General features: G+C 49.0%; 184 protein-coding genes, 11 tRNA genes and 3 riboswitches (1 of these 198 running past the window's edge). Of the genes, 31 read left to right on the top strand and 164 right to left on the bottom strand.

Annotation, left to right across the window (positions count from 1 at the left end; genetic code table 11):
- Nucleotides 1-514 precede the first annotated feature (514 nt).
- The 12 genes from rpsI to DXD92_RS07035 all read right to left on the bottom strand — a co-directional run bounded on the left by rpsI (nt 515) and on the right by DXD92_RS07035 (nt 11,846).
- Nucleotides 515-907, bottom strand: coding sequence for a 30S ribosomal protein S9 (rpsI, locus tag DXD92_RS07090; RefSeq protein WP_117509622.1), 393 nt, complete (start codon nt 905-907; stop codon nt 515-517).
- Nucleotides 908-924: 17 nt separating this feature from the next.
- Nucleotides 925-1,353: a 50S ribosomal protein L13 gene (rplM, locus tag DXD92_RS07085; RefSeq protein ID WP_055219851.1), complete on the bottom strand. Its 429-nt coding sequence runs from the start codon at nt 1,351-1,353 to the stop codon at nt 925-927.
- Nucleotides 1,354-1,567: 214 nt separating this feature from the next.
- Entirely contained in the window at nt 1,568-2,320 is a 753-nt protein-coding gene (gene truA / locus DXD92_RS07080) for a tRNA pseudouridine(38-40) synthase TruA (protein ID WP_055265739.1), read from the bottom strand.
- A 24-nt stretch (nt 2,321-2,344) separates the two neighbouring features.
- Entirely contained in the window at nt 2,345-3,145 is an 801-nt protein-coding gene (locus DXD92_RS07075; RefSeq protein WP_055265741.1) for an energy-coupling factor transporter transmembrane component T family protein, read from the bottom strand.
- Complete coding sequence (locus DXD92_RS07070; protein WP_055226923.1) at nt 3,139-4,023, bottom strand: energy-coupling factor transporter ATPase; 885 nt, start codon at nt 4,021-4,023, stop codon at nt 3,139-3,141. The genes DXD92_RS07075 and DXD92_RS07070 overlap by 7 nt, the downstream gene beginning before the upstream one ends.
- Nucleotides 4,014-4,859 carry an energy-coupling factor transporter ATPase gene (locus tag DXD92_RS07065; protein WP_055219895.1) on the bottom strand — a complete coding sequence of 282 codons (846 nt, stop codon included), beginning with the start codon at nt 4,857-4,859 and terminating at the stop codon, nt 4,014-4,016. The genes DXD92_RS07070 and DXD92_RS07065 overlap by 10 nt, the downstream gene beginning before the upstream one ends.
- 4 nt (nt 4,860-4,863) lie before the next feature.
- Complete coding sequence (gene yihA, locus DXD92_RS07060; protein ID WP_118640319.1) at nt 4,864-5,469, bottom strand: ribosome biogenesis GTP-binding protein YihA/YsxC; 606 nt, start codon at nt 5,467-5,469, stop codon at nt 4,864-4,866.
- 35 nt (nt 5,470-5,504) lie between these two features.
- Entirely contained in the window at nt 5,505-7,832 is a 2,328-nt protein-coding gene (gene lon / locus DXD92_RS07055) for an endopeptidase La (protein ID WP_118640318.1), read from the bottom strand.
- A gap of 21 nt (nt 7,833-7,853) precedes the next feature.
- Complete coding sequence (clpX, locus tag DXD92_RS07050; protein WP_118640317.1) at nt 7,854-9,149, bottom strand: ATP-dependent Clp protease ATP-binding subunit ClpX; 1,296 nt, start codon at nt 9,147-9,149, stop codon at nt 7,854-7,856.
- Nucleotides 9,150-9,257: 108 nt separating this feature from the next.
- Nucleotides 9,258-9,839, bottom strand: a complete 582-nt coding sequence (clpP, locus tag DXD92_RS07045) for an ATP-dependent Clp endopeptidase proteolytic subunit ClpP (protein ID WP_022461349.1) — start codon at nt 9,837-9,839, stop codon at nt 9,258-9,260.
- A gap of 24 nt (nt 9,840-9,863) precedes the next feature.
- Nucleotides 9,864-11,150, bottom strand: coding sequence for a trigger factor (tig, locus tag DXD92_RS07040; protein WP_022461348.1), 1,287 nt, complete (start codon nt 11,148-11,150; stop codon nt 9,864-9,866).
- Nucleotides 11,151-11,294: 144 nt separating this feature from the next.
- A complete protein-coding gene (locus tag DXD92_RS07035; RefSeq protein ID WP_055219893.1) occupies nt 11,295-11,846 on the bottom strand; it encodes a DJ-1 family glyoxalase III in 552 nt (183 codons plus the stop codon).
- A 235-nt stretch (nt 11,847-12,081) separates the two neighbouring features.
- Between DXD92_RS07035 and DXD92_RS07030 the strand changes: the two genes are divergently transcribed.
- Nucleotides 12,082-12,537: a CYTH domain-containing protein gene (locus tag DXD92_RS07030; protein WP_022461346.1), complete on the top strand. Its 456-nt coding sequence runs from the start codon at nt 12,082-12,084 to the stop codon at nt 12,535-12,537.
- Between the two features lie 180 nt (nt 12,538-12,717).
- On the opposite strand, the gene proC is transcribed toward DXD92_RS07030, so the two are convergent.
- The 3 genes from proC to DXD92_RS07015 all read right to left on the bottom strand — a co-directional run bounded on the left by proC (nt 12,718) and on the right by DXD92_RS07015 (nt 15,042).
- Nucleotides 12,718-13,515: a pyrroline-5-carboxylate reductase gene (gene proC, locus DXD92_RS07025; protein ID WP_117760472.1), complete on the bottom strand. Its 798-nt coding sequence runs from the start codon at nt 13,513-13,515 to the stop codon at nt 12,718-12,720.
- A gap of 211 nt (nt 13,516-13,726) precedes the next feature.
- Entirely contained in the window at nt 13,727-14,734 is a 1,008-nt protein-coding gene (locus tag DXD92_RS07020) for an ABC transporter substrate-binding protein (RefSeq protein ID WP_118640316.1), read from the bottom strand.
- 176 nt (nt 14,735-14,910) lie between these two features.
- Nucleotides 14,911-15,042: a diguanylate cyclase domain-containing protein gene (locus DXD92_RS07015; RefSeq protein ID WP_117801967.1), complete on the bottom strand. Its 132-nt coding sequence runs from the start codon at nt 15,040-15,042 to the stop codon at nt 14,911-14,913.
- Nucleotides 15,043-15,189: 147 nt separating this feature from the next.
- Here DXD92_RS07015 and DXD92_RS07010 point away from each other — a divergent pair, with 147 nt between their 5' ends.
- On the top strand, nt 15,190-16,146 hold the full coding sequence (locus DXD92_RS07010; protein WP_118640315.1) for a ketopantoate reductase family protein: 957 nt from the start codon (nt 15,190-15,192) through the stop codon (nt 16,144-16,146).
- 21 nt (nt 16,147-16,167) lie between these two features.
- Nucleotides 16,168-17,145 (top strand): Gfo/Idh/MocA family protein, encoded by a 978-nt coding sequence (locus tag DXD92_RS07005; protein WP_055219831.1) that lies wholly within the window; start codon nt 16,168-16,170, stop codon nt 17,143-17,145.
- A gap of 61 nt (nt 17,146-17,206) precedes the next feature.
- On the opposite strand, the gene DXD92_RS07000 is transcribed toward DXD92_RS07005, so the two are convergent.
- A complete protein-coding gene (locus tag DXD92_RS07000) occupies nt 17,207-17,380 on the bottom strand; it encodes a response regulator (RefSeq protein ID WP_117760475.1) in 174 nt (57 codons plus the stop codon).
- Nucleotides 17,381-17,536: 156 nt separating this feature from the next.
- A riboswitch (TPP riboswitch) is annotated at nt 17,537-17,648 on the top strand.
- A 126-nt stretch (nt 17,649-17,774) separates the two neighbouring features.
- Here DXD92_RS07000 and thiM point away from each other — a divergent pair.
- The 4 genes from thiM (at nt 17,775) to thiC (ending at nt 21,455) form a co-directional block, all read left to right on the top strand.
- Nucleotides 17,775-18,596 (top strand): hydroxyethylthiazole kinase, encoded by an 822-nt coding sequence (gene thiM, locus DXD92_RS06995; protein ID WP_022461341.1) that lies wholly within the window; start codon nt 17,775-17,777, stop codon nt 18,594-18,596.
- Nucleotides 18,583-19,227: a thiamine phosphate synthase gene (gene thiE, locus DXD92_RS06990; protein WP_118640314.1), complete on the top strand. Its 645-nt coding sequence runs from the start codon at nt 18,583-18,585 to the stop codon at nt 19,225-19,227. The genes thiM and thiE overlap by 14 nt, the downstream gene beginning before the upstream one ends.
- A 115-nt stretch (nt 19,228-19,342) precedes the next feature.
- Nucleotides 19,343-20,122 carry a bifunctional hydroxymethylpyrimidine kinase/phosphomethylpyrimidine kinase gene (gene thiD / locus DXD92_RS06985; protein WP_055219891.1) on the top strand — a complete coding sequence of 260 codons (780 nt, stop codon included), beginning with the start codon at nt 19,343-19,345 and terminating at the stop codon, nt 20,120-20,122.
- Between the two features lie 25 nt (nt 20,123-20,147).
- Nucleotides 20,148-21,455, top strand: coding sequence for a phosphomethylpyrimidine synthase ThiC (gene thiC / locus DXD92_RS06980; RefSeq protein WP_022461338.1), 1,308 nt, complete (start codon nt 20,148-20,150; stop codon nt 21,453-21,455).
- An 86-nt stretch (nt 21,456-21,541) separates the two neighbouring features.
- Here thiC and glpK read toward each other — a convergent pair whose 3' ends face one another.
- The 4 genes from glpK to DXD92_RS06960 form a co-directional block, all read right to left on the bottom strand.
- Entirely contained in the window at nt 21,542-23,032 is a 1,491-nt protein-coding gene (gene glpK, locus DXD92_RS06975) for a glycerol kinase GlpK (RefSeq protein WP_055219824.1), read from the bottom strand.
- 137 nt (nt 23,033-23,169) lie between these two features.
- Nucleotides 23,170-25,557 (bottom strand): glycoside hydrolase family 31 protein, encoded by a 2,388-nt coding sequence (locus DXD92_RS06970; protein ID WP_118640313.1) that lies wholly within the window; start codon nt 25,555-25,557, stop codon nt 23,170-23,172.
- 100 nt (nt 25,558-25,657) lie between these two features.
- Nucleotides 25,658-27,328, bottom strand: a complete 1,671-nt coding sequence (locus tag DXD92_RS06965; RefSeq protein ID WP_118640312.1) for a glycoside hydrolase family 13 protein — start codon at nt 27,326-27,328, stop codon at nt 25,658-25,660.
- A gap of 154 nt (nt 27,329-27,482) precedes the next feature.
- Nucleotides 27,483-28,499, bottom strand: coding sequence for a LacI family DNA-binding transcriptional regulator (locus DXD92_RS06960; protein WP_118640311.1), 1,017 nt, complete (start codon nt 28,497-28,499; stop codon nt 27,483-27,485).
- Nucleotides 28,500-28,740: 241 nt separating this feature from the next.
- Here DXD92_RS06960 and DXD92_RS06955 point away from each other — a divergent pair, with 241 nt between their 5' ends.
- On the top strand, nt 28,741-30,381 hold the full coding sequence (locus DXD92_RS06955) for an InlB B-repeat-containing protein (protein WP_118640310.1): 1,641 nt from the start codon (nt 28,741-28,743) through the stop codon (nt 30,379-30,381).
- Nucleotides 30,382-30,504: 123 nt separating this feature from the next.
- Here the strand turns inward: DXD92_RS06955 and DXD92_RS06950 are convergent, their stop codons facing one another.
- Together DXD92_RS06950 and DXD92_RS06945 are read right to left on the bottom strand one after the other, a co-directional pair.
- Nucleotides 30,505-30,807, bottom strand: coding sequence for a Dabb family protein (locus DXD92_RS06950; RefSeq protein ID WP_022462610.1), 303 nt, complete (start codon nt 30,805-30,807; stop codon nt 30,505-30,507).
- A gap of 69 nt (nt 30,808-30,876) precedes the next feature.
- Nucleotides 30,877-31,623 (bottom strand): RNA polymerase sigma factor region1.1 domain-containing protein, encoded by a 747-nt coding sequence (locus tag DXD92_RS06945; RefSeq protein WP_147326102.1) that lies wholly within the window; start codon nt 31,621-31,623, stop codon nt 30,877-30,879.
- A gap of 140 nt (nt 31,624-31,763) precedes the next feature.
- Here DXD92_RS06945 and DXD92_RS06940 point away from each other — a divergent pair, with 140 nt between their 5' ends.
- Complete coding sequence (locus tag DXD92_RS06940) at nt 31,764-32,393, top strand: HdeD family acid-resistance protein (protein ID WP_118640309.1); 630 nt, start codon at nt 31,764-31,766, stop codon at nt 32,391-32,393.
- A gap of 110 nt (nt 32,394-32,503) precedes the next feature.
- Here the strand turns inward: DXD92_RS06940 and DXD92_RS06935 are convergent, their stop codons facing one another.
- From DXD92_RS06935 to DXD92_RS06925, 3 genes are all read right to left on the bottom strand, one after another.
- Complete coding sequence (locus tag DXD92_RS06935; protein ID WP_117804196.1) at nt 32,504-35,305, bottom strand: glycoside hydrolase family 3 protein; 2,802 nt, start codon at nt 35,303-35,305, stop codon at nt 32,504-32,506.
- Nucleotides 35,306-35,480: 175 nt separating this feature from the next.
- Nucleotides 35,481-36,839: a sodium-dependent transporter gene (locus DXD92_RS06930; RefSeq protein WP_055226948.1), complete on the bottom strand. Its 1,359-nt coding sequence runs from the start codon at nt 36,837-36,839 to the stop codon at nt 35,481-35,483.
- Nucleotides 36,840-36,916: 77 nt separating this feature from the next.
- Nucleotides 36,917-37,774: an AraC family transcriptional regulator gene (locus tag DXD92_RS06925; protein ID WP_117509636.1), complete on the bottom strand. Its 858-nt coding sequence runs from the start codon at nt 37,772-37,774 to the stop codon at nt 36,917-36,919.
- A 111-nt stretch (nt 37,775-37,885) separates the two neighbouring features.
- Between DXD92_RS06925 and DXD92_RS06920 the strand changes: the two genes are divergently transcribed.
- Nucleotides 37,886-39,190: a glycoside hydrolase family 27 protein gene (locus DXD92_RS06920; RefSeq protein ID WP_117801959.1), complete on the top strand. Its 1,305-nt coding sequence runs from the start codon at nt 37,886-37,888 to the stop codon at nt 39,188-39,190.
- A gap of 88 nt (nt 39,191-39,278) precedes the next feature.
- Here the strand turns inward: DXD92_RS06920 and sigE are convergent, their stop codons facing one another.
- The 27 genes from sigE to DXD92_RS06785 all read right to left on the bottom strand — a co-directional run bounded on the left by sigE (nt 39,279) and on the right by DXD92_RS06785 (nt 70,678).
- The gene (sigE, locus tag DXD92_RS06915) at nt 39,279-39,977 is read right to left on the bottom strand and encodes an RNA polymerase sporulation sigma factor SigE (RefSeq protein ID WP_330377007.1); all 699 of its coding nucleotides are present in this window, start codon (nt 39,975-39,977) and stop codon (nt 39,279-39,281) included.
- Between the two features lie 42 nt (nt 39,978-40,019).
- Nucleotides 40,020-40,883 carry a sigma-E processing peptidase SpoIIGA gene (locus tag DXD92_RS06910; protein ID WP_158554986.1) on the bottom strand — a complete coding sequence of 288 codons (864 nt, stop codon included), beginning with the start codon at nt 40,881-40,883 and terminating at the stop codon, nt 40,020-40,022.
- Between the two features lie 189 nt (nt 40,884-41,072).
- Nucleotides 41,073-42,254, bottom strand: a complete 1,182-nt coding sequence (gene ftsZ, locus DXD92_RS06905; RefSeq protein WP_055219889.1) for a cell division protein FtsZ — start codon at nt 42,252-42,254, stop codon at nt 41,073-41,075.
- A 185-nt stretch (nt 42,255-42,439) separates the two neighbouring features.
- Entirely contained in the window at nt 42,440-43,357 is a 918-nt protein-coding gene (locus DXD92_RS06900) for a cell division protein FtsQ/DivIB (RefSeq protein WP_117509639.1), read from the bottom strand.
- A complete protein-coding gene (murA, locus tag DXD92_RS06895; protein ID WP_118640308.1) occupies nt 43,354-44,619 on the bottom strand; it encodes a UDP-N-acetylglucosamine 1-carboxyvinyltransferase in 1,266 nt (421 codons plus the stop codon). Before murA ends, DXD92_RS06900 begins: the two co-directional genes overlap by 4 nt.
- Before the next feature lie 84 nt (nt 44,620-44,703).
- Complete coding sequence (locus tag DXD92_RS06890; RefSeq protein WP_117509641.1) at nt 44,704-45,786, bottom strand: FtsW/RodA/SpoVE family cell cycle protein; 1,083 nt, start codon at nt 45,784-45,786, stop codon at nt 44,704-44,706.
- Nucleotides 45,787-45,850: 64 nt separating this feature from the next.
- Nucleotides 45,851-47,218 carry a UDP-N-acetylmuramoyl-L-alanine--D-glutamate ligase gene (gene murD, locus DXD92_RS06885; protein WP_117509642.1) on the bottom strand — a complete coding sequence of 456 codons (1,368 nt, stop codon included), beginning with the start codon at nt 47,216-47,218 and terminating at the stop codon, nt 45,851-45,853.
- 19 nt (nt 47,219-47,237) lie between these two features.
- Nucleotides 47,238-48,194 (bottom strand): phospho-N-acetylmuramoyl-pentapeptide-transferase, encoded by a 957-nt coding sequence (mraY, locus tag DXD92_RS06880; protein WP_055226954.1) that lies wholly within the window; start codon nt 48,192-48,194, stop codon nt 47,238-47,240.
- A 240-nt stretch (nt 48,195-48,434) separates the two neighbouring features.
- On the bottom strand, nt 48,435-50,168 hold the full coding sequence (locus DXD92_RS06875; RefSeq protein WP_118640307.1) for a peptidoglycan D,D-transpeptidase FtsI family protein: 1,734 nt from the start codon (nt 50,166-50,168) through the stop codon (nt 48,435-48,437).
- Between the two features lie 82 nt (nt 50,169-50,250).
- Nucleotides 50,251-52,305 carry a peptidoglycan D,D-transpeptidase FtsI family protein gene (locus tag DXD92_RS06870; protein WP_118640306.1) on the bottom strand — a complete coding sequence of 685 codons (2,055 nt, stop codon included), beginning with the start codon at nt 52,303-52,305 and terminating at the stop codon, nt 50,251-50,253.
- A 74-nt stretch (nt 52,306-52,379) separates the two neighbouring features.
- A complete protein-coding gene (locus DXD92_RS06865) occupies nt 52,380-52,889 on the bottom strand; it encodes a hypothetical protein (protein WP_022461068.1) in 510 nt (169 codons plus the stop codon).
- A gap of 29 nt (nt 52,890-52,918) precedes the next feature.
- Entirely contained in the window at nt 52,919-53,857 is a 939-nt protein-coding gene (rsmH, locus tag DXD92_RS06860; RefSeq protein WP_022461069.1) for a 16S rRNA (cytosine(1402)-N(4))-methyltransferase RsmH, read from the bottom strand.
- A 29-nt stretch (nt 53,858-53,886) separates the two neighbouring features.
- Complete coding sequence (gene mraZ, locus DXD92_RS06855; protein WP_022461070.1) at nt 53,887-54,318, bottom strand: division/cell wall cluster transcriptional repressor MraZ; 432 nt, start codon at nt 54,316-54,318, stop codon at nt 53,887-53,889.
- 323 nt (nt 54,319-54,641) lie between these two features.
- Nucleotides 54,642-55,517 (bottom strand): prolipoprotein diacylglyceryl transferase, encoded by an 876-nt coding sequence (lgt, locus tag DXD92_RS06850; RefSeq protein WP_022461071.1) that lies wholly within the window; start codon nt 55,515-55,517, stop codon nt 54,642-54,644.
- 206 nt (nt 55,518-55,723) lie between these two features.
- A complete protein-coding gene (gene ychF / locus DXD92_RS06845) occupies nt 55,724-56,821 on the bottom strand; it encodes a redox-regulated ATPase YchF (RefSeq protein ID WP_022461456.1) in 1,098 nt (365 codons plus the stop codon).
- 124 nt (nt 56,822-56,945) lie between these two features.
- A complete protein-coding gene (locus DXD92_RS06840; RefSeq protein WP_147399292.1) occupies nt 56,946-57,599 on the bottom strand; it encodes a thiamine diphosphokinase in 654 nt (217 codons plus the stop codon).
- Nucleotides 57,600-57,633: 34 nt separating this feature from the next.
- The gene (gene rpe, locus DXD92_RS06835; protein ID WP_022463156.1) at nt 57,634-58,317 is read right to left on the bottom strand and encodes a ribulose-phosphate 3-epimerase; all 684 of its coding nucleotides are present in this window, start codon (nt 58,315-58,317) and stop codon (nt 57,634-57,636) included.
- Nucleotide 58,318: 1 nt separating this feature from the next.
- Nucleotides 58,319-59,203 (bottom strand): ribosome small subunit-dependent GTPase A, encoded by an 885-nt coding sequence (gene rsgA, locus DXD92_RS06830; protein ID WP_055219788.1) that lies wholly within the window; start codon nt 59,201-59,203, stop codon nt 58,319-58,321.
- Between the two features lie 2 nt (nt 59,204-59,205).
- The gene (pknB, locus tag DXD92_RS06825) at nt 59,206-61,473 is read right to left on the bottom strand and encodes a Stk1 family PASTA domain-containing Ser/Thr kinase (RefSeq protein ID WP_118640304.1); all 2,268 of its coding nucleotides are present in this window, start codon (nt 61,471-61,473) and stop codon (nt 59,206-59,208) included.
- Nucleotides 61,467-62,210: a Stp1/IreP family PP2C-type Ser/Thr phosphatase gene (locus tag DXD92_RS06820; RefSeq protein ID WP_022463152.1), complete on the bottom strand. Its 744-nt coding sequence runs from the start codon at nt 62,208-62,210 to the stop codon at nt 61,467-61,469. The genes pknB and DXD92_RS06820 overlap by 7 nt, the downstream gene beginning before the upstream one ends.
- A gap of 30 nt (nt 62,211-62,240) precedes the next feature.
- The gene (rlmN, locus tag DXD92_RS06815) at nt 62,241-63,281 is read right to left on the bottom strand and encodes a 23S rRNA (adenine(2503)-C(2))-methyltransferase RlmN (RefSeq protein WP_055226967.1); all 1,041 of its coding nucleotides are present in this window, start codon (nt 63,279-63,281) and stop codon (nt 62,241-62,243) included.
- Nucleotides 63,282-63,284: 3 nt separating this feature from the next.
- The gene (gene rsmB / locus DXD92_RS06810; RefSeq protein ID WP_330427575.1) at nt 63,285-64,652 is read right to left on the bottom strand and encodes a 16S rRNA (cytosine(967)-C(5))-methyltransferase RsmB; all 1,368 of its coding nucleotides are present in this window, start codon (nt 64,650-64,652) and stop codon (nt 63,285-63,287) included.
- Nucleotides 64,642-65,337 carry a zinc metallopeptidase gene (locus DXD92_RS06805; RefSeq protein ID WP_022463149.1) on the bottom strand — a complete coding sequence of 232 codons (696 nt, stop codon included), beginning with the start codon at nt 65,335-65,337 and terminating at the stop codon, nt 64,642-64,644. The genes rsmB and DXD92_RS06805 overlap by 11 nt, the downstream gene beginning before the upstream one ends.
- An 86-nt stretch (nt 65,338-65,423) precedes the next feature.
- Entirely contained in the window at nt 65,424-66,395 is a 972-nt protein-coding gene (gene fmt, locus DXD92_RS06800; RefSeq protein WP_055219781.1) for a methionyl-tRNA formyltransferase, read from the bottom strand.
- 27 nt (nt 66,396-66,422) lie between these two features.
- On the bottom strand, nt 66,423-66,914 hold the full coding sequence (def, locus tag DXD92_RS06795; protein WP_055219778.1) for a peptide deformylase: 492 nt from the start codon (nt 66,912-66,914) through the stop codon (nt 66,423-66,425).
- A gap of 63 nt (nt 66,915-66,977) precedes the next feature.
- Nucleotides 66,978-69,206 (bottom strand): replication restart helicase PriA, encoded by a 2,229-nt coding sequence (gene priA, locus DXD92_RS06790; protein WP_118640302.1) that lies wholly within the window; start codon nt 69,204-69,206, stop codon nt 66,978-66,980.
- Nucleotides 69,203-70,678, bottom strand: a complete 1,476-nt coding sequence (locus tag DXD92_RS06785) for a UDP-N-acetylmuramoyl-L-alanyl-D-glutamate--2,6-diaminopimelate ligase (RefSeq protein ID WP_117814313.1) — start codon at nt 70,676-70,678, stop codon at nt 69,203-69,205. The genes priA and DXD92_RS06785 overlap by 4 nt, the downstream gene beginning before the upstream one ends.
- 197 nt (nt 70,679-70,875) lie before the next feature.
- Here DXD92_RS06785 and arcC point away from each other — a divergent pair, with 197 nt between their 5' ends.
- The gene (gene arcC / locus DXD92_RS06780; RefSeq protein ID WP_022463144.1) at nt 70,876-71,805 is read left to right on the top strand and encodes a carbamate kinase; all 930 of its coding nucleotides are present in this window, start codon (nt 70,876-70,878) and stop codon (nt 71,803-71,805) included.
- Nucleotides 71,806-71,881: 76 nt separating this feature from the next.
- Here the strand turns inward: arcC and DXD92_RS06775 are convergent, their stop codons facing one another.
- The 10 genes from DXD92_RS06775 to DXD92_RS06730 form a co-directional block, all read right to left on the bottom strand.
- Nucleotides 71,882-73,279 carry a glycine--tRNA ligase gene (locus DXD92_RS06775; protein ID WP_118594611.1) on the bottom strand — a complete coding sequence of 466 codons (1,398 nt, stop codon included), beginning with the start codon at nt 73,277-73,279 and terminating at the stop codon, nt 71,882-71,884.
- Between the two features lie 27 nt (nt 73,280-73,306).
- Nucleotides 73,307-73,999 (bottom strand): hypothetical protein, encoded by a 693-nt coding sequence (locus DXD92_RS06770; protein WP_022463142.1) that lies wholly within the window; start codon nt 73,997-73,999, stop codon nt 73,307-73,309.
- A 25-nt stretch (nt 74,000-74,024) separates the two neighbouring features.
- A complete protein-coding gene (locus DXD92_RS06765; protein WP_022463141.1) occupies nt 74,025-75,305 on the bottom strand; it encodes an adenylosuccinate synthase in 1,281 nt (426 codons plus the stop codon).
- A 141-nt stretch (nt 75,306-75,446) separates the two neighbouring features.
- Nucleotides 75,447-76,883, bottom strand: coding sequence for an adenylosuccinate lyase (gene purB, locus DXD92_RS06760; protein WP_022463140.1), 1,437 nt, complete (start codon nt 76,881-76,883; stop codon nt 75,447-75,449).
- A gap of 167 nt (nt 76,884-77,050) precedes the next feature.
- A complete protein-coding gene (locus DXD92_RS06755) occupies nt 77,051-77,809 on the bottom strand; it encodes an amino acid ABC transporter ATP-binding protein (RefSeq protein ID WP_118640301.1) in 759 nt (252 codons plus the stop codon).
- A gap of 24 nt (nt 77,810-77,833) precedes the next feature.
- Complete coding sequence (locus DXD92_RS06750) at nt 77,834-78,481, bottom strand: amino acid ABC transporter permease (RefSeq protein WP_055226988.1); 648 nt, start codon at nt 78,479-78,481, stop codon at nt 77,834-77,836.
- A gap of 6 nt (nt 78,482-78,487) precedes the next feature.
- Entirely contained in the window at nt 78,488-79,342 is an 855-nt protein-coding gene (locus DXD92_RS06745) for an amino acid ABC transporter substrate-binding protein (protein ID WP_118594609.1), read from the bottom strand.
- Nucleotides 79,343-79,548: 206 nt separating this feature from the next.
- Nucleotides 79,549-80,673 carry an alanine racemase gene (gene alr, locus DXD92_RS06740; RefSeq protein WP_055226992.1) on the bottom strand — a complete coding sequence of 375 codons (1,125 nt, stop codon included), beginning with the start codon at nt 80,671-80,673 and terminating at the stop codon, nt 79,549-79,551.
- A gap of 111 nt (nt 80,674-80,784) precedes the next feature.
- Nucleotides 80,785-81,240 carry an Lrp/AsnC family transcriptional regulator gene (locus DXD92_RS06735; RefSeq protein ID WP_022463135.1) on the bottom strand — a complete coding sequence of 152 codons (456 nt, stop codon included), beginning with the start codon at nt 81,238-81,240 and terminating at the stop codon, nt 80,785-80,787.
- A gap of 174 nt (nt 81,241-81,414) precedes the next feature.
- Entirely contained in the window at nt 81,415-81,681 is a 267-nt protein-coding gene (locus DXD92_RS06730; RefSeq protein WP_158554987.1) for a 4Fe-4S dicluster domain-containing protein, read from the bottom strand.
- Between the two features lie 251 nt (nt 81,682-81,932).
- Between DXD92_RS06730 and DXD92_RS06725 the strand changes: the two genes are divergently transcribed.
- From DXD92_RS06725 to DXD92_RS06705, 5 genes are all read left to right on the top strand, one after another.
- Nucleotides 81,933-82,003 (top strand) — tRNA-Gly (locus tag DXD92_RS06725).
- Nucleotides 82,004-82,023: 20 nt separating this feature from the next.
- Nucleotides 82,024-82,095, top strand: a tRNA-Gly gene (locus DXD92_RS06720).
- Nucleotides 82,096-82,176: 81 nt separating this feature from the next.
- Nucleotides 82,177-83,025, top strand: coding sequence for an NAD(+) diphosphatase (nudC, locus tag DXD92_RS06715; protein WP_055226996.1), 849 nt, complete (start codon nt 82,177-82,179; stop codon nt 83,023-83,025).
- A 108-nt stretch (nt 83,026-83,133) separates the two neighbouring features.
- On the top strand, nt 83,134-83,451 hold the full coding sequence (gene trxA, locus DXD92_RS06710; protein WP_117509658.1) for a thioredoxin: 318 nt from the start codon (nt 83,134-83,136) through the stop codon (nt 83,449-83,451).
- Between the two features lie 153 nt (nt 83,452-83,604).
- Entirely contained in the window at nt 83,605-84,288 is a 684-nt protein-coding gene (locus tag DXD92_RS06705) for a Crp/Fnr family transcriptional regulator (protein ID WP_118640300.1), read from the top strand.
- Between the two features lie 72 nt (nt 84,289-84,360).
- Here DXD92_RS06705 and DXD92_RS06700 read toward each other — a convergent pair whose 3' ends face one another.
- Together DXD92_RS06700 and DXD92_RS06695 are read right to left on the bottom strand one after the other, a co-directional pair.
- A complete protein-coding gene (locus DXD92_RS06700) occupies nt 84,361-85,389 on the bottom strand; it encodes a S66 family peptidase (protein ID WP_117509660.1) in 1,029 nt (342 codons plus the stop codon).
- A 13-nt stretch (nt 85,390-85,402) separates the two neighbouring features.
- A complete protein-coding gene (locus DXD92_RS06695) occupies nt 85,403-86,098 on the bottom strand; it encodes a YigZ family protein (protein ID WP_022463129.1) in 696 nt (231 codons plus the stop codon).
- Between the two features lie 205 nt (nt 86,099-86,303).
- Here DXD92_RS06695 and DXD92_RS06690 point away from each other — a divergent pair, with 205 nt between their 5' ends.
- A complete protein-coding gene (locus DXD92_RS06690; RefSeq protein WP_117509662.1) occupies nt 86,304-88,901 on the top strand; it encodes a transglycosylase domain-containing protein in 2,598 nt (865 codons plus the stop codon).
- A gap of 91 nt (nt 88,902-88,992) precedes the next feature.
- Here DXD92_RS06690 and DXD92_RS06685 read toward each other — a convergent pair whose 3' ends face one another.
- The 7 genes from DXD92_RS06685 to DXD92_RS06655 form a co-directional block, all read right to left on the bottom strand.
- Nucleotides 88,993-89,937: an ROK family glucokinase gene (locus DXD92_RS06685; RefSeq protein ID WP_117760497.1), complete on the bottom strand. Its 945-nt coding sequence runs from the start codon at nt 89,935-89,937 to the stop codon at nt 88,993-88,995.
- Between the two features lie 4 nt (nt 89,938-89,941).
- Entirely contained in the window at nt 89,942-90,877 is a 936-nt protein-coding gene (gene hprK / locus DXD92_RS06680; protein ID WP_022463126.1) for an HPr(Ser) kinase/phosphatase, read from the bottom strand.
- 94 nt (nt 90,878-90,971) lie between these two features.
- Complete coding sequence (uvrC, locus tag DXD92_RS06675; protein ID WP_117509664.1) at nt 90,972-92,831, bottom strand: excinuclease ABC subunit UvrC; 1,860 nt, start codon at nt 92,829-92,831, stop codon at nt 90,972-90,974.
- Nucleotides 92,832-92,923: 92 nt separating this feature from the next.
- Entirely contained in the window at nt 92,924-94,825 is a 1,902-nt protein-coding gene (gene ftsH / locus DXD92_RS06670) for an ATP-dependent zinc metalloprotease FtsH (RefSeq protein ID WP_117804206.1), read from the bottom strand.
- A gap of 187 nt (nt 94,826-95,012) precedes the next feature.
- Entirely contained in the window at nt 95,013-96,029 is a 1,017-nt protein-coding gene (gene galE, locus DXD92_RS06665) for a UDP-glucose 4-epimerase GalE (protein ID WP_022463123.1), read from the bottom strand.
- Between the two features lie 72 nt (nt 96,030-96,101).
- Entirely contained in the window at nt 96,102-97,595 is a 1,494-nt protein-coding gene (gene galT / locus DXD92_RS06660) for a UDP-glucose--hexose-1-phosphate uridylyltransferase (RefSeq protein WP_118640299.1), read from the bottom strand.
- 40 nt (nt 97,596-97,635) lie between these two features.
- Complete coding sequence (locus DXD92_RS06655; RefSeq protein WP_022463121.1) at nt 97,636-98,805, bottom strand: galactokinase; 1,170 nt, start codon at nt 98,803-98,805, stop codon at nt 97,636-97,638.
- 272 nt (nt 98,806-99,077) lie between these two features.
- Here DXD92_RS06655 and DXD92_RS06650 point away from each other — a divergent pair, with 272 nt between their 5' ends.
- Nucleotides 99,078-99,971: an AraC family transcriptional regulator gene (locus tag DXD92_RS06650; protein ID WP_055219743.1), complete on the top strand. Its 894-nt coding sequence runs from the start codon at nt 99,078-99,080 to the stop codon at nt 99,969-99,971.
- Here DXD92_RS06650 and DXD92_RS06645 read toward each other — a convergent pair.
- The 39 genes from DXD92_RS06645 to DXD92_RS06450 form a co-directional block, all read right to left on the bottom strand.
- Nucleotides 99,962-102,454: an ATP-dependent DNA helicase gene (locus tag DXD92_RS06645; RefSeq protein WP_118640298.1), complete on the bottom strand. Its 2,493-nt coding sequence runs from the start codon at nt 102,452-102,454 to the stop codon at nt 99,962-99,964. The two genes, DXD92_RS06650 and DXD92_RS06645, sit on opposite strands and share 10 nt — an antisense overlap.
- 328 nt (nt 102,455-102,782) lie before the next feature.
- Entirely contained in the window at nt 102,783-103,010 is a 228-nt protein-coding gene (locus DXD92_RS06640) for an HPr family phosphocarrier protein (protein ID WP_022463118.1), read from the bottom strand.
- A gap of 335 nt (nt 103,011-103,345) precedes the next feature.
- On the bottom strand, nt 103,346-104,170 hold the full coding sequence (locus tag DXD92_RS06635; RefSeq protein ID WP_055219741.1) for an Mrp/NBP35 family ATP-binding protein: 825 nt from the start codon (nt 104,168-104,170) through the stop codon (nt 103,346-103,348).
- A 30-nt stretch (nt 104,171-104,200) separates the two neighbouring features.
- Nucleotides 104,201-104,545, bottom strand: coding sequence for a metal-sensing transcriptional repressor (locus DXD92_RS06630; protein WP_055219739.1), 345 nt, complete (start codon nt 104,543-104,545; stop codon nt 104,201-104,203).
- A 38-nt stretch (nt 104,546-104,583) separates the two neighbouring features.
- On the bottom strand, nt 104,584-104,814 hold the full coding sequence (locus DXD92_RS06625) for a hypothetical protein (RefSeq protein WP_022463115.1): 231 nt from the start codon (nt 104,812-104,814) through the stop codon (nt 104,584-104,586).
- Between the two features lie 4 nt (nt 104,815-104,818).
- Nucleotides 104,819-105,346: a DNA-deoxyinosine glycosylase gene (locus DXD92_RS06620; RefSeq protein ID WP_022463114.1), complete on the bottom strand. Its 528-nt coding sequence runs from the start codon at nt 105,344-105,346 to the stop codon at nt 104,819-104,821.
- Nucleotides 105,333-105,575 (bottom strand): hypothetical protein, encoded by a 243-nt coding sequence (locus DXD92_RS06615; protein WP_022463113.1) that lies wholly within the window; start codon nt 105,573-105,575, stop codon nt 105,333-105,335. The genes DXD92_RS06620 and DXD92_RS06615 overlap by 14 nt, the downstream gene beginning before the upstream one ends.
- A gap of 243 nt (nt 105,576-105,818) precedes the next feature.
- The gene (locus DXD92_RS06610; RefSeq protein ID WP_117760499.1) at nt 105,819-106,997 is read right to left on the bottom strand and encodes a phosphoribosylaminoimidazolecarboxamide formyltransferase; all 1,179 of its coding nucleotides are present in this window, start codon (nt 106,995-106,997) and stop codon (nt 105,819-105,821) included.
- Nucleotides 106,998-107,028: 31 nt separating this feature from the next.
- Entirely contained in the window at nt 107,029-107,742 is a 714-nt protein-coding gene (locus tag DXD92_RS06605) for an IMP cyclohydrolase (RefSeq protein WP_022463110.1), read from the bottom strand.
- A gap of 78 nt (nt 107,743-107,820) precedes the next feature.
- Nucleotides 107,821-107,901, bottom strand: a riboswitch (ZMP/ZTP riboswitch).
- A 133-nt stretch (nt 107,902-108,034) separates the two neighbouring features.
- On the bottom strand, nt 108,035-108,517 hold the full coding sequence (locus DXD92_RS06600) for an acyl-CoA thioesterase (protein ID WP_117509668.1): 483 nt from the start codon (nt 108,515-108,517) through the stop codon (nt 108,035-108,037).
- A gap of 41 nt (nt 108,518-108,558) precedes the next feature.
- The gene (locus tag DXD92_RS06595; RefSeq protein ID WP_022463108.1) at nt 108,559-109,836 is read right to left on the bottom strand and encodes an O-acetylhomoserine aminocarboxypropyltransferase/cysteine synthase family protein; all 1,278 of its coding nucleotides are present in this window, start codon (nt 109,834-109,836) and stop codon (nt 108,559-108,561) included.
- Nucleotides 109,837-109,994: 158 nt separating this feature from the next.
- Nucleotides 109,995-112,406, bottom strand: coding sequence for a ribonucleoside triphosphate reductase (locus tag DXD92_RS06590; RefSeq protein ID WP_118640297.1), 2,412 nt, complete (start codon nt 112,404-112,406; stop codon nt 109,995-109,997).
- 247 nt (nt 112,407-112,653) lie between these two features.
- Nucleotides 112,654-113,889 (bottom strand): GTPase HflX, encoded by a 1,236-nt coding sequence (gene hflX / locus DXD92_RS06585; RefSeq protein WP_055227015.1) that lies wholly within the window; start codon nt 113,887-113,889, stop codon nt 112,654-112,656.
- An 18-nt stretch (nt 113,890-113,907) separates the two neighbouring features.
- The gene (locus DXD92_RS06580) at nt 113,908-114,942 is read right to left on the bottom strand and encodes a tetratricopeptide repeat protein (protein WP_118640296.1); all 1,035 of its coding nucleotides are present in this window, start codon (nt 114,940-114,942) and stop codon (nt 113,908-113,910) included.
- A complete protein-coding gene (glmM, locus tag DXD92_RS06575; RefSeq protein WP_118640295.1) occupies nt 114,939-116,285 on the bottom strand; it encodes a phosphoglucosamine mutase in 1,347 nt (448 codons plus the stop codon). Before glmM ends, DXD92_RS06580 begins: the two co-directional genes overlap by 4 nt.
- A 104-nt stretch (nt 116,286-116,389) precedes the next feature.
- Nucleotides 116,390-117,310, bottom strand: a complete 921-nt coding sequence (locus tag DXD92_RS06570) for a nucleotidyltransferase family protein (RefSeq protein WP_055219722.1) — start codon at nt 117,308-117,310, stop codon at nt 116,390-116,392.
- A 92-nt stretch (nt 117,311-117,402) separates the two neighbouring features.
- Complete coding sequence (prfA, locus tag DXD92_RS06565; RefSeq protein ID WP_022462136.1) at nt 117,403-118,479, bottom strand: peptide chain release factor 1; 1,077 nt, start codon at nt 118,477-118,479, stop codon at nt 117,403-117,405.
- Nucleotides 118,480-118,554: 75 nt separating this feature from the next.
- A complete protein-coding gene (gene prmC / locus DXD92_RS06560) occupies nt 118,555-119,412 on the bottom strand; it encodes a peptide chain release factor N(5)-glutamine methyltransferase (protein WP_118640294.1) in 858 nt (285 codons plus the stop codon).
- Nucleotides 119,413-119,415: 3 nt separating this feature from the next.
- Entirely contained in the window at nt 119,416-120,399 is a 984-nt protein-coding gene (locus tag DXD92_RS06555; protein WP_118640293.1) for a DUF1385 domain-containing protein, read from the bottom strand.
- Between the two features lie 104 nt (nt 120,400-120,503).
- Nucleotides 120,504-120,704 (bottom strand): 50S ribosomal protein L31, encoded by a 201-nt coding sequence (gene rpmE, locus DXD92_RS06550; RefSeq protein WP_022462139.1) that lies wholly within the window; start codon nt 120,702-120,704, stop codon nt 120,504-120,506.
- A gap of 131 nt (nt 120,705-120,835) precedes the next feature.
- Entirely contained in the window at nt 120,836-122,500 is a 1,665-nt protein-coding gene (gene rho, locus DXD92_RS06545) for a transcription termination factor Rho (RefSeq protein ID WP_118640292.1), read from the bottom strand.
- A 133-nt stretch (nt 122,501-122,633) separates the two neighbouring features.
- Nucleotides 122,634-122,715, bottom strand: a tRNA-Leu gene (locus tag DXD92_RS06540).
- A gap of 68 nt (nt 122,716-122,783) precedes the next feature.
- Nucleotides 122,784-122,856, bottom strand: a tRNA-Lys gene (locus DXD92_RS06535).
- An 18-nt stretch (nt 122,857-122,874) separates the two neighbouring features.
- A tRNA-Gln gene (locus DXD92_RS06530) sits at nt 122,875-122,946 on the bottom strand.
- 20 nt (nt 122,947-122,966) lie between these two features.
- Nucleotides 122,967-123,040 (bottom strand) — tRNA-His (locus DXD92_RS06525).
- 46 nt (nt 123,041-123,086) lie between these two features.
- Nucleotides 123,087-123,160 (bottom strand) — tRNA-Arg (locus DXD92_RS06520).
- A gap of 26 nt (nt 123,161-123,186) precedes the next feature.
- A tRNA-Gly gene (locus DXD92_RS06515) sits at nt 123,187-123,257 on the bottom strand.
- 6 nt (nt 123,258-123,263) lie between these two features.
- Nucleotides 123,264-123,338: transfer RNA gene (locus DXD92_RS06510), tRNA-Pro, on the bottom strand.
- Nucleotides 123,339-123,658: 320 nt separating this feature from the next.
- A complete protein-coding gene (locus tag DXD92_RS06505; protein ID WP_022462627.1) occupies nt 123,659-124,144 on the bottom strand; it encodes a metallophosphoesterase family protein in 486 nt (161 codons plus the stop codon).
- A gap of 14 nt (nt 124,145-124,158) precedes the next feature.
- A complete protein-coding gene (locus DXD92_RS06500; protein WP_022462628.1) occupies nt 124,159-124,761 on the bottom strand; it encodes an XTP/dITP diphosphatase in 603 nt (200 codons plus the stop codon).
- A gap of 128 nt (nt 124,762-124,889) precedes the next feature.
- Complete coding sequence (locus DXD92_RS06495) at nt 124,890-126,620, bottom strand: carbon starvation CstA family protein (RefSeq protein WP_118640291.1); 1,731 nt, start codon at nt 126,618-126,620, stop codon at nt 124,890-124,892.
- A 44-nt stretch (nt 126,621-126,664) separates the two neighbouring features.
- The gene (locus DXD92_RS06490) at nt 126,665-127,189 is read right to left on the bottom strand and encodes a hypothetical protein (protein ID WP_055219714.1); all 525 of its coding nucleotides are present in this window, start codon (nt 127,187-127,189) and stop codon (nt 126,665-126,667) included.
- Nucleotides 127,190-127,350: 161 nt separating this feature from the next.
- The gene (locus DXD92_RS06485) at nt 127,351-128,508 is read right to left on the bottom strand and encodes a THUMP domain-containing class I SAM-dependent RNA methyltransferase (protein ID WP_118594601.1); all 1,158 of its coding nucleotides are present in this window, start codon (nt 128,506-128,508) and stop codon (nt 127,351-127,353) included.
- Nucleotides 128,509-128,524: 16 nt separating this feature from the next.
- Nucleotides 128,525-129,067 (bottom strand): phosphodiesterase, encoded by a 543-nt coding sequence (gene yfcE / locus DXD92_RS06480; RefSeq protein ID WP_022462632.1) that lies wholly within the window; start codon nt 129,065-129,067, stop codon nt 128,525-128,527.
- A 106-nt stretch (nt 129,068-129,173) separates the two neighbouring features.
- Complete coding sequence (locus DXD92_RS06475) at nt 129,174-129,491, bottom strand: rhodanese-like domain-containing protein (protein WP_243001874.1); 318 nt, start codon at nt 129,489-129,491, stop codon at nt 129,174-129,176.
- A gap of 119 nt (nt 129,492-129,610) precedes the next feature.
- Nucleotides 129,611-129,811: a hypothetical protein gene (locus DXD92_RS06470; protein WP_118594600.1), complete on the bottom strand. Its 201-nt coding sequence runs from the start codon at nt 129,809-129,811 to the stop codon at nt 129,611-129,613.
- Nucleotides 129,812-130,364: 553 nt separating this feature from the next.
- The gene (locus DXD92_RS06460; protein WP_022462635.1) at nt 130,365-131,729 is read right to left on the bottom strand and encodes an alanine/glycine:cation symporter family protein; all 1,365 of its coding nucleotides are present in this window, start codon (nt 131,727-131,729) and stop codon (nt 130,365-130,367) included.
- 209 nt (nt 131,730-131,938) lie between these two features.
- A riboswitch (glycine riboswitch) is annotated at nt 131,939-132,029 on the bottom strand.
- A gap of 311 nt (nt 132,030-132,340) precedes the next feature.
- The gene (locus tag DXD92_RS06455; protein WP_118594701.1) at nt 132,341-134,050 is read right to left on the bottom strand and encodes an ABC transporter ATP-binding protein; all 1,710 of its coding nucleotides are present in this window, start codon (nt 134,048-134,050) and stop codon (nt 132,341-132,343) included.
- A 41-nt stretch (nt 134,051-134,091) separates the two neighbouring features.
- Nucleotides 134,092-135,852 carry an ABC transporter ATP-binding protein gene (locus DXD92_RS06450; RefSeq protein ID WP_055219704.1) on the bottom strand — a complete coding sequence of 587 codons (1,761 nt, stop codon included), beginning with the start codon at nt 135,850-135,852 and terminating at the stop codon, nt 134,092-134,094.
- Nucleotides 135,853-135,989: 137 nt separating this feature from the next.
- Here DXD92_RS06450 and DXD92_RS06445 point away from each other — a divergent pair, with 137 nt between their 5' ends.
- Nucleotides 135,990-136,847: a LysR family transcriptional regulator gene (locus tag DXD92_RS06445; protein WP_118594599.1), complete on the top strand. Its 858-nt coding sequence runs from the start codon at nt 135,990-135,992 to the stop codon at nt 136,845-136,847.
- A gap of 76 nt (nt 136,848-136,923) precedes the next feature.
- On the opposite strand, the gene DXD92_RS06440 is transcribed toward DXD92_RS06445, so the two are convergent.
- Nucleotides 136,924-138,165 (bottom strand): Nramp family divalent metal transporter, encoded by a 1,242-nt coding sequence (locus DXD92_RS06440; RefSeq protein ID WP_118594598.1) that lies wholly within the window; start codon nt 138,163-138,165, stop codon nt 136,924-136,926.
- Between the two features lie 216 nt (nt 138,166-138,381).
- Here DXD92_RS06440 and DXD92_RS06435 point away from each other — a divergent pair, with 216 nt between their 5' ends.
- The gene (locus DXD92_RS06435) at nt 138,382-138,864 is read left to right on the top strand and encodes a hypothetical protein (RefSeq protein WP_022462640.1); all 483 of its coding nucleotides are present in this window, start codon (nt 138,382-138,384) and stop codon (nt 138,862-138,864) included.
- A gap of 282 nt (nt 138,865-139,146) precedes the next feature.
- Here DXD92_RS06435 and DXD92_RS06430 read toward each other — a convergent pair whose 3' ends face one another.
- The 8 genes from DXD92_RS06430 to DXD92_RS06400 form a co-directional block, all read right to left on the bottom strand.
- Nucleotides 139,147-140,529, bottom strand: a complete 1,383-nt coding sequence (locus DXD92_RS06430) for a uracil-xanthine permease family protein (protein ID WP_117804221.1) — start codon at nt 140,527-140,529, stop codon at nt 139,147-139,149.
- 80 nt (nt 140,530-140,609) lie between these two features.
- Nucleotides 140,610-141,269, bottom strand: coding sequence for a TatD family nuclease-associated radical SAM protein (locus DXD92_RS06425; RefSeq protein WP_022462642.1), 660 nt, complete (start codon nt 141,267-141,269; stop codon nt 140,610-140,612).
- Nucleotides 141,269-142,105: a pyridoxamine kinase gene (locus DXD92_RS06420; protein ID WP_118594597.1), complete on the bottom strand. Its 837-nt coding sequence runs from the start codon at nt 142,103-142,105 to the stop codon at nt 141,269-141,271. The genes DXD92_RS06425 and DXD92_RS06420 overlap by 1 nt, the downstream gene beginning before the upstream one ends.
- A 187-nt stretch (nt 142,106-142,292) precedes the next feature.
- Nucleotides 142,293-142,502 carry a hypothetical protein gene (locus DXD92_RS06415; protein WP_118594596.1) on the bottom strand — a complete coding sequence of 70 codons (210 nt, stop codon included), beginning with the start codon at nt 142,500-142,502 and terminating at the stop codon, nt 142,293-142,295.
- Nucleotides 142,451-142,663, bottom strand: a complete 213-nt coding sequence (locus tag DXD92_RS19650; RefSeq protein ID WP_416388408.1) for a beta-galactosidase trimerization domain-containing protein — start codon at nt 142,661-142,663, stop codon at nt 142,451-142,453. Before DXD92_RS19650 ends, DXD92_RS06415 begins: the two co-directional genes overlap by 52 nt.
- 25 nt (nt 142,664-142,688) lie before the next feature.
- Nucleotides 142,689-142,820, bottom strand: a complete 132-nt coding sequence (locus tag DXD92_RS19185; RefSeq protein WP_256372457.1) for a hypothetical protein — start codon at nt 142,818-142,820, stop codon at nt 142,689-142,691.
- Between the two features lie 186 nt (nt 142,821-143,006).
- Nucleotides 143,007-143,930: a SufB/SufD family protein gene (locus DXD92_RS06405; protein ID WP_055219683.1), complete on the bottom strand. Its 924-nt coding sequence runs from the start codon at nt 143,928-143,930 to the stop codon at nt 143,007-143,009.
- On the bottom strand, nt 143,930-144,661 hold the full coding sequence (locus DXD92_RS06400) for an ABC transporter ATP-binding protein (protein WP_055227049.1): 732 nt from the start codon (nt 144,659-144,661) through the stop codon (nt 143,930-143,932). Before DXD92_RS06400 ends, DXD92_RS06405 begins: the two co-directional genes overlap by 1 nt.
- 230 nt (nt 144,662-144,891) lie before the next feature.
- Here DXD92_RS06400 and DXD92_RS06395 point away from each other — a divergent pair, with 230 nt between their 5' ends.
- Nucleotides 144,892-145,548: an SDR family NAD(P)-dependent oxidoreductase gene (locus tag DXD92_RS06395; RefSeq protein ID WP_118594594.1), complete on the top strand. Its 657-nt coding sequence runs from the start codon at nt 144,892-144,894 to the stop codon at nt 145,546-145,548.
- Nucleotides 145,549-145,666: 118 nt separating this feature from the next.
- Here the strand turns inward: DXD92_RS06395 and DXD92_RS06390 are convergent, their stop codons facing one another.
- Together DXD92_RS06390 and DXD92_RS06385 are read right to left on the bottom strand one after the other, a co-directional pair.
- Nucleotides 145,667-146,473, bottom strand: a complete 807-nt coding sequence (locus DXD92_RS06390) for a class I SAM-dependent methyltransferase (RefSeq protein WP_055227053.1) — start codon at nt 146,471-146,473, stop codon at nt 145,667-145,669.
- Nucleotides 146,474-146,541: 68 nt separating this feature from the next.
- Nucleotides 146,542-147,186, bottom strand: coding sequence for an L-2-amino-thiazoline-4-carboxylic acid hydrolase (locus DXD92_RS06385; RefSeq protein ID WP_118594593.1), 645 nt, complete (start codon nt 147,184-147,186; stop codon nt 146,542-146,544).
- A gap of 586 nt (nt 147,187-147,772) precedes the next feature.
- Between DXD92_RS06385 and DXD92_RS06380 the strand changes: the two genes are divergently transcribed.
- A complete protein-coding gene (locus tag DXD92_RS06380; protein ID WP_118594592.1) occupies nt 147,773-148,705 on the top strand; it encodes an AEC family transporter in 933 nt (310 codons plus the stop codon).
- 64 nt (nt 148,706-148,769) lie between these two features.
- Here the strand turns inward: DXD92_RS06380 and DXD92_RS06375 are convergent, their stop codons facing one another.
- From DXD92_RS06375 to DXD92_RS06355, 5 genes are all read right to left on the bottom strand, one after another.
- Nucleotides 148,770-150,452 (bottom strand): AAA family ATPase, encoded by a 1,683-nt coding sequence (locus tag DXD92_RS06375; RefSeq protein ID WP_118594591.1) that lies wholly within the window; start codon nt 150,450-150,452, stop codon nt 148,770-148,772.
- 210 nt (nt 150,453-150,662) lie between these two features.
- Nucleotides 150,663-151,484: a rhamnulose-1-phosphate aldolase gene (gene rhaD, locus DXD92_RS06370; RefSeq protein WP_055265851.1), complete on the bottom strand. Its 822-nt coding sequence runs from the start codon at nt 151,482-151,484 to the stop codon at nt 150,663-150,665.
- A gap of 45 nt (nt 151,485-151,529) precedes the next feature.
- Nucleotides 151,530-152,951 carry an arabinose isomerase gene (locus tag DXD92_RS06365; RefSeq protein WP_118594590.1) on the bottom strand — a complete coding sequence of 474 codons (1,422 nt, stop codon included), beginning with the start codon at nt 152,949-152,951 and terminating at the stop codon, nt 151,530-151,532.
- A 34-nt stretch (nt 152,952-152,985) separates the two neighbouring features.
- Nucleotides 152,986-154,386, bottom strand: a complete 1,401-nt coding sequence (gene rhaB / locus DXD92_RS06360) for a rhamnulokinase (RefSeq protein ID WP_117804236.1) — start codon at nt 154,384-154,386, stop codon at nt 152,986-152,988.
- Nucleotides 154,387-154,642: 256 nt separating this feature from the next.
- Nucleotides 154,643-155,497: a YitT family protein gene (locus DXD92_RS06355; RefSeq protein ID WP_022461234.1), complete on the bottom strand. Its 855-nt coding sequence runs from the start codon at nt 155,495-155,497 to the stop codon at nt 154,643-154,645.
- 223 nt (nt 155,498-155,720) lie between these two features.
- On the opposite strand from DXD92_RS06355, the gene DXD92_RS06350 reads away from it, so the two are divergent.
- Complete coding sequence (locus DXD92_RS06350; protein WP_243037930.1) at nt 155,721-156,026, top strand: helix-turn-helix domain-containing protein; 306 nt, start codon at nt 155,721-155,723, stop codon at nt 156,024-156,026.
- 32 nt (nt 156,027-156,058) lie between these two features.
- Here DXD92_RS06350 and DXD92_RS06345 read toward each other — a convergent pair whose 3' ends face one another.
- The 16 genes from DXD92_RS06345 to DXD92_RS06265 form a co-directional block, all read right to left on the bottom strand.
- Nucleotides 156,059-157,423, bottom strand: coding sequence for an MFS transporter (locus DXD92_RS06345; RefSeq protein ID WP_118594589.1), 1,365 nt, complete (start codon nt 157,421-157,423; stop codon nt 156,059-156,061).
- Between the two features lie 18 nt (nt 157,424-157,441).
- Nucleotides 157,442-157,834, bottom strand: coding sequence for a VOC family protein (locus DXD92_RS06340; protein WP_117760520.1), 393 nt, complete (start codon nt 157,832-157,834; stop codon nt 157,442-157,444).
- A gap of 9 nt (nt 157,835-157,843) precedes the next feature.
- Nucleotides 157,844-158,872, bottom strand: coding sequence for a zinc-dependent alcohol dehydrogenase (locus DXD92_RS06335; protein WP_055268459.1), 1,029 nt, complete (start codon nt 158,870-158,872; stop codon nt 157,844-157,846).
- A gap of 398 nt (nt 158,873-159,270) precedes the next feature.
- Entirely contained in the window at nt 159,271-160,392 is a 1,122-nt protein-coding gene (locus DXD92_RS06330) for an ROK family transcriptional regulator (protein ID WP_330416909.1), read from the bottom strand.
- A 129-nt stretch (nt 160,393-160,521) separates the two neighbouring features.
- A complete protein-coding gene (locus DXD92_RS19310) occupies nt 160,522-160,593 on the bottom strand; it encodes a TnpV protein (RefSeq protein ID WP_243037951.1) in 72 nt (23 codons plus the stop codon).
- Nucleotides 160,594-160,769: 176 nt separating this feature from the next.
- Entirely contained in the window at nt 160,770-161,807 is a 1,038-nt protein-coding gene (locus DXD92_RS06320; protein WP_117801920.1) for a helix-turn-helix domain-containing protein, read from the bottom strand.
- A 408-nt stretch (nt 161,808-162,215) separates the two neighbouring features.
- On the bottom strand, nt 162,216-164,660 hold the full coding sequence (locus tag DXD92_RS06315) for an ABC transporter permease (RefSeq protein ID WP_118640290.1): 2,445 nt from the start codon (nt 164,658-164,660) through the stop codon (nt 162,216-162,218).
- Nucleotides 164,657-165,331: an ABC transporter ATP-binding protein gene (locus DXD92_RS06310; RefSeq protein ID WP_117509716.1), complete on the bottom strand. Its 675-nt coding sequence runs from the start codon at nt 165,329-165,331 to the stop codon at nt 164,657-164,659. Before DXD92_RS06310 ends, DXD92_RS06315 begins: the two co-directional genes overlap by 4 nt.
- A gap of 177 nt (nt 165,332-165,508) precedes the next feature.
- A complete protein-coding gene (locus DXD92_RS06305; RefSeq protein WP_118640289.1) occupies nt 165,509-166,774 on the bottom strand; it encodes a sensor histidine kinase in 1,266 nt (421 codons plus the stop codon).
- The gene (locus DXD92_RS06300; protein WP_055181289.1) at nt 166,750-167,439 is read right to left on the bottom strand and encodes a response regulator transcription factor; all 690 of its coding nucleotides are present in this window, start codon (nt 167,437-167,439) and stop codon (nt 166,750-166,752) included. Before DXD92_RS06300 ends, DXD92_RS06305 begins: the two co-directional genes overlap by 25 nt.
- A 235-nt stretch (nt 167,440-167,674) precedes the next feature.
- Complete coding sequence (locus DXD92_RS06290) at nt 167,675-169,372, bottom strand: recombinase family protein (RefSeq protein ID WP_279220646.1); 1,698 nt, start codon at nt 169,370-169,372, stop codon at nt 167,675-167,677.
- Nucleotides 169,353-169,583 carry a helix-turn-helix domain-containing protein gene (locus DXD92_RS06285; RefSeq protein ID WP_117554478.1) on the bottom strand — a complete coding sequence of 77 codons (231 nt, stop codon included), beginning with the start codon at nt 169,581-169,583 and terminating at the stop codon, nt 169,353-169,355. Before DXD92_RS06285 ends, DXD92_RS06290 begins: the two co-directional genes overlap by 20 nt.
- Nucleotides 169,584-169,672: 89 nt before the next feature.
- On the bottom strand, nt 169,673-169,858 hold the full coding sequence (locus DXD92_RS06280; RefSeq protein WP_117526568.1) for a hypothetical protein: 186 nt from the start codon (nt 169,856-169,858) through the stop codon (nt 169,673-169,675).
- Nucleotides 169,859-169,873: 15 nt separating this feature from the next.
- Nucleotides 169,874-171,163 carry a plasmid recombination protein gene (locus DXD92_RS06275; RefSeq protein ID WP_118640287.1) on the bottom strand — a complete coding sequence of 430 codons (1,290 nt, stop codon included), beginning with the start codon at nt 171,161-171,163 and terminating at the stop codon, nt 169,874-169,876.
- Between the two features lie 372 nt (nt 171,164-171,535).
- Nucleotides 171,536-172,927, bottom strand: a complete 1,392-nt coding sequence (locus DXD92_RS06270) for a DNA primase family protein (RefSeq protein ID WP_117598360.1) — start codon at nt 172,925-172,927, stop codon at nt 171,536-171,538.
- Nucleotides 172,902-173,522: a CHC2 zinc finger domain-containing protein gene (locus tag DXD92_RS06265; RefSeq protein WP_039996408.1), complete on the bottom strand. Its 621-nt coding sequence runs from the start codon at nt 173,520-173,522 to the stop codon at nt 172,902-172,904. Before DXD92_RS06265 ends, DXD92_RS06270 begins: the two co-directional genes overlap by 26 nt.
- A 222-nt stretch (nt 173,523-173,744) precedes the next feature.
- Between DXD92_RS06265 and DXD92_RS06260 the strand changes: the two genes are divergently transcribed.
- The 8 genes from DXD92_RS06260 to DXD92_RS06225 all read left to right on the top strand — a co-directional run bounded on the left by DXD92_RS06260 (nt 173,745) and on the right by DXD92_RS06225 (nt 180,474).
- Nucleotides 173,745-174,848, top strand: coding sequence for a DUF6076 domain-containing protein (locus DXD92_RS06260; RefSeq protein WP_118640286.1), 1,104 nt, complete (start codon nt 173,745-173,747; stop codon nt 174,846-174,848).
- A 12-nt stretch (nt 174,849-174,860) separates the two neighbouring features.
- Nucleotides 174,861-175,487, top strand: a complete 627-nt coding sequence (locus tag DXD92_RS06255) for an alpha/beta fold hydrolase (RefSeq protein WP_118640285.1) — start codon at nt 174,861-174,863, stop codon at nt 175,485-175,487.
- A gap of 34 nt (nt 175,488-175,521) precedes the next feature.
- Nucleotides 175,522-176,697, top strand: a complete 1,176-nt coding sequence (locus DXD92_RS06250) for a hypothetical protein (protein ID WP_118640284.1) — start codon at nt 175,522-175,524, stop codon at nt 176,695-176,697.
- A 23-nt stretch (nt 176,698-176,720) separates the two neighbouring features.
- The gene (locus tag DXD92_RS06245) at nt 176,721-177,404 is read left to right on the top strand and encodes a response regulator transcription factor (RefSeq protein ID WP_055303618.1); all 684 of its coding nucleotides are present in this window, start codon (nt 176,721-176,723) and stop codon (nt 177,402-177,404) included.
- Between the two features lie 67 nt (nt 177,405-177,471).
- Nucleotides 177,472-178,386, top strand: coding sequence for an ABC transporter ATP-binding protein (locus tag DXD92_RS06240; protein ID WP_055303617.1), 915 nt, complete (start codon nt 177,472-177,474; stop codon nt 178,384-178,386).
- Complete coding sequence (locus DXD92_RS06235; RefSeq protein ID WP_158581770.1) at nt 178,379-179,215, top strand: ABC transporter permease subunit; 837 nt, start codon at nt 178,379-178,381, stop codon at nt 179,213-179,215. Before DXD92_RS06240 ends, DXD92_RS06235 begins: the two co-directional genes overlap by 8 nt.
- Nucleotides 179,216-179,227: 12 nt before the next feature.
- The gene (locus DXD92_RS06230; RefSeq protein ID WP_055303615.1) at nt 179,228-180,109 is read left to right on the top strand and encodes a sensor histidine kinase; all 882 of its coding nucleotides are present in this window, start codon (nt 179,228-179,230) and stop codon (nt 180,107-180,109) included.
- A gap of 38 nt (nt 180,110-180,147) precedes the next feature.
- Complete coding sequence (locus tag DXD92_RS06225; protein ID WP_055303614.1) at nt 180,148-180,474, top strand: hypothetical protein; 327 nt, start codon at nt 180,148-180,150, stop codon at nt 180,472-180,474.
- A 157-nt stretch (nt 180,475-180,631) separates the two neighbouring features.
- On the opposite strand, the gene DXD92_RS06220 is transcribed toward DXD92_RS06225, so the two are convergent.
- From DXD92_RS06220 to DXD92_RS06120, 22 genes are all read right to left on the bottom strand, one after another.
- A complete protein-coding gene (locus tag DXD92_RS06220; protein ID WP_055303613.1) occupies nt 180,632-180,865 on the bottom strand; it encodes a DUF6061 family protein in 234 nt (77 codons plus the stop codon).
- A 24-nt stretch (nt 180,866-180,889) separates the two neighbouring features.
- Nucleotides 180,890-182,560, bottom strand: coding sequence for a 23S rRNA (uracil(1939)-C(5))-methyltransferase RlmD (gene rlmD / locus DXD92_RS06215; RefSeq protein ID WP_118640282.1), 1,671 nt, complete (start codon nt 182,558-182,560; stop codon nt 180,890-180,892).
- Nucleotides 182,561-182,644: 84 nt separating this feature from the next.
- Nucleotides 182,645-182,875 carry a hypothetical protein gene (locus DXD92_RS06210; RefSeq protein ID WP_055227097.1) on the bottom strand — a complete coding sequence of 77 codons (231 nt, stop codon included), beginning with the start codon at nt 182,873-182,875 and terminating at the stop codon, nt 182,645-182,647.
- A gap of 280 nt (nt 182,876-183,155) precedes the next feature.
- A complete protein-coding gene (locus DXD92_RS06205; RefSeq protein WP_117509724.1) occupies nt 183,156-183,764 on the bottom strand; it encodes a YdcF family protein in 609 nt (202 codons plus the stop codon).
- Between the two features lie 6 nt (nt 183,765-183,770).
- The gene (gene rffA, locus DXD92_RS06200) at nt 183,771-184,904 is read right to left on the bottom strand and encodes a dTDP-4-amino-4,6-dideoxygalactose transaminase (RefSeq protein WP_117509725.1); all 1,134 of its coding nucleotides are present in this window, start codon (nt 184,902-184,904) and stop codon (nt 183,771-183,773) included.
- A gap of 189 nt (nt 184,905-185,093) precedes the next feature.
- Nucleotides 185,094-185,167, bottom strand: a tRNA-Met gene (locus DXD92_RS06195).
- Between the two features lie 33 nt (nt 185,168-185,200).
- A tRNA-Val gene (locus DXD92_RS06190) sits at nt 185,201-185,273 on the bottom strand.
- Between the two features lie 84 nt (nt 185,274-185,357).
- Nucleotides 185,358-185,525, bottom strand: a complete 168-nt coding sequence (locus DXD92_RS18510) for a hypothetical protein (protein ID WP_158554991.1) — start codon at nt 185,523-185,525, stop codon at nt 185,358-185,360.
- 179 nt (nt 185,526-185,704) lie between these two features.
- Complete coding sequence (gene purD / locus DXD92_RS06180; protein WP_117509727.1) at nt 185,705-186,976, bottom strand: phosphoribosylamine--glycine ligase; 1,272 nt, start codon at nt 186,974-186,976, stop codon at nt 185,705-185,707.
- Between the two features lie 5 nt (nt 186,977-186,981).
- Complete coding sequence (gene purN, locus DXD92_RS06175) at nt 186,982-187,608, bottom strand: phosphoribosylglycinamide formyltransferase (protein WP_022462015.1); 627 nt, start codon at nt 187,606-187,608, stop codon at nt 186,982-186,984.
- Nucleotides 187,602-188,627: a phosphoribosylformylglycinamidine cyclo-ligase gene (purM, locus tag DXD92_RS06170; protein WP_118640281.1), complete on the bottom strand. Its 1,026-nt coding sequence runs from the start codon at nt 188,625-188,627 to the stop codon at nt 187,602-187,604. Before purM ends, purN begins: the two co-directional genes overlap by 7 nt.
- Before the next feature lie 25 nt (nt 188,628-188,652).
- Complete coding sequence (gene purE, locus DXD92_RS06165; protein WP_022462013.1) at nt 188,653-189,159, bottom strand: 5-(carboxyamino)imidazole ribonucleotide mutase; 507 nt, start codon at nt 189,157-189,159, stop codon at nt 188,653-188,655.
- A 122-nt stretch (nt 189,160-189,281) separates the two neighbouring features.
- Complete coding sequence (locus DXD92_RS06160; RefSeq protein WP_118640280.1) at nt 189,282-191,303, bottom strand: aminopeptidase; 2,022 nt, start codon at nt 191,301-191,303, stop codon at nt 189,282-189,284.
- A gap of 66 nt (nt 191,304-191,369) precedes the next feature.
- Nucleotides 191,370-191,981: an HD domain-containing protein gene (locus DXD92_RS06155; protein ID WP_117760545.1), complete on the bottom strand. Its 612-nt coding sequence runs from the start codon at nt 191,979-191,981 to the stop codon at nt 191,370-191,372.
- A 66-nt stretch (nt 191,982-192,047) separates the two neighbouring features.
- Nucleotides 192,048-192,365: a hypothetical protein gene (locus tag DXD92_RS06150; protein ID WP_022462010.1), complete on the bottom strand. Its 318-nt coding sequence runs from the start codon at nt 192,363-192,365 to the stop codon at nt 192,048-192,050.
- Complete coding sequence (locus DXD92_RS06145) at nt 192,346-192,822, bottom strand: VanZ family protein (protein ID WP_055221318.1); 477 nt, start codon at nt 192,820-192,822, stop codon at nt 192,346-192,348. Before DXD92_RS06145 ends, DXD92_RS06150 begins: the two co-directional genes overlap by 20 nt.
- 84 nt (nt 192,823-192,906) lie before the next feature.
- Entirely contained in the window at nt 192,907-193,059 is a 153-nt protein-coding gene (locus DXD92_RS18700) for a hypothetical protein (RefSeq protein WP_055221261.1), read from the bottom strand.
- 34 nt (nt 193,060-193,093) lie between these two features.
- Nucleotides 193,094-193,771, bottom strand: coding sequence for an orotate phosphoribosyltransferase (pyrE, locus tag DXD92_RS06140; protein ID WP_022462007.1), 678 nt, complete (start codon nt 193,769-193,771; stop codon nt 193,094-193,096).
- A 217-nt stretch (nt 193,772-193,988) separates the two neighbouring features.
- The gene (locus DXD92_RS06135) at nt 193,989-195,206 is read right to left on the bottom strand and encodes an iron-containing alcohol dehydrogenase (RefSeq protein ID WP_055227104.1); all 1,218 of its coding nucleotides are present in this window, start codon (nt 195,204-195,206) and stop codon (nt 193,989-193,991) included.
- A gap of 228 nt (nt 195,207-195,434) precedes the next feature.
- Entirely contained in the window at nt 195,435-196,376 is a 942-nt protein-coding gene (locus DXD92_RS06130; protein ID WP_118640279.1) for a C40 family peptidase, read from the bottom strand.
- A gap of 295 nt (nt 196,377-196,671) precedes the next feature.
- On the bottom strand, nt 196,672-197,574 hold the full coding sequence (locus tag DXD92_RS06125; protein ID WP_117804316.1) for a dihydroorotate dehydrogenase: 903 nt from the start codon (nt 197,572-197,574) through the stop codon (nt 196,672-196,674).
- A 24-nt stretch (nt 197,575-197,598) separates the two neighbouring features.
- Nucleotides 197,599-197,929, bottom strand: partial view of a dihydroorotate dehydrogenase electron transfer subunit gene (locus DXD92_RS06120; RefSeq protein WP_022461999.1) — the 3' end only. Its footprint extends 440 nt past the window's final position; the window shows 331 of its 771 coding nt (coding positions 441-771); the start codon falls outside the window, past its right edge; the stop codon is at nt 197,599-197,601.

The following is a 197,929-nucleotide window of genomic DNA, read 5'->3' as shown; positions in this document are numbered from 1 at the left end:
TTCAAAAAAATTTCAAAATTCTCTTGACTGTTTATAGTTTGTCACCTCATTTCTAATTGTTTCTGTTGCTTCTGGAAATAGAAAAAGCCGCCACTCCAAAATAAAAAGTGAAGTGACGGCTCTTTCTATCGCCGGAATACGAGTTCCTGAAATGAAAAAAGCACCCAGTCATTTTATACTGAGTGCTGTATCAAATTCATATTCAATTATTCAAATTAGGTCAAACTATGTCAAACTGCCACAGACCAAAACGAGGGAACAAAGGGCTGAAAAGCGACCCCAAAACACCCCCAAAAATCGGCTCTCGGTTAACCACTTTGGGCACCACTTGACCCTCTTTTTGCCCTCTTTTTGGCCGGTTAACCACTTGCGGACCACTAAAAATTGGGTGAAAACGGTTCTCGTTTTTCCAAATTTGGTCAAACTATATCAGCCCGTTTAGATATAGTAAAACCCCGGAAAACCTTGATTTTCCGGGGTTTTTGAACCATTTTGATACGGTCTGAACAGCAGATTATCTCTTGCTGAACTGAGGTGCACGACGAGCTGCTTTGAGACCGTATTTCTTACGCTCTTTCATTCTAGGATCACGAGTCAGGAATCCTGCTTTTTTCAGAACTGGTCTGTAGTCGTTGTCTACAGTCAGAAGGGCACGTGCAACACCATGACGGATTGCTCCTGCCTGTCCTGTGTATCCGCCGCCGTGAACGTTTACGATCACGTCGAATTTATCGGATGTCTCTGTAGCTGCCAGAGGCTGACGAACGATAACTTTCAGGGTCTCCAGACCAAAATACTCATCGATGTCTCTTTTATTGATGGTAACTTTACCAGTTCCCGGTACAAGATATACTCTTGCGATAGATTTTTTTCTTCTTCCGGTTCCGTAATATTTTGCGCTAGCCAATGTTCTTTACCTCCCTATTAAAATGTTAATACTTCTGGTTTCTGAGCTGCATGAGCGTGCTCTGCACCAGCGTATACGTGAAGTTTTGTGAACATCTGTCTTCCAAGAGGTCCTTTTGGAAGCATGCCTTTCACTGCAAGTTCAACAACCTTCTCCGGTTTCTTAGCCATCATCTCACGAAGAGTAGCTTCTTTCATTCCGCCTACATAATCGGAGTGGCTGTAATAGATCTTCTGATCCAGTTTTTTACCGGTTACTGCTACTTTATCAGCGTTGATTACGATTACGTAATCACCAGTATCTACGTGCGGAGTGTACTCCGGTTTGTTTTTTCCACGTAATACTTTTGCTACTTCAGATGCCAGACGTCCTAATGTACATCCTTCTGCATCAACAACATACCATTTTCTTTCAATCTTATCTGGATTTGCCATAAAGGTGTTCATGGATATAACCTCCTGTGAAAAATTCAATTTACTGTTTCATGTATATAGGAAACCGCCTTACCGGGGCTTATGGCATCGGCGTTTTCAAACTACGTCACACATTTAGTAATTATATTATACGGATTTTGGAATGTCAACTATTTTTTACCCATATTTTGCATTTTTTTGCAAACTGCGAGTCCCGTTTTGCGGGAAATACAGACCACTTATGTCTTTACTCGAAATCCCATTCGGGATACCGGATCTGCACCAGGGTCAGCCCCTCCGGCCTGGCCGTTGCTCCCGCCATTTTTCGATCCTTCGCCGCAAGGATTTCTTTTACTTTCTCCGGCGGATAATCACCCTTTCCAACCTCAAGCAGTGTTCCGGTGATAATCCGCACCATATTGTAGAGAAAACCGTTTCCGGTGATCCGGAAGCGGATCAGATCGTCTTCTTTTTCCAAACTCGTTTCATAGATCGTACGGACCGTGTCGGTCACCTCCGGTTTTGCTGTTGCAAAGCTTTTAAAATCATGCATGCCAACCAGATACGATGCTGCCTGCCGCATCGCATCCACATCCAGCGGGCCGTACCAGAAATAGGAATTCAGTCTCCGCGTCGGATCTGCAAAGGTGCGGTTCAAAATCCTGTATTCATATGTTTTGACTGTTGCGGTAAAACGCGGGTGAAAGTCTGGCGGCACTTCGGATGATCCCTGAATACGGATATCTGCCGGAAGCCGTGTGTTGAGTGCAAATGCGATACGGTCCGCCGGCATTCTCGCATCCGTATCAAATACCGCAACATTGCCGAGAGCATGTACCCCGGCGTCGGTCCGGCTTGCGCCGATGCAGGCCGTTTTCTTCGCAAAAAGATCGGAAAGAGCCTGATTTAATACTTCCTGTACTGTAATGCCGTTTGGCTGCACCTGCCATCCACAATAATTTGTGCCGTCATACGCTACAATCAGCTTAATTCTGCGCATTCTTCTCCTCCGTTTTCGTCAAAGTCAGAGTCCGCACACGCGAAGGCCGATACTGCACACAAGGTATGCCATAAGAACGCCATACGCTGCATAATCGCGCGTCTGATACCGAAGCGGTTTCATCTGTGTTCTTCCCTCTCCTCCATGGTAGCAGCGTGCTTCCATCGCCAGCGCCAGATCATTTGCACGGCGGAATGCTGAAATAAACAGCGGCACCAGAAGCGGCACCATGTTCTTTACTCTCTGGATAATATTTCCGCTCTCAAAATCCGCGCCGCGCGCCATCTGCGCTTTCATAATCTTGTCTGTCTCTTCCAGGAGAATCGGGATAAAACGGAGTGCGATTGACATCATCATGGAAATCTCATGCACCGGCACATGGATTTTTTTCAATGGTCCGAGCAGGCTTTCGAGTGCATCCGTCAGCTGGTTCGGTGTTGTCGTCAGCGTCATCAGCGAAGAGCCGATCATCAGGAAAATCAGACGCACCGACATACGGCATGCCATAGCCACACCCTCACGGGTGATCGTAATTTTCCAGATACGGACGAGCACCTCACCCGGCGTAAATAAGATGTTAAACACCATCGTAATCGCAAGCAGCACAAAAATTGATTTCAGACCCTTCGTGATAAATTTGAACGGTACCTTCGACAGTTTAATCATCACCGCAAGGAATACGGTTCCAAGCAGATAGCCCCAATTGTGGAACAAAAAGAGGGAAACGACATAAACGATCGTTCCTACAAATTTCACACGCGGGTCAAGCCGGTGCAGAATGGAATCTGCCGGGTAATACTGTCCCAGAGTAATATCTCTTAACATACTTCTGCTCCTTTTTTCCCGTTTTTCTTCTGACTTCCAAGCGCCGCAAGAATCGTATCGCGCGCCTCTTCAACCGTTGTCGCCGTTACGTCCACGTCCATGCCGTGTTCCTTTAGCGCATGCATAATATACGTCATCTGCGGCGCCGCAAGACCGATTTTCTCGAGCTCTTTATAGTGAGCGAAGACTTTCTTCGGTGTATCGTCAAACGCCACATGACCGTGGTTCATGACAATAATCCGCTCTACATATTTTGCAATATCCTCCATGCTGTGCGATACGAGCACGACCGAAATGCCGCGCGTCTTATGCAGCAATGCAAGCTGATCGAGGATTTCATCGCGTCCCTTCGGATCAAGGCCTGCAGTCGGCTCGTCAAGCACCAGAAAATCCGGGTTCATGGCAAGCACACCGGCAATCGCAACACGACGTTTCTGACCTCCGGAGAGTTCAAACGGCGATTTTTCATACATTTCCTTTGGAAATCCGACATGATCCAGCGCCTCTTCCGCCCGTTTTCTGCATTCCTCCGGTGAAAGTCCCTGATTTTTCGGTCCGAAGCAGACATCTGTGATCACATCCGTCTCAAAAAGCTGATGCTCCGGGTACTGAAAAACCAGTCCCACATGGCTTCGAAGCTCTCTTAGCGGATATCCTTCTTTCCAGATATCCTCTCCGTTATACAGCACCCGTCCCAATGTCGGGCGGATCAGACCGTTCAAATGCTGCACAAGCGTCGATTTTCCGCTTCCCGTATGGCCGATAATCCCAACAAACTGGCCATTCGGAATTTCAAGATTGATATGCTCCAGGGCGTGCATTTCATATGCCGTTCCCGGGCTGTATGTGTACGTTACATCTTCAAGTTTCAATGACATAATGCATTCACCAGTTCTTCAATGGTCAAAATTCCCTCCGGGAGATCTACACCATTTTTTCTCAATTCATAAGCCAACAGTGTCACTTGGGGTACATCAAGACGGAGTTCTTTTAATTTCTCCACTTCGGAAAAAATCTCCCTTGGCGTCCCCTGCATTACCAGCTTACCGTTGTCCATAACGAACACACGGTCCGCAAAAACAACCTCTTCCATGTAATGCGTAATCAGAATAACCGTAACGCCCTTTTCTTCATTCAGCTTACGCACAGCGCGAAGAACCTCTTTTCGTCCGTTCGGATCCAGCATCGCGGTTGGTTCATCAAGAACAATACATTCCGGCTGCATAGCCATCACTCCTGCAATTGCAACCCTCTGTTTCTGACCTCCCGAGAGCTTATTCGGAGAGTGGGCCCGGTAGGAAATCATCCCGGTCGCCGTAAGGCTCTCCTCCACCCGTTTCCAGATTTCATCGGTCGGGACACCCAGATTTTCCGGTCCAAAGCCGACATCCTCTTCCACCACATTTCCGATGATCTGGTTATCCGGGTTCTGGAATACCATACCGGCTTTCTGGCGGATCTTCCAGACATCCTCCTCATCTGTCGTCTTCATATCGTCCACCCACATGGTGCCTTCTGTAGGCACCAGCAGAGCGTTGATATGTTTCGCAAGCGTTGATTTTCCGCTTCCGTTATGCCCGAGCACCGCAATAAACTGTCCCTTCTGGATTTCCAGACTGACATCCTCGATCGCTTTTGTTACTTCCGGCTCCTGTCCTTCCTCCTCGTAACGGAGGTATTCATACCCAAGGCCTGCAGCACGTATCATACCCATGACATTATTCCCCGCTTTCTTCTGCATCCGAGCGGATTTCATCAATCAGATTCCAGATCTCCTCGCGTCCCTGTTTTGTCTCTGCAGAAAACGGAATCACAATCGTATCTTTCTCAACCTCCAGCGTCTCGCGGATCAGCTTGATCTGTTTTTGAAGCTGGCTGCGCTTGATCTTGTCCAGCTTCGTCGCAATGATGATCGGCTGATAGCCGTTTCGAAGAATCCAGTCGTACATGATGCGGTCGTTGTTGGACGGTGCATGACGGATATCAATCAGAAGAAATACTGCGTGCAGCATTTTTGACTGATGCAGATAATCCTCGATCAGCTTGCCCCATTTTACTTTAACCTCCTCGGAGGCTCTCGCAAAACCGTATCCCGGCAGATCCACCAGATACATTTCCTCATTGATGTGGTAGTAGTTGATCGTCTGTGTTTTTCCCGGCTGCGCACTGGTACGCGCCAGTGATTTCCGATTCATCAGGGCATTGATGAGAGAAGATTTTCCAACATTGGATTTTCCCGCAAATGCCACTTCCACCTGACCGGTATCCGGCAGTTTACTGGTGATTCCGCAGACGTGCTGCAGCTCTACCTGTTTAATTACCATACTTTTCTTCTCCTGTTTTTTTGCATCTTCTGGCCTTACTCCTTTTCCACAAGTGCCAGTTTTAATACCTGTTCCATGCTGCCGACAAATTCGATCTGCAGTCCGTCTGTGATCTCCGCATCCAGTTCTCTTACATCCGGCTCATTTTTCTCTGGAACGAGAACCATATGGATACCGGCTTTCTTTGCCGCCAGCAGCTTCTCTTTTAAGCCGCCGATCGGAAGCACACGGCCGCGGAGCGTAATCTCTCCGGTCATCGCAACGTCTGCTTTTACCGGAACCTTTGTGATCGCGGAAACCATCGCCGTCGCCATCGTAATACCGGCAGACGGGCCATCTTTTGGAACGGCTCCCTCCGGAATGTGAATGTGGATGTCGTGTTTCTCGAAAAATTCTTTCGGAATCTCATACTGCTCTGCCACGGAACGAATAAAGCTGATGCCCGTCTGCGCAGACTCCTTCATCACATCGCCGAGCTGGCCGGTCAGCAGAAACTCTCCTTTTCCCGGCATCACATTGACCTCGATCTGCAGCGTATCGCCGCCGACTGCCGTCCAGGCAAGACCGCGCACAATACCAATCTCCGGTTTTTCGTTGGCCGGCTGGAACTCATACCTCTCTTTTCCGAGGAACTCTTCCAGGTTTTTTTTCGTCACAACAACCTCTTTTACCTGTTCCTCGAGAATCTTTCTCGCGCTCTTTCTGCAGATTCTGCCGATCTGGCGCTCCAGGGAGCGGACACCGGCCTCTCTGGTGTAGCCGCTGATCACTTCCATCAGCGCCTCATCCTCGATCACAAGCTGTGCTTCTTTCAGACCGTTCGCCTTCTTCTGCTTCGGAACGAGATGTTCTTTTGCGATATGGAACTTCTCGTTTTCCGTATAGCTTGAAATTTCAATCACTTCCATACGGTCCAGCAGCGGACGCGGAATGTTCTGAATATCATTTGCGGTTGCAATAAAGAGCACCTCCGAAAGGTCGATCGGAAGCTCTACGTAATGATCGGCAAATTTATTATTCTGCTCGGAATCGAGGACCTCAAGAAGTGCGGAAGAGGTATCTCCCTTGTAATCTGCACTTACTTTGTCGATCTCGTCGAGCAGCATCAGCGGATTTTTCACCTTCGCCTGATGGAGCCCCGCCGCAATGCGTCCCGGCATCGCGCCGATGTAGGTTCTTCTGTGGCCGCGGATCTCCGCCTCATCCCGCACACCGCCGAGACAGATGCGGACGTATTTTTTATTCAGGGCTCTCGCCACGCTTCTCGCAATCGAGGTCTTACCGGTTCCCGGAGGGCCTGCCAGGCAGAGAATCGGGCTCTCGCCTTTCTTCGTCAGGGTGCGTACAGCCAGGAATTCGAGGATTCTCTCTTTTACTTTCGAAAGACCGTAGTGATCTTCCTCCAGAATCTCGCGTGCTCTTGCCAGATCTTGATTGTCACGGGATGCCTTATCCCACGGAAGCCCCAGCAGTGTCTCGATATAGCCGCGGATCACGCCTGCCTCGGACGGATTGTTGGCCGAATTTTCCAGACGGTGAATCTCCTCGGAAATCCGCTCTTTTACCTCTTTGGAGGCTTTGAGCTTCTCAAGCTGCTTCTTATAATTTTCAATCTCGGTCCGGGAATTGTCCTCGCCGAGTTCCTCGCGGATGACTTTAAGCTGCTCGCGCAGAATATAATCACGCTGGTTCTTATCGATCCGCTCTTTGATTTTTCCCTGAATCTCCGAACGGATCTCCTGAATCTGAATCTCGTTGGCGATCATGACGCAGAGCGTATCATACCGCTCGGAAAGCTCCACAGCCTCCAGCAGTTTCTGGCGGTTTACGTAGTCGAGGGGCAGATTCATGCAGATCTGGTCCACCAGCTTTCCAACTTCTTCGGTTCCGAGGATCTGGCCTGCCAGTTCCTTGCTGACTTTCTGCGTCTGCTCGCAGTAGACGGCAAACAGCTCTTTTAAGTTGCGCAGCATTGCCTCCTGCTCGATATCGGAAAACTGCATTTCGTCCGAGCCGGTAAACAGCGCCACCTCGGCGCGGAGATACTCGCTCTCCTCTTCCTCGAAGTTCAGCAGTTCTGCGCGTCTTTCTGCTTCTACGAGAATCCGAAGAACATCCTTTGGCATTCTCACAACCTGTTTGATGACCGCAATTGTTCCAATTTTATACACATCAAGCAGACCCGGTACTTCCGTATCCGGGTCTTTCTGTGTAATCAGGAAAATTTTCTGGTCTCCCAGCATCGCCTCCTCGACCGCACGAACCGATTTAGGTCTGCTGATATCAAAATGTACAATCATATCCGGCAGAATCGTCGTTCCACGCAGCGCAATCGCCGGTAATACTTTTGTCACTTCTTCCATTTAAGTTTCCTCCTGCGTTTTTCAGGCGGTTTCCGGTCTTCCGGATCTTCTTCCCATATTCCGCCGTGGAACAGGGACCGGTTCGCCGTGAATAATCTCCGGCTCCGCCTTCTTTTCTACAGCGTCCTTGGTGATGACGCATTCTTTTGTCGTATTGTCCGACGGGATCTCATACATCAGATCCATCATCGTATCTTCCATGATTGCGCGGAGACCTCTGGCGCCTGTTTTCCGCTCCAGGGATTTCTTTGCAATCGCTTCGAGTGCATCTTCTTTGAAATCAAGCTGTACGCCGTCCAGCTCAAACAGCTTCTTGTACTGTTTGACCAGAGAATTCTTCGGCTCAACCAGAATCTTCATCAGGGCCGTCTCATCCAGAGAATTTAACGTAACGACAATCGGCACACGTCCGACAAACTCCGGAATCAGGCCGAACTTGGTCAGATCCTGCGGCATGACCTGACGGAGCAGATCTCCGACATTCTCATCTTTTGCATGGCCGATCGGATTGTTGAATCCGATGGATTTCGTATCCTGTCTCGTCTCGATGATCTTCTCGAGTCCTTCGAATGCACCGCCGCAGATAAAGAGGATATTCGTCGTATCAATCTGAATAAACTCCTGATGCGGATGCTTTCTTCCGCCCTGCGGCGGAACGGAAGCTACAGTTCCCTCCAGGATTTTCAGCAGTGCCTGCTGTACACCCTCGCCGGAAACATCTCGTGTGATCGAAGCGTTTTCGGATTTTCTTGTGATTTTATCGATCTCATCGATGTAGATGATGCCGTGCTCAGCGCGCTCGATATCATAGTCTGCTGCCTGAATGAGGCGGAGCAGAATGTTTTCTACGTCCTCGCCGACATAACCTGCCTCGGTGAGCGCCGTTGCGTCTGCAATTGCAAACGGAACGTTGATCAGTTTGGCCAGTGTCTGTGCCAGATACGTTTTTCCGGAACCGGTCGGTCCGAGCATCAGAATGTTGCTCTTCTGCAGTTCGATGTCGGAGGATGCACCGGAAAGCACTCGTTTGTAATGGTTGTAAACAGCAACGGAGAGCACTTTTTTCGCCTCATCCTGTCCGATTACGTAGTCATCCAGAAATGCTTTGATTTCCTTTGGTTTGATCAGGTTGATCTCGTCGGTATCCTGCTCGCCGTACAGATCCTCAAATTCTTCCTGAATGATCTCCGAGCAGATTGCCACGCAGTCATCACAGATGTATGCCCCGTCCGGGCCTGCGATCAGCTTGCGTACCTGGTCTTCTGTCTTTCCGCAGAAAGAGCAGCGGATCTTGGTATCATTCCCTTTTATAGCCATCGTTTTCTTCCTTTCAACATATTACAACTAAACCTTATCGCCGGATAAGGCAAAAGGTGCCACAAAAGCCTCATTGCCGGAACTACGCTTTTGGACACCTTTCCTCTCTTATCGGTTCGTAATTACATTATCAATCAGACCGTATGCTTTTGCTTCCTCTGCGGACATGTAGTTGTCACGCTCGGTATCGATCTCAATCTGTTCCAGCGGTTTTCCTGTATTTGCCGCCAGAATTTCATTTAATTTCCGTTTGGTTTTCAGAATCTGTTCTGCAACGATTTTGATCTCGGTTGCCTGACCCTGTGCACCGCCGGATGGCTGATGAATCATGATTTCAGAGTTTGGCAGAGCCATTCTCTTTCCTTTGGTACCGCCGGCAAGAAGGAATGCTCCCATGCTGGCAGCCATACCGATACAGATCGTGGATACATCACATTTGATGTACTGCATCGTATCATAGATAGCAAGTCCTGCGCTTACAGAACCTCCCGGGCTGTTGATATACATGTGGATATCTTTTCCCGGATCTTCAGACTCCAGGAACAGAAGCTGTGCAACGATCAGGTTTGCCGATACGTCAGTGACTTCCTCTCCCAGAAAAATAATACGGTCGTTCAGCAGTCTTGAATAAATATCGTAACTTCTCTCTCCCCTGCTTGTCTGCTCGATGACATAAGGTACAAAACTCATTCAATTGCCTCTCTTTCCGAGGTCTTACGCCTCTTTTGCGCTGTCGGCCATGAGAGTTACTGCTTCCTGAACAGCGAGATCTTTCTTCATCTGCTCTTTCTCATATTCGCCAACGAGCTCTTTGAATTTATCCAGCTCCATTTTGTACATTTCAGCCATTTTAGCCAGCTCTTCGTCCAGCTTCTCATCGCTGATCTGGATGTTTTCTGCTTCTGCAACTTTCTCAAGTACCAGTCTGCTCTCGATTCTCTTAACAGCCTGCGGTTTCATCTGCTCTTTTAAGGAATCAACGGTAGCGCCTGTAAACTGCATGTACTGCTCCATGGACAGACCCTGGGACTGGATTCTTCTTGCGAAATCGTCAACCATGTTCTCTACCTGCGTATCGATCATAGCTTCCGGAATCTCCATTGTTGCGTTCTCTACTGCTTTATCTACGACAGCGTTCTCTTTTTCTGTCTTAGCCTGCTCTTCTTTTTTCTTGGTCAGGTTGTCTTTGATTTCTTTTTTGTACTCATCCAGAGTATCGAACTCGGAAACGTCTTTTGCGAAGTCGTCATCAAGTGCCGGAAGCTCTTTTGCTTCGATTTTGTGGATGGTGCATTTGAATACTGCTGCTTTTCCAGCAAGCTCTTCTGCCTGATAATCCTCTGGGAAAGTAACGTTTACTTCCTTCTCCTCTTCCAGAGCTGCGCCAACGAGCTGCTCTTCGAATCCCGGAATGAAGGAATGGGAGCCAAGGGTCAGCGGATAATCTTTTCCAGCGCCGCCGTCGAACGGAACGCCGTCTACAGAACCTTCGAAGTCAAGTGTAACGGTATCTCCGTCTGCTGCCGGACGATCCTCTACATTGATGGTTCTTGCATTTTTCTCCTGCTCTTTTTTCAGCTCAGCTTCTACTTCTTCATCTGTAACGGTTGTGTCAGCTTTTGCTACTTCCAGACCTTTGTACTCGCCAAGGGTAACTTCCGGTTTTACTGCTACAGTTGCGGTAAAGATGAAAGCTTTGCCTTTTTCGATCTGCTCTACGTTGATCTCCGGACGGGATACGATGTCCAGTTTGCTCTCTTCTGCTGCTTTGGAATACTCTTCCGGAACAAGGCTGTTTACAGCATCCTCATAGAATACTGCCGGGCCATACATTTTTTCTACCATAGCTCTCGGAACTTTTCCTTTACGGAAGCCCGGAACGCTGATGTTCTTTTTCTGTTTCTGGTAAGCTTTCTCCAGTGCTTTCTCTAATTCTTCAGCCGGAACCTCAATGGTAAGTTTGGCCATATTCTTTTCTAAATTTTCGACCTGTACACTCATTTTATCAATTTCCTCCTTGATTTATCTGAAAAGCGGCAGAAAACCTGCACACCTCTCCATTCTACAGTCATTTATCGAGTATAGCATACTCTTTTCAAAAACGCCAGTGATTTTTTTATATTTCTGTGGTTTTTAGGCTTTTTTTTAGCAATGAAATACGATTTTTTCCGCCATTTCTTTTGCTTTGTCCTCTCCCTGCAGAACACGGATCAGCTCCAGTGCGAAGTCAGTGGCTGCTCCCATGCCGCGGCCGGTGGTCACATTTTTGTCGGTGACTGCCGGTACATCGAGTACGTTTGCGCCTGCCAGCTTTTCTTCAAATCCCGGGAAGCAGACAGCGTTTTTATCTTTTAAGATGCCCATCACACCAAGGATGCTCGGCGCTGCGCAGATGGCTGCCAGTTTCTTTCCCTGATCGTCATAGGAACGGATCAGCGCTGCGAGCGTCTCGTTTCCGGCCAGATTTAATGTACCCGGCATTCCGCCCGGAAGTACCAGCATGTCTCCGTCATCAAACTCTCCCTCTTCGATGGTTTCATCTGCAAGAATGGTGATTTTGTGGGATCCTGTTACTTCTTTTCTTCCCATAATAGAAACGGTGCATACGTCTTCTCCGGCTCTGCGCAGCAGATCCACCGGGGTCAGTGCCTCAATCTCTTCACATCCGTCTGCCAGAAATACATAAATCTTTGCCATGGTTTTGTCCTCCTGTGTTGTATGATCAGTCTCGTGTGTTTTGTCACGTGATATTCTCTGCTTTTCTTTGTAACAAACCGCCGCTATTATACCACATTTTTCCGCAGAATGCTTGCATTTCATAAAAATTTCAGGACTTTTTTCGCAAAAAGCCGGATTTCGCTTAACATCACGGGAAAAGCATGGTAAACTCTTGAAAAAAGCAGTGATGCAATCACGAGAAGGAGTCTCTTTTATGGAAATCGAACGCAAATACCTTCTGGATCAGCTTCCGGAAAATCTTACAAGCTATCCATGTAAAAAAATCGAGCAGGGCTATCTTTCCACCGAACCGGTTGTCCGCATCCGCCGCTCTGACGACGAATATTATCTGACCTACAAGTCAAAAGGGCTGATGGTGCGTGAAGAGTATAATCTTCCGCTCACAAAGGAATCCTACCTGCATCTGCGGGAAAAGGCAGACGGCGTTCTCATCTCAAAAACACGCTATCTGCTGCCGCTTACCGGAACGGATCTGACGATCGAGCTCGATGTCTTTGATGCGCCGTATGAAGGCCTTTACCTCGCAGAGGTGGAGTTTCCGGACGAAGCATCCGCAAACGCCTTTGTTCCTCCGGTATGGTTTGGAAAGGATGTAACCTATTCTTCCGATTATCACAACAGTACGCTCAGTAAAGGAAAAAAACTATAAATTACCAGAAAAAATCCCGGTGCCTTTTCCACGGCTGCCGGGATTTTTCCGCTCGTTTGTTTTTTTACTCTTTTTTGTGCTTGCTTTTTGCTTGTTTTGGTTTGTTTTTTTGTGCATACATTCTTTATTTTGCTGCTTTCACATTAGCGTCATTCTGTCAAAGCGGCGGTGCTGCTCCTTCTAATCCACTCCCTTTGATTTCCGGATGCAGGCTCGTGTTGCATCAATAACAGCACTTCTCAGTTTCTCCCGCTCCAGTACGGCAACCGCTTCGATGGTGGTTCCGCCTGGCGAGCAGACCATGTCTTTTAATTCTCCCGGGTGCATTCCTGTCTCGAGAAGCATTTTGGCGCTTCCAAGGACAGACTGTGCAGCAAATTCATATGCCTGTTTTCTCGGCATTCCTTCGGCTACGGCCGCATCTGCAAGAGCCTCCAGGAAAAGAAATACGTACGCCGGCGAGCTTCCGCTGACACCTGTGACGGTATCCATCAGATACTCCGGAACAACTTCTGCGCGGCCAAAGCTTTTCAGGAGGGTTAAAACGAGCTGCAGCTCTTCCTCCGTCACGAGATCATTGGCACAGACGCCGGTCATTCCTTCTCCGACGAGTGCTGGTGTGTTTGGCATGGTGCGAATTAACTTTGTTGGTTTTCCGATTTCTGTACCCAGCCATTGTAAAGACTTACCGGGAAGAATCGATACGATAATCTTCTCGGGTGAGATGAAGTTTTTGACGAGGTTTATTATATTTTTTATTTGGTTTGGCTTTACTGCCAGGAATACAAGATCGGATCCGGCTACGACCGCTTCGTTCTCCGTAGTCGCCTGGACTCCAAACTGGTTGGTCAAGCGTTCCACACTTTTCTCCGTGCGGACCGATACCAGAATGTCATCTGCAGATACAACTCCTTTTTGAATCATTCCGCCAATCATGGCACTCGCCATGTTGCCGCCGCCGATAAAACCTACTTTCATGTCTGTTCGCCTCCGTATGCCTGTGTTGTAAAAAATATATGCGACATCCATAGTATGCAATAAAATTTACTTTTTTGCAATACTTTTTCTCTATTTTTCTTCTTTTCTTTTGCAATTTTCTTTATTTTTTTCGAATGAAATGTCGCTGTTTGTCGACGAATGTCGAAAAGTGTCTTTTTCTGTCTTTTTTCGCTTTTCTATTCCGCCGGAATCAGCCTTTGGCGGCGGCCTCTTCGGCGTATTTTGTTGTCACGAGTGTCTTGTACGGTGCCTTTTTCTCCAGCTCTCCCGCCTGCTCCAGAATCTCCTGCAGAAGATCAAAACTTTCTTCCTCAAAGATCAGATTTTCTTTCCACGTATCCTGCTCATAGTAGCGGCGCACGATCGCGGTGATGGTTTCCAGCTCGGTTTCTGCAAACTGCGGCGCAATCACTTCTGCAATCTCCTCCGGTGTGTGCGTCTGCACGAAGTCCATTCCCTTCTGCAGTGCCTTCGTGAATTTTTCTACGGTTGCGCCGTGCGTTTTCAGATAACTCTGTTTGACGCTGTACGACGTATACGGCACATACCCGGATTCCGTTCCGACCGATGCCACGACATAGCCGTCGCCCTTCTGCTCGAGCAGTGTCGCGGACGGTTCAAATTCAATCGTATAATCCCCCTGCCCGCCGGAGAACGCGGCAGCTGTGGAACCAAAATCGATGCTCTGGTTAATGTTTACGTCTTTTTTATCAATCCCTTTCTGCGCCAGAACATACTCAAAGACCATTTCCGGCATACCGCCTTTTCTTCCCCCTAATACCTCTTTGTTTTTCAATTTCTCCCAGGTAAACGAATTGTCTTTCTCTCTTCCCACAACAAAGTTTCCCGCCCGCTGCGTCAGCTGCGCGAAGTTCACAACCGGGTCTGCGGTTCCCTCGAGGTACGCGTAGACGGTTGCCTCCGCCCCCATAAACCCGATATCCGCCTCGCCGGAAATCATCGCCGTCAGCACTTTATCTGCACCAAATCCTGTCATCAGCGTCAGATCAATGCCCTCGTCCGCGAAATACCCCTCCTCAATTGCCACGTACTGCGGGGCGTAAAAAATGGAGTGGGCAACCTCATTTAATGTCACCTGCTCCACTTTTTCTTTTGTCTCATCTTTTGCCCCGCATCCCGCCAGCGTCACTGCCGCCATTGCCAGTACAAGCGCACCTGTCAGCCATTTTCCTTTCATCAACAGATTCTCCTGTTTTTTCATTCTAACCTTAGAATATGATTTCCCGGTAAAAATGCGCGCAAAAAACAAAGGAGAAATGTTCGAATTTCGTTTCTCCTTCGTTTCTTATTTCTTCTCTTGTTTTTCTTTTGCCTTCTGTTCTTCTTTCGTCCGGATTTTGTCTTCGTACATTTTCAGATCTGCCTCGTGCAGCAGGTCGGAGGCGGAACGACCTTCCGCAGGAGCTTTGCAAAGTTCAGGATCATGATGTCGCCCATCTCGTGGCCCAGCGTATCGTTGACCTTTTTCAGATCGTCTGTCACCATCCAGTTATTCTGCTCCGCGGTCCAATAGCTTCCGTCAACACATTTAGGCTTCCTTTTCCGAAATTTTCTATTTTGAAAAACAAATTGAGGATCTCCGCAAAATTTGTTATAGTAAGGGTAATTCAAATAGTTACAAAGGAGGCTATTATGATAATAAAATCAGTTGCTGTTCTGGGCGCCGGAGCGGTTGGGTCTTATGTAATCTGGGGGCTTTCGGAGAAAAAGGACATCCGGCTTGGCGTTATCGCGTCCGGGGAACGGGCGAAGCGTCTGAAAAACAAAGGATGCAAAATTAACGATACGGTTTATCACCCGGAGGTATGGACACCGGAAGAGGCACACGGCGTGGATTTTCTGATCGTCTCGCTCAAATACGGCGCACTGCCGGGGGCTCTTGACAATATTACTGCCGTTACCGGCGAGAATACTGTGATCATGAGTCTGATGAACGGCGTGGACAGTGAGGAGATCATCGCGGAAAAAGTCGGTGCGGAGCATCTGCTTCATGCTGTTATCAAAGTAGCTTCTCATAAAGAGAATGACGGCTACGTTTTCAACCCTGAGGCGACGCTCGGCATCATTTTCGGCGAAGTTTCGGCGCCGTACGACAGTGAGCGTGTGCAGGCTGTTCTGGATCTGTTCTCCGGCACAGGGCTGCATTACCGGGCAACCGATTGTATTTTAGAGGAAATATGGAGCAAATTCCGGCTGAATGTCTGCAATAACCTGCCGCAGGCTATTCTCGGTGCCGGGGTCGGCTGCTACCGCGACAGTGTACATATGAAGGCGATCAGCGACGGACTCCGCGCAGAACTGATGGCGATTGCGGAGGCAAAGGGAATTGATATCAGCAAGGCGGATGTCTCCTCGGGACGCGGAAGTGCGGTTCCGCCGACGGCGCGCTACTCGACGCTCCAGGATCTCGATGCGGGACGCCATACGGAAATTGATATGTTCTCGGGTGCGCTGATCCGCATGGGAAAAGAGCTTGGAATTCCAACGCCTTACAATGAATTTACGTACCATATGATCAAAGCACTGGAAGAGAAAAACGACGGACGGTTTGACTACAGCGGAAGCGAAGAACCGCTCTGGGCGAAATAGATACGATAGGAGAATCTCACGATGAAAGAAATCAAATGGGCTGTACTCGGATGCGGTGTGATTGCAAATGAAATGGCGGTCGCACTGCAGAAAAACGGAAAGAATATTTACGCAGTCGGCAACCGGACCCATGAGAAGGCGGCTGCTTTTGCGGAGAAATATGGAATTGGAAAAGTTTACGATGATTTCCATGAGATGTTTACCGATCCGGAGGTCGATGTCATTTATATCACGACGCCGCACAACACGCATCTTGGCTTTATGAAAGAGGCGATTGCCAATGGAAAACACATTCTCGTTGAGAAATCGATTACGCTGAACAGCGACGAGCTCGACGAGGCCATAGCGCTTGCAAAAGAAAAAGGTGTCATCATCGGAGAGGCAATGACGATTTACCATATGCCGATCTACAAAGAGCTGAAAAAAATTCTCGACTCCGGCCGTCTCGGCAGAGTCAATCTGATCACGATGAACTTCGGCAGTTTCAAAGAGTACAACATGAAGAACCGCTTCTTCAACCGGAATCTCGCAGGCGGCGCGATGCTTGATATCGGCGTATACGCACTCTCCTTCCTCCGCTGGTTCTTCGACTCCAAGCCGGATCAGCTCCTTTCCCAGGTAAAGCCCGCTCCGACCGGTGTGGACGAGCAGGCCGGCCTCCTTCTCACCAATCAGGAAGGACAGATGGCAAGTGTGATGCTCTCTCTCCACTCCAAACAGCCGAAACGCGGCATGGTTTCCTGTGAGAACGGATTTATCGAGATCATGGAGTACCCGCGTGCCTGGGAAGCAAAAATCACAGACGCTTCCACCGGCGAATCCGAAATCATCAAAGCCGGTGACAACGCCGATGCACTCGCCTATGAGCTCGCCGACATGGAACGCGCCATCAATGGAGATGCATCTGCCATGCACCTCGACTACACGAAGGACGTCATGGATCTGATGACCTCCTTCCGCAGAACCTGGGGCTATACGTACCCGGAGGAAGAAAAATAAGATTCGCACATCAAAAGCCCCTGCCCGGCACACATCAGATGCCGGGCAGGGGCACTTCTTTTCACCTGCAATACTCTGCAATTTTCTTTTTCAGTAATTCCGCATCAATCGGCTTTGCGATATGCACGTCCATGCCGGCCTCTTTTGCGGCCTGCCGGTCTTCAACAAAGGCGTTGGCGCTCATGGCGAAAATCGGAATGGAGGCGGCATCATCACGTCCATGACTTCCACGCATATTTTATACTTCATTTTACGCTGATATTATTTTCTCTGTCAACCCAAATAACATTACATTTCCAATATTTTGCATGTCTTTTTTATTTTTCTGAATTTTTTTAAAATCTTCCGTTTTTCTCTTGCACAATTGTTTTTATGCGTATATAATTGTCTGCAGAAAGCAAAGGGGAGCTCGCGTGCGAAGCGGGCTGAGAGTAGGATGCATCTCCTAGACCCTGAACCTGATTTGGGTAATGCCAACGTAGGGAGATACGATATGCACATTTTCTGCAGATATACCTCCACGTATATCTGCTTTTTTAATCTCTATGAACACATCATCAACAGGTTCTTCCAGTACCACAAGGGAATTTGCTTCTGCAAAAATACTCACACAGGAGGAACAAAAAATTATGTTAGGCACTTGTCTTGACAATGTCAGAAAAACAACCCCTCTCGTACACAACATCACAAATTACGTTACAGTAAACGATGTCGCCAATATTCTGCTGGCATGCGGCGCAAGCCCGATCATGTCCGATGAACCGGAGGATGTCGAGGATATCACCTCCATCTGCGGCGGTCTGAACATCAACATCGGAACGCTGCACAGAACGAGCATCGACGGCATGTACCGTGCCGGTGCAAAAGCAGCTTCGCTCGGCCACAAAATCCTGCTCGATCCAGTCGGCGCAGGCGCAAGCCACTTACGTACTTCGACCGCAGTCGGACTGATGGAAAAAATCCCGTTCACCGTCATCCGCGGAAATATTTCCGAAATCAAAACACTGGCACTCGGAAGCGGAACGACAAAGGGTGTTGACGCAGACGTTGCCGATAAAGTAACAGACGAAAACCTCGACAGCGCCGTTGCTTTTGCAAAAAACTTTGCGAAAGACCACAACTGTGTTGTCGCCATCACAGGAGCGATCGACCTCGTTGCCGATGCTGACACCTGCTACGTGATCCGCAACGGACGCGCCGAGATGGGAAGCATCACCGGAACAGGCTGCCAGCTCTCCGGCATGATGACCGCTTACCTCGTTGCCAACCCGGACGAGCCGTTAAAAGCCGCTGCTGCCGCTGTCTGCGCGATGGGACTTGCCGGCGAGATCGGCTGGAGCCATATGAAACCGGAAGACGGCAACTCCACCTACCGGAACCGCATCATCGACGCCATCTACCACATGGACGGCGAGACGCTGGAGAAAGGTGCAAAGTATGAAGTGCGATAAAAAAGGCCTGCTTTTATATGCTGTGACAGACCGCAGCTGGCTGAACGGCAAGACACTGTACAGCCAGGTGGAAAAGGCTCTGCAGGGCGGCGCAACGTTTATCCAGCTCCGCGAAAAAAATCTTGACCAGGATCACTTTATGGAAGAGGCACTGGAACTGAAAAAACTCTGTGCCGCATACCATGTTCCTTTCGTCATCAACGATAACGTGGAAATCGCAGCTAAGATGGATGCGGACGGCGTTCATGTCGGCCAGAGCGATATGGAGGCCGGCGATGTCCGTGCAAAGCTTGGCCCGGACAAGATCATCGGCGTTTCGGCACAGACCGTGGAACAGGCCATTCTCGCCGAGCAGCGCGGGGCAGATTACCTCGGCGTCGGCGCAGTCTTCCACACCGGTTCCAAGGCGGATGCGGAGGATGTCAGCCACGAAACGCTGACTGCTATCTGCAATGCCGTTAAAATCCCTGTCATCGCCATCGGCGGCATCACACGCGATAACGTGACGGAGCTTTCCGGCAGCGGCATCTGCGGCATCGCCGTCATCAGTGCCATTTTTGCACAGAAAGACATTGTTTCCGCAACGAAGGATCTGAAAGAACAGACTCTGCGCATGCTGGAAAACAAATAATTTTACGTAACCATTCATCCTCACACCAGGCGGCAGACTGGGGGCACCACTTTCTTTGTCGCCTGTCCAAAAAGAAAAGTAATGCAAAGGAGTAATTCTCATGGACGCGAAAAACATGAAAACAGCATTAACAATCGCGGGAAGTGATTCCAGCGGAGGCGCCGGCATTCAGGCAGACATCAAAACCATGATCACAAACGGAGTTTACGCCATGTCGGCAATTACCGCACTCACCGCCCAGAACACCACCGGAGTTTCCGGTATTTTCGATGTAACACCGGAGTTTCTGGCCGCACAGCTTGACGCCGTCTTTACGGACATCTTCCCGGACGCCGTCAAAATCGGTATGGTATCCTCCCCGGCACTGATCGAAGTCATCTCCGAACGGCTTCGCTTCTACCAGGCCAAACACATCGTTGTGGACCCGGTCCTCGTCGCTACAAGCGGTTCCGCGCTCGCTTCGGGCGGCGTGCCTGACCTGATGAAAAAACTGCTCTTTCCTCTGGCCGAAGTCATCACACCGAATATCCCAGAGGGAGAAGTTCTCTCCGGCATCAAAATCCAGTCGGAAAGCGATATGGAACGCGCCGCAAAAGAGATCGGGGATTCCTGCGGCTGTGCCGTTCTATTAAAGGGCGGCCACAGTATCAATGATGCCAACGATCTTTTATATCACAACGGCACATTTACCTGGTTCACCGGAAAACGCATCGACAATCCGAACACACACGGCACCGGCTGTACACTCTCCAGCGCCATCGCATCGGGGCTCGCAAAGGGGCTTTCCCTTCCGGATGCCATTTCCGCCGCAAAAGAGTATATTTCGGGCGCACTCGCGAGCATGATGGATCTCGGCCACGGCTCGGGACCGCTGAACCACGCTTACCGGATCTGATTTTGAAAATAAAGGAGAACAACAGATGGAACGCAATTACGCAACACAGATGGACGCCGCACGCCGCGGCATTGTAACACCGGAGCTGAAAAAAGTCGCAGAAAAAGAGTATATGGCCGTGGAAGACCTGATGCCGCTCGTTGCCAGCGGAAAGGTTGCCATTCCGGCCAATAAACTGCACACCTGCATCGATCCGGAGGGCATCGGCTCGATGCTGCGCACGAAAATCAATGTAAATCTCGGTGTTTCGAAAGACTGTAAAGATTACGATGTGGAGATGCAGAAGGTACTCTCCGCGGTCAATATGGGCGCAGAAGCCATCATGGACCTGTCGAGCCACGGCAATACGCAGCCGTTCCGGCGGAAACTGACCTCCGAATGTCCGGCCATGATCGGCACCGTGCCGGTATATGACAGTGTGATCCATTACCAGAGAGACCTGGATACGCTGACCGCCAAAGATTTTATTGACGTCATCCGCCTCCATGCCGAGGACGGTGTCGATTTCGTCACCCTGCACTGCGGCATCACCAGAAAAACCATCGATCAGATCCGCAAACACAAACGGAAAATGAATATCGTTTCCCGCGGCGGCTCCCTCGTGTTCGCCTGGATGTGCATGACCGGCGAGGAGAATCCGTTCTACGAGTATTACGATGAGATTCTCGATATCTGCCGTGAATACGATGTGACCATTTCTCTCGGCGACGCCTGCCGTCCTGGCTGCCTTGCCGACGCAACGGATGTCTGCCAGATTGAGGAGCTGGTGCGCCTCGGCGAACTCACCAAACGTGCCTGGGAAAAAGACGTTCAGGTTATGGTTGAGGGACCGGGCCACGTTCCGATGGATCAGATTGCGGCCAACATGAAAGTACAGCAGACCATCTGCATGGGCGCTCCGTTCTATGTCCTCGGACCTCTTGTGACCGATATTGCACCGGGCTATGACCACATCACCGCTGCCATCGGAGGCGCAATTGCCGCTATGAACGGCGCTGCTTTCCTGTGCTACGTAACGCCGGCAGAGCATCTGGCTCTTCCGAACCTGGATGACGTAAAGCAGGGCATCATCGCAAGCAAAATCGCCGCACACGCTGCCGACATTGCCAAAGGCGTGCCGCATGCGCGTGATATTGACGACAAGATGGGAGACGCCCGCCGCGTGCTCGACTGGGAAGCACAGTGGGACTGTGCACTGGACCCGGAGACCGCAAAAGCCATCCGCGCCGACCGCTCGCCGGAACAGGAAGATACCTGCTCGATGTGCGGTAAATTCTGTGCCGTGCGAAGCATGAACAAAGCTTTAAACGGCGAACATATCGACATTCTTTAACGTCAGTAGACAAGAAGTCACAGTACGCGAAAAGGAACGGTTTTCATTACGAAGCCGTTCCTTTTCTGCATTTCCAAAATCTTTTTCTATTTCGCCCATCCTTCGGCGTAACGGACTGCTTTGTGCCATCCGTTCATCTTCTCATCGCGCTCCTCTTTCGAGAGCTCCGGCTCAAACGTACGGTCAATGGCTCCGTTCTGTTTTACTGTCTCCTGATCCGGCCAGTAGCCGACGGCGAGTCCCGCAAGATAAGCTGCTCCCATCGCGGTCGTCTCGATGCAGCATGGCCGCTCCACCGGCGCCTGGCTGATGTCCGCCTGGCACTGCATCAGGAAATTGTTGGCGCTTGCTCCGCCGTCCACACGCAGTGCAGAGAGCTTCATGCCGGAATCTGCCTCCATCGCTTTTAAGACATCATCCACCTGATACGTGATCGACTCCAGTGTTGCGCGGATCACATGGTATTTGTTGACGCCGCGGGTCAGGCCGAGAATGGTTCCTCTCGCATACTGATCCCAGTACGGTGCGCCAAGGCCGGTAAACGCCGGCACGACGTAGCAGCCGTTCGTGTCGTTCACCTTCTGCGCCATGTACTCGGAATCCGCCGAGGACTCGATCAGCTTCATCTCATCGCGCAGCCACTGGATTGCGGCTCCGCCGACGAAAATGGATCCCTCGAGCGCATACGTAATCTTGTCCCCGATGCCCCATGCAATCGTGGTAACAAGACCGTGTGTCGAAGAAACCGGCTTTTCTCCCGTGTTCATCAGCAGGAAGCAGCCTGTTCCGTATGTATTTTTCGCTTCGCCCGGCGCATAGCAGGTCTGGCCGAACAGCGCCGCCTGCTGGTCTCCCGCTGCTCCCGCAATCGGAATCGGGCCGCCGAAATATGTGGATGCCGTCTCCCCGTAGACACAGCTCGACGGGCGGACTTCCGGCAGCATACAGAGCGGAATGTTCAGCTCTTTTAAGATATCCTCATCCCATTTCAGGGTATGGATATTGAACAGCATTGTACGGGACGCGTTGGTGTAATCGGTGACATGTACCTTTCCCTTTGTCATCTTCCAGATCAGCCACGTCTCCACCGTTCCGAAATAGAGATCGCCTCGCTCCGCCCGCTCGCGCACGCCCGGAACTTCATCTAGAATCCATTTCAGCTTCGTGGCTGAAAAATACGCATCGATCACAAGACCTGTTTTCTCCCGGAAACGGTCAACCAGTCCGCGCTCCATCAGGGAATCGCAGTATTCCGATGTTCTGCGGCACTGCCATACAATTGCATTGTAGACCGGCTCTCCCGTCTTTTTGTCCCAGACGATCGTCGTCTCTCTCTGGTTTGTGATGCCGATTGCCGCGATATCCTCGTAGGACGCACCCGCTTTCTGCATTGCCTCCACGGCTACACCGAGCATCGTGGACCAGATTTCATTGGCATCGTGCTCCACCCAGCCCGGTTTCGGGAAACGCTGGGTAAACTCCTTCTGCGCAAGGCTTACGATCTGTCCTTTCTGATCAAACAGAATACAGCGGTTGCTCGTTGTGCCGGCATCAAGTGCCATGATGTATTTTCCCACGTTTAAAAATCCTCCTGTCTCACATTTCAAGAAGAGAGCCTGACAGAATCCACTGCCACGCTCTCTTCCTTTTCTTTGTATGTATCGTATCACAGAATTCTTTTTCTGTAAATCAAATCGTGTTTTTCTGCAGCAATTTATGCCGTAATGATCTCCAGCAGCGCACCGCGCAGATCATTTGAAAGTTCCATGCTCTGCAGCTCTGCAGCCAGAATTGCTACCTTTCCGTCTGCTTTGTGAAGAAGATTTGCGATCTGCTCTTTGGTGATGTAGCTGATTTCGGCGTGCAGCAGCAGATCCATCGCACGTGTCATGACATCGTTCTTTGCAATCTCCGTATCTTCCGGCAGACAGATTGTCACGGTATCCTGCGGTTTTACATCTGTTACCGCGATCGTAAGAAGTCCGTCTTTCTCTTTGACTTCTGCATCCGCTTCCACGCCGTTTACAAAGGCCTTCGCTTCTTTTGCCGTACTTCCGCCGAATTCTACGCAGTACATTCTGCTTTCCGGAACGAGGCTCTGATTGCCTTCAACCGGTGCAATCGTAAATTTCCGCGCACCCCAGTCGAGCGTCATCGATGTTTTTGCACAGTCATCCTTCTCATATGCCATGGTAGTATTGTCATCCTCGTACAGGGCAAATGTATTGTCCGCGCCCGCGTAAACGCGTACCGTCAGCTCATCCGGGTTGGATTCTACATCCAGCGCACTGATCTTCTCTGTCATCGGGATAATCGCACCTGCTTTAGCAAGAACCGGGATCTCCTCGAGCGTACGGTACAGATCCATACTTCTGCCGCCCTCGTAAATCATTCCGTTGAAGAAATCAAACCACGTACCTTCCGGCAGCCACACCTTTGTTTTTGCACGCTTCAGCTCCGGAATGCATTTCGTTGTCACCGGTGTTACCATCAGCTCGCTTCCGAAGAAGTACTGATTCGGTGCCTGATTTTTGCCCCAGAAAACCGTCTCCGGGTAATCATAATACATCGGAACAACGATCGGTGTGTCTTCTTTCCATGCACGGTAGTTCATCGTGTACAGATACGGTACGAGTTTATGACGCAGACGAAGGAAATCATCCATTGTGCTGCGCACTTCCATACTGAAGTTCCAAGGCTCTTTTCCACTGAAGGCACTGTTAGAACTGTGCAGACGGTTGATCGGAGAAAAGACTCCGTACTGATACCATCTTGCTTCAAGCTCATCGTCACGGTAGCCGAGCATATGGCCGCCGATATCATGACTCCACCATCCGTAGCCGATGTTGGAGGCTGTGCTGGTAAAGTATGGCTGGAAATCCAGGGATTCCCAGGTGATATGGGTGTCTCCGGAAAATCCGACCGGATAGCGGTGGGAGCCCGGTCCTGCATAGCGGGAGAAGGTCATCGGACGTTTTCCGTCTCTTCCACTGTCAAGAAAATGATAGTGATTCAGCATCCACAGCGGATCAAGACCCTCGATCTTGGTACTTTGTCCCTGCTGCCAGTCAATCCACCAGAAATCGACGCCCTCTTTTTCCATCGGATGATGAACTTTGTCGAAATATACATCAACAAATTTCGGATCCGCAATGTCAAAATTGACCGGCTCTTCTTTTTTTGCATCCACTCCCATAGCCTCTGCTACTTCCGGATAGCAGTCCTCATACGCACGAATTCCGTCTGCCGGATGGACGTTCAGTGTTGTCTTCATGCCGCGTGCATGGAGTTTTCCAAGAAAACGCTCCGGATCCGGGAAGAGTTTTTTATTCCAGCTATAGCCGGTCCAGCCGCTGCCGTATTTTGGATCCACATCGTCTACACGGTGCCAGTCCATATCGATAACAGCAACCGAGAATGGAACGTTCTCTTTGTCGAAGTCTTCCATCAGTTTCATATAAGATGCTTCACTGTAACGCCAGTAACGGCTCCACCAGTTTCCAAGTGCAAATCTCGGAAGCATCGGAGTTTTGCCGCAAAGGTGGTAGAAATCCTTTAATGCCAGGCGGAAATTCCAGCCATAGCCGAAGAAGTACAGATCCTGCACTCCTTTCTTTCTCGGGGTCACCCAACCGTCCTCTGTCATCAGAAGCGACTTCGAATCATCCAGAACAGCGGAACCAAACCAGGACATGATACCAGGTTCCAGTTCGCATGCTCCGTTGACCTGATCAAGCGTACGGGCCGTTCCTCCAAGATCCTGTGTCGGATCTCCGTAATGCCATGCCGGTACAGAACTGATGCCAACTGCCGTTGTTTTGCAGGAAAGTCCGTTTGCAGAGAATGCCTTTTTGTTGTAATTCAGCTGCAGATACTTTGTGCGCAGCTCCAGCTCATCGCCTGTGTCTTTGACGGAAAATTCCACTGCTGGAAAATCACGGTTTACGACCGTCTGGGATGCTGCATCGATAAATTCACCGTCCTCACTGTATTCCAGCCGAAGAAGATGCTCCGTCAGCACCGTGATACGATATTTATCGCCCTTTACTACATTCTTCGGATCTGCAAGCGGATGTGTCTCCATTTTCAGATATGATTTCATGTTTTGTTTTCCCCTTTCTTACTCTTACCGGTTTTTGCCGTATTTTGAGAACGGGAACCTGTGGCAAAAATCCGTTCTGCCACAGGTTCCTCTGCATTTTTTATTTGGTTTCCAGAACAACTGCCTCATACGCACGCAGTTTTCGTGTCCCTGCTGCCGCGCCGTCCTGCGGATAGTTGCTGATCAGTACCTCTGCTCCTGCAAAGGTTTCCGGAACCGTGTACTCCTGCTCCTCTTTTGTAAAATTGCACATCACGAGGAGTTTCTGATCGCCTAAGGTTCTGGTATATACATACAGTGCCTCGTCCTCCGGATCGAGCAGCTCGTACGTTCCGTAAACCATGATATCCTTCTCTTTCCGGAGATGAATCAGTTTCTTGTAATAATTGTATACAGAATCCGGATCCGCCATCTCATTTTTTGCATTGACGGTCTCGTAATCCGGTCCGACTTTGATCCACGGGGTTCCTGTGGTAAATCCTGCCGAAGCGGTATCATCCCACTGCATCGGAGTTCTTGCATTGTCTCTTCCGCGCAGGTTCAGGTAGCGCATCATATCGTCCGGCGCTACTTTTCCGGCTCCGGTCAGCTCGTGAAACGCGTTGATGCTCTCAATATCGCGGAATTCGGACAGATCGTGGAACGGAACGTTCTTCATGCCGAGCTCATCGCCCTGGTATACGTACGGGGTACCCTGCATCATATGAAGGCAGGTTGCAAGCATTTTGGCACTGACTACGCGATATTCCGGTGAATCATCGCCGAAACGGGACAGGCAGCGCGGCTGGTCGTGGTTTCCAAGGAAGAGGCTGTTCCATGCCTTGCCCTCAAGCTCCGTCTGCCATGCTGTCATGACGCGTTTGAAATCTTTGAGCGGTACGCGTTTGTCCGTCCATTTGCCGTATTTTCCGCTTGCCAGCTCAACCAGCTCGAACTGGAATACCATGCTGAGCTCTTTGCCGTCTGCGGATGCATATTTTTCTGCCTCCTCGATCGTGACACCGGCACACTCACCGACCGTCATCAGATCATATTTGGAAAGGACTTCCTTGTTCATCTCCTGCAGATACTCATGAACATGCGGTCCGTTTACGCAGCCGGAGTCACCGTAGAGTCCGCCTTCCGGAATCTTTCCATCCGGCAGTCCTTCCGGTTTGGAGATCATGCTGATGACATCCATACGGAAGCCGTCGATGCCTTTCTCGCACCACCAGTTCATCATATCGAAAACTTCTTTTCTTACGGTCGGGTTTTCCCAGTTCAGGTCAGGCTGCTTCGTGGAAAACAGATGCAGGTAATACATCTCGGTCTGCGGATCGTATTTCCATGCGGAGCCGGAGAAGCAGCTTCCCCAATTGTTTGGCTCTTTTCCCTCTTTTGCATCACGCCAGATGTAATAGTCGCGGTACGGGTTTTCTTTCGATTTGCGGCTCTCCACGAACCATTTGTGTTCGTCTGAGGTATGATTGACAACAAGGTCCATGACCAGCTTGATGCCTCTTTTATGCATCTCTGAAAGCATGCGGTCAAAATCCTCCATTGTTCCGAATTCCTGCATGATTGCCTGGTAATCGCTGATATCATATCCATTGTCATCGTTTGGTGACTGGTACACCGGAGACAGCCAGATAACATCCACGCCAAGATCCTTCAGATAATCCAGACGGGATGTGATACCATTTAAATCGCCGACACCATCTCCGTTGCTGTCCATAAAGCTGCGCGGATAAATCTGATACACTACGGCTTCTTTCCACCATTTTTTGTCCATTTTTTTACCTCCTTTATTTCATCCCCAGAACGTGTCTGGTTCTTTGATTCTGTCGTTTTCAAACACAGTTTACCATACCTCACGGTGATTTTTCAATAGTTTTGCGCAAAACCAGCAGTTTTTACAAGAGTTTTTCTGCAAATTTGGTAACTATTTACTTCATCAGATCTCTTACCGACTCCCGTTCCACCAGTGTTGTCGGCAATGGCGGAATATCTTTTTGTACCGGCTCATCCTGGATCAGGTGCATCAGGACTTCTACGGCACGGCGTGCTTTTCCATCCACCATCTGATGTACGGTAGTCAGCTTCGGACGCGCAAGTGTCGCATAGGTAACATCATCAAAGCCCGCAATTGAAATTTCCTCCGGAACCTTTATTCCCCTGTTCTGCAGAAAGTTGGATGCTTCAAGTGCATAGTAATCCGATGAAAAAAAGAGCGCTGTCTGTTTTTTGAAGAGCGGAAGCATCTCCTCATATGCCTTCTCCCTCTGCTCCGGATCCCATGGTATCACAATATGGCGACTCTCGAAGTCCTCAATTCCCGCCTCCTCCATCGCCTGACGCACACCGAGCCACCGATAGTGGTCAACACCGAGATCGCAGTCAGATAGAAAGAGAAATTTTTTATGCCCCTTTCCAATCAGGTACTGGCTCATCTGGTACGCACCGCCGCGGTCATCCATCGTAATGGAGCGGACGCCAAGTTCCGGCGGGAGATACTGATCAATGGTTACCAGTGGTTTCCCGAGACGTTCCGAAAGCTCTGCTATCTCCTTTTCACTCAGGGCCATCGCAATCATGCCGTCAAAATTCCAGCCGAGCGCCTGCTGCATAATATCGTCCTTCTCATGGCGCGCAACCAGCATCATATAGTAGCCGTGTTCCCGGATCTGATACTCCAGGTTTCCAAGCATTGCCGACACAAAGGGATCCTCAAAGGAAGAAGCATTTCCTTTCTTCATGAAACCAAGCGCCACACCAATGAGACCGGAGCTGTTGTTCGCCAGTATACGCGCGCTGATACTCGGCACGTACTCCATCTCCTTTAAAATCCGGTTGATTTTCTCGACCGTTGCCTTCGAGACGCGCCCTGTCTTTCCGTGTATTACATTCGAAACCGTCGTCGGGCTGACCCCTGCGCGGTCTGCTATATCTTTGATTCTAATCATCGGTTCTCTGCCTTTCCTTTTTCTTCACAATTTTCTGAATTCTGTTATGTTTATTTTACCAAGACGGTAAAATGTTTACAACTACTTTGCATCGGCAAACACTACAAAATTATTACATTTTCTTAAACGATATGTAAGAAAATCTCCATCCCTCCTTCATTTACTTTCCGCCGGTTCCGTGGTAAGATAGGATGACAGAAAAAGTTCACCTTTTTTCTGTAAGAAAGGACCTACACATCATATGCGGCTTGCATTTACAAATTTTTCGATAAAATCTCCCACTGGCAAGAAATCCGGCCGTTTTTTTCTTGCCCTTTTTCTGGGTATTTTTCTCTTCCTCGCTCATCCCATACTCTGTCAGGCTGGTTTTGCCTCCAGTACGCCGTTTACCGGTGCCTCCTGGGAACTGGTCGGGGAATATCCGATTCTCGGCAGCAACGGCGCGGTGCAGTCCGTCTGTGCGACGGAAGATTATATCATCTGCATCGAAAATTTTAATGATCTGACGACAGAGCCGGACGTAGTCTCTGCCTACTATAAAAATGATACAGACGCAGACGGAAATCCCGTTACGCAGTATTCCCTCGCGCATCAGGTAAGGGACGCAGACTTTGCTCACGCAAACGGTATGGCATACAATCCCGTCACACATGAAATCCTCGTGAGCGGCTACAGCAGCCCGGATGCTTCCAATTACGGATGTATCTTCCGCCTCGACCCGGATACTCTCGAGCAGAAAGAGCGGATCCAGCTCTCGACAAGCTACAATATTCTCGGTATTGATTATCTTCCCTCCACCGGCGGCTATCTGATCCAGACCGATGCGGACGGCGGCTACGGCTTTAAACTCCTCGATGCCTCACTTCAGGTGATGGATGACTGGGGCACGTATCCCTTCGATTTTTACATGGAAAACTTTCAGGATCTCTGTGTTTCCGGCGATCTCTTTTTTCTTTTTCCGCTGACGATGCATCTCGGAATCGGAAACTTTATCCAGACATACTCGCTCTCGCAGAAAACACTGCTTGCGGACGACACGGTTGATTTTGGCTTTTCCGACGATATCACCATCAATGAACCAGAGGGCCTCTGTGAGACAAATCCTGGGGAATTTATTGCGATTGTAAACGTAACAAAGGCAGATGGTGGACGGTACGTGCAGTTCTACCGCACCCGGGTGCCGTATCTGTTCACGGTTTCCACTTCCGCGGCGGAGCATGGCTCGGTGTCCGAGGGCGGGGAAGTTTCCCGCGGAGAGGAAAAAACCGTTTCCTACACGGCAGACGAAGGCTTCCGGCTCGCGAAGCTCTCGGTGGACGGCTTGTATCTGCCGGTGACGGAATATCCGGACAGCTACACATTTTCCGATATCCAGAAGGATCATACCCTTGCCGTAACGTTTGAACCGGTTCCGACGGCGACACCGACGCCGACTGCCACTGCGACGCCGACCGAAACACCGGCCATAACCCAGACACCGGAACCGGCCGTTTCCAAAGCACCGGCATCATCCACGGTTTCCTTCTCATCTGTGGCTTCCCATTTCGCAGCGTTCTGGAAAGGCACTGTGCATGCCGCTTCCTGGTTCCGCCATCTTGCCTCGGCCGGTGCATCCCTTTTTGCCCGTATCCGGAAGGCAGATCCTGTTTTTCTGGCGATGCCGTTTGTCCTTCTCGTTCTGATTCTGCTCTTTGTCCTCCGCCTGCGGTATGTCCGCCGCATCCGGCGGGAGCGGTCGCGGAAAGCGCTGGAACACAGAAGAAGAACGTACGAAGAACTGGTCAGAGAATTTACGGAAAATCCGAAGGACGAAAAGGTTTCCATCGATGAGCTGCTGCTTACAATTGACGAACTGCAGAAGGAAGAACAGAAAAACACTTAAATGAAACGTATTCACCAGATCAGGAATTGATCTTCTCGGCACAAAAAAAGTATCCCGTTCCTTTTGGGGAAGCGGGATACTTTTTTATTTAAACGGGCAACGAGCTAAAGTCCGTGCTTGTTTTTACTCTTCGTAATCGAGTGCTGCACGCTCCGTTGTGTACGGACGTACATAGGTGTCTGCTACTTTTACGTGCTCCGGATGTTTTGCATATACAGCTACATCCTCTGCTTTTTCCAGTGTTGTGACAAGTGCCATATCATGGGTGGAAGATGCAAGCGGTGCTTCTACAAAGTCAACCGTCAACAGTCCCGGCACTTTGCCGACCAGGCTTTTCAGGTTCTCTGCCATCGCTTTTTTCAGCTCCGGTTTCTTTGCATCCTCTACTTCCGGTTTGAATTTCCACATAACAATATGATGTACCATTGTATTTTTCTCCTTTGCTTTTGTTTTATTGCCAATTCACACAGTTTCTGTGCAAATACCAGCCTTTTGTTACGGCTCTTCGCCTGCAATCCGCAGAATATCCTCAATCTCTTCCACGGACATGTCAAGATACGCGGAAAGCTCTGCCACACTGAAATCCATGTCATCGCCGTCGGAGAGTTCCTCGATGGCGTCTTTTAAGCGGTTTACTTTATTGACTACAGTATTGTCCTTATGTTTCTGAACTCTGTGTTCTTCCATGAAATCGCTGATCGTCTCACGCACAGCCGCATCAATCGCCTGCTCCGCCGTCTCAGCTTTTACAACGGACTCCAGCGCTACTAAAAGTCCGACATTTCCCTCCTGCACCAGATCCATCAGGAAGAAATCGCGGGTGTGCATTTCTTTTGCGGTCTCAATAACTTTCGGAAGCCAGAGCTGCACGAGCATGCTCTTTGCAAGGGAATCGCCCTCTGCCGCTTTCCGGTAAAGCTCTGCCGTTTCTTCCTCCGACGGTGTTCCTGTCTCCGGCAGTTCGTCAAGATACTGCTGTAAGGCACGCAGCTCCTCCTCGGAAAACTCCGGTTTTTTCTTTTCTTTTTCGGTCTCCTCCGGCACGACGCCCGGCTCATAATCTGCCACATCGACCTGCTCCATCGTCAGATATTCGCAGACAAAGGTGACTTTCTGCTCATCCAGTGCAAAGTCTTCAAAAAAGTCTCTGACTTCTTTCATCGTTACTTTATTTTCATGGTCTCTGGCGTAGGACAGCAATTCGGAGAGCTTCTCCTGGAACTTTTTCTGTTCGTCCTGCATCTTTTTTACCCTCTCTTTCTTCCGTTTCACGATTCCATTTCTTCGTACATTTTTTTCAATTTGTCCATTGCTTTTTCTGCTTTGAAAAGCTACTATAAAAGCAAACGAAAAACCACATTCAAGTGGAAAGGAGAATCCTTATGAAACAATTTTTTCAGGATGTGAAAAACAGTTTCCTGCTTTCAGCCGCTGTCTCTATTATACTAGGTATCGTGCTGATCGTCTACCCCGTAAAAACGAGTTTGCTGATCTGTTATATCGCCGGAACGTTGCTCCTGTTCGGCGGCGTTGTTGCGCTGATCCGCTACATTGCAAGCCGCGGCGAACCGTTTTTCTTCCGCTACGATCTGTTCGTTGCCCTGGTGCTGATTCTGTTCGGCTGCTTTGTTATCTTTGAGAGTGACCTTGTGATCGCATTCATTCCGGTTGTCATCGGTATCATCCTTCTGGCAAACGGACTGCTCAGCATTCAGAAGGCGTTCAACCTCAAAAAAACAGGGCTGGAAAAATGGTGGCTTGAGTTCCTGCTGGCTCTTTTAACCAGCGTTCTCGGCATCATCATCTGTACCAATCCGTTTGATGCCGTTGCAACCACAAACATTTTCATCGGTATCTGCCTTGTCTACAGCGGCATTTCCGATCTTGTCACCACCTACTACATGGGCCGCGCAAAACGCCGGATCAAAAACGTCATCCAGACCGAGATCAACCAGCAGAAAATCCTGCACGATGACAATGTGATTGATGTGGATGAGGACGAGCTTCACTAAAAAACAGCTTCTTCCATAAAAATCTTCTTTCATACGAAAAACCGGAACCCGGCACCGCTTTCAAACAGCGGCTCCCGGGTTCCGGTTTTTCTCTGTATTTCTTTTTTTATTTATTCCTCGTGTTTGCTCAGTACTTCCATGCCTTCTCTTAACTTCAGGCGGATCTTTCCAAGCTCCAGACCATTTGCGCCGAAGTACAGCTTCAGGTAGTGGTTCGGGCCGAAGAAGAAGCCAAGGTCTCTCGTCTCTTTGATCCACTCACCTTTTGTTCCGCGGATGCTGATCATAGTTTTTACGATATTGTCGATGTACACGGTTACCGGCAGCTGTGCGAGGTCTTCCAGATCGGATTTCATCTCGATTTCGATATCGTACGTTCCCATCTTGTCAGCCAGAATCGTAACACCGCATACTTCACTGTTTCCTTTTTTCGTGTTCCATGCGGATGCGTCAATCACAACATCTCCCGTTGCCGGATCTGCCTCGTATGTTACAAGATCTGCTGCAACGAAATCGTTGTCGCCCATCTGCTCCTGTGCTTCTTTCTCTTCCTCGCTGATGCGGTCCAGGAACCGTAAGATGCTTGGAGTTCCAAGGATGAAATGCAGGACATTCATCGCATTTCTCTGCAGGTCGCCTCTTGTGATCTCGCCGTTTTCCAGTGCCTCTTTCACATCGTCCTGTCCCATATCGGAGCAGTCGGTGCATACCATGAAGACATCGTTTCCGGCAGATACCATCGGTGCATGGGTTGTTTTGGTTGCTTCATATCCCTCACGGTTTGACATTGCCCACCAGTCAGTCATAACGAAGCCGTCGTAGTTCCACTCGCCGCGCAGAATCGTGGTCAGAAGATCGTAATTTCCTGCAGTCCAGATGCCGTTGACCGGTCCGTAAGTGCTCATGATGGATCTTGCGCCGCCTTCTTTGACTGCGATTTCATATCCCTTCAGATAGATTTCACGCAGGGCACGCTCGGAAACAACGGCGTCCACATGATGTCGGTTGGACTCCTGGTTATTTGCACAGAAATGTTTGATGGTTCCGGTTACATCGGATTTTTCCATACCAAGAATCTGTACGGCACTGATCCATCCGGTCAGGTACGGATCCTCGGAGATATACTCAAAGTTACGGCCGTTCAGCGGGTTTCTGTGAATATTCATACCAGGTCCGAGCAAGGCATCGACACGGTTCTGTCTCATCTCGCGTCCTGCCATCTCGTACAGATCTTCTACCAGCGGAAGGTCAAACGTACAGCCAAGCAGGGTTCCGTTCGGCATGGAGAAGGCTCTCGTTCCGCAGTCAAAGCGGAGTCCGGACGGGCCGTCGGTACAGCAGGCTGCCGGAATACCGAATTCCTGCAGTTCCGGTGTCAGGCCGCCGAATGCTGCTGCGGTTCCCGGAGTAACCTTCGGGCTGCACATGCCCTCGCCGCGGAAGATGCAGATCAGATCTTCATCGGAAAGCTGTGCCACGAACTCTTCCATCGTTACTTTCTTATCCAGGACATCACCGAGCTTGTAGCCTTTGTCACCGGTATAGGTGATCGGCTCCATGCGGTTTTCTTTCATGCGCTCGATCGGATCTACGGTGCGCAGAGGAGCTGCCTCATATCCCGGTTTTAACGTTCCGTCTTCGCCCGGAACAGCTTTCATGCGCTCAAATGCTTCTACCGGAGCCATAGCCTCGGTCAGGATCTCAACCACTTTGAACGGCTGCTCGTATGCACCGGCAAATGCTGCGCTTCTGACATCGCTTCCGACGTAGAACTCATAACTGCCCTCTTCGAGTACGTAGCAGGATTTGTGGCCGGTTGCACCGCTGTCATCGTAGGATGCAAAGCTCTCTTTGGTCACATCGATCGTCAGCGTCTCTTTTGCGCCTGGTGCAAGAACACCGGTCTTTGCAAAACCGACGAGTGCGCGGGATGGTTTTCCAAGAACACCCTGCGGAGCTTTTACATAAACCTGAACAACCTCTTTACCATCCGTTTTGCCGGTATTTTCAACGGTTGCCGTCACGGTTACATTGTCAACATCTTTCTCTTCTGCCTCTGCGGTCACGGCAAATGTCGTATAGGAAAGACCAAAACCGAACGGATACAATACTTTCTCTTTTGCAAAGGTCTCAAAGTAGCGGTATCCGACGTAGATATCCTCTTTGTACTCATTGCGGGTCAGATCGCCGAAGCAGCTTTGGGACGGATAGTCCTCGATATTCTCTGCAATCGTGTCGGTCAGCTTACCGCACGGATTGACTCTTCCCATCAGTACATCGGCAACACCGTTTCCGCCTTCCTGACCACCCTGCCATACATAGAGAACAGCTGCCGGATTGCACTCTTTCACCCATTTCATGTCGATAATATTTCCGACGTTCAGCACAACGATTGTTCTTGCAAATGCTTTGCTGACTTTTTCTACCATCTCTTTTTCAGTATCGGTTAAGAGATAGCTGCCTGCCTCATTTTTGTTGTCCTGATCCTCACCTGCGGTACGGCCTACAACAACGATGGCTGCATCGGCGCCTTTTGCACTCTCCACGATCTCGTCGGTCAGCTCCATCTCTTTTTGGGACCACGGCACCTTGCCCCAGCCCTGTCCTTCGTCGTACGGATTTTTCTCGATCCATTTTTCGTATGTTCCAAGAAGATTCTCGTCGAGTGTAATGTCTTTTTCTTCTTTTAAGGCATCCAGAATACCGACAACGTATTTCGTATTGACAAGACCGCCGGAGCCAAGTCCGCTCTTATAATAGTGGAATGCAATTCTTCCGAAAACAGCCACTTTGTCTCCTTTTCGAAGCGGGAGTGCCTCATTTTCGTTTTTCAGAAGTACACAGCCTTCTGCCGCTGCCTGACGGGCCAGTGCTGCATATTTGTTGAAATCCAGTGGTGTAAATTTTCCCATTTTGTTCCCCTTTCTCCTGTATCCTTTCTGATCCGACAAGTGCCGGGACACCTGATACTTCCGGGTCCCGGCACCTGTTCTGGTCTCTTGTCTTTTATTATCTCGTATTCCTGGCTTTTTTTCCAGTTCTTTTCTTATCTTTTTTTCGTCTGATATTGACCTTTTTGTTCCTGTCTTATCCGATCAGTCCCTGGACAATTAATACCAGAAGCAGCAACGGCAGAATATAAGAAAGATAAACCCGTACCCAGTCCGGCACTTTCAGGCCCCCGCCCTTATTTGCCTCTGCCTGGTAGTTTTTGAAGCCCCAGCCCCATTTTGAAGTACAGAACAGAAGGTAAATCAGAGAGCCGACCGGCAGCAGAAGGTTGCTGACGATAAAGTCCTCAAGATCAAGAACGGTGCTTCCTGCGCCGAGCGGCTGGAATCCGGACCACACATTGTAGCCGAGTGCACACGGCAGGGATCCTAAGATCACCAGAATGCAGTTGATGATGGCTGACTGTTTTCTGGAAACGCCGAAAATCTCAGAAAAACAGCACATGATATTCTCAAATACAGCGATGATGGTAGACAGCGCCGCAAAGAACAGGAACAGGAAGAAGAAGCTTCCGAAAATCCGTCCGCCCTTCATCGAGGTGAAAATGTGCGGCAGCGTCATAAAGATCAGCTTCGGGCCGCTGTCCGGCTGTACGTTGTAGGAGAAGCACGCCGGGAAAATGATGAGGCCTGCGGTAATCGCTACAAACGTATCGAGCGCTGCAATGCTGACTGCCTCGCCGAGCAGGGATTTTCCGCCGTTTAAGTAGCTGCCGAAAATCAGCATCGCGCCGATACCAAGGCTCAGCGTAAAAAATGCCTGGCTCATCGCGTTTGTGATAATGTGGAACAGTCCCACCTGTTCGATCTGCTGCATATCCGGCACCAGATAGAATTTCAGTCCCTCTTTGGCACCCGGCATCGTAAAGCTGTAAACCGCAAGGAAAATCATGATGACCATCAACACGATCATCATCACCTTTGTAACACGCTCCACGCCGTTCTGCAGACCCACCGAACAGATCAGAAAGCCTGCAATTGTAATAATCAGCATGGTAATGACAAGAATCGACGGAGATGAAAGCATCTCGTTGAATTTTCCGGTTACGGCGTCGCCTGTCAGGCCGCTGAATTTTCCGATTAAAAAGCTGTAGAAATAGTACAGCATCCAGCCTGCAACGACGGTGTAGAACATCATCAGCAGATAGTTTCCGATGAGGGCAACGTATCCGTGGATATGCCACTTCTGCCCTTTCTTTTCCAGTTCCCCATACGCGCGCACGGTACTCTTTTTGCTTCCTCTTCCGATGGCAAGCTCCATCGACAGAATCGGAACTCCCATGATGGCAAGGAACAGCAGGTAAAACAGCACGAAAATGCCGCCTCCGTTGTTTCCTACCATATACGGAAATTTCCATACATTTCCGATGCCGATGGCACATCCTGCCGAAAGCAGAAGAAAGCCAAGGCGCGATTGGAATGTTTCTCGTTCCATTTCTTTTTGTTCCTCCCTTTTTTCTTCCATACTCCCGGAATTTCTCCGCAAGTACATCTTCGTACAAAACCAAAACTTCAGACAGCACCGTTCTGCCGTTCTTTCCGGTATGCCGACGGCGAGATTCCCATATGGTGACGGAATACTTTTCCAAAATAGTTTCCACTGGAAAATCCGGTTTCTGCTGCAATCTCTTCCACACTCTTTCCGGTATTCAAGAGCAGCGTCATCGCTTTGCGAATTCTCGCTTCCTGAAGATACTGCATGGGAGAAACGCCTGTTTCCTCCCGGAAGCATCTCGTAAAATGGGCAAAGGAAACCCGGCTCTGTTCTGCCAGCTGTTCAATCCCCTGCACAGATGCGCAGTCGGTATCCATCTGCCGTATCGCTTCCCGAACAAAAAAATGTGTCTGCTTCCGCTCCGGACGCTGTACCTCCCGCAGAAGAGAACAAAAAAACTGATACAAAAACACACCGCATTCATACGGTTCCGACCGGTAACCGTTTTTCAGTTTTCGATGCATCTGCAGTGCAGTCCGAATTGGCTCGCTATCTGCATCCGCATAAAAAACATCTCCTGTTTTTTCAAACAGTCGTTCTGCCGCATAGGACACTGCACTTCCACGAAAATGAAAATACAGAAAAATCCATGGTTCTTCGGATTCCGGATGCAGATAATATCTGCTATTCTCCGGAATCTGACACAAAAATCCTCTCCCGGGACGCATTTCATACGTTTTTCCGTTTTTTTCAAACCATCCTGTTCCCGAAAGCGTATACTGCATCAGCCATCCGGAATATGTTCCGCGGTCTGTATTATGAAATGCATACGGTTCCTTCCATCTCTTTTCCACCCCGCCGTCCAGCAGCAAAAACGGAGCGTTCGGCCAGTGATCCAGATCCAGGATTCCATATACTCCGATCAGATCTTCCATCAAAAAATTACCTCTTTTATCCGGTTTGTCTTCTTGTTTTGCACTATGTCCTTTATTATACTTTTCTTATCAGAAAAAAACAAGCATTGCTTTAGAAAGGAGTTTTTTCTTATGCATCTGACAAACAAAAATACATGTGCACCAACCCCACCGATGGGCTGGAACAGCTACGATTACTATGATACAACCGTGGACGAGGCTGCGGTAAAGGCAAATGCCGACTATATGGCAAAGCACTTAAAAGCATATGGCTGGGAGTATATTGTAGTGGATATCCAGTGGTATGCAAAAAAGGCCGGTTCCATGCGCGACCGGTATCAGTATATTCCATTCTCTGAACTGGAAATGGACGAATACTCCCGTCTGCTGCCGGATCCCGAACGTTTTCCATCTTCTGCAGACGGTTCCGGCTTTAAACCACTTGCCGACTATGTACACAGTCTGGGGCTGAAATTCGGAATTCACATCATGCGCGGTATTCCGCGAATCGCTGCACATCATCACGGAAAGATCAAGAACAGTTCTCTTGGTGCTGAACACGTTGCCGATCCTACGGTCATCTGCGGCTGGAATCCGGATATGTACGGTGTACGCGATCTTCCGGAAGGACAGCTTTACTATGATTCCCTGCTGGAGCTCTACGCTTCCTGGGGTGTTGATTACATTAAATGCGATGATATCTGTAATACCAACATGCACAAAAATCCGTTTGCAGCTGCGCATGAGATCGAGATGCTCTCGAATGCCATCCAAAAATGCGGACGGCCGATCGTCCTCTCTCTGTCTCCGGGACCTGCGCTCATAGAGAAAGCATGGTTCTATGAAAAGCACGCGAATCTCTGGCGCATCACCGATGATTTCTGGGACAACTGGGCACAGTTAAAGGATATGTTCCAGCGTTGCGAGCTCTGGCAGAGCCACGTCTCTGCCGGCTGTTATCCGGACTGTGATATGCTGCCGCTTGGCGAACTCGGAAAAGGTTTTGCTACAGAACATCATACGTATTTTACCCCGGATGAGCAGAAAACGATGATGACACTCTGGTGTCTCTTCGGCTCTCCACTGATGCTCGGTGCCGAAATGACGCTTCTCGATGACGATACACTGGCACTTCTTACGAACACGGATATTCTCGCGATGCTGCCTCCGTCCGTTCGTCCGCATCAGATCACGCGTACAGACAATGAAGCTGTGTGGTATGCAAAGGATGACACAACCGGAACAACCTACGTTGCACTTTTTAATCTTTCGGATGCACCGCAGACGGTTTCTTCCACACTTGCCGATGCAGACTGCCCACTGGAGTCTGTTGCGGCGAAAGAACTCTGGAGCGGTAAAGCACTTTCTTTAAACGGCGGTTTTTCTGCTTCTCTTGCTCCGCACGCCTGCAGCGTATGCCGTTTTGAAACACGATAAAACGATCATTTCTTAAAACAAGCAGCAAATCATGTCCTGCCCGGGACCAAAACAATGGTTTTTCCTCCGGGCAGGGCATTTTTATGCTCTATTCATACCGCGCAATCTCTTTCCGCAGCCGCTTCATAATCCGTTTTTCCAGCCGCGAGATATACGACTGGGAAATCCCGAGAAGATCCGCGACTTCTTTCTGCGTTTTCTCCCGCCCCTCTGGCATATTGATGCCAAACCGGAGTTTCACGATCACCTGCTCCCGCTCAGAGAGCTTGCTGATTGCGCTTCCCAGCACGCGATGTTCCGCCTCCTGCTCGAGCCCCTGATAGATCACATCCTCCTCCGTTCCGAGGATATCCGACAAAAGAAGCTCATTTCCATCCCAGTCTACATTGAGCGGCTCATCGATCGAGACCTCCATCCGTGTCTTGTTATTTCTCCGCAGATACATCAGAATCTCGTTCTCAATGCACCGGGACGCGTACGTGGCAAGCTTGATCTTTTTTTCCGGATTGAACGTGTTAATTGCCTTGATGAGGCCGATGGTTCCAATCGAAATCAGATCCTCCACACCAACTCCTGTATTATCAAATTTCTGTGCAATGTAGACGACGAGACGCAGGTTGTGTTCGATCAGCTCGCTCCTTGCCGTCTCGTTTTCCGGATCGGAAAGCCCCGCAATCGCATCGGCCTCCTCCTGTCCTTCCAAAGGCGCCGGGAGAACATCTGTGCCCCCGATATAAAAAATTTCCCCTGTCTGACGAAATACAGCCGGCACGGACCGCGGCAGCATACGAAGCCGGAATCCGTTTGGCAGTGCAGCCTGCAGCATACTTCATTCCTCCTGTCCTTCCATGAGATCTGGATGCAAAATTATTTCATAGCCCCTGGGAGATGAACTATTTTCTCCGCCAAGCGCAATCAGCGGTCCGCTTATGTGCCTGGCTGTATGTTCTGTCACAAGAATCATTTCCGAGATCCGGATCACCGGCAGAAAGCCCCGGCCTTCCAGTCCGCGAAACGGTATGTAACGGGGCTGCAGCGCAAGAAGCCGTTCCGGCTCCGGCACCGTCTCGTGCCTTGCAAGCGCCGCAATCCCTGTCCGCATTTCGTCCGGGAACAATTCGAGTATCACAGTGTACGGTACGACCGAGACCGGCTTTTTGGTTGTGGCATCCCGCAAAGTATTGCCCGTGTCGTACAGTCCTTTTACTTTTTTCCATTTCCCATTCTGCACAAGCTGTACCGTAACCTGCCTGGCGTGTTCCAGGAGCATCTCCTTTCGGATCTTCAGCAGGAGGAGTGTTCCCGCATATGCGGCACTCCCGGAAAGAAGAAAAAGAAAAATTCCCCTTCCCGGCATCAGCTCCCGGAACAGGCGGTATGCACTGCCGATCAGAAAACCGGACAGTATATAGCCTGCCATTCCCACCACAAGATCCCGTACTGTCGTGATTCTGCAGCCAGATTTCACCATCCCTGTTGTAATTCCGATTCCGACCAGGGCGAGCAGCGCACCCGGCAGATACCGTGCAAACACGGCATACAGCACCGCATAACCGGCGCCGAGCGCGGCTGCCGCAAAACTCCTTCTTCGCGTGGCAGATCGTTTCAGAAGAAAGGAGGAAAGGCGCAGAATAGTATAATTCAGCAGAAGATTCTCTGCAAAGAGAAGATCCAGAAAGATCTCATAGTGCAAAAAAACACCCCCTGCGCCTTTTGCATGGTCTGAATTTCTAACAGACCCTATTATAGACGGAAGGGGGTGAATTTTTTGTCGTTTTCGGAAGAATGACCTTCTTTTTTGATCAACAAACTTCGACACGCCGCAACATTTTCGGTCTGCGGCGTGTCGAGGTAAATTCGTTATTTGCTTATTATTCTTTGCTTATCTGCGGTTTCTTAAGAAATCCGGGATCTGGATGTCCTTTTTCGGAACATTGCTTGTCATGGTCTGCTGAGCCTGTACCTGCGGCTGCACCTGAACCTGTGGCTGCGGCTGTACCGGAGCGGAAGCTTTCGGAGCAGTGTGTACCGGAGCGGCTGCCTGTGCAGAGAAGCTGCTGCTGGAAAATGCGCTCTTTCTTGCATCTGCCGGCTCTTTGCGGGATACGCTTGCCTGTTTCGCCGTTGCATCGTTGAGACCTGTTGCGATAACGGTGATCTTCGCTGTATCGGTAACAGAATCATCATACATAGCACCGAAGATGATGTTTGCATCCTCTCCAGCCAGATTCTGTACGTAACTTGCAGCATCGTTTGCATCCATAAGGGAGATATCTCCGGAAATGTTGATGATAACGTGGCTTGCACCCTCGATGGTGGTCTCAAGCAGCGGACTGGAAACAGCCTGCTGTACAGCCTCGAGCGCTTTGTCGTCGCCCTTTGCCTCGCCGATACCGATGTGAGCGATACCCTTGTCGGTCATAACGGTCTGAACATCTGCGAAGTCGAGGTTGATGAGTGCCGGCAGGTTGATCAGGTCTGTGATGCCCTGTACGGCCTGCTGCAGAACCTCGTCTGCTTTCTTTAATGCCTCCGGCATGGTTGTCCGGCGGTCTACGATTTCAAGAAGTTTGTCGTTCGGGATCACGATCAGGGTATCTACGTTTTCCTCGAGTTTTTCGATTCCCATCAGCGCATTGCTCATACGGGTTCTTGCCTCGAATTTGAACGGTTTTGTTACAACGCCGACAGTCAGAATGCCCATTTCTTTTGCAACGCCTGCTACAACCGGTGCTGCACCTGTTCCGGTTCCGCCGCCCATACCGCAGGTGACGAATACCATATCAGCGCCTTCCATGATCTGTTTGAGCTCTTCGATGCTCTCCTCGGCTGCTTTCTCTCCAACCTCAGGTTTTGCTCCTGCGCCCAGTCCCTTGGTCAGCTTCTCGCCGATCTGGAGAATGGTAGGTGCCTTACAGAGGGTCAGCGCCTGTTTATCGGTGTTGATTCCAACGAATTCAACGCCGCCGATGGATTCCTCCACCATTCTATTTACAGCATTATTTCCTGCACCACCTACACCGATTACGATAATCTTTGCAGATGATTCTGCCTCATTTGTCATGATCTCTAACAATTTCAACTTCCTCCTTTTGATTATGAACTGCTGTCTATCTCAAAATAGTCTGATATTCTGATGGTCATACATAAAGATATAATATAATTTCTTCGGAAAATAATCAACTGTTTTTTTCGTATTTCATAAAAAATTCAGGATTATTGCGTTTTTTTGACGGCTTTCCTTTCCTCTTATACATCTTTCGAGAAGACAAAGCTGCTGTCGCCGTCCTTGTAATCCTCCATATGGAGTTCTCCGGAAAGACCGGAAAGGCTCGGCAGGATTGCTGCTACGCGCGTCATCTTTTCTTCTAACGCCGTATCGGTTCCAAGCAGAATCCGCACGGTATCATAGTAATGCAGAATAATTTCGCTGTTCTCATTAAATTCCACACTGTCCGGCGTGATATTGTATTTCTCCGTCATTCTCGTAAGTGCGAGCATGGTGCGGAAAACTGCCGGTTTTTCAACCGGGAGCTGCTCGTTCACGGTCACATAGTCAAACGTAAGTCCTGTTACAAGCGGAACATCGGAAAGGGTAGGCTGAAAGTCTGTCGTTGTCACACGTGCACTTTTAATCGTATCCGCCGAGAGCGCACCGTCGGACGTACTGCTTTCGGATGCAAGCGGCTCACTCGTAAGGGATCCATCCGCACTCGTTCCATCGGAGGCGGTTCCGTCGGAAGACTCACCCTCCGCAGGTGTTTCCTGCTCCTCGTCCACGCACTCCAGCACGATGCCGTTCTTGTCAAAATAGACCTTCTGGCCTTCGTACTCGACATAACCGACCACTTTTTTCTCATTTACCTGGATGCAGATGGTGTCATAGCTTACAAACGTAAACTCCACGGAGTTCATAAAAGGAATATCGCTCATATCAACCTTCGAATGAAACGTCGTAAGAAGCACCGTGTTTTTCATCCACTTGTCGCCCGCGACCATCTCTTTGATTTCATCTTTTGTATACCGGGTGTTCCCCGCCACCTGGATATTGCGGATTTTGAACACATTAAAAAACAAGGCACCTGCAAGGCCGACGCCAAGCACCACCCCGGTCAGAATCCGTATTTTTCTGTTTTTCTTCTTTTTTCTGTTTTTTTTCTGTCTCATATTTCTTTTTCTACGATAATCTTGGCTCCGAGTTCCCGGAGCGTTTCTGGAAACCGTTCATACCCCCGCTCAATCAGTTCTGTCTGCCGGATTGTGGAAAATCCTTCTGCGGCAAGCGCCGCCGATACGAGTGCCGCGCCGCCCCGAAGATCCTGGGAAACAACTTCTGCACCGTGCAGACGGCTTTTTTCGGCCGTCAGCCATTTTCCGCAGATCTGCAGCGTACCGCCCATTTTCTGCAGCTCCTCTGCCGTCCGGAGGCGGTCCTCAAATACATTTTCACAGATACAGCTCTTTCCTTCCAGCGTCATCGCTGCCGCCAGATACAGCGACTGCAGATCCGTCGGAAAACCGGGATATTCCTCTGTCTCCACGTACTGAACAGCATGCTGCACGTTTTTGCTGTCTGCTACCAGTGTACCACTCTTCCTTGTATATTGTCCACCTATTTTCTGATAGAGGGACAGAACCGCCCCCATTTCGTCCAGCGGCGCGCCGGAAAGCGTCAGGTGCCCCCGCGTCGCCGCGCCCATCAGAAGATACGTCCCTGCCGCGATCCGGTCACCCGGAACACGATACCGGCAGCCGGACAGCAGTCTCTTTCCCCGCCTTCCGTAAACGGTAATCTGCTCCGTCCCCTCGCCGGTAATCTCCGCTCCCATGGCCTTAAGAAACCGGCAGAGATGAACCACTTCCGGCTCCCGCGCACAGTGCTCCAGCCTTGTTGCACCTTCCGCTCCGACAGCAAAAAGAACCGCATTTTCCGTCGCCCCGACGCTCTTTTTCGGAAAGCAGAGCACGGCTCCTTTCGGATGATCTGCCTTTGCCCGAATGGTGCCGTCCTCCTCGAAGACCTCGGCTCCCAGAAGCTCCATTGCCCTCTGATGCAGGTCCGTCGGCCGCTTTCCGATCCGGCAGCCGCCGGCCCCTGCAAGGTATGCCTCCCCTGTCCTTGCAAGAAGACTTCCCAGAAACAAAAGAGAGGCGCGCAGTCTCTTCGAAAGCGCTCCCTCCACACGGCTTTTTTCGATCTTTTCACAGTTCAGGTGGAGCGCATTCCTCTCCCACCAGACTGTTCCGCCAAGGCTTCTTACAATCTCCGCCATATCCTCCACATCGGAAATCTTCGGGCAGCCTTCCAGCACGACCTCCTCTTTTGTCAGAACCGCCGCCGCGATCATGGGAAGAACGGCATTTTTGGAACCCTGGACTGTTACCGTTCCGCAAAGCCGCCTTCCGCCGAGAATCTGATATACTCCCACCTGTTCTCTCCCATCCGGCCTCTCTTTTTACGGTATGCATTACACTCCCGTTTTGTTCCCGTTCTGCAGCGCTTTTCCGCCTTTTTAATCGGTGTCCCTCGAGACCGACAGGGCAAGCCCCATCTCGCCGAGCAGAAACAGCACGGAGGTGCCGCCGTAACTGATAAAAGGCAGCGTAATGCCGGTATTCGGAATCGTATTTGTCACAACCGCGATGTTCAGGATCACCTGAAGCGCAATATGCCCCATAATTCCGCCCGCAATCAGTGCTCCGCCAAGATCCCGCGCATGGATCGAAATGACCATCAAGCGCCAGATCAGCACCGCAAACACGGCGATCACCAGGCAGGCGCCGAACAGTCCGCCCTCCTCACAGATAATCGAAAAGATCATATCATTCTGCGCTTCCGGCACAAAGCCAAGCTTCTGCAGGCCTTTTCCAAGCCCGCAGCCAAAGATTCTCCCGCTGCCGATCGCATAGAGTCCCTGAATGGTCTGGAACCCCTTCTCGTACGCCTCCGGGTTGCGCCAGATGGCAAGGCGTTCAAGGCGGTAGCTCTCCATCATTAGAAAAACGGCAATAAACCCGATGCCGGCGCCTCCGATTCCGAGAAACGGCAGGTAGCCCGGATGTGAAATAAAGATCAGAAACGCACAGATTCCGAGCAAAATAATCGCCGTACTTAAGTTATTGCTTCCGACAAGCGCTGCAATCGGCAGAGTGCACAGCACCGCCTTTGTCATAAACCAGAGACTGTCGGACCGGCCTTTCGTGTGCTCCATCACCCAGGGCAGGAAGAGAATCACCGCCATCTTGGCAAATTCCGAGGGCTGGAACGATAAGGGGCCAAGCTTTAACCACCGCTTCGAGCCATTGTACTCACTTCCGAAAAAGAGCACCGCCGTCGAGAGCGCAAGGGAAGCCGCATAAAACCACGGTGCCAGTGCAAACAGCCGCCGGTAATCTATTTTTGCAACCGCATACATACCGATCACACCGAGCGCACTTGCAAAGAGCTGCTTCTTGAAATAATAAGCCGGGTCATGGAATCTGACCCGGCCGTTATACGCGCTGGCGCTGTACAGAATCACAAGGCCAAGGCCAAGCAGAATCCATACCGTCACTAGCAGCGTCCCATCTATTTTTTTCTCTTTTTCCTTCCGCATCCGCGCCACACCCGCCGTTCGCTCTTTTTCAGCTTATGCGGGATAGTTTCCTGATATGACGTTTTTACAGTGCTCTTACGTACTCCTTAAACAGCTCACCGCGCTGCTCATAGCTCTTAAACTGATCCCAGCTTGCGCAGGCCGGGGAAAGAAGAACCGCATCCCCTGCATTTGCCTTGTCGTGACAGATCTGTACGGCTTCTTTTAAGTTGTCTGCCATGATAATGTCGTTGAATCCGACGCTTCTTGCCGCTTTTGCGATCTTCTCTTTCGTATCTCCGATCAAAACCAGGAAACGTACCTTTCCATCGAATGCCTGAATCCACTCTTCGTAGGTGGACTGCTTGTCGTAGCCGCCGCCGATCAGCAGAGTCGGGCGGTTCATCGCCTGGATGCCTTTGATGGCCGCATCCGGATTCGTTCCCTTGGAATCGTTGTAATATGCCACGCCGTCCTTCTCGCAGACATACTCGATGCGGTGCTCTACCCCTGCAAACTCCTGAATGACTTTGCGGACAGTTTCCATCGGCACGCCTGCATGAAGTGCCATTGCAGAAGCAACCATGACGTTTTCAAAATTATGTAAGCCAAGCAGTTTTAAGTCGTCGGTTCTGGTCAGAAGCTCCGTCTCGCCGTTCTTTGCAATGCGGATTTCGCCGTCCTGATAATAGATGCCGTCCTTTAACGCACGCAGACTCGAGAAGTACATCACCTGTACTTTCTTCTCTGCCATCAGTTTTTCGCCGAACGGGCGCAGGATTTCGTCCTCATAATTCAGCACACAGAGATCATCCATCGTCTGATTTTCGGTGATACACTCTTTCACGCGGATATACTCTTCCATCGTGTGATGGCGGTTCAGATGATCCTCGGTAATGTTTGTGATCGCACTTGCCGCCGGATGGAACTCTTTGATGGTTTCCAGCTGGAAGCTGCTGATCTCGGCAACCGTTACGGTATCATCTGTCGTGTCGAGTGCCGCGGATGTGTACGGGGTTCCGATGTTTCCGACCACTTTTACTTCCGGCTGATATGCTTTCATGATCTCGCCGAGCAGCGATGTTGTGGTGGTCTTTCCGTTAGTACCGGTAATCGCAAGCACTTTTCCGCGGCTTACCTGATACGCCAGCTCCACTTCACCGATGACCGGGATCTCTTTTTCTTTCATTTTAAGGACAACCGGCAGATCCGTCGGAACGCCCGGGCTTAAAACGACAAGATCAAGGCTGTCGAGCATCTCCTCCGGGAGCTCGCCTAAGACAACTTCCACGCTGTCACGGCTCTCTAATTTTTTTAAGATTTCTTCTTTTTCGAGTTTGTCATTTCCATCGTAAAGAACGACAGAAGCACCTTTCTTGTGCAGCAGCTCCTCCGCTGCAATTCCACTCTTTCCGGTTCCGAAAACCAGTACTTTTTTTCCTGCGAAAATCATGTTTGATTACCTCCATATTTTAAAGCCCCATCAATGCGATCAGGCATAGTATCGCTGTGATTGTAGCAAACACCGTCACAATCTGTGTCTCCGACCAGCCCATCAGCTCGAAATGGTGATGGATCGGCGTCATCTTGAAGATCCGTTTTCCCTTCGTCAGTTTGAAGAATGACACCTGCAGGATCACAGAGAGAATCTCCATCATATAAATGAATCCCACAAGCGGCAGAAATAAGGGGAGACGTAAGAAACACGCCATTCCCGAGACGAAACCGCCGAGTGCCAGACTTCCGGTATCGCCCATAAAGACGCGGGCAGGAAATACATTGAATACCAGAAACCCCAGCAGACTCCCGATAACCGCAAGCGGGGACGGGGAAACACCGTTTCCGAGGCCGATCGATGCCACGGAAAAGAAAACAGCATTTAAAATCGTCACACTCGCCGCCAGTCCGTCAAGGCCGTCGGTAAAGTTGACACCGTTGACCGTTCCAAGAATCACAAAGGCGAGAAACGGAATCGTAAAAATCCCTGCGTCCAGCTCTTTGCCTGGAAGGAACGGAATGCGCATCCGGAGGGAAATTCCGGAAAAACGCGCCAAATACCACAGAAAGACTGCTGTAATCACTGCCTGCAGTGCCATTTTCTGCTTCGGGTACAGCCCGTCGCTGCGGTGCAGCACGACTTTCAGATAGTCATCGAGAAAGCCGATCAGGCCAAAACCAAGCGTCAGAAACAGCACCGGAACCACTTCCGCTCCCTCTTTCCGGAAAAGGAGGGAAACTGCGGTAAACGCCGCCAGAAACATCACGCCGCCCATCGTCGGGGTTCCCGCTTTTTTCTGGTGGCTCGGCACACCCTCTTCCCGCTCCTTCTGCCCCGCTTTGACTTTTCGCAGAAACGGGATCAGAACCGGCCCCAGCGCCAGGCTGATGCCAAAGGAAAGAAGAACCGGCAGGATCATTTCTCTTTTCATAGACGCACCTCTTCCTTTTTGTACGGATTGTGTACGGAACAGGCATGTCAAAATATTTTCTCCAGCCTATTCAGTATATAGCTTTTTGTTCTGTTTCGCAACCTTCTTTTATAATCCAAGTTACGGTTCGCTCAGCAGTGAAACACTTGCTGTTTCGCTGCGTAAGAAAGTGATTCAGGTGTGAGCAGCCCTCCTTTTGCGAAGCAAAACTTTAAATGAGGGCTGCGAAGGACACAATTCTCAGGTTTCCTGAGAATTGTGTCCAATACCGAGATACGGAAGTACATTGGAAAAGATATCGCGGATCACCGGCGCGCAGATCGTTCCGCCGTAGTAGACGCCCTGCGGATTGCGGATAATGCAAAGCCCCAGCACCGTCGGATGCTCCGCCGGGGTGAAGCCGAGGAATGAGGAAATATAGCGGTTGGCGCTCCGCGGAAGTGTCTGCGAGGTTGCCGTCTTTCCGCCGATGGAATATCCCTCGAGGTACGCATTCTTTCCAGACCCTTCTGAAACGACGCTTTCCAGAATTTCGCGCACCGTCCTGGAAGTTTCTTCCGAAAGAACCCCTTCTTTTTCCGGAAAATTCAGATGCTTTACAACATTTCCTTCTTCATCGAGCACATCCGTTGCGACATGCGGCGTCACCATTTTTCCGCCGTTGACGAGCGCAGAGACCGTCGCCGCCAGGCGGATCGGCGTGATCTGGAAGGACTGGCCGAATGCCATCGTCGCAAGCTCAACCTCTCCGATGTTTTCCTCCTTGTGCATAATCGTCGATGCCTCGCCCGGCAGATCGATCCCCGTCTTTTCCATCAGACCGAAATTCCGGAAGTAATCACAGAACTTTTCCACACCGAGCCGCAGCCCCACTTCAATGAACACCGGGTTGCACGAGTTCTGCGCGCCCTGCACGAAGTTTTCGGCTCCGTGTCCCGTCCGCTTGTGGCAGTGGATCCGGCGGTCCTCCACGATTTTGTAGCCGGGACAGAAAAACGAATCGTTCGGCGACACAACGCCCTCCGAAAGTCCCGCCGACATCGTGATGATCTTAAAGGTAGATCCCGGCTCGTACGTATCGTTGATGCAGGCATTCCGCCACATCTGGTTCAGCAGATCCTGAATTTCTTTTTCCGAAAGTCCCGTTGTATCCTGCTGCAGCGTGAACGGATCGTTGAGGTCGAACTCCGGCACATTGACACAGGCATAGATTTCTCCGTTCTGCGGATTCATAAGAAGAATCGAGACGCTGTCCGCCTGTTTTTCTGCCATCGCCTTTTCCGCTGCCTGCTGGCAGTACGCCTGGATATTGACATCCAGGCTGACCTTTAAGTCCCTTCCCGCCACCGGCTCCTGGCGGCTCTCCCCGATGCCGTTCTGCTCAATCCCGCGCGCATCCGTTGTCGTCAGGATTTTTCCGTTGATTCCTTTTAAAATTTCCTCATATTCCACCTCCAGTCCGATGATGCCCTGATTATCGCCTCCGGTGAAGCCGATAACGCGCGACGCCAGCTTCCCTTTGGGGTAATACCGCTTGAAATCCTCATCCACTTTTACCCCCGCGTATCCGTACGACCGGATGGTATCACCCGTCTCCTTGTCCACATTCGTCTTGACACGCTCGATTGAAGACCGCTTCTCCACGCGTTTCCGCGCCGTCTCCTCCGAAATTCCAAGCTCTTTTACCAGCATCGCAATCACCGCCTCCGGCTCCTCAATCTGGCTGTGGATCACGGAAATCGTACAGACCGTGCGGTTTGCCGCGAGAACTTCCCCGTTTGCATCAAGAATCCGGCCGCGCGCCGCCTTGATCCCGCGCTCCCGCTCGTGCAGATCATCCGCCTTCTCGGAATAATAGACGGACCGGAACACACACAGATACACCAGCCGCCCGGCAAGTCCGACCATCATTCCCATGCAGAGTACCCACAGAAGAACCGTCTTTTTCCGGTGATACGTTTTGTTTTTACGCATAGAATACCCCATAGCCGAATCCATTATGATAACACTATATGGAAACTGCTATGGGGTTATGTCTTTTGTTTTTTATGTTTTTTTACTCTTCATTGATGAGATCCAGCTCGGCGTTTGTCAGACCGCCGTTCTCGATATTGCTGTTTTCAGCACTGTTTTCCGTATCGTCTTCCTGTACCGGTGCCGCTACGTTTGGATCATCCGTTCCGGTCTCGGAGCCTTCGCCCGTCACACCGTCCGTATCATCCGGGAATACGTTCAAATACGGCAGCAGTTCTGTGTAGATCTCTTTTACGATCTCCTGTGCCAGCACACTGTTCGCCTGATTTTCTACATCCGGCTCGTCCACAATCGCGTAAACAACAGCTTTCGGGTTTTCTACCGGTGCAAATCCGATAAAGGAAACGAGATATTTTCCATTGCCTCGCGGATACTTCTGTGCAGTACCTGTTTTTCCTCCCATCGTGTAACCGGCAACCTTTGCACTCTGGCCGCTTCCATCGGTCACGACTCCCTGGAGGAAACTTCTCATTTTATCGCTGATTTCCGCGGAAACCGTCTGACGCACCAGATTCGGCTCATTGCTCTCAACAACGGCTCCTGTGCTGTCCGTGATCGTCTTCATCACATGCGGCTGGTAATAATTGCCTCCGTTGATCAGAGAGGAAAACGCAGCTGCCTGCTGTACCATCGTCACGGTATAGCCCTGTCCGAATGTACTCGTTGCAAGCTCGGTCGGTCCCATGGTATCCTCCGTGTGAACCAGGCCGTACGCCTCACCCGGCAGGTCAATTCCTGTCAGACTGCCGAAACCGAAAATATCCTGATAGCGGAGAAATTCCGCTGCTCCCATCTTCTGTCCGATCTGCATCATACCAGCGTTGCAGGAGTTTTTCAGTACATCGGCCGGTGTCTGTACGCCATGTGTTCCCGGATAAGCTCCGCAGCGGATCATCTGCCCTGCAATCGTCTCAAACCCCTCACAGTCAAACAGGGTATCATCATCGATTACATCGAGGGAATATGCCGCCGCCACGTTCATCGGTTTTGCCGTGGAACCTGGCTCATATGCATCGGAAATACAGTAGTTTTTCCAGATGGCACTCAAAGCCTCCATTGTCTCGTTATCGTTCATCGCATCAATTTCTTCCTGCGAATAGAACGGTGTCAGATCTCTTGGATTGTTCAGGTCATACCAGTCGGAAGAATCCATACCAAGAATCTCTCCATTGTTCGGATCCATCACGACAACGCCGATATTCTTTGCCGCTTTTGTCTGACGGTTCGTCTCAGTGTCCGATTCGTCCGCGCCGTTCTGGACATGAATCCGCTCATTGTAATTCTTGATCGCCGTGCGGATGATCTTCTGAATATTTACATCAATCGTCGTAACCACGTTTTTGCCCGGCTGCGCCTCGATGATCGTCTGTTCCATATCCGCATCTTCGTTGTAATAGCCGAACTGGCGACCATTCACGCCATTTAAGATACTGGAATAATACCCTTCGATTCCCCAGTCTGCCGTGTCTCCTGAATACGTAAAGCCGATCAGATCGCAGGCAAGTGAATTTAACGGATACGTTCTGTGGTAGGATTCCTCGAACCAGACGCCGCGGATGTTGGCACGGTATGCTTTTTCCGCCTGCTCGTTCTCATCGAGCTCCTTGTTCTTTTTGTCCGCGTACTCGTCCACATAGGCCTCAAACGCTTTTTTCGCGTCCATCGAGACCTCTCTGGCGAGAACCTGGTACTGGCTTTCTTTTGTCGTTTCGCCGGTCAGACGATCCCGGATATCCGTCTCGTCGAGTCCGAAGTATTCAACCAGTGCTGCTACGGTCGGATCGACGTACGGATGGGTATCGTTCTTTTCTTCATCTTTTACCGTCGTATTGGCAAGTTTACAGTCGAGAATAACGTTGTAAACCTTCTCACTCGTTGCCAGAATCGTTCCGTTCCGGTCGGTGATACTTCCCCGCTGGAATGGAATTGTCCTGCTGTCGTAGGACTGCTGCGTCTGGCTTAAAACCTGTCTTTCGTATTTTTCTCCCTTTGTGGCATTCACATACGTAATGTCAATCGCTAAAGCAACAAAAACCAGCATCACTCCCAAAAAGAGTGCTACCAGTTTTCTGCTCATACGCCCACTTGTCTTCCGTCTCCGGAATGCCCCGCTTCGTTTTTTATTTTTTTTCTGTTTACTCACGTTTTCACCTATTTCGCATCCGGAACATCCTGATACTGTCTCACATAGCTGTTTTCTGAATCATCGAAATAAATTACCTGGGACTCATCTGCATATTTCATGCCGAGCCGGTTCTGTGCTGCTTCTTTGACTGCCTCAAGATCTTCGGAGGCAACCGTTGTATTGTAATAGGCGTCATTGTCCGCCTTCAGATCGCTCAATTCTTTTTCTTTGCTGGTAATGTCTTCCGCCTGCGTGGTAACCACGGTCTGCAACTTGACATACGCAACACACGCCGCGATACACAGTGTGCAGACAATGGCAAGAAAAACAGCGTAGCCCGCGCTGATCTGTGTCGCCCGTGCCCGGTTTCTTCTTGTCTGGCTGCTCACACCCGATTTCAGAGGCCGTGCTTCTTTTGGTGCTTCCTGCGGCTGTGCTGCAAGACGCCGTACCGCACTTCCGTCCTCAAACGTATCTGGCGTATAACGTTTCGTTCTATCTGTCGAATTTACCCTTCCATCTGCCCGTCTGGCCATAACTTCTCTGTCTCCTTCGTGCCGAGCCGTCACACTTTTCGTTCAAAGACGCGCAGTTTTGCGCTCTTGGAACGGGGATTTGTTTCCATTTCCTCTTCTCCCGGCAAGATCGGTTTCCGAGTTACTACGGTTCCCTTGGACTTCTTTCCGCATACACAGACCGGAAATTCCGGCGGACACGTACATGGATGCTCGTTTTTTCTGAAAATGTTTTTTACGATACGGTCTTCCAGAGAATGAAAGGTGATGACACAAAGTCTTCCACCGTCATTTAAGAGATCAATCATGCCGTCCAGTGACTCCGACAGAACGGTAAGTTCCTGGTTCACTTCGATACGGATTGCCTGAAAGGTTCTCTTGGCCGGATGGCCGCCCGTCGCCCTTATTTTTGCCGGAATCGAGCGCTTGATGATTTCGATTAACTCCCCAGTTGTTCGAATCGGCGCCTGCTGCCGGCTTACGCATATATTGTGTGCAATTTTTCTTGCAAAACGCTCTTCTCCATATTCATGGAGAATACGCGAAAGATTCTCTTCACTGTAATCGTTCACGACTTCGTACGCGGAAAGAGCATTTCTCTGATCCATCCGCATATCCAGCGGAACATCCTCACGGTATGTGAATCCACGCTCTGCATTATCCAGCTGATAGGATGAAACTCCAAGATCCAGCAGGATTCCGTCTACCCCGGTGACTCCGATTTCGGCAAGACGCGGAACCATATCGCAATAATTGCTGCGGATAATCGTGACCTGGTTCTGAAATGGTTCCAGGCGTTTACCCGCAGCAGCTATCGCAGCTTCGTCCTGATCTATGCCTATTAATCTCCCCGTGGCAGATAAGCGCTCACATATATGACTGGAATGTCCAGCGCCTCCCAACGTCCCGTCCACGTAGATTCCGTCCGGTTTTATCTTAAGGTTTTCAATGGTTTCATTCAGTAATACTGATGTATGCGAAAATTCCATGGTCATCTCCTGTATCCCAACGAAACAGATCAGATCACAATGCCCATCTCTTCCATTGATTCGGCGATGGCATCCATATCATCATAATTGCTGTTTTCGTTCCATTTTTCCTTGCTCCAGATTTCAATCCGGTTGATATTTCCGGTAAGGACTACATCTTTTTCCAGACCAGCAAATTCCCGCAGCGTTGCCGGTACGAGAATCCTCCCCTGCTTGTCCAGTTCACATGACGTAGCACCTGCTACAAAGAAACGGGAAAAAGTTCTGGCGTTTTTGTTTGTAAGTGGTAAGGCTCTCAGCTTCTCTTCAAAGGCAGCCCATTCGTCGTTTGGGTAAATGGAAAGGCATCCGTCCAATCCCTTCGTCAGTACAAACTCTTCTCCCAGCTGTTCTCTGAACTTGGACGGTATGATCAATCTTCCCTTCGCGTCAATCGTATGACTGTACTCTCCCATGAACATAATGAAAACCCTCTTATCACCTGAAATGGCGGTCTCCCCACGCACCACTTCATGTATCGCGCCGCAGCCAGACTGCCACATCCGCTCCACAACGCACCACTTTTCACCACTTTCTACCACTTATATTTTTATTCTATATCAACTCAGGGAAAATAGCAAGGTCTTTTTTCTATTTCATTTTTAAGATTTTCCCCAAAATGCAACATTTTTATGCGCATTTTCCGCCTTTTTTATACCAATTTTGTATCAAAAAAGAGAAAACCTTTTTTGCCGGTTTTCCCCTTTTCTGTATTTTTATTCTGTTTTTTTCACTGGTTTTATCCTTAAGAATGGGCTGTCTCCCCACCGGATGATAATTTTTTTCGTTTCCATACCACCAGGATGGTACATCCCACCACAAGGCACCCCGAAAGGAGCTGGGAAACCGGAAGTCCCACCACCGGAAGCAGAAGCTGGTCGGTGCGGAGTCCCTCGATCCAGATTCTTCCAAGGCCGTATCCTATCAGATACATCAGGAACACTTCGCCGTTAAATTTTTTTCTTTTCCGAAACCAGAAAAGAAAAAGCAAGACACCCACATTCCATAAACTTTCATATAAAAAGGTGGGATGCACCTGAATATACTCGACGCCGTTTACCGTCACCACATGATCCCACATTTTCTGTGTGATTTCATTGGCACGGACCGCGGAAACCGGAAGCTGCATTGCAAACAGGTTGTTAGTGTAGTCACCGAATGCCTCACGGTTAAAGAAGTTTCCCCACCGTCCCATAATCTGACCGAACACGATGCTCATGCTCGCGGTATCCATCAGAAGGCTGAAGTTCTGTTTCTTCTTTCTGCTGTAAATCACCACCGCAATGCAGGCACCGATGATGCCGCCGTAGATGGCAAGTCCGCCTTGGCGGATGTTGAAAATACTCAAAAGATCATCCTTATAATAGTCCCAGGCAAATATAACGTAGTAAATCCGTGCCCCGAGAATACCGGCTGCGATGCCGATCATCGCAAGATCGAGGTACTGCTCCGGGTTCTGCCCCGTTCGCTTTGCCTCTCTTTGGGCAATCCAGATCGCAATCATCATACCGGTTACGATCACGATGCCGTAATAGGCAATGGAAAATCCGAAAATACTGATGTTTTTTCCCACATGGTCGAGATAAATCCCGAGATTGGGGAAATTAATTTCCATATCCATAGATTTTATTCTCTCTGATTTTCAGTTCATTGTTTCAACTCACAGTCGGTATTTTCACGGAGTCTGACATGTCGAAAATAGTTCGACTGTGACCTGCCTCATGTCAGTGGAGGATACCGATTTCTCTCCGCCCGCCACTGCCGTTATGTTTCTTTTAACAATTCATCCCACCGCTTTAGAAGCGGGGGACTTCTTGTCTACTGGTGTTAAACGTTAAAACGGAACAGGATGACATCGCCGTCGCGGACAATGTAATCTTTTCCTTCCATACGCACAAGGCCTTTCTCTCTTGCTCCTGCGTAGGAACCGCAGTCGAGCAGATCCTGATAATTGACAACCTCGGCTTTGATGAATCCGCGCTCGAAATCGGTGTGGATTTTTCCGGCTGCCTGCGGTGCTTTTGTTCCGACTTTGATGGTCCATGCACGGGTCTCATCCTCTCCTGCTGTAAGGAAGCTCATGAGGCCGAGCAGACGGTAGCTTGCTGCGATCAGTTTTTCCAGGCCGGACTCGGTAAGACCAAGATCCTCGAGGAACATTTTTTTCTCATCCTCTTCGAGTTCGGAGATTTCTGCCTCGATCTCGGCGCAGATGACGAATACTTCGCTGTTGTGCTCTTTTGCATATTCGCGGACGGACTGTACATAGGAGTTGTTTGCACCGTCGTCAGCGAGATCATCCTCTGCTACGTTTGCTGCGTAGATGACCGGTTTACTGGTCAGCAGGTTGTACTCTGCGATCCATTTCTCCTCGTCCTCGTTCTGCAGCTCCATCAGGATGGCATCTTTTCCGTCCTCGAGCAGTTTTTTCAGACGCTCCTGGAATTCGAGCTCTTTTGCTGCCTCTTTGTCCATTCTTGCAGATTTTGCAGTTTTGGAAATACGGCGCTCGAGTACCTCAAGGTCGGCGAAGATCAGCTCAAGGTCGATGGTCTCGATATCACGGAGCGGATCAATGCTGCCGTCTACGTGGATAACGTTCGGATCCTCGAAGCATCTGACAACATGAACGATAGCGTCTACCTCACGGATATTGGCAAGGAACTGGTTTCCAAGTCCCTCTCCTTTGGATGCACCTTTTACAAGACCTGCGATGTCAACGAACTCGATGACAGCCGGTGTTACTTTCTTGGACTGATAGAAATCTCCGAGCTGCTGCAGACGCTTGTCCGGAACCGGCACGATGCCGACATTCGGGTCAATGGTACAGAACGGATAGTTTGCGCTCTCTGCTCCTGCTTTGGTCAGGGAATTGAAAAGTGTACTTTTTCCGACGTTCGGAAGGCCCACGATACCTAATTTCATAGTAATCTATATCTCCTTTGTTTTTATTTTTCGCTTCTTTTTCTGTTCGGGTTCTTTTTATGCACAAAAAGAGCCCAATGCAACTATAAATTATAGCACACGGGCTCTTTGATTTCAATGGATTTTAATCTCTTGACTGTACCATCAGAAGAATGCCGCCCTCGTACGATACATGCGCGGTCTCCTCGACGATCTCATTGCTCACGCACAGACCACCCGAAGTATTCGGCAGACAGTGATGGTCGAGCGGGTAGGCGAAGCCCTCCAGGGTGATGGATGTGACTTCCTTTTCCAGCGGGAAGAACGAAACGTACTTTCCGAACTGCTCTTCTTTCCGGATTTCAAACGAAGTTTCCACCGGAATCGTAATCAGATTGCGGCTGTCCACGATGTAAGCCGGAATTTTCTTCTCCCATGCCGTTTTCAGGTTCTGCACAATACTTAAGAAATGGTCGAGTCTTCCTCCTGTTGCTCCGAGAATCGTGATTTCACTGCTTCCCAGAACAATCGCCTGCTGAAATGCGATGTCCGTGTCCGTATTGTCCTTCATGGGATTAAATTCCCGGATCGGTGCGACATGGTTCTCCTTGTAATAATTTAAAATCTCCGGAGATAAACTGTCAAAATCTCCCAGAATATACGTCGGCATAATCTGGTAATGGTAGCAGAACTCCAGTCCCCGGTCTGCTGCCAGGATAATATCAAACTGCTGTTTCTGAAGATATGGGAAGGCAAAATCCGGTTCGATCATCCCTCCCGAAATAATACATGTTCTCACGTTTCCCTGCCTCTTTTTTCTGTCTTTTTGTATCTTATTCTGCCTTTTTGCTGTATGAAGAAATTTTTTCCTGCAGCTCGCGCACGTTCTGCTCGATGTTGCTGCCAAATACAGCAGAGCCTGCCACGATGATGTTGGCACCTGCCGCAAGGACTTCATCGATGGTCGCGCGGTTGATGCCGCCATCGACCTGAATGTGCACATGCTCCAGTCCCTTTTCATCCAGCATTCTGCGGAGCGTACGGATCCTCTCCGTCGACTCCGGGATATACTTCTGGCCGCCGAAACCAGGATAAACGCTCATAATCAGAATCATTTCTACCTGATCCATCACGTCCGTAACCGCAGAAAGCGGCGTATCCGGATTTACGGCAACTCCGGCATCTGCGCCTGTTTCATGAATCTTTTTCACGGTTTCTGCCAGATCGCGGCATGCCTCCGCGTGAACCGTGATCATATCCGCCCCGCAGCTTTGAAATTCTTCTACGTACCGCTCCGGGTCCTTTACCATCATATGAACATCAAAATACAGACTGCTTTCTTTTCGGATCGACTTTACCACCGGCATTCCAAACGAAATGGATGGTACAAACATTCCATCCATAATATCGATATGAAGCCACCGGCACTCTGCTTTCTCTACCCTTTGGATCTGTTCTCCGAGACGGTTGAAGTCTGCGGATAAAATAGAAGGTGCCAACTGATATACTCGGCTCATGCTAGTATCTCCTCTTTTCCTGTTCTTTCAGTTCTTCATAGAACATGGTATAGTTTTCAAATCTTTCTTTGCTGATATTTCCCTGTTCCAGTGCCTCTTTGACGGCACAGCCCGGCTCTTTTCCGTGGATGCAGCCGAGGAAACGGCATTTTCCTTCGTACGGATGAAATTCCGGGAAAAAGTTTTTCAGCTCCTCTTTTTCCATATCGGTTGTATAAAGCGAGCTGAACCCCGGCGTATCGCACAGATACGTCTCATGGTCGATCGGGATCATTTGGGAATGGCGCGTCGTGTGTTTTCCTTTTTTCAGCTTTTTGCTGATCTCTCCGGTCTCCATCTGGATTTCTTTCTGCATCCGGTTTGTGATCGAAGATTTTCCGACGCCGGACGGACCGGCTACCACCGTTGTTTTCCCTTTCAGGTATGCTTCCACTTCCTGCATGCCCTGCTCTTTCGCTGCACTCACCGTAAAGACACGGTAACCGCAGTTCTCATAGACGCTTCGCAGATGGTCTGTGTAATCTTCCCCCGCAAGATCTCTTTTATTGAAACAGATTGCCGTCGGAACGTTCTGCTGTTCCATCATCACAAGAAAACGGTCCAGAAGCGTCAGGTTCGGGGTCGGATTTTCCAGCGCAAAAATCACAAGCGCCTGATCGATATTGGCCACTGCCGGACGGATCAGTTCATTTTTTCGCGGCAGAATCCGGGTCATATTTCCTGTTTTTTCCGCTTCATCCAGAATCTCGATTTCCACAAGATCTCCGACGAGCGGTTTCTGGCCTTCCTTTCGGAAAATTCCTTTTGCTTTGCACTCATAAATGCCGGATTCTTCTACGTCTACGTAGTAGAATCCGGCAATTCCTTTCATAATCTTTCCTGTCATACTCACCCTTCACTCAACGGAACCGATGGGTACTGTGCAATTGCCTGATAACTTCCGCTCGAATCCATCTCATAGAAGACGATTCTTCCGGTAGAAGAAGCAGACGATGAAGCACTCCAGTTGGTGTTGACAGAATACGGCCAGCTCGTAATGGCCTGTCCATCCATGATGGTGATGGAGGTCTCGTTTCCGTTTCCATCATCCTGGATCAGCTCAATTTTTGCAATACCACCCTGATACTGATCCGGCGCACTTAAGGTCTGGCTGCAGGACCAGGTAACATCCGTAGCGGTATTTGCGCCCGGCTCGGCCGGTGTCGGGGTCGGTGTATTCTCATCCGGCGTCGTTGGCTGTGCACTCGGGCTATTGACATAAATCGTAACGTCAGAACCTTTCTTTACTTTGGTTCCGATTGCCGGGTCAACCTCCATGACTTCGCCCTCGGCCACCTTGCTGCTGGTTCCTGTTTTCACAATAATATTGAAATCGCTCAGGATTGATTTTGCTGTCTCCTCATCCAGGCCGATTACATCACGGATTGCAATTTCTTCCGCGTCCTTGGATCCCTTGCTGATCACCAGCGTAACGGTAGATTCCGGCGCAACCTGACTTCCCTCTGACGGGTCAACGGAAATAACCAAGCCTTCTGCAACGGTATCGCTGAAATCCTCTGTTGTGGAAACCTGCAGTCCCAGCTGAGTCAGTGCAGCACTTGCAGCGTCTTTCTGTGTTCCAACAATGCCGGTCGGAATGGTTACGGTTTCTTTTCCGGAGCTTACATAATACGTAATCGTTGCATTTTTATCGACTTTCGTTCCCGGTTTCAGATCCTGGCGGCAGATCTTTCCTGCCTCAATGACATCCGATGCCTCGGTTCCGCCGTTGACTACACCAAGGTTCAGGCTGTTTGCCAGATCGACGGCATCTGCCTCGGTTTTGTTGGTCAGATCCGGAACGGTTACTTTTTCCTCTTCTTTGCTGCTGGAAGAAACAACTTCCGTGCTGCTCGAAGATGATGCGGAACTGGAAGAAGCTGCGGTCGGTCCTTTTCCGCCGACAATGCCGGCTGCCTGTGCAATAAAGTAGATCAGCATGCAGATGATGATGGCTGCAATCGCAAAACCGCCGATTGTGATGATCTTTTCGAGTTTGTTTCCGGCTTTGTCATCGTCGTCGTCATCGTCGTAGTAGGAATCGTCGTCATCCTCATCGTAGGAATCGCGGTCATCCTCTTCTTCGTCCTCATCCTCGTCTTCTTCGTCCTCGTAGCTGTAATCTTCGTCCTCTTCCTCATCCTCGATCTTGCTGTAGCGCTTGCGGGCCGGCTCCTCTGCCGTCTGCGCATTTGCCTTTGCTGCTGCGCCGGAACGGATCTGGCTTAACTCCTCTGCGGATACCATAACAGTCTCGGCGTGAGAACTTAACGGAGTTACTTTTACGAAATTGCCCTGCGGCTCCATCAGCGAATGCTTCAAGTCGTCGATCAGCTCCGCCATGTTATTGTAACGGCGGTCCGGGCTCTTCTGGGTACATTTTAAGATGATCTGCTCCAGTGCGAACGGAAGGTTCGGGGTATATTTGGATGGAGATTCAATCTCCTCCTGCAGATGCTTGATTGCGATGGCAACGGTGGTATCGCCGTCAAACGGCACTCTTCCGGTTACCATCTCGTACATGGTGATGCCAAGGGAATAGATATCACTCTTATAGTCCGAATATCCGCCGCGCACCTGCTCCGGAGAGCTGTAATGTACGCTTCCCATAACGTTCGAACTGATCGTATTGGAAGAAGTTGCCTTTGCAATACCAAAGTCGGAAAGTTTTACTTTTCCGTCTGTGGAAATGATGATGTTCTGCGGTTTGACATCGCGGTGTACAATATTGCGGTTGTGTGCTGCTTCAAGACCAAGGGAAACCTGAATGGCGATGCTGGTCGCCTCTTTTACGCTCAGTTTTCCTTTACGGTCAATATAATCTTTGAGGGTAATTCCCTCAACAAGCTCCATAACAATATAGTAAACACCACGGTCCTCCCCGACATCGTACACGTTTACAATATTCGGATGGGACAGTCCTGCTGCGGCCTGTGCCTCCGTGCGGAACTTGCGGATAAAGGTTTTATCCTCCCGGAATTCCGGTTTTAAAACCTTGACGGCCACCATGCGGTTCAGCTTGTGGTCTTTTGCTTTGTAGACATCAGCCATACCGCCGGAACCGATCCGGCTTATGATCTCATATCGTTCTCCTAAAATAACGCCCTCTTTTAACATTCTTTCACCTCGTTTGTAAATGGTTCAACGACAATGACTGCGATATTGTCTCTGCCGCCATTTGCATTTGCTTTATCAATTAAACGTTTCGCCTTGTCCTCACCGTCTTCTCGGCAGATGAGTTCGAAAATCTCCTCATCCGTTACCATGTTGGAAAGGCCGTCCGAGCACATCACCAATTGATTGCCCTCTTCAAGCTGAATGTCAAAGAAATCAATCTTTACGGTATCCTGTGTGCCTACTGCTCTGGTAATAATGTTTTTGTCCGGGTGATTCCGCGCCTGCTCGGGAGTGAGTTCTCCAAGGCGCACCATCTCTGCAATCAGGGAATGGTCCTGCGTCACCTGGTCAAACGTGCCATCTGCTGCCAGATACAGCCTGCTGTCTCCTACGTTTGCAACGTAGGCATAGTTGCCGACAACCGTAGCTACTACCATCGTCGTACCCATGCCTTCCATGGATATATCTCGTTTTGCCTGCTCAAAAATCTGGCTGTTTGCTGCTTCAATTCCATGCCGAATAATCCGCACCGGGTTGAAATTCGTATCCCTTTTTACAGATTCCACCAGTACAGAAACACCGTAACGCGAAGCAAAATCGCCCGCGTTATGGCCTCCCATGCCGTCTGCAACGACAAAGAGGTTCGGAAGGTTTCCGACCGGAGAGGCGGAGGCAAACACAAAATCCTGGTTCATCGTCCGTTTCTGTCCGATATCGGTTGCAGAAAATACCTTCATGCTTTTTTCTCCTGTATTGACAGCCGCTTTTTACGGCTGTTCGTTTGATTTATCGATAAAACTTTTTCTTAACTGTCCACAGGCTCCGTCAATATCGGCGCCCATTTCCCTTCTAATAGTAACATTAATTCCGTATTTTTCAAGTTTATTTTTGAAATTCTCTACGACTTTTTTCGTTGATTTCACGTAATCGCGCTCTTTGATCGGGTTGACCGGGATCAGATTTACATGACAGTTGATATCCGAAATCCGCGCGGAAAGCTCTTTTGCATCGGCTTCGCTGTCATTTTTCCCGCCAACGAGAGAGTACTCAAATGTAATCCGACGGCCTGTTTTTGCAAAGTAATTGCGGCATGCATCGAGAATTTCATCAATAGAATATTTATTGGCAATCGGCATCAGCTCGCGGCGCTTTTCATCGTTCGGCGCATGAAGGGAAAGTGCCAGGGTGATCTGGAGTCCCTCATCTGCCAATTTGTACATATTCGGCACGATTCCGCAGGTGGAAACGGTGATGTTTCTCTGGCTGATGTTGAGTCCTTCCTGGCTCGAAAGCAGCCGCACGAAGCGCACCAGATTGTCGTAGTTGTCCATCGGCTCACCCGTTCCCATGACAACCAGATTGGAAACCCGCTCCCCGGTGTCCTCCCAAATCCGGTAAATCTGGTCGAGCATCTCCGACGGAGTCAGGCACCGCACGAGTCCGCCGATCGTCGATGCACAAAACCGGCAGCCCATCCGGCAGCCGACCTGGGATGAGATGCAGACGGAATTTCCGTGGTGGTACTTCATCCAGACGCTCTCGATCACGTTGCCGTCGCTAAGGCGGAACAGGTATTTTCTCGTTCCGTCGATTTTAGACTCCTGCACCTGCACTTTTTCGAGACAGGTAAGCGGATACTGTTCCTTTAATTTTTCCCGGAAGGCAAGCGAGAGATTCGTCATCTCATCGTAGCTGCCCGCCAGACGATGATGCATCCAGTCGTATAACTGTTTGGCACGGAACGGCTTTTCTCCCATCTGCTGGCAGGCGTCCTTTAATTCGTCTAAGGTCATTGATTTAATATCCATCTGTTACGCCCGTCCTTCCTCTGTTTTCCGGAATTTTGCAAGGAAAAATCCGTCTGTCTTGTGTACCCCCGGGATCAGCTGCAGCTGTCCTTTGGCCGTTTCTCCGCTTTTCAGCTCATCCGGCAGCAGTTCATCCAGACTGACTGCTTCAAACGGGAACTGTTCCAGAAACCATGCGGCATTCTCGCTGTTTTCTTTTCTGTTGACGGTACATGTGCTGTACAGCAGTGTGCCGCCCGGCTTTACGTACGATGCGGCATTTGCAAGGATTGCCCGCTGAATCCGTACCAGCTCCTCTTCTTTTTCTTTTGAAGCGTAATATTTGATATCCGGCTTTCTGCCGATGACGCCGTATCCGGTGCACGGCAGGTCCGCAATCACAACGTCCGCTTTTCCGATCCATTCCGCATCGAGCTGTTCCGCATCTTTTACCTTCGGCACGACGCAGGAAACACCTGCTCTCTGCACATTTTCCCGGATCAGATCGACCTTGTATTCGGTGAGATCACGCGCTTCCACGCATCCCTGATTTCTCATTTTATCTGCTGCATGGAGGCTCTTTCCGCCCGGTGCCGCGCAGAGATCCAGCACCTGGTCACCCGGCTTTGGATCCGCCAGATGCGCCGCCATCATGGAGCTCACATCCTGAATCTGGAACCGGCCTTCCTGGAAGGCATTCAGTGATGCGATCGTCTCAAAGTTTTTCAGATAGAACGCCTCGCCAAGATACGGCGCTTTTTCCAGCTCTGCCCCCTGGCTTTCCAGGCTTTTCTTCGTCTCCTCGATTGTATTGTTCCAGCGGTTGATACGGATCGTCACCTGTTTTTCTTTCAGGAAATCCGCCATCATCGTTTCTGCCGTTTCTTTTCCGTACTGGGATACGAACTCCTCAACCAGAAATTCCGGCATGGAGTATTTCACGGAAAGATACTGCGTAGTATTGTTCTCCTTCGGCATCGGCAGATGATCTTTCTCCCGCCCGATCGTGCGCAGAACGCCGTTGACAAAGCCCTTTAAGTTGTAAAAATGCTTCTTTTCCGCCAGTTTCACCGCCTCATTGACGACTGCCGAATCCGGTACTGCGTCAAGAAAACGGATCTGGTACACCGACATCCGTAAGATTGCACGAATCACCGGCTTGCATTTGTTGATCTTGATTTTGGAATACTGATTGATGATGTAGTCATTCTGGATGCCGTATTCCACGGTTCCCTCGCAGACCCGCTTGATAAACGCACGGTCCTGCCGCGGCAGGAACTGGTATTTATCGAGGGCGTCCCTTACAGCAAGATGGCAGGGCGTTTTCTCCCTGTCCATCTCAAGCAGAATGTTCATAATCAGCTCTCTTGTATTGATTGTATCAGTCATCATTTCTCCTAAATGCTCCGGATAAAATCAGCAGCCGGAGCAACTGCAGCAGAGAACCGATCACCGCTGCCACGTATGTCATGGCTGCAGCCCAGAGTACTTTCTTGACTCCGTCGTGTTCCGTCTCTGTCACCATACCGCCCTCACTGAGCATTTTTAATGCTCTTCTCGACGCATCGAACTCGACCGGAAGTGTTACCACCTGGAATGCCAATGCCAGCACAAACAGCCAGATACCGGCTTTCACCAGCATCGGAAGGCTGAAAATCAGTCCGATCAGGAACAGCGGCCAGAAAAGCTGGGATCCAAGGTTCGCTGCCGGAACAATGGCGCTTCTTACTTTCAGCGGCACGTAATCCGTATTGTGCTGTACGGCATGGCCGCACTCATGCGCTGCGACGCCGATCGCTGCGACCGAGGTTGAATCGTAAACCGCATCCGATAAATTCACGGTTTTTGTCCGCGGATCATAGTGGTCGGTCAGTTTACCGGATACGTGGCGGACGGTCACATCGTAGATGCCGGCCTGATGCAGAATGCGCATCGCCGCCTCGCGTCCCGTCATGCCGCTGTACGAGCGGACGGTCTGATATTTGCTGAAAATCGTGTTCATGCGGGCGGATACCGCCATGGAAATCAGTGCGGCAAGAATCACCAGCAGATACGTACTGTCATAAAAAAGTCCCATATCGTTTTTCTCCTTTTTTCTCAGGCACAGCAGCCATCACACCGCTGTGCCGTTCCCCGCCTTAACTTCAGGTTGCTTTTTCTCTTTTACTCGCCAAGTCTGGTACCCGGCTCGATCGCATAGCCGCGCAGGAAATCGGCGGTTTTCATCCGTTTCTTTCCTTCGAGCTGCAGCTCCTCGATCACCAGAATGCCGTCTCCCGTCTTTACATGGAGACCTGTCTCATCTGCCACCCAGACTTTTCCGGCACTCTTCGTCGGATTCTGTCCCGGAATTTTCGAAAACAGATCGCCGCCGAACATGGCAATGACTTTGGCATCCCAGATTTTCAGGTTCTTTCCGTTTACTTTTGTAAAAGCACTCGGCCACGGGCTCATCGCACGGATCTGACGTTCGATCTCAACGGCACTCTTCGTCCAGTCGATCTTTCCGTCTTCTTTTTTGATCATCCGCGCATACTCTGTAGTGCTTATCTCCGGCTGTTTTTCCGGTGTCACTTCGCCTTTTTCAAGTTTTGGAAGTGTCTCCACCAGAAGTTTTGCTCCGGCTGCGGCGAGCTTGTCAAAGAGACTGCCGCCGGTCTCATCTGCTGCAAGCGGAACTTCCACTTTCGTCAGCATATCGCCTGTGTCGAGGCCTTCATCCATCTTCATAATGGTTACGCCGCTCACTTCATCGCCGTTCATGACAGCCCACTGGATCGGCGCTGCTCCGCGGTAAGCCGGAAGCAGGGAGGCATGAACGTTGATGCATCCGTATTTCGGCATGTCCAAAATCTCTTTTGGAATAATCTGGCCGAATGCAACGACAACGATCACATCCGGCTCCATTTTCCGGATCTCCTCGATCGCCTCTGCATCCCGCACGCGGCGCGGCTGATAGACCGGAAGGCCGTGTTTTTCGGCTGCCTCTTTCACCGGTGTCGGCATCATCTGTTTTCCGCGGCCCTTCGGTTTGTCCGGCTGGGTCACAACGCCTGTGATCTCATAACCGGCCTCCACGAGTGCCTCAAGTGTTCCCACGGAGAAATCCGGGGTTCCCATAAATACCACTTTCATCTGAAGTCATCTCCTTTATTTTAAGACTTACTCTTCGTCCTCGTACTCCTCATACTCATCGTACGTGTTGTCCCAGAGTTCGCCTTCTACTTTTTCTGTATACATATGTCCATCGAGGTGATCGCACTCGTGGCAGATGCAGCGGGCAAGAAGTTCGGTTCCCTCCAGTTCAAACGGCTGCATGTCGCGGTCCAGCGCTCTTACCTTTACGTAATTCGGACGGGTTACTGTACCGGATTTTCCCGGAAGGCTTAAGCATCCTTCTGCTCCTGTCTGGCTTCCGGAAGTCTCCAGGATTTCCGGATTGATCAGAAGATGTGGGGTTCCATCCACATCCATGACTACGATTCTCTTTAAGATGCCGACCTGCGGTGCGGCAAGGCCGACACCGTTTGCCTCATACATGGTGTCAAACATGTCGTCGATCAGCTCGCTGATTCTTGGTGTCATCTTCTCCACCGGTCTGCATTTTTTTGTTAATACGCGGTCGCCTACGACTCTGATTTCTCTGATTGCCATAATTCTTTTCCTTTCTTTTGCTCTTCTATTATAAATAATCTATGTGTAAATAGTATGAAAAAACTAATACTTTCTGCTGAAGTCAAACTGTAAATAAACGGTACGGAAGCCTTTGTTAATCTCGATATACCGCTCCAGTTTTTCCCGCAGCTCTGCCAGCACCTCTTCCTGCGGCGCGCGTACATACACGGCCATGCGGTACAGGTCATTGATTTTCGACACTGCCTCACTTGCCGGGCCGATGATCTGGACTTCGCGGTTTCCCCGGATGCGGATGAGATATCTGCGAATGTATTCCATCGCCTGCGTCAGATGCGCTTCATCCTCCCCGGCTCCGTGGATCGCCAGAAGCTCCGCCGCCGGTGGATATCCCATCAGACGGCGGTAGTCCATTTCTTTCTCGTAAAATGTCCCGTAATCCTGCTCTGCCGCCGTCTGAATGCTGTAATGTTCGGGATGGTACGTCTGAATGACTGCCATTCCCGGCTTTTCGCCTCTTCCGGCGCGGCCGACTGCCTGCGTCAGCAGCTGGAACGTACGCTCCCCGGCACGGTAATCGACTGCATTCAGGGAGAGATCCGCCGCCAGCGCTCCCACCAGCGTGACATTCGGGAAATCGTGGCCTTTTACGATCATCTGGGTTCCAATCAGGATATCGGCCTCCCCCGCCGCAAATGAGGACAGGATTTCTTCATAACTGTTTTTCGTTTTTGTCGTGTCGCCGTCCATCCTAAGAACGCGTGCCTTTGGAAACAGCTTTTTCACGTTCTGCTCGATCTGCTGTGTGCCGGCACGGAAGCCGCCGATGTACGGGGAACCGCACGACGGGCACGCATGTACCTGCGGTGTTTCATAACCGCAGTAATGGCAGACGAGCTTTCCGTTATTGTGTGCTGTCAGTGATACATCGCAGTGCGGGCATTTCATCACATGGCCGCATGCACGGCATGAGACGAAGCCCGCATAGCCTCTGCGGTTCAGAAACAGTACAACCTGTTCCTTTTTTTCAAGCCGTTTTTCGATCTCTTCCCGCAGTTTTCCGGACAGAATCGAACGGTTTCCCATCTGTAATTCTTCCCGCATATCCGCGATCCATACGGACGGAAGTGCTGCATTTCCGTACCGCGCATCCATCCGGAACAGCGCGTACGCTCCCGTCTCGCAGGCGTAAGAAGCATCCACCGACGGCGTTGCCGAACCCATCACCACATGGGCATGCTCCAGCCCGGCACGGCGCACAGCGGTCTCCCTTGCATGGTAGCGCGGCGTCACTTCACTTTTATAGGAGGTTTCATGCTCCTCATCGATTACGATCAGCCCCAGATCCGGAAACGGTGCAAAGAGTGCGGAACGCGGACCGATCATAATACTGACCTCCCCGCGCCGCGCGCGCTCCATCTGGTCGGCGCGCTCGGACGGTGTCATCCGCGAGTTGACCACCGTGACCCTTGTTCCAAACCGTGCGCAGAACCGCTCCACGTTCTGATACGTCAGCGCAATCTCCGGGATCAGCACGATCACCTGTTTTCCTTCCTTCAGCACTCGCTCCATCAGCTCCATATAGACGAGCGTTTTGCCGCTTCCCGTCACACCGCGGATCAGGCAGGGGCGGTTCTGCCCTTCCCATTCCTTTCGAATGCCGTCCACCACGGCCTGCTGCTGTTCGTTTGGTTTTCCCGCAGTTGTTCTTCCTGCCGCATCAGATACCGGATTTCTCCAGGTGCTCGTACGGCGGATTTCCAACACGCCCTGCTCTTCCATCACGTGCAGCGTATCTGCCGTGATTTTCAGTTTCTTGCTCACAACCGGCCCTGGAAGAACCGGCTGGGCCAGCAGCGCGTTTAAGAGACGGATTCTCGCTTTATAATTTTTCTTTCTGTAGTTTTCCAGCAGCTCCTCACATCTCGCAGGATCTGCAAGAAGCGCAATTTCGCGGGTTTCTTTCCCGCGCGCCTTTACTTTGACCGGAAGCACCGTCTTTAACGCCTGGATCATCGTCGATCCGTACGTATGACGCATCCACGCGGCGAGCGCGATGAGCTTCGTCTCTACAGTCGCCGCATCCTTTTGTACCGCGAGGATGGCCTTCATCCGGTCCTGCGGATATTTCGGCTCGTTTCCGACGGAAAGCACATAGCCGGTGATCGTGCGGTTTCCGTTTCCAAACGGAATCTGTACCGCCGTTCCCGGACCGATCTCCCCTGTCAGTTCCGGCGGAACCTTGTACTGAAAGGTCCGGTCCAGTTTTTCATTTGTGATGTCTACGATTACATCAGCGTAAACGCTGCTCATACATTCCCCTTACTTTCTTCCAGTATTTCCCGGATCAGCACGCGCTCATCCATCTCGTACCGTTTCCCCTTCCGGATCTGATACGTTTCGTGGCCTTTTCCCGCGAGCACCACGAGATCGCCCGGCTGCCGGTTTTCGATCACATACCGGATCGCCTCCTTACGGTCTGCAATCTCAACGAAAGCGCCTTCTGTTTTCCCGATTCCCGTCCGGATATCGTCCAGAATCGCCTGTGGTTCCTCATCCCGCGGATTGTCCGAGGTGATAACGGTCAGATCCGCCAGACGCCCCGACACCTCTCCCATCTGGAATCTCCGGTCCCGCGCGCGGTTTCCGCCGCAGCCGAAGAGACAGATCAGGCGCTTCGGATGGTATTTCCGCAGTGTCTTTAACAGGCTTTCGAGGCTCATCGCATTGTGTGCGTAGTCAATGAGAAGCGTCATTTCCGGATACACCGGAACTGCCTCACACCGCCCACGGACGCGGACTGTGGAAAGTGCCTCCTGCATCGCCTTTTCCGGGATTCCCATCTGCGCGCAGACCGCAATGGCGGCAAGCGAGTTGGAAACGGAAAACAGACCCGGCAGATCTACCCGTACCGGAAAATCCGCTGCGCCCTGCACCCGGTATGAGACACCGAGCACGCCGGGCGCCTGATCGAGTGCTGCATCTGCTGCCATAAAATCAGCTTTTTCCCTGCATCCGAATGTCACCAGACGACAGGTGCTCTGCCTTATGATCTCCGGAAACCTTTTGTCATCCCGGTTTACAATTCCGGTTCTGCAGGTGCGAAGCAGCTTCTTTTTGCAGGACAGATATTCTGCAAACGATGCATGCTCCCCGGCGCCGATGTGGTCGTTTCCAATGTTGGTGAACACACCGTAATCAAACGTAATTCCATCACACCGGTGCTGTTTTTCCGCCTGCGAGGAAACCTCCATCACAACATGGGTGCAGCCCTCCCGCATCATTTCAGAAAACAGCTTCTGCAGCACAACAGGCTCCGGCGTTGTATTTTCTGACGGAATGCTTTTTTCCCCGATCCTCGTCTCGATCGTTCCGATGAGTCCTGCGCGTATCCCTGCTTTTCGCAGGATTTCGTAAATCATATATGCAGTCGTCGTCTTTCCCTTCGTGCCGGTCACTCCGATTGTCACAAGGTGCTGCGCCGGATCATCCTCCCAGGCACAGGAAAGCTGTGCGAGTGCTTCTCTGCTGTCCTTTACTACGAGTACGGTTACCTTTTCCGGAATCCCTTCCAGTTCCCGCTCCGCAACCAGGACAGCAGCGCCCCTCTCGACTGCTTCTTCTGCATATACGTGCCCGTCCATCCTGTTTCCGCGGATGCAGACAAACACGTTCTGCGGCTGTACTTTTCTGCTGTCGCATGTGATTCCTGTAACTTCCGCATCCAGACTGCCCTGCTGGAGCTGATATGCGATCCGTTTTTGTAACGTGCGCATGTTTTTCATGCCGGGACCTCCCTTTCACGTTTCAAATCCCTACGACTCAGATACTTTTATAGAATACCATAGTCCGAAAAACATTTCAATGTGCGCAATGTCGGTTTCTTCTTGATTTTTGCCTCCATAAACTTTATAATAGTTCTATATTGATGCCTGGTTTTTTCGTATCAAAATCTATGAACTGCAAAGAGAGGTATCTTCCAATGAAAAGAAAAAAAATAGTTGTTGCACTGGGACACAAAGCTCTTGGAACGACGCTGCCGGAACAGAAAGCAGCCGTAAAACGTTCCGCAAAAGTAATCGCAGATCTCGTTGCTGCCGGTGCTGATGTTGTCATCACCCACAGCAATGCGCCGCAGGTCGGCATGATCCACATGGCGATGAATGAATTCGGCAAAATGCACACCGACTACAGCGCAGCCCCGATGTCTGTCTGCTCCGCTATGAGCGAAGGCTACATCGGCTACGACCTGCAGAACGCCATCCGTGCTGAGCTTCTCCGCAGAGGAATCTTCAAAACCACATCCACGATTCTTACACAGGTTGAAGTAGATCCGTACGACGATGCCTTCAACAATCCGGTCAAACTGATCGGCCGTACGCTTACCAAAGAGGAGGCTGACGCAGAGGAAGAAAAAGGAAACTACGTAACGAAAACCGAGGACGGCTACCGCCGAATCGTTGCTGCTCCGAAGCCGCAGGATATCGTAGAGATCGACTCCATCCGTCTTCTTCTCGATGCCGGACAGGTTGTCATCGCAGCAGGCGGCGGCGGAATCCCGGTTCTCCCGCAGAATGAAGAGTTAAAGGGTGCATCCGCAGTCATCGAAAAAGACCTCACCAGCGGCCTGATGGCAGAAATGCTGAACGCAGACATGCTGATGATCCTGACCAGCGTGGAAAACGTTTCCATCAACTACGGTACCCCGGACGAAAAACCGCTGGAGCACATCACCGTTGCTGACGCGAAGAAATACATCGCAGAAGGCCAGTTCGGAGAAAACTCCATGCTGCCGAAGATGGAAGCAGCTGTTTCTTTCCTCGAGAAAGGCATCGGCCGTACCGCAGTCATCACTTCCATTGATTCCGCACTCGCCGGATTCCAGGGAAAAACAGGTACGATTATTGAGTAATACAAAGTATACAAAAAAGGATTCCCGCGAGTGGGAATCCTTTTTTTCTACTCTTTTTCCGGACTAAAAAGCCAGATTAGAAAGTAAATTTATCTGCAAAGTAAGCATCGAGATCCTCAATTTTAATTCTCTCCTGCTCCATGGTGTCACGGTCACGGACGGTAACAGCACCATCGGTCTCGGAATCGAAGTCGTAGGTGATGCAGTACGGAGTACCGATCTCATCCTGACGGCGATACCGTTTTCCGATATTTCCACGGTCATCAAACTCGCAGTTGTATTTCTTGGACAGCTCTGCAAAGACTTTCTCAGCGCCCTCGTTCAGCTTCTTGGAAAGCGGAAGCACACCGATTTTTACCGGTGCCAGTGCCGGATGGAAATGCATCACAGTACGAACATCATTCTTCTCTGCGTCGAGAACTTCCTCGTCATAAGCGCTGCACAGGAATGCCAGAACGACACGGTCAGCACCAAGAGACGGCTCGATAACATACGGGATGTATTTCTCGTTCTTCTCCGGATCGAAATAGGTCATATCCTGTCCGGATACATTCTGATGCTGGGTCAGGTCGTAATCGGTACGGTCTGCGATTCCCCACAGCTCGCCCCATCCGAACGGGAACAGGAACTCGATATCGGTTGTTCCCTTGCTGTAGAAGCACAGCTCTTCCGGAGAATGGTCTCTTGCACGCATCTCTTCGTCTTTCATGCCGAGGCTCTTCAGCCAGTTGATGCAGAAGCCTCTCCAGTACTGGAACCAGTCAAGGTCGGTGCCAGGCTCGCAGAAGAACTCCAGCTCCATCTGCTCGAACTCACGGGTACGGAAGGTGAAGTTACCCGGTGTAATCTCGTTACGGAAAGATTTACCGATCTGACCGATTCCGAACGGAATTTTCTTTCTGGAAGTACGCTGTACGTTTTTGAAGTTTACGAAGATACCCTGTGCAGTCTCCGGACGAAGATATACGGTGTTCTTCGCATCCTCTGTAACACCCTGGAAGGTTTTGAACATCAGGTTGAACTGACGGATATCGGTAAAGTTATGTTTTCCGCAGGACGGACACGAAATCTGATGCTCCTCGATGAAGTTCTTCATCTCTTCCTGGGACCATGCGTCTACACTGCCGCCTTCGATTTCAATGCCTTTTTCCTCGCAGAAGTCTTCGATCAGCTTGTCTGCACGGAAACGCTCGTGGCACTCTTTACAGTCCATCAGAGGATCGGAAAATCCGCCGAGATGACCGGAAGCTACCCATGTCTGCGGGTTCATCAGGATCGCGCAGTCAACACCTACGTTGTGCGGGCTCTCCATCACGAATTTCTGCCACCATGCTTTTTTCACGTTGTTTTTCAGCTCAACACCGAGCGGGCCGTAATCCCAGGTATTTGCCAGGCCGCCGTAGATTTCGGAACCCGGATATACAAAACCTCTGGATTTTGCTACTGCCACAATTTTGTCCATTGTCTTTTCCATAGTTAGTTACTCCTCTATTTTATTTGTTTACTTACCATAAACAACAATAACAGGACTGGCAAGAAGAACGTCCTGCTCATATTCCTGCTCTGTTTCTTCTGTCTTAGTCTGCTCTGATGATGACGCAGAAGCACTCTCTGTGGACTTTGTGGTCCACTCGCCGGCCGTATCCACCGTGTTTTTTCCTTTGATCACGGCTGTACCGGAAACGCAGAGCACCGGATCTTCCGTTACGATTTCCAGCGGCTCCTCGCAGACAATCACGCGTACATGCTTAACGCCTTTGACCGCATCTTCGACTGAAACCTCATTGCCTTTAGAATCGACAAAGGAAGCGGAAAAATCATATCCCGCTTCTTCTGCCTCATCCAGCGTGCCTGCGAAAAATTCTGCTCCGTGATAATCCGCGTAGGACTGGTAATCTCCGTATTCCATCCGGATCTCCACCTTGTCCTCTTTGATCTGGCATTTTTCCAGCTTCACGGAATCCGCATCGCCGCGCTCCTCTGTGAATTTTTTGATGTCATCCTCCACAAAGACCTTCAGTTCGTCTTCCGTGTAATCATCGTCTTTGCTGTAATCTTCCACAATGGCTTCTGTCACAACACCATTTTTGCTCACATAGACAGATGTCGTTGTCACATCTTTTAACTTCTCACAGCCCGACAGCAGCACGGAAGCCGCTGTCAGAACTGCGAGAAGCTGTCCTGCTTTTTTCATAAAAATCCTCTAAAAACCGCCTGAATTATTTATTGCGGTAAATGATATCGTCTCTTCCCGGTCCGTTGGAGATCATGGTGATCGGGAATCCGATTTCTTTCTCTACAAACTCGATGTAGTTTCTGCAGTTCTCCGGCAGATCCTCGTATTTCTTGATGCCGCGGATATCGCATTTCCATCCCGGAAGGGTTTTCAGAACCGGTTTTGCTTTCTCAAGAATGCTGGTGTTCGGGAAATCGTGGATTTCTTTTCCGTCTACTTCGTATGCTACACAAACCGGAATCTCGTCCAGATATCCGAGAACGTCAAGTACGGTAAATGCTACATCGGTTGTGCCCTGCATTCTGCAGCCGTAGCGGGAAGCAACACAGTCGAGCCATCCCATACGTCTCGGACGTCCTGTCGTTGCACCGAACTCTCCGCCGTCTCCGCCGCGTCTTCTGAGCTCATCTGCCTCATCGCCGAAGATCTCGGAAACGAAAGCACCTGCTCCTACTGCACTGGAGTAAGCTTTGCATACGGTTACGATTTTCTTGATTTCATATGGCGGAACACCTGCTCCTACTGCGCCGTAGCCGGCCAGTGTGGAAGAAGAAGTTACCATCGGGTAAATTCCGTGATCCGGGTCTTTTAAGGAACCAAGCTGACCCTCAAGCAGGATCTCCTTGCCTTCCTGAATCGCGTTCCACAGGAATGCGGAAGTATCGCATACGTATGGCTCAACCATTTTTTTGTATTCCATCAGCTCTGCATAGATCTCATCCGGATTTAACTGCGGTTTGTGATACAGATGCTCGAGCAGAATGTTCTTGGTCTCGCATACGGATTTCAGTTTCTCTTTCAGGTGCTCATCGTCGAACAGCTCGTTTACCTGAAAACCGATTTTTGCATATTTATCTGAGTAGAACGGAGCGATACCGGATTTGGTGGAACCAAAGGATTTTCCGCCCAGACGCTCTTCCTCATACTGATCGAACAGGATGTGGTACGGCATTACCATCTGTGCACGGTCGGAAATTTTGATCTTCGGTGCCGGCACTCCCTTCGAAACGATCTCATTTAACTCTTTGATCAGAACCGGAATGTTGAGTGCAACACCGTTTCCGATTACGCTTGTTGTGTGGCTGTAAAATACGCCGGATGGAAGGGTATGAAGTGCAAACTTTCCATAGTTGTTTACAATGGTATGGCCTGCATTCGCACCACCCTGGAAACGGACAATAATGTCTGCCTCTTTTGCGAGCATATCGGTAATCTTACCTTTTCCCTCGTCTCCCCAGTTTGCTCCTACTACTGCCTTAATCATGTGACATCCTCCTAATTCAACGTATACTTGCGGCCTCTTTGTTTCGGCCGTTCATGCATAGTATACCATGTTTTCTTCATAAGTAAAACTTATTATTACTTATAAAATTTGTTTTTTTATTATTTCTGTTTATCAAACGCATCAGACGTTAATTTCTGCAGTCATGCCAAGTGCCTCTTTGTTTGCCTCAAGCACCGGATTAACTACGTTCTTCAGGAATGCGTCAACCTGTACGGATGCGCGGCCTGTGTATTTGGACGGATCCATCGTCTTTTCCAGCTCTTCTTTGGTCAGATGGAACATCTCATCCGCTGCGATCAGATCCAGAAGATCATTGTCGCGGCCTTCCTCTTTGACATGTTTTCCGGCGATCATGGACAGCTCGCGGATTCTCTCATGCAGCTCCTGACGGTCGCCGCCTGCTTTTACCGCATCCATCATGATATTCTCAGTTGCCATAAACGGAAGCTCTGCCATCATGTGTTTTAAGATAACCTTTGGATAAACCACAAGTCCGTCTACGACGTTCATGCACAGATCCAGGATACCGTCGATGGCAAGGAAGCCTTCCGGAATGGAAAGTCTCTTGTTTGCAGAGTCATCGAGGGTTCTCTCAAACCACTGTACAGAAGAGGTGATGGCCGGATTTAATGCATCGGTGATCACATAACGGGACAGGGATGCGATACGCTCGCTTCTCATCGGATTTCTCTTGTATGCCATGGCGGAAGATCCGATCTGTCCTTTCTCGAACGGCTCCTCAACTTCTTTTAAGTGCTGCAGAAGACGGATGTCGTTGGAGAATTTTGTTGCGCTTGCCGCAATGCCTGCCAGAACGTTTAATACTCTCGTATCGACTTTTCTGGAATACGTCTGTCCGGAAACAGGATAGCAGTTCTTGAAGCCCATTTTCTCAGCGATCATCGGATCGATCTTGTCGATGGTCTCCTGATCTCCGTCGAACAGCTCTAAAAAGCTTGCCTGTGTGCCTGTTGTTCCTTTGGAGCCGAGCAGCTTTAAGGTGCTCTGTACGTACTCGAGATCTTCAAGATCCATTAAGAACTCCTGCATCCACAGGGTTGCACGTTTTCCGACGGTGGTCGGCTGTGCCGGCTGGAAGTGGGTGAAGGCAAGGGTCGGCTGGTCTTTGTAGGTATCCGCAAATTTTGCCAGCTCAGCGATAACGTTCACCAGTTTTTTCTTCACCAGCTTTAAGGCTTCGTTCATGACAATGATATCGGTATTGTCGCCTACGTAGCAGCTGGTTGCTCCCAGATGGATGATTCCTTTTGCTTTCGGACACTGTACGCCGTAGGCATACACATGGGACATTACGTCATGACGGCAGACTTTCTCTCTTTCTTTTGCCACATCGTAGTTGATGTTCTCGGCATTTGCTTTCAGTTCTTCGATCTGCTCATCTGTAATAGAAAGTCCCAGTTCTTTTTCTGTCTCAGCCAGCGCAATCCATAACTTTCTCCAGGTACGGAATTTCATATCCGGGGAGAAGATGTACTGCATCTCCTTGCTTGCATAACGTTCGGAAAGAGGGCTTACATATCTGTCAGTTCCGCTCATAGACACGATTCTCCTTTTCTTGTCAAAATGTGTATTCGGTTTCTCTTTTATCCCCGCTCTTTTTCATTCCCAAAAACAGAATGGGACGTATAAAGAGCGTGTTTGAAATACGTTTCAACCACGCTCTAGTATAACGCATGTTGTTTTTTTAGGCAAGTGCAACGTCGTTACTTCTCACGAAATTTTCCCAAAAAGCCCTGCATTCTGGCATTTTCGGAATCGAAAACTTCGTCCGGTGTTCCCTCCACGGCGATCACGCCCTGGTCCATAAAGATGACGCGGTTGGAAATCTCCCGGGCAAAATTCATCTCGTGGGTAACGATCACCATGGTCATATTCATCTCCGCAAGGGATTTGATGACCTTCAGCACCTCGCCTGTCAGCTCCGGGTCGAGCGCCGAAGTCGGCTCATCAAAAAAGAGCACCTTCGGGTTCAGCATCAGCGCACGCGCAATCGCAACCCTCTGACACTGACCGCCGGAAAGCTGACACGGATACGCCTTTTCTTTTCCTGTGAGTCCCATTTTCTGCAGCAGCTCTTCTGCCTGTGCTTCCACCTCCGCACGGTTGCGTTTCTGCACATGAATCGGCGCATCGCAGAGGTTTTTCATCACATCATAATGTGGAAACAGGTGGAAGCTCTGGAATACCATTCCAAAGTTTTCCTGAATTTTCCGCAGCACGGCCGGCTTTGCATAAACGGATTTTCCATTTTGCATGGTGACTGCCTGCTCGCCAAGATACGTCAGGTCACCGCCATCCATCGTCTCCAGCATCGCTGCACACCGCAGCAACGTCGATTTTCCCGATCCCGACGGGCCGATGATCGAGAGCACCTCGCCCTCTTCTACTTTGAGGGAAATATCTTTTAACACTTCGAGATCCCCAAAGCTCTTTTTTACATGGTTCATTTCCAGATAAATCATATCGTTTTCCGCTCTCTTCTATAGTTAATGATAATAAGAAAATTTCTTTTCCAAAAGTTCCATCACCCACGCCACGACAAAATTGAAGATGTAGTAGAAAATACCAGCGGCGACGAACGGAACCATCGTGGTCTTGGCCGCCGCGATCTGTTTTGCGATCGTGAACATTTCCACATAGGAAATGGAAAAGGCCAGCGACGTATCCTTGACCAGCGTAATCACCTCATTGGTGATCGCCGGCAGAATCCGTTTCACAACCTGCGGCAGAATAATTCGGACAAACGTCTGTCCCTTCGAATAACCAAGAAGCTTTGCTGCCTCGTACTGTCCACGATCCATCGAAACGATGCCGGAGCGGTAGATTTCTGCAAAATAGGCGCCGTAGTTTAAGGCAAATCCGGTGATAATCGCCGGAAAGCGCCATTTTCCGATGTTCATACCGAACAGATAGAACGGTCCGAAGTAAACCACCATGAGCTGCAGCATCAGAGGCGTGCCGCGCATCAGGGAGATATAGAGCCGGAAAATTCCGCTCACAATCCGGTTTTTCGACATACGCCCGAAGGCGATCAGCAGACCGAGCGGCAGGGAAAATACGAGCGTCAGGACAAATATCGAGATCGTTCCCGCCATTCCGGTACTAAGCTGTGATAGAATTATGGACAACTTCATGCTGCTTTACTCTCCTTTTTTCTCCAGACACACCATGTCTGCGATTCCGTATTTTTCTGCGAGCTTGTCGAATGTTCCGTCGGCCAGAACCTGCTGCAGGCCTTCGTTTACTTTATCGCAGAGCTCGGTATTTCCTTTTTTGAATCCGATCGCATATTTCTCAGAGTTCAGGTACTCGTCGAGGATTTTGTATCCTTCTCCGCGGCTTTCCAGCTGATATTTGGCAACGCCGATATCCATGGCAACCGCATCGATGGAACCTGCCTGAAGCTCTACAAACGCATTGTTGTAATCCGGGAACTGCTGCAGAGCGGCGAAAGTATCGGCGAGTTCTTTCTGACCGCCTTCTTCCTCACTCTGTAAAAGATCGAGTGCTGCGGATGCTGCCTGCACACCAACCGTCTTTCCTGCCAGATCGGACAGGCTGTTGATGCCGGAATTCTCACATACGACCATCACCTGGCTGTTGTCCACGTACGGATCGGACCAGGTGTAATCGTCCTCTCTGCCGTTCATGGTAAAGCCGTTCCAGATGCAGTCAATCGCACCAGAATTCAGCTCGGTATCTTTCGCATCCCAGTTGATCGGGGTTTTTACCAGCTTCCAGCCGTAAATCTCGCAGACTGCCTCGGCGAGCTCCAGGTCAAATCCGGTGTAATCGCCGGTCTCATCGTCCATGTAGCCGTACGGCGGGTATTCTGCATCGAAGCCTACGGTAAAGGTTGTCGTTCCGTCTGTGGAAGAGGATGCTGCTCCTGCTGATGAGGCGGATGTTTTTGCTGTGTCTGCAAAGCCGCAGCCAGCCAGCAGGGCAGATACACAAAAGGCTGCTGTCAAAATGCTAACCATTTTCTTTTTCATAATAATCTTCTCCTTTTCTACGTGATCATGTTATCACTGTACTACGCTAAACTAATTGGTATCCTACCATACTCCGGCACCGCCTGTCAACCCGCACCGGTTAAATAATCCAGAAAACCTGTTCCAACACAAAAAAGTCTCCGAAACGGTCAGCAGATTCTGCTTTTTTCCGTCTTCGGAGACTTTGATTTTTCTATTTTGGATAACTATTTATAAACCCTTGTTACACGGCTGCTGATATCGCAGAGCATCTCGTAATCGAAACGTGCCGCCGGGTTGGCGATCTCTTCGATCGTGATGGTCTCATCCCCGTCGGTTCCGACAAGCGTTACAACGTCCTCCACCTGCACATCCGGGATGTCGGTCACGTCCACCATCATCTGATCCATACAGATTCTTCCGATGATCGGTGCTTTTTTCCCGTGGATCAGCACACAGCCCTGGTTCGAGAGAGCTCTCGGATAGCCGTCTGCATAGCCGGCTGAAACAGTTGCGATCCGTGTCATCGGTTTCTCGGTCACATACGTGGCACCGTAGCTGACGCCGATGCCCGGGCCGACTTCCTTCACATGGATGACATGGCTCTTCCATGAAAGCGCCGGGATCAGATCGAGGCGCTCTTTTTTTACCTCCTCGGATGGGTAAATGCCGTAGGTGATGATACCGGAACGCACCATCTCAAAGTGGTGATCGTCAAATTCCATGATTCCGGCGGAGTTGCAGATATGGCGAAGCGGAATCGTCACGCCGCGCTCTGCTAAAAGTGCCGTCATCTTATCATATTTTTCCATCTGCATCGAACAGTACGTCTTGTCTTCCTGATCGGCGCAGGAGAAATGCGTAAACATACCTTCCAGCTCGATGTGCGGAAGATCCGCGATTTTTGCCGCCTCATCCGCATCGTGCTCTGTCACCTGGAAGCCGATCCGCGTCATGCCGGTATCGACCGCGAGGTGTGCTTTTGCTTTCCGGTTCTGGCGTGCTGCCTCTTTTTCGAGGGCAAGTGCCTGTGCGTAGCTGTCGATCGTCTGAGTGATGTCGTATTCCACAAGGTCGCCGTACTGGGACGGGGACACGTAGCCGAGAATCAGGATCGGCGCGGAAATGCCGTTTTCTCTGAGCTCGACAGCCTCCTCGATGGTTGCGGTTGCAAAATAATCAACCTGGTTTTCCAGATAGGATGCTACCGGAACGGCACCGTGGCCGTAGGCGTTCGCTTTTACAACGCCAAGGAGTTTCACGCCCTCCGGTAGTCTTTTTTTCACTTCTCTGATGTTATGCCCGATCGCTTCGAGTGAAATCTCTGCATAACAGCGTAAGTATCTGTTCACTTTTTTCCTTCTTTCTTTCCGTACTTTTTCTGAGACGCCAAAACGTGCCTGAAAACTCTTTCGGATTATTTTCAGACACGCTCTCGTATCAGATTCCGGCTATGCCGGTTTTTATTTGTCCGGTCTGCGGATGGCGGAATAGATATTTTTTACATTTTTCAGCACTACATGCGTTCTTGTCGCATCGACGCCCGGAAGGCTCATCACCTGGCGGTGGATTTCTTCGAGTTCGTCGGATGAGTGACAGGAAATGCGGATAATCAAATCAAAATCTCCGGTCTGATAATAGCAGGATACGATGTACTCCAGTTTCTGGATCGCATCTGCAAAACTGTCAAAGAACTTCGGATGCTCCAGGCTGACTTCCATCAGCGCGGTCATCTCATTTCCCGTTTTCTTTTCGTCTACAATAATGGTGTATTCTTTAATCACTCCGGTTTCTTCCATTTTACGGATTCTCTCGATGACTGCAGAAACCGATAAATGAATCTCTTTGCTGATATTGGAAGCCGTCTCGCGGGCATTTTTCTGCAATATCTTCAGAATCTTATAATCAATGGCATCCATGTATTTTTCCTCCCATAAGAATTGACAGGGCTCTTCTTTCCAGATTTTAGCATAAAATTTCCCTGTCACTACCTTTCTATTATATCAAATTTTTCAGATAAGTCCAGTTTTTCCCAAAATATTTTATAGAAAGATTAGAATGCTTCTTTAAATTGCACAGATGCTCCTTTTTTCCTATTCTCCGAAGGTTTCCGCGATATCCTGCATCAGAATGCCGATCCCGAGGTGCTGCGGGCACTGCTTTTCACAGCGATAACAGTTGATGCAGTCATCGGCACGTTTGTCCTGACGCTCATACTCTGCACGAACCGCTTCGACGCCTTCCGTCGCTGTCCGGTTGTAAAGCGCAAACAAACCCGGGATGTTGATTTTTACCATGCACGGCATACAGCTCTGACAACCGGTGCAGCAAACCAGAAGTTCTGTTCCATTTTCCTGCATAGGGAAATTCCCCCTTTTTTGCTTTTCCGTTTTTCTATTATAGTACATTTCCCGTTCTGGAACAAGGCTGATCTTTGCGGACATTTTCACGCCCCTTTCACCCTGAATTTTCTCCTTTTTCAGTGTTTTGAAAATTTTTTAATTTTTTTCAAAAAAGGGGTTGACTTTTTCTCAGCTTTCCTGTAGAATACGTTTTGTCAGTGAGGCACGGCAGTCAACAAGACAGAGAAAAAAATCAGTGCCCATCATCTGCGGGTGTAGTTCAATGGTAGAACACCAGCCTTCCAAGCTGGATACGTGGGTTCGATTCCCATCACCCGCTTCATCCAAAAGGATGTATATGCGCGAGTGGCTCAGGGGTGGAGTACAACCTTGCCAAGGTTGGGGTCGCGGGTTCGAATCCCGTCTCGCGCTCTTTTTATTACCGAAATTTCTTCACAGGAATTTCGGTTTTTTGTTTTATCAAAAACTTTTTTACCAAGGAAAGGAGTTCTTATGATTCAGGATATCGCTCCGCATAAATATTATGTAGATTACCACCCTTCCACACCGAACGATACCGATCTCGTTTTCATCTACGGTCATCACACAATTCTGTGCAATTTTGAAGATCCGCAGATCCGCTATCCTTCGATTGCAGAAATTGCACCTGTTTTCCCGGAAATCCGGGAAAAAGCAAAATTTCTGTTCCGTATCGACGAAACCAATTACTATGAACTGCGCCGCCCGCAGCTTTCGGAATTTGATATCTGGAAATATGAAAACACACTGATTCTGCGCCGCGCCGTTCCGGGATGGCTCGGATTCGCCGGCATCACCGGCTACCAGATCCATACCTGGTACACAGACCACACCTACTGCGGCCGCTGCGGAACCAAGATGCACGCGCCCGGAAATGAACGTGCGATGCAGTGCCCGTCCTGCGGCGCACTCTCCTATCCGGTGATCTGCCCAAGCGTCATTGTCGCCATCACTGATGGCGACCGCCTGCTGCTCACGAAGTATGCGCCATCCCACAGCAGCCACCGTTCCTATGCCCTCGTCGCAGGTTATACAGAAGTCGGCGAGACACTGGAACAGACGGTGCACCGCGAGGTTATGGAGGAAGTCGGATTGAAAGTCAAAAATCTGAGATACTATAAGAGTCAGCCATGGTCCTTCAGCGGTTCGCTGCTTGCCGGCTTCTATTGCGATGTAGACGGCGATCCATCCATCACCCTCGACCGCGACGAGCTCTCCACTGCCGAATGGTTTGACCGCGGTTCCCTGCCCGAAACGCCAAATCTCATCAGCCTGACCGGCGAAATGATCGAATGTTTCCGCCAGGGAAAAGAACCCAGATAGTTTTGTGACTTAGTCACAGAAATTCCCGTTCCGCTGTGGTATTCTACAGACATAACAGGAAAACACTTACCGGGAATTACCCGTACAATAAAAAGGAGGACTTCTATTATGTCATTAATTCATGTTACATCCGAAAACTTTGAAAAAGCTCTGCAGGCAGCACCTGGCGTTGCCGTTGTTGATTTCTTTGCTACCTGGTGCGGACCGTGCAAAATGCTCGCCCCGGTCATCGAAGAGGCAGCTGAGGATATGCCGGAGATCCAGTTCTACAAAGTAGACGTTGACGAAGCACCGGAGCTGGCAAGATCCTTTAAAGTCATGAGCGTTCCGACCCTCGCTTTCTTCAAAAACGGCGAGCTCGTAAAGAAAAACGTCGGCGCCGTTTCCTATGAGGAGCTGGAAGAACTGATTAACTCTGTAAAATAAACAGCGTAATATTGGAAATGCAAGAAAAAACGTATCGGCACAAAAACCGATACGTTTTTTCTTGCATTTCTTTCTGTTCTTTTCTATCATGGAAGAAACGGCTGCTGCCGTAGTTTACAAAAGAACGTTCTTCTTCCGAAAGGAGTTTTATTTATGTCATCTTTTCTGGAATCCTGTTTTCAGGAGCATTATCCATTTTATTCAAAGCTTACCGCCGATGAACAGCAGACACTCGTGCTCTCTTCCGTCCTGACGACGTATCAGCGCGGCGATTTTCTCTACAGCTGCGACGATGACTGTCTCGGCGTTCTGCTTGTCCTCTCCGGCAAGCTCCGCATCTTTATCCAGTCCGGCGAGCAGCGGGAAATTACCCTGTTTACCACCGTTCCCGGCGAAGTCTGCACGCTGTCTGCCTCCTGTGCGATGCAGGAAATCAGCTTTGATATTCTGATTGAGGCCGAGGAGGAGACGAAAGTTCTCATCACTCCGGCCAGCACGTTCCGCAGACTGTTGAATCAGAATATTTACGTTGAAAACTACATTTACCGGGAAACAACGGAGCATTTTTCCGAAGTCATGTGGGCGATGGGCCAGCTCCTCTTTACGCGGCTTGACCAGCGCCTTGCCGGATATCTCGAGGATGAACGCATCCGCACCGGTTCCCCGGTGCTCTCCACCACGCACGAACAGATCGCGCGGAACCTCGGCAGTGCCAGAGAGGTCGTTTCCCGCACCTTAAAGTCGTTCGAGAAAGACGGCATCGTCGCACTCTCCCGCGGCACGGTCACGATTCTCGATGTCAAAAAGCTCCGCGGCATCTGCCGGATGCGCCGATAGTTCTTCTACGCGCGCAGACATTTTCCCACAGGCTCTGCCCTGCCGCTCGAGAAAATATTTTTCAAAAGCGTTCTAACGGCACTCCATCTTAATTTCAATCTCATTTCCTTCCACGGCCACCTTCGCATAACTTCCGACGATCAGCGGCATCGCCGGATGAAGGTGTCCGATGTCGAGATCCATCACGATCGGCACGTTGTATTTTCCAAGCAGATCCGTCACGGCGCGGTACTGGTCGAGTTCCCCGAATTTCTGTCCGAACTGCAGCGGGCGGCCAATCAGAAAGCCTTTCACATATTGGAACCAGCCGGCGTGCTCCATCTGCCAGATTGCGCGGCGGATCGCAAAGACGTTCAGATCGCACGCTTCCAGAAACCAGACAAAACCGTCCTCTTTATATTTTTCCACAAAATCAACCGTTCCGTCGTACTTCGTTCCAAGAATATTGACGAGACAGTCGAGACAGCCGCCGATGAGTCGTCCCTCAAATGCACTGTCCGCATCCGGGAAGCGGCGCAGAACGCGCGGTTCTGTAATCTGGTACGGCAGATACGGATTTTCCTCGCTTCTGCCCTTCGCATCGTCTCTTTCCCATCCCTCATAGCCGCGGACAGTACGCACTTCTCCCGTCAGTACGCCAAACGCATCCGCTACGGATTTATGCCACGGCTCCATGCCGAAATCACTCGCACACGGACCATAAACAGCCGCCGTATCGCAGATGGTCGGCAGAAGATACGTAAAATGCGTATTGTCAGAATAGCCGAGATACCATTTCGCCGGTGCCTTTCTGATCTTTTCAAAATCCACGTAATCGAGATCCTCGCACATCAGCTCTCCGCCGCCGCAGGAAATCAGACAGTCATTCTTCTCACTGACATAATATTCCGTCAGCTCTTTTCCGCACTCCTCCGGTGCCGCGCTGATTCCGATGCCGTGCTCTGCATAGCAGTTTGGCCCAAGATCCAGCTGATATCCCATCTCTTTCCATTTTTTCTGTGCATTTGCAAACGCGGACTTGTATGGCTCTGTTGTGCATCCAAACGATGGTGCCACAAAGCCGATCGTTCCGCCCTTTTTCAGATTTTCCGGAAACCTCATGTCGCATCCTCCTTTATCCTAATTCTTCTGCCTCCAGATTCTTATACTGCGTCAGCGCATCCCCGAAGATCAGCTCTCCGTCGTTCTGCGCAAAGTACAGCTCCTCTTCTTTTTCCAGTTTTGCCTTTCCGTTCGTCCCCTCGGTAATCTCCGCGCAGAGACGGTCCACCTCCGTTTTCGGAACGAGAACGCGGATTTTCACCTGATCGGTGTACTCGGATTCCAGAATCGGAATCCCCCGCTGGCCGAGCAGATACTGGATTTTACCGATGCCGTTGTAATCCGTCTCAATCAACAGCCGCACGCCGCAGATCTCGTCAATCAGAACACTGTTTGCCAGCCCCTCCTGCACCGCCTGCGAGTACGCGCGCACCAGGCCGCCCGTTCCCAGCAGCGTACCGCCGAAATACCGCGTCACCACAACAAGCACATTGCGGAGGCCTGCTCCCTGTACCACATCGAGCATCGGCCGCCCTGCCGTGCCGGAAGGCTCCCCGTCGTCGCTGCAGCGCACCGTCTCCTGATTTTCTCCAATAATATACACAAAACAGTTATGCCGCGCATCCCAGTATTTTTTCCGCAGAGCTTCCAGGCAGGAAAGTGCCTCCTCCTCAGATTCCACCAGACGCACCGTCGCAATAAAACGTGATTTCTTCTCCACGATTTCCCCGGTTCCACCCCGGTAAACCGTCCGAAACTGATCGATCATATGTCCTTACTCCTTCATCCAAATATGTACCTATCTTACCATATCATTTCTGAAAAATCAGCATTCTTTTCAGAAATACTTTTATTCCAGCCCTTTGTTTGGTATAATAAAAATAAGTATACCCTGCTTTTTGCAGGGCAGGAACACCATTGATTACTGAACTAAATCAGTTTTGCAGGAACATGACATAAGGAGGATTTTCTATATGCACTTTGGAAAAAGTCATCTGGAAGACAAACGTGAAGATCTGCGGTCCCATTACGGAAAGATTGAAAAGACGGCCGGCGTGACGGCGCTGCGCATCGCGTTCTGTCTTCTTCTTGTCGTTCTCGTCTGCGGTGCCGGGCTTGTGATCGGCGCTGTCCGCGGCGTGATTGACAGTGCCCCTGATATTTCAGAGGCAAATATCATGCCGCTCGGCAACGCGTCGTTTATCTACGATGCTGACGGCAACCAGGTACAGAAGCTGACCGGGGCTCAGGGAAACCGTGTCTCGATTTCGATTGAGGAGATTCCGCTCGATATGCAGCACGCGATCGTCGCGGTTGAGGATGCCCGTTTTTATGAGCACAACGGCATCGATCCGAGCGGTATCATCCGTGCTTTCGTTGTCGGCGTCAGCCACGGCTTTCATTTTACCGAGGGCGCCAGCACGATCACACAGCAGCTCTTAAAAAACAATGTTTTCACTGACTGGATGGAAGAGACGCGGATGCAGAGCTTCAAGCGGAAGATCCAGGAACAGTACCTGGCGCTGAAGCTGGAAAAAACACTGACCGCAGAGGGTGAAAACGCCAAAGACGTTATTCTGGAAAATTATCTGAATACGATCAACTTAGGTTCCGGCTGCTACGGTGTCCAGACGGCAGCGCAGACGTATTTCGGAAAGGATGCAAAAGATCTGACGCTCTCTGAATGCGCCGTTCTTGCCGCAATTCCAAAGGCGCCGACGGCATATAATCCGAAAAACCACCCGGAGAAAAACCAGCAGCGCCGCGACAAGATCCTGAACAACATGAAAGAGCAGGGCTACATCACCGAAGAAGAATACACCATTGCCATGAACGACAACGTTTACGACCGCATCGCCATGCACACGCAGTCCCAGGCGGAGAGCGCGCCGTACTCCTACTTTATCGATGAAGTCATCACCAACCTGATCAACGATCTGATGGTACAGAAAGGCTACACCGAAGTGCAGGCAAAGAACGTTGTCTACAGCGGCGGCCTCAAAATTTATACCACACAGGATTCCTACATGCAGTCAATCCTCGATACGGAATTCCAGAATCCGGAGAACTTCCCGGCGAACACGCAGATCGGTCTCGACTGGGCGCTCACCGTAGAGCAGGCAGACGGCGAGGTACAGAACTACAGCAAAGAGATGCTGCAGCTCTACTTCCGCAACAGCGATCCGAATTTCGATCTGCTCTTTGACTCCCAGGAGGAGGCACAGAGCTATATCGACCAGTACAAAGCCGCTATCATGCAGGAGGGCGATACGATTGTTGCCGAGCGCAGCAGCTTCACCCCGCAGCCGCAGGCGTGCATGACCGTTATGGACCAGCGCACCGGTTACGTGAAAGCCATCGTCGGCGGACGCGGCGAAAAAACAGCAAGTCTTACCTTCAACCGCGCAACCGATAATTATTCCCAGCCGGGTTCCACGTTTAAGATTCTTTCCGCGTACGGACCGGCACTCGACCTTGGAAAGATTACACTCGCTACGGTAATTAAGGATGAGCCGTTCAACTACAGCGACGGCACACCGCTGCAGAACTCGGATCTTACCTACCATGGTGATGTTACCGTCCGCCAGGCGATCATCAATTCCATCAATATCCCGGCCGTCAAAGTACTGACCGAGCTTACGCCGAAGGTCGGCTTTGATTATCTGAAGAAGCTTGGTTTTTCCAAACTCTCCGAGGAATACGATGTGATCCAGCCGCTGGCTCTCGGCGGTATCACCTACGGTGTCAGTGATCTCGAACTGACGGCAGCCTACGCGGCAATCGCAGACGGCGGCCAGTACCGCAAGCCGGTGTTCTACACAAAGGTTACCGACAGCAAGGGAAATGTTTTAATTGACAACACAGAAAACAAGGCAACGCAGGTCTTCAAGGCAAGCACTGCCTCCCTCCTCACCAATGCCATGGAGGATGTTCTGGAAAAAGGTACCGGTGTTGCCGCCCGCCTCGACAATATGCACGCAGCCGGAAAAACCGGTACGACGAACGAGGCCAAGGATCTTGTTTTTGCAGGCTTTACGCCGTATTATACCGCTGCCATCTGGGCAACGTATGATACACACGCGGAGTTTCCGGAGAGCGACCGTGAATTCCACAAACGTCTCTGGGCAAAGGTCATGAATGAAATCCACGAAGGCCTTGCCGATATGGATTTCGAGACTTCCGCAACAGTACAGGAGGCAACGATCTGTACGAAGACTGGCCTGCTCGCCCGCTCAAGCTGCCCGTCCATCACCGAATACTTTGCGGTATCCGATCTGCCGACCGAGCGTTGCAAGGGCCACTACACCGCGCCGGCCTCAACACCGACGCCGACCAGAACCCCTTCCGCAGCATCAACTCCGCAGACAACCCCGACACCGACGGAGGCACCGCAGGAAACTCCGGCTCCGACCGAAACACCTGCCGATCCGCCTTCTAATACACCGGAGACTCCTGACACACCGGAGACTCCTGACACACCGGAGACCCCTGATGCACCGTCAGAACCGGATACCCCGGCGGAGATATCGGAAGTACAGCCGCAGTCCGAAGAGAGCGGCTCTTCCGAATAACTTTTTCAGTCAGTCTATACACAAAAAACCGGCCCTCTGGCATATGCCAGCAGGACCGGTTTTTCTATACTTCTTTTTCCATCTGAATCAATTAGTCAATCAGCATTTTTGCTGCGCCGTAGATACCAGCATCGTTTCCAAGGGAAGCGAGTACGATCGGGGTATCTTTGCATGCGATGAATGCTGCTTCACGGTAGTATTTAGCTACGCCGTCGATCAGGATCTGGCCTGCTTTGGATACACCGCCGCCGACTACGATAACTTCCGGGTCAACAACGCATGCGAATACTGCAAGTGCTCTTCCGAGGTACTCGGAGAACTCCTGAACGATTGCTTCTGCTGCTGCATCGCCTTCTTTTAATGCATCAAAGACAGCTTTTGCACTGATGGACTCTCCTCTTTCTCTTAAAGAAGACGGAGTATCATGGGATGCCAGATATTTCTTTGCCAGACGAACGATACCGGTTGCAGATGTCATCTGCTCGAGGCATCCGTGGTTTCCGCAGTTGCAGACCGCTTCTTCTTCCGGCTCAACACATGCATGACCAACCTCGCCGCCTGCGCCGTGAGCACCTGCTACGATCTTGCCGTCCACGATGATTCCGCCGCCGACACCGGTTCCAAGGGTAACCATAACCAGGTTCTTGCTTCCCTTTCCGCCGCCTGCCCACATCTCACCGAGAGCTGCTGCGTTTGCGTCGTTTGCTGCTTTTACTGCCATTCCGCCGAGTTCGTCGGAAAGCTCTTTTACGATATTTTTATATCCCCAGTTCAGGTTGACTGCGATGGAAAGCTCACCTTTGTCATTAACCGGGCCAGGTACGTCAATGCCGACACCGGCAACATCATCTGCTGCGATACCCTTCTCAGCCATTTTTGCTTTTACGCTTTTTGCGATATCCGGCAGAATTTCGCTTCCGCCGTTTTCGGTGCGGGTCGGGATTTCCCATTTTTCCAACAGAGTTCCGTCTGTCTGGAACATTCCGCATTTCACTGAAGTACCCCCAACATCGATTCCAAATACATAGTTTGCCATTTTCTTACTTCTCCTCTCTTTTTTTCACTAAGTTAGCCTGTACACGGCGGTACAGCTCCTGTGCGGCATTGTAGCCCATCTTCTTCTGTCTGTGGTTGACAGCAGCGGTTTCTACGATGATCGCCAGGTTACGGCCCGGACGGATCGGAAGGGAATGGCAGACAACCTTGTTTCCAAGGAACTCAATATACTCTTCTTCCAGGCCCAGACGGTCGTATTCTTTCTCTTTGTCCCACTCTTCAAGCTTGATAACAAGGTCGATAGACTGGGTATCCTTTACGCTCTCGACACCAAACAGCGTCTTGACGTCGATGATACCGATACCGCGCAGCTCGATAAAGTGACGCGTGATATCCGGTGCCGTTCCGACCAGCGTAATGTCGCTGACACGGCTGATTTCAACCACATCATCGCTGACGAGACGATGGCCTCGTTTGATCAGCTCCAGTGCAGCCTCGCTCTTTCCGATTCCGCTCTCGCCCATGATCAGAACGCCCTCGCCGAATACATCGACCAGCACGCCGTGGATGGAGATCATCGGGGCAAGCTGGACATTCAGCCAGCGGATGATTTCAGCCATGAAAACGGAAGTCGATTTGTCTACCGCAAAGGCCGGTACCTGATAACGATTGCACAGCTCCAGAATTTCCGGTCCCGGAATCATCTTCGTGGTGAAAATGACACATGGGATCTTGCGGCTTACAAACTCTTCAAACGCGCGGACGCGCTCGCTCTCTTCAAGATGCTGCAGATACGTGAACTCTACATAACCGATGATCTGCACACGCTCATTGGCAAAATGCTCATAGTAACCGGTCAGCTGCAGTGCAGGACGGTTGATATCCGGTGTGGCAATGACAAGATCTGTCATATCAACCTCTGGTGTCAGGTTGCGGAGATCCATTTCCTCCACCATTTTGGTCATTTCAATTTCTTTCATTTTCCTGTCCTCCGACTTCATTCGACGTCTTTTTAAATCCGTCTCTTCTATGATTTTAGCACAATAAAGCATCACGGGCAACCTAGAAATTTAACTATTTTGACGAATCCTCATTTTCCTCCTGTGCAGGTGCGTGAAAGAATGTGTAAACCTGCTCCGCCGCCTTTTTATTCATGCCCGGAAGTCCGGAAAGTTCTTCCACGGTTGCCGCCTTGATATCATCAATTCCCTGAAAGTGGCGCATCAGTTCTTTCCTTCTTGTCGGCCCGATGCCCGGGATGTCGTCGAGAATCGAGTGGACCTGGCCTTTGCTCCGCAGCAGGCGGTGGTATTCGATTGCAAAGCGGTGCGCCTCGTCCTGCACGCGTGTGATCAGTTTGAAGCCCTCGCTGTTCCGGTCGATCGGGATTTCCACGTTTCGGAAATACAGACCCCTCGTGCGGTGCTTGTCGTCCTTTACCATACCGCAGACCGGAATCGCAAGATCCATTTCTTCAAGCACCTCAAGCGCAATGTTAACTTGGCCGCGTCCGCCGTCCATCATGATCAGGTCCGGCAGCCGCTCGAAACCGCTGTCCTCCTGGATGCCGCGCAGAAAACGGCGGCTTAAGACCTCTTTCATACTGGCGTAATCGTTCGGTCCCTCGACGGATTTGATCTTGAATTTTCGGTAATCGGCGCGCTTTGGCTTTCCTTTCTCGTAGACGATCATCGAGCCGACCGACTGGAAACCGCTGATATTGGAGATATCGTACGCCTCGATGCGGTCGATCGACGGCAGGTTCAGCCATCTGGCGATCTCTTTTACGGCACCGACCGTCCGACCCTCTTCCCGCTTGATCCGCTCGCGGTCCTGGTCGAGAACGATCTGTGCGTTCCGCTCTGCCAGTTCCACCATTTTTTCCTTGCTGCCCTTTTTCGGCACGCGGATGCGGACCTTCTGGCCCCGTTTGCTGCTTAAATACTCTTCCATCAGCTCCTGCTCGGCAATCTCCTCGGAAATCATGATTTCCCGCGGGATGAACGGCGTGCCGGAATAGAACTGTTTCATAAACGTGAGCAGCACCTCGCTTTTCTGCTCCTCCTCGCCGATCCGCAGATAATAATGCTCCCGCCCGATCAGCTTTCCGTTCCGGATAAAGAAGACCTGCGCCACCGCATCCTCTTTGTCCATCGCAAGCGCAATGACATCCTTGTCCTCGCCGTCACTGTTCGTAATCTTCTGCCGCTCGCCGATCCTGCGCACGCTGTCGATCAGATCACGGTACTCCGCCGCCTGCTCGAACCGCATCTCCTCAGCCGCCTCCGTCATTTTTCCAGTCAGCTCTTTGATCATGTCATTGTAATTTCCATTCAGAAAACTGATCGCCTTTTTGATCTGCTCGCCGTACTCTTCTTTGGAAATGTATCCCTGGCACGGTGCCTTACACTGGTGGATGTGATAGTAAAGACACGGGCGGTCTTTGCCGATCTCCTTTGGCAGGCTCTTATTGCAGGAACGGATATCGTACAGCTTCCGCAACAGTTCGATCGTATCTTTCACAGCTCCGGCGCTTGTGTACGGGCCGAAATATTTCGCCTTGTCCTTCTTCATCTGATGGGAAAACAGAATGCGTGGAAAATCCTCGTTCACGGTCACCTTAATGTACGGGTACGCCTTGTCATCTTTCAGCATCGTATTGTATTTCGGACGGTGCTCTTTGATAAGGTTGCACTCCAGCACGAGCGCCTCCAGTTCGGAATCCGTCACAATATACTCAAAGCGGGCGATATGCGTGACCATCCGCTCAATCTTCGGCCCTTTGTTGCGGCTCGTCTGGAAATACTGGCGGACACGGTTTTTCAGCGAAATCGCCTTTCCTACGTAGATAATTGTATCGTCCGCGTCGTGCATCAGATAGACGCCGGGTTTCCCCGGCAGTTTTTTCAGTTCTTCCTGGATATCAAACGCCATATGACCCTCCTCTTTTTGGGACTGTAATGTTGAAAATGCCCAGCGTGCAGAGATCGTTTTCTCTGCTCCCGCCGGGCCTTTTCGCTTTCTTTTTATATTTCCGGATTTTCAACCGCTTCTTCCGCGTTTCCATTCCGTTTTGCAATCACCTGATGAAAAATCTCCATAAATTCTTTTCCGGTGATCGTCTCTTTCTGGATCAGGTAAGCTGCGATTTCATCCATCGCATCGCGGTTAGCTGCCAGAAGTTCTTTTGCCTGCTCATACGACTCTTTCAGGATCTTCATGACCTCGTGGTCAATTTCGGTTGCTGTGGCATCGCCGCAGTTTAAGACCATTCTTCCGTCGAGGTACTGATTCTGCTGGGTCGCAAGACCGATCAGACCGAATTTCTCCGACATACCGTACTGCGTGATCATCGCGCGGACAATCTTCGTCGCTTTCTCGATATCATTCGAAGCTCCCGTTGTCACATTGCCGAATACGATCTCCTCTGCCGCTCTTCCACCGAGGCACTCGACGATCATCGCCTCGAGTTCGCTCTTCGTGTTGAGGTATTTCTCCTCCTCTGGCACCTGCATGACGTAGCCGAGCGCACCCATCGTACGCGGCACAATCGTGATTTTCTGTACCGGCTCGGAATCCTTCTGCAGTGCAGTAACAAGTGCGTGGCCTACCTCGTGGTAGGAAACGATCTTTCGCTCTTCCTGGCTTAAGATGCGGTCCTTCTTCTCTTTTCCGACGAGGACAACCTCGACTGCCTCGAGAAGATCCTTCTGGGAAACGGCTTTTCTTCCGTTCTTGACCGCAAGAATCGCTGCCTCGTTGATCATATTTGCAAGATCAGAACCAACGGCTCCCGATGTCGCAAGTGCGATGCCGTCGAGATCAACCGTCTCATCGAGCGATACGTTCTTGGCGTGTACTTTCAGGATTTCCACACGGCCTTTCAGGTCCGGTCTTTCTACGATAATCCGGCGGTCAAAACGGCCTGGACGCAGCAGCGCCGGGTCAAGAACCTCCGGGCGGTTTGTGGCCGCAAGGATCAGAATACCCTTGGAGCTGTCGAATCCGTCCATCTCGGCGAGGAGCTGGTTTAACGTCTGCTCCCGCTCGTCGTTGCTGTTGTAGCTGTTGTCACGGCTCTTTCCGATCGCATCGATCTCATCGATAAAGATGATGCACGGTGCGTTTTTCTTTGCTTCCTCAAACAGGTCACGCACACGCGATGCACCGACACCGACGAACATCTCGACAAATTCCGAAGCGGACATCGAGAAAAACGGTACGTGCGCCTCACCGGCTACGGCTTTGGCAAGCAGTGTTTTTCCGGTTCCAGGAGGGCCTACAAGAAGTGCTCCTTTCGGAAGTTTTGCACCGATTGTCGTGTATTTTCCAGGGTTATGCAGGAAATCCACAACCTCCTGGAGCGATTCTTTTGCCTCGTCCTGTCCCGCAACATCGCGGAATGTCACGCCGGTTTCTTTCTGTACGTAGGCCTTTGCTCTGCTCTTTCCTACGCCCATGACTCCGCCGCCTTTGTTCATGCTGCGCATCACCCATACCATGACAGCGACAAGCATCACAACCGGCAGAATGACGGTCAGCAATGTGTAAATGATCGTTCCGGTAGAATCCGGCGGATCTTTGTGGTACGTAATGCCTTTCTCCTGTAACAGATCGACCAGCTCCTGCTCATCTCCCATCATCGTTACCTGATAGGTGATTCCCTCCGATTTCTGGTCTTTCGGCGTTACGGTCAGTGTTCCCGATTTCAAGACAACTTCCTGCACTTCATCGTTGTTTACCATATCCAGGAATTTGCTATAGTCAAGATCCTCGGAAGTAATTCCCCCAAGGGCATTGTTCAGAAGTCCCATCACCATCAGGCTGACGAGGAGGCAGATCAGGATAATGAGTATCGTCTGTCTGTTTTTCGGTCCTCCCCCGGAGCCGTTTTCTGGTTCCCGGTTCTGATTTTTTCTATCGTCCATGCTTTTCCTCCTTGTATGTCAAACCGCCCCTCTTTTTTTACGGACACTTTAACTCTTACATTATATCGGATTCCCTCTTAATTAGCAAGCCGGACTTTGTGAAAAAAGACTGAATTTATCTATACAAAAACGGCCCGCCGACACTCTTTCAAGTATCGGCGGGCCGCCAGATAACACTCACATTACATTAGTCGTTATATCCGTTCGGATTCTTCTGCTGCCAGTTCCAGGAATCGGCACACATCTCCTCGATGCCGTACTCAGCCTCCCAGCCAAGCTCCTCTTTTGCTTTGTCGCATTTGGAGTAGCAGGTTGCGATATCACCGTCACGGCGCGGTTTGATTTCGTATTTCAGCGGATGGCCGCATGCTTTCTCGAATGCGTGGATCACATCGAGTACGCTGTAGCCTTTGCCGGTTCCGAGGTTGTAAATGGAAACGCCCTCGTTGTCAGCCAGTTTCTGGATGGCTTTTACATGGCCGCGTGCCAGGTCAACAACATGGATGTAATCGCGGACACCAGTTCCGTCCGGAGTATCGTAGTCATCACCGAAAACGCCGATGCACTCGAGTTTTCCGATGGCAACCTGTGCGACATACGGAAGCAGGTTGTTCGGGATGCCCTTCGGATCCTCTCCGATAAGGCCGCTCTTATGCGCTCCGATCGGGTTGAAGTAACGAAGCAGGATAACATTCCATTCTGGATCTGCGGTGTGGATGTCGGTCAGAACCTGCTCGAGCATGCTTTTTGTCCAGCCGTATGGGTTGGTCGGGGTTCCCTTCGGGCACTCCTCGGTGATCGGAATCTGTGCCGGATTGCCGTATACGGTTGCAGAAGAACTGAAGATGATGTTCTTTACGCCGTGGTTTCTCATCTCATCGCAGAGAATCAGGGTTCCGGTCATGTTGTTGTGATAATATTCAATCGGTTTATGTACGGACTCGCCGACTGCTTTTAAGCCTGCGAAATGGATGACAGCGTCAATTTTCTCGTTGTCGAAAATTTTCTTTACGCCTTCGCGGTCCAGCATATCGGTTTTGTAGAAGGTTACTTTCTTTCCGGTAATCTGTTCTACACGCTCGATGGCTTTCTCGCTTGCATTGTAAAGGTTGTCCATGACAACAACGTCATAGCCTGCGTTCAGCAGTTCCACACAGGTGTGGCTTCCAATATAGCCTGCACCGCCAGTAACTAAGATTTTCATTTTGGTATCCTCCATGTTTTCCTTCGCTGCTGTTTTTTGCCGCAGCGGGTTAATTGAAACATTTAGTTTATTCTACAACGTTTCCATGAATTTTGCAAATGCACTTCTGCCTTCCTCGGTGCACTTGTAAACGCCGGCATCCTCGAGTACGCCGACAAAGACTTTTCCGACTTCCTCTTTCAGGATATCCATCACATTTTCGCTGTTCAGCTCCGGATGGCGCGGCAGGAATTCGTCTACCCAGTCGGCATGTTTCTCCAGCTCTGCGACAGCGCGGACATCTTTTCCCTCTACGAGGCATTTGGAAAGCTCTTCCAGCTCATCTTTTAAGCGCGCCGGCAGAATCGCAAGTCCCATAACCTCAATAAGGCCGATGTTCTCTTTTTTGATGTGATGATACTGTGCATGCGGATGGTAAACACCGAGCGGGCATTCGTCCGTCGTGATGTTGTTGCGCAGTGCCAGATCGAGTTCGAACGTATCGCCCACTTTTCTTGCGATCGGCGTGATCGTGTTGTGCGGCTCTCCGTCAGTCTCGGCGAATACAAACGCCTCCTCATCCGTGTAACCTCTCCAGCAGTTCAGGATATGCTCTGCCAGATCGATCAGCCGTTTCTCATCTTTGTGGCGGATCCGGATGACGGACAGCGGCCATTTGACGATGCCGGTTTCCACATCCTCGTATCCTTTGATGGTAAAATGGCGCTCGATCGGCGCTTTCGCCATTGCGAAGGTATAGTGGCCGCCCTGGTAATGATCGTGGCTTAAAATGGAGCCTCCCACGATCGGCAGATCCGCATTGGAACCGATGAAGTAGTGCGGAAACAGCTTGATAAAGTCAAACAGCTTCACAAAGGTCGCGCGCTCGATCTTCATCGGGTTATGCTGGAAATTGAACACGATGCAGTGCTCATTGTAATACACATATGGCGAGTACTGGAATCCCCACTCCGTCTGATTGATCGTCAGCGGAATGATGCGGTGGTTCTGGCGCGCCGGGTGGTTGACGCGTCCCGCATAGCCCACATTCTCCTTGCAGAGCAGGCATTTCGGATAACCGCTCTGTTTTGCCAGTTTTGCAGCCGCGATCGCCTTCGGGTCCTTCTCCGGTTTGGAGAGGTTGATCGAGATATCGATATCGCCGTAGGCACTCGGTACGCTCCAGCGGATATCCTTTGCGATGCGGTATCTGCGGATGTAGTTGGAATCCTGGCTCAGTTTGTAGAAGTAATCGGTTGCCTCCTGCGGGCTCTTCGCATAGAGTTCCTCAAACTTCTTTACCACCTCTCCCGGGCGCGGCATCAGGCAGTCCATCAGTTTCGTATCGAACAGATCGCGGTAAACGACGCTGTTGTGTTCGAGAAGACCGCGCTTAGCTGCATCATCAAGCAGTTCATTTAAAGTCTCTTCCAGATCCGGGGTCTCCGGAATCTGCTCCGGCTCTTCGTAATCGGAAATCTGCATGACTTCCAGAATCCGGTTTGTCGCATAGATTTTATCCAGTCCCGAAACAAGACCGGCATTTTCTCCATATTTTACCAGTTTTGCAATACTCTCGTTAATCACTGTAGCTTCCTCCCTGCTGCCGATCCAGCTTTTTTATTTCTTATTTTAATACGCCTGCGCCGTCTCCGATGTCTACGACATAGAAGTCTGCGGCATAGCCGATTTTTTCTTTGTAAGCTGCGCCTACTTTTGCGATGAAGTTGTCAATATCTTCTGTTTTTACGATGCTGACGGTGCATCCGCCGAAGCCTGCGCCTGTCATACGGGATCCGATGACACCCGGGCAGTTCCATGCTTCTTCCACAAGAGTATCCAGCTCGATGCCGGTTACCTCATAGTCATCACGCAGGGAAACGTGGGATGCGTTCATCAGCTCGCCGAATTTTGCGATGTCGTTTGCCTTTAAAGCTGCAACGGCCTGAACGGTTCTCTGGTTCTCGTAAACAGCATGTTTTGCACGTTTCTGGCGGACCGGATCTTTGATGGCATCTTTCACTGCCTCAAACTCTTCCTCGGTCAGCTCGCCAAGGCTCTTGATGTCTTTGACTTTCTGGATCTCAGCCAGAGCAGTCTCGCACTCGCTGCGGCGCTCGTTGTATTTGGAGTCGCCAAGGCCGCGTTTCTTGTTGCTGCAGGAGATGACAATTCTTGCGCCTTCCAGTTTAACCGGTGCGTACTCATATTTCAGATCGCTGGTGTCAAGAAAGATCGCACAGTCCTTTTTGCCCATGGCGATGGCGAACTGATCCATGATACCGCAGTTGACGCCGTTGTAGTTGTTCTCGGAGAACTGGCCGTACAGAGCGATGTCGATCATGGAGATGGTGTCGTAGCCGAACATGTCACGCAGCATTACGCCGGTTACGGTCTCAACGGATGCGGAAGAGGAAAGGCCGGAGCCGTTCGGAATGTTTCCGTAGAGCACGATATCGAAGCCCTGCTCTACCGGGAAGCCCTTCTGGCAAAATGCCCACATCATTCCCTTCGGATATGCGGTCCAGTTGCCTTCTTTTCCCATCAGGAATTCATCGAGAGAAGATTCTACCACGCCGAGTTTTTCAAAGTTCATAGAGTAAAAACGAAGCTTTCTGTCGTCACGTTTTCTTGCTGCCATGTAGGTTCCGATGGTCAGTGCGCATGGAAATACGTGGCCTCCGTTGTAATCGGTGTGCTCACCGATCAGGTTCACACGTCCAGGTGCGAAGTAGGTGCGGATGTCGCCCTCTCCCCCGAACAGTTTTGCAAAACAATCCAGTACCTGCTGTTTCATTTTGTTGTCTCCTTTTCTTTTTGGTGTGTTGTTTTCATGGTTTCGTTTTGTGTGTTGTGTGTGTATTGTGTGTTTGTGTGTTTGTGTGTTTTTTCTTATCTTCTTAAGTATCATTATAGTGAGCCGTACGCCCATCTGCAACAACAATATTGGGGCAAACGATAATTATATTGAGGTGATCTTCGATTTTTTCTTGTTTTTTTTCCCTTTTTGCCGCATACTTTACTTATCGTATGATTTTTAATGGATTTTATGGATTGGAGGTACGTTTCATGCAGATCCGCATGGATAAAGAAAACCGTGAGCTGAAGGCCCACGGCAGCTATGAATTTCCTGTCAACATCAGTTACGAACAGCTCTCCCGCTACGAGCGCGGCTCCTTTTCCTGGCACTGGCACCCGGAAATTGAGCTGACGTTTGTCCTCTCGGGACAGATCGGATATCAGGTCAACGGCAAATCGTATGTCTTAAAAGAAGGGGACGGCATTTTCTGCAACACGAATGCGCTTCACAGCGGCCACATGATCGACGGGATGGACTGCGTCTATATTTCAACCACGTTCGCCCCACGCTTTCTCTATGGTTTTTCAAACAGTGTGATCCAGACGCGCTACGTCGAACCGGTGCTGACGGATATGCAGCTCGCCTCCATCGTCTTTTCGCCGGAGATCGACTGGCAGAACCAGGTACTTGCCTGTATGCACCGCATCTACGACCTCTCGCTTTCACAGCCGTCCGCGTTTGAGATGGAAATCCAGGAGCTTCTGCTGTCGATCTGGATTGAGATTTACCGCCACGCATCGTTTTCCGGTGAATCCCAGAACACGGCGGCAGCGCGTGATGTTGAGCGGCTCCGCATTCTGCTCGACTACATCCACCGCCATTATATGGAGCATCTGACGCTCGAGGATCTCGCCGCACAGATCCACATCTGCCGCAGTGAATGCTGCCGTTTTTTCAAGAAATGCATGAACGAATCCCTGTTTGACTATCTTCTCGATTACCGTATTGAAAAAAGCCTGCCGCTCCTTCTCGAGCGCCAGGCCAGTATCACTTCCGTAGCGGAACAGACCGGATTTTCCAGTCCTGCCTATTTTTCTAAAATTTTCCGGCAGCAGATGGGCTGCTCGCCGAGCGAATACCGGAACCGCGCGGATCACACGTAACGTTCAGCGCTGCACCGAGATTTCATTTCCTGCTGCCCGGCTTTTGATCCGCTCTCACAATCCACCCTCTCCCAAAACGAATGGATTACCTCCGGGAGGCTGCTGCGCTGCACAATCCGGCAGTCCTCCCATTCTCTTGGGAACAGCTCGCGGTACTCCCGGTTTCGGAACCGCTCGTCGAGCAACAGAATCACACCCGTGTCCTCCGTCGTACGGATCACGCGCCCTGCCGCCTGCAATACTTTATTCATGCCGGGATAGCGGTACGCGTAGTCGAAACCGTTCTCTCCGCTGCGGTCAAAATATTGCTTTAAAAGTTCTCTCTCCGGCCCCACCTGCGGGATTCCGGCTCCCACAACGGCCGCGCCGATCAGCTTTTCCCCGTCCAGATCAATTCCCTCCGAGAAAATGCCTCCCATGATACAGAATCCCACCAGCGTTTTCTCGTTGTCTTTCGCAAACGCTTCCAGAAACGCTTCTCTCTCCTGCTCCCGCATCGCCGACTCCTGGATCAGGCAGGTCACGTTTTCATCTGCATACAGTTCCTCATAGACCGCATAGACATCCTGCATCAGGCGGTATGACGGGAAGAACGCCATATAGTTGCCCTTCCGGCTCTGGATCATCTCGTTCAGATAGGCAGCGATCTTCTCAAACTCTGCGCGGTTTCTCCGCTGATACTTCGTGCTGACCTCGCTTCCGATCGCCAGACACCGCTTCGCGGGATCAAACGGGGACTCCACGTAAATCGCGTAATCGTCCGTATTCGTGCTGAACATCTTCTTATAATACTGCACCGGCAGCAGCGTCGCGGAAAAGAAGACGGCCGACCGCCCCTGGTTGATACACTGCTGCAGATTCTCCGCCGGGTTGACGCAGAACAGGCGCAGTGCAAAATCGCCGTTATCGAGATAACTCGTGTAGATCAGATAATTTTCATCCACTAAATTGTAAATCTCGGAAAAATTTCGCAAGTTAAAGTAAAAATCCAGAACCTGCTTCCGGATTTCGCTTGTCTTATGCGCTTCCAGCCAGCCCGCCAGTTCTTCCAGCAGCTGATTGACCATCATAAGAAACGCCGATACGCTTTCCAGCTCCGTGCAGGAATCGCACTCTCTTTTGTAGACGAGCATCTGGTGATTGCAGCGATTCAGCGCCTTCTCGAGCTTTTTGCCCGGTGCATACGGGCGGAGGAGCTGGCGGACCTTTAAAATCTCCTCTTTGACGAGCGTGGCACTGAACATATCGCGGCCCCGCTCGACCAGGTTGTGCGCCTCGTCGATCAGAAAGATGTAATCACCCTTCGTTCCTTCTGCGAAAAAGCGTTTTAATTTCGAGGTCGGATCAAACGCATAGTTGTAATCGCAGATCACGCCGTCCACCCACGAAGCCACATCAAACTGGAACTCGTGCGGGCAGACGTTCCATTTTTCCGCCTGGCGCAGGACTTCCTCTCTTGTGTAGGAATCGCATTCCGTCAGCATCTCGTACACCGCCGCGTTGATCCGGTCAAAATGACCTTTCGCGCGCGGGCAGTGGATCGGATCGCATTCGGGCTCATCGAGGATGCACATTTTTTCTTTTGCGGTCAGCGTGATTGCTTTGAACTGCAGTCCCTTCTCTTTTAGAATGGAGACCGCCTCCTCTGCCACGGTACGGGTGATGGTTTTCGCAGTCAGATAAAAAAGACGGTCGCCGCAGCCCTCTCCGATCGCGCGGATAGCCGGAAAGACCGTGGACATTGTTTTTCCGATGCCGGTCGGCGCCTGGACGAAGAGTTCTTTTTTCCGCAGAATGGTACGGTAGACGCCGCTCACCAGTTCCCGCTGGCCTTTCCGGTACGGGAAGGGGAATTCGAGGTGCTGCATTGAGGCATCTCGCGCTTTCTGCCACTGGTACTGGAATTCCGCCCAGATAAACCAGGCGTCGAGTAGCTCATCGAACCACTGCTCCAGTTCCGGGAGCTTGTACGTCTGCAGAAAATGGCGGATGCGCCAGTTGGAGTGCTCCGGCTTTACCTCTTCTTTGGTGAGCGGGCGCAGAAGGCCTTCCTCCTCGGAGGCGAGCAGGGTGTACGTCATCAGCACGCCCATCTCCTCTTTGCGGTTCTGAAGGCCGTAGATGTAAGCGTAGCACTTCGCCTGTGCCAGATGTACCGGAACCGGCTCTTCCATCGTTTCGAGGTCACGGTACGTTCCCTTGATCTCCTCGATCACGGTCGTGGTTCCGTCCTCGTACATGCCGTCTGCTCTTCCCTCGACGCGCAGGATGAAATGCTCATATTCTTTTTCGTGAACCAGCGGAACCTCCGCACGGTAATCGGCGCCCCGTTTTTTCTGAATCTGCTGATGCACCCGCGTTCCCGCCTGCATGGCATCGCGCTCGCCAAAACCTCCCGACGAGTTGTCCAGATCCCCGCTGCGCAGAATAAACTCCACCAGATTCCGCACGGAAATCCGGATCTCTTTCTTCTTCTCTTCCACTAGCCCGCTCCTTTTCTAACCAGACTATTCAGAGCCCCATCTCGATTCCGCTGCGCTGCATCTCGATGTGGCTTCTCGCCATATGAAATTCCAGAAAAGAACGCTCATTCATGCAAGCATGATTCGTGTCCTTTTCTGGAATTTCGCATGGCTCTGAATAGTTATCATTATACAGAAAAAAGGAGACTGCCGCAACAGTCTCCTTTTTTCTCTCTGAAGTTATGTGTCTCGTGTGATTAGTTTTTCTTCAGAAAGTCCCCTGCGCAAATTCTGTCTCTACTCTCGCTGGCGGCGCAGGCTGAATTTTTTTCGTTTCCCTTAATAAAATTTATGCTACAGCAAATTTCTGCAGGGTTTTATTGAATGCCGGACTGTCACCATAGCAGTGTACGGTGAGATCACGGTTCAGATCCATGCTGAGGATGCCAAGAATGGATTTTGCATCAATAATAACGCGGTTGTAAAAAATGTCAATATCAAAATCACATTTGGAAGCTGCTTTTACAAACTCCTCTACTTCCTCAGTTCCATTGAGTCTTACTACGCAGTGTGACATACGATTCACCTCTTTCTTAATCAATAGCTGTTTGTTTTCCTATCGTTGAGGTAGATTATGCACTTTTTCTCTTTAAATGTCAATATTGAATTTATTTCCTTGTTTTTGCCATATTATGCATGTTTTTTATGCAAGTTTTTCTCATTAACCCTTCATATTTGTCGCTTTTTGTCTCATTTGCGCAGTCGTGTGTAACCGGTTACACAAAATCCGTTTAAAATAAAATAGTTTTTGCCAAAAGAAACGTAAAAATCTTGTCAAAAAAACCCGCTTTTCCTTGTAAAATCAAGGAAAAACGAGTTTTTCATGCCATTACTTGCTTCTATATTTAATGATTAGATGTTGATCTTTGCAATATCGGTGTTATCCACTTCTGCAAATCTTCCTTCGTCCACCAGCTCGGCAAACTCCGGATGAATCGGCATTTTGCCGAGAACCGGCACGCCGATCTCGGCTGCGATCTCGTCGATGTGGCTTTCGCCGAAAATGGACAGCTTTTTGCCGCAGTCCGGACATACGAGATAGCTGTAGTTCTCTACGATACCGAGCACCGGAACGCTCATCATCTGTGCCATCTTGTAGGCTTTCATGACGATCATGCGCACCAGATCCTGCGGGGAAGATACGATCACTACGCCGTCTACCGGAAGAGACTGGAAAACGGTCAGCGGAACATCACCGGTTCCTGGCGGCATATCGACGAAGAGATAATCCAGGTCGCCCCAGATGACGTCGGTCCAGAACTGTTTTACGGTTCCTGCGATGACAGGTCCTCTCCAGATGACCGGCTCTTCCTCGCCCGGAAGCAGGAGGTTGATGGACATTACCTTTACGCCGTTTGCTGCAACTGCCGGGTAAACGCCCTTGTCATCTACGTTTGCAGGTCCTTTCAGGCCATACATTTTCGGGATGGACGGTCCTGTGATATCGGCATCGAGGATACCAACCTTGTAGCCCTCTTTTGCTTTCTGGTTTGCCAGAGATGCGGTTACCATGGATTTACCAACACCGCCCTTGCCGCTGACAACGCCAATGACATGTTTGATCGAAGAATCGGCATTCAGATCAATATGAAAATCCGGTTTGCCCTGTCCTGCTTTGCTTGGACATCCTTCGCAGCTTTCTTTGGAACAGCTCGAATTGCTGCATTCTTTTGCCATGTTTCTTTCCTCTTTTCTTGTTTTTCTTGCTTATTTGACAAAGCGGTCGATCGCCTTATTCAGCTCCTGAATCGCTTTTGTGTCCCCATGCTCGACTGCATCGACGATGCAATGTTCAATGTGATCCTCCAGGATAATTTTTCCTGTATTGTTAATGGCCGCCTTCACGGCAGACAGCTGGATCAGAACCTCAGTGCAGTCCCGGCCTTCCTCTACCATCCGCTTGATCGACTCCATGTGTCCGATCGCGCGGGAGAGGCGGTTTAAGACTGCTTTTGTATTTGTATGATGGTGCCCGTGGGCGTGATCGTGGGAATGCTCGATCACGGTGCCGTCTTCCAGCACATGCACATGCGTGTGTTTTTCTTCACTCATCGTTTTTTTCTCCGCTTTTCTGGTATTTTCTGCGCGATTCAGATTTCTGTAAACGTAAACCGCTGGCGGATGCCGGAGGTCTCAATGTCAAAGACCAGAGATCCGTCCGCTTCCACCGTTTTTTCATATTTTAAGTTTTTGTCCGGAAATTTCTGACGGATATACGCCTCCGGGTCATCCGTCTCGATCTCGTCGAAAAAGACGTCCCGCATCTGATTATTGGCACACTCATTAAAAATCTCCCAGACGGTCTCGTACTCTTTTTTCATCCTGTCACTCTCCGTTTCGTAAGACTTCTCCGCACTGGCTCCACTCGCCAAGCAGCCGCTCCACAGACCATGCGGCGTTCGCGGGACTCGTCGACGGAAGGCGAACCGCTTCCCGTCCCAGCTGCTTCTCCTGGTACTTCCGGTAATACTTCCACGCGGTCGCCCCGTTGCAGTAAATCTGCCGGATATCGGCGCATTCCAGAATGTCCTGCAGCGGATTCGGCACAACATCGCGGATGCTCGCATCGCTCGAGCCTGTGATGACGCAGGACGCGATCACATCCCAGACAGCGATATGATTCCGGAGCAGAAACGCCTTCTTCTCTTCCACGGTCTGCGGCACCTCTTCCCCGCACACAGCTGCCGTCACTTTCCAGAAACGGTTCTGCGGATGGCCGTAAAAAAATCCGGTCTCCCTGGATTTTACGGACGGAAAACTGCCGAGAATCAGAATCCGGGAATCGGCGCGGTAAACCGGCGGAATCGGATGCACCACCGGGTGCTCATTTTTGTTCTCGTCAGGTCGGCTCATCTTCATCAAACTCCACTACCGTATAGAATCCTCTCGGTGTCTCTTTTACTTCTTTTACGATTCCCTTCCGGGACTGCAGCCTCTCATACGCCTGATAATTCCTGCTCATGGCCACTGCCGGGGTAATCGTATAATAATAGGAGGTAGGCAGTGCGCTTTCTGTCACGTTGACTTCCTGGCCTTCCTCGAGAAGTCCCTGTCGCTCCATTTTAAATTCCATCTGCCGCATATTCCTCATCCTCCTTTTTGCAGCGGGCAAAAGATACGCCCATGGGGTATTTTATCACACTTTTCCGAAAAAGAACAGGGGTTTTCGACAGAAAAAGGGCGGTACCGCCCTCTTCCTGCTTATTTTTTATTCTTCAGAAAGTGCTACTCTCTCTTTGATGATACATGTGCGAAAAAAAGAAAGAATCCGGCCGCCCAGAGACCGGATTCTTTCTTCTTATATAAATATAAAACGCATTTCTTTTTAGTGATGGAACAGACGGATTCCTGTAAATGCCATCGCCATGTTGTACTTGTTGCAGCACTCGATGACAGCGTCATCACGAACCGATCCGCCCGGCTCTGCGATGTACTGGACGCCGCTCTTGTGTGCGCGCTCGATGTTGTCACTGAACGGGAAGAAGGCATCGGAACCTAAGGTTACGCCCTTCATCTGGTCGAGCCATGCACGTTTCTCTTCTCTTGTGAAGACTTCCGGTTTTACTTTGAAGATCTTCTCCCATGCGCCGTCTGCGAGAACATCCATGTACTCCTCGCCGATGTAAACGTCGATCGCATTGTCACGGTCTGCGCGGCGGATGCCGTCTACAAACTGCAGATCCAGCACCTTCGGGCACTGACGCAGGAACCAGTTGTCGGCTTTCTGTCCGGCAAGACGGGTGCAGTGCACACGGGACTGCTGGCCTGCACCGACACCGATGGCCTGACCGTCTTTGACGAAGCATACGGAGTTGGACTGGGTATATTTTAAGGTAATCAGTGCAATCTTCAGATCGCGTTTTGCTGCTTCCGGAATCTCTTTGTTCTCGGTTACCACGTTGGAGAGCAGCTCATCGTCGATCGGCAGCTCCTGGCGGCCCTGCTCAAAGGTAATGCCGAAGACCTGTTTGTGCTCGAGCGGAGCCGGACGGTAATTCTCGTCGATTTTGATGACGCAGTAGTTACCTTTTTTCTTTGCTTTCAGGATTTCCAGTGCTTCATCGGTAAATCCCGGAGCGATGACACCGTCAGAAACCTCGCGTTTGATCAGGGATGCGGTGTCTTTGTCGCAGACATCAGAAAGTGCGATAAAGTCGCCGAAAGAAGACATACGGTCTGCGCCTCTGGCTCTTGCATAAGCACATGCTAACGGAGAAAGCTCTCCCATATCGTCTACCCAGTAAATTTTACGCAGGGTCTCGTCCAGCGGAAGACCTACGGCTGCACCTGCCGGGGAAACATGCTTGAAGGAAGTTGCTGCCGGAAGACCGGTGGCTGCTTTCAGCTCACGTACCAGCTGCCAGCCATTGAAGGCATCCAGAAAATTGATATAGCCCGGACGGCCGCTTAATACTTCGATCGGAAGATCTCTGTCATCATCCATGTAAATTCTGGAAGGTTTCTGGTTCGGGTTGCATCCGTATTTTAACGCTAATTCTTTCATGATTTTCTCCTTTCGCAAAACACTCGATTTCTTATTTATTTTTATTCACGATTCTTGTCTCATACTTGCCGGTTGCAATGTCGATATAGCGTGTGAAGAGGGACACCTTGTTGTCCTCGTTTAAGCTGCTCCAGAGCAGTTCGGTGAAGGCATCGATGTCATCCGGAATCTCGACCAGTTTTGGCTCACCCTCAAAGCTTGGCAGCGGATTGCCGTCGTGCATGTAGGTGTGGATGAAATGGCCTTCCCCTGCTACACAGTTATCATAGGAGAAGGTGTAGCGGTTGCACTGGGACGGATCGCCGTTATTGCTCTTTAAGATCGACATCTGGTAGCCGTACGTTCCGTTCTCTACGTGCATCACACCGGAAATACGAGGAGTGTAGTTCGGTGCATCCGGCTCAAACTCTCTGCTTCTAAGGGATACCTCAAACGTTTTTCCCTGCTCCAGTCCTTCGTATACGGTATCGGTCTGGTCTCCGTTTGTTACGATCGTATCATTTCCCAGAACGCGTACCGGTGCGTAGATGATCAGGCTCGGATCTTCCAGCTTCGACGGATCAAACGCCTGTGTGCGGATTCCCTCACCCTCCTCAACAAAGACACGGTTACGGCTGTTCTGGCTTCTGCCCATAATAAAGTATCCGGCAACGGCTTTTGTGCCGTCTTTGGATCTGCCGATCACAATTCCTCTTCCTGGATATGCATTTCCTTTTAATTCCTGTTCCAGTGATACTTTTTTCATCTTCTGTTCTCCTTTTCAATGTGGCTGGAATGGGATTTTCTGTTTTTGGATAAAAAAACAGACCCACTCCCCCAAGCATTCTTCTGCCCAGACGGTCGGCCTCTTCTCACGCTATACTCCCTGTGGTCATTTCCACTTCCGTCAGTCGTATAACTGCCTTTACCTTAACATGGAAAATCCCGCCTGTCAAGGGACACGGCGGGATTTTTTTTAAATGAAATTTTCAGAATGCACGAAGACAGCTCCGGTAAACGCCCCGGTGGATTCTGCAAATGTGCGGGTAAACGTCAACTTAGAACCCCTCTCTGTGACGCTCTTTTCGCAGTTCATAGCGGCGTTTTCCGCCCTCCCACTCGGCCTCCTGCTCCGGGGATTCCAGAATCAGGCCCGGGACGGGAAGTGCGCGGCCGTTCTCGTCGATGGCCACCATCACCACGTAGGCACGGTTGATCATTTTCCGAATGCCGGTCGCAAGCTCTTCCACGTACGTGTCGACGCGCACCTCCATTGAGGTGCGTCCGACATACGTCATTCTTCCGACCAGCACGACGGTGTCGTTCAGAAAAGCAGGATGCTTGAAGTTCAGATTGTCGATGCACGCGGTGGTGATTTCGTGGCCGCAGTGGCGGCGTCCCACCAGACCGGCAAGCTCATCGATCCACGCGACCAGCTGGCCGCCGAACAGACGGCCATAGCCGTTGATATGGCGGTGCATCAGAAGATACGACTGCTCTGTCTCAGAATCTTTTACGCGTTTCTTTGCCATTTCTTCCATTTTACCAATACGCTCCTTTTCACATCCTGTTTTTTGTATCTTTATACGTTCGCAAGCGCCTGATCAAGGTCTGCAATGATATCGTTCACATCCTCAATGCCGACCGACAGACGGATCAGATCCGGCAGAACACCGGCTTCGATGAGCTGCTGATCGTTCAGCTGGCGGTGGGTATGGCTTGCCGGGTGCAGAACGCAGCTTCTTGCATCGGCAACGTGTGTTACAATTGCTACCATTTTCAGGCCGTTCGTGAAGCGCATCGCGCCGTCTCTTCCGCCCTTTGGTCCGAAGCAGAGAACGCCGCAGGTTCCGTTCGGCATGTATTTTTCTGCCAGCGCATGGTATTTGCTGTCTGCAAGGCCTGCGTACTCAACCCATGCTACCTTCGGGTGGTTTTTCAGGAACTCTGCCACTTTCTCGGCATTTCTGCAGTGACGCTCCACGCGCAGGTGCAGGGTCTCCAGACCGACATTCGTCAGGAATGCATTCTGCGGGGACTGGCACGCTCCCATATCACGCATCAGCTGTGCGGTTGCTTTTGTGATATACGCTTTTTTACCGAATTTCTGCGTATAAATCACGCCGTGGTACGATTCGTCCGGTGTAGTAAGGCCCGGGAATTTGTCTGCATGCGCATCCCAGTCAAAGTTTCCGGAATCGACAATCGCTCCGCCGAGCGCCATTGCATGGCCGTCCATGTATTTTGTGGTGGAATGGGTGACAATATCTACACCGAACTCGAACGGACGGCAGTTAATCGGGGTTGCAAAGGTGTTGTCGCAGATCATCGGAACGCCGTGCTCATGTGCAAGTTTAACAAACTTGTCAATGTCAAGTACAACACCTGCCGGGTTGGAAATCGTCTCGGCAAAGACAGCTTTGGTGTTCGGCTGGAATGCTTTTTCCAGCTCCTCTGCCGGCGCATCCTGATCCACGAGGGTAGTCTCGATGCCGAATCGTTTTAAGGTAACGGCGAGCAGGTTGGAGGTTCCTCCGTAAACCTTTGCCGCGCAGACAACGTGGTCGCCTGCCTCACAGATGTTGGTAACAGCAAGCATCGTTGCCGCCTGGCCGGAAGATGTGAGCATGGCTGCCACGCCGCCCTCCAGATCGCAGATTTTCTGTGCTACGACGTCGTTCGTCGGGTTCTGCAGACGGGAATAGAAATATCCCTCTTCCTCCAGATCGAACAATTTTCCCATTTCCTCGCTGGTTGCATATTTGAATGTTGTGCTCTGGTAAATCGGAAGTACACGCGGCTCACCGTTTTTCGGCTGCCATCCTCCCTGTACACAGATTGTGTCCTGGCTGTATCCCATAATTTTTCTCCCTTCTGTAAGTGAAACCGGTCCACCGGGCCGATTTCTGCTGTGCTCAGCGCCATAATAATACCCCCACCCGGGATGCCCAGGCGAGGGTATCGCTTTTTCCTATTATAACTCTGTTTGTTCTTTCCTGCAACTATATGCGCACAGATTTAGGAGAGATATTCATCCACATATTTCTGGATATTGGAAGCATTCACAATCTTCTGCGCCTGGCCGTCCTCCACAACGAGAAGAGTCGGTGCCTGCATGATGCCGTACTGTGCGGCAAGATCCGGGTGACGCTCTGCGTCGATCACCTCATACTGCTCCTCGGCGAGCATTTCTTTTGCCATTTTGCAGTTCGGGCAGGTGCTTGTCGTGAACAGGTACATGCCGTCTTCCTCGATTTTATCTGCTGCTGCAGCGGCTTTCGGCTCTTCTTTTCCAGCGGCCTGCTCTGCCAGCTTCTCTGCTGCGCCGTACGATTTCATTTTCTGCTCCGGCGATTTGGAGTGGATGATATCATATACAGTTCTGTTCTTGTACTCCTGGCGTTTTCCGTCGTTCCAGTTCTTGACCGGACGGTAATATCCCGTGATACGGCTGTAAACCTCTGCCTCTTTTCCACAGATCGGACATGCAAAATGCTCGCCGGCGAGATAGCCGTCGTTCGCACAGACAGAATACGTCGGGGACAGCGTGTAGTACGGCAGTTTGTAGTTCTCTGCAATCTTCCGCACAAGGGAAGCTGCTGCTTTCCAGTCCGGCAGTTTTTCGCCAAGGAACGCATGGAATACAGTTCCCGAGGTGTACAGCGTCTGCAGATCATCCTGAATATCAAGCGCAGAGAAAATATCCTCGGTATAGTCCACCGGCAGATGGGAGCTGTTGGTGTAGTACGGGGTATCTCCCTCATGGCCTGCGGTCTTGATATCCGGCCATTTTGCACGGTCGTGTTTTGCCAGACGGTATGCGGTCGACTCCGCCGGAGTTGCCTCAAGGTTGTACAGATCGCCGTACTCCTCCTGGTAATCAGAAAGACGCTCTCTCATATGGTTCAGAACTTCTTTCGTAAACTGCTGTGTCTTCGGATCCTCCAGACCCTTTCCGAGCCATGCGGCATTTAAGCCGGCCTCGTTCATACCGATCAGACCGATGGTTGAGAAGTGGTTCTCAAACGTTCCAAGGTACCGTTTCGTATATGGATACAGTCCCTCGTCCAGGAGGCGGGTAATGACCTCACGTTTCGTCTTTAACGAACGTGCGGCAATATCCATCATATGATCGAGACGGCGGTAGAACTCTTTCTCATCTTTGGACTGATATGCGATACGCGGCATATTGATGGTGACAACGCCGACCGATCCGGTGCTCTCGCCGGAACCGAAGAATCCGCCGGTTTTCTTTCGAAGCTCACGCAGATCCAGGCGGAGACGGCAGCACATGGAGCGCACGTCGCTTGGTTTCATATCGCTGTTGATGTAGTTGGAGAAGTACGGGGTACCGTATTTTGCAGTCATTTCGAACAGCAGACGGTTATTCTCCGTATCGGACCAGTCAAAATCGGATGTGATGGAGTAGGTCGGGATCGGGTACTGGAAGCCTCTTCCGTTGGCATCTCCCTCGATCATCGTCTCGATGAACGCTTTGTTGACCATATCCATCTCTTTTTTACAGTCTTTGTACTTGAAGTCCATCTCCTTGCCGCCGACGATCGCCGGAAGCTCCGCGAGGTCATCCGGTACGGTCCAGTCGAGTGTGATGTTGGAGAACGGTGCCTGGCTTCCCCAGCGGCTCGGTGTGTTGACGCCGTAGATAAACGCCTCGATGCACTTCTTCACTTCGCCGTAGCTTAAGTTGTCCACTTTGACGAACGGCGCCAGATACGTATCAAATGAAGAAAATGCCTGCGCACCTGCCCACTCGTTCTGCATAATGCCGAGGAAGTTGACCATCTGGTTGCACAGAACCGAAAGATGTCTTGCCGGAGAAGAAGTAATCTTTCCGTTGATGCCGCCAAGTCCTTCTTTGATGAGCTGTTTTAACGACCATCCTGCACAGTAGCCGGTCAGCATCGACAGGTCGTGGATGTGAATATCCGCGTTGCGGTGTGCCTCGGCGATCTCGTCATCATAAATCTCTGATAACCAGTAGTTGGCTGTGATCGCGCCGGAATTGCTTAAGATCAGACCGCCGACAGAATACGTTACGGTCGAATTCTCTTTGACACGCCAGTCCTCTACTTTTACGTAGCTGTCCACGATCTCTTTGTAGTCTACGATCGTCGATTTCATGTTGCGGATTTTTTCCCTCTGCTTGCGGTACAGAATGTAAGCTTTTGCCACTTCTGCGTAGCCGCACTGGATCAGCACGTTCTCCACGCTGTCCTGAATTGCCTCCACTGAAATTTTTCCGTCTTTGATCTTGGACTGAAAGTCCGCTGTTACGCGCAGTGCCAGCATCTGAAGCATGTCATCGCTGAACTGCATATCTTTTGCGCCGAATGCTTTTCCAATCGCATCGGTAATCTTTTTCATCTGGAACTCTGCAATCGTTCCGTCTCTCTTTTCTACCTGAAACATGGAATCCCTCCTGTTAATTCAACCGTTTCTGCAAGGCCTTTTTAAGGTTCCACTCTTTGCAGTGTCTGAACCATATGATAGCAGAGCATGTTTCTCCCGTCAATAGTAAAAAGTACCATATCTAGTGTGAAATTTTCTAACATCACTAGATATGGTACTTTTACTTGTATTCTGTCCCTTCCATTTTTCGGCGCTGTACGGCGCTTAAAGGGATGTACTGCCGTTTTTAAGCCCGCTTGCCATACCTCTATACCCTCGGATAGATATCCTTCGGTACATAGGCTTTTACGCGGATGCCTTCCGGCAGATATTCTTCTTCGAGCAGAATTCCGTATCCGCGGATCAGTGAAATCGTTCCCGCCTTATCGTACGGATAGAGGCGCTCGATATAGATTTTGCCCTCCATCATCCACGAGGAGAGTAAATTTTTGAGGTCTTCGAGTCCCTGTCCTGTTTTGGCAGAGACCGCAAGGCTCGCGTCTGCCCGGAAATCTTTTACAACCATCGGGGCGAGAAGCTTATCCTGCTTGTTCAGCAGGGTGACGATCTTTTTGTCCTCAACTTTCAGTTCCCGCAGCGTATCGTACACGACCTGCATCTGCAGCTCCATCTGCGGATTTGACGTATCCACAACGTGGAGAATATAGTCGGCATACCGTGCTTCCTCCAGCGTACTGCGGAATGCATCGATCAGATGATGTGGCAGCTTATTGATAAATCCAACCGTATCGGTCAGCAGGATTTCCTGTCCATCCGGAAGGGTCAGTGACCGCGTCGTCGTATCCAGCGTGGAAAACAGCATTGCATCTGCCAGAATTTCCGATCCTGTCAGTGCATTTAAAAGACTGCTCTTTCCCGCTGACGTATAGCCTACGAGCGCCGCTACCGGGATTTTGGAACGTTTTCTGCCTTCACGAAGGAGCTCTCTGTGCTGGCGTACTTCCTCAAGCTCACGTTTTAACTGCGTAATACGCGTGCGGATCAGGCGCCGGTCGGTTTCCAGCTTTTTCTCTCCCGGTCCTCTCGTACCGATTCCGCCGCCGAGACGGGAAAGCGATGTGCCAAGGCCGGAAAGTCGGGACGCACGGTACTTTAACTGGGCCAGCTCAACCTGGATTTTACCCTCGCTGCTCACGGCGCGCGCCGCAAAGATATCCAGGATCAAAAGCGTACGGTCCATGATCTTGCATTCCAGTGCTTCCTCCAGCCCTTTTAACTGGATCGAGGAGAGCTCATCGTCGCAGATGATGCCCGTCGCATCGCAGGCGCGCACCAGAATTTTCAACTCCTCTAATTTTCCTTTTCCGATGTACGTTCCCGGATGAATGGCCTCTCGCACCTGCACCAGGCGGCCCTCCACCTTCGCACCGGCGGTGCTGGCCAGTTCCGCCAGCTCGTCGAGCGATTCTTCTGCGTTTGCGCCGCCGTTTTCCTGTACGCCGACCAGAATCACGCGCTCCTGTTCTTCTCTTAAATCAAACAATTCAACTTCCTCCGTCTGTTATCGGTTCTGGAGAAACGTATTTTCCCGCTGCGCCGCGGTGTTTTCCGGGTATGCTGCCAGAAAATCCGCCATCAGCGACTTCGCGGTATCAAAATCCGCCCGTTTTTCATAGGATACAATCTGGTTGAACAGCAGATTTTCCCGGTCGGAATCCTCCGCCGTTTTGAGTCCTTCCTCGATATACGAGAGTGCACTGTCCGTGTCGTTTTCCGCAAGTGCGCAGAGCGCCAGCCCGTTGTTTGCTGCCGCCGCAAAGCCATCTGTCGAAAGATACGAAGAAAACAGTGCTTTCGCCTCGTCGTTCTGACCATTGGAAAGGTAAACCTCGCCGAGCATTTCCATCGCCGCGCTGCTGCCGTCCTTCATTGCCTTCGAGAACGCTTTGACCGCCTCGTCCTGCTCCTCCAGATAGTAGTATGCGCAGCCGATGTTATAATAATCCTCGGTCGTTTTCGACTCAATCTTCACTGCCGCTTCGAGGTAACGGTCTCCGTCCGCCTTCATGCTGCTCTCCTGATACAGCTCGTAAATGTCAAGGCAGAGCTGATAGCTCTCCTTCGTCTCCACTGCCGCATCAAAATCCACCTTCGCCTGCTCGTAATTCTTCTGCAGGAAGTACGCGCGTCCCCTAAGGAACAGCGCATCGGCATCGGCCTTTTCTTCCTGAATATTGGTGCAGATCTCAATGGCTCCATCCAGATCTCCGGCCTGTACGCAGGTTTCCGCCTCGTAATACATGACATCGCGCGAAAACTCCGCGTCTTTGTGCTTCATGCTCGAAAGACTGCTCTTGAAAGCCTCTTTTGCCTTGTCATACTCCTGGCTTTTCAGATAAGCGATGCCGAGCGACCGGTAGCTCTCCGCCAGTCGGTCGCCTGCCTTTACGGCTCCCTCCAGCATCGCAATCGACGTTACGTAGTCCTTCTGTTCGAGCGCCTCGATGCCCTTTTTATAAAGCTTTGAATTTTTATTTTCACAGCCGCCAAGCACCATTGCCGCCGCCAGAAAAAAGATTACCAGTCTTTTTTTCATTCTGTCACAAGTCCTTCTTTATGCATCACAGAAACAACCTGGTCTACGTATTTTGCACACGTTGCGTCGTCCGGTGCTTCCACCATGACACGGATCACCGGCTCGGTGCCGCTCTCTCTTACGAGGATGCGTCCGTCATCGCCCAGGGCCTCTGCTACGTCTTCTATTGCTTTCTGTACTGCCGGGTTGGCCTTTGCAGCTGCTTTGTTTGCCACGCGGACATTCTTTAAGAGCTGCGGGTAAATCACTACCTCGGCTGTCAGGGTGCTGAGCGGGAGTTTCTTATCTATCAGCACTTCCATCACCATCAGGGAGGTCAGGATTCCGTCACCGGTCGTCGCGTGCTTGCTGAAAATGATGTGGCCGGACTGCTCTCCGCCGAGAGAATAGCCGTTTGCCATCATGTTCTCGCACACGTATTTGTCGCCGACTGCCGTCTTCTCATACCGGATACCGGCGCGGTCACACGCTTTGTAAAGACCGAGGTTTGACATGATCGTGGTCACAATCGTATCTCCGTTTAACTGGCCTTTTTCTTTTAAGTATTTACCGCAGACATACATGATCAGGTCTCCGTCTACCACATTTCCCAGCTCATCGACAGCGATGCAGCGGTCTGCGTCTCCGTCGTAGGCAAATCCGACATCGAGGTGTTTCTCTCTTACATATTTCTGAAGCTCTTCGATGTGGGTGGAACCACAGCCGCAGTTGATGTTTGTTCCGTCCGGCTCGTTGTGGATCACATATGTCTTGGCGCCGATGGCATCAAACACGCTCTTGGCTACGGAAGAGGCACTTCCGTTGGAGCAGTCGAGTCCGACTCTCATGTTTTTAAAGGATTTTGTCGGAATCGAGATCAGGTGTCCAATGTAGCGGTTCCTTCCGGCTGCAAAATCCACGGTACGTCCGATGTCTTCTCTCGTTGCGAACGGGATCTTCGGTGTTCCGTCGTCGATGTAGGCTTCGATCTGCGCTTCGATGTCGGCTTCCAGTTTCTGTCCCAGGCCGTTGATGACTTTGATTCCGTTGTCATAGAACGGGTTGTGGCTGGCGGAGATCATAATTCCGCAGTCAAAGTTTTCGGTACGGACAACATAGGAAACGCTCGGGGTGGTCGTTACATGCAGCAGATAAGCGTCTGCTCCCGATGCGGTCAGTCCTGCTACCAGCGAATATTCGAACATGTAGCTGGAGCGTCTGGTGTCTTTTCCAATGACGATCTGTGCTTTGTGGTCTTTTCCGAAATACCATCCGAGGAATCTTCCCACTTTATATGCATGCTCAACCGTCAGATCAATGTTTGCTTCTCCGCGAAATCCATCTGTTCCAAAATATTTACCCATGGTATGCTCCTTTCCCCTTTCGGGCAGAAAGCGTGTCTGAAATTTTTTGCAATCATTCAAACACGCTTTTTCTGGTTATTCACTCAAATAACAAAATATCGTAATTAGTCGTACAGCTTCTCGCTGTATACGCCGTCCGCAATCAGTTTGCGGAATGCTTCTGTTACGGAAGCTTTGTCTTCCTGATACGTTACGCCGAACCACTCTGCGTCGGTCGGAAGAACTTTTACTTCTGCTTTTCCTGCGTGCAGCAGCTCGTCGATGTAGATCGGAAGGAGGTACTCGCCTTTTACATCTCCCTCTTTCTGTGCAGAAAGGAATTCAACAAAGCCTTTCTCCAGAAGATCAATGAACTCCGGCTGCAGTCCCCACATGTTCATGGAAACAAGCGAGTTTTTGTCGATCGGATCAACCGTTCCGTCTTCTTTTTCAACGCCTGCGCCCTCTGCGGTCTTTACGATGTTTTTCGTCTCGTTGACACCAGTCAGATTTCCGTTTTCATCAACGACGCAGACACCTCTTGTAACACCGCCGTTGTCACTTAAGGTGTTTCCAAGCACGAATCCTGCCATGGAGATCGGCATAACTTCATCCACATCATGCTCCTGTACAAGGTAGTCGTGCAGTTTTACGAACGGATCTTTTCCGTAATAGTCATCAGCATTGATAACAGCAAACGGCTCTTTTACAAGACCTTTGCAGGCAAGAACGGCCTGGCCGGTTCCCCACGGTTTGGTACGGCCTTCCGGTTTTGCAAAGCCTGCCGGCAGATCATCGAGCTCCTGGAATGCATATTCCACCTCTGTGATTTTGCTGATGCGGTTGCCGATGACTTCCTTAAAATCTTTCTCCAGATCCTTGCGGATGATGAAGACTACTTTGTTGAAGCCGGCTTCCAGTGCATCGTGGATGGAATAATCCATGATGATCTCCCCGTTTGGTCCTACTGGCTCAAGCTGTTTGATTCCCTTTCCAAATCTGCTGCCGATTCCGGCTGCCATGATCACAAGTGCTGTTTTCTTCATAGCGTTTTCCCTTTCTCTTTTCCCCTTTTTTCTCTTGTTTATTCTATCAACAATCGATCCTGTAGACCAATCGTGACTCGCAGCGTTTATTATTATGCTTCTTCCTGCATGCTGCTCAGCTTTGCGGCCTGATCGGCTGCAATCAGACTGTCGATGATTTCATCCAGATCGCCGTTCATAATGGCGTCCAGTTTGTATAAGGTCAGTTTGATTCTGTGATCCGTCACACGTCCCTGCGGGAAGTTGTACGTACGGATCTTCTCAGAGCGGTCTCCCGTTCCGACCTGGCTCTTTCGAAGCTCGGCCATCTCATCGTGCTGTTTCTGCTGCTCTAAGTCGTACAGACGGGCACGCAGAATCTTCAGTGCCTTGTCCTTATTCTTTAACTGTGATTTCTCATCCTGGCAGGAAATGACGATGCCGCTCGGGAAGTGGGTCAGACGGACTGCTGAGTCGGTCGTATTGACACACTGGCCGCCGTTTCCGGAAGCACGGAATACATCGAATTTGTAATCTTTCGGGTCGATCTGTACTTCGACGTCGTCCACCTCCGGCATGATCGCTACGGTCATGGTTGAGGTATGGATTCTTCCGCCGGACTCGGTTTCCGGCACACGCTGTACGCGGTGCGTGCCGCTCTCGTACTTCATCCGGGAGTACGCGCCTGCTCCGTTGATCAGAAGTGTTGCGTCTTTAAAGCCGCCGATTCCGTTTTCATCGGCGCTGGTCAGCTCTGTTTTCCAGCCGCGGCTCTCTGCGTATTTGATGTACATACGGCAGATTTCTGCGGTAAAGAGTGCCGCCTCGTCTCCGCCGGCACCTGCGCGGAACTCTACGATAACGTTCTTGTCATCGTTCGGGTCTTTCGGCAGAAGCAGGACTTTGAGCTCCTGCTCCAGCTCCTCTACGCGTTTTTTCGCATCGGAGAGCTCTTCTTTCAGCATTTCGCGCATCTCTTCGTCGGATTCCTCCTCAAGAAGCATCAGGCTCTCTTCGATGGTCTGTTTCTGTGTTTTATAGTCCTTATATGCGTCTGCGATCGGCTGGAGTTCTGCCTGCTCCTTCATCAGCTTCTGGAACTTCGCCGCATCGGCAGCGACGTCCGGCTCGCTTAACTGATTCAGTACCTCCTCGAGACGCATGAGGATATCATCAAGTTTATCAAACATAAAATGACTGCTCCTTTTTGCTGTTTTCGTCTGTTTATGATGTCATTATGGTGTCAAAATTAAAATTCATTTCTGTCAGGGTTTTTTGTGCCAGATACCGGTCACCACGCGGTCCAGGCCTGCCAGATCTTTCAGAACCTGTACATCGGCAAAGCCGTGGGTTTCCATCAGCTCCCGCACTTCATCTCCCTGAGCATATCCAATTTCAAAACAGAGCTTTCCGCCCTCTTTTAAATAGCTTCCTGCCTGCTCTGTAATCTTCCGGTAAAAGACAAGACCGTCCGCACTGCCGTCGAGTGCCATCCGCGGCTCATGGTCGCGCACCTCCGGCATCAGCGTTTCAATCACATCCGTGCGGATATACGGCGGATTGCTTGCGATCACATCGAAGGTTCCCTCGATGTTTTCAAATAAGTTGCTCTTTACGAACGATGCCCGTCCGCCCGCCTGTGCGCCGTTCTTTTCCGCAACCTGTAAGGCTTTCTCGGAGAGATCCGCGCCGATTCCAGTGCAGTCCTCTCTCGTCACAAGAAGCGATATGAGAATGCATCCCGAACCGGTGCAGAGATCGAGAATCCGTGCATCTTTTGGAAGGCCGCGGAGCGCTTCCTCCACAAGAATCTCGGTGTCCTGCCGCGGAATCAGTACATGCTCATTCACAAAAAAAGGGATTCCGTAGAACCACGCCTCTCCGGTCAGCTGCTGCAGCGGAATGTGTTCGCCGCGCTTTCTGACCAGCGCTTCGTACTGCTCCTGCTGTTCTTTTGGCATTTCATCTTCACTGTGTACAAAGTAGGTGCTGTGGCTGATCCCGCAGACATGCTCCAGTAAAAGCCATGCGTCCTGCCGGGCCTCCTCCACCCCCTGCTTTTGTAAGTACAGAATAGCGGATTCCAGTGCAGATTTCAAGTTTTTTCTATCGTGCACACTCATCGGTCACGGCTCCTCATGTTCTTTTTTTTCGGTTTTGGCCGGGTACGTATAACCAAAGTTTTCGTTCAGGTACGCTCTCCAGTCAAACACAGCCTCCACAGCGGCGATCGCAACCTCTGCCATCTCGGCATCCGGCTCGCGCGTCGTCAGGTGCTGCAGCATCAGGCCCGGTTTACTGATCAGGTTGACCAGTTTATTGTCACTTTTTCCCGCCAGGCGGATAATTTCATACGAAACTCCCGCGATCACCGGAATGAGAAGCAGGCGGATCACAATTTTCAGCACCGGGGAATCGACCCGGATGAACATGAAAAAGATGATGCTGATGACGATGACGTACATCAGAAAGCTCGTTCCGCAGCGCTTGTGCTCCCGGGAACTCTTTAAGACGTTTTCCACGTTCAGTTCCAGACCGTGCTCAACGCAGTTGATGCATTTATGCTCGGCGCCGTGGTACATGAACACGCGCTGAATGTCTTCCATACGGGAAATGGCTGCCAGATAGCCGAGGAACAGTGCCACACGCACAAAGGCCTCTGCCACCGCAGTCAGTGTCGTTCCGGCTCCCGCTTTGCGCAGCAGTTCGGACAGGAAGTACGGCACCATCAGAAAGAGAACGACGGCGATGACAACGGAAAATGTGACGGTTCCGTACATCATCAGCTTGTCTGTCTTTTCTTTTTTCGCTTTCTGCTGCTCCTCTTCCTCTTTCGTCGCCGGCTTTTTCTTTTCCTCCTCCTCGTCCTCATAGAACGAAGCGGAGTACATAAGGGAACTCATGCCGACGATCATCGAATCGGCAAAGCTGAAGACACCGCGCAGAATCGGAACTTTTAAGAGCTCCTTGTGCTTCGTCAGCGGCTTGTGCTGCTCTACTTTAACCTCAATCTCCCCGTCCGGCCGGCGTACTGCGACGGAATAGCGGTCCTTGTTCATCATCATGACGCCTTCCATCACGGCCTGGCCGCCAATATTGGATGATTTCATAATTTACGTTTACCTCCTCAAAGGGGATTTTCTGCATCCGTAACGCAAGAACGGGCTGAGATCTTCCAACCTCAGCCCGTTTTTCATCTTGCTTGATTCAATTCTTATTTCATGCCGTATTTCTTGTTGAACTTCTCGATACGTCCACGAGCTGCAGCAGCTTTCTGCTGGCCAGTGTAGAACGGATGGCATTTAGAACAGATCTCAACGTGGATCTCTTTCTTGGTAGAACCTGTTACAAAAGTATTTCCGCAGTTGCAGGTAACAGTTGCCTGATGGTATTCTGGATGGATTCCTTCTCTCATTTTATTCACCTCTTCTTAATATTGTTATCTTCTCAGATTTACTCTGATGATTTCGTATTTCAGGCTGACAAAATCTCATCAACCTTGCACAGCTTTCTCATTGTATCACACAATTTTGAAAATTGCAAGCCTTATACTATTTTTTGTTTTTTTAAAATTTGAATCAGTTCGCCGTTGTTTCCGGTGCGGGCAAACATGTTCAGAATATTTTCCACGGCTTCCTCGGATTTCATGCCGTTTAATGCCTTCCGCATATTGTAAACGGCCTCCTGCTCATCCGGTGTCAGAAGCAGATCTTCTCTTCTTGTTCCCGATTTGGCTATGTCGATGGCCGGGAAGACGCGGCGTTCCTGCAGTTTCCGGTCGAGCACGAGTTCCATGTTTCCGGTGCCTTTGAATTCCTCGTAAACGACATCGTCCATCTTGCTTCCGGTGTCCACAAGCGCCGTTGCAAGAATCGTCAGGCTTCCGCCCTCGCGCATGTTTCTGGCCGCGCCGAAGAACCGTTTCGGCATGTAGAGTGCTGCCGGATCGATACCGCCGGAAAGGGTACGGCCGCTCGGCGGAACGGTCAGGTTGTAAGCTCTGGCGAGACGTGTGATGCTGTCGATGAAGATCGTAACGTCTTTTTTACTCTCCACAAGACGTTTCGCGCGCTCAATGACCATCTCGGACACGCGTTTGTGGTGCTCCGGCTGCTCATCGAAGGTGGAATAGATGACTTCCACATTCGATCCCTGAATCGCTTCTTTAATGTCGGTGACCTCCTCCGGCCGCTCGTCGATCAGAAGGATGATCAGATACATCTCCGGGTTGTTCCGCAGGATGGATTTTGCCGCATCCTTCAAAAGCGTCGTTTTTCCGGCTTTCGGCGGGGAGACGATCATGCCTCGCTGGCCTTTTCCGATCGGACTTACAAGATCCACGATCCGCATCGCCATGCTTCCGCCCGGGCGCTCAAGGCGCAGCCGCTCATCCGGGAAGACCGGTGTCATATCTTCGAAATTGCCGCGGCGCATGATCTGGTCGAGCGGCAGATTGTTGACGCTCTTTAAGTATAAAAGGGCGCTGAATTTTTCGGTTGCGGACTTTACTCTCGTGTTTCCACGGATGATATCTCCCGTTTTCAGTCCGAAACGGCGGATTTGGGACGGAGAAACGTAGACATCGCTGTCGCCCGGCATATAGTTGTCGGAGCGGATAAATCCAAATCCGTCCGGCATGACCTCGAGGATGCCGCAGGCCTCCTGGCCGCTGTCGAGCGTGCTGGTTTCCTGACGCGGTTCCTGTCTCGTCTCTGGTCTTGCTTCCTGACGCAGCGGCTCCTGTCTCATTTCCTGCCCTGCTTCCTGACGCGGCTCCTGTCTTTGCTCTTCCTCACGGTTATTCTGATTATAATTCCGTGGTTCCTGAAATCTACGCTCATTGAAACGCGGCGCTCTTGGACGGTACTCCTGGCGCTCTCCGTTTTCACTGCGCTCTTCCCGGCGGACATACCGCGGTCTCTGGTACGGGCGCGCGGTGCCGTTTTCCGAGGTTTCCCGATTCTGGCGCTCCATACCGTCCTCCCGCTTTTCCTGCGGTTCCTGATTCTGATCCTGTACAGTTTCCGTCTTTTTTTCCTCTTTTAGAACCGCCGGCTCTTCCATGTTTTTCTGGTTTTCTTTCTGATCTTCTTCCAGCATCCGCTCAATCAGCGCTTCTTTCCGCAGGGTGGAAATCCCCTTCATGTTTCTGGATTTTGCCAGCGCTTTCAGCATGCTCAAAGGCAATGACTCATACTTTTCTCTTGTCATACCATTTTTCCTCTATCTATTCTCTATTTGATTTTCGGTTCTGTTTGGAGTTTTTAAGATATTTGATGCGCGAATATTTTTGCTGCAATTATTTAGAATCTGATTTTTGTCATTTTACTGCTGTGGATTTTTCTGCGGTTAGTGGGACTCGAACCCACACGCCGAAAGGCACAGGAACCTAAATCCTGCACGTCTGCCAATTCCGTCATAACCGCATATTATTTTTTCAAAAAAGAAAAACCCCATAGAAAACCTCCATGGGCGTTTTCTATGGGTTATTTAGTGAAGCATCGGGGATTCGAACCCCGGACAACTTGATTAAAAGTCAAGTGCTCTACCGACTGAGCTAATGCTCCGTATACTTTTGCATCCAACTGGGCTAGCTGGATTCGAACCAGCGAATGCAGCAGTCAAAGTGCTGTGCCTTACCGCTTGGCGATAGCCCAATGTTTCGCCTTGCTGGCAGGGTGGATAAAGGGATTCGAACCCTTGGCCTCCAGAGCCACAATCTGGCGCGCTAACCAACTGCGCTATACCCACCATAATTACGACTTACAGTCTTTTTCACTATTTAATTTTAGTGAAGCGTGCTTGGAGGGATTCGAACCCCCGACCCACGGCTTAGAAGGCCGTTGCTCTATCCAACTGAGCTACAAGCACACAGCTTCTACAAAATTGTAGCAGCAAGCGGGTGATGGGAATCGAACCCACGTATCCAGCTTGGAAGGCTGGTGTTCTACCATTGAACTACACCCGCACGACATCGGGGTGACAGGATTCGAACCTGCGACCTCCTGGTCCCAAACCAGGCGCTCTAGCCAAGCTGAGCCACACCCCGTAAACAAGGTTTCCCGATTTGCGTTTAACCCTTTCGCGCTCGACGCAAGATTTATTATATTACATTGTTTTCGGTTTGTCAACACTTTTTTTCATTTTTTTCAAAATGTTTTTTGTGTTGTTTTGTTCTCACCGGACAACAAAGAGATCTTATCATATCTTTTCTCATCTGTCAACACCTAAATTGTATTTTTTTGACAAACTTTTTAAGAATTAGTCAGAACCTGCTCCGGTACTACCCTGTTTTCTTTGGAATAGTCATGTTAGTTGCGATAATTCATTCGATTTCGGGCTGTTTTCCGCCCTTTTTCGACCCGTTTTTTAATCCAGATACTTGATTTCCACCGAAAGCTCATGCTCTTCATTGATCGTCAGCATGGCATAGCTTGGTTTTCTTCCCATCTGACGCGGATACGTGAGGCTGCCCGGATTGACAATCCAGAGATTTCCACGCTTTTCTGCGACCGGCCGGTGCGTATGGCCGAACAGTACGATATCCACACCCCTGGAAAGCGCCTCCGCATAGATTCCCTCCAGGCCGAGCGATACGCCGTAGTTATGACCGTGTGTGATAAAGGCACGGTAATCATCAATGTTCACCTGAATCTCCGCCGGGAGGTTTGAAAACCAGTCATTATTTCCCATGACCATATAGCACGGGCCGTTTACCTTGGATTTGATCAGGTCATCCATCCCTTCCACGTCACCGCAGTGGATCATGCCGTCGAACTCCTCACGTTCCATGGCCTCCTCAAGGTTATACATCCGTCCATGGGTATCGCTCACTATCAGAAATTTCATACTCATTCTCTTCCCTCTTCTTATTTCAAATATGATGCAATCTGTTCTTTCATCGCCGCCAGTGCTTTTCCTCTGTGGCTGACTGCGTTTTTCTCTTCCGGAGAAAGTTCTGCGGTCGTGCGGCTCATATCCGGCAGATAGAAAATCGGGTCATAGCCAAAACCGTTCTCCCCGCGTTCCTCGTAACCGATTTTTCCCTCGATCGTTCCTTTGGTGGTACAGACTGTTCCATCCGGGAAGGCGGCTGCAATCACACAGACGAATCGTGCCGTTCTTTTTTCCACCGGCACGCCCTCCAGGCGGTCAACGAGGCTCTGATTTTTGATGCGGTAGGACGTATCCTCTCCCATATATCTTGCCGAATAGACACCAGGCTCGCCGTTTAAGGCATCCACTTCCAGACCGGAGTCATCCGCCAGCACGATCGTGTCGCCGTCTGTGCATCCGGCAACGGTCTGTGCTTTGATTTTTGCATTCTCCTCAAAGGTTTTGCCGTTCTCATCGATCTCGACCGAAATGCCGGCTTCTTTCATCGAATAAATTTCCACCGGCAGATCCGCAAGGATTTCACGGATTTCTTTCATTTTGCCGGCATTTCCTGTTGCAAATACAATTTTTTTCATAACCGTTTTCCTTCTTTCACGCTGAAATAACTTGCGATCATTATACCGTATGTGTGACGCAAACACAAGAACCCTGTCACAAAAAAAGACCCCCGTTTTATCCGGGAGCCTTTTTTTGTAATCACACATTATTTTGCTTTTTTCTGATTTGCCAGAGTCTTGAATCCATCGAAAGCCAGGATCAGCGCCAGGATGACAAGCAGGCCTGCCAGCACGATACGTGCTACGCACCAGCCGATGCCAACGCCTGCGCCAAGGCCCTTGAAGTTTGCGATCAGGGTCTGTACAAGGGATGTGATGGTTACGATCAGCATGAATACCATCGGGAACAGGAACATTTTGTTGTTTTTGCCGACTTTTCCGAGCCAGGTGGCAACAGCAAGAAGTCCGATGGCTGCCAGCAGCTGGTTGGATGCACCGAACAGCGGCCAGATTTTGGAATAACCGGTCAGGCCAAGGCCGATGCCGAGTACTACGGTGATAACGGTTGATACAACCGGATTGGTCAGAACGGCTTTGTAGCCGGTTGCCTCTTTGTAAGTCTGTCCCGGCTCAAGCCAGAACTCCTGGAACATGTATCTTGCCAGACGGGTTGCGGTATCCAGAGAAGTCAGGCAGAATACCGATACAGTCAGAACCAGCAGAGAGTACAGTACATGGGTCGATCCGCCAAGTCCCGGAATGGTTGCTACCATCTCGGAGATACCGGTTGCAAATACAGCGGTCGGAACAACGGTGGTTCCGTCTGCGTATCTGGACCAGATGTAGCCGACTGCACACAGAGATACGATTGCAAGTGCACACTCAATCAGCATACCGCCGTATGCGATCGGGCGGGCATTTTTCTCATTGTCAAGCTGTTTCGATGTAGTTCCTGAACCAACGAGTGAATGGAATCCGGAAATTGCTCCGCAGGCGATGGTTACGAACAGGGCCGGGAACATAAATCCAAGAGAACTTCCGGTCGGAGCCAGCGTATCTTTGAATCCGGTGAATGCCGGGATATCCAGGGATGCATGGCCCATCAGAGCACTTCCGATGACACCGGCAGCGGCTACGATCATCATGAAGTACAGAAGGAAGGAGCTTAAGTAGTCACGCGGCTGAAGCAGAATCCAGACCGGTGCAACAGAAGCTACGGTGATATAGATACCAACGATTACCATCCATGCTGTCTCGGAGAGATAGATCGGATGGAAGTTTAATCCAACAACAACGCAGACAACAATAGCTGCAACGCCTGCGATGGTGGAAACGCCAAGAGATACATTTCTTCTGTATACCATGAAACCGAACACAACGGCGAGTACGATGAACAGAATGGAAATCATAGCGGTTGTTGCATTTGCAGAACTTGCTGCCACATCGACAGCGCCGCTCTCGGTATAGGCTGCCTTGAAGGTATTGGCAACGATGGAACCGAAGGCTGCAACAACAAGAATCAGGGTCAGGTAAGCGAAGACGATAAAGAGTTTTTTCGCTTTACTTCCCATGGTGTCTGCGATAACCTCGCCGATGGACTGTCCTTTGTGGCGCAGGGATGCAAACAGTGCGCCGTAATCATGAACGCCTCCAAAAAAGATACCGCCGATGAGTACCCATAAAAGAACCGGAACCCATCCAAAGACAGCGGCCTGAATCGGTCCGTTGATCGGGCCTGCGCCTGCGATGGATGAGAAGTGATGTCCCATTAAGACAGGAGCTTTGGCAGGAACGTAGTCCACACCGTCCTCCGCGGTGAATGCAGGGGTTTTCCGTTTCGGATCAACGCCCCACTGCCCGGCAAGCCATTTTCCGTAGAATACGTATCCGGCGATCAGAATGCCGATTCCGACAACCAGTACAAGAATACTATTCATTTGTTTTTTCCTCCCTCTTTTTGGTAGAATAAATTTATAGATAACTAAGATCGGAACATCTTAGCATACCCCTTTACCAATTCCCAAGCCGCCCGGTTTCCAAACACTTTCTGTTCTGCCGTATCAAAGACGAGCAGCCGCACCTGACAGTAGCCTCTCAAAGAAAACCGGTAATTTTTATAATACTTATATTTTCGGATTTTCTTCTTTACGCTGTCCGCAACCGGTTTGTCCGCAAAAAAAATACCGGTGACCAGCGTGTACATGTGGTCGGTATCCGGTACTTCCTTCCCCTCGCGAACCACCTTTGGCTCTATCCATTCTGTCAGGTCCGTCAGAAATGTTTCGACGTCCTGGTCGTTCAGTTCTTCCACCGCTTTAAAATACGCATGCTCATGACAGCTGATCCTCCACAGCTCTGCTTTCTTTGAGAGCACGTATTTTGCGCCGCTCTCGTGGTAGCTTGCACAGGCATCGTATGTATGGCCGTTTACTTCGGACGGCTTTACGATATCGTAGCTCCTCTCGTAGGAATGCAGCAGCCTGTCTCTGATCTCCTGTCCGTTCATGGTTTCCTCCGCTTGATGAAAAAATTTCGCATGAGGACAGTTTAGCACAGTAGTGCAGTGATTTCAAGAAAATATTAAACTTTTCTAAAATTCTTCTTTTAATTTTTGTTATCAAAAAGGAGCAACGCCAAAAATCATTCGGCATTGCTCCTCCATTTGTATTATTTCTGTTCTTTTTCCCGGCGCGGCGGCTTCGGTCCCGCGTACTGGTAAAAGTAGGTTTTCAGCATTCCATTGTAAATTTTACGGTTTTTATCCGCCTTTTTGCCGAGATACCGCTCGGCATCCTCGTAGCTCGTGATCAGATACATCGACCAGGAATCGAGAGCGCGGTACCGCTCTCCTAATGTCTGATACAGGGCCGGAAGATCTTTTTTGTCCTCCAGGCGCTCACCGTACGGCGGGTTGGTAATCAGAAAACCGTATTTTTTCGGGTGCGACAGCTCGGCAACCGGACGCTGCTGGAAATGGATCAGGTGATCCACACCGGCCAGCTTTGCGTTCTCTCTGGCACTCTTGATGACATCTCCGTCGATATCAAAGCCCTGAATATCTGTCTCAATATCGTTCCGGATCCGGTAGCGTGCATCCTCCGCCGCATCCATCCAGCATTTTTTCGGCACGAGGTGCGTCCACTGCTCCGCAAGGAAAGAACGGTTGAGACCCGGTGCAATATCGGCCGCCATCATGGCCGCCTCGATCGGGAACGTACCGCTTCCGCAGAACGGATCGACAAGAATCCGGTCACCCTTCCACGGAGTCAGCATGATAAGTGCTGCGGCAAGGGTCTCGGTGATCGGCGCTTTCGCGGTCAGCTTGCGGTAGCCTCTCTTATGAAGGGAAACGCCGGAGGTATCGAGTCCGATCGTAACCTCGTCTTTTAAAATCGAAACACGGATCGGGTACTGTGCACCGTCCTCCGGGAACCACTCCATGTGGTAGACCTGTTTCAATCGCTCGACAATCGCTTTTTTCATGATCGACTGGATATCGGACGGGCTGAAGAGCTTACTCTTGATGGAGTTTGCCTTCGTTACCCAGAACTTTCCGTTTTTCGGGATAAATTTCTCCCACTGGAGCGCTTTTGTCGCTTCAAAGAGTTCATCGTACGTCTCGGCGTGGACCTGTCCTACTTTGAGCAGGATACGCTCTGTCGTGCGAAGGAACAGGTTGGCGTAGGCGATTCCCTCTGCATCTGCAAGAAACGTTACTTTTCCATCCTCCACGCGCTCGATTTCGTAGCCGAGGTCGAGAATTTCACGTTTCATCACCGCCTCCAGGCCGAAGTGGCACGGGGCGATCAATTCATATAATTCCATACTCTCCCGTCCCCTCTTATAATGTGAGCTGTTTTACGACGGTGCCGTCAAAGCCTTTGATCGTAAATACGCCGTCCTCGAGGATTGCATAGGTCGGGATATTGCCCTCTTTCGGCAGAGATACAGAACCCGGGTTCAGAAAGGTGTGTGCGCCTTTTTTCTCGGCACGCAGGACGTGGGTATGGCCGTACAGGAAGATATCTCCATCCATCAGCGGCGGCAGATTCTGCTCATTGTAGATGTGGCCATGGCTCATATAGAAGGTATGGCCTCCCTCGATCAGGATGCCGTAATCTGCCAGCACCGGGAACTCCAGTACCATCTGATCTACTTCTGCGTCGCAGTTTCCGCGCACGTTGGTGAGGTACTGTTTTTTCTCATTCAGCATGGCGATGACCTGTTTCGGTGCGTATTCTTTTGGAAGATCGTTTCTCGGGCCGTGATAGAGAAGGTCGCCTAACAGAAACAGGCGGCTTGCGCCCTCTGCCTCGAAGGCTTCCAGCATTTTTCTGCAGTAATAGGCAGAACCGTGAATATCAGATGCAAACATGTATTTCATATCGTGATCTCTCTTTCGTTTTGTGGTTTGGTTTTGTATTGTTTTCTGTTTCATCTTACCGTATCTTTTCCCGCTTGACAAGAAGAAATGTTGGATTGCCGCCCCCTTACAGTTCTTCTCCCGCCACCAGATATCGTCCGCGGTATGCATGCATTCCGCCGATGACCGTTTTGACCTCGTATCCGTTCTCCGCCAGCCGCTTTCCCTCCGCCATGCTCGCGGCACCCCGCTCACAGCAGATCACAAGAATTTTGTCCCGCGGCAGACAGACCCGTTCGAGCAGATGGTCATAGGGAAGATTCACCGCTCCTTTCACATGCCCTTTTTCGTATTCCCGCCGGCTCCGCACATCGATGATCATCGCCCACGGTTTTCCCACGTACCAGTCCAGCTGGTCTGCCGCCAGCAGTGTCATGCCTGCCATATCCTGGTCCCCCTCTCCGGATCTGACTTTCTCTCCTGTTTTATATGTATGCAGAAACCGGCGGCAGAGTCCGTATGGGACCCTCCGCCGGCTTTTTCTGCTGGAATCCCAAGGTTTACTTAGTATTTTTCATACTCATCCTTCTCGTCCTGCTCCCGGTTCTGCTGACCGTAGGATGACATCTCACGGTCTTTCACATGATTGCAGTCTCTGCTGTTCTTCTTGTTTTTGCTGTATTCGCTTTTCTCGTATCCGTTTTTGCTGTACTCGTTTTTGCTGTATTCATTTTTGCTGTATTCATTTTTGCTGTTTCTGGTCATAATCTTGTTTCCTCCTGAATGTTTTTTTGTCCTGCGACATCCTTTAGTATCGCTTTTTCCGCGCAGATTATGCATCCAGAACCCTGTTTTTCCACGGTATCTGTTCCAAAGTGGGGAATGCAAGCCCAAAAATACAGTGTTTTTCCTGCTTTCGGACCACTGCTTTCCAAATTGTGGTAATTTTTTCCAACTTTTGAATTTCGATGTTGCTTTTTCCCGTTATCTGTATTATAATCAATTTTGTAAAAGAATTTACCCTTCATAAATTTTTTTACAATTAATAACCCCTTATTAATTATTTATACTCCCCTTGAAAGATCGGTAGCTCCCCTGCCGGTCTTTCTTTTTGCAATTATTCAGAGCCATGCAAAATTTCAAGAAGAACTGTGAGTCATGCTCGCATGAACGAACAGTTCTTCTTGAAATTTTATATGGCGAGAAGCCACATCGAGATGCAGCGCAGCGGAATCGAGATGTGGCTCTGAATAATTGCAAAAAGGAGGAAAGTCTGCATCAGCAGACTTTCCTCCTTTTTCCCGTTCTGTATATATGATTAGAATTCTACTTTTTCACCTTTTGCCGCTTTTGCTACGGTTCCTGCGAGGACGATCAACGCCATGAGGTTTGGAATTACCATCAGGCCGTTAAAGAGGTCTGACAGGTTCCATACGAGATCCACTTTCAGCAGAGAGCCGAGGAAAACGAACACAACGACGATCAGCGAGAACGGAACGACTGCTTTCTTTCCGAACAGATACTGTACGTTCTGTCTTGCGAAAAAGTACCATCCGACGATGGTCGAGAATGCAAAGAACAGAAGACAGATCGCTACGAACGCCGGTCCGAAGCCTTTGAGGCCGGTTCGGAATGCCGCCTGTGCGACCGGGGTTCCTTTAACACCGGTACTCATCATCTCTTCCAGAACGCCGGAAGAAAGAATAACGAGAGCGGTCATGGTCAGGACAACGAAGGTATCAATAAAGACACCGATCATCGCTACTTCACCCTGATCCTCCGGGTTCTCGACATCGGCAATCGCATGGGCATGCGGGGTGGAACCCATACCGGCTTCATTAGAGAAGAGGCCTCGGGCAACACCGTAACGCATGGCTTTCCGCACGGTAATACCGGCTGCTGCACCAAATACGGCGTCCGGACGGAATGCACAGATAAAGATCGAAGCAATCGCTGACGGCACATGCTGGATGTTGATCAGAATAACAACAAGGGCTCCGACGAGATACAGTGCTGCCATCACCGGAACAACTTTTTCGGTGAAGGATGCGATACGGGAGATACCTCCGATGAAAATGAATGCGGCGAGAACGGCTACAATCACACCCATCACCCATTTCGGTACGGAAAATGCGGTGTAGAACGCATCACTGATGGAGTTCGACTGTACCATATTTCCCATAAAGCCAAGCGCCAGAATAACGGCTACGGCAAAGAAGCCTGCCAGTGCTTTTCCAAACGTTCCCTTGAATGCGTGGGTAATGTAGTAAACCGGTCCTCCGATGACTTCTCCGTTCTCATCGCGGCGTTTGGAGATCTGCGCGAGATACGCCTCGCCGTAGATCGTTGCCATGCCGAAGAACGCAGCAAGCCACATCCAGAAGATGGCTCCCGGGCCGCCGGATACGAGTGCGGTCGCACATCCTGCGATGTTTCCGGTTCCGACCTGTGCGGCGATCGCTGTTGCAAGCGCCTGGAAGGAAGTCATGCCGTCTTTTCCGGCCTTCTTACCCTTTAACGAGAAACCGCCGAAGACGCGGTTCCACGCGGTCTTAAACTTTCTTACCTGTACAAAGCGGGTCCGAACAGAGAAATAAACTCCCGTACCTACCAGCAGAAACAGCAGTACGCTGTTCCAGAGCACATCACTAATCTGCGCAATTGCCTGATTCAATGCATCCATTTTCTTTTCTCCCTTTCCATTCGACGTATGGTCTGAACGATGTGGATCACACATCCGCACCGTTTTGAGAAAAAAAATACCATCTCCTGCGGGACTTTTCCTGCAGAACATGGCTCTGATTGAAAAATACAGCAAAAAACCGCGCTTCCGGAATTTTTTCGTTTCTGCGCACCGCTTTTTTTGTTCCGCGGCTGTTCTTCTTCTGTATCTTTTTTGACTCTGTCCTTTTGCCTGAGAGATTCTGCATCGCTGCATTGCACCTTCGGCACTCTTTTCAAGAGCTTCTCCAGAGACCACTCCGTTTTTAGTCCTCGCCGTCTCCCGTCCGTTCTTGTTTTAAGAAGAGAACCAGCACCTGAAAGTTTTACTTCTTCGGTCGTGCACCTTTCAAAAATTAAATTTCCAAAGGCTCTCCGCACATTTTCTAAAAACTTCTACGTCTTTTTTTATTTTTGTAAAACTATAGCACCTGTGATAGGATTCGTCAATACCCCATGCCGTATTTTTTTCAGAATATTGCAAAAACATATAAAAAATCAGCAGATCTGCGCGCGCACGCCTCAAAATCGCATGCGCGGCACAGATCTGCTGTTCTCTTTTCCAAATATCTTTTATGACGCCTGGAACTGGCTGTTGTACAGATTGTAGTAGAAGCCTTTCTTCTCAAGAAGCTCCTCATGGCGTCCCTGCTCGATAATCTTTCCGTCTTTCATGACGAGGATCAGCGAAGCATTGCGGATCGTGGACAGACGGTGGGCAACGACGAAACTCGTTCTGCCCTGCATCAGCTTGTCAAACGCCTCCTGAACCTGCAGTTCGGTACGGGTATCGATGCTGGAGGTCGCCTCGTCGAGGATCAGCATCGGCGGCAGGCAGAGCATGACACGGGTGATACAAAGAAGCTGTTTCTGCCCCTGGCTGATGCTGTCTTCGCTGAGAACCGTGTCAAGTCCCTTCGGCAGACGCTTGATAAACTCCCAGCTGTGTGCCTCTTTGGCCGCATTGATGATCTCCTCTTCCGTCGCATCCGGCTTTCCGAAGCTGATGTTGTCGCGCACGGTTCCCTGTTTGATCCAGGTATCCTGCAGCACCATACCAAAGCAGCTGCGGAGCGCATGGCGGGACAGTTCGTCGATCGGCTTTCCGTCGATGCAGACCTTTCCGGCATCGACATCATAGAAGCGCATCAGCAGGTTGATAAACGTCGTCTTTCCGCATCCGGTCGGGCCGACAATGGCAACACGCATGCCCGGCTGTACGTCAAGATTAAAGTTCTCGATCAGTTTTTTCTCTTTGTCATAACTAAATGCTACATCATCGATCGTCACATTTCCCGTCACGGTACCGATCATTCCGGCCGGGTCTGCACTCTCCTCTTTCTCTTCCAGAAGAGCAAAGATACGGCCTGCGCAGGCAAGCGCGTTCTGCATCTCGGTGATAACGGAACTGATATCATTGAACGGTTTCATATACTGGTTTGCGTACGACAGCAGAACGGAAAGTCCGCCGACAGTCAGCGCACCGCCCGGGATCATGAAAGCTCCCACAAGGGCAACACCGGCATAGATCACGTTGTTGACAAAACGGGTAGACGGGTTCGTTAAGGAACTGTAGAACACGGCCTGCTGGCTGTATTTCTGCAGATCTTTGTTGATCTCTGCAAAACGCTCGGAAGCTTTTTCCTCATAGCCGAACGCTTTGACTACTTTCTGGTTTCCGATCATCTCATCGATGAGTGCGGTCTGTTTTCCTCTCGTCTCACTCTGTTTCTGGAACATTTTGAACGAGCGGCCGGAAATAAATTTTGCCACGAAGAAGCTCAGAGGTGTCAGGCAGATCACAAGAAGGGTGATCCATACGTTCTTCGAGAACATGAAAAACAGTGTCACAATAATGGTTACGATGCCGGAGAACAGCTGCGTAAAGCCAAGCAGAAGACCGTCCGATAAGATATCGGTATCTGCGATAACACGGCTTACGATGTCTCCGGAGCTGTGCTGATCCAGATAGGACAGCGGCAGCACCTGGATATGACGGATCGCCTGGGAACGAAGGTCGCGCACGATGCGGTACGTCATACGGTTGTTGATCAGGTTCATGATCCATGCGGAAAGTGCGGAAACGAGGGTAAAGAATACGATTCGTTTCAGATAGAACCACATCTCCGGGAAATTGACCTGGTGGGCTGCAACGACCTCATCGATCGCATCGCCGAACAGGATCGGAATATAAAGCTGTAAAATAACGGTAACCGCAGCCAGGACAATACTAAGGCCTAAGAAAATTTTATAATTTCCGATAAACGCCATCAGCTTTTTCATGACCTGCATGCCGCTTTTTCCGGACTTGTTTTCTGTCTTTTTCATGCGATCACCCCGCTTTCGTTGTTATAAGCTGCACGCTCTTCCGGGAACTGGGAGAAGTAAATCTCGCGGTAAACCTCGCAGGTTTTCATCAGCTCGTCGTGTGTGCCGTTTCCTTCGAGCGTACCATTTCCAAGGACGAGGATCTGGTCTGCCTGACGGATGCCGGCGATTCGCTGGGATACGAGGAAGGTTGTCGTGTTTCCTTCGAGATTGTGGACGGCTTTGCGGAGTTTTGCATCCGTTGCAAAGTCAAGCGCACTCGAGCTGTCGTCCAGAATCAGGATTTCCGGTTTTTTTACCAGCGCACGCGCAATAGAAAGACGCTGTTTCTGTCCGCCGGAGAGGTTCTTTCCATTCTGCTCCAGCATAAAATCGAGCTGATCCTGTTTGCCTTCTACGACTTCTTTCGCCTGGGCTGTGGTGAGCGCCTCCCAGATTTCTGCATCGGTGGCGTCCTCTTTGCCCCACTTCATATTGTCGCGGATGCTGCCTTTAAAGAGCACTGCTCTCTGCTGAACAACACCGACTTTATTGCAGAGCTCTTCTTTCGTGTAATTCTTTACATTCTCGCCGTCTACCATGACGTCACCGCTGGTCGCATCGTAGAAACGGGAAATCAGGCTGACCAGCGTCGATTTTCCGCTTCCGGTACCGCCGATGATTCCGATGGTCTGTCCGCGTTTTGCGGTAAAGCTGATATCCGATAAGCTCTCTGCGCCGGCTCCTGCATAGGTGAAGCTGACATTTTTAAATGTAACAGCTGCATCGCCAGTTACTTTCTTTGCAGCGCCGCCTTTTGCCGGGTAGTTCATGGTTGTCGGAACCGCCAGTACGCCGGAGACACGCTCTGCACAGGCAACGGATTTGTTTAAGGTGATGATGAGCGATGCCAGTTTGATCAGTTCCACGATGATCTGCAGCATGTAGTTGTAAAGTGCGACAACCTGTCCCTGCTGCATACTGCCGATGTTAACCTGAAGGCCTGCCTGCCAGATCAGGACAACGGCTGCGATGTTGATGAGGACATAGGTCAGCGGATTTAACAGTGCGGAAATTTTTCCGACAAACTCGTTCAGACAAGTCAGCTCATCGTTGCTCTTTTCGAAATCGGCAACAGACTGCTCCTCACGGCAGAACGCACGGATGACACGGACACCGTTCAGATTTTCTCTTGTCATTCCGGTGACGCGGTCGAGTGCCGCCTGTACCTTTTTGAACAGCGGGATGCTGACCAGCATAATGCCGAATACAGCAACGAACAGGATCGGAATAGTAACCAGGAATACGATGGCACATTTTACGTTGACGGTAAATGCCATCACAACGGAACCGAATACGATAAACGGACTCCGCAGCAGCAGACGCAGACCCATGTTGATTCCGTTCTGCACCTGGTTGATATCGTTGATCAGACGGGTGATCAGCGTATCGGTTCCAATGGTATCCAGCTCCGTAAAGGACAGAGCCTGGATGTGATCAAAGACCGCCTGGCGAAGCTCGGTTGCACAGCCGACGCTCGCTTTTGCCGCGAAATACTGCGCGGTGAAGCTGCAGCAAAGTCCGACTGCCGCCATCAGAACGAGGATTCCAAAACGGCTGACGATGTACGGACGGTTATTGCCTGCGATACCCACATCGATGATCTGGGCAACAACCATCGGCACCAGAAGGTCGAATACGACTTCCAGAAGCTTGAACAAAGGAGCGATGATGCTCTCTTTTTTGTAGTGCTTCAAGTAGACTCCAAGACTTTTCATCTTCTTTTTCACTCTCCATTTCTTTGTTTCTTGACATTGACAGTATAATCTCATATGATTAATACGAATAGTATTGTTTTTATAGCTTAGTGATATAATTTTAATATCATAGATAATTTCACGAAAGGAAGTCTCTTATGGAACTGCGCCAGCTTGAATATTTCCGCGTCATCGCCGAAACCGAAAGTATTCACGAGGCCGCCCGCCGCCTCAACATGTCCCAGCCGCCGCTCAGCTACCAGTTAAAACAGCTCGAAACGGAACTGAACGTCATCCTGTTTGAACGCACCCGCCAGGGTGTCCGTCTGACGGAGGCCGGAAAACTGCTGTACGACCGCTCCGCCAGCCTGCTCGAGTACGTGAAATCGACGGAGCTTGAGGTCGCAAAGGTCGGCAAAAAGCGGGTTCTCCGACTTGGCATCACACCGACCACAGTTGCGACAATCATGCCGTGTGTCTCGCTTTTTTCCCGCCGCAATCCCGACGTCAACTTCGAAGTACATGACGGCATCACCTACACCCTGTACCGCTATCTGATGGACGGCATCATTGATATTTCCATTGCCCGCACGCCGCTGCGGCTCGATGATGTCGACTATAAAATTTTAAGCTCTGAACCTATGATTGCCGTTTCTTCCAAAGATATGCTTCCCGAGAAGAACGGAGCGCTAAAACTTTCGGACCTTTTAAATATTCCACTTATCATCTACCGCCGGTACGAGGCACTTATCATGGATGCATTCCACTCGCGCGGCATGGAACCGGATCTCTTCTGTGTCTGCGACGATCCCCGCGGCGCGATGCTCTGGGCAAAGGAAGGCCTTGCTACTGCCATTTTCCCGCAGTCCATGAGCTCTCTCTGCCAGGGACTCCGCATCCAGCCGCTCGCAGAAAGCGACCTGGAAACGCAGATCGCCGTGATCTGGAAAAAGGGGCGGAAACTCTCTCCGCTTCTGCAGGACTTTGTCGATGCCTGCATGGAGAGCATATTATAATAGAAGAAGTCCGCTGCGCCGGTCTCTTTTTCAGGGAGCAGCGCAGCGGACTTCTTTTTTTTATTTCTCATTCTTTTTACTGCACAAACAGCAGCGCGATATTCAGCAGTGTCACAATCACCGCAATCGCAAACAGGGCAATTTTCAGCTGCAGACTGTTCGCGTATTTTCCCATGACTTTTTTCGAGGACGTCAGATAAATCTGTGTAAATACCGTAATCGGGAGCTGCATTCCAAGGAACATCTGTGAATAGAGAAGGCCCTGGAACGGGGAATCAATCAGAAGAATGACCGCTGCGGCCGGGATCATGGTAAGAAGGATTCCCCAGCGTGTCTCCTTACTCTTGATCTCATACGGCTTGTTAAAAATCCCCGAAAAAATCGTTCCGCCCGCCATTCCCGCGGTGATGCTCGATGAAATTCCGGCGAGCAGAAGCGCTGCTGCAAAAATCACCGATGCGGCATTTCCAAGGAGAGGTGTCAGCATCTTTCCCGCCGTTGCGAGATCATCCACCTGCTTTGCATTCTGCGGCTGGAAAAACGTTGCGGCCGCCATCAGGATCATTGCACTGTTGATGGCCCATCCGATGATCATGGAAAACAGGGTGTCTTTGAACTCATACTTTAACTGGCGCGCAATCACCTCATCATCCTCAAGATTCCACTGGCGGCTCTGAATAATTTCCGAGTGGAGAAACAGGTTGTGCGGCATGACGACCGCACCGAGGACGCTTAAGATGACCGGCATTGAGTGCTCTGGAAACGACGGTTTTACCCAGCCGACAGCCGCCTGCGCCCAGTCGATATCGGCGATCCAGACCTCGAAGAGGAACGAAAAGCCGATCAGCGAGACAAACACAATGATCAGTTTTTCAATCCGTTTGTAAGCACTTGTAAACTCACAGATCAGAACCAGCACGAGAATCATCATGCTGCCGAGCTTGATCGGAATGCCGAACAGCATCTGGAGCGCAATCGCACCGCCGAGGATCTCCGCCATTGCGGTCGCCACCGCTGCCATCATCGCCGTCGCAAGAATCGTGTTTTTCAGCCACGCAGGCAGATAGAGGCTCGCCGCCTCCGAGAGGCACTTTCCCGTGACAATGCCGAGATGCGCCGCATTGTGCTGCAGAAAAATCAGCATGATCGTGGACAGGGTGACCATCCACAGAAGCTCGTAGCCGTAACCCGATCCGGCGGCAATGTTGGATGCCCAGTTTCCCGGGTCGATAAAACCGACCGTGACAAGAAGTCCCGGGCCGAGATAGCGGAGAAAATTCATGCCCGCCGTCTCTTTTCGTTTTCGATTTTGTTTCATATTCTTTCCTTTCTGACAATTTGATGCGGAACCGGCCCATCCAGGACCGGCAGAAATCGTTTTGTTGTGGTTTTGGCTGCTTTAGTTAGTTACAACTAACCGCATTGTACATGGGATTTTTCAAAAAGTCAAATCCTGTTTTCTCTTTCTTGTGCTTCACCGTCCGCTGTGCTACAATAAAACTGCTTATTTTGAACTAAAAGGAGAATTTTTATCATGATACGACTTGCCGTCCCGGAGGATTTTACTTCGCTCATGTCAATCTATGCGTACGCCCGCTCTTTTATGCAGGAAACCGGAAATCCGAATCAGTGGGGAAACCATTTTCCGCCGGAGGAGCTGATTCACAACAGAATCCGTGACAAACAGCTTTTTGTCCTGGAAGAAAACGGCACGCTGCACGGCGCGTTTGCCTTCATCATCGGTGAGGATCCGACGTATCTGCAGATCGACGACGGCTCCTGGCTCTCCGATGCGCCGTATGGCACGATCCACCAGGTTGCCTCAGACGGAACAATCCACGGATTTTTCTCCCAGATCGTCGATTACTGCTGGACACAGATCCCGCACCTGCGCGTCGATACGCATACGGACAATCAAATCATGCAGCATCTGATCCAGAAAAACGGATTTGAACGGCGCGGCATCATCTACGTACTGAACCACTCTCCGCGGATTGCATTTGAGCGCGTAAAATAAAACACCAAACGAAAACACCGGATCGTCACCGCTTCGCAGACTTTTCAGCCGCGGAATCACCGTTGGATCCAGGTAATATAAGGATCCGACGACCTGTCCCATCATCCCCTTTTTCGATCTTTCGTGTGTCATTTTTTTACCAACCTTATATCTTCTTACCCTCCAATATACACTTGCCCGTACCGAAATGCAAAGAAAATCCGCTTTTTCCCCTCTGTTTCTGCACATTCCTTTGTGCAGAATACAGATGCAGAAAAAACGGATTTTCTTTTGCATTTTTCTTTATGCGTGGATTCCTCTGTTCTCGTCTCCGGTCTCGTTTACGCCGAATTCGTAATCGTTGCCCGGCAGAATCATGTTCAGCAGGATTCCTGCGATGGCTGCAATGGCAAGTGCAGTCAGGGTGACGGTCGTTCCGCCGATCGTAAAGGAGAGACCGTTGCTGAAGCCCAGTCCGCAGACAAAGATGACGCCCGCAATAATCAGGTTTCTTGATTTCGTCAGGTCTACCTTGTTCTCAACCACGTTGCGCACACCGATGGCAGAAATCATACCGTACAGCATGAAGCTGACGCCTCCGATGATGGAGGACGGCATGGTGCTGATGAGTGCCGATACCTTCGGAATGAAGCTGACGATAATCGCAAAGACTGCGGCAATACGGATGACTCTCGGGTCATGTACGCGGCTCAATTCCAGAACGCCGGTGTTCTCGCCGTACGTCGTGTTGGCCGGTCCGCCGATGAAACCTGCCATTGCGGTTGCAAGACCATCACCGAGCAGGGTTCTATGCAGGCCCGGATCAGAAAGGAAGTTCTCTCCTACGGTTGCAGAGATCGCCGACATATCGCCGACATGCTCCATCATAGTCGCGATCGCGATCGGTGCCATGATCATAATGCTGGTCAGATCGAATTTGCAGAGCTGCAGCGGCGGAAGTCCGACGATGCCTGCCTGTGCAACCGGCGCAAAGTTGATGATCACGGATCCGTCCGGATTTTTGATGCCGAGTGCATTCAGGACAACTGCCACAGCGTAGGCAATCACAACGCCCATCAGAATCGGAATGATTTTGAGCATTCCTTTTCCCCAGATGTTGAAAATGATGATGACTGCCAGCGCAACCAGTGCCAGGAACCAGTTCGTCGAAGCATTATTAATGGCGGAACCAGCAAGGCTGAGGCCAATGCAGATGATAACCGGACCTGTGACAACCGGCGGCAGGTAGCGCATCACGCGTTTGACGCCGACCATGCGGATGATCAAGGCAAAAATCAGGTACAGAAGACCTGCTACCACAATACCTCCGCAGGCATAGGCTGCCTTGTCGTTGACACTCATGCTGGCATATTTTCCGGTATTCAGGTTTGCAACAGCGGCGAAACCGCTTAAGAATGCAAACGAAGAACCAAGAAATGCCGGTACTTTAAATTTCGCGCACAGATGAAACAGCAGGGTTCCAAAGCCGGCGCAGAACAGTGTGACGGATACGGTAAGACCGCGGGACGGCCCCTCGCCGCATGCGTCTACAAAGTAGCTGTTTACCAGAATCGGCACCAGAATGGTTGCACCGAACATGGCAAACATGTGCTGCAATCCGAGAATCAGCATTTTAGGAATACCGAGCTTTCTCGCATCGCGGATGACTCCATTAGACTCGTTCATACGTCTCTCCCTCTCTTTTGTTTTTCTTTCCCATTATAGGCGTTATGTCGTTCAAATACAAGCGAAAGATTGCGGGCCTCTCAATTTTCAAACGGGCGGACACGTAAAGTAACTCCTAAGGTATCGCAGATCTCCTGGCACTTCTGAATTTTCTCCTCTGGCATGACTTTCTCGACAACCGTCATCACAACATTCGGCACATACTGTTTGGAAAGAACCGCAAACTCCTTGATCGCCTCGTACGACTGGATGCCGAATTTCGACCGCGTGAGCTCCAGAAATTCCTTTTCATCCGGCGCGTTTAAGGAAATCGAGACGGTATCGAATCTTCCCTTTAATTCCGGGGTGACATCTCTTCCATAGATCAGGTTGGCAAGACCGATCGTATTCAGACGCACTTTCAGGTTCGGATACGTTTCTTTTAAGGAATCGATCACCCGACAGACATCCTCAAGCCGCTCAAGCGGTTCTCCGAAGCCGCAGAAGACCAGTTCATTGATCACGTTCAGATCGTACTGTGCGAACAGCTCCAGCATCGTCTCAACGGATGGCTCGCCCTCTTTTAACCACAGTGTATTTCCCTCCTGCTGCTGTTTCGTCTGGCGCAGACAGAACACACAGCTGCACGGGCATTTGTTTGTCATGTTGACATAGACATTTTTTCCGGTAAGATCGCCGCTCTTTGCAAGGTCGAGATACCCTTCCTCGCCGACGGCTCCGGTTACAGTATATAAATACATTACGCTTCCTCCGTTAAGTCCTTCATAAACATTTCAAAGCAGAGTCCCCAGTAGCTCGGCACTTCGTTTTCTTCGCAGTAGCGGATGCATTTCGATACGTAATCCGCCGCCTTTTTCACCGACTCGTACAGGCTGTGGCCGTTCAGATACATGCCTGCGATAATTGCCGCAATGACATCTCCCGTACCGCTCCGGTCGCCGCCGATGCGGTCTACCATGACAATCTGGAAGTCTTCGCCTTTGTTATAGATAAAGTTGGCAATCTGCGTCTGGTTAAAGTGGATGCCCGTCACCACGATGTGTTTCGGTCCCCGCTTTGCCAGTTTTCCGCACATCTCTTTCAGCTCCTCAATCGAAGCCCCGTTCTCCGGATACGGCGCATCGATCAGTGTGCAGAGCTCTGTCAAGTTCGGCGTGATGATATCCGCGTAGTGAACCAGTTCTTTCATCTTTTCGCACATCTCTTTCGTGTACGTCCGATACAGCTTCCCATAGTCTCCCATGACCGGATCGACGATGACAAAGTTGCGGTCCGTCTTAAAATGGCGGATAAAATCAAGCACGATATCCACCTGCTGTTCCGATCCTAAGAAGCCGGTCGAGATCGCATCGAAATCGAGCTTCAGATCCTTATAGGTCTGAATGTAATCCTTCATCCGGTCAGTATAATCATCAAAGTAATACGTCGGAAACTGCGTGTGTGCTGAGAGAATTGCGGTCGGAACTGCCACCGCCTGAATCCTCAGCGCCGACACGATCGGCGCCATCACAGCCGTCGAGCACCGTCCAAAGCCTGTCAGATCGTTAATCAGCGCTATTTTTTTCTGTTTTTCCATGTTGTTCTCCTCTTTTTTTCAGGATGCCTCCGCATCTGTTTCATGTCTATTTTTGCACACTCGCGTCTTATTTACAAGTTTTTTCCGCACAAAAAGAAAAGGGGCTGTCGGGAAATAGACAGCCACGTATGTAAAATGATCGGATAACTGAATTTTGTCTTTTTTCTGATTCATTTCTGCTCTCTCTTTAAAGTTTTTCCGTCTCCTCGCGCAGCGCTGCCGTCAGCTTTCTTGTCATCTCAAGATAGCTGTTCAGCTCTTCTACCGAAAGTTTTCCATATGCACGGATCTCTGCCCCGCGCAGCCGGTCCGTCGTATTTTTCTCCAGTTCCCGTCCGGCATCCGTCAGCAGAATCCTCTTTTTGTTCCGCGTTCCCGGGATGAGCTCGAGCTCCACAAGGCCTTTCTGTGCCAGTCCCGCATCACCTGCTCCATCAGAAGCTTCGTGATCTTCTCTTCCAGGCCGCAGCCCACGTAATACAAAGTTCCCCTGCTGGTCTGTTTTCTCGTCACAGCTGCGAATTCCAAATAGAACGCATCCGCGTAATGGAACAGCACTTCCGCATCCTGCACCTGAATGATATCACGGAAGAAACTCTGTATGTCTTACCAGTCCCTGATCGTTAATGCCGAACGCATAGCTGTTGGATCTGGTCTGCAGCAGGAAAATATTTTCGGAATGATTGATCACAATACCCATTTTCGCTTTCCCCATTTCTCTATCTTGTATCTTTCCTTTTTTCAACAGTACAAATTTATCATATGTTAAAAGTCAAAATATTTTACTTTTTATTTTAGTAAAATTTACTACCTGCTTTTGTGAAAAATGCACAAAAAGAGGTATCTCCATCTATGCAGACTGGAAATGCCTCTTTTTTGTTCTCTTGTTTCCTTTTTTTCTTCAGCTCAGGAAGTTTTCAATAATGACGTTTTCCGCCTCCGCTTCCGTCATGCCGAGCGTTCTGAGTTTCAACAGCTGCTCGTCATTGATCCGTCCGATCGCCGCCTCGTGGATGATTGCCGCATCCACATGCTTTGCCTGGATCTCCGGAATAGATCCGACCTGGGCGTGATCCATGATGATAGAATCGCACTGGATATGGGCGTGGCATTTGTTTTTGCCGACTGCCTTCGGATGGAAGACCTGGGAGGAATTGCCCTTTCCGACAGAACGTGAAATAATCTGTGCGGAAGAACCGCTTCCGTTCATACATACTTCAATATCCGACTCTGCCTTCTGGTCACCGTCTGTCATCAGACGTTCGAGCACGAACAGTTTGGAGTTTGCATCCATCACAACATTCGTCGTACGAATTGTTGAGTCAACGCCCTTAATCTGTACGGTATCCAGCGTAAAAACGGAATTTTCTCCGATTTCAATATTTGTCACCGGGTTCAGAATCCGCTGTCCCGTTCCGTTTCCCTCTCCGTAATGCTTTTCCTCGTAGCGCACGTTGGCATTTTTTCCTACATGGAACGTATGGATACCGTCGTGCCGGCTGTCGTTGCAGCCGCCGTTGTGGATACCGCAGCCCGCTACAATCGTAACATCGGCGCCGTCCGCAACGTAGAAATCATTGTAAACAAGATCCGTCATACCGGAAACGCTGACGACAACCGGGATAAATACTTTTTCGCCTTTTGTCTCGCCGTCAATCAAAATATCAATGCCCGGCTTATCCTCTTTTTTGCGGATTTTGATATGTTCACTGTCACCGTGGCAGAGCGGAATGCCGTTCTGGCGGAGATTGTATGCCCCTTTCTGCTCAAATCCCTCGCTGATCTGATTTAATACGCCCTGGGTTGTCTCATCTACCTGTACCATCAGCATGTGCCTCCTTCCTGGCCGCACATCCGGCCTGTTTTCTGCTGGAACAGGGTCGGCAGTACGTCTTCCTTTGTACCGTATTCTTTCACCTGGCCGTCCTCGATCACCATGATCTTGTCTGCCATCTGGATAATGCGTTCCTGATGGGAAATGAGGATCAGACATTCTTTCTTCTCTTTGTGGATTTCTTCAAACCGTTTGATCAGCATGGAAAAGCTCCACAGGTCAATGCCGGCCTCCGGCTCATCGAAAATGCTGACCTTATGCGGTTTTGCAAGAACCGTTGCGATCTCCAGACGCTTCATCTCTCCTCCCGAGAGCGTACCGTCCATCTGGCGGTTCAGGTAATCGGCAGAGCAGAGTCCGACAGCGGAGAGGAGTTTACAGCTCTCGGCTTCCGTCAGTTCTTTTCCGGCTGCCAGCGACAGCATTTTTTTCACCGTCATTCCTTTAAAACGCGGCGGCTGCTGGAATGCATAGCCGATGCCGGCGTTTGCACGGTGGTCAATATCATAACCGGTAATATTTTCCTCATCCAGGAAGATTTCTCCGCCATTGGCGTCCTCAATTCCTGCAAGCACTTTGGCCAGCGTTGATTTTCCGCCACCGTTCGGTCCGGTAATCACCAGCATTTCCCCGTCCTTTACCTCAAAACTGATGTGGTTGACGAGGCAGCGTTTTCTTCCCTCTTCGTTTACTTCAAAGGTAAGATTGTCTACTTTCAGCATATTTGCACCTCTTTTGTTTTCACTCTTTGCAGGGATAATCCCCCTTTCAAAAACTCTACTCCTTCTCCTAAAATCTGTCAATTATTTGTTGTGGTTTTGAGAGACTCTTTTGTTTTATGCAGTGATTTTTCCCGTAACATTTTCTTTTCCTGCATTCTTTTTCGTTTCTTCTGGATCGCATGCTGTGTTTGCGGTATAATGAGGGTAATATTTCATCGGGAGGTTATCGTATGCGTGTACTTATTACAGGAACCAGCTCCGGAATCGGAAAGGCGATTGCGGAGAAATTTTTAAAAGAAGGCTTTGATGTTACCGGATTTGACCGGAAGGAGGCTTCGATCAGCCAGGATTCGTATACTCATTTCTGCCTTGATATCCGCGCCAAAGAACAGTATCCGGCACTTGCGCCTTTTGATATTGTCATCAACAACGCCGGTGTGCAGAACGAGGATGATATTGATATCAATTTAAAGGGAACCATCGCAATCACGGAGGCGTACGGAATTCATGACACCATCCGCGCCATCCTCATGATCGGCTCGGCCAGCGGCCATACCGGAGCTGAATTTCCGGAATACACCGCAAGCAAGGGCGGTGTGCTCGCCTACACGAAAAACGTGGCACTCCGCATTGCACCGTATGGCGGAACGTGCAACAGCCTTGATTTCGGCGGCGTACTGACCGAGTTGAATCTGCCTGTCACAGAAGACCAAAAGCTCTGGGATCATATCATGGAGCTGACGCCGCTGAAACGGTGGATGACCGTCGAGGAAGCAGCGGACTGGGCGTATTTTATGACCGTGACGAACCGGTTCTGCACGGGACAGAATATTCTGATTGACGGCCTTGAGGCGGGGAATGCACATTTTGTGTGGCCGGATGAATGATTTGTTAATTTCCTGCACAAACAAAAAACAGGTTCCCTGCACGGAAGCTTTTTGAGCTTTTCCGCTGCCGGGCTGCCTGTTTCTTTTCATTTCTTTTCATTTCTTTTCATTTCTTTTCTTACGCTTTTTCAAACACCAGAATTTTCTCTGCGAATTTGTGGATGATCGGCATCCACATCACCAGCTTGTAAATGGGATTCAGCGTTTCCATACCGCGGGCGATGTTGTCGTCTTTTACTTTTCGGAAACCGGCGGCAATGTCGCCCAGGTCTGCAAAGCTGTTCGCACCCCAGGTAAACGTCGCGCCCGTCGCCTGAATAGATTTTTCGATGTTTTCTTTCTTTACAAAGTACGGGCACAGCGTTTCCATGCAGACGTAGGCATTGTCGAAATGATCGCGGATGATGGCGAGCATCATTCTGACCTCATCCGCTTTCATGTACATGGTCAGACCTTCGATAATGAAAAGCATTTTGCCCCGCACTTTTACCTGATCGGCCCATGCCGGGTCGAGCACGGAACACGCAATCGTGGAAACACGGCCGGATTCCTGATAGATGGAATCGCGCACCTCAATCGTCTCCGGCAGATCGAGATTGTACCAGGTAATTTTTCCATTATCCATGCGGTAAAACCGTGTGTCCAGACCACAGGCGATGTTGACGACGGTACAATCCGGGTTCTTTCGGATAAAGTCGCTGACCAGCTCATCAAACACAACACTCCGCGCTACGATTCCGCCGCTCATTGCTGTGTCCTTTTTCGCATTGCTGAAATCATAGTCGATGCGGTCAATCAGCTCTTCTGCTTTGGTGTCGCGGAACTTGTTTTTCGGATTTCTGCTGTGCATGGCACGGGCGTAGAAGCACTGCAGCATCGTCTCGGCAGTTCCATTCAGTTTTGGTTTTATTTTTTCATTGCTCATTCTGGGTGATCTCCCTTCTGTGTTTTATATTCTTCGATCCATTTCACCGGTTCCGTCCCGGTCTTATTTTATTTCGGATTTTCCACCTTGTCCCCCACGAACCAGTAATCACAGACCTCACCGCTGCCTGCCAGTGTATGGTCACGGTAGAGCTTCGCGTGCATCAGGGCTGCTGTCTTGTAATCAATGTCGCACATAATCGGCAGCACTTCCAGATAGCCCTCTTTTCGGGCGAATGTGTTCAGGGGACATTGGGTGAAGTGGTAATAAAAACCGTCCTGATGCTTCGTCTCATCAAAATGAAAATCCCACGAATACGCCTTATACTGCGGATGTGCTTCCAGCCAGGCGGCATCCTTATGCATCATCTTCGCAATCCGCGCCATGCCGCTCTTCTTATTCGCATTAATCATCAGGCCCATGGCTTTCAGAAGCGGGAAGGACATCATCTCCTCTGAGATTGTACGCAGTTCATCCACATAAATCTGTTTGTCCGACGCATCCCAGAGCGCAAGAAAAATGAGGCCTTCATAGAGATTCGACGCCATCGGGTTGTCCTTTCCGATATCATCGGCGCGGCGAAGCATGTCGCGGTAGATCTGGTTGGTCTTGCGGAGAAGCTCTGCGGTCTCCTCTTTTCCGTAGCGTTTTAGCAGACTTTTCTTTATTAAAGGAGTCAGCATGTTCCAATATTTGCTGGTGTATTCCATCATGGGCGGGTACCTCCATCTTACTTTTATTAGGATTCACTAACTGGCAGGTGTAAAATTGCCGCCTACAATGTAGAAAAATAGGCGGAATTTTACTTTTCATTATGAGGTTATTATATCACACTTTTTATTACTTTGTTTTAAAATCGCAAAAATTTCTTGACTATAATTCAGCCTTCCTTTATTATAGAAATTAAGAAATGGCCATCCTGCTCTCTGGTAAGCATGGATGGCCACTTCTTATAGCTATTTAATATTTTCGCCAGATCGGGTGATTGCGCTCACCTTCCGGCTGTCTTGTTAAGTATATTATATTGCAATCGTGTAATTTTGTCAAATCAAAATAGCGCCCCTGCTCTGGTAAAGTTAGGCGCTATTTTTAGTTAGAAGCTTTATCCGGCGGTCAGGTGTACACTGACCAACGGCTCTCTTGTCGAATATATTATATGACAGCATTTTCTTTTGGTCAACAGCCATTTTTCTTATATTTTCACCATTATTTCGACCCAAATCTCTCAAAAAGAAATTGAAATCCCCTCTTCTCCACCTTATAATATTTTCTATAAGGCACACATATGGGGAGATTTTTATGACGATCAGTATTCTTCTTGCGCAGCAGATCGCGCAGCTTTTTCTTATGATTTTTATGGGCTTTTTAATCGTAAAAGCCGGACTTTTAAAGGATGAGGACAGCAAAGTTCTGTCGAAAATTGTGCTGTACCTGATCATTCCCTGCGTGATTCTGAATGCGTTTCAGGTCGATTACACGCCGGAAACAGTGCGGGGGCTGCTGGTTGCGTTTGCGGCTTCGCTTCTGATGCAGGTTGTGCTTCTTTTTGCGGTTTCAGCTCTTGGACGGGTGTTTCATTTGGATGCGGTTGAGATAACTTCTGTTTACTACTCCAATTCCGGCAATCTGATTGTGCCGCTTGTGACGGCTGTTTTAGGAGCGGAATGGGTGCTTTACAGCTGTGTTTATATGAGCGTACAGCTTGTCTTTTTCTGGACGCACTGCAAAAAGGTGATCAGCCGTGAGGCTTCCTATGACTGGAAGAAGATTGTTCTGAACCTCAATATTATTTCTATTTTCGTCGGAATTCTTCTTTTTTTCACGGGCATCCGGCTTCCTGCGCTGGTCAACAATACGTTTCATTCTGTCGGAAGCATGGTTGGCCCTGCCAGTATGATTGTTACGGGTATGCTTTTTGCCGGCATGGACTTCCGTCAGATTTTTGCGAATAAACGGATTTACTTCGTGACCTTTCTCCGCCTGATCGCCGTTCCGCTGATGGCGCTTGTTCTCTTAAAACTCAGCCATCTCGCCGACCTTTCCGCTGACGGACCGACACTGATTCTGATCGTTTTTCTCGCCATCATCACGCCATCTGCTTCCACGGTTACCCAGATGTGCCAGGTATACGGCAACGATTCGCGCTATGCCAGTGCCATCAATGTTGTTACTACGCTGGCTTCTATTGTGACGATGCCGCTTATGGTAATGCTGCTTCAGATGGTAATCTAATCACAATTAACAAAAAAACGCTGTCCCGCTTCCCCTTCCAGAGAAGCATTGACAGCGTTTTCTATTACCCAATTAATACCTTTTTCCCTTCAAACGCAAATCCATAATGCCGGATTCTTTCTTTTGGGATTCCCCGTTCTTTCAGTTCCGCGTCGTATTTCTTTATTTCAATCTGCGCCAGTGCTTTTTGTACCGTTTCCTGCAGCGTTTTTTCTTCCGTTTCTTTTACTTTAAATTCCAGAATCATAGCATCTCGATCCAAATTTCTGGGAATTAGAATCACATCGTATCTTCCATACCCACTTTCCCGATTGGAACGCACCTCATAAAGATCTCGCACTTCCACCAGCAGCCCAAGTACAAATCCATGATAAAACCGCTCTGGCTGGCTCCGCTCGGACGCATGTTTTCCAGCATCAAAATTACTAAATGTAGCAAGTGCAATATCATTCATATAGAGGTTCATCGCTTTTACATCCCCATTCAGCAATGCTTTGATAAATTCATTATAATTGGCAGATGCCGCTGCAAACCAGCTTTTGAACATATTCGAAAACATGCTCACAGTCTCCAGATTTGTGATGGAAAGAGAATACCACGGCTCCAGCGTCAGTCCTCTGTATTCAATCTCCTCCACTTTCAGATAACCGCTTGCCACCAACAGACTCCATACCGCACTTTCATCCTGTTCTAATTGTCCAAATATAATCTGCTCATCAAAATTAACTACAATTTGTTGTCTGTTGATCAGTTTTTCCAGTTCTTCCTTCATATTTACCGATGCCGACTGCAGGAGTTTGCTGATCAATCCATTGGAACTTGTAGCTGCCCAGTAGGGCCGCAGTTTTTTCTCTTTCAGATAATTTGTAATAGACCACGGATTGTAAATATCACGATGCGTGCCAAAGCAAAATCCGTCATACCATTGCTTTACCAGCTCTTTCTTTTCCGGCATTCCAAATTGATCTAATGATTGAAATACCTCTTTTTCTGTAAAACCAAAACAGTCTGCATAGGCATCCGATGTTGTTGTAATAACCGTCAGATTATTGAGGTCCGAAAAAACAGATTCTTTGGAAATACGGGTAATTCCAGTCATCACAGCGCGGTCCAGATATGGATTTGTTTTGAACGTCGCATTGAAAAGGCTTCTCATAAATCCGGCAAATTCACCCCAGTATCCATGAATATAGGCTTCCTGCATGGGCGTGTCATATTCATCCAGAAAGATCAAAACTTTTTTTCCATATAAAAGATTCAAATAACTGGAAAGATTTTTTAATGCATCCTGTGCTGTCACATCACTCATTTTTTCTGTAATTTCCAGCATCTGCTGTTTCTCATTTTGCGTAAAGCATTCTTCCTGCTCCAAATACCGATGTTGGCGATAAGCATCTACAATAATATTTTTTATCTTCTGCACTGCATCTTGATAGTTATTCTGTTTTACGTCCGCAAAGCTCAGAAAAATCACCGGATAAGTTCCCTGCAGTCTGCGGTATTTTTCCTGTTTCCAGATGGAAAGCCCTTCAAAGATGGTACCTTTTTCTGCATACTGTCTGGAAAAGAAACAATTCAGCATGCTCATATTCAATGTTTTGCCAAATCTTCTCGGACGTGTGATCAGCGTAATGTCATCTCCACTTTCCCACCATTGTCTGATAAAATCGGTTTTATCAACATAAAAATAATGATTTTCTCGAAGGGAAGCAAAATCCTGCTTTCCTATACTAATCGCTGAAGTCATATTTCATCTTTCCTTTCTGAGCGCAGACACACCAGCATTTTCTGTCTGATAATGAAATGTTCCACTGTTTTCTAATCGATAATCTTATCTTATAGTTTATCAAATTCCGAAAGAAATTAATAGACTTTTTCTTCTGCACAGCAAAAAAATGGCCGTCCCATTCCTCAGTGCAAGGATCAGACGGCCATTTTTCACTATCAGTTTCCAGTTTTATTTCTCATACAAAAACTCTTCCGGAAGTGTTACGCCGAAGTCTTTTGCCAGATGGCGGAATTCATCCGGTGTGATCGTCTGGCGTTTCGTTGGCTGCATAGAAAGTGTTTTTACCAGGATTTCTGCAGATTTTTCTGCGGTATGCATCAGACCGAAGGTCAGGTCAAAATCAAAGCCGGCGGCGAACATGCCGTGGTGTGCCCAGATAGCAAGATCATATTTCTTCATCAGCTCGCTCGTGGCAACGGCGATCTCTCTGCCTCCCGGAACCATCCACGGAACGACACCTATTCCGGACGGGAATACAACAGGACACTCGGTTGCCATCTCCCAGAGTTCGCGGGTAAATACTTTATCTTCCAGCGGCAGAACAAAGGTAAGCGCGATCACGTTGGTGGTATGTGCATGGTACACAACGCGGTATCTTTCGTCCTGAAGTTTTTTTACCTCCAGGTTCATCAGATGGCTCGGAAGCTCTGAGGTCGGACGTCCTCCGTTGACGAGACCCCAGACGATGCGGTAATTTTCACCTTTTTCATCCAGCTCAATCATACAGATGCTGTCTTCCGGTTTGATTGTGACATTTCGGAAATATTTTCCGCTTCCGGTTACCAGGAAATACTCTCCCGCAAGATTTGGAACGGCGGTTCCGATCGGATTCCACTCTCTGGCCTCAAAATTTTCTTTTACCTCTTCAACCTCTTCCGGTTTCACACGGTAAGAAAGGTTTCCGCCGTTTCTCTCATGCCATCCCTGCTCCCAGCCATCATTTGCCATACGGATAAAGCCTTTTACAAATTCTGCATCTAAAAATTTCATGTTATTTCCCTCTTCTTTCTCTCTTTTCTCTTCTTTTATCGGTATTTACCGGCATACAACGTCTACCGGCACATCCAGGATTTTTGCCACTTTCAGAATCGTATCAATATGGTGTCCGACCGCAGCTGCCATATGATGTGTTGGTCCCGCTTCACTCCATCTGTTGCAGAACTCTCTTGCCCCAATAGAGAAACGTGTTCTCATATTGGTATCGCCAAAGGTAAAGATCGGACCATCCTCATTGACACCCTCTGCAGCAACAAATTTAAAGTGACCGTCTTTATCCTGCGTAATTCCAAGGTATGTAACATCGCCAACCGGCGGATAAAACTGCGTCAGATATCCGCCGCCCGTCTTGCCATGAAAGACATCAACGATTTTCATAGACGGTTTTCTCACCTGCGAAATATCAGCATCTCCCGATCCGGAGTGACCAATAATACAGATATCCTCATTGAAATCGATCGAATACATCTCAGAAAGCTGACCGGTTCCGGCGATTGTTTTCAGAATGCTCATTGCCATTGCAACTTTCATATCACCCTCTACGGCACAGGCTGTACCCTGTTTGATCAGCATGGAAAATGCCGGAATCAGCATGCTGTCCAGTTTTCCGGCAACCCCTTTTGCAAAGCCGTCATAATGGGATGCCACCATGCCAAGCTCTTCTTTTTTCACCCACTCTTCAAATGCAACGACATATTTTGCCATATCCCATACGGTCTCTACCGTTGCACCGCCCTCGATGTCAAAGGTATCCAGAATCTCCTCTGCCTTGGCGCGGATTGCGGCCTCATCTGTAACAGGATCCGCGATTGCCCATATTTTCTCCCAGTCGAACTGTTTCGTATAAAGTCCCATCCGGTTGTAAAGATTGGTTTCATCGATATACAGGTCCATCATTCCCGGATATGGTCTTCCGATCTGGGCAATATTGGTGTAGCGGAATCTTCTGCGTACCTGGGCTGCCCGGCACCACTCGTCGATTTCCTTTGCCACGTAAGCATCTCCGCCTTCTACAACACCGGTGATAACGGCATGACGTTTTCCTGCACGCTCCAGATCGGCTACCATCTCACCGACTGCTCCACAGGCATACAGCTCACCGAGCCATTTTGGCGTATCGGTATTCGCATAATCCGGTGCTTTCCGTTTCTGCACATTCACAAGTACAACCGGCACATTCAGGTCACGGACTGCCGGGAGCATATTGTAGCTGGTCGCGTAGGTCAGAAGCTGTAAAATAACAAGATCTACATCCGCTGCACGAAACTTATCTCCTGCTTCCATCGATAATTCTTTCGTTGTAACGATTCCACCATCGATCATTTCAACGGTATCCGGAATCGTCTTTTTGAACGCATCATACTGTGCCTCAAATTCCGGAACCAGCGTCGGGAACTGCGGCAGATATGCACCCAGTGCGATTGCAAATACACCTACTTTTGCTTTTGTTTCAACTAACATGTTCTTTGCCCCTTTTAACCTTTCGTCTCATTTTTTATGGCTCATATTGTTTGATTTCGAAGGAATGGAAAATACAGTTTCTCGCATCTTTCAAATTGCTGCATTCTTTTCCGGTGATCATCTGTACCGCCAGATTTCCGATGGCAGTTGCCTCGGTCGGTCCCGCCAGCACGGTTCTTCCGGTCTTTTCTGCTGTCAGCCGGTTCAGATAACCGGCATTGGCGCCGCCGCCTACGACATGAATAGTTCGGTACCGGCAGCCTGTTTTTTCTTCCAGTTCTTTTAATGTCTTTGCATAGCATACTGCCAGGCTGTTATAGATCACTGCTGCAACCTCTGCAATTCCCTGCGGTATCTGCTGGCCACTTTCTTCACATGCCTTCTGTACCTCGGCTGTCATATGTTCCGGTGCAAGGAAACGATCGTCGTTTGCATCCACGATAGATGGGATGGTGCATTTCGATGCCATTTCGCAGATCGTTCCAAAGCTTAAATCTTCTGCGATTTCTTTTTTCACAGACTGGACCATCCACAGACCCATGATATTTTTCAGGAAACGGTATTTTCTGTTGTAGCCGCCCTCATTGGTAAAATTGTGCTGCATAGCTTCTGTTCCGCAATCGGCCTCTTTTAATTCTGTTCCCATCAGAGACCAGGTTCCAGAGCTGATGTAGAGTACATGTTCCTCATTGCTTGGCACAGCGACTACTGCGGAGCCTGTGTCGTGTGTTGCGGGAAGAACAATCTCACAGTCGAAGCCGACCTGCTCCTGAATTTCTTTTTTCAGACGACCGATCACAGTCCCCGGTTCACGGATCGGCAGGAAGATTTTCTCCGGGTATCCCAGTTTTTGAATCATCTCCCTGTTCCAGTCCCCGGTTTCCGGATTGACGAGCTGGGTCGTTGTTGCATTTGTGTATTCCTGCGCTTTCACGCCGGAAAGCAGGAAATTCAGGTAATCCGGAATCATCAGCAACGTCTCTGCTTTTTCCAGCTGTTCCGGTTTTTTCTTCTTCCACGCCATAAGCTGATAAATACTGTTAAAAATCTGTTTCTGAATGCCGGTCGATGCATAGAGTTCTTCCTCCGGCACCGTGCGATAAACCTCCTCATCCATTCCTTTCGTGCGGTCATCGCGATAAGCAACGGCATTTCCGATCCGCTGATCATCCTTGTCCAGAAGGACAAAATCAACTGCCCATGTATCAATTCCGACACTCACCGGGATCTTTCCAAGTTCTCTGCATTTTTTCATTCCGGCCAACACGGCTTCAAAGAGTGCCTCGATATCCCACACCTTCTCACCGTCCCGTTTCTGCATTCCATTCGGGAAACGGTAAATTTCCTCGAGAACCATTTTCCCATCTTCCATATGCCCGAGAATATGCCTTCCGCTGGATGCTCCTATATCAATTGCTAAATAATATCTTTTCATACCCTTCCTCCATTTTCTGTCTCTAATTATAGATAACTTTATGTGGTAAAAAAAGAACACGCTTTGTCTAAAAAAGTGTCCTTATTTGCACTATAACGATGTCATTGATCGTATCCATCTGCATCCGTTCGCTCTTCTTCTCCTTCAGCCGCGCCGGAGTTTTTGCTCCATGGGGTAATTCAAGAAACGTTTTCACAGGAAATTACGGTAAAAAAATTCCGCAGCACTTCTGTGATTGAGGTGCTGCGGAACTTTTTTACATTTTAGGCTGATATCTCATGTTGGATACATTATAAACTGTGATAAACGCTTTCGGATCAAGTTTGTTGATAAAATTCATCAATTTCTGGTATTCTGTCTTGTCTACGATCGTGATGATTTCTTTGCGCTTCTGCATGTTATAGGCACCATAGGCTTCATAGATCGTAGCACCGCTGTGCAGCTCATGAAGAATAAATTCCCGAAGTTCTTCTTCCTTTGGAGTGATGATACATACCCGGCGTTTGATATTATGATCAAAAATAAAATGATCCAGAACAATTCCATTAAAATACGTTCCAAGAATACTCAGGACTACCGTTTTTTTGTCGTAAACGAGTGCTGCAGACAGGGCAACGCACATACCGGACAGCGACATAGCTTTTCCAAGCTCCATATGAAGATATTTATTCATGATCTTTGCTACAATATCAAGTCCGCCGGAAGAAGCATTTCTGTTAAAAAGAATACTGAGTCCCACACTGACTACAAGTGTATAGCACAGAACATCCAGCTCCTGACTGTTTGTCATCGAACCAAAATCCGGGAAGATTTTTTCAAAAAGTCCAAGAAAAACAGGAAGCATGATACTGGTGTAGACGGTTTTTACACCAAATTCTCTTCCGCAGGTAAAAAAGCCGATGATCAGAAGTACTACGTTCAGAATCATGGTGATGGCGGAAAGGGGCAACGGTACAAAGTTGGAAAGTACGATACCAAGACCCGAAATACTGCTGACAGAAGTATGGCTTGGTACCAGAAAAAAATAGACTGCCGCTGCAATAATAGCAACAGCTGCTGTCAGGATCAGGATTTCCAACAGAATCTGAGTATCCTTCAATTGTTTTTTCATGTTAATTCTCCGTATCTTATTTTTTATGGATGGGAAGATCCCTTCCTTATATTAATGGCATTTTGAAGATCTGTAAACCCTTTCCGGGAATCATTCCAACATATTTGTGTATCGTTATTGCTTTTCCGTCAGCTTTCTGTAATACATATCCTTTTTATTGCTTTTTTTCGTTCTATGCTACAATAAACTTAACATTATCTTGCAACGTAATCAGAAGAACAACATGAGCGAAAAGGGATTGACCAACATTAGTCTCAAAAAAATAAATAAATCAAAGGTTTACCAATATATTTACAGAAAGAAAAAGACCTCCAAGCAGCAGATCGTTCAGGAACTGCAGATGGGTTTATCCACAGTCAGCCAGAACCTCAACCTTCTGGAGCAGGAAGGTCTGATAGAAAAAAACGGCTTTTTTGCATCCACCGGCGGAAGAAAAGCAAACGCCATTCAGATTGTATCCGATTTTAAAATTTCTATTGGTATCGGTATTTTAATTTCCTCCCATCCTGGCTGTGTCCTGCTTCCGTAAAATCAATCAGCAATTCTTCCAATGCCACGATGTTAACTTTTTCTTCCATTTTTCAGTTCCTCCACAATCTCGTTATAACGTTTTTTATTTAACCGGTAGAAAAATAATACAACCGCAGTCACAATCCAAAGTGCACCTGGAATCGTCGTAAATGCATGTTTCATAATTGAAAGCACAATTGCATTTTGTGTCTGATTTGCAATATAACCATATTTTCCAAGTAATCCTGCTAAAAGTGCTGTTCCAACTGCCATTCCGATTTTATTTCCAAGTGAAATAAATGCATACTGAAAACCATCATTTCTAAGTCCGGTTTTCCACTCCCCATATTCCACACAGTCTGGAATAATTGCATAGATTGCGGTATTAAATCCAGAGAAAAAAAACTGTGTGAGACCAGATAATGCATAAAAAATAGCTGGTGATTCTTTGGCATTGAAGAAAAACATAGACAACATGGAAATTCCTGTAAATAAAGCAAAGAGAGATGCTGTTCTTCCTTTGTTATTCAACTTGCGGAATACTGGTTGAAAACAGGCTGCCCCGATGATAGAAGGAATAATGATGCACATCGAATAAGTTGTGTAGTAGGAGGCATTGCCTTCCACATATGTAAAATAATACAGAATATCTGCGTTTCTACCATATAATGTAAATCCAAATAATATCTGTCCTACCAATGCAAGAAGATATGGTCTGTTCTGCATGACTGCTTTCAACTGAACCTTTACAGAAATTTTTTCTTTTTCCGGAGTGATCACTGCCTCTTTCGTCTTCGCAAAGCAGAAGAAATGACAGGCTGTAAAAATACATCCATATATGACCGCAACCGTCAGATATCCTGTCTTTGCACTGTGACTGCCGAATTTGCTGAGCAGCGGAACTGTGATAATATTTAACACACCAATTGCAATCATCGCTGCAACCGAACGGGATGTATTTATTTTTGCACGTTCATCAATATCCTGTGTCATAGCACCACACAAGGTTCCATATGGAATATTCACACAGGTATACCCCAAAACCAGCAGACAATATGTACTTACCATATAAATGATCTTTCCATTCTGCGGCCAGTCAGGTCTTGCCCAGAATGTCATGACAAGAAGAATTGCTGTAATTGGTGCCGCTACTAACAGCCATGGACGGTACCGTCCCCATCTCGATTTTGTTTTATCCGTAAGTCCCCCGACGATTGGATCATTGATTGCATCCCAGAATCTTGAAAAAAGCATCAGTGCTGACACAGCCGCCATACTGATTCCGAACACGTCTGTATAAAATATCATCAGAAAATTACTGACGAACATCCAGCTGAAATTACATCCAACATCACCAAACCCATATGCAATCTTACTGATCAGCGGTACTTTTCCATTTTTGTTTTCGCTTCCCATATGTCTCTCCTATTTTTATCAGAGTTTCTGACAGAACTCTATTCTTTCCTCATTTGGTCCCTTAATCATAAAATACTTCACACCATTTTCCCAAAATGGTAGTTCTTCGATTCCGTCTGTAATAATTGTGTATTTTTCATTGCAGATTTTCTGATACATACTTTCAATGTCTTCCACATCAAGTGCAACATGTTGGTATGCACCGTCTGACATTGCCGCCTGCCCATTTTCAAAAGTCTCTATACAATAATTTTTTATCTGTAAAAATGCCACTTTTTCCCCTGCTTTTTCATTATAAGACTGCATAATCACTTCAAATCCAAGACTCTTATAAAACTCAACTGTTTTCTGTAAATCGTTTGTCGGAAGCCCGACATGGGCAACTCCGACAATTCCATATTTATTTTCCATACGAACTCCTTACTTTTCACTGACGTTGATAATTACTTTCATCGTTGTCTCGCGGTTATCATCAATATACTGGTATGCCTTCAGATAATCTTTAAAAGCAAATGTCTTTGAGATGAGCGGTTTCAAATGAACTTTGCCCTCATTTACCAGTCTGATTCCATCTATGTAATCATCATGGCGGTACATCATCGTGCTCTTAATGTCAAGTTCGTGGTCATTTGCCACTGCAAGATCTACTTCTGCCATTCCTGCAAAAACAGCCACCAGTACGATCGTGCTTCCTTTTCTTGCATATTTAATTGCCTGTCCCATTGTGATATTGTTTCCGGCACAGTCGTAGATCACATCCGCCTTGTCCGGTCCAAATGCTTCGATCATCGCCTCACCGAAGTCTTTATTTTTGGTATTCACACACACATCAATTCCACATTCTTTTGCCTTCGCCAGTCTAAGATCACTGATATCTGTGATCATCACTTTCGCTGCTCCCATTCCTTTTGCTGTCTGTGCCACGAGATTTCCGATCGGTCCTGCTCCAAGGACTGCAATATTCATGCCAGCCACATCGCCCATCTGTTTTACACCATGAACTGCCACAGCAAGAGGTTCGATCATAGCTCCTTCTTCATAGGACATATCTTCCGGAATAGGTGTTACTTTAGATGCATCCACTGCAAAATACTCAGATGCTGTTCCTGTCGTCTGAAATCCCATTACTTTTAATTCCTCACAGAGATTATACTTTCCATGACGACATGGATAGCAATGTCCACAATATACCTGCGGCTCTATCGTCACCTTCTGTCCCACATGAAACTCGGTGATATTTTTTCCAAGTTCTGTAATCTCACCAGAAACCTCATGTCCCTGTGTTACCGGATATTTTGTAAACGGATGTTTTCCATGATAAACATGAATATCTGATCCACAAACACCAATATTCATAATCTTTACCAACACCTGATTTTCCTTTACCTCCGGAACCGGAATCTCTCTGAAAATAATTTCTCCTGGATTTGTCATTACCTGCTGTAACATAGTTGTTTCCTCCTTTTTTATATTGTTATACGTTTTATAAAACGTTTTATTAAAGTAATTATATTATTGTCCTATAAACACAATTTGTCAATATGTTTTTTCATATTTTTATATATTTCATAATTTCAAAATATATTTTTTGTATATTTTTCACAATTAATATGCAAAAAAAACGGAAAGGAAACCGTAGTTACTGTTTTCTTTCCGTTTTTTACTATAATATCTTTTTCTAATTTTACACAACTTCTCGTTTTTCACACATATAAATCGGACATCGCATTCGCTTTGCAACCTGTCAGTGGGAGTTTTTAACTCCAACAGACTAAACATCCCCTTACCCAACGCTTAATTCCCTACGCACCAGATGCGGTGGACTGCTTATCTGCATTCAAAAAAAATTACAATTCTACCATATGTTTTGTAAAAAAGTATTTCGCGGCTCCAACAGCCGACGCTTCTTTCTTATACGAACAATTTTTCAAGTATGAAACATCATGCTCAAAGCCATTATATGCCATCACTTTTTCTCCCAATGGTATCATATAATCTGACAATACGCCTCCCACATCACCTCCTAGTATGATGTCCATATCATATGCCATCCGCAGATTTGATATCAAAACAGCAAGATGATCCAAATACTCATTCCATGTCTGCAAATTTTTTTCATCACCACTTTCAATTTTTTCCATAAATGCATCCAGTGACTGCCTGTTATCTTGTGTCAGTACACTTGCTGCACAATATGCATCTGCACATCCTGATTTACCACAATAACATTTTCTTCCACCGGGAACGAGTATCATGTGACCAAACTCCCCTGCTTTCTGGTTCTGCCCGCGAAACAGCTTTCCATCTATGCAGAATGCACCTCCTAAGGTGTGATTCAAAGACAGATATATCGCATTTGGATATTTTTGCTTTTTTTCTGCAAGCATTGCAGCATTAGCATCGTTTTCAAAATATACTGGAATTTCCAAAGCCTGCTCTAAAAAGCGCAGACTATAATTCTCTATACCTAAAGCATGGGATTTTAAAACGATCCGTTCTTTCTGATCAATAATTCCTGGAATCGCCACTCCAATCCCAAGTAGCGTGTCCTTCGCTAATTCGCCTTCAAGAAAAGTTTTGACCTTTTGTGCCACCTCTGTACAATAGAATAATTCTGCCGTAAATTTTAAACGGATGCGATCTTTTTTTATAATCTCATCTCCAAGATTTACTAATACCATTTCTATATGATTCGCTGTAATCAAAATTCCCATTGCATGACAGTATGACTTATTAATCCCTATACTTTTTGCCTTTCGTCCACCGGTCGAAGCATATTCCCCAGTTTCTTCCAACACCATTTTTTCTAATAAGTCATTCACATTTGCTAACACAGTCGGCATACTCAAGTTTAACTCTTTTGCGATTTCCGCCTTGGATGTAACATGCTTGTTTAGCACATAATTAATTATTTTTTTTCTTGTTGTATTTTTTTTATCTTTATTTTCCGTTTTCTTACCCTCTTTTATTAAATATATTATAAAAGAATTATATGCTTTTTTATTCTTCTTGTAAAGTAATGTTTTATAATAAATCTCCGACAGAATTTATCTTATAAACAGCCAAAAGCTCCCGAAGGAGTTTTCCACGCTTTAGATCTACACCAATTCTTTTAGCACAAGTTCTTCTGCCATATTACAAATACCATTTACCAATCTGACCCATTCCATCTGATCACGAGCTTTCAACTCAGCACTGATTGCATCCAACTTCTAAATCTAAGTCGATCTCTATCGTGTCATCTGGCTTTTGTTGGGACAAAAGAACTACCGTCTCACAGAACATATTTTATCGCAAGGCTTTTAAAAATGGAATAGATTTTACCAAACGACAGTTTTCAAAAAACTTATCTGTCAAAAATTAATTTCTCCCACGGTTCATATCCTGCCATGTAGCCGAATTCTTCCTCATTTCTGAATCCTTCAAGAAGTTTTTCTTTTACACCATCTAATATAGCTTCATCAATATCTCTGAACTTCATATGCTTATATAAACCGGACTTTCTAAAATCATACATAGTACCCACATTATCAAGAAGATGTTTTACCACCTTATATGTTCCCTCTACATCTTTCCCTGCACATACAATATCAAGCATTGGCGAATGCTCATTATATTTTCCCATTTCCAATGTATGTGCAACTGCCTGTACCTTCCCTGACAAAAATCTCGCATAACCGATATCATTTTCCCGCAATGCCAGTCCCGCCATTGTGGAAAGAACAAAATTAAGTGTACTAAAGCCGGAAAAAATAACATTTTCATATTTCTCATATGCTTCTTTGATTTTTCCCTGCTCCTGGAGTAATCTTCCCTGATAATAACTTTTCATAGGATCGTGTTCTGAAAAATAGTCCAGATATTTTTCTGCTTTGGCGTAATTCTTCTTACGTAAATAAAATCCAAATAAGGAATCTGCTGCATGATGCTGTATCTCTTCATTCTCATCATGTAGTGCCAGCTCATACCATGCGTTAATCTGCTTATCATATTTTTCCGGATTCATGCATTTATCCGTTATTCTTCTTGCATCAAGCATTACCGCAGCCTGCCAGATAAGCATGTTACAATTCGGATATTCCTTTATAAGTCTCAATGCCCATTCATAAGTCTTTTCATAGCCTTCTTCTGAAAACATCCTGTCCATCTTCCTGATAATTTCTTCGATTTCAATATCTGAAAGTTTTTCATGAAAAGAAAGTAATGTATCAAGTGAAATATCAAGCAGTCTTGCAATTGGTGCCAGCAGTTCAATATCCGGCTTGGAATTACTATTCTCCCATTTGTTTACAGCCGGTGTCGTCACGCCTAATCTGTTTGCCATCTCCTCCTGCGTCATACCAGCTTCTTTTCTATATTTTTTTATAACAACGCCTATATCCATTTGCTTCATCTCCTAAAAAATTCAAAAGCTTTTGTATACTCAGTATATCAGATTCATATAGATTGCTCAATTGAACAATGTTTAATTTCTATTCAATTTAATTAACCACTAGGAAATGTTGCATGATTAATCTGCTGTTTTGGCTGCCTTGATACTTCTTAGGTTGACGGCTAGATACGCATTAGAGATGTCTCCATCCAAATGCTGTTCTAGCAAGGGATTTTCCCCTTGAACCCATCATTTACGATATATGGTGGCGCTTTTCGCCCCCAAATAGTGAAAGTGGGGGCACTTTCTGCCCCCACTCAGGAAATGTTGCTAAAATACTGTTTAGATTTATCATACATACAAAATGGACGTTATCTATTTCTCCTCTTCGTTAAGACCTAGTTCATTACATATTACTTGCTATCCCTGATACCTTATTCTTTCTACCAGCGTTTCCTTTTTCAGATTACTGCTTAAAACGCAGGAAAGTACAATCTGCAACAGACCGACCAAAAAAATCATAATAAAAATTGGTACGATTGGAACATGATAGATATTCATTCCAAATATTCCATTATGTTTTGCATAGAAAAAAAGTGCATAGCCGAGCGGCAGACCAATGATCAAAGCTACGCATATGGTCCCAACCGTAAAAATCAGTCCCTGTAACTGCAGGCATAAATTTAATTGTTTATTTGTCATACCCACAGCCTGTAATATACCATATTCCTGCTTTTTTGTCGTAATATTCATGATCATGGTATTCGCCATATTCATAAACCCGATGAGTCCTACAACCGCCATAAACAGATAACAGCCAAGCTTCATCATGCTGCTTGCAAATTCGGCAGATTGTAACTGCGCATGATAACTATCCATTTTTATATGCGAAGTATTAGAAATCAAAGTATTCAGACTTTGTTCTACAGATGCCACATCTTTTTTATCACAGTCCACCCACAGATAGCCATAGGCTGTTCCTCTCGGATTCATGGAACGATATACACCTTCCGGAATGACAAGATAAGTGTCCGCGCTTACAAAGGATCCTGCAATCTTTCCCTGATAGGTATAGGTTTCACTTCCATTCTCAAAGTCAAATGCAATGGATTCACCCGGAGCATATCCATCTTGTTCCATCCACGTTGACCAGCCAAAGAAAATTTCACCATTCTTTACCGCCTGATCATAGTCCATAGAGCCAATGTCCCCGTCTTGGCGTATAAAATCAAAATCATTTTTACTCACAATATCAGCCGGAAATCTTGTTCCGTTCAGATTTACAGAGACAATCTCTCTCGTCATGACATCTGTTACTCCCGGAATGCTTTTGATTTCTTCAATCAGCGAATCATTCAATGGATCATCCGTCAGAATCGTATCCAGGTTATTCTCCGGATATCTTTCATCATACTCAGCAGAATAGTCAAGCTGCAGTTCAAATTGTCCATGATTAACGGAAAGACGTGCTTCATGCTCCGTGTCAATATTTCCCACATAATTAGAGATAATCACAAACAATACGCAAGAAAAACCCATTGTGAGGATAGTACCAATAGTTCTTTTGGGATTACCCGTTACATTTGCCATTGCCATAGAAAACACGGTGACATTTTTTCTGCCATTTCGTTTTCCTTTTTTGTGTGTTTCTGCATTTTCTAAATACCGTGTTGCTTCGATAGGTGAAATCCGTGAAACAATTTTCATTGGTTTACGCAGTGCCAAAGCAACGGTAAGAAATGATACGAAAATACAGAGAAGCATAACAGGCAGGGAAAACAGAGGCACCTGCTGATTTTGAACTCCCATAGAGCCAGTTCCGGTTGATACAAGGTTTCCCTGTTCTACCAGCCAGTTAAAACCGCATTTTGCAATCAGAAAACCAAGAAGCAATCCAACTGGTATGGAAAAAATGGTCAAAAAAATGCCCTCTCTGAAGATCAGTTGTTTCATCTGCTTTTTTGTCGCTCCCAGAGCCTTGATTTTTCCATACTCCTGTATCTTGTTGACAATACCGACCTGAAAAATATTATAAATGACCACCACAGAGAAAAGTACAATTGCAAGAATCAGAATTCCACATACCGCAATCGTTTCATAACTCGGCTGCAAGACCCATTGCAAATAGAGATCATTGACTATAACGTTTTTTTCTTCGATTCCACAAGATGCTGCAATCTGCTTTATAACCGGTTCAATATTATTCATAGATACATTTGCAGAATCGTTTAACGTAAAATAGATATTATACTGTCTGTCATTCTCTGCGACGTGCTCATCATAAAACTCCTGTGACCCGAAAGCAACATAAGATGCCTCGATGGTATACTCATCCCGATCATATAGGATTCCGCTGACAACAAACTCTTCCGGCTTATATTCTGACCGCATCCCTACACGGTAATCCAGTGTAACCGTATCTCCGACCTTTACATCATCATATCCCATTGCACAAAAAAAAGCTCTTCCGGCGGCAATTTCCTGCATTTTTTCCGGATACTTTCCTTCCTTTAACTCATATTCCTTATTATAGGGAAGCATTTTTCTTGCAGTCTCATCCATGCAGACAAACCCGCCATTTTCATTTCCTTTCAGGATGCCCTCCGTACACATGATGCCGATATCAGATATCTCAGCTCTGCGTTCCACTTCTTTTAATTGCGTACCATCTGCTGCGACAAACAGACCATAATTGCTTCCATATGAGCCTGCCGCCTGACTTTTCTGCAAACGTATCATTCCATTTCCCACAGTACTGATAATCACAAGCAGCATCGTAGTCAGACATATGGACATCATAATCAGTATACTTCTTGTCTTGTTCTTTTTGTCATTGCTATATGCAATCCTGCTTATTGTCTTCATCTGAAATCCACCACCTGTCCGTCCTCAATCACCAGAATACGGTCAGCGACCTGTGCAATTTCGTCATCATGGGTAATCATTACAATTGTCTGCCCATATTTTTTTGCTGTCATCTTAAGCAGGGCGATCACCTCATCACTGGTCTTGGAATCAAGATTTCCTGTCGGCTCATCTGCAAATATAATTTCCGGACGATTCACCAGTGCTCTTGCAATTGCTACTCTCTGCTGCTGTCCTCCGGATAACTGATTTGGCAGATTATAAATCCGGTTTTCAATCCCCAGAGTTGCAATAATATCATTTACATACGTTTCATCCACTTTTCTTCCATCCAGCCCCAGTGGCAGTACAATATTTTCCCAGACATTAACAGATGAAACCAGATTAAATGCCTGAAAAACAAATCCGATTTTTCTTCTGCGGAAAACAGCAAGGGCATCTTCCTTCATCCTGTATAAATCTTTCCCTGCTAAAGTAACACTGCCTTTTGTCGGGGTGTCTAGCCCTCCAAGCATATGAAGTAATGTACTTTTACCGGAACCTGACTTTCCAACAATTGCGACAAATTCTCCCTGCTCAATCTGAATGTCCACCTGATTGACCGCTTTGACCTGATTCTCACCTGCGCCATAAAACTTACAAAGCTGCTTGGTTTCTAATATCACACTCAATGTGCTACCTCCTTTTCAATTCTGTAAAACGTACCTTTTCAACACGCTTTCTTTGCCTGTTTATGTATTTGGTCATTTTTCAACCTACATCCAAATTGTATCAGGATAATCTTTCATTTCACTTTCAAAAACGAGCAGAAGTCTTACAGAATTGTAAGATTTCTGCTCATTTAAAATTTAACTAACATATGGTAATTGAATCACAAACGTGCTTCCTTTTTTCTTTTTACCGGAGGTTACCGTAATCATACCTGCGTGCTTTTCGATAATTTCTCTCGATAGAAAAAGTCCGATTCCTGTACCACTCTTTTCCATGACCTCCCTGGAACTTCCTCTGTAAAATCGTTGAAAAATTTTGTGATACTCATTCTGCGGAATACCAATTCCCTGATCCTCAATTTCCATTCTTACAAGATCGTTTCTTTTTTGTAACCGGATAAATATTTTTGAACCACCCGGACTGTACTTGACCGCATTATCCAGAACGTTGATCACAGCTTCGCCAAGCCACCTTTTATCCTGCATAATCGTGCATGTTTCCAGCTCTTTTTCATAGTCAAAAACGAATTCAATTTCTTTCTCATCCGCTTTTGGATATGTACGATTCACAGCAGATATGACAGTATCTATAAGTGGAAGTTTTTTCTTATTCATCTGAATCAGTCCAGTTTCCATCTTGGATATTTCAAGAAGCGACTGCAATAATGTCTCCAGTCCATCCAGAGCACTCCGACAACGGATACGAAACTCCTCCTGTTCTGTGGCACTTAAGTCATTCTGCATCAGCACACTAAAACATATATCCAAAGCTGCAACCGGTGTCTTTAACTGGTGTGAGATGTCAGAAACCATTTCTTTCGTGCTCTCTTTTTCTGTCCGTGCTTCTTCCTTTAGCAACTGAATATGATGTCCGATTGCTTCAAGCTGGTCATTCAATTTTTCCAGTTCTGCGTAATTTTCCGTTTTCAGTAAATCATCAAATTTATTTTCACGGAATCTGATCAGAATTTCTTCCAACTGGTCTAATATTTTCTGATGACACGCATCTTCTTTTTTCTTCCAATAAAGTAAAAAAGTCAAAAAAAACACGCATATCACAGTGCTTACAGCACCGATCACCATAACCTGATGCTGGAATTGCGAATAAAATGCATTCCCTTTATTTCCCCAGTATCCATATTGCTCCAATAATTGCTTTCCCTGTTCGTTGGTTTCAATATCCTTATCCTTAAGCAATTCCGAAACAGCATCCAGCCCGGAAAATTCTTCCTTTGCAGCAATCTCTGTCATAAGATTCATTTTATATTTGTAATCTTCATAAAACACATACGTGGTAAAGCAATTTAATATTGCAAACAATAATATGACAGGTAATATCAAGGAGAACACTACTGTAATCTTCTTGCGATATCTCTTTGTCACTGCCTTACCTCCTGATTCCATATATACCCAAGACCTCTGATATTCTTGATATAGACCGGTGCAGCCGGATTGTCTTCGATTTTCTCACGGAGTCTTCTGATATTGACAGCGATTGTATTTTCATCCACAAAATCCCCTTCCAGATCAAACACATTTTCCAATATTTGTGTTTTTGAAAGAATCTGTTTCGGATTCTGAAGAAAAAAAGTCAGCATTTTCAACTCCGTTTTTGTCAGACTGATTTCACGACTCTTTATCAGGACTTTCATTTCTCCTGCGATAAATACGATATCTCCCGAAATCATCTTTCCGGCTTCCGTTTTCTCCTGTCTGCGGCGGAAATGTGCTTCTATTTTCAAAAGAAGTACCGAAAGACTAAACGGCTTTGTAATATAATCATCTGCCCCTGCTTCATATCCCATGACCTGATCCATCTCCTGATCTAGTGCTGTAAGACAAATAATGTATGTATTATAATTGCATCTCATCCACCTTACAAATTCCAGTCCATTCCCATCCGGAAGATTCACATCACAAATGGTAACATCCACATTATGATCACTTGCAATTCTTTTCGCTTTTTTCACTGATTCTGCTGAAAAAACCTCATATCCGGATTTTTTCAGTGAAAATGTAATTCCACGATTTAAATTTTCATCATCTTCAACCACGAGTATACCTGGCATAGCATCTGCACCTCTCTTTATTAACTATTCATCTTAAAATGCTTCAATGCCTCCACAATTGCACTCTCTTTATCTTCTGGACACTGCGGTTGCCTGCTATCTTCATTTTTAGGTAAATTAGGACTTGGAACAAGTTCCAAGTCTGTCGCGGCAGTCGTCGAATTGCCCTGCAAGCAGTCCATTCTCCTCGTTGCAACGCGCAAATTCCTTCCAACCTCAATTCCGCATTTTCTCTTTACCTGTGAGATACATCCGGCTTTTGTTTCAGTTGGGACAAAAGAACAACCGTCTCAACAGTTGTTTCAGTTTCCAAGGGAAGTTCTTTCACTTCCTCGCCATCAACAGGCACAGGAAAATTGAATACGATCTTCTTTATCCAGCTTCCGTCTTTCCTTTTCTCCGGGAACATCTCAATTCGCTCGATAAAGGCCTTCATAAACTCCTTCTGCTCCGCTTCCGTTGCAGAATGGTAGACTTCATCAAATGCCAGTAAGAGCCGATAAATGTTATCGCCAGAGATTTTCTCCTGCTGGATGCTGCGTATCTGTCCTTGCAGTTCGGCAATCTGAACTTCAATTTCCTCTATGATATCATACTGCTCATCATAGCGGCGCTGCAAGTCCAAAATCTTTCTGTCATAGTGGGCATCATTGAGGTCCAAGGTATCCATCTGACGCTCCAAGCGGCTTTTCGTTCCAAAGGCTTGCTTTAGCCGCCCTTGTAGGACAGCAATCTGCTTTTCCATATCTTCTGTATCAACTGCTGCTCCGATTTTCGCCTGAATCGCTTCTACAAACCGTGGATTATTGACCATAGCGGAGATAACCTTCGCCACAAATTTGTTGATTTCCGTCTGCTCAATATTCAGACGGAAGCTGCACTCATGCCCGGTAGGTGTAACCGTATTTTTGCAGTAGTAATAATACCGGGTTTTCTTATCCTTACTGTGCGCCTTGGCGATATTGCCGTACATACTCTTGCCGCAGCATGGGCATTTCAAGATACCGGACAGGATGTGGGCGTGGTCTGGATTATTGACCTTTTCCCGCTTAAAGGAATTGACCTTGCGCTTTTCCTGTGCCAGATACCAATCTTCTTCGGAAATGATAGCTTTGTGCTGTCCTTCATAAACCGGGAACTCCGACTGCTCAACCACGTGCATCTCGTTTCTTGTACCCTGTTTCTTTTCTGTTCTTCGTCTGCCGTAAGCAATCTTTCCCATATAAACAGGATTGTACAATACATTTTTCACAAAATCTCTTGAAAATCCCGGAATGGTATTATTCTGTCTTAGTTTCTTAGTATAACCATTGCGGTTCAGATATTTTGCAACTCCTGCAACACCCTCGTTTGTATGAATATAACGATCATAGATTACTCGGATAACTTCTGCTTCATCTTCGGCAATAACAAGTTCACCATTATCCAGTTTATATCCATAAGGTGCAAATCCGCCGTTCCATTTGCCCTCACGAGCCTTTTGTTCCCGTCCTGCCATTGTTTGTGTGCGGATATTCTCTCGCTCGATTTCTGCCACCGCAGACAGCACAGAGATCATCAGCTTTCCTGCATCCTTGGAGCTGTCAATGCCATCCTCCACGCAGATCAGATTGACACCGAAATCCTGCATGAGTTGCAAAGAGTTCAGAACGTCCGCTGCATTTCTGCCAAATCGGGACAGCTTAAAGACCAACACATAAGAAACATCATCTTTGCCGTCCTGGATGTCATTCAGCATCCGTTGAAACTCCTGCCGCCCTTGAATGTTCTTTCCAGAAAAGCCCTCGTCAGAATACTCCCCGGCAACGATCATATCCTCGTATGCCGCATACTTCCGCAGCTTGTCACGCTGGGCATCCAAGCTGTATCCGTCAACCTGCATCGAGGTGGACACTCTTGTATAAAGATAGCATTTAAGTTGTTTCTTTTTCAGAATCTTCACCTCCCTCATTCCTTCCTTTTACCATAAGTCCCTCGTTGCGGATATAATACTCCAAAAGCCATAGCACATAATCCGGTGCATGGCGGTTGTCCAATTCCCATTCAGTCATAGTCCGGTAAGGAATATGGACGAGCTTGCAAAAATCTTTCCGATTCAGTCCTGTGCTTTCCCGCAACTTTATAATTCTGTTTTTACAATCCATCCGTCTTTTCTCCACAAAAGCAAAAAATACACGTTGCGTAATCATTATAGCATAGCCATAGTGAATACGCAACGTGTAAATTGCAAATTTTACGCAGCCTTATCCGTCAGAAGCTGCGCTTGATTACTTTCCTCGGAATACTCCACTTCCTGCGGAGCGTCCTGTTCCAATTTATCCAAAACCTGATGTCCATATTTCTGGAGCATCTGGCTCATAACATCCACACAGCGGTCAAATGCCGCATTATATTTCGCTTCTTCATAATATTTCTTCAATAGGCGATTCCTCCATCAAAGTTCCATATCCTGTCCACGCTTCCGGGCAGGGTGTTCGTGTTCCTGTGTTTCCTTTCCTCTGATGAGGATAGAATTGATAAAAGCCCGAACCTTTTCGGATGCGATTTCCAGTGCATCCAGAAAGGGTTGGGCTTTCTGTTTGAGTTCCATATATTTTTCGCTTACCGCTTCATACCGCTGCTTCCAGATGGAAACCGTCTTTTCTGCGGAAGCCAATTTTTCTTTCAGTCGCTTGTTGTCAGCATTGGCAATAATACCATTGACCGCATAGTGTTTGAGCGTGTCGCATTCATCCGGAGTCAGCACAACATTGTTTCCGAATGTGGCTTTTTTGCCCATTGTTTCAATCTCCTGCACCGTCAGAGCAACGGTCTTTGCTGTTTTGGTTTCCTTTTGCAGAGCTTCCAGTTTCTGTTTCTGCTTCTCCGTGGCAGCTTTGGCATTCTCCAAACCCCGCTCCACCTGTGCCACCTGTCCGGCCACAGTTTCCAGCCGCTGCTGTTCTGCCTGCACCTTGAACTGGGTCACAGTCAGATGTTCCTCGGTACTGCCACGCTCTCCACGCTCCAGATCGGTATATCCGGCAACTCGCATGAAATGAAAAAAGTCATCCTGCAACACACTGTAGGATGACCTCAAAATCTTTTTTCCTCTTGCGTTCAACATTGGATTACCGTCCTCGTCAAGCACCGGCTTAGACTCCCATTTCTTACTGCGGCTGACCTGTGTGATGACCTCCTTAACGGTTCCCCGGAGGGCTTCATCCTTGCATCGCTTCGACCAAAGGATCTGCTTTTCCACCATCGGGATATAAACCACATGAAGATGATAGTGGTACACATCCTCGCCCAGAGCTTCGGACATTGCCCGGTTGCGCTCATCGGCGTGCATCACAGCGGAGAGGATATACTGCTCACCGCCTACAATCTCCACGGCGGCTTTGTAAGCATCAGCATAAAACTGTTTTGCAAATTCATAGCCGCCATGATTGTAGAAATAAGCAGAGTTCACATCAAATACTAACTCGCCGTATTTGACGGCATCCGGTTTCAGACCTCTGGTGGAAATTACGCCGTCCTGTTCCATCTGCTCAAACGTTTTTACATAATCGTCCGTGGGTGCTTTGAAATGAACGTTCAGAGAAGTGCGTTCCGGCACGATGTCCTGATTGCTGTAGCTGTCCTTTTCACGCTCATTGTGTTCCTGTACCTTAGCCACATCTGCCGGGGTTTCCAAGTCCTGATTTCTGGCTACGGTACGGTCTATTCCATCATTTCTTGCCATAGAATTTTTGTCCTTTCTTTGAGATTTGCAGACAGCGGAGAACTACGGAGAGGCACTTTTTCAAAGTGTAATAACCCACTATGACACTTTCATCCATACTGGCTGCAAAGTGCCGTGGGCTCTCCGAGGGCTCTCCCGAGGGGGAATGCGGTCACTGCGGTGACCTCTGCTGAACTGCCCGAAAACTGTCTGCATCGTTTTCTGTTGTTCAGCCCGGATAGCTGCTGTTTTGCGAAACACCACCCATCCCGGCGGCAGTGAAAATCAAATCTTTCACTGCAATAGAAACAGCCCAAATAAAGGAAATGAGCTGTTTCTATCACAAGCGTTTCACCCTCTTTTGCTGCGTACATACGTACCAGCCAATGGGATTTACTCGACCTGCCGCCATTCCTCCGGAATGTCCTCCGGTACGTACGTACACGGCGAATCTCCGTAAAACCCATTTATATGAGGTCGTGCAATGGCTTCCACTCCCATGAATCCCCAAACCCGCCGTCCGGCAGAGTTGGTGATATTGTTGCAATGTTCCAGATTAAATTTCTTGGCATTGGCAATCATGGCGTCGCTGAAGCTGCGGGCTTTCAGCGGTGCAAGGGAATTTTCTTCGCACCACATCCGGTAGATTTCATAGAAATCCTTGGAACTGATGGACGCATCCGCTTTACGCTGGATGTATCCCTCGGAATCCATGAAATCAAAGATATTGTTGTTGTCACGCTTGACCGCTTCCCGGTTTTCCCGGATACGCTCACTCTCCGTAAACTTAAAGTTGTTGGCAACAAGCCGCTGTAAGCCTTCAAATGCCCACAGGAAGATACCCTCGGCTTCAGCTTTCATCTTCTCCGCAAGGTCGGGATCGTCAGCTCTGTCCACTGGCTTTTCCTTGGTGGTCAGCACAAGCTGTCTGCGATAAAATCCGTCACTGCGGTCATACAAGGCTTGCAGATCACCGTTGCTGAATGCCAGCAATCGGGCGAACATCCAACCCTGATAACTCTGCTTGCCTTTGCGTTCCAAATCCATCTTGCCCTGTGCGGTGACAATGGATTTTACATAGTTGGTCTGGCGCAGAGCTTCCATCCGCATATCATCATCCACGCACAGGAGAATGTGTTCCAAATCGGCACGGGCGAAGCGGTTTTCAGAAATCTTGCCGATGCTGCCGTCTTTCATATTCGTGCCGAAGATGGTAGACAGTACCGCACCGATTTGAGATTTACCCTCGCCGCCGTTGCCTTTAATCACCATCATGCGCTGCCCCTTGTTGGAGGGAATCAGGCAATAGCCGATAAACTCCTGCAAAGTTGGAATGTCCTCGGCGTAAAGCAACCCATCCAGAAAGTTCAGCCAGATCACCGGCGCAGTAGCATCGGGATTGTAAGCAACCGGCAAACGGCTCCGCACGATAGCCGGTCTGCCCTCGGTAAATGTGCCGTTCAATAGCAGCGTACCGTTGGACAAATGAATCCGATCCTGCTCCGGTGGAAAGTCCGGCACTTGCGCTTCCAGTTTCAGCACTTCCAGAATGTTGGTGATCTTCCGGGGGATATTGTTTACGGCACAGAATTTCAGCTTGTCGTAAATCTCCCCACGCAGAGGAAGATCGTCCGTCACTCGACCATCGGGCGTGAAAAAAGCTCCGTTTGCGAAGATGATCCTGCGCTCTTGCAGAAATTCTTCACAAAACAGAGCTTCGTTGATGTTCTGCCCGTCAAACCACATGGGCAAGTTCATATCAGGCGTTTTCCGGTTCTTCGCCATGATGCGCCACCTCCTTTTTCTTTCGTGCGGTATACTCTTGCAGAAAAGCAATTTTGCCGTCCTGCATCAGCTTGTCCACCAATGCCACCCGTTCTTCCAGATCACCCACCGTCAGCACATCTGCCATATATTCGATATGGCAGTGCATCTGGCAGGCTTCCACAAAACGGTCATCCAGAGCATCTTCCGGTGTCTTGGGAGCATAGCGCACTTTCCAATCTTCCAACAGATGCAAATAATCCGTCAGCACCCGGAAGCACAGCATTTCATCCTCCCGGAACTGACGGATATAGGGACGCTTCGGCTTGACCATAGCTGCGGCAGTGGGCGGTTTCGGGTCAAGCCCGAAGTCCAAAGCCAGCTTTTGCGCTGCTTCATAACTGCTCAGATTGAACAGCCTTGCCACAAGGTCGATCACATCCCCTTTGGCTCCGCAGCCGAAGCAGAAAAAATAGTCCTCATTCAGCTTCAAGCTCGGATGCCTGTCGTTGTGGAACGGGCAGCAAGCCATGCCGTTGTGGCTCACTTTCAGCCCGTAGTGTTCGGCGGCTTGCTTGACGCTGATTGCCGCCTTGATGGTTTCATAGATTGTCATAGAAAACCCTCCGTTCATAATATTCTGGAAAGCACGAAGCACCCGTCGTGATTGGCAGGTGCTTCGCTCCTTCTATTATGGTTATGACGGATTTTTCAAAAAACAGGCTAATGACAGGACAATCCTGTTTCAAAAAACAGGACAACTTATCTGAGGACGTAGATTTCTTCACATTTACATGATATAATTAGAAAAATGAAAAAACAGGACAGGAGGGCAAGCATGAATCAAGAATTGATGACATTGGATTTCTGGCAGGATACGGTCATATATGAGAGCAAAACATTTCCTGTCGGTACGCTTGCCTGTGATGCACTGAATATTCCTGTGAATACCATTGCAAAAATAAACGAGCAATGCGAGAAAATCAATCTGCTGCTTGGAATATTAAACGCCGGACAGGATGCTTCTGCACTCTGTCCTATTGCAAAGGAAGCTGCTCTGACGATGCTCGATATTCTCAGTCAAACACCGCCGTTCTCCTATATGAATATCTCAAAGCACAGAGAACGGATTGAAAAAGTCTTTACTGTGGACAATGCGCTGAAATATGTGGAGTTTGCCATAAAAGCCGCAACCAATTCTTTGCAATTTGAAGAAATCCAGAACTTTACCGATGCGATGATGCTCCAACGCTATACCGCAGTTTTCGGGCATCTGGCATACTCCCTTGGGGAATACCAAACGTCCATGCTTGATTTTGCAGAAAAAACAGACGGCAACGAAGCAGACCGCACCGCAGAGGGTTTTGCAAAAATGTTCGGCAGCTATTTCCCGCCGGAGTTTTCCATCACGGAAGGCAATGCCTGGATGTCTACCCTGAACAATTCCGTTCAGTATGTATCCGTCATCCGTCCCGGCGAAAAAGTTGCGAAGCTGGTCAAGCGGATGCACTATGTATCCTTTGTAGGGATGTTCCGGTCTGATCTTTTTGAGGGCTTATGTGTTGGTCATGCCCCGAAAAAATGCAAAATCTGCGGCAAGTGGTTCCTCACCACCAACGCAAGGCACACCAAATACTGCGGCGGCTATGCACCGGGGGACAAGCTGCACCGCACTTGCCGGCAGATCGGCAATCTAAAAGGCAGAGAACAGCGAGAGCTTGCAGACGATCATCCGATTATCCAGATATATGAAAAGAGGCTGAACACCATAAATCGCTATGTAAAGCGTGGTACTCTGGACGCTGACCTTGCGGAGGTCATGAAGAAACTGGCAAAAGATAAAGAACTCCGGGCAAAAAGTGATGTTGCTTATGCCAAAGGAGCTTATGAAAAAGAAATGGAACAGGCTGCTTTGCTTGCAGAAGCTAAGATACATATTTAGTGGGGGAACAATATGAAACAAATATATGTGCATGGATTAGGACAAACATCTGACAGTTGGACAAAAACAATAGATATTTTGCAAACTACTGATTACAGCTTGTGTCCGAATCTTCCTGATTTAGTTCATAGCAAAGAAGTGACCTATGATAATCTATATGCTGCATTTTCAGATTACTGCAATCAATATGATGAGCCTATTGATTTGTGCGGTTTATCGCTTGGGGGCGTATTAGCTCTGAACTATGCTATACAATATCCGAAAAAAGTTCGCTCCTTGGTGCTTATCGCCACACAATATAAAATGCCCAAGAAGCTTCTGAAATTTCAAAATCTTCTCTTTAGATTTATGCCTAAATCCATGTTTCAACAAATGGGATTTAGAAAAGCTGATTTCTTACTTCTATGCGAAACCATGATGGAGTTGGACTTTAACAACTCTCTGCACAAAATATCATGCCCTACACTATTGTTATATGGCGAGAAAGATACTGCGAATAAAAATGCTTCTATTGAATTGGCAGAATTGCTTAAGAACGTGGAATTAAAAACGATTATTGGTGCCGGACATGAAGTTAATATTGAATCACCGCAGGAATTGGCAGAAATACTTCATTCTTTTTATGAAAGAATGTCTTAAGGGATTCTTATAGAAATGAGAAGGGAGGTGCGCTATGCTGAGTGATTTTTCATGGGACATGACCGGATACATACCAAAACACGCTGTCAATCCGCACGGTGACGGCATCATTCCTTATGCGGCAGAGCGCATCTTTCAACTGGAACCGGAGCCTCCAGCGGTGGGCAATCTGAACGAATATATCCTGTCTGCCTTGCAGGAAAAGAATTTGATATATTTCTCATTCTTCCTACACCACTACGAGCCGCAGCTTAACAAGCGCATCAAAGACTTTCTCGGTGTGGATGGCGGCGATCTGTATGACACAGACCGATTTATAGATATAAAGCTCTCCTGCCGGGAGCAAATGCTCCAAAAGCTGATGGACTATGACCTTGCCAAGGGTGCAGAGTATGCTACATACATTTTCCCGTTCATCCGGGATGCTATGCTCCGTTTTCGCATGGGCGAAGAAAAATGGTCGGTGTCCTCTCTGACCAATTACAAAATGGTGCGGTCAATGGCTTGGCTGTACCACAATACCAAGGATGCGGTCAACGAATTTTCCAAGAAATACAACTGCGATCTTGCCCTTGCGGAAGAATATCTGAAAGTTGTCCGTGGAATCCGCAATCAGCAGCCTTTCTATGTCACAGACGAGGACGGCGAAGAAACAGGCGAGGATGTAGCCCTTGACGATAGCTGGAACTATACCGATATCCTCTGGAACGGCATACAGGCAGAAAAGGTGCAGCGAGCTTTTGATAAGCTGAACTACCGGGAACAGACCTTGCTTGAAAAGCGGCTGGCAATCTGCATGACCTGCGGGCATGTCGGCTCATGGAAAGGCCGTCCCACCTTTGAGGAACTGGCTGTAATGTTTGAGGGCAGCACTGCCAGCGGTGCGGAGCGAGCCTACCGCAGAGCAGTGGACAAACTGACAGAATTGTTGGTTGCCGAGGGCGCAATCCATGCTGTCCGCTTGAAACAGAAATCCAAGACCAAACGAAAAAAGAAAATCGCCACCGCAATCTACGAATACCAAGCAGACTGCGACGGCGAATGGGGCCAGATTTCATTTGATTTTGAGAACGGCACATCAGAAATAGTCCGACTTGCCGATTGGGATACAATGAAAACAAACCGCTTTGCGAACAAGGCAATAGCCTACCTTCTAAACTGCGAAAACGAGAAGTTGCCAAAGGAAACGATAGTAGCGTTTGAACTATAAAAGGAAATTGACGAGGAACGAGAATGAAAACAATCGCAATCATAGATGATGATATTCATATTGGAGATATGCTGAGAGAAGTGCTGGTGCAAGAGGGCTATTCTGTTCTTCGTGCATACTCCGGCACAGAAGCGTTATATCTTCTTTCACAAAACAAGCCCGATTTGGTGCTGCTGGATCTGATGTTGCCGGGATTGTCTGGCGAGGAAGTTCTGCCCCACATTGAGAACATTCCTGTTATCGTTCTCAGCGCAAAAGTAGATGTGCAAGACAAGGTAAATCTTCTGCTGGGCGGTGCGGCAGATTACATGACCAAGCCTTTTGATACAAAGGAGCTTCTTGCCCGTATCACTGTTCAGCTCCGCAAGGCAGAACAACATGGCGAAACCAAATCTCTTTCCGTTGGCGATTTGGTTTTGGATATGGTTTCCCTTTCTCTGACAGTACAGGAGCAGCCTGTGAAGCTGACCCGAACGGAGTATGCCATCTTAAAACTGCTGATGGAAAATCCCAAACAGGTAATTTCAAAGAGTGTCCTGCTTGACAGAATCAGTCTGGACACACCCGACTGCACCGAGCGTTCTTTGAAGCAGCACATCAGCAATCTTCGTAAAAAGATGCAGGATGTCAGCGGTGTAGACTATATCGAAACAGTTTGGGGAATTGGTTTCAAATTGGCAGAACAAAAAATCTTGACCAAATCTTGACGTTTTTCTTGACCACTTTCTTGACTTTTGTTTTGTAAACTTAGGTCAGCAAAGGAGGTAATACAATATGAACTATATTTTGCAAACAAACAGCCTGACAAAAAAGTATAAAAACTTTCAGGCATTGAATGGTCTTACTATGAATGTTCCCAAAGGTTCCATCTATGGCTTTGTGGGAAAGAACGGCGCTGGTAAGACAACCCTGATCCGCTTGATCTGCGGATTGCAGGAACCGACTTCCGGTAGCTTTTCTCTGTACGGCATCCGCAATGACAGCAAGGATATTATCAAATCCCGCCGTCGCATGGGTGCTGTGGTGGAAACACCGTCCATCTACATGGATATGACTGCGGAGGAAAATCTGAAGCACCAGTATCTCATTCTTGGTCTGCCATCATTTGATTGTATTCAGGAATTGTTGAAGCTGGTAGGTCTCGACAACACGGGAGAGAAAAAAGCGAAGAACTTCTCCCTCGGTATGAAGCAGCGTCTGGGCATCGCTATCGCATTAGCCGGTGATCCCGACTTTCTTGTTCTTGATGAGCCTGTAAATGGTCTCGACCCTCAGGGTATTGTGGAAATGCGAGAACTGATTTTGAAGTTGAACCGAGAAAAACAGATTACAGTTCTTATTTCCAGTCACATTCTGGATGAACTTTCCCGTCTGGCTACTCATTACGGTATCATTGATAATGGTCGCATGGTGAAGGAACTGAGTGCAGAAGAACTGGACACAGTTTGCCGCAAGTGTGTCCGCATGGAAGTGACCGATACTTCTACTCTGGCTCGTGTGCTGGATTCCATGAATCTGGAATATAAAATTATCTCCGCAACAACAGCCGATGTGTTCGCAAAGATCAATGTGACACAGCTGACCGTTGTACTGGCAAAGGAAAACTGCGAAGTGCTGTCTATGCAGGAAAAAGATGAAAGTTTGGAGAGTTATTACATCTCTCTGGTTGGAGGTGATAATAATGCGTAAACTTTTTCGAGCAGCCTTTTACCGTACAGAGAATAAAAAAATGATTCGAATAGAATTAGTGATTGCTGTATTGCTTTCCGCATTCATCATCCTCAACGGTTACTTCCAGACGAATTTGACTAATGCATACATCTATAAGCTGGTCGCCCGTTTTTTTGGATATTCACCCCTGATGGGACCATTTATCGCCGTATTTGCCGCATATTTGTGGGGAACAGACTATGAATATGGAACTCTGCGCAATAAACTAATCTGCGGACACACTCGTGAAGAAGTTTATTTTTCCAATCTTCTCCTGACCATATGTGCTGGACTGAGTACTGCACTAATCTGGTTGATAGTTAATGGGATGCTGGATATTCCGCTACTGGGTACGGCAAGCCTGAACCTCTCTTTGGGAGAGATGGCATTTTATATTTTTTCAAGCCTTTTGATGGTCGTTGCACTCTCCAGCGTATGTTGTCTGTTGGCAAGTCTGGCGGAGAACAAAAACTCAGCGACACTTCTTTGTCTGGGAGCTGTAGCTGCAATGGTCATAATCGGGATGCTCCTTTATGATCGTTTTGCAGAACCAGAGTTATTGGATGGATGGATGTGGAGTGATACAGACCCAACTGTGCGATGGCATCCCCAAAATATCAAATTCATCGGTGGAACATTTCGTATCCTGCTGGAATTTCTTATCTGTCTGACACCTGGAGGACAAGGTGTAATTCTTTGCGAAGAAGGGGTGGAACACCTGATTTTTCTTCCATTGTGCTCTGCGTTTGTAATTTTTTCAACATCTCTTATAGGAAGTCGTTCCTTTAAGAAAAAGAACCTAAAGTAAGGAGGTAGAAAGATGTTCCCTTGGATTTTGTGTTGTATTTTGCTAATTGTTGTATTTTTTCTAATCACAAAGATTATTTTTATAGAAAAAAGTATTGATGAAATTCATACAGAATTCCAGGAACGTCTTTCCTCCGACACAAACACTCTGATTGATATTTCTTCCAGCGACCCTCATCTGAGAAAACTGGCTTCGGAGATTAATATCCAGCTTCGATTGCTCCGCAAGGAACGCCATCGTTACCAACAGGGCGATCTGGAACTGAAAGAAGCTATCACCAATATTTCCCATGACCTGAGAACTCCGCTTACGGCGATAAACGGTTATCTTGACCTATTGGAACGAGAGGAAAAAAGCGAAACGGTACACTGCTATCTTTCTCAAATCCAAAACAGAACAGATGTTTTAAAAAATCTAACCGAAGAACTATTCAGATATAGTGTGGTTACTTCTTTTCAGGAACTGAAACCAGAACGTATGGATGTTGTCCGGGCATTGGAGGAAAGTCTGCTGTCTTTCTATGCGGTCATGCAGGAAAAAGGCATCCAACCGGAAATCGAATTGCCGGAGGAACCGGTTTTCCGTGAACTGGATGCAGGTGCGGTCAACCGTATCTTTTCCAACATTATCAGCAATGCGCTGAAATACTCTGACGGCGATCTGTCCGTAGTCATGGATAAGAACGGCTGTGTTACATTCAGCAACACGGCGCACAATCTGAATTATGTGACGGTCGGCAGATTGTTTGACCGTTTCTATACAGTAGAAGCCAGTCGCAATTCAACCGGTTTGGGATTGTCCATCGCCAAGCTGCTGATTGAGCGTATGGGCGGAAGTATTGGAGCAATCTACAACAATGACAAACTGCAAATCAAGATAATCTTTGCAAAATGAAATAAAAAAGAGTTTATATGAACGGAGGTGTTTTGATTATGAAGAAATACTTGAAGGAGATACTAATACTCTTAATTCAATTATTTATGTTTTATGTATTTCCATTATTTGCAGGACCAACAGACGTTATGGGAATGATAGTTTTGCTTATTTTAGCAACATTATTGCTTTCAATTCTAATTGGCAGCATTTCAAATCTGAAAGTAAAGTACTTGTATCCAATAATCATAGCAATTACATTTGTGCCATCTGTGTTTATATACTATAACGAGACAGCATTGATACATTCGCTTTGGTATTTGGCAGTATCATCCTTTGGTTTGATAATCGGCATGGTCATTCATAAATTGATTCTTAAAAAGTAGAAAGAGCAAAACTTTCAAAGGCTACCCAGTCAAAAAGATTGGATAGCCTTTATTTATGTTTTCTAAAATTAAAGTTGAATATCTGCCTTAGCCAATAACTATGGGCTTAGAGGTTTAGTGAGCCAGGCAAATCGCTCCAATCGCCGTATCCACAGATTTATACTCTGTAACAGTTTTTCAAATAGGTTTTGGAATCTCCGTTCAATATCAAATCAGCATATCCAATCGGGTCATTGTAAATCAGATAATCCAGTTCCGACCTCTGATACATATTGTCGGCAACCTCGTTCTCAACCGCAATCGTATCAATCGCAATCATACTACCATCAAAGAATTTCAGTTCCACACAAGCGGTATCCATGTTAAACTTACAAGAAATCAATCTATCCATAAGAAACCTCCATTTTACGGGATGTTATATCATCCCAAAATATTTGAATGCTTCTCGGATTGCTTTCTCTTTTTCCGGTGGACACAGAGGCTGTCTGGAATCTTCGGACTTCGGCAGATTGTAGTTCTTACCAACCTCAATCCCACATTTCCGCTTAATCTGTGAGATATACAGGTTTGATACCTTTAATCCGCTATGTTCCAGTACATAGTCCTTGATCTGCGTGTAGGTTGCCCCATCTTGAAATTCGGACATATCCATATCTTCTAAAGAGAACTCAACCCGAATCTTTTTCGAGTCGACCTCACCCTTGGAAAGCAAAACAACCGTCTCGCAGTGCACCGTTCCCGGAAACATATCAACACAGCAGACTTTTTCTACACGGTATCCATATTTTGCAAACTCTACCAGATCCCGCGCAAGAGAAGTCGGCTTGCAGGAGATGTAAAGCATTTTTTCACACCTATATAAATCAACTATCTTCGGCAGAGCCTTCGGATGGATTCCTTCGCGCGGTGGATCAAGAACGATGAAGTCCGGTTTTTCTTCGATTTCATCGATCACCTTCAGCACGTCTCCGGCGAGGAAACTGCAGTTGGTAAGGCCGTTTGCCTCTGCGTTCTCTTTTGCAGCTGTAACAGCTTCTTCCACGATTTCCACACCGATCACTTCTTTTGCGACCGGTGCAAGGATCTGGGCGATGGTTCCGGTTCCGCTGTAGAGGTCGAAGATCGTGCGGTCTTTCGTCTCGCCGACGAACTCGCGGGCGGTGCTGTAGAGAACTTCCGCGCCAAGGGAATTGGTCTGGAAGAAGGAGAACGGGGTGATCTTGAATTTCAGTCCGAGGAGTTCTTCATAGAAGTAGTCCTGTCCGTAGAGTACTTTTGTCTCATCGCTCTTTACAACATCTGCCAGGGAATCATTTATGATATGGAGGAATCCGACAACCTTTCCTTCCAGCGGCAGACCAAGCACTTCCTGCACGAGCGGCATCAGATCCCACTCTTCCTGGCTTGTGGTGACGAGATTTACCAGGATTTCTCCGGTATTCTCGGCTCTTCGCACCAGCAGGTGGCGCAGGTAACCCTCGTGGCTTATCTTGTGGTAGTAACTTGCGTTCCGCTCTTTAAAGTACGCCAGCACACAGGTCAGAATCTTTGTGAAATCCTCATGCACGATTTTGCAGTCGCACGCGGTCAGGACATCGTAGGTGCTTCCCTTTTTATGAAGTCCGAGAGACAACGGGCCGCCCTTGTATTCATCGCCGAAGGAAAACTCCATTTTATTCCGGTATGCAAACTCCTTCGGACTTCCCTTGATTCCAAGGAACGGATAATCGGCCTCCCCCGCCTCATTGACCTGGCCGGCCTCCACGAGGGCATCGTCGAGCAGTTTTTTCACCTGACCGGCCTTCATTGCAAGCTGATCCTCATAACTCATCGTCTGGTACATGCATCCGCCGCAGGACGGGAAAATACTGCAGACCGGATCGCGCTTTTCCATCGGGGATTTTTCTGTTACTTCGAGCAGGCGGCCCTCCATGCGGTTCTTTCTTTTTTTGTTGATCTGAAAGCGGATCTTCTGTCCCGGAATTGCATTTTTCACGGTAACCGTCTCGCCCTCCACATGTACACGTCCTTTATTCGGGAAATCGATTCTTTCCACGACTCCCTCGTAAATTTCTCCTTTTTTCATTCTCTTCTCCTTCTATGTCAAACTGATTTCCGGACAGAAAAACTCCGGTACCACGTTCCGGCACCGGAGTTTCTTTTTTCCATCCTACTTATCTTCGTCTTCATCCTCGAAGTAATCGTCGAAATCGTCATCGAAATCATCTTCGAAGTCTTCCAGATAATCCGGAGTTACAAACCGGTATACTGCGTATGCGATTCCTGCAACTGCCGCTACCGCTCCGACAATGGCAAGGACCCATAAAATCACGTTTTTCGGTTTTTCGCTCTCACGTTCTCTCTGTTTTAAAAGCTCTAATACTTCATCAATCTTATTCATACTGTCCACCAACCTTTGCTTTAGATTAGAAACTTAACTTAACGATAGTATACCATACGAGCCGCAATTTTACCACAATTTCCGCTCTTTTTTATAAATCTTTTCGTTTCAACTTACAGTCGGTATTTTCACGGAGTCTGACATGTCGAGAATAGTTCGACTGTGACTTTCCTCATGTCAGTGGAGGATACCGATTTCTCTCCGCCTACCACTGCTGTTATGTTTCTTTTAACAATTCATCCCACCGCTTTAGAAGCGGGGGACTTCTTGTCTACTGGTGTTAAAATTCAGAATCCGCCGGCAGTTCCCGCAGAATCTTGTGGAACTGACCGCCGCAGCGCTCCATTTCTCCTAACACCTGGTCGATCCATTCACCCTTTGTATGCCAGTTTTCTCTGGTGAACTCAATATCCGAAGGACAGACAAAAAACTCTGTCTCCGGGTAGACAAGCTGGTAATACAGAATACACCGTCTCGCATGGAGATTCCGGCAGCAGAGGATCGCTTTTTTTACCTCGATGCCCGCCGCATCTGTCACTTCCCGTGACCGCAGTGCATTTTCATACGTATACGTCGCCTGGTCTTCGCGCAGAATCGCTTTCTCCGGCACGCCGTTTTTCTGCAGTACCGTCCGCAGAAACTCCCACTCGGTTTCATAGTTCCCGCCGTACTGCTCCGCAAGATCCTGTACACCGGCGAAATGCCCGAGCACAGTACTGTATCTTCCCGACGGAAGCACATACGGCGCAAATCCTTCTTTCCAGAGTTCTGCCGCGTGCACCGCCATCTGCGGATATCCGTTTCCCGGCACAAAAATCACATCGGCTTTCTGCGGCTCATCCTTCACGAAAATATAGTCCGTAAAGTAGTTTAAAAACTTCTCATACATGAAATGTTACCACTCTTTAAAGTCCATGAGGCACTCTACGACATATGCCATATCCTGTTCAGACAGGCTGTAGAACATCGGCAGACGCATCAGGCGCTCGCTCTCTTTTGTTGTGTATTTGTCCTCTCCGTGGAAAACACCGAACTTCTGTCCGGCCGGGGAGGTATGGAGCGGAACGTAATGGAAGACACACATCACACCGCGCTCTTTCATATACTTGATCAGTTTTGTACGCACTTCCAGATTTCTTGCCTTGATGAAGTACATATGTGCATTATGTACACAGCCTTCCGGCACAACCGGCTGCTCGATCTTTCCGGCCTCAGCCAGCGGACGGAGCTGCTCATGGTAATAGTTGTAGATGGCCATCCGCTTTCTGTCGATTTTCTCATGTTCCTCGAGTTCTGCAAGCAGGTAAGCCGCATTCATATCACTCGGCAGATAGGAGGAGCCGTAGTCGATCCAGGTATATTTGTCGATCTGTCCGCGGAAAAACTTGCTGCGGTTCGTTCCCTTTTCACGAAGGATCTCTGCTTTTTCCAGATAATTCTCATCCTGGAACAGCAGCGCGCCGCCCTCTCCCATCGTATAGTTTTTCGTCTCATGGAAGCTGTAGCAGCCAAAATCGCCGATCGTTCCAAGGGCTTTTCCCTTGTAGTACGCGCTCACACCCTGTGCCGCATCCTCTACAACCTTCAGGTTATGGCGTTTTGCAATATCCATGATGGTATCCATTTCACAGGCAACGCCCGCATAGTGAACCGGAACAATCGCTTTTGTTTTTTCGGTGATGGCATCCTCAATCTTGGTCTCGTCGATGTTCATCGTATCCGGACGGATATCCACGTAGACGATTTTTGCTCCGCGCAGAACAAAGGCATCTGCAGTGGAAACAAACGTGTAGGACGGCATGATCACTTCGTCGCCCGGCCGAATCTCAGACAGGTAAGCTGCCATTTCCAGTGCATGGGTGCAGGATGTCGTAAGCATCGCATGTTTTACGTTGAAATTGTCCTGCATCCAGGCAGAACATTTCTTCGTAAAAGGACCGTCGCCGCACAGCTTGTTGTTTTCCTCTGCCGCCTGGCGGATGTATTCCAGTTCTGTTCCAATAAAAGGTGGTTTATTAAACTCTATCATTGTTTTTTCCTTATCTTTCTTCTATCCATTACTGTTTTATTTACTTTCAGAGCCCAAAACAAGCTCTTAGGTAGTCTTATTTTCTCACAAATCCCTGTGGATTTCAAGACACGATTTTGACATGACAGCCATATCATCATACTGTCCATAAAGCCAAAAGAACCCTTGATTTCTCAAGGGTTCCATAAGTAGCGAGAGGGGGATTCGAACCCTCGACACCGCGGGTATGAACCGCGTGCTCTAGCCAACTGAGCTATCTCGCCATATTCATTTTCAACACCGTTTTTCATAAAATATGGGGCCTATAGGGCTCGAACCTATGACCCTCTGCTTGTAAGGCAGATGCTCTCCCAGCTGAGCTAAGACCCCACATCAGTGTTTTGTCTGTCGGCTTTTTATCTGTATCACCAACCGACTTCGTTAGTATAGCATTCCACCCGCCAAATGTCAACACTAATTTTCAAATTTTTTCGATTTTTTCAACTTTTTCTCCCGCCACTCTTTCAGGTACTGCTCCTGTTCCAGATCTTCCCGTTCTTTCTCCCATCCTGCCGCCCGGCAGAGCGTCCATGCAAGCAGAAGAAATACGGCAAAAATCCCCGCCAGACAAACGATTCCCATCTTTTCCGACCGCCTTTCCTGTTCTGATTCTGCTAAAAAGCAAAGGATCTCCTTACTATTGTATCCGGAACGGCGGCGCTTTATTCCCTTTTCTGAATAAAAAGACAAAGCCGCCAGATTTCCCTTTCACCGGGATTCTGGCGGCTCCATTTTACTCAAAATTAAAATTCACATTCACGTTACGCTTCGTCAATCGCTTTTCCAATATCATGGCGGTAATATTTATTGTCAAAGTCAACCCATTCAACAGCCTTATATGCATTCGCACGTGCCTCTTTCAGGGTATCGCCAAGTGCTGTCACGCCGAGTACACGGCCTCCGTTCGTCACGATCTCGCCGTCCTTGAACTTCGTTCCGGCGTGGAAGCAGTAGTAGCCCTCATGCTCTTTGAACGTCTCGAGTCCGCGGATCGGGAATCCTTTTTCGTAGGAAACCGGATAACCGTTCGAAGCCAGTACGATGCAGACACACGCATTATCTGCAAACTGCAGGTCAATCTGGTCGAGAGTTCCGTCGATGCAGGCTTCAAATACATCAATGATGTCTGTCTTCATACGAGGAAGCACAACCTGTGCCTCCGGATCGCCGAAGCGGGCATTGTACTCGAGCACCTTCGGTCCGTCCGGTGTCAGCATCAGTCCGAAGAAGATAACTCCCTTAAACGGTCTTCCCTCGGCTGCCATCGCATCTACGGTCGGCTGATAGATATATTTCTTACAGAACTTATCCACTTCTTCGGTATAAAACGGACTCGGGGAGAAGTTGCCCATACCGCCGGTGTTCAGGCCGGTGTCGCCGTCTCCTGCTCTCTTGTGATCCTGTGCGGAACTCATCGTCTTGATCGTCTTTCCATCCACAAAGGAGAGAACGGAAACCTCACGCCCCGTCATAAACTCCTCGATGACCATCTCGTTTCCGGCACTGCCGAATTTCTTGTCGAGCATGATCGTCTTGACGCCCTCTTTTGCTTCCTCTAAGGTGTTGCAGATCAGAACGCCTTTTCCAAGCGCCAGACCGTCGGCTTTCAGTACGATCGGGAATTTTGCGGTTTCCAGATACTTCTCTGCCGCCTCCGGATCGGAGAATGTCTCGTATGCCGCCGTCGGGATATGGTATTTTTTCATCAGGTCTTTGGAGAACGCTTTCGATCCTTCCAGTATTGCCGCATTCTTTCTTGGTCCGAATACGCGCAGTCCCTCTGCCTCAAACGCATCGACAACACCGCCGACCAGCGGATCATCCATGCCGATGACGGTCAGGTCAATCTCTTTTTCTTTCGCAAAAGCAACGAGCTTGTCAAACTCCATCGCTGCAATATCGACACACTCTGCGTACTCCGCAATTCCTGCGTTTCCAGGAGCGCAGTAAATCTTGTCTACCTTCGGGCTCTGTGCCACCTTCCAGGCAATCGCATGCTCTCTTCCGCCGCTTCCTACAATCAGTACTTTCATCGCTCTTACTCCTTTATCTTTACGTGTCCGTCTTCTACCGTTACCTTTCCATTTGCAATCAGATCAATCGCACGCGGCATGATGACCCACTCGGCCTCTTCCATGACGCGCTGCTGCAGTGCCTTCGGTGTATCGCCCTCGTGCACTTCGACTGCCTTCTGCAGAATAATCGGGCCGGTGTCTGTTCCGCCGTCCACAAAATGAACCGTCGCTCCCGTCACTTTGACGCCGCGGGATAATACGCCCTCGTGCACTTTCAGTCCGTAATAGCCCGTTCCGCAGAACGACGGAATGAGGGACGGATGAATGTTGATGATCTTATTCGGATAAGCATCCACAATGCTCTGCGGGATCACAACCAGGCATCCTGCGAGCACAACGAGATCGACGTTGTACGACTGCAGTTTCGCCAGCAGTGCCTCGTTGAATGCTTCTCTCGATGCAAAGGTCTTCGGGGAAAGGCATACCGCATCAATCTCCTTCTTTTTCGCACGCTCCAGCGCATACGCTCCTGCATTGTTGCTGATGACAACGGAAACCTCCGCGTTTGTGATGGTTCCCTCGTCAATCGCATCCAGAATCGCCTGCAGGTTCGTGCCGCCGCCGGAGACGAGAACTGCTAATCTTAGCATAACTGTACTCCTTTTTCTCCGTTTTCAATGTGGCCGATCACATATGGCGTATCTCCTGTGGAACGGATGGCTTTCATCGCTGCGTCTACATCTTCCGGATCAACAGCCAGTACCATACCGATACCCATGTTGAAGGTGTTGTACATCATCTGCTCGTCGATATTGCCTTTCTTTGCCATCAGATCAAAGATCGGCGGTACGGTGTAGCTGTCTTTCTGTACAACGGCTACGGTGTTGTCTTTGAGCATACGCGGAATATTCTCGTAGAAGCCGCCTCCGGTGATGTGGCTGCATGCTTTTACGGTTACACCGGCATCTTTGATGGCGCGGAGTGCTTTTACGTAGATACGGGTCGGTGCAAGCAGGGTCTCGCCGAGGGTTGCGCCGAGCTCATCATAGTATGTATTTAAAGAATCTTTTGTCATATCGAAAACTTTGCGGACAAGAGAAAATCCGTTGCTGTGAACGCCGGTGGAAGCCATGCCGATCAGTACGTCTCCGGCTGCCAGATTTTCACCGGTAATCATGTCTTTCTTGTCACATACGCCGACAGCAAAACCTGCCAGATCGTACTCATCCTCCGGCATCAGGCCCGGATGCTCTGCGGTCTCACCGCCGATCAGTGCCGCATCGGACTGCAGACAGCCTTCTGCAACGCCTTTTACGATCGAAGCGATCTTCTCCGGATAGTTCTTTCCGCATGCGATGTAGTCGAGGAAGAACAGCGGTTCTCCGCCGGCACATGCAATATCGTTCACACACATGGCAACGGCATCAATGCCGATGGTGTCGTGTTTATCAAGAATCATGGCGAGCTTCACCTTGGTTCCGCATCCGTCTGTACCGGAAAGCAGCACCGGCTCTTCCATTTCTTTGATTTTTGCCAGGGAAAAAGCGCCGGAAAAACCGCCAAGGCCGCCCAGCACCTCCGGGCGCATGGTTTTCTTTACGTGCCCTTTCATTAATTCTACTGATTTGTATCCAGCTTCAATATCTACTCCTGCGTTCTTGTAATCCATGGTGAACCTCCCTTGTCCTTTGTTTTTATTTACTGTAGTTACGGTATCCTGTTTCCTGCAGTTTTGCGTCTTTTGCCTCAACCTGCTCTTTCATTTCCTGTGTATATGCTTTCAGTTTTGCAAGCAGTTCCGGATCGGAAGTTGCAAGAATCTTTGCTGCCAGGATTCCGGCATTGGCACCGCCATTGATGGCAACGGTTGCTACCGGAATGCCGCTCGGCATCTGTACGATGGAGTACAGGGAATCACGACCTCCAAGCGATGTGGTATGCATCGGAATTCCGATGACCGGCATTGGGAAAATAGCTGCGCACATACCCGGCAGATGAGCTGCCATACCTGCGCCTGCAATGATAACCTTGAAGCCTTTCTCCTCTGCGGTTTTTGCATATTCGAAAAATACATCCGGCTCGCGGTGTGCGGAGATGATTTTCATCTCGTACTCAATTCCAAATTTTTCCAGCATGTCGGCTGCTTTGCTCATTACCGGCATATCAGAGTCGCTGCCCATCACAATTCCTACTTTAGCCATGTTGTTCTCCTTTTCTGATTAACTGTTCTAAGCGTTATTCATTAGTTATGCTTATATTTATGTTTTAATCATTCAGTTCTGCTTATAATATACTAAGCAGGCGCAGAAATGTCAACCCATAATCAGCCAAAAGGTTCATTTAATTCTTCCGTTCCCGGCAGGACGAAGCGTCCGTCCTCAATGAGAGGGATCGTCGTTTCGTCTGCTTTTTCGACCGCAACCGACTGCAGTTCGCGGTACGGAATCGTGATGTCCGTGTGGCATCCGAAGTATGCTTTCGACGGATCTTCTTTCCGTTTTGCCGAAACCTCGTTCTCGCGCGCGATTACTTCTTTTCCGTCCGGGTTGTACATCGGGCTGTCCTCCGCCCAGGCGTAGCAGGTGTCGCCCATCGCAAAATGCGGGCCCATCTTCTCTGCGATCAGGATCGGCAGTTTTCCGGCGATGCCGTACTGCTCTGCCATCACGTACGCCATCGTGTTCGTTCCGATGGCAAACTCACCGATCGGCAGCGTCCTGTGGTGATACAGCAGGTTTTCTTCTATATAAGTACGATTGTCCTCTTCTTTTTCGAAGTTTGCGCAGTCATACGCGGTGATCATGCCGTCGGTCAGCGTCAGGCAGAGATCGCGGTAATACAGCTCGTTCAGGTAGACCCCCGTCACATGGAGCACGCCTGTCGTGCCGGTAAGACTCGGGGAAGTAAAGACCTCTCCGACCGGAATATTGCAGTCGGCAACACAGTTCTCAAAATTCGTCTCTTTCGCAGGATCGTTCAGATGATGCAGCATCACGCGCAGATCCGTTCTGTTCTCTCCTTTTCCAAGCACATGCACGGAAACACCCTCGTCGAGCGCATCGATCAGGTACTGCTGGATGCGCTGGTATTTTTCGTAATCGAGCGTGTTGATCTTTACGATCTCACGGAAAATTTTTTCGTAGCGCGGATCGATCTCCGGCATCGGGTAGGCGATGATCGTGTAGCCGTACTCGTCATCCTTGATATAGCGGTTTACAATCTGGCCCGCCTCGTTCTGGAAACCGACACGGAGCTTTTGCTGGCGCTCGTTTAAGTGCAGTGCCTGTTTTTTATTTACTGGCTCAAACGGAACTTCGCCGAAGGTTTCCACCACGGCAGGGCCGGCATAGCCGTCCGCCAGTTCTTTGTACTCGTCGTATTTCACCTGCATCGCGCGGAGCCGTCTCTTCACGAGATCCTCGTTGAGATACAGCGCCTCATCGTTCCGGTGATCGTAGTCATACTGCTTATTCGCAGACGCACCGGCAACCCACGTTCTCCGCGCGCCGCGGGAAATCACCGGCTCGAGTCCCATCTCGCGGAACTGTAATATTGCCGCACGGATCATGCGCTCAAAACCGATGTGGAAGCGGATGCTGACTGTCTTCTTTTTCGACAGATCTTTTCGCGCCACGAGAAAGCACTTGCGGAAGCCTTCTGTGTAGGTGCGTGCCATCGCGTCGATTTCTTCCTGGCTGAACGTATTTAAAAAGCGGGCTGTACCCTTCTCATTTTCGGTGATATATTCGCCGTACTGGTACAGATACCGCAGATCCGTCAGATCAGATTCCATCACAATATCCTTCACAAAGTGCAGCGACGGGTCGACGATTTCGCGCACCTGGTATTCCTGGCGCTCCTCGGCGTAATCGCTCACATACCAATAAATGCTCTCTTTTACATACTGCGCGGACGGCAGCGTCTCCTCCTCGAACATCGCATACAACTCGAGATACAGCTCCATCGCCGCAGTCAGCTCCAGCAGGCGGTCCTCATAGACCCAGACAACAGCATTTCCCAGCTCCCGGTACAGGCAGCAGAGGCTCCTTCCATGCGTTTCACCAAGTGCCCGCACGGCAAACGCCGGGTTTCCGTAGGAGGTCTCATACCGCTCCCCGATCACATCTTCATACGGCTCGCGGTTAAAAACAGCCAGCTCTTCCTCGGATGCTGTTTTTAGATATCCTTCTGCGATTCTGCTCCGGATCTGGTCCATTTTGCAGAGGTACTGTGCCATCTGTGCAAAAAAATCACGGTACGGCTGCGGAACGCTTTTTTCCGCCGGAATCTGGCGGATCCGCTCAATTGCAAGCGCATACCGCTCGTTTAATAATTCATCCGTCATAAAAAATCCCTTTCTGTTTCTCTTTAACTGTTACGAGGGGCAGATCTGCCCCTCATTCTTCTTAACTTATTCCTGTTTTTCTTCCCGGTCGTCAATAATTTTTCCATCCCGGATACTCTGTTCGAGAATCTCTTCCATATAACTCCAGATCTCCTCGGAGCCGGTCGCCGTCTTCTCGTTTCGTTTTAACGGCTGGGAAATCCGCACATTGTGGCTGGTCCAGTCTTTTCCATCGTTCTCATGATTTAAAAGCAGCGGCTGGAAATTGTCCATCACATGAGCAAAGCGCGCTTCCGGTGTCTCATACGCTTCGAACTCGAGCCAGAGATCCATCAGCATTTTTCCCTGATCCTCCGGCAGCAGGCCGTAGATGCGCTCGGCCGCTTTGTGTTCTCTCTCGTCTTTTGTTTTGTTTGCCTCCGCGTCGTACGCATACGTGTCGCCTGCATCAATCTCCACGAGGTCGTGGATCAGCAGCATGAGCATCGTTCTGCCGATGTCGATTTTCTCATTCGAATATTCCTGCAGCAGAAATGCCATCACCGCCATGTGCCATGCGTGCTCCGCGTCGTCCTCCTGGCGCGAATAGCCGCGGATGTGCGTCTGGCGCAGGATCTGTTTTTCTTTATCAATCTCCAGAATAAAATTCAGCTGTTTTTCAAAACGTTCGCGATCCATCTTTTTCCCCTTTTCTTTTATATGTACTCCCGGAGTCTTTCTGTGCTTGATTTTACGAGAGTACATTTATCTCACACCGATCAGAAACAGTGCCAGCCATGCGACCAGCATGCCGCCGCTCGTAATCGAGCCGAGAACCGACATTCTGTGGCTGACCTGTTCTTCTTTAAAGCTCTTCATTCCCACATAGAAGCCGTATCCCGACAGAAGGAATGAGAACAGTCCCGCTGCTCCGAGAAAAATGCCTCCGTTTCCGCGGAATGCAAACGATACGACCGAAGCCAGCAGAAACAGAAAGACCGAAGCACCTGCCATATAGAGAGCTTCCTTTCCGCCTTCCGACGGCTTCCGGACAAAATTGTAATTATACTTCTTCCTCGCCATATTTCCATCTCCTGAATTTATTGCAGATCAGGAATGCGCCGCAGCCGATCATGGCTCCAAGCGTATTCAGCATCAGATCATCTACATCAAAGCAGCCCACCTTCGTGATGAGCTGAATCGTCTCCACGCAGAGGCTGAACATAAAACCAAGAAGCGATACTTTCCAGAAACTCTCCATTTTTTTGTGCATCACCGGAACGATAAAGCCGAACGGCAGAAAACCGATCACATTGCCCGCCAGATTTAAAAATGCGGCAAGGAATCCCACCTTTTCGCGGTAAATCCAGAACCGTCTGATTTCCTGAAACGGCACCAGATTGTAACGGTAATCCAGTTCAAAAAAGTTTCTTCTCCCGTATTCTTCTGCAAAAAACAGAAAATAAACGAGCGCAAGAAGATACACCAGAAATAAAATCCGTCCCACAACGCGGATTCTGGCTTTCGTCTCCTGCTTCATCTTCGTTTCCCCTTTCTGCGTGGTATCAGAAACGCCGGAATACCTCTTCGGCGCATGCGCTTCCAAAATATTCCGGCATTTTTCTTAAAACATAATTTCCCCGCGTCGTTTCAGCAGGCCTGCTCCGCTTACGATCATCAGGACACCGGTTGCTACCCCTACCACAACCAGTACTGCGCCCATGGCGATATTTCCGCCGCCGACACGTCCCATGGTTTTATAGATTTTTTCATTCATCGTGCAAAACTCCTTTTTTCAAGTGTACCACGTCTTATTTGACACCGTACTCCTCATAATAAGCATCAATGGCAGCCTTCATCTTGTCATCGATCTGGATTTTGCCCTGGCATGGACGGTTGTACAGATAGGTGATGACATCCTCCATGGTTACAATGGCATTTGCCGGGAAGCCATAGGTTTCCTGGATTTCCTCAAGTGCGCTCTTGTCGCCTTTTCCGCGCTCCATACGGTTTAAGGATACCATCAGACCTTTGATCTCCACATTGCCCTGTGCCTGGATGATCGGGAACGTCTCCTCGATGGATTTTCCGGAGGTGGTAACATCCTCGATGATGACAACGCGGTCGCCGTCTTTAATTTTGCTTCCAAGCAGCAGTCCTGCATCTCCGCCGTGGTCTTTTGCTTCTTTCCGGTTGGAGCAGTAACGTACTTCCACACCGTAGAGATCATGAATCGCAATGGCGGTTACAACGCTGAGCGGGATTCCTTTGTAGGCCGGTCCAAACAGAACGTCGAAATCCAGTCCATAATTGTCATGGATTGCTTTTGCATAATACTCGCCGAGACGTTTTAACTGGCTTCCGGTTACGTAAGCGCCCGCATTCATGAAGAACGGGGATTTTCTTCCGCTTTTCAGAGTAAACTCTCCAAATTTTAATACCTGGCTCTCGACCATGAACTCGATAAACTCCTGCTTGTACTGTTCCATCTTTTTTCCTCCATATTTTCAGGGGAAGGCATCTTTTTTCGCAATGCCGCCCGTTTTTACTTCTATTCTTTTCTATACTACCATAAACGCCTCTGTTTTTCCAGTCCAGACACAGGATTTCGCATAAAAAACATAAAATCCACACAAATAAATTTCATTCTCTGACGCAAAAAATCCCTCCGCCCAGAGAACGGAGGGATTTCGATATGTTTTCTTTTTAGAAATCTACTTCTGTATCATAGTAGCAGCATTTCAGCAGTTTTTCCATCTCTTCAACAGATGGCTGTCTCGGGTTGGATCCGGTGCAGGCATCGGCGATGGCATTTACAGCGATGTCGTGCAGTCTCTCCAGGAATACGTCTTCCGGAACGAAGCCCTGCTCGGTCGGATAGCTGTCTTTTCCGTAGTTCTTGATGCAGTGCGGAATGTTCAGTTTGTCGTTCATGCCGCGCAGATAGTCAATGAGGAGTTTTACTTTCTCTTCCGTTGTCTCGCCGCCAAGTTTCATCTCGTCAGCGATCACTGCATAACGTTTTGCTGCAGTCTCGTCTTTTGCGTTGAACGCGATAACCTTCGGCAGGTACATAGCGTTTGCTGCGCCGTGGATCAGGTGAGCGCCGTAATCAGCGAATGCTGCGCCTGTTTTATGTGCCATGGAGTGAACAATACCAAGAAGTGCATTGGAGAATGCCATACCAGCGAGGCACTGTGCGTTGTGCATGCTGTCACGTTTTGCCATATCTCCGTTGTAGGAATCTACCAGGTCTGCCTGAATCATCTTGATTGCATACAGTGCCAGCGGATCGGTGAAGTCACAGTTCGCGGTGGAAACGTATGCCTCGATTGCATGGGTCATAGCGTCCATACCGGTGTGAGCAACTAACTTTTGCGGCATCGTCTCTGCCAGATCCGGATCTACGATTGCAACGTCCGGCGTGATTTCGAAGTCTGCCAGCGGGTATTTGATACCTTTTTCATAGTCTGTGATAACTGCGAACGCGGTTACCTCGGTTGCTGTTCCGGATGTAGAAGAAATTGCACAGAAATGAGCTTTTCTGCGGAGTTTCGGCATTCCGAATACCTTGCACATTTCTTCGAAGGTGATGTCTGGATACTCGTATTTGATCCACATTGCTTTTGCTGCGTCGATCGGAGATCCGCCGCCCATTGCTACGATCCAGTCCGGCTGGAACTCTTCCATCGCTTTTGCTCCGCGCATAACAGTCTCGACTGACGGGTCAGACTCGATTCCCTCAAAAAGCTGTACTTCCATGCCGGCTTCTTTCAGGTAGTCTACTGCGCGATCCAGGAAACCGAAACGTTTCATGGAGCCGCCGCCTACACAGACGATTGCACGTTTTCCTTCGAATGTTTTCAGTGCCTCTAAAGCACCCTTTCCGTGGTATAAATCCCTTGGTAATGTAAATCTTGCCATTGTTCAGAACCCCTTTCTTGTTTTGCTTCTGATGGACAGCTCCGGCAGATCAGATCAGCAGAATTTCTGTTTTTCCTACTCTCTGTTTGAGCCGCCTTTTGTCTTTTGTTTTCGACTTTGTTATTATTATAACAAACTTTTTCAGGGATTTCCAATACAAAAATGATATTTCCTGATGTCAATTATATATGTCTTATTTACTCCCGTGCCGCCCGTGATGCCTGTTTTTCACGGTACATCGCTCTTTTCCTCCAGCTTTCCGCTTCCAGATATTTCACGAAAAACACTCCCAACCACTTTCAACGCCTCCGCCAGATCCTCCCGAAAATCCTCATCCCCTCTCCGCAGACTATTCACCCTGCACCCAAACACCCTCTCATGCCCCGTACAGTGCAGATACCTGCCGTCCCCCAGATACATCCCCACATGCCCCCTCCAGAACAGCAGATCCCCGGCCTTCGCCCGTTCCTCCACCAGACACATCTCCTCCCCTTCTCTCCAGATCGCTTTCATCGGATACCCTTCCTTGATATCCGCATCCCGCCAAATCAAAACCCCATTCATCAAATACACCATAAACACCACACCCGAACAGTCAATCCCATCCGCCGCCTTCCCGCCCCACCGGTACTGGCATCCAAGATACCCCTTCGCACACTCCACAACCTTCCTCCGAAACTTCTCTTCCGACCACCCCTCCGGAATCCCCTGCTCCACAAAAAACCTCTCTTCCGATTTTCCCCACAAAAACCGATCCGAATCCAGTCTTTTTCTTAATGCCACCTCCGGCACAAACCCACTGATCCCATTCGCCAGTTTCACCCTGCAATACCCATTCTCCGTCTCCTCCATTTTCTCCACAAAACACCCCCGTCCCAGCGTCTCCAACATCCGCGCCTGCACCCGCGCTCCCCTCATCACATCCGCAAACCCGCGTGTCACCACATACGTATTCCCTGCCTTTTCCCTCCCCTCCATCCACTCCCGGCTTTTCTCTTCAATCAAATTCCTCTCCATCCACCCCCGATACCCATAATGCGTCCAAACCTCAATCCACTCCCCCTCATCTTCCCACATCACGCTCCATCCAAAAAACACCTCATCCACCACATCAACCCCATTCTCCTCATACAAAAACGCCCGCTTCACTTTAATGATCCCATACTTCATCTCACATACCACCTTCCATTTTCTATATACTATGCACCCACCACAACACTCTCACGCCGATCCGCCCCCGGCGGATCCAGACCTACTTCGTTTCAGCTCCACACAACCAGACCTCACTGGAATTTGCGCCTGCCGTGTGGCGGGCATAGAAAAAGAGGGCAGAAACTATGAGCCCGGAACAGGTGCAGGAAAATGGGATGGTTCCCGTTTCCCTGTACCCATTCTGAGCCACAGTTCCGCCCTCTTTTTCTCGCCCGCCGCACCGCAGATGCGAAGCCGCTCGAGGCCGTCCGTCTTATCTCACCGCCCCGATCAGCGAATTAATATCGTCAACCTTATGCCTTCTCATATACTCTTCGATACCGCGAACCGTTTCAACAGTCGCATACGGATTAAAGAAATTCGCCGTCCCAATCGAAACCGCCGTAGCCCCCGCCAGAATAAACTCCAGCGCATCCTCCGCCGACGCAATACCGCCCATACCAATAATCGGCACTTTCACTGCCTGCGCCACCTGATACACCATCCGCACCGCAATCGGCTTCACCGCCGGCCCCGACATACCGCCAGTCTTATTCGCAATCGCAAACTTCTGCCGTTCAATATCAATCTTCATCCCAGTAAGCGTATTGATCAGCGACAGCACATCCGCCCCGCCGGCTTCCGCAGCCCGCGCCATCTCCGTAATATCCGTCACATTCGGGCTCAATTTCATAATAATCGGCTGCTTCGCATATTTTTTAACTTCTCTGGTGATCGCCTCCACCGCCTTCGGATCCTGTCCAAACGCAATACCGCCCTCCTTCACATTCGGGCACGAAATATTAATCTCCAGCAGATCCACCGGCTCCGAAGTCAATCGCTCCACAACCTCACAGTAATCCTCCGTCGTCCGTCCACACACATTCACCACAATCTTCGTGTCAAACTGTTTCAAAAACGGAATATCCCTCTCACAGAACACATCAACACCAGGATTCTGCAGCCCGATCGCATTCAGCATTCCGCCGTAAACCTCCGCAATACGCGGCGTCGGATTCCCCGGCCACGGCACATTCGCAACACCCTTCGTCACAACCGCGCCAAGCTCCTTCAAATCCACAAACTCACTGTACTCCGCGCCGGAGCCAAACGTACCAGATGCCGTCATAACCGGATTCTTCAGTTCCACACCCGCCAGATTCACACTTGTCTTCATCGCTTTTTCTCCTCCTCGCGTCACTTACAGCTCAATTTCCGTACTTAAAAAGACAGGTCCGTCCTTGCAGATCCGCTTGTTGTGCACATGTGAATGACCATCCACCTCAGTCGACTGGCAGACACACGCAAGACATGCGCCAACGCCGCACGCCATCTTCTCTTCCATCGAAATCCAGCATGGAATTCCCTTTTCCAGACCGTACGCCTTAATCGCACGCAGCATCGGAGCCGGACCGCAGGCAAAAATTACATCTGCTTCCAGATGATCCTCGCGCACCGCATCCATCACATTGCCCTTCACACCGGCACTTCCGTCCTCCGTTGCAATATGAAGATCGCCTGCCGCAGCAAAC

It is taken from the genome of Blautia sp. TM10-2, assembly GCF_003480845.1.
GTDB lineage: Bacteria > Bacillota > Clostridia > Lachnospirales > Lachnospiraceae > Fusicatenibacter > Fusicatenibacter saccharivorans.
This window is presented reverse-complemented; position numbering and strand designations above follow the sequence as displayed.

Bases quoted from the DNA above. Each gene is read 5' to 3' on its own strand.
- DXD92_RS06600 (WP_117509668.1), bottom strand. From the start codon at position 108,517: ATGGAAGAAATGGCAAAGAAACGCGTAAAAGATTCTGAGACAGAGCAG.
- DXD92_RS06950 (WP_022462610.1), bottom strand. From the start codon at position 30,807: ATGGTACATCATATTGTTATGTGGAAATTCAAACCGGAAGTAGAGGAT.
- DXD92_RS06505 (WP_022462627.1), bottom strand. From the start codon at position 124,144: ATGAGTATGAAATTTCTGATAGTGAGCGATACCCATGGACGGATGTAT.
- DXD92_RS07075 (WP_055265741.1), bottom strand. From the start codon at position 3,145: ATGTTAAGAGATATTACTCTGGGACAGTATTACCCGGCAGATTCCATT.
- DXD92_RS06605 (WP_022463110.1), bottom strand. From the start codon at position 107,742: ATGAAAAAAGTATCACTGGAACAGGAATTAAAAGGAAATGCATATCCA.
- DXD92_RS06235 (WP_158581770.1), top strand. From the start codon at position 178,379: ATGCGTAAACTTTTTCGAGCAGCCTTTTACCGTACAGAGAATAAAAAA.
- purM (WP_118640281.1), bottom strand. From the start codon at position 188,627: ATGGATTACAAGAACGCAGGAGTAGATATTGAAGCTGGATACAAATCA.
- DXD92_RS06930 (WP_055226948.1), bottom strand. From the start codon at position 36,839: ATGGAACGAGAAACATTCCAATCGCGCCTTGGCTTTCTTCTGCTTTCG.
- DXD92_RS06700 (WP_117509660.1), bottom strand. From the start codon at position 85,389: ATGAGGTTTCCGGAAAATCTGAAAAAGGGCGGAACGATCGGCTTTGTG.
- DXD92_RS06460 (WP_022462635.1), bottom strand. From the start codon at position 131,729: ATGGATGCATTGAATCAGGCAATTGCGCAGATTAGTGATGTGCTCTGG.
- DXD92_RS06775 (WP_118594611.1), bottom strand. From the start codon at position 73,279: ATGGAAAAGACAATGGACAAAATTGTGGCAGTAGCAAAATCCAGAGGT.
- DXD92_RS06390 (WP_055227053.1), bottom strand. From the start codon at position 146,473: ATGAGCAATGAAAAAATAAAACCAAAACTGAATGGAACTGCCGAGACG.
- rsgA (WP_055219788.1), bottom strand. From the start codon at position 59,203: ATGACAGGAAAGATTATGAAAGGAATTGCCGGATTCTACTACGTAGAC.
- DXD92_RS06900 (WP_117509639.1), bottom strand. From the start codon at position 43,357: ATGAGACAGAAAAAAAACAGAAAAAAGAAGAAAAACAGAAAAATACGG.
- DXD92_RS19185 (WP_256372457.1), bottom strand. From the start codon at position 142,820: ATGGGGAAAGCGAAAATGGGTATTGTGATCAATCATTCCGAAAATATT.
- DXD92_RS06335 (WP_055268459.1), bottom strand. From the start codon at position 158,872: ATGTTACAGCAGGTAATGACAAATCCAGGAGAAATTATTTTCAGAGAG.
- hprK (WP_022463126.1), bottom strand. From the start codon at position 90,877: ATGAAAGAAATTGAAATGACCAAAATGGTGGAGGAAATGGATCTCCGC.
- DXD92_RS06630 (WP_055219739.1), bottom strand. From the start codon at position 104,545: ATGAGTGAAGAAAAACACACGCATGTGCATGTGCTGGAAGACGGCACC.
- DXD92_RS06300 (WP_055181289.1), bottom strand. From the start codon at position 167,439: ATGCCAGGTATACTCGTGGTTGAAGATGATGAAAATTTAAATCGTGGA.
- purD (WP_117509727.1), bottom strand. From the start codon at position 186,976: ATGAAAGTACTGATTGTAGGAAGCGGCGGAAGAGAGCATGCGATTGCC.
- thiC (WP_022461338.1), top strand. From the start codon at position 20,148: ATGGAACGCAATTACGCAACACAGATGGACGCCGCACGCCGCGGCATT.
- DXD92_RS06945 (WP_147326102.1), bottom strand. From the start codon at position 31,623: ATGCAGGACGAACAGAAAAAGTTCCAGGAGAAGCTCTCCGAATTGCTG.
- DXD92_RS06955 (WP_118640310.1), top strand. From the start codon at position 28,741: ATGCGGCTTGCATTTACAAATTTTTCGATAAAATCTCCCACTGGCAAG.
- DXD92_RS06595 (WP_022463108.1), bottom strand. From the start codon at position 109,836: ATGGGATACAGCCAGGACACAATCTGTGTACAGGGAGGATGGCAGCCG.
- DXD92_RS06610 (WP_117760499.1), bottom strand. From the start codon at position 106,997: ATGAAAGAATTAGCGTTAAAATACGGATGCAACCCGAACCAGAAACCT.
- DXD92_RS07010 (WP_118640315.1), top strand. From the start codon at position 15,190: ATGATAATAAAATCAGTTGCTGTTCTGGGCGCCGGAGCGGTTGGGTCT.
- DXD92_RS07020 (WP_118640316.1), bottom strand. From the start codon at position 14,734: ATGAAAGGAAAATGGCTGACAGGTGCGCTTGTACTGGCAATGGCGGCA.
- DXD92_RS06225 (WP_055303614.1), top strand. From the start codon at position 180,148: ATGAAGAAATACTTGAAGGAGATACTAATACTCTTAATTCAATTATTT.
- DXD92_RS06890 (WP_117509641.1), bottom strand. From the start codon at position 45,786: ATGCGGAAGGAAAAAGAGAAAAAAATAGATGGGACGCTGCTAGTGACG.
- truA (WP_055265739.1), bottom strand. From the start codon at position 2,320: ATGCGCAGAATTAAGCTGATTGTAGCGTATGACGGCACAAATTATTGT.
- mraY (WP_055226954.1), bottom strand. From the start codon at position 48,194: ATGAAAAGAGAAATGATCCTGCCGGTTCTTCTTTCCTTTGGCATCAGC.
- DXD92_RS06695 (WP_022463129.1), bottom strand. From the start codon at position 86,098: ATGATCGATCAGTTTCGGACGGTTTACCGGGGTGGAACCGGGGAAATC.
- DXD92_RS06435 (WP_022462640.1), top strand. From the start codon at position 138,382: ATGATACGACTTGCCGTCCCGGAGGATTTTACTTCGCTCATGTCAATC.
- DXD92_RS06770 (WP_022463142.1), bottom strand. From the start codon at position 73,999: ATGAAAAAAGCAGGACAGCTTCTCGCAGTTCTGACAGCGGCTTCCGTG.
- rho (WP_118640292.1), bottom strand. From the start codon at position 122,500: ATGACAAGAGAAAAGTATGAGTCATTGCCTTTGAGCATGCTGAAAGCG.
- murD (WP_117509642.1), bottom strand. From the start codon at position 47,218: ATGATTTTCGCAGGAAAAAAAGTACTGGTTTTCGGAACCGGAAAGAGT.
- DXD92_RS06345 (WP_118594589.1), bottom strand. From the start codon at position 157,423: ATGGGAAGCGAAAACAAAAATGGAAAAGTACCGCTGATCAGTAAGATT.
- DXD92_RS07065 (WP_055219895.1), bottom strand. From the start codon at position 4,859: ATGGGTATGATACGTGCTGCAGGCCTTGGGTATGAATACCTCCGTTAC.
- ftsH (WP_117804206.1), bottom strand. From the start codon at position 94,825: ATGGACGATAGAAAAAATCAGAACCGGGAACCAGAAAACGGCTCCGGG.
- DXD92_RS06940 (WP_118640309.1), top strand. From the start codon at position 31,764: ATGAAACAATTTTTTCAGGATGTGAAAAACAGTTTCCTGCTTTCAGCC.
- DXD92_RS06965 (WP_118640312.1), bottom strand. From the start codon at position 27,328: ATGGACAAAAAATGGTGGAAAGAAGCCGTAGTGTATCAGATTTATCCG.
- DXD92_RS06365 (WP_118594590.1), bottom strand. From the start codon at position 152,951: ATGTTAGTTGAAACAAAAGCAAAAGTAGGTGTATTTGCAATCGCACTG.
- prmC (WP_118640294.1), bottom strand. From the start codon at position 119,412: ATGAGTGTGCACGATAGAAAAAACTTGAAATCTGCACTGGAATCCGCT.
- DXD92_RS06135 (WP_055227104.1), bottom strand. From the start codon at position 195,206: ATGGCAAGATTTACATTACCAAGGGATTTATACCACGGAAAGGGTGCT.
- DXD92_RS06380 (WP_118594592.1), top strand. From the start codon at position 147,773: ATGACGATCAGTATTCTTCTTGCGCAGCAGATCGCGCAGCTTTTTCTT.
- DXD92_RS06315 (WP_118640290.1), bottom strand. From the start codon at position 164,660: ATGAAGACAATAAGCAGGATTGCATATAGCAATGACAAAAAGAACAAG.
- rplM (WP_055219851.1), bottom strand. From the start codon at position 1,353: ATGAACACCTTTATGGCAAATCCAGATAAGATTGAAAGAAAATGGTAT.
- sigE (WP_330377007.1), bottom strand. From the start codon at position 39,977: ATGCTGCCGCGGTCCGTGCCGGCTGTATTTCGTCAGACAGGGGAAATT.
- rsmB (WP_330427575.1), bottom strand. From the start codon at position 64,652: ATGATGACTGATACAATCAATACAAGAGAGCTGATTATGAACATTCTG.
- DXD92_RS06150 (WP_022462010.1), bottom strand. From the start codon at position 192,365: ATGGCGAGGAAGAAGTATAATTACAATTTTGTCCGGAAGCCGTCGGAA.
- DXD92_RS06870 (WP_118640306.1), bottom strand. From the start codon at position 52,305: ATGAGCAGAAAACTGGTAGCACTCTTTTTGGGAGTGATGCTGGTTTTT.
- DXD92_RS06705 (WP_118640300.1), top strand. From the start codon at position 83,605: ATGTCATCTTTTCTGGAATCCTGTTTTCAGGAGCATTATCCATTTTAT.
- DXD92_RS06485 (WP_118594601.1), bottom strand. From the start codon at position 128,508: ATGGAATTATATGAATTGATCGCCCCGTGCCACTTCGGCCTGGAGGCG.
- DXD92_RS06155 (WP_117760545.1), bottom strand. From the start codon at position 191,981: ATGGATCGCGAACGTTTTGAAAAACAGCTGAATTTTATTCTGGAGATT.
- DXD92_RS06615 (WP_022463113.1), bottom strand. From the start codon at position 105,575: ATGCGGCAGATGGAATTTAAAATGGAGCGACAGGGACTTCTCGAGGAA.
- DXD92_RS06960 (WP_118640311.1), bottom strand. From the start codon at position 28,499: ATGATTAGAATCAAAGATATAGCAGACCGCGCAGGGGTCAGCCCGACG.
- DXD92_RS06570 (WP_055219722.1), bottom strand. From the start codon at position 117,310: ATGAAGAAAACAGCACTTGTGATCATGGCAGCCGGAATCGGCAGCAGA.
- DXD92_RS07000 (WP_117760475.1), bottom strand. From the start codon at position 17,380: ATGCGTGGAAGTCATGGACGTGATGATGCCGCCTCCATTCCGATTTTC.
- DXD92_RS06970 (WP_118640313.1), bottom strand. From the start codon at position 25,557: ATGAAATCATATCTGAAAATGGAGACACATCCGCTTGCAGATCCGAAG.
- DXD92_RS06500 (WP_022462628.1), bottom strand. From the start codon at position 124,761: ATGAAAAAAATTGTATTTGCAACAGGAAATGCCGGCAAAATGAAAGAA.
- DXD92_RS06265 (WP_039996408.1), bottom strand. From the start codon at position 173,522: ATGACAATCTATGAAACCATCAAGGCGGCAATCAGCGTCAAGCAAGCC.
- DXD92_RS06875 (WP_118640307.1), bottom strand. From the start codon at position 50,168: ATGCGTAAAAACAAAACGTATCACCGGAAAAAGACGGTTCTTCTGTGG.
- arcC (WP_022463144.1), top strand. From the start codon at position 70,876: ATGAAAAGAAAAAAAATAGTTGTTGCACTGGGACACAAAGCTCTTGGA.
- DXD92_RS06130 (WP_118640279.1), bottom strand. From the start codon at position 196,376: ATGAAGTATGGGATCATTAAAGTGAAGCGGGCGTTTTTGTATGAGGAG.
- DXD92_RS06125 (WP_117804316.1), bottom strand. From the start codon at position 197,574: ATGAAGACAAGTGTGAATCTGGCGGGTGTGGAACTGAAGAATCCGGTT.
- rpmE (WP_022462139.1), bottom strand. From the start codon at position 120,704: ATGAGAGAAGGAATCCATCCAGAATACCATCAGGCAACTGTTACCTGC.
- DXD92_RS06685 (WP_117760497.1), bottom strand. From the start codon at position 89,937: ATGGCAAACTATGTATTTGGAATCGATGTTGGGGGTACTTCAGTGAAA.
- rpe (WP_022463156.1), bottom strand. From the start codon at position 58,317: ATGAGCCGAGTATATCAGTTGGCACCTTCTATTTTATCCGCAGACTTC.
- priA (WP_118640302.1), bottom strand. From the start codon at position 69,206: ATGAGCAGCGTTTACGCTGATGTAATCGTAGACATCACAAATGAAAAA.
- DXD92_RS06495 (WP_118640291.1), bottom strand. From the start codon at position 126,620: ATGAATAGTATTCTTGTACTGGTTGTCGGAATCGGCATTCTGATCGCC.
- DXD92_RS06765 (WP_022463141.1), bottom strand. From the start codon at position 75,305: ATGATTAAGGCAGTAGTAGGAGCAAACTGGGGAGACGAGGGAAAAGGT.
- rsmH (WP_022461069.1), bottom strand. From the start codon at position 53,857: ATGGAATTTTCGCATACATCAGTATTACTGAATGAAACCATTGAAAAC.
- trxA (WP_117509658.1), top strand. From the start codon at position 83,134: ATGTCATTAATTCATGTTACATCCGAAAACTTTGAAAAAGCTCTGCAG.
- galE (WP_022463123.1), bottom strand. From the start codon at position 96,029: ATGAAAATCTTAGTTACTGGCGGTGCAGGCTATATTGGAAGCCACACC.
- DXD92_RS06270 (WP_117598360.1), bottom strand. From the start codon at position 172,927: ATGGCGAAGAACCGGAAAACGCCTGATATGAACTTGCCCATGTGGTTT.
- yihA (WP_118640319.1), bottom strand. From the start codon at position 5,469: ATGGTAATTAAACAGGTAGAGCTGCAGCACGTCTGCGGAATCACCAGT.
- DXD92_RS18700 (WP_055221261.1), bottom strand. From the start codon at position 193,059: ATGAATGAAAAAATCTATAAAACCATGGGACGTGTCGGCGGCGGAAAT.
- mraZ (WP_022461070.1), bottom strand. From the start codon at position 54,318: ATGTTCATGGGAGAGTACAGTCATACGATTGACGCGAAGGGAAGATTG.
- DXD92_RS06230 (WP_055303615.1), top strand. From the start codon at position 179,228: ATGTTCCCTTGGATTTTGTGTTGTATTTTGCTAATTGTTGTATTTTTT.
- DXD92_RS06865 (WP_022461068.1), bottom strand. From the start codon at position 52,889: ATGGCCAGACGGGCAGATGGAAGGGTAAATTCGACAGATAGAACGAAA.
- DXD92_RS06220 (WP_055303613.1), bottom strand. From the start codon at position 180,865: ATGGATAGATTGATTTCTTGTAAGTTTAACATGGATACCGCTTGTGTG.
- DXD92_RS06755 (WP_118640301.1), bottom strand. From the start codon at position 77,809: ATGATTTATCTGGAAATGAACCATGTAAAAAAGAGCTTTGGGGATCTC.
- rffA (WP_117509725.1), bottom strand. From the start codon at position 184,904: ATGATAGAGTTTAATAAACCACCTTTTATTGGAACAGAACTGGAATAC.
- DXD92_RS07015 (WP_117801967.1), bottom strand. From the start codon at position 15,042: ATGGTGACAGACGATCTGAAAAAGGTCAACGATACGCTGGGCCACGAG.
- DXD92_RS06750 (WP_055226988.1), bottom strand. From the start codon at position 78,481: ATGAAGTTGTCCATAATTCTATCACAGCTTAGTACCGGAATGGCGGGA.
- thiE (WP_118640314.1), top strand. From the start codon at position 18,583: ATGAAGTGCGATAAAAAAGGCCTGCTTTTATATGCTGTGACAGACCGC.
- DXD92_RS06425 (WP_022462642.1), bottom strand. From the start codon at position 141,269: ATGTATTTATATACTGTAACCGGAGCCGTCGGCGAGGAAGGGTATCTC.
- DXD92_RS06745 (WP_118594609.1), bottom strand. From the start codon at position 79,342: ATGAAAAAGAAAATGGTTAGCATTTTGACAGCAGCCTTTTGTGTATCT.
- DXD92_RS06625 (WP_022463115.1), bottom strand. From the start codon at position 104,814: ATGAAAAAAGAGTACGAGACCGTCTGGGAGATTTTTAATGAGTGTGCC.
- ychF (WP_022461456.1), bottom strand. From the start codon at position 56,821: ATGAAATTAGGTATCGTGGGCCTTCCGAACGTCGGAAAAAGTACACTT.
- lon (WP_118640318.1), bottom strand. From the start codon at position 7,832: ATGGAAGAAGTGACAAAAGTATTACCGGCGATTGCGCTGCGTGGAACG.
- fmt (WP_055219781.1), bottom strand. From the start codon at position 66,395: ATGAAAGTGGTATTTATGGGAACCCCGGATTTCTCCGTGGGAACACTT.
- DXD92_RS06920 (WP_117801959.1), top strand. From the start codon at position 37,886: ATGCATCTGACAAACAAAAATACATGTGCACCAACCCCACCGATGGGC.
- DXD92_RS06240 (WP_055303617.1), top strand. From the start codon at position 177,472: ATGAACTATATTTTGCAAACAAACAGCCTGACAAAAAAGTATAAAAAC.
- DXD92_RS06455 (WP_118594701.1), bottom strand. From the start codon at position 134,050: ATGAAAAAGCTGATGGCGTTTATCGGAAATTATAAAATTTTCTTAGGC.
- DXD92_RS06785 (WP_117814313.1), bottom strand. From the start codon at position 70,678: ATGAAAAACATGCGCACGTTACAAAAACGGATCGCATATCAGCTCCAG.
- DXD92_RS06590 (WP_118640297.1), bottom strand. From the start codon at position 112,406: ATGTTTCAGGTAGAAAAGAGAGACGGAACGATTGCAGAGTTCCAGATG.
- DXD92_RS06640 (WP_022463118.1), bottom strand. From the start codon at position 103,010: ATGTCACACTGCGTAGTAAGACTCAATGGAACTGAGGAAGTAGAGGAG.
- DXD92_RS06620 (WP_022463114.1), bottom strand. From the start codon at position 105,346: ATGAGCCGACCTGACGAGAACAAAAATGAGCACCCGGTGGTGCATCCG.
- DXD92_RS06490 (WP_055219714.1), bottom strand. From the start codon at position 127,189: ATGAACGGACAGGAGATCAGAGACAGGCTGCTGCATTCCTACGAGAGG.
- DXD92_RS06420 (WP_118594597.1), bottom strand. From the start codon at position 142,105: ATGGAAAAACAGAAAAAAATAGCGCTGATTAACGATCTGACAGGCTTT.
- DXD92_RS06285 (WP_117554478.1), bottom strand. From the start codon at position 169,583: ATGGATTGTAAAAACAGAATTATAAAGTTGCGGGAAAGCACAGGACTG.
- DXD92_RS06475 (WP_243001874.1), bottom strand. From the start codon at position 129,491: ATGGCAGGCATGACACTGCTGGCGGCAGACCAGCTGGACTGGTACGTG.
- uvrC (WP_117509664.1), bottom strand. From the start codon at position 92,831: ATGGCGTTTGATATCCAGGAAGAACTGAAAAAACTGCCGGGGAAACCC.
- DXD92_RS06355 (WP_022461234.1), bottom strand. From the start codon at position 155,497: ATGAAAAAACAATTGAAGGATACTCAGATTCTGTTGGAAATCCTGATC.
- DXD92_RS06275 (WP_118640287.1), bottom strand. From the start codon at position 171,163: ATGGCAAGAAATGATGGAATAGACCGTACCGTAGCCAGAAATCAGGAC.
- DXD92_RS06395 (WP_118594594.1), top strand. From the start codon at position 144,892: ATGCGTGTACTTATTACAGGAACCAGCTCCGGAATCGGAAAGGCGATT.
- thiM (WP_022461341.1), top strand. From the start codon at position 17,775: ATGTTAGGCACTTGTCTTGACAATGTCAGAAAAACAACCCCTCTCGTA.
- DXD92_RS06205 (WP_117509724.1), bottom strand. From the start codon at position 183,764: ATGTATGAGAAGTTTTTAAACTACTTTACGGACTATATTTTCGTGAAG.
- DXD92_RS06255 (WP_118640285.1), top strand. From the start codon at position 174,861: ATGAAACAAATATATGTGCATGGATTAGGACAAACATCTGACAGTTGG.
- DXD92_RS06320 (WP_117801920.1), bottom strand. From the start codon at position 161,807: ATGGATATAGGCGTTGTTATAAAAAAATATAGAAAAGAAGCTGGTATG.
- thiD (WP_055219891.1), top strand. From the start codon at position 19,343: ATGAAAACAGCATTAACAATCGCGGGAAGTGATTCCAGCGGAGGCGCC.
- DXD92_RS07030 (WP_022461346.1), top strand. From the start codon at position 12,082: ATGGAAATCGAACGCAAATACCTTCTGGATCAGCTTCCGGAAAATCTT.
- prfA (WP_022462136.1), bottom strand. From the start codon at position 118,479: ATGTTTGATAAACTTGATGATATCCTCATGCGTCTCGAGGAGGTACTG.
- DXD92_RS06375 (WP_118594591.1), bottom strand. From the start codon at position 150,452: ATGACTTCAGCGATTAGTATAGGAAAGCAGGATTTTGCTTCCCTTCGA.
- DXD92_RS06260 (WP_118640286.1), top strand. From the start codon at position 173,745: ATGAATCAAGAATTGATGACATTGGATTTCTGGCAGGATACGGTCATA.
- DXD92_RS06690 (WP_117509662.1), top strand. From the start codon at position 86,304: ATGCACTTTGGAAAAAGTCATCTGGAAGACAAACGTGAAGATCTGCGG.
- proC (WP_117760472.1), bottom strand. From the start codon at position 13,515: ATGAAAGTAGGTTTTATCGGCGGCGGCAACATGGCGAGTGCCATGATT.
- lgt (WP_022461071.1), bottom strand. From the start codon at position 55,517: ATGGATATGGAAATTAATTTCCCCAATCTCGGGATTTATCTCGACCAT.
- ftsZ (WP_055219889.1), bottom strand. From the start codon at position 42,254: ATGACAAATGAGGCAGAATCATCTGCAAAGATTATCGTAATCGGTGTA.
- purN (WP_022462015.1), bottom strand. From the start codon at position 187,608: ATGCTAAGATTAGCAGTTCTCGTCTCCGGCGGCGGCACGAACCTGCAG.
- DXD92_RS06250 (WP_118640284.1), top strand. From the start codon at position 175,522: ATGCTGAGTGATTTTTCATGGGACATGACCGGATACATACCAAAACAC.
- DXD92_RS06555 (WP_118640293.1), bottom strand. From the start codon at position 120,399: ATGAAATCATCCAATATTGGCGGCCAGGCCGTGATGGAAGGCGTCATG.
- DXD92_RS06445 (WP_118594599.1), top strand. From the start codon at position 135,990: ATGGAACTGCGCCAGCTTGAATATTTCCGCGTCATCGCCGAAACCGAA.
- def (WP_055219778.1), bottom strand. From the start codon at position 66,914: ATGGCAATCAGAGAAATCAGAGTCGTAGGCGACCGCGTATTAACAAAA.
- DXD92_RS06735 (WP_022463135.1), bottom strand. From the start codon at position 81,240: ATGGATGCCATTGATTATAAGATTCTGAAGATATTGCAGAAAAATGCC.
- nudC (WP_055226996.1), top strand. From the start codon at position 82,177: ATGATTCAGGATATCGCTCCGCATAAATATTATGTAGATTACCACCCT.
- DXD92_RS06430 (WP_117804221.1), bottom strand. From the start codon at position 140,529: ATGAACGAGTCTAATGGAGTCATCCGCGATGCGAGAAAGCTCGGTATT.
- DXD92_RS06820 (WP_022463152.1), bottom strand. From the start codon at position 62,210: ATGAAGGTATTTTCTGCAACCGATATCGGACAGAAACGGACGATGAAC.
- DXD92_RS06350 (WP_243037930.1), top strand. From the start codon at position 155,721: ATGAGCGAAAAGGGATTGACCAACATTAGTCTCAAAAAAATAAATAAA.
- DXD92_RS06440 (WP_118594598.1), bottom strand. From the start codon at position 138,165: ATGAAACAAAATCGAAAACGAAAAGAGACGGCGGGCATGAATTTTCTC.
- tig (WP_022461348.1), bottom strand. From the start codon at position 11,150: ATGAGTGTACAGGTCGAAAATTTAGAAAAGAATATGGCCAAACTTACC.
- DXD92_RS06470 (WP_118594600.1), bottom strand. From the start codon at position 129,811: ATGACCAGAAACAGCAAAAATGAATACAGCAAAAATGAATACAGCAAA.
- glmM (WP_118640295.1), bottom strand. From the start codon at position 116,285: ATGGGTAAATATTTTGGAACAGATGGATTTCGCGGAGAAGCAAACATT.
- DXD92_RS06925 (WP_117509636.1), bottom strand. From the start codon at position 37,774: ATGGAAGATCTGATCGGAGTATATGGAATCCTGGATCTGGATCACTGG.
- clpP (WP_022461349.1), bottom strand. From the start codon at position 9,839: ATGAGTTTTGTACCTTATGTCATCGAGCAGACAAGCAGGGGAGAGAGA.
- DXD92_RS06245 (WP_055303618.1), top strand. From the start codon at position 176,721: ATGAAAACAATCGCAATCATAGATGATGATATTCATATTGGAGATATG.
- DXD92_RS06160 (WP_118640280.1), bottom strand. From the start codon at position 191,303: ATGACGGATGAATTATTAAACGAGCGGTATGCGCTTGCAATTGAGCGG.
- DXD92_RS06635 (WP_055219741.1), bottom strand. From the start codon at position 104,170: ATGGCAAAAGAATGCAGCAATTCGAGCTGTTCCAAAGAAAGCTGCGAA.
- DXD92_RS07005 (WP_055219831.1), top strand. From the start codon at position 16,168: ATGAAAGAAATCAAATGGGCTGTACTCGGATGCGGTGTGATTGCAAAT.
- DXD92_RS06210 (WP_055227097.1), bottom strand. From the start codon at position 182,875: ATGAATAAGATTGATGAAGTATTAGAGCTTTTAAAACAGAGAGAACGT.
- DXD92_RS06385 (WP_118594593.1), bottom strand. From the start codon at position 147,186: ATGATGGAATACACCAGCAAATATTGGAACATGCTGACTCCTTTAATA.
- DXD92_RS06935 (WP_117804196.1), bottom strand. From the start codon at position 35,305: ATGGGAAAATTTACACCACTGGATTTCAACAAATATGCAGCACTGGCC.
- DXD92_RS06405 (WP_055219683.1), bottom strand. From the start codon at position 143,930: ATGGTACAGGTAGATGAGACAACCCAGGGCGTATTAAATCAGATCAGC.
- rhaB (WP_117804236.1), bottom strand. From the start codon at position 154,386: ATGAAAAGATATTATTTAGCAATTGATATAGGAGCATCCAGCGGAAGG.
- yfcE (WP_022462632.1), bottom strand. From the start codon at position 129,067: ATGAAATACATGTTTGCATCTGATATTCACGGTTCTGCCTATTACTGC.
- DXD92_RS18510 (WP_158554991.1), bottom strand. From the start codon at position 185,525: ATGGGAATCGTTTGTCTGGCGGGGATTTTTGCCGTATTTCTTCTGCTT.
- DXD92_RS06580 (WP_118640296.1), bottom strand. From the start codon at position 114,942: ATGAAAAAAAGACTGGTAATCTTTTTTCTGGCGGCGGCAATGGTGCTT.
- DXD92_RS06145 (WP_055221318.1), bottom strand. From the start codon at position 192,822: ATGAAGCAGGAGACGAAAGCCAGAATCCGCGTTGTGGGACGGATTTTA.
- DXD92_RS06340 (WP_117760520.1), bottom strand. From the start codon at position 157,834: ATGGAAAATAAATATGGAATTGTCGGAGTTGCCCATGTCGGGCTTCCG.
- purE (WP_022462013.1), bottom strand. From the start codon at position 189,159: ATGGCTAAAGTAGGAATTGTGATGGGCAGCGACTCTGATATGCCGGTA.
- pknB (WP_118640304.1), bottom strand. From the start codon at position 61,473: ATGTTAAAAGAGGGCGTTATTTTAGGAGAACGATATGAGATCATAAGC.
- DXD92_RS06650 (WP_055219743.1), top strand. From the start codon at position 99,078: ATGCAGATCCGCATGGATAAAGAAAACCGTGAGCTGAAGGCCCACGGC.
- DXD92_RS06805 (WP_022463149.1), bottom strand. From the start codon at position 65,337: ATGGGACTTTTTTATGACAGTACGTATCTGCTGGTGATTCTTGCCGCA.
- rlmN (WP_055226967.1), bottom strand. From the start codon at position 63,281: ATGGATATTAAATCAATGACCTTAGACGAATTAAAGGACGCCTGCCAG.
- DXD92_RS07070 (WP_055226923.1), bottom strand. From the start codon at position 4,023: ATGTCATTGAAACTTGAAGATGTAACGTACACATACAGCCCGGGAACG.
- DXD92_RS06655 (WP_022463121.1), bottom strand. From the start codon at position 98,805: ATGAAACAGCAGGTACTGGATTGTTTTGCAAAACTGTTCGGGGGAGAG.
- purB (WP_022463140.1), bottom strand. From the start codon at position 76,883: ATGAGCGGAACTGACAGATATGTAAGCCCTCTTTCCGAACGTTATGCA.
- DXD92_RS06400 (WP_055227049.1), bottom strand. From the start codon at position 144,661: ATGCTGAAAGTAGACAATCTTACCTTTGAAGTAAACGAAGAGGGAAGA.
- DXD92_RS06730 (WP_158554987.1), bottom strand. From the start codon at position 81,681: ATGCAGGAAAATGGAACAGAACTTCTGGTTTGCTGCACCGGTTGTCAG.
- rlmD (WP_118640282.1), bottom strand. From the start codon at position 182,560: ATGAAAAAAGGAGAAATTTACGAGGGAGTCGTGGAAAGAATCGATTTC.
- clpX (WP_118640317.1), bottom strand. From the start codon at position 9,149: ATGGCTATAAAAGGGAATGATACCAAGATCCGCTGCTCTTTCTGCGGA.
- rhaD (WP_055265851.1), bottom strand. From the start codon at position 151,484: ATGAAATTTTTAGATGCAGAATTTGTAAAAGGCTTTATCCGTATGGCA.
- DXD92_RS07035 (WP_055219893.1), bottom strand. From the start codon at position 11,846: ATGGCAAAGATTTATGTATTTCTGGCAGACGGATGTGAAGAGATTGAG.
- DXD92_RS06450 (WP_055219704.1), bottom strand. From the start codon at position 135,852: ATGAAAAGTCTTGGAGTCTACTTGAAGCACTACAAAAAAGAGAGCATC.
- pyrE (WP_022462007.1), bottom strand. From the start codon at position 193,771: ATGGAACAGTACAAGCAGGAGTTTATCGAGTTCATGGTCGAGAGCCAG.
- DXD92_RS06305 (WP_118640289.1), bottom strand. From the start codon at position 166,774: ATGGAATCAGGAGGTAAGGCAGTGACAAAGAGATATCGCAAGAAGATT.